The following is a 218,588-nucleotide window of genomic DNA, read 5'->3' on the forward strand; positions in this document are numbered from 1 at the left end:
TCGCGCAGGGCGTCAAGAATACTCATCCCAAAAGCTCCACTTCAGTACGGCTGCGCAAGGTTGGTGTCTTGTCGCAGATTTCGCTGTCAGCACCGTCGACGGTACAGCCGCTTAGCCCATTGATCAGAACCCGCCCAAGATTTTCACAGGCGATGTCGCGTACATCAAACTGACGCACGCGGGGGCGTTCCGCTGGCAGGTCCCGAAATCCAAAAAGGGTAAAGCGTTCGAACACACCAGCGGCATCGAAAATCACCACCTGATAATTGGCAGTGTCGATCGCCGATGCAGTTTCGTTTTCGACCAGAAAGGTCAAACGGCAGGCGCCTTCGACATCTTCAGTCGCGTTCAGCTCGACCACCAACCCCGGCGCATCCTTCGCCGTTTGGGCCTGAGCCGCAAAGGGCAGCGTGCTAACGATGGCAGCAAGGGCCAAAGGGCGAAACTTCATGAATACGCTCCCAATTGTTTCACGCAGGCAGAGGTTCTGACAGCGCTATGTCCGTCTTATCCAAGACCGCTGGGGCGCGAAAGGGTTGCGGACATCTTTGTGATAAAGTGCGATTTTCGACCCGTTCAACCCTATTGCTGGGTCAAGGGCAACAGCGTGCCGCTCTAGTTGATGTCACTGGGGCAGTTGCAGGCAGTCCTATTTGTCATCGCGCAGTCCACTCACTGGCACGAACAGACTTACATGTCGGACCTGCGCCCACTTCAGGTCTGATCGGCTTAAAATTCTCGTTCGCAAGCACACTCACACGTGAATAGCTATCGGGGAAGGAGTGCAAACAAACCTCGTGGTAACGTCAGCTTCTGCCCCACGACAAATCTTGCTTTTATTGAAAAAGTGGTGAGCCGTGCAGGATTCGAACCTGCGACCCACTGATTAAAAGTCAGTTGCTCTACCAACTGAGCTAACGGCCCACTCTTTTGTTGGATCTGTTCGATCCGTGGCGCTCTCTAAGGTATTTTCCCGACTGGGTTCAAGCCCTTATTTTGCACCTCGTTTCACCGTCACTTAACTTGTTTCCGGCGTCCCGATAGGCGGCCTAATTAGGGAGGTGACGCGGGGGGGTCAACCCCTTTTTTCAGGAATCTGCATCGCAGGGTGGATTCCTTTCAAACGCGTGGTTATATGCGCGCCATGCAACGAATGATGACCTCTGGTTTGCCCTTCATGAAGATGCACGGGCTTGGCAATGACTTTGTCATTGTAGATGCGCGCGCGCAAAGTGTTGAGATTTCGCCTGCGCTTGCTAGGGGAATCGGGCACCGACAGTTCGGCGTGGGTTTCGACCAGCTGGCCGTGATAGAAAACGGTAACGCAGATGCGCATCTGGTGTTTTATAACGCCGACGGGTCGACCTCAGCGGCGTGCGGGAACGCCACGCGCTGTATCGCCCGTTTCCTGATGGAAGAAAGCGGCAAATCGGAACTGACGCTGACCACCGAACGCGGCACGCTTTTTGCCTGCGATGCCGGGGACGGCATGACCTCGGTGAACATGGGGCAACCGCAGCTGGAATGGCACGAGATTCCGCTGGCTGAAGAAGTTGATACACTGGAATTGCCGATCGAGGGTACTCCGACCGCGACCGGTATGGGCAATCCCCATTGCACTTTCTTTGTCGAAAACGCCGAGGCGATTCCCCTGGGAGAATTTGGCGCGCGGTACGAATATCACCCGCTGTACCCTGAGCGCACCAATGTGCAGGTGGCGCAAGTCATCGGACCGGACCACATCCGCATGCGTGTTTGGGAGCGGGGCGTGGGAATCACGTTGGCTTCTGGCTCGTCCTCCTGCGCGACAGCTGTGGCTGCTGCTCGTCTTGGCCTGACTGGTCGCAAGGTGCAGATTGATCTGGACGGTGGCACCATTTGGGTCGACTGGCGCGAAGATGGCGTCTGGATGACCGGACCCACCTGCCATGTGCTCTCGGGCACTCTGACCCCGGAATTTCTGGGATCTCTGGAATGAGCGCTCCCAAATTCACCACGCTAGGCTGTCGCCTGAACGCCTATGAGACCGAGGCGATGAAAGAGCTGTCGCAGCAAGCCGGTCTGACCGACGCGGTGGTGGTGAATACCTGCGCTGTAACTGCCGAGGCCGTGCGCAAGGCCCGGCAAGAGATTCGCAAACTGCGGCGGGAGAACCCCGACGCACGGCTGATCGTGACTGGATGTGCTGCGCAAACCGAACCCGAGACCTTTTCCCGGATGGAGGAGGTCGATGCGGTAATTGGCAACACCGAAAAGATGCAGCCCGACACCTGGAAAGGCATGGCCGCGGATTTCATCGGTGAGACTGAGGCTGTGCAGGTCGATGACATCATGTCGGTGACTGAGACGGCGGGACATCTGATTGACGGATTCGGCACCCGCTCGCGCGCTTATGTGCAGGTCCAGAATGGCTGTGACCATCGCTGCACCTTCTGCATCATTCCTTATGGCCGCGGTAACTCACGCAGCGTCCCTGCGGGCGTGGTGGTGGATCAAATCAAGCGGCTGGTGGACCGGGGCTATAACGAGGTTGTACTGACCGGCGTTGACCTGACCTCTTGGGGCGCTGACCTGCCCGCAGAGCCCAAGCTGGGCGATTTGGTCATGCGCATCCTGAAACTGGTGCCAGATCTGCCGCGCCTACGGATCAGCTCGATTGATTCCATCGAGGTGGATGAGAATCTGATGCAGGCCATTGCGAACGAGCCGCGGCTGATGCCGCATCTGCACCTGTCGCTACAGCACGGGGATGACCTGATCCTGAAACGGATGAAGCGCCGCCATTTGCGTGACGATGCCATCCGCTTTACTGAAGAGGCCCGCAAGCTGCGGCCTGAGATGACCTTTGGTGCCGACATCATCGCTGGCTTCCCGACTGAGACCGAGGCGCATTTCGAGAATTCTCTGAAACTGGTCACTGACTGTGATCTGACTTGGCTGCACGTCTTTCCCTATTCCAAGCGCGACGGCACACCAGCGGCTCGGATACCGCAGCAGATCAACGGGAACATTATCAAGGACCGCGCCGCCCGTCTGCGTGCGGCGGGTGAGGCGCAGGTCGCAAAGCACCTGACCGCCCAGATCGGCAAAACCCATCACATCCTGATGGAAAACCCGCATATGGGCCGGACCGAGCAGTTCACCGAGGTCGCGTTCAAAACTCCGCATTCCGAAGGGCAGATCGTGACGGCTACAATTACTGGAGCTTCACACTCACAGCTCAATGCCTGAGGTTTAGGAAATTCCACTCATATTAATTCATTGGCCGAAATCACGGCGCGGCCCCCCAAAGGCACCTTGGATGCCATTTCCCAGCCGATATTCTGTCCTGGACCTTTAGGCGGTACGGATGCGGTCCCAGAATTGTCGCTGCTTTGTGACGCGTTCTGTTGCAGTGCAGACAGGCGGCAACAATGTTAGCGTCGGAGTCCAAACCACCGTCTGACCGTGCATTAAGATGCTCCGCGGTGCATTGAAGCCTGCTAACACAAGCGGTGCTTACCCCGAGAGTCTTCGCAAATAGAGATTGATTGCCAGACCACATCAAAAAGCCGCAATAGTAGCAGCGACCATTCTGAAGTTTCCATTTTTGGGAACGAATGCAGTTAAGTTTTTTTCTCATAGTTGACCCAGTTGCGTTTCTCTAAATGAGACGCGCAGCGGTCAATCTTGAATCCGCCCCGATACTTGGGAGTCATCTGCTAACACCAAACAGCACTAAATTAGTGCCGCGTCGTATTCTTTAATTCAAACAAAGATTTACCCCAATAGCAACGAAAAAGGCCCGGTGTTGAACACCGGGCCTCGTAACATTCTGGAGCAAGCTCCGATCAGACGGTCTTCTTGCCTTTCACACCTGCCCACAGACGCTTGTTGACCAGGTACAACAGCACCGACAACAGCGACAGGAAGATGACACCGACGAAGCCCGAGTATTTGCGCTCCATCATCTTCGGCTCGGCGGTCCACATCAGGAAGGCCGCGATGTCTTCGGACAACGCTTCGACCGTGGCCGGGTGACCATCGGCGAATTCCACCTGATCTTCGGCCAGGGGCGGTGCCATCGAAATCCAGCCGCCTGGGAAGGCGGTGTTTTCGTACAGGATCGTGCCGGCCTCTTCTTTTTCATGGCCGGTATAGCCATCCAGCAGCGAGGCGATGTATTCCGCGCCACCCATGCCTTTGAAGAACTGGTTGATGCCCAGACCGTAAGGACCGTGGAAGCCCGCACGGGCCTTGGCCATCAGGCTCAGGTCCGGTGCGCCAACACCGTCATTTGCCGGGAAGTGATCGGTCGGAATGGCCGGGCGGAAATCGTCCAGCTCGGGGTCGAACACTTCGAAGTTGCCCGCCGCATAGGCGATGACTTCTTCTTCCGAATAGCCCAGCGCTTCAAGGTCGCGCAGGGGCACGTATCTCAGGCCGTGGCAAGCCGCGCAAACCTCGGTATAGATCTGGAGACCGCGCTGCAGCTGGTTCTGATCCCAGGTGCCAAACGGCCCCTCGAACGAGAAGTGGAAGTCCTCGATATGCTGTTCGCCGCCGCCTGCCGCGTAAGACGCAGCAGGAGCAAGGGCGAGAGCAAACGCGGCACCGATTGCAAGTTTCTTGAACATGTTTCCGGTCCCTCTTCTTACTCGGCCGGCGTGGCGTCGGCGTCAGCCTTGCCATAATGCGCGTTGAAGTCTTCTTCGATGGTCTCGGGCTGGGCCAGAGGTTTCTCGATCACGCCAAGGATCGGCAGGATCACGAAGAAATAGGCGAACCAGTAGGCGGACGCGATCAGCGAGAAGGTCGCATAGGGCTCTTCCGCGGGCATCGCACCCAGCCACATCAGGGCAAAGAAATCGATGATCAGCAGGTAGAACCACCATTTGAACAGCGGGCGGTATTTGCCCGAACGCACAGTCGACGTGTCCAGCCACGGCGCCAGCGCCATGGCCAGGATCGCACCAAACATCGCGATCACACCAAAGAATTTGGCGTCGACGATGCCACCGGTGATGAAGCTGGCGAACTGCACAACCCAGACCTCACCAGTGAAGGCACGCAGAATCGCGTAGAACGGCAGGAAGTACCATTCGGGCACGATGTGCGCAGGCGTCACCAGCGGGTTGGCTTCGATATAGTTGTCCGGGTGGCCCAGATAGTTCGGCATGAAACCGACGACCGCCCAGAACACAACCAGGATCACAGCCAATGCGAACAGATCCTTGATCACGAAGTACGGCCAGAATGGCAGCGTGTCTTTCTCGGCTTCGGCTTTCGAACCGCGGCGCACTTCAACACCTGTTGGGTTGTTGTTGCCAGTGGTGTGGAAGGCCCAGATATGCACGATCACCAGCGCCGCAATGACAAACGGCAGCAGGTAGTGCAGCGAGAAGAAGCGGTTCAGCGTGGCGTTGTCCACCGCGGGTCCGCCCAGCAGCCAGGTCTGGATCGCGTCACCCACGAACGGGATCGCGCCAAACAGGCCGGTGATCACGGTCGCACCCCAGAAGGACATCTGACCCCAAGGCAGAACGTAGCCCATGAAGGCGGTGCCCATCATCATCAGGTAAATCAGCATCCCGATGATCCACGTGATCTCACGCGGGGCTTTGTACGAGCCGTAGAACAGGCCACGGAAGATGTGGATGTATACCGCAACAAAGAACAGCGATGCGCCATTCATGTGTAGGTAGCGCAGCATATAGCCGCCATTCACGTTGCGCATGATGTGTTCGATGCTGGCAAAGGCCAGATCGACATGCGGGGTGTAGTGCATCACCAGAACGATACCGGTGACAATTTGCAGCGCCAGGCAGAACGCCAGGACGATGCCCCAGATCCACCACCAGTTCAGGTTCTTAGGCGTTGGGATCATAAGGGTGTCATACAGCAGGCCGACGATCGGCAGACGGCTGTTCAGCCACTTCTCGCCATTTGTCTTCGGCTCGTAATGATCGTGGGGAATTCCGGACATCTGGGTCTCCCTTAGCCGAGCTTGATGGTTGTCGCATCCACCCATTCAACGGGCGGAACGGGCAGGTTTTCAGGCGCGGGGCCTTTGCGGATACGACCGGCAAGGTCATAGTGCGAACCGTGGCAGGGGCAGAACCAGCCACCAAAATCACCCGCATCGCCCAGTGGGACACAGCCCAGGTGGGTGCAAACGCCCATCTGAACAATCCATGCGCCGGGCGCTTCGCCTTCGGGCGACGGCATCACGCGGTTGGCGTCAGTCGCAGGCGCATCGGCGGGCAGGTTGAAGTTGCGCGCCAGCGGATCAGGCAGTGCATCTACGCCTTCGGCGTCCTGTTCCTGAGCCTCTTGGATCTCAGCACCGGTACGGTGACGGATAAATACAGGCTTGCCCAGCCATTTGACGGTCAGCTGCGTGCCCGGCTCGACACCGCTGACGTCCTGGCGAATCGAGGACAGCGCCTGAACGTCTGCCGATGGGTTCATTTGGTTGATCAGGGGCCATACGGCTGCACCCGTCGCAACGACACCTGCGCCGCCTGCGACGTAGTAGAGGAAATCTCTGCGGGTGCCTTCGTGGTCTTCTGCGTGGGACACGAGGTTTTCTCCGATTCCGGCGCCCGCGATTGCGGGCAAACATGCATCAGCACCGCATCAAAGCGGCGTCTCATCGCGGCTATCTAGCCGGGAGAAATCGGTTCGTCCAGCGGTCATAGGCGCGCAGGACGCCTCAACAGGGCATTCATGTCACAACGACGGGGTATTTTTTCAAGATGGGGGCGGATTTAAGCGGGGGAACCAGCCGCCTGTCTAAACCTGCTGCCCATGTGATTCGGATGAGGCATACTGAGGGCGAAACCGGCATGCAGAACTGGGTTTTGCCCCGCAAGAAAGCGGGCATCGGGCAAGATTCAGACCAGATTCTGCCACCCTATTTTCCACTTTTCTGGAATGTGTGACCAATTAAAAACTGAGTTAAAAATGTATATTTTATAACGGGTTATATACGTCTGAATTCGATTGCACTTTTAACGGGAATCCACGAAAGGCAAGGAAATTCCAACCTCTGCAGGACGTTTTCAATGTCAAACCCCGTGTCACAACTTTTTGCACCAACGCTGACCCTTTTTCTGGCCATCGCGTCTCAGGCCGTGGCCGTTGGCGATCCGGCTAAGGGTGAAAAACTATATAACCGCTGCTCTTCTTGCCACGCGATCATCAAAGATGGAGAAATTTTGGTCAAAGGCGGCATAACCGGGCCGAATCTGTATGGTGTGGTAGGTCGTGTTGCCGGATCCGAGACTGATTATCTTTACGGAAGCGAACGCCTGCCCATCGGAATGTTCACTGATGACATGATCCGTGCGGGCAACGAAGGGCTTGTGTGGACCGAGGAAAATATCATCGCTTACTCGCAAGACCCGATTGGGTTTATTCAGGATTACCTGAATGACGAAACCGCACGCCCGAACATGAGCGTGAAGCTGAAGAAAGGGGCCGAAGACATTGCTGCCTATCTGGCCACCTTCAGCAGCCAGTAATGCAAAAGGCTCCGCCCCATCCTCGGCGCGGGGCCTGTTTCCTAGGCTGGCGGGCGGGTGGCAACCATGCTTGGCCGTTCGCTGAAATCCGCGTACCACGCGGCCAACGCATCATTGCCCTTACGCCAGCCACGCGCATCATGCCGCATGTCCAGATACCCCAGTGCGCAGGCCACAGCGATCTGGCCCATATCCAGCGGGCCCGCCAAATGGGCCATCCACCGTTGGTTCAGCGCAGCGCAGGCGCGTTCGATCTTACCCCATTGCGCATCCTTCCAAAGGTCCCACTGCTTATCCTCGGGGCGGAAACGCTCTTCATAGGCGACCGCCAAAGCTGAATCCATAATACCGTCTGCCAGCGCTTCCAGTGTCAGCACGTCCCAGCGCCCGGAACCCTCGGGGTACATCCCGGCCTTGGCGCGTGCATCCAGAAAGGCGCAGATCACCCGACTGTCGAACAATGTCGGGCCATCGGACCGCTCCAACGCGGGGATTCTGGTCAACGGCACTTTGCCCAGCAGGGAATCGGAGGGATCCAACGGCGTATTGGCAATGGTCATCACCTCGACATCGTCAAGTTGGTTGGCTTCATGCAGCAAAACCATAACCTTACGCACATAGGGGGACATCGGGCTGTGATAGAGTTTCATTCACATTCTCCTTGGCTTCAGAAACCCTACAGCAGCTGGTTTGAAACAAAACCCATCAATTGCCAGCACCTTCACCCTTGCGGAACCGCGCGGGCCTTGGCAATGTCGATCCCGTTCTCAGGGCGGGGCGAAATTCCCCACCGGCGGTATGCGGGCCAAGACCCGTAAGCCCGCGAGCGGCCCCGTTGACCGGGGTGTCAGCAGATCTGGTGAGAGGCCAGAGCCGACGGTTACAGTCCGGATGAAAGAGAACGTGCAAGTAACGCCGGTGATACGGCGTATTTGCTCGTGATCGCCTTGGGTGACGTGTCTGTTACGAAAGGAGATCATGATGACACACACCCGCTATGCTTTTATCAAAGCCAACTGGCATTCCGATATCGTTGACCGCGCGCTGGATGGGTTTCTGGACCTCATTCCCGCCGAGCAGGTCGACGTTTATGACGTCCCCGGCGCGTTCGAGATGCCGCTGCTGGCCCGCGACCTGGCCCAAACCGGGCGTTATGCCGCGGTCGCCTGCGCCGCATTCGTCGTGGATGGCGGTATCTACCGGCACGATTTCGTTGCCCAAGCCGTGGTTGACGGGCTAATGCGCGCTGGGATGGACACAGGTATTCCGGTCCTATCGGTATCGCTGACCCCGCACCAGTATCAGGAAACCGACCACCACAATGCCATCTACCGCGACCACTTTGTGCAAAAGGGCCGCGAAGCCGCACAGGCGGCGCTGAAAATCACCCAGACCCGCGCCGGGTTGGCGGCAGCTGCGTGATGTGAACAAGGTTGGGGTCAAACGGCCCCAACCGCAAATCCGCTTGAGGCCGCGGGCCTTGCCCGCTAATCACGACGCGCAAAGGAGCATGCCCCATGTCGATGAACAGCTTTGGACACCTCTTCCGCGTCACCACTTGGGGCGAAAGCCACGGGCCCGCTTTGGGTGCCACCGTCGATGGCTGCCCGCCGGGCGTTGCGATTGACGAGGCGATGATTCAGCACTGGCTGGACAAGCGCAAACCAGGGCAGAACAAATTCACTACCCAGCGACGTGAGCCTGATCAGGTTAAAATCCTGTCCGGCGTGTTCGAAGGCCAGACCACCGGCACGCCCGTGCAACTGATGATCGAGAACACCGATCAACGCTCAAAAGACTACGGCGATATCATGGACAAGTTCCGGCCGGGTCACGCCGATATCACCTATTGGCAGAAATACGGTATCAGGGATTACCGCGGTGGCGGGCGCAGTTCGGCCCGGGAAACCGCATCGCGTGTGGCCGCCGGGGGGCTGGCGCGCGAAGCAATCAAACAGATCGCTCCCAATGTGCAGATCACTGGCTATATGGTGCAAATGGGGCCGCGCAAGATTGACCGCACCAATTTTGACTGGTCGCAAATAGAACAGAACCCGTTTTGGACACCTGACGCGGCAGCAGCCGTAGACTGGGCGACCTATCTGGATGATCTGCGCAAATCCGGCAATTCGGTCGGCGCAGTGGTTGAAGTGGTAGCCCGAGGCGTCCCTGCCGGCATCGGCGCCCCGGTATATGCCAAGTTAGACACTGATCTGGCTGCTGCGATGATGTCGATAAACGCCGTCAAAGGTGTTGAGATCGGTGAAGGTATGGCCGCTGCCGAACTGACCGGCGAAGCCAACGCAGACGAAATTTTCATGGGGCAGGACGGTCCGCAATACAGCTCCAACCATGCGGGCGGTATTCTGGGCGGTATCTCGACTGGGCAGGATCTTGTGGTGCGATTTGCGGTGAAGCCGACCTCGTCGATCCTGACCACCCGCAAAACCATCACTAAATCCGGTGAAGAAACCGAGATCATTACAAAAGGGCGCCACGATCCTTGCGTCGGCATCCGTGCTGTGCCCGTGGGCGAGGCAATGATGGCCTGCGTCATCCTCGACCACTTGCTGCTGCACCGTGGCCAGATCGGAGAGAACCGTGGACGGATCGGCTGATCTGCGCGCGCGCCTGCGCGCCGTCGTCGCGCAGCGGATGGAGACCGACCCGGCGCATGATCTGGCCCATCTGGACCGGGTTTGGGTGAACGCGCAGGCCATTGCGGACGATCAGACCGACATGCCCGTGTTGCTGGCCGCCAGCTATCTGCATGATCTGGTGAACCTGTCCAAAGACGACCCGGATCGCCATCTGGCATCCCGCCAGTCCGCGCAGGAATCAGAGCCTATACTGGGCAAACTTGGCTATAGCCCAGACCAAGTTCGCGCAATTCAGCATGCGATTGAGGCACACAGCTTCTCTGCCAATATCACGCCAGTCTCACCCGAGGCCTGCATCTTACGCGATGCGGATCGGCTGGACGCGCTGGGCGCGATTGGCATTGCGCGGAACTTTTCGGTTTCAGGCGCTTTGGGACGGGCGCTGTACGATCCGGCAGATCCGTTTGCCGCAAGTCGGTCCTTGGACGATCTGACTTATTCGCTGGATCACTGGAAGGTAAAGCTGCTGGGCCTGCCCAGTGACATGCTGACCGAGGGCGGAAAAACCCTTGCACGACAACGCATCGAGCTGATGATCCGCTTTCTGGAGGACTTCGCGGACGAGATCGGCCAGTCTCTGCCTGCGGACTGGACAAATTCCTGATTCCACGCGTTGATCTTTGTCGAACAAAGGCGCAGGTTCGCGCCGATGGCAAAACCGTTAACATCGCATCGACCGCTGCTGGCCGTCGCTCTGAAAACGAGCGCGGTGTTTTTGTTCACCGTGATGGCCGGGTTGATCAAGTCGCAGTCTGATCACTTTCCGCCGGGAGAGATGGTGTTTTTCCGATCACTGTTCGCCATTCCAGTGATCGTCATCTGGCTGATCTCACGCGGAGAATTGGCGCAAGGCTTTGTCGTGCGCAAACCCATGGGTCACTTCTGGCGCGGCGTACTGGGGACCACAGCGATGGGGCTGACCTTTACTGGCCTTGGCCTGATCCCCCTGCCCGAGGCCACGGCAATTGGTTACGCGACCCCGATTTTCACCCTGATTCTGGCCGCGATCATGTTGGGCGAGCGCATCCGCAAGATTCGGATTGCCGCCGTGGCCATTGGCCTCTTGGGTGTTCTGATCATGATCTGGCCCCGACTGGGCGGCAACAACATGGAGGCCGCCGCCACCATCGGCGCGCTGTGCATTCTAGGGGCGACCGTTGCACGCGCCTTTGTGCAGATTCACATCCGGCAGTTGGTGCAGGTCGACCACCCGGCGGCCATTGTGTTTTATTTCTCGATGACCGCGACCTTGCTGTCCGGTCTGACCGTTTTCTGGGGCTGGGTCCTGCCAACGTGGGAGCAAGCCGCCGTGTTGATTCTGGCTGGGTTGATCGGCGGTGTGGCACAGATTCTAGTGACCTCGTCCTATCGCTTTGGTCAGGCGTCGATGCTGGCGCCCTACGACTATACTTCGATGTTGTTTGCCATTGTCATCGGTTATGTCTGGTTCAGCGAACTGCCAACACTGGTGATGTTGATCGGTGCGGCGCTGGTGATCGCCGGCAATATCGTGGTGATCTGGCGCGAACATCAGCTGGGTCTGGAACGCGGACGCGCCCGCGCCGTCACAGACCCAAAAGCCTGACCTTTACCTTTGCCAAACTTCCCCTAGGGTGTGGCGCGACACAAAATGAGGGTTCCCCATGAGCGACGCGCAGGATCACAAGGAAAAGATGCAAAAGGTGCAGGCTCAGCACCGCAAGAAAGTCTCAGAGGCGGTCGATCCCGACCGTGGGCTGGTGCTGATCAACACCGGCAAAGGCAAGGGCAAATCCTCGGCTGCTTTTGGCGTGGTGATCCGCGCCCTGGGTTGGGGGCAGAAGGTCGCCGTGGTCCAGTTCATCAAGGGCAAGTGGAAAACCGGCGAGCGGCGTTTCTTTGAAGAACGTGATCTGGTCACCTGGCACACGATGGGCGAGGGCTTTACCTGGGACACCCAAGACCGCGAGCGTGACATCGCCGCCGCTAATGCCGCCTTTGACAAGGCCCGCGCGCTGATGGCCAGCGGGGATTATGATCTGGTGGTTCTGGATGAGATCAACATCGCCCTGCGCTATGAATACCTGTCGGTTGATCAGGTGATTGGCGGTCTGAACGAACGATCGGAAAAGACCAGCGTTTTCCTGACCGGGCGCGACGCCCCGCAAGCGCTGCGCGACTATGCCGATCTGGTTACCGAAATGACCGAAGAAAAGCACCCGTTCCAAGCCGGTATCAAAGCCCAGCGCGGCGTAGATTTCTGAAAACAAAGTCTAAACAGCCCCAATTCGGGGCTGTTACACCGCCTGATTTTCATTGAGAAAACGGACAGACCCGCGTTGGCTGGCGACGCTGTCAGGTAAACGGTCGGTTGACTTGGCATCTGTGGCAGGTTTTTTCTTGTCGACATAGGCGCAAAAATCGTCGTCACAACAGCAGCCACACGCGGTTGCGGCCTCGTACCGTGCCATGATTTCGTCCAGCGGATCGCCCATACCAAGCTCTTTCCATGCCAGTCTGTTTCGTTTCCGAGGCGGCGGCGGGCTCTCACCAAGTCATGCGCTAAGCCCGCAAACCGCCTCGAAATTCGGTGCCGGATAGTATCATACCCAGCGTTGCTTTTTATCTGATTATTTTAGTCGGGAATTGCAAGGGCAAAAGCGCCGTGTGATCAGGTGTGATGCGTTTGATGAGCGGATGAGCCGCCTGTTCTTAAAACAAGCGACTCACAGACATAAAAGTGGGCGTATTTCACACTCAGGCGGTTGCGCCCTGTTCCGACGCGCTAAGCGAGATCACAGCAACCACCGCCGCACCATTCAGCCAGTAGTAAATTGCGTCCAGCCCCGTAAAACCAAACAGGCTAGGCGCGGCCAGGAACGTGACGCCGACGAGCAAATCAACCGCCAGGTGGAATTTATAGGGCAGAACCCGCCAGACGCCGAGATGGTGGTCGGTCAGCACGGTCAGAACAAGCGCCGCGACACCGGTGACTACCGACAGCCACAACGCCATTGGGTTGGATTGCCCCAACCCTAAAACAAAAGGCAACACCATCAGCGCCAGAGCAACCGGATAATCAAGATAAGCATGCACAGTGCGGGTAACAAAACGGACAGACATTGTTTTTTCCTTTCCTAATTTGGCATGGCACCAAGTTAAGATTGGATAGTCGGACGTTTAATTCTGGATCGTTCGCGAAACATTGCAGATCGTTCGAAAATCCAGCGGATCAGTGCATGGACCGGTAAGCTGCCGGAGACAGGCCAATCTGTTTCTTGAACACGCGGGAAAAGGCCGCTTCTGACGCATAGCCAACCTCGGCCGCCGCATCCGCCACGTTCCAGCGATTCTCAGTCAGGCCGTGACAGGCGATCTGCATACGCCAATCCGTCAGATATTGCATGGGGGTCGCGTTCATCTTCTCGGCAAACAACTGCGCGAAGGCGGTACGTGACATCCCGGCCTCACGCGCCAGTGACTCGACACTCCATTCCTGTGCGGGGGCCTGATGAAAGGCGGTCAGCGCCCGCGAGATGCGCGGATCAGCGAACCCGGCCAAGGCGGTATCGCTGGGGCTTTGGTATTCCAGATGGGCGCGTATAGCTTGCGCAAATAGCACTTCGGACAGTTTCAGGGCGATCAGGTCGCCCCCGATACGGGCACCGTTGATCTCGGACCCGATCATGCGCAGGGTCGCTTCGATCCAGGCACCGGCCTCTTCGCCGTAGTTTTCGATCAGAATGTACGACGGCAAGCGGTCGATCAGCATATGACCTGCGCCCCTTCGTCCCGGCGGACCAGTGAATGAGAAATGGCCGCACACCAGCTGAGTATCGCGGCTTTTATCCTCGCCCCCGTAAATCAGGACGCCATCGCCCTGATAACCGGCCTCCTCCAGAACCTGCTCTAATGGCAACGCGTCCAGTGGCTTGATCTCATTGCACAGCAGCGCGTGCGCGGCCCCGTGCGGGATCAGGATCAAATCGCCTTGCTTGAGCCGCAGCGTTTCCCCTGTGTTAGAGACGTAAACCTTCAATTCGCCGCGCTGAACAAAGTGGAACCGGGCGACATTTTGATAGGCAGGGACCTGGATACCGAAAGGCGGCGTGAATGACGTGCGGAAGTAGAATGTCCCCCGCAAGGACAGGCGGGTGAGGATATCGCTGAGCAGGTCCAACATGGGCGTAACCTATCGCTGCCTGCGCTGCCGTCCAGCCCGTTGAACGATCTGCACAAGAACTTGAACGGCAGGCAAAGAAAAACCCCCACGAAACGCGGGGGTTCAAAACTGTGCGTTTCTGGTCAGATCAGGCGCGAACCAGCGCCTCATAATCTGCAGCGATCTCGCGGGTCAGATCTCCGACTTCGAAAGTGTAGTCGCCGATTTGCCCCACCGGAGTGACCTCGGCCGCTGTGCCGGTCAGCCAGCATTGCTCGAAATCAGCCATTTCTTCGGGCTTGATACGACGTTCAATCACGTTGATGCCCTTGTCTTTCAGCATCTGGATCACGGTCTGACGGGTGATGCCGTTCAGGAAGCAATCGGCCAACGGAGTATGTACCTCGCCATCCTTGACGAAGAACACGTTGGCACCGGTCGCCTCGGCCACATAGCCGTTGTAATCCATGAACAGCGCGTCCGAGCAGCCCTTGGCCTCGGCCTTGTGCTTGGAAATGGTGCAGATCATGTAGAGACCCGCCGCCTTAGCGTGAACCGGGATGGTTTCCGGACTTGGGCGTTTCCATTCGGCGATGTCCAGCTTGGCGCCTTGCATCTTAGCGTCGCCATAATAGGCGCCCCAAGGCCAAACCGCGACAGCCATACGTACCGGGTTTCGGGCCGAGGCCACGCCCATATCTTCGCCCGAACCGCGCCAGACCAGCACCCGCACATAGGCGTCCTGCAGACCGCTGGCTTTCAGGGTTTCTTCCTTGGCGGCTTCGATCTGATCGATCGTATAAGGCATCGGCATGTCCAGCGCGTCGGCAGATGCGATCAGACGCTCGGAATGCTCGCGGCTTTTGAAGATCTTGCCGTTATATGCGCGCTCACCTTCGAACACCGAGGACGCATAGTGCATCGCATGAGACAGGATGTGTACATTGGCATCGCGCCAAGGCACCAGTTCACCGTCTATCCAGATCACGCCGTCACGATCATCATACCCCGCCATGCGAAACCTCCTGAACTGGGTTGAATTTTTCGCTTGTTGCGCCATTTAAGTCCGATGCGGACATAAAGTTGCGCAGAAACTGCGGTTCGATACCTGTCCACTCTTGGAATGTCAATAACGCTGACATAAAGTCGGTCCTGAGTAACGAATGAGGCAAATGATGTCGGATACGCGCCCCGCCCAAGTGTTTGGCGGTGAAAGCCTTTTGTTTTTGACCGACGAACAGTTGCGACAAGGGATCGAAGCGATGTTTTTCGCTTACCGGGGCTTTACCGCCGATCCTGATCGCATTCTGGCGCAACTCGCCTATGGTCGAGCCCATCACCGCGCCGTTCATTTCATCAACCGTGCGCCAGGAACGACCGTGAACAACTTGCTGGCAATCCTTGGCGTGACGAAACAGTCGCTGAACCGGGTGCTGCGGACCTTGATCGATGACGGGCTGGTCGAAAGCCGCGTGGGCACAGTGGACAAGCGCGAACGCCATCTGTTTCTGACCGAAAAAGGCAAGGCGCTTGAGGCCAAACTCTCTGAGGCTCAGCGGGTGCGAATGCGCGCCGCCTACAAGGATGCGGGCCCAGAGGCAGTATCAGGATTTCGTAAAGTACTTGAAGCAATGATGGATGCTGATATGCGTCATGCTTACACGAAACTGCGGGATACGACCTCATGAGCGATTTGGATGCCCATCTGCTGATCGTCGACGACGATGAGCGTATTCGTGATCTGCTCAAGAAATTCCTGATGCGCAGCGGGTTTCTGGTGACCGCCGCCCGTGATGCCGCCCATGCGCGGCGGGTATTGTCGGGGCTGGACTTCGACATGATCGTTCTGGACGTGATGATGCCGGGCGAAGACGGCGTAAGCCTGACCAGAACGCTGCGCGAAACCCATTCAACCCCGATCCTGCTGTTGACCGCGCGTGGTGAGACCGAACACCGGATCGCGGGGCTTGAGGCCGGTGCGGACGATTACCTGGCCAAACCGTTTGAGCCGAAAGAGCTGTTGTTGCGGATCAACGCTATTCTGCGGCGGATGCCCGAAACGCCTGCCCAGGATACGGCGACCAAGATTCTGACCCTCGGCCCGATCCGCTATGACGTGGAACGTGGTGAGATGTGGCAGGGCGAAGAACCGGTGCGTCTGACTGCGACGGAAAGCCAGTTGATGAAGATCTTCTCGACCCAACCCGGTGAGCCTATCAGCCGCGCCAAGCTAGTCGAGGATCTGGGCCGCGACAAGGGACAGGCGCAGGAACGCGCGGTGGATGTGCAGATTACCCGGCTGCGGCGCAAGATCGAACAAGACCCAAAGCAGCCACGTTATCTGCAGACGGTCCGGGGCGCCGGGTATATGCTGGCGCCGGATTGATCAGGCCGCTGCGCGGCGATTATTGGCCTTCGGCGAAGGTATTTTTAGCCAGATAAACAGGGGATCGATATGAAAACCGCCCTTTTGACTCATGCGGATTGTCTGGAGCATGTCACTCCGGATGGGCACCCTGAGCGGGTGGCCCGGCTGGAGCATATCCTGCATGCTTTGGAGTCATTGGACCTGAACCGGGTGACAGCCCCGCTGGCGGCGGATGACGATCTGCTGCGCATACATCCGGAAAGCTACATCCGGGATGTGCGCAAAATGTGCCCCGCGGAGGGCTTTGCCCAGATCGACGGGGACACGTTCATGTCTCCGGGCTCGGTCGATGCGGCCTATCGCGCGGCGGGGGCTGTGGTACGGGCGGTGGATATGGTGCTGGGCGGTGAGGCGCAAAATGCGTTTTGTGCGATCCGGCCTCCGGGGCATCACGCCGAAACCGACACCGCCATGGGGTTTTGCCTGTTCGGCAATGCCGCGCTGGCGGCAAAACATGCGTTGGATCATCACGGGCTGAACCGCGTCGCAGTGGTTGATTTTGACGTGCATCACGGCAATGGCACGCAGGATTTGCTGTGGGATGAGAAACGCGCACTTGTGATCACCAGCCAGCAGATGCCGTTATGGCCCGGATCGGGGCGTCCGGATGAAACCGGCGCGTTTGAGACCATTCTCAACATCCCCCTGTCCCCCGGTTCCGGCGGGGCCGAGATGCGTGCGGCCTATGAAACACAGGCGTTCCCGCGCCTGCGCGCCTTCAAGCCGGACCTGATCATCATCTCGGCTGGATTTGACGCGCATCAGGACGATCCATTGGCCAATCTGAACTGGTCCACAGGTGACTTTGCCTGGGTCACCGCGGAGCTTTGCAAAATAGCCGATGAGCTTTGCGGGGGACGTATCGTCTCGACTCTGGAAGGCGGGTATGATCTGAACGCACTGGCCCAGGCCACACGCGCCCATGTGGAAGAATTGATGAAGGCAGCCCGATGACCGATACTCCAGTAGACCAGATGACATTCGAACAGGCGATGAAAGAGCTTGAGGCCGTTGTTGGCCAGCTCGAGCGCGGCGATGTGGCGCTGGACCAGTCCATCGCGTTGTATGAGCGCGGCGCGGCGTTGAAAAAGCGCTGCGAGGAGGAACTGAAGCGGGCCGAAGAAAAAGTGGCCGCTATTACTCTGGACGCCAACGGTCAGCCGACCGGGACGACGCCTGTCGAAGGTCAGTAAATGTTTCGTGAAAAACTAGCGCAGGATGCGGCGCGGATTCAGGATCAGTTCGATCTGGTTCTGGGCGCGCTGGACGATCTGAATGTGACCCGTGCGATGGCCTATGCCATCAAAGGTGGCAAACGGGTGCGTGGGTTTCTGGTGCTGGAAAGCGCGCGCCTGCACGGCGTGGATGCAAGTCGCGCCGTTTGGCCTGCCACCGGGATCGAAGCACTGCACGCGTACTCACTAGTCCATGACGATCTGCCCTGTATGGATGACGACGATCTGCGCCGTGGGCGACTCACGGTTCATGTGAAATGGGACGACGGCACCGCCGTTCTGGCCGGGGACGCGTTGCAGACGCTGGCCTTCGAACTCTGCACCCGTCCCGAGGTCGGCACGGCCGAGGTTCGGGCAGAATTGGCTCTGACCCTTGCCAAGGCCAGCGGAGCGCAAGGTATGGTGCTGGGTCAGGCGCTGGATATCGCGGCGGAAACGGCTGCAGCACCGCTGACCCTGGACGAAATCACGCGCCTTCAAGCGGGTAAGACCGGTGCCCTTATTGAATGGTCCGCATGTGCAGGCGCACGTTTGGCGCAGGCCGACCCCGGGCCGTTGCGCCAATATGCCCGGGCACTGGGGCTTGCTTTTCAGATCGCGGACGACATTCTGGATGTCGAGGGTGATGCCGAAAAGGCTGGAAAACGCCTGCAAAAGGATGCCCAGGCTGGCAAGGCCACATTTGTTTCACTGTTGGGTCTGGAAGCAGCCAAAGCCCGTGCGGCGGAACTGGTGGATCAAGGCTGCGCCGCACTGGACGGCTATGGCGCATCGGCAGAAACCTTGAAGGACGCCGCCCGCTTCGTTATTGCCCGGGACAGCTAAGCCAGGAACGCCAAATGTCTGACCGCCCGAAAACGCCTTTGCTGGACCTTGTGAACCGCCCTGCGGATCTCAAGCAGTTCTCGGACGTGCAGCTGCATCAGGTGGCACAGGAATTGCGAACCGAAACGATCTCGGCCGTATCCGTCACAGGTGGGCACTTGGGCGCGGGCCTAGGTGTAGTCGAGCTGACCACCGCGTTACATGCGGTGTTCGACACGCCCCGCGACAAGATCATTTGGGATGTGGGGCATCAGTGTTATCCGCATAAGATCTTGACCGAACGACGCGACCGTATCCGAACCCTGCGCATGAAGGACGGGCTGAGCGGGTTCACCAAGCGCAGCGAAAGCCCGTATGATCCGTTTGGGGCGGCGCATAGCTCAACCTCGATCAGCGCCGCACTTGGGTTTTCCGTGGCTCGCGATCTGGGAGGCGTCACGCCCGAAGGGCTGGGTGACGCAATTGCCGTGATCGGCGATGGGTCGATGTCGGCGGGTATGGCCTTTGAGGCGATGAACAACGCCGGTCATCTGGGTAAACGCTTGATCGTCATCCTTAATGACAATGAGATGAGCATCGCCCCACCCGTCGGTGCACTGTCCAGCTATCTGTCGCGAATTTATACCGAAGCCCCGTTCCACGAATTGAAAGCGGCTGCCAAGGGTGCGGTTTCGCTTCTGCCTGAACCGTTCCGAGAAGGTGCGAAACGGGCCAAGGAAATGCTGAAAGGCATGGCGGTGGGCGGCACGCTGTTCGAAGAGCTTGGCTTTTCCTATATCGGGCCTCTCGACGGTCACGACATGGATCAGTTGCTGCCGGTTTTGCGCACGGTCAAAGCACGGGCAACCGGTCCGATCCTGATCCATGTGCTGACAAAAAAGGGCAAAGGCTACGCGCCCGCCGAGCAGGCCCGCGACAAGGGCCACGCCACCGCGAAATTTGACGTGGTCACGGGCGAGCAGAAAAAGGCCCCGTCCAACGCGCCGTCATATACGTCGGTCTTTGGCAAAGCGCTGGTTGATGAGGCGGGGCGCGATGACAAGATCGTTGCGGTCACGGCCGCAATGCCGGATGGCACCGGGTTGAACCTGTTTGCCGAACGCTACCCGTCGCGCTGTTTCGACGTCGCAATTGCGGAACAGCACGGCGTGACCTTCGCGGCGGCGCTGGCGGCTGGCGGTATGAAACCGTTCTGCGCGATGTATTCGACCTTTTTGCAGCGCGGCTATGATCAGGTGGTGCATGACGTGGCCATTCAGCGCCTGCCGGTGCGTTTTGCCATCGACCGGGCAGGGCTGGTGGGTGCTGATGGCGCAACCCATGCGGGATCCTTCGATATTGCCTATCTTGCCAACCTGCCCGGCATGACCGTCATGGCCGCTGCGGATGAGGCCGAACTGATGCACATGGTGGCCACGGCGGCGGCCCATGATGACGGTCCCATTGCGTTCCGCTATCCGCGCGGCGAGGGTGTGGGCGTCGACCTGCCTGAACGAGGCGAGGTGCTTGAGATCGGCAAAGGCCGCATGATCCAAAAAGGTGCGCGCGTGGCGCTTTTGTCCTTTGGCACCCGCTTGGCCGAGGTGCAGAAGGCCGCCGAGGCCCTTTCAGCCCGCGGGATCACACCCACCATCGCCGACGCCCGTTTCGCCAAACCGCTGGACTGTGATCTGATCCTTGATCTGGCCGCTAACCACGAGGCTCTGATCACCATCGAAGAAGGTGCCGTTGGCGGATTTGGTAGCCACGTGGCACAGCTATTGGCGGATGCGGGTGTGTTCGATCACGGGCTGAAATACCGCTCGATGGTGCTGCCGGATATCTTCATCGATCAGGCCAGCCCAGCGGACATGTATGCCGTTGCGGGCATGAATGCCGAACAGATCGAAGCCAAGGTTCTGTCGGTTCTCGGCGTCACAACAATAGGCGAAAAACGCGCCTAAGCGGCTACCGGAACACGATTCGGGAATGCATGTGGTGCCTCAAGAGGGACTCGAACCCCCGACCTTGTCCTTACGAAGGACCTGCTCTACCAGCTGAGCTATTGAGGCAAGCGAGGGTTCGTTTAAACGGTCGGGGTGGTACGCGCAAGCCTACTTCTTTTTGGTTTCCTCGTGCTTTTTCCACGCGTTTGGGCAAGCTGCGCTGTTGGCCGCTCGACCCCAACGCGAACATTCAGTGACAACGAATGTGAATTTATTGTAACGGCGCGGGTTAGGGATTGTTGCTTGCGTATTATTTCGATATTTCATGAAATATGATAAATCGAATAACAAACCAACTCGCTGTCCTTGGCCACCCGCAACGTATTTCGGTGTTTCGTATTTTGATGCGACGCTTTCCTGACGCCGTTCCGGCGGGTGAATTGGCGACAGAGCTGAGTATCAAACCCAGCACTCTGTCGAACTATCTGAACGCATTGCAACGATCCGGGTTGGTGACGCAGAAACGGTCGGGGACTTCCCTGCTTTATTCGGTTGAAATGAAGAACGTGCAGAACATGCTGGGCTTCCTGCTGAACGATTGCTGCCGTGGCCGCCCTGATATCTGCATGCCATCCGAGCAAGGAAACGGCGCAATAACGGGCCGCAAATTCAACGTGTTGTTTATCTGCGTAGGCAACTCGGCACGTTCCATTTTTGCCGAGACCCTGCTGCGAGACATCGCCGGGAACCGGTTCAACGTCTACTCAGCTGGCACAAAATCGTTTTCCGAGCTGAATCCGATGGCCATGCAAGTGCTTGAGGACAAGGGTCATGACACCTCGGGTCTACGGTCCAAAAGCATATCTGAATTCTCGGGCCCCGACGCGCCCGAGTTGGATTTCGTTTTTACTGTCTGCAACAAGGCCGCAAACGAAGAATGCCCCGCCTGGGAAGGTCAGCCGATCAGCGGCCACTGGGGTATGATCGATCCGGTCCAGACCAAAGGCACAGACGCCGAAAAAAGCCTGGCCTTCCAGAACACTTATGGCGCGCTCAAGCGCCGGATCGAAGCCTTCACCTCTTTGCCGGTCGAAAGTCTTGACCGGATCGCATTGCAATCTGCTGTCGATGACATCGGCAGAACGCCTGTCGAGGAAAAACTATGACAACCTACGCACTGAACGGTTTGGGCCGGATGGGAAAGCTGGCCTTGAAACCATTGCTGGAAAAAGGCGCCAAGATCGCCTGGATCAATGATGCAGTGGGCGACCCCGAAATGCACGCGCATCTGCTGGAGTTTGACACCGTGCATGGCCGCTGGGATGCCAATTTCGAGCATGACGCAGAGAGTGTCACGATCAATGGCACCCGCCTGCCTTTTATTGGCACCAAGGACCTGAATGCCCTTCCACTGGACGGTGTCGATGTGGTTATCGATTGTACAGGCGTATTCAAGACTGAGGCCAAGTTGGCCCCTTATTTCGAGGCTGGCGTGAAAAAGGTTGTCGTCTCGGCCCCGGTCAAGGATGGGCCCACCGCAAACATCGTCGTGGGCGTCAACGATGCCACCTATGACCCGAACAAGCACCTAATCGTCACCGCTGCCTCATGCACCACCAACTGCCTGGCGCCGGTGGTCAAGGTGATCCATGATAACCTGGGCATTCGACACGGATCGATGACCACAATCCACGACGTGACCAACACGCAAACCATCGTGGATCGACCGGCCAAGGACCTACGCCGCGCACGCTCGGCGTTGAATTCTCTGATCCCGACCACCACAGGATCGGCCACCGCAATCACGCTGATCTACCCCGAACTCACGGGGCGGCTGAACGGCCATGCGGTGCGTGTGCCGTTGCTGAACGCCTCGCTGACCGATTGCGTGTTCGAAGTCGAGCGGGAAACAACTGCTGAAGAGGTCAACGCCCTGTTCAAAGCCGCTGCCGAAGGGGGCATGAAAGGTATTCTGGGTTATGAAACGCGGCCTTTGGTGTCGACCGACTACACCAATGATACACGCTCTTCGATCGTGGATGCGCCTTCGACCATGGTGGTGAACGGAACGCAGGTAAAGATCTATGCCTGGTACGACAATGAAATGGGTTATGCGCACCGCCTGGTGGACGTTGCCCTGATGGTTGGGTCGGGGCTGTGACACAACGGCCCGAGGGTCTGTCGGCCTATATCGCGGTCACAGCCGCCTATTGGGCGTTTATGCTGACCGACGGTGCGTTGCGCATGTTGGTGCTGTTGCATTTTCATTCGCTGGGTTTTTCCCCGGTGCAGCTGGCCTATCTGTTTGTTTTGTATGAGGTCGCAGGGATCGTAACCAATCTGACGGCGGGCTGGATTGCGGCACGCTTCGGGTTGACCTCGACGCTTTATGCCGGTCTGGGACTTCAGGTTCTGGCCTTACTGGCGATGACGCAACTGGACCCGAATTGGACCATCGCAGCATCGGTGACCTTTGTGATGATGGTGCAAGGGGCCAGCGGCGTGGCCAAGGACCTGGCCAAGATGTCCTCGAAATCTTCCGTGAAACTGCTGGCACCCACCGAGGGGGGCGGGCTGTTTCGTTGGGTGGCGGTGCTGACCGGATCCAAGAATGCGGTGAAAGGGCTGGGCTTTCTGCTGGGTGCGGTGATGTTGGCCACCTCGGGATTCATGATGGCGATCCTGATTATGGCCGCAGTTCTGGCGCTGATATTGATTGGAGTAATACTGTTCATGCCCGCAGGTCTGCCCATGGGCCGCAAGGGGGCAAAATTCTCCGAGGTGTTCTCGAAGTCCGCCAATGTGAACTGGCTTTCGGCGGCGCGTGTCTTTCTTTTTGGCGCCCGAGACGTGTGGTTCGTGGTCGGCATCCCGATCTATTTCTACGCCGTGCTGTCCGACGGCACCCAAGAAGGAAACCGCGCAGCCTTTTTCATGATCGGCTCTTTCATGGCGGTTTGGGTTATCCTCTACGGCGCTGTTCAAGCCAGCGCGCCCAAGATTCTGCGCGCCAGTGAACGCAGCGAAGCAGACCTGATCCGCTCCGCCCGCAGCTGGGCCGCAGCTTTGTTTTGCGTACCCGCCGCATTGACGATTGTGGTGCTGTTCTCTTCAGACCCCGAAACATGGTTAACCGTCACGCTGGTTCTGGGCCTGCTGCTGTTCGGCGCGGTGTTCGCAGTCAACTCATCGCTGCATTCCTACTTGATCCTGGCCTTCACAAAATCGGAACGGGTGACGATGGATGTCGGATTTTACTACATGGCCAACGCGACGGGCCGTCTTGTGGGCACCGTCCTGTCCGGGCTGACCTATCAAATCGGAGGTCTTTCCCTGGTCCTGGGCACCGCAGCCGCGATGGTTGCACTGGCAGCGCTGGCATCGGGCAAGCTGACCGATCAAACCGCTGACGCCTATTCTTGAATGTCGTCGTACACTACCTGACCGCCCGGCCGCCTATAGCTGTGTTTCAGCAAACTTGGCGACCCCGGCAGGATTCGAACCTGCAACCTGCCCCTTAGGAGGGGGCTGCTCTATCCAGTTGAGCCACGGGGCCGCGCAAGGCTCTCTGTAACCCGGTTTTTTCAGGTTGTCATGACCTTTGCACAACAGTTGTAAATCAAGTCCCGTTCACGCTACCATCGGGCAAAACAACAGTGCAGGTGCCCTCCGTGACCACAGAAACAAAACGTCCGCTTACCCTTCGTGATGTCTCGGAAGCGTCAGGAGTGTCCGAAATGACAGTCAGCCGCGTTCTGAGGAACCGAGGTGACGTGTCCGACGCCACCCGCACCCGCGTTTTGGCTGCCGCGAAAGAGTTGGGATACGTTCCTAACAAGATTGCAGGCGCGCTGGCTTCCAGCCGCGTAAATCTGGTTGCGGTGATTATCCCGTCGCTGTCCAATATGGTCTTTCCCGAGGTTCTGACCGGTATCAATCAGGTGTTGGAAGACACTGAATTGCAGCCCGTGGTCGGCGTCACCGATTACCTGCCCGAGAAAGAAGAAAAGGTCCTTTACGAGATGCTCTCGTGGCGGCCGTCGGGTGTGATCATCGCGGGACTGGAACATACCGAAGCCGCCCGCGCAATGTTGGATTCAGCCGGAATTCCGGTGGTCGAGATCATGGATACTGACGGCAAACCAGTGGACGCGATGGTCGGCATCTCACACCGCCGTGCCGGGCGTGAAATGGCTGCTGCGATCCTGAAAGCGGGTTATCAACATATCGGTTTCATGGGCACCAAGATGCCGTTGGACCACCGCGCGCGGAAACGCTTTGAAGGTTTTACCGAAGTGCTGGGCAAGAACGGGATCGAGATCGAAGATCGCGAGTTCTACTCCGGCGGCTCGGCCCTGGCCAAAGGGCGCGAGATGACGCAGACCATGCTGGATCGTTCGCCCGACCTAGATTTCCTGTATTATTCCAATGATATGATTGGTGCTGGTGGATTGCTGTACCTGCTGGAACAGGGCATCGACATACCGGGACAGATCGGTCTGGCCGGGTTCAACAATGTGGAACTGCTGCAGGGGTTACCACGCAAGCTTGCCACGATGGATGCCTGCCGTCTTGAGATCGGGCGCAAGGCGGCCGAGATTATCGCCACGCAATTGGCCGATCCGAATACCGAGGTCGACACGCGTCTGACACTGACCCCCAAGATCAGCTACGGCGACACCCTGAAGCGGCGCTAAACTCATGGCGCCGCGGCGGCTGGACAACAAAACGGCCCGCGCGTTGTTTATGGATCACCATGCGCTGGCCGAACCGCCTTCGGGCGGGGCCAAAGGTGCGGATTTATTGGATTTGATCCACCGACTGGGCTTTGTTCAGCTGGACAGTATCAATACCGTGGCGCGCGCCCATGACATGATCCTGTATTCGCGCAGGCCATCCTATCGCGCCAAAAACCTCAAACAGCTTTACGAACGTGACAAGGCGCTGTTTGAACACTGGACTCATGACGCTGCTGTCATCCCGATAGAGTTTTACCCCCATTGGCATCTGCGATTTCAACGTGATGAGGTATTGTTGAAATCCCGGTGGAAAAATTGGCGCCGGGATGGGTTTGAGCAGCAGTTTGCCTCTGTCCTGCAACATATCCGCGATCATGGCCCGGTCTCGTCCTCGGATGTGGGCAAGGACGAGAAAAAGGGCTCGGGCGGTTGGTGGGATTGGCACCCATCGAAAACGGCGCTTGAGTTCCTGTGGCGGTCGGGCGCGCTGACCGTGGTTGGCCGCAACGGATTTCAAAAGCAATACGATCTGACCGAACGGGTCATCGAGACGCATCTGTGTCCTGGCAACATGCCCTGCAACCCCGAGGAAACCATGGATTGGTTGTGCAAAGCAGCGTTGGACCGGCTGGGATTTGCAACACCCGGAGAGCTGGCGGCATTCTGGGATACGGTCAGTGTTAGCGAGGCCAAGAACTGGTGTAATAAGGGTCTAACACAGGGCATTCTGGAGGAGATTGAAGTCACCTGTGCCGATGGAAGAATCCGCAAACTGCTCGCGCGCCCGGATTTGGCCGAGAAAAACCCGCCTTCGCCGTCCAGCCGCATTCGCGTGCTTAGCCCCTTTGACCCGATGCTGCGCGACCGCAACCGCGCGGAACGTCTGTTCGGGTTCCATTATCGGATTGAGGTCTTCGTTCCCGCCGCCAAACGGACCTATGGCTATTACGTGTTTCCGCTGCTGGAAGGGGACCGATTGATTGGCCGGATCGATATGAAAGCCCAGCGCGACCGTGGCATTCTACAGATCAACGCGTTATGGCCAGAGCGATCCGTGCGCTGGTCCGACGCGCGGACACGCAGGCTGGAGGCCGAGATGGACCGCGTCCGCCGGTTTGCTGGATTGGACGGTATTGAATTCGCAACCGATTGGCTGAAAGACCCTAAATAGGGTCTATTCTGAATCCGTCAGCGTCAATTGGATCGGCTGCAACCCGTCAATCCCCCCTTCGATCACATCCCCAGCCTGCACTGGGCCAACACCGGCGGGTGTGCCCGTCAGGATCAGGTCACCTGGACGCAGATGGTAATATCCGGACAAATGGCTGATGATTTCGTCGATCTTCCAGATCAGTTCGCTCAGCGTGGCATCCTGACGAATGTCGCCGTTCACGCTTAGATGAATGCGTGTGTTGTCTTGCGGTGACCAGTCCGCAGCCGAGGTCAGGGGCGCAAACACTGCGCCGGCCTCAAGGTCCTTACCCAGATCCCAGGGTCGCTGTTTGTTGCGCTCTCGGATTTGCAGATCCCTACGGGTCATGTCCAGGGCACAGCCATAGGCATAGACGGCGTCCCAGGCCTGCGCACTGGTGGCGCGGAAAACGGGCTTGCCGATGGCTACAGCCAGCTCCATCTCGTAATGAAAATTCTCGGTCCCCGGCGGGTATGGCACAGACGCACCAGTCAGAACTGCGTTTGGCGCTGATTTGGTGAAATAAAAGGGGGCTTCGCGGTCGACCTCGTGCCCCATTTCGGCGGCATGAGCGGCATAGTTACGGCCCACACAGAAAATTCGCCCCACCGGATAAGACGCATCCTGCCCCTGCATCGGAATCACAACCGGATCGGGAAGAGAAAACAAATTGTCTGGCATGGCAGCCCCCTATTCTATCAGCCAGCGCGCATCTTAATGCGGTGAACCGCGGGAACAAGTCGCCGCTTCTCGCGACATCGGCTGAATTCACTGCAATTTTACCTGCCAATCGGCAAGCCCTGGCCGACAGCTGTTCACAATCTGATCGACGGGCTTGGAAAACGCTCAAACAGCTCTAAGTTGAAAGATGGCTGGGTGACGAGCGCTGGCAAATCGGGGTGCCGCGCGCTCTGACCGCCACTCACAGATATGGCGGGGACCCAAGCACCCGCCACGACGTCAAGACATCCCATAGGGTCCCGCATCACGCGGCATTATCGGGTGCGAATATTTCAGAGAACTATGGTCAAAGGCGTTACCCCCAATGTCTTTGGCGCAAAAAGCCGGTTACTTTTTTGATTGGCGCGTTCTCTGAATTGCGGGCCGGACCGTCGGGAACTATCCGGTGCAACCGGCCTCGGGCCAGGCATATAATCCAGTACACGTCTGGCCGCCCCGTCAGAGATAGCACCTGTCTCTGGCGGGGTTCGTATTTGGGGTGTCACGTTTCCAGTTCGCGCAATTCGTTCAGCAGGTCCAACAGGGCCTCATGCCGGTCGGGCCCAAGTTTGGTGCGCAGATCCTCGGCCAGATGGATGGTTATCTGAATATTGTCCTGGATAATCTGCTTTCCTTTGGCTGTGATGTCGACGATCTGGCGGCGCTTGTCACAAGGGTGCGCGCTCCGCAGGATCAGGCCTTTGACCTCAAGCTTTTGCAGAATGCGAGTTAGGCTGGGCAACAACAGGCAAGCACGGTCCGCAATATGAGTCGGCTCTTGCGGGCCTTCCTCGTTCAGGACACGCAACACGCGCCATTGCTGTTCGGTCACACCAACATCCACCAGCATCTTGCGAATGGGTCCCATGACCCGTTCCCGCGCCCGCAGCAACGCAATGGGCAATGAACGTGACGTCAATGGTACATCATTGGTCATACGAAATTCTTGCCGAATTCCGCCGACACTGCAACGGGACAAAGGGTTTTTTCGGCTGTTCTTACCTATTTGGCCATAAATAGACTCTATGCGATGGGATATTTTCACAGAGTTGTCATTTTGTGATGAAGTGAAGGATCGAAAGATCGTTGACCTTCTGCCCGCGTTGTCCATCACTATCAGCAAGACAAAACCAGCCTGGGGGTAACCCCCACCAAACAATGCTGAGGATAGCGATGAAATGGGATGAATTCTCAGACTGGGGCAAGAAAATATCCGAATGGGCACAGGATTATCACCTGACCGTGGGGGACAAACCGGTGCGCTCCCAGACCGAGCCCGGAGAAGTGTTCAACGCCCTGCCCGCCCATCCGCCGGAACAGGCGCAGGCGATCGAGGACATTTTCCGCGATTTCGAAGATATCGTGATGCCCGGCATTACCCATTGGCAGCACCCCCGGTTCTTTGCCTATTTCAACTCGAACGCCTCGGCCCCTTCGGTTCTGGCCGAGTTTCTGGCCAGCGCAATCGCGCCACAATGCATGCTGTGGCAGACCTCGCCCGCCGCAACCGAGATGGAAACGCGGATGATGGACTGGCTGCGACAGGCGCTGGACCTGCCCGAAGAGTTTGCTGGTGTCATCCAGGATTCTGCTTCGTCGGCAACGCTGGCCGCTGTGCTGACTATGCGGGAAAAAGTGTTGAACTGGCAGGGCAATCGTCAGGGGTTGTTCGGTCAGAAACCGCTTCGTGTCTATTGCTCGGCCGAGGTCCATACATCGGTGGACCGCGCCATCTGGGTTGCGGGGATTGGGCAGGATAATCTGGTACGTGTTCCGACTAAGGGAGATTGGCGCGGGATGGATCCTGCGGCACTAGATAGGGCAATTCAAGCCGATTTAGACTCTGGTTTTCAGCCCGCCGGTGTCATTATGTGTGTTGGTGGCACCGGAACTGGGGCCACCGATCCGATCGACGAATGCTTGAAGGTGGCGCAGAAATACGGGCTTTATACGCATGTGGATGCGGCCTGGGCCGGGTCGGCGATGATCTGCCCTGAATATCGCCATTATTGGCCCGGTGTGGATCAGGCCGATAGCATCGTCTTCAACCCGCATAAATGGCTTGGTGTGCAATTCGATTGCTGTGCGCATTTCCTGAAAAACCCGGATGACCTGGTGCAGACGTTGGCGATTAGCCCGGAATTCCTGAAGACACATGGTAAGGACGGGGTCATCAACTATTCGGAATGGTCGGTGCCTCTGGGCCGTCGGTTCCGTGCGCTGAAACTGTGGTTCGTTATACGCGCCTATGGGCTTGAGGGGTTGCGTGAGCGACTACGCAATCATGTGAACTGGTCCGTCGACCTGCATGACAAGTTGGCGGCCGAGCCGGATTTCCAGATCACCACGCAACCGATGTGGTCGTTGTGGACCTTCCGCTATGCGCCTGAAGGGCATCCCGATCTGGACGCGCTGAACCTGCGGCTGGTTAATGCCATCAACGATGATGGCCGCATTTACCTGACCCAAACCCGTGTTGACGGTGATATGACGATCCGTTTTCAGGCGGGTCAGTTCGAAACCACTGAAGATGACGTGCGAATGGCCTATGATGTCATCACCGAAATCGCACGCTCACTAACCTAAGGGTTCCACCATGTCTGCACCAAAAAATACTTTCAAACAGGCTCTGATCAACGGAGAACGCCAAATCGGTTGCTGGAGCAGTTTTGCCGAACCCATCGCAACCGAGATCATGGGCACCGCCGGATTCGACTGGCTGGTGATCGACGGTGAACATGCGCCGAATGACATCCGTTCGATACGCGATCAGCTTATGGCGCTGGCCGCCAGCCCCTCGCATCCGGTGGTACGCGTGCCCGTGGGGGAAACGGCGAAGATCAAGATGGTGCTGGATGTGGGGGCGCAAACCATTCTGGTACCGATTGTAGAAAGCGCCGAGCAAGCGCGGGAATTGGTTCGCGCCTGCCGTTATCCACCCGAAGGTGTACGCGGTGTCGGTGCAGGGGCCGCACGCGCGACTGGTTATGGGTCCGTCCCGGATTACATTCAAACGGCGGATGCGCAGATTTGTCTGCTGGTACAGGTGGAAAACCGCGCCGGGATGGCAGCGCTGGACGATATTCTGACGGTTGACGGTATTGATGGCGTGTTCATCGGTCCGGCGGACCTGTCCACCGACATGGGCTATCAAGGCAACAGCGCCGCGCCCGAGGTGCAGACCACCATCGCCGACGCCATCACCCGTATCAAAGCCGCCGGCAAGGCACCTGGCATTCTGGGCACCAATGATGAGGCAAGCCAGGCCTATATGGCCATGGGCGCGCAGTTTCTGGCAGTGGGAATCGACGTGATGCTATTGGCGCAGGCGGCGCGGGCCTTAGCAGCCAAGTGGAAAGCGAAGTGACGCCTTAGCCCTGCATCCCTGCCGCGGCCTGCGCGTAACCACCCGAAGCTCCATCGACGAAATGCACATGATCATCGCGCGTGGCCGAGGGCACAAAACAGGTCATCATCGCCTCATCCTGCGCGTGCAGACCATAGCGAACCTTGCCCTGTCCCCGCGCTTGTTCCAGCATCATGCGGATCTGCGATAAGGTGGCCGGATCGCAATCCAGCGTCATTTTCAACCCGTCATCGAATTTGCGGAAATCGGCATTGCGACTGACCATGTGTTTGTAATGCTCAGGGTCGAACTGACCCAATCGCTTGCCGGTCTTGAACAGCAGCGCAATCAGCAGGTTTTGCCCCAAAAGTTTGAGTTTCTGCGCAAACAAGTTGCGCCCGGCCCGTGACACACGCGCATCAAGCGCGACATCGGGGGGCGGCCAACTGATCGGTGGGCCGTTTTCTGGCACGGGGTGGCCTGCGCGCTCCAACCGATCGGCCGCTGATAGGACGGATTGAGACAGATCGGCAAAATCGCTTTCGGTGGCTTTGGAAGTCGGCTGCACCACGACCGAGACGATCATTCCATGCCGCGCCCTGCTATTGGACCAGCGACAGGACAGGCCGGTAAGGTCGGGCTGCGCGCCGGGGTCGGCGGGCGGCACTTCGAACTGGCCTTCTTTCATCTGCGCCTCAGCCCAGGCCAGCCCGCCCCCCGAGAACATGGCGTAATCCACCCCGTCTGACGGCGCATAGCGTGCCACACGCAGGTCTTTGCCCGCCATGCGGATTTCGGACACGGGGACCAAGGCCCCGCGCAGAGTAATCCCAAACTCCTCGCCCGCCCAGCGCCGAAGCTGGGCCAGGACCGTTCGGCCCGTGTCAACCGCGCTGGCGGGTATGGCAAACCCGGCCCCGTCGCCACCGAAGACATAGGGAAACTCCTGACCCTTCAACCCGTTGATCATGCCCGAGATCACAGCCGCGCCGACCATATTGACAGTTTTGTAGCGCCCGTTGGCAATCTCGCCAGTTGAATCAACGATGTCGGCCACGCCCAGCGCCCAATCATCCGGCACAGCCGTAAACCGCGCAGGCTGAGCCAGTCGAGTAAAGTCCCGCTGCAGGGGAAGGCTGTCATAAAAGGCGGCCTGGGCGTCTTTCATTTGCACCTCGGGGTGATGGGTAAATAGTTAGATAGACCGAATGTGAACGCTGTCCGGTGAAAACAGTATAGCACACGCGCTTGTGTGGCGCATCGTGACGTGCGAAGCATTTCCGCGCAGGCGGGGGTAGAAGGGACGAAAAATGAAGGCAGGTCTGGTGGTCTTGTGCCTGGGCTATGTGCTCAGCCAGTTCTTTCGCGCCTTTCTGGCGGTTCTCAGCGTTGATCTGGGCCGCGATATCGGCGCCACACCCGAGGATCTGGCCTTTGCCTCAGGTCTTTGGTTTCTGATCTTTGCCGCGATGCAATTGCCGGTAGGATGGGCGCTGGATCAAGTCGGGCCGCGCCTGACCTCGGCCGTTCTTTTGCTGGTCGGCGGCGCAGGTGGCGCAGCCCTGTTTGCCGTGGCCCACACGCCGTTTCACATCGCCATCGCCATGGGATTGATCGGGGTCGGATGCTCGCCTGTTTTGATGGCATCTTATTATATCTTCGCGCGGGAATACCCGCCCGCCCGCTTTGCGACATTGGCCGCCGTGATGTTGGGCGTTGGATCGGTCGGCAATCTGGTGGCCTCATACCCCACTGCGCTGGCGGTCGAACTGGTTGGATGGCGCGCAACGATGTGGGTGTTGGCGCTGTTTTCGGGGGCTATCGCACTGGGTATCTTGTTCACCGTGCATGACCCAAAACGGGTCGAGACCGAACACAGGGGGTCCGTGCTGGATTTGCTGAAGGAACCCGCGCTTTGGACGATCCTGCCTTTGATGCTGGTCGCCTATGCACCCTCGGGCGCCACACGAGGGCTGTGGGCCGGGCCGTACCTAAGCGATATATTCAACCTAAGCACCACTCAGATCGGGACGGCGACTCTGATCATGGGCGCGGCGATGATTGCAGGCACCTTTGCCTACGGGCCGCTTGACCGGATGCTAGGCACGCGGAAAAGGGTGATTTTCGGCGGCAATGCGTTGGGCACCGTGGCACTGGTGCTGTTGTGTCTGTGGATCGACAACGCAGTCTGGGTATCAGTGGTTCTGATGGCGGTGATTGGGTTCATGGGGGCCAGCTTTCCGGTGATCATGGCGCATGGCCGCGCATTCGTTGCACCGCATCTGGTTGGGCGCGGCATGACCTTGCTGAACCTGTTTGGCATCGGCGGTGTGGGGCTAGCGCAATTTATCACCGGACGCATTCACGCTGCCACGGTGGACATAAGCCCGACCGCACCCTACACAGCGATATTCGGCTTTTTCGCGGTCGCGCTTGCCATCGGGTGCGTGATTTATCTATTCAGCCGCGACAGCATAGACTGATCCCGCCTCGGATCATCGGGTATGGAGAGCTCAATGCAGGATATCGAAGTTCTGGCGCCGAACCTGAAACATAGTCTTTCGGGAGTGACCACAACTGTTATCCGGCTACTGCCCATCCAGGAAAAGATGATCAACATCCGCGCCACGGGCCCAGGGTTGCCAGATAATATTCCGCATATTCCCCTTTGGAAGACTCTGTTTTTGCCCAATCGTGCGCCCATCGTCTGGCATGCGCGTCGCAACACCGAAATGCTGATGGGGCTGTTCCTAAGGTCCGTATTCCGCCGCAACTATAAAATGCTGTTCACGTCGGCCGCACAGCGCGATCATTCGGGATTTACCAAAAAACTGATCTCGAAAATGGATGCGTTGATTGCCACCACACCACAGGCGGCCTCATTCCTGCAACACCCGTCGAAGGTGATCATGCATGGCGTTGATACGCAGATCTTCCACCCGGCCGAGGATAAGGAAGCACTGCGCGCCAAGCTTGGATTGCCAACCGGGACGTTGATCGGGTGTTTCGGGCGTATTCGACCCCAAAAAGGCGTCGATCTGTTGGTTGATGCGGCGATCAAGGTGCTGCCATCCTTTCCTGATGCCAAAATCGTCTTTACCGGCAATGCCACGAAAGAATTCGAAGCCTTCCAGCGTGAACAGGAAACCAAGCTGAAACAGGCCGGGCTGGCCGACCGTGTCCGGTTTCTGGGCGAACGCCCGTGGGAGGAAATCGTCGAAACCTACCGTGCGCTGGATTTGTTCGTCGCCCCTGCCCGCCATGAAGGGTTCGGCCTGACCCCGCTTGAAGCGATGGCATCAGGCGTTCCGGCCATCGCCTGCCATGGCGTTGGCGCCTTTAGTGCGCAGATTCAAGACGGTGTAACCGGTCGTTTGGTAAAAAAAGACAACGTTGATGCGCTGGCCGAGGCTTTGCAAGACATGCTGAGCGACCCGGACAAGATGGCCGCCGCCGGAACTGCTGCCCGCCAGCATATCGAACAGAATTTTCGAATCGAAGGCGAGGCAGAAGAGATCGTCAAGGTCTACCGATCCCTGTTAGCGCAAGACTGAGGCCGGAAACGCCTCAAATCGCCGTCATCCTCGGAATAATGGAGCGATTCCTCTTTTTTCTTTGCTGCAACGCGGCTATGAACGCGCGTCCTTAACTTTGGAGACATGAAATGGGCTATCGCGTCGTAGTCGTCGGCGCCACGGGTAACGTGGGCCGCGAAATGCTGAACATCCTGGCGGAACGCCAGTTCCCTGTCGATGAACTTGCTGCCCTGGCAAGCCGTCGTTCGCTGGGAACTGAGGTGACTTTTGGCGACAAGACCCTCACGACCAAAGACCTGGACACATTCGATTTCACCGGCTGGGACATGGCACTGTTTGCCGTGGGGTCCGAGGCCACCAAGGTTTACGCCCCCAAGGCGGCCGCGGCTGGCTGCGTGGTGATCGATAACTCGTCGCTCTATCGCTATGACCCGGAGATTCCGCTGATCGTGCCGGAATGTAACCCGCAGGCGATTCACGACTATAAGAACAAGAACATCATCGCCAACCCCAACTGCTCGACCGCGCAGATGGTTGTCGCGCTGAAGCCGCTGCATGACCGCGCCAAGATCAAGCGCGTTGTCGTGTCGACCTATCAGTCGGTTTCGGGTGCTGGCAAAGAAGGGATGGATGAGCTGTGGGATCAGACCAAAGCCATCTACAACCCCACCAGCGAGGTTGAACCGAAGAAGTTCCAGAAACAGATCGCCTTCAACGTCATTCCTCAGATCGACGTCTTCATGGAAGACGGCTCGACCAAGGAAGAGTGGAAGATGGTTGTCGAAACCAAAAAGATCGTCGATCCGTCGATCAAGGTCACGGCCACCTGCGTCCGCGTTCCCGTGTTCGTCGGCCATTCCGAGGCCGTGAACATCGAATTCGAAGAATTCCTGGACGAAGACGAAGCCCGCGACATCCTGCGCGAGGCACCGGGCATCATGGTGATCGACAAGCGCGAACCCGGCGGCTACGTCTCGCCGATCGAATGCGCGGGCGATTTTGCCACCTTCATCAGCCGCATCCGTCAGGATTCGACGATCGAAAACGGCCTGAACCTGTGGTGCGTGTCCGACAACCTGCGCAAGGGCGCGGCGCTCAACGCTGTGCAGATTGCCGAACTGCTGGGTCGCGAAGTCCTGAAAAAAGGCTGATAAACATATCGAATGTGCCATGTTGGATGACGTGGCACATTCCACCTCTGCCTGTTGACAAAGACAGGCTGGCTTGTCACCAAAATGACGCGCTTTGACAGCGGGACATGTGACACAGCAAACCACATGCATTGCCCCGCACAAAGCGGCAGAGGCAGAGCATGCGAGTTTTGACCAAGCACAGGATTGTACGAAACCTGATCATAGGCTGCGCAAGTATGCTGATGGGTCTGGTCATTATTGGCTTTACAGGCCCCGTCATTGCAGCTGGGGATTCGTTCGCCCTGCTTCGCCCGCTGGCCGGTATTCTGCTTTTACCATGCGCCGTGATTTTGCTGTGCATGCGCGCGCGCTACGTCGCTTTGAGCGCGATAGCCGTTGCCGTCCTCGCGATTGGGTCAATCGCAACCAGCTATGCAGCGCCCTCAGGTGATTGCAATGACGCTTGCCTGACGTTGTATCAAAAGAACCTCATGAGCCAGGCCTGGCCACGCTATCCCTTGGCCGATGACATAATAGAATCCAACGCCGAGATCGTGACCTTGCAGGAAGTGTCCAGTCACAATCGCAAGTTCATGAGAAACATGTTCGAACATTACCCGGCAAAATCGATCTGTGAATTTCGCCCCGAACAAAACGTCGCCATCCTGACCACATTGCCAATTGTCGAAGGTTCCGAGTTTTGCCTGGAAGGGTATGGGCTTGTCGGGGTGCAGGTTAAAACCCCCGGCGGCGGTCTGGTTTGGGTTGTATCCGTACACCTGAACTGGCCGTTTCCTTATGACCAATCCAAACAAAGCCAAGTGATTGCTGACCGCATTAAGGAACTCGACGGGCCGGTTCTGATTGCCGGAGATTTCAATATGGTGCCCTGGGGCCAAAGCGTTCAGCGGATCGCGGCGGCAGCAGACAATCAAAGCTTTGGAACTAACCTGAACACTCATAACCTTGGCAGCTGGCAGATACCCTTGCCAATCGACATCCTGTTGTTCCCGAAAGGAACAACGGGAACGGTTGAGCTGCGCCCCTTCATGGGCTCCGACCACCTTGGAAAGCTCGCCAGAATTCGATTTGAATAATCTGCCCGGCCGTTGCGCCGAGCTGCATAGATCAAAAACTGCGGCGCAAAACCTATCGGCTTAGGGTTGCCCTTCGACCAGCGCCTTTAGATTGCTCAGCCCCTGTTCGTAATCGCCGCCGACCCACTTATCCATCATCAAACCCATCCAGTGTGCCATCGGGTTCATCCCAAGATCGGACTCAAATCCCCAAGTTACCTGCGTCTGATCGCCTTCGGGCGCCAGCTCAAACGACGCCGATGCCGTGCCCATCGGACCAAAATCCAGCGCGGTTCTGACGGTCTGATCCGGAACACTTTCGATGATTTCCTGCGTGCCGCTGCCGACCTGTGGATCCTCGGAACTCCAGCTCAGGGTGTTGCCCACCCCAGCTTCGGGTCCGCTATAGGACAGTTGCGTTTCCGGGTCCCGCGCCAGCCAGGGAGACCATTTCTCGGTCTCTTGCATGGAATTCACATAAGGAAAGATGGCGCTGGCCGGGGCATCGATGGTGATGCTGCGCGACACGATCGCCTTGCCGGGCAGCAGGTATGAGACACCGATCAATAGCAAAACAAGACAGATTAGAAAAAGAACAATACGTTTGATGACTCGCATATCGCGCCTCTGACCCAAACTCGTATCAGGCCACTATACCAAAAAAGGGCGCAGAATCAGAGACCTGATCCCCCGCCCATTATTCGCGTGACGTTTCAGCGCCGCTTAGACCACGACGAATTTCTTTTCCTGCGGATCATAGCTTTGCAGCCCGCCTTCGCCGATATCGGTCCACAACCCATGCAGGCTGAGCGAACCATCCTGCACCGCAGAGGACACGAAGGGAAAGGTCATCAGATTCTCAAGCGAGGCCACAACCGCCTGCCGCTCAAACTGACGCGCCTGTTCAACGCTGTCCTCGACATCGGCGACCAAGTCGTATTTCGGTTTGAGGATATCCATCCAGCGGCCCACAAAGCTTTCTTTGGCTTCCAGTTGCGGGGCCTGCCCCTTGCACATGTCGATACAGCCCTGCACACCACCACATTGCGAATGGCCCAGCACGATCAGATGCGCCACTTTCAGGGCGGTGACCGCATATTCAATCGCCGCACTGGTGCCGTGATGATCACCATCCGGTGCATAGGGCGGCACTAGGTTGGCAATGTTGCGGTGAATAAAGAACTCACCCTGATCGGCCCCGAAGATCGAAGTGACATGGACGCGGCTGTCACAACATGAAATCACCATCGCCCGTGGACGTTGTCCTTCAGTGGCCAGACGGCGATACCAGACTTGATTTTCAGAATATGTGGTGGCTTTCCAGCCGTGATACCGCTTGACCAAATAGTTCGGCAAAGGTTTGGCGTGATCCATTTGAAAGTCCCTGATTTGTTCGCTGGGGGCTGCTCTACCCCGAATTCGAAGAAAATTCGAGCGATTATCCCCCGCGAATGCAAGGTTTTGCAAAGGAATTCGCGGTCAAAGTCGGTCCATGCCGTGGGGGCGCAAAATATTGGGGTGAATGTGGTGGATAAGATACTCACGCTTGAACACAAGGAAACCGTTCGTCTGGATCAGGACCGGTTGAATGGATTGTACCGGCAATTGGGCGACAAGAACGCACTGGACGTATTGTGCCGCACGGTCGAGGAACTGGCCGTGCGCCTGTCGAACTGCGAACGGTTCTGGCGGCAACGCGATTGGGCCGGGTTGCGCAAATGCGCGCGGTCGCTGGTGGCGATCGCCGAACAGATCGGCATGGTCGCACTGGCCCGCGTCGCCGGGGATGTGGCGCAGTCCGTGGATGCGGGGGATGCCGTTGCCACCGGCGCCACCCTGTCGCGGCTGATCCGGGTCGGTGAAAACTCGCTGACGGTGATCTGGGATCAGCAGGACCTTTCGGTCTGACGGGGCTTGCGGACGGGCCGTGGGCGGCTAGGCTGGGCGCAAATCGAACAAGCCGAGATTTCCATGACCCTGTCCTTCGCTTCCTCTTCTGATCCATCGCTTCCGCTGCATGTCATCGCACAACCCGATCTGGAAGGTTGGCTGAGCGATCAGCCAGACCATATTGCAAACTGGGTCAGGGCCAGCGGGTTCACCGGCGCGCTGGGTCAGGCATTGCTGATTCCCGGACCGGAAGGCAAACCCGAATTTGCGCTGGGGGGATATGGCAAAGCAACAGGCCGGGTGCGCAAGCGCTTTCCGCTGGCCGCCGTGGCCGAAACCCTGCCAGAAGGCACCTATCACATTGCTTCTGGCGTCCCATCCGAGGTGTTAGCGACCGAATGTCTGGGCTGGTTGCTGACCGGCTATGCGTTCAACCGCTATGCCAAGCAATCTCCGGCCAACGCCCGGCTGATCGCGCCCGAGGGCGTCGACGCCACGTTGATCGAAGTTTTGGCCCAAGCCGAGGCCCTGACCCGCGATTTGGTCAACACGCCCACCGCAGATATGGGTCCGGATCAATTACAAGCTGCGGCAGAGGCGCTGGCGCAGGAATTCGAGGCGTCGTGCGACGTGATCCGCGGCGCGGCGCTGTTGGATCAGAACTTTCCGATGATCCACGCCGTTGGCCGGGCATCCGCGCAGGACCCCCGGCTGATCGAGATAAACTGGGGCAGTGTCGGCCCCAAGCTGACATTGGTCGGCAAAGGTGTGTGTTTTGATACCGGTGGGTTGAACCTGAAACCCGGCAACTCGATGGGCTTGATGAAGAAGGACATGGGCGGATCGGCCAATGTGCTGGGCCTGGCCCGGATGATCATGGCGTTGAACCTTCCGCTGCAACTGCGGGTGTTGATCCCAGCGGTTGAGAATTCGGTGGCCGGAGACGCCTTTCGCCCCGGCGATATCCTGACCTCGCGCAAGGGCCTGACGGTTGAGATCAACAATACCGACGCCGAGGGGCGGCTGGTACTGGCCGATGCGCTGACGCTGGCAGATGAGGGGGAACCGGATCTGGTAATCTCGATGGCCACGCTGACGGGTGCCGCGCGGGTGGCCGTTGGCCCCGATCTTGCGCCGTTTTACACCGATGACGACAGTGCTGCCGATGCTTTGGCACAAGCAGGCAGGCAGGCCGCTGATCCGGTTTGGCGGATGCCGTTCCATGAACCCTATGAGGCAATGATCGAACCCGGCATCGCCGATCTGGACAATGCGCCTCCGGGTGGGTTTGCAGGCTCGATCACCGCCGCGCTGTTCCTGCGTCGGTTTGTGGGCAATAGTCGTTACATGCATTTCGACATCTACTCGTGGCAGCCCAGCAAGGTCCCGGGCCGCAGCAAAGGCGGCCTCGGTCAAGGCCCCCGCGCCATATTGACCGCCCTACCCGAGATTCTGGGCTTATGACCCAACAGCGCATCATAACCCCCGTCGCTGACCTGTTGCGCCGCCCGGATGGTCCGCGGGACCGGCAGCTTTTATTCGGTGACACCGTCACCGTCCTTGAAACGCAACAGGGTTGGGGCCGGATCACCGCCGACAAGGACGGTTACCCGGGCTGGGTAAACCTGGATCATTTGGGGGCACCGGTGCCCGATACGCATTGGGTCACGGCGCCTGCGACCCACGCCTATGCGCAGCCGGATATAAAAAGCCCCGACCGGATCTCGTTGAGTTTCGGCAGCAGGGTTCAGGTTCTTTCGGAAAATGGCCGGTTTCTGGAAACTGAGCTGGGATTCATCCCCGCCGTTCATGCCAAGCGCAACGCCATCCACCTGACCGATCCGGTTTCCGTGGCCGAACTGTTTCTGGGCACACCCTATCTTTGGGGCGGCAACAGTCGGTTCGGGCTGGATTGCTCGGGTCTGGTGCAGGCTGGGCTATTGGCCTGCGGCACGCCCTGCCCCGGCGATAGCAGCGATCAAGAGCGTGAATTGGGCGAGGCCCTGCCCGCTGGGACGGAACCGAAACGCGGCGATCTGCTGTTTTGGAAGGGTCACGTCGCCTGGGTCTATGGCGACAACATGCTGCTACATGCCAATGCGTATCACATGGATGTGACGTTCGAGCCGATGGATCAGGCTATCACGCGTATTCTGGAACAGGGTGATGGGCCAGTGACCGCCCACAAACGGCTCTAATCAAGGTCGACCGAGCGAATCAGCTTGCGTTCCAACACCCTTAGAACTGTGCGCAAATCCTGGCCGCGTTTCAGGATGCGGCCATCCATGCCAACAACCGAATACATCCCCTGCCTTTGCCGCAGACGTGGATGTTTCTCGACCCGGTAAATCGGATGTTCTGCCGTTCGCCGAAAGATGGAAAACACCGCCATGTCGCGCAGGTTGGAAATTCCGTAATCGCGCCATTCTCCGGCGGCGACCATCCTGCCATAGACGGATAGAATATGGGACATCTCGTGCCGGTTAAACGCGACGGGCATCTGGGCCGAGTTTGCAGAAAACCGGCTGGGAGGCTGCATGTTCATACCCCAAGCCTTGCCGGAAATTGCGTTTGAATCAAGCCCAAGCACAACAGGATGTGATTTTTTGGTTCGCCCTGTGCTAGCGCCGCCCGACCTGACGGCAGATCAGAATCACCGGCAACAGCCCCACCGCAAGGATCACCAGCGAGGGCACGGCGGCACCCTCCAACCGCTCATCCGAGGCCAGCCGATACGCCTGTACCGCCAGCGTATCAAAGTTGAAGGGCCGCATGATCAGGGTGGCGGGAAGCTCTTTCATCACGTCGACGAAGACGATCAGCAGCGCCGTCAGCAGCGAGGGCGTCAGGATCGGCAAATGCACCCGTCTCAGCGTTCCCAACGGGGTCTGGCCCAGCGACCGTGCAGCGGCGTCCATGTTGACATGCACCGTGCTTTGCCCACCCTCATAAGCGCTGAGCGCAGCGGCCAGGAAACGCACCATATAGGCCGCGATCAGCAACCAGATTGACCCGGTAACCAGCAGTCCGGTCGAGATATCGAAAGTTTCGCGCATCCAAGCATCCAATGCGTTGTCGAAACTGGCAAATGGCACCAAAAGGCCCACCGCGATTACACCGCCCGGCACTGCATAACCCAGCCGCGCGACATAACCCGTCGTGGCTGACCCTTTGCCCGGGCGCAACCGCTGATAGAACCCGATGCAAATCGCCGCAAAAACGGTGACGACGGCGGCCGTACCTGCCAGCGTCAACGAGTTCTGGATAAACCCGATATAGCGCCGCGACAGCAGGTTCTGTTCCGATTCAAGCCCCATCTGCACCAGAATGAACACCGGCAGCAAAAAACCCAATAGCACCGGAATGGCACACAGCGTGAACCCCGCAACTGCAAACCAACCTTTAATCTGCTGTGCTGGCAGTGGGGCGTGGCTTTTACCTGCCTGGTAATATTTTGCCTTGCCCCGCCGAGTGCGTTCGATCACTGCCAGTAGCAATGCGAAACCCAGCAGGCACATGGCCAGCTGCGCGGCGGCAGCGCGGTCTCCGATCGAAAACCAGCTGGTATAGATACCGGTGGCAAAGGTCTGAACGCCGAAATAAGCCACGGTGCCAAAATCGGCGATGGTCTCCATGATCGCCAGCAGGACCCCGCCGGCAATTGCCGGGCGCGCCATTGGCAAGGACACATGCCAGAACGCCAGCCAAGGGCTTTTTCCCAACGCCCGCGCGGCCAGAAAAGCGGTCGAGCTTTGCTGTAGAAAGGCGGCGCGGGCCAGCAAATAGACATAAGGATACAGAACCAGGATCAGCATCACCGCCGCGCCCCCGGTCGAGCGAATCTCGGGGAACCAATAGTCGCGCGGGCCCCAGCCGGTCACCTCGCGCAGGGTGGTTTGAACGATGCCGGGGTGATCCAGAATGAACGTATAGGCATAGGCCAGAACATAGGCCGGAAAGGCCAGTGGCAAGACCAGTGCGATCTCAAGAAAGCGGACGCCCGGAAAGCGGGTCATCGTCACCAACCAGGCCGCGCCCACACCGATGGACAAGGTGCCGATGGCGACCAGAACCACCAAAACTAACGTCGTCAGCGCATAGCCGGGCAGAACCGTATCCAGCAGGTGTGAGATCGTTTCCGTCCCACCCGTCACTGCCGCCAGAACAACCGCCATCATCGGCAGCAGGCAGGCCGCCGCCACCATATAGGACACCACGGCCACCAACCGGGTGCCAAACACGCCCCGATTGCGCGTTCCGTGTTCTGAGTATTCGATTTCGGCCATGTTTCCAGTGTTTCAGGCAAAGAGGCGCAGGTTTCGCCTTTAATCGACTAAAATGCTAAGAAACACCAGTAGGCAGAGGAACAATTCTGCGGCACAAACTGCCGCAGAACCCTTTGTTGGACTATTCGTAAACGCGCTGATCCTCGATCACCAACCCGTCCTTGGGCAGCGAACCAGGGGCCACAACCTCAATCGCGCCTTTCAGTTTCAGCACTTCAATTACGGATTTGGCATAGGTCACGTCATCGTCGCGTGGGCTTTCGATCTGAACGGTCATCGTGTCCATTTCCCCCTGTCGCGCGGCGATGACACGGGCTTTGACGATCTCTGCATGTTTGTCGACCAGCGCGGCCACCTGTTCAGGACGCACGAACATGCCTTTGATCTTGGTGGTCTGATCGGCCCGTCCCATCCAACCCTTGATACGCAGGTTGGTGCGGCCACAAGGCGATTGTCCGGGCATGATCGCGGACATATCACCGGTGGCAAACCGGATCAGCGGATAATCTGGGTTTAGCGAGGTCACCACGACCTCACCCACCTCACCCGTTGCAACCGGGGTGCCTGTGCCGGGCGTGACGATTTCGACAATCACATGCTCGTCGATGATCATTCCCTCCATCGCGTGGCTTTCATAGGCGATATTGCCCAGATCGGCGGTGGCATAACATTGCAGACAGGAAATACCCCGGTCGGCATAATCCTGACGCAGCGATGGGAACAGTGCGCCACCACCCACCACGGCAGAAGAAAAGTTCAGCTCCACACCCATCTCATCCGCTTTGTCCAGAATGACCTTCAGGTAATCCGGAGTACCAGCATAAGACGTACACCCCACATCCCGCGCCGCAGTGACCTGCAGCTCGGTCTGGCCGGTACCGGCGGGCAGCACAGCGGCCCCAACAGCCCGCGCACCACTTTCAAAAATCATCCCAGCCGGGGTCAGGTGATAGCCAAAACAGTTATGGACGATATCACCGGGTCCTACGCCTGCCGCATGCAGGAACCGGCCCATGCGCCACCAATCGGGATCAGTGCTGCCGGGCTCATAAATCGGACCCGGGGACTGGAAAACATGGTGAAAATGCCGCGCCGGTGTGACCGTGAACCCGCCAAACGGCGGCCGCGCCGCCTGTGCCTGCGCCAGTTCAGATTTGCGCAGCACCGGCAGTTTCACCAGATCCTCGGCCGAGGCAACAGCATTGCAATCAACCCCTGCCAGATGCGCCGCAAAACCGGGCGCGGACAACGCCCGCTGAATTTGAACACGCAGCGTCTGCGCCTGATCGGCAGCGCGCTCGTCGGCTGAACGGGTCTCTAGCGCGTCGTAGTAGTTCTTCATGACCAGATCCTCCATCCGCTTACAGCCACCTTTTGCGGCGGCGGTATGAGCGCACGTCACGGAAGCTTTTGCGCCCCTCGTCGGACATGCCCAGATAAAACTCTTTCACATCCGGGTTTTCGCGTAGATCGGCCGCCGGGCCGTCCATCACAACACGCCCCGATTCCAGAATGTATCCGTAATGTGCAAACCGCAGTGCCACATTGGTGTTCTGTTCGGCCAGCAGGAAGGACACGCCCTCTTTCTCGTTCAAATCCTTGACGATGCCGAAAATCTCTTCGACTAACTGCGGCGCAAGACCCATCGAGGGCTCATCCAGCAGGATCGTTTCTGGCCGCGACATTAAAGCCCGACCCATCGCCACCATCTGCTGTTCCCCGCCCGAGGTATAGCCCGCCTGCGAGCGACGCCGTTCGGCGAGGCGCGGGAAATAGGAATACACAAGTTCAAGATCCTGCTGGATCGCCGCGTTGCCATCCTTGCGAGTATAGGCCCCGGTCAGCAGATTTTCCTCGACCGTCAGGTGTTCAAAGCAATGGCGGCCTTCCATCACTTGAATGACGCCCTTTTCCACCAGATCGGCCGGATCGCTTTCATGCACGCTGGTGCCGCGATAGGTGATCGTACCCTTGGTGACCTCGCCCCGTTCGGACTGCAGCAGGTTCGACACCGCCTTGAGCGTCGTGGTCTTGCCCGCCCCGTTGCCGCCCAGCAAGGCGGTGATCCCACCCTTGGGCACGGTTAGGCTGACGCCCTTCAGCACAAGAATGACGTGGTTGTAGATCACCTCGATATTGTTGACCTCCAACAGGGTTTCGGCCTGTACATCGGTGGTTTGTGCCGCATCCAGCATCGTCAACTCCCGTAGATTTCGTTGATCTTGCGCTCCAACTCAGCCGCGGTCAGCCACGGGATGGGTTGAGAGCTTGTCATGTTCTTCCCCGCCTCGAACAAGGCCCCGGTGATACATTTGTCAAACAGGGGTTCGGGGTTCTTGCAATTGAGCGCGGTCAGTTCAGGCGCAACCAATGCCTTAAAGCTCCAAGAGGGGTTCTGTTTCACAACGCGAAAGGTTCGGTCGATCGACTCGCGAAATCCCTGATCGGTGACCAGTTGGAAATTCCGGCCTGACAACGCGAGGATACCGGGTCCCGGGTCCTTTTCTGCGACAACCAGATCGCCGTTCACCAGCAAAGTTACCCGAACGTCAAATTGTTGGCCTGTGCGCTGCGTAGCTGTTTGCTGACCCTGGGCCAGACCTTCCAGAAACACGTGCTGGCGCACACCTGCATCCGCATAAAGGTCCCCATTGATCTTGCGAGGCGGGAACAGAACCGGAATGGCCGAGCTGGCCAGAACCGCCTCGGACACGCAATCCTCTTTTGTCGCGAAATCATCTGGGGTGGTGGCCAGATACTGACCGATATCCATGATGTCGAACCGCCCGGTTTTCAGATTGACCGCGCCGACCACCACGCTGTTGACCTCTTGCCCGGATTGGCCCGGGTCGGCCCGCTTGGCGATACGATTCAGCAGAGGTTCGTCAATTTCACTTTCGACCAGCCGTTTCAGCTTTTTGGTGCTGAAGACAGAACTGGCCAAAGGAATCGGCGGCACGATTTGCAGCGACAGCACATCGTTCAAATTGATCCTGGTATTGGATTTCAGGCGCGCGTCAAACGCCGATCCCGCAAAGGCCAGAGGGGTAATCAAAGCCCCGGCGCTGGCCCCGGTCACGACGTTGAAGTCTGGCCTGCCGTTTTCTGTCCAGCCGGTCAGAACGCCTGATGAGAAGGCACCATATTGCCCACCGGTGGTCATAGCCAGAATTTCGACGGGAATGCCCCGCCCATCGCGGTCAAGGTTTGCACGTTGCGCGGCCTGACCTTCGAACACCCGGGAAAAGAGATCCGCAGTCGCATCCACATTCGGCGCTGAGCTGCGCCCGACAACGGATTTCGCCGGAACAATATCTCGGACAAGCCCGGTGCAGGTCGGCCCGTCGATCTCGGGCGCGCTGCACGCAGCAAGCCCAAGTACCGCACTCAGCACTATCCCTGTTCTTATCCGGAGAAACTCCAGCATCACCGCGTGTCCTTGTTTGGGGGTTGGGGCGGCAGATCACCGCCACCCCTTTTTTTGTTGCGCTTTAGTTGCAGCGCCCCTCGAGGTTGTTTTCCGATGCATAAGCTGCAGAATCCTCGTCGATGAGCGCACCGATTACCTCGGCATCCGTGGGTTTGAAGTCCGAAATGACATTCCACGTTTGCGCAGATGCATCCCATTGCGTGACACCAACCAGACCGGGGCCACCATGATTTTCACAGCTGACGTCGAATGTTGGGCCAAAGCCGCTCATTCCAAGCTCGGCCATTCTATCCTCGGTGATGCTGAGCGCTTCCATGCCGTCACGCATCATGACGGGCGTGATTTCCGCAACACCGTGAATTTCCTGCGCTGTACGGATAGCCTCGGATGCCAACATGGCCGCATAAACCGCACGGTTGTACTGAACGGTTCCGACCTTGTCACCTGCACCAGCCGCTTTGCCTGTTTCATGGACATATTTCTTGATGTCGTCGAAGACAGGAAAGTCATCGCCCGTTGCCGTAAAGGCCAGCGCCTTATAGCCGTTGGATGCCTCGCCCGAAGGGATAACATCCGGTTCGGCCCCGGACCACCAAATACCGATCATGTTCTCCATCGGAAAGCGGATGTTCGCAGCTTCCTGAATGGCGACCTGGTTCATAACGCCCCAGCCCCAGAGGATGACATAGTCAGGCCGATCTCGGCGAATTTGAAGCCACTGGGATTTTTGTTCCTGACCAGGGGAATCGACTGGCAGCAGGGCAAGCTCGTACCCATGCTTTTTTGACAGTTCTTCCAGCGTGCGGATCGGTTCCTTGCCATAGGCCGAATTATGATAGACCAGCGCGACTTTCTTGCCGCTCAGGTCACCACCGTTTTCCTCCAGCAGGTGATTGATCGCACCCGATGCGCCATTCCAATAGTTGGCGGGATAGTTGAACACCCATTCAAAAACTTTGCCGTTGGCCGCCGAAGTCCGACCATAACCCATCGTGTGCAGCGGAATGCCATCCGCAGAAACCTTTGGGATCAGCTGATAGGTGATTCCAGTCGACAACGGCTGATACACCAGAGAACCTTCGTTCTTTGTGGCCTCATAGCATTCGACGCCTTTTTCAGTCGTGTATCCGGTTTCGCATTCGACCATCCGGATCGGCACGCCGCCAATACCGCCGTCCCGTTCATTCAGCATTGTGAAATAATCGTTGTAGCCATCCGAGAACGGGATGCCGCCAGCGGCAAATGGGCCAGTGCGATAGCTCAGATCGGGGATCACAAGATCCGCCATAGCCGGAGCTGCAGCCATCAGGGCGCCAAGCGCCGCGGTTGCTAGTGTCAATTTCATCGGGTGTCTCCTCCCTTGGTTGGTCCGATGTTGGGGTCGGGCTTTGCACCCGTTATCTGATTGGGCCTGCCCCTTAGTGCGGGAACGGCCAGAGTCTGAGTTTCTCTTTCGCCACGCGCCAAAGCTGCGCCAGACCGTGTGGCTCAAGGATCAGGAACATGATGATCAGCGCGCCGACAATCACCAGCTGCAGATGCGCCACAATATCGGTGGGCCAGCCCAGCCAATCGGCGCCAACGACTTTCAGCACCACGGGCAGCAACACCAGAAATGCGGCGCCGGCGAATGAGCCAAAAATAGACCCTAACCCGCCGATAATGATCATGAACAGCACCAGGAATGATTTCTGAATGCCAAAGACCTCACCCACTTCGACCGCGCCCAGGTAGACCGCAAAGAACAGCGCCCCGGCGATGCCCACAAAGAACGAACTGATGGCAAAAGCGGTCAGTTTCGCCTTCAGCGGGTTCACCCCGATGATCTCGGCGGCGATATCCATGTCGCGGATCGCCATCCAGCTGCGCCCCGTGGTGCCACGCGTCAGGTTGCGCGCAATGACGGCGCTGACCGACAGGAAGATCAGGCAGAACAGATAGGTGGCCCAGGCCGGTGCGTTCGGGCCGGTGATGATGATGCCGAACACGTCACGCTCGGGCGCGTTGATTTGGCCCGAAGCGGAATAGTTGTAGAACCACGGTACACGGTTGAACAGCCAGACCAAAAAGAACTGCGCGGCCAGTGTTGCCACCGCCAGATAGAACCCCTTGATCCGCAGGCTTGGCAGGCCGAACAGCACGCCGACAATGGCGGTGATCCCGCCCGCCAGAATGACATGTATGAACATACTGACATCCGGGAACGCGGTCATCAGCTTGTAGCAGGCATAGGCCCCCACGGCCATGAACCCCCCGGTGCCCAAGCTGACCTGACCGCAATAGCCCACCAGAATGTTCAACCCGATCGCTGCAATCGCATAGATCAGAAACGGCAACAGCAACGCATTGGCCCAGTAATCATTGATGAGGAACGGAATTATTCCAAAGGCCACGGCGAGCACGACATAGTACCGATACCGGTCGAACTTGATCGGAAAGGTCTGGTTGTCATCGATGTAGGAGGTTTTGAAATCCCCGGCCTCACGGTAGAACATGACTTATTTCTCCCACTCTTCCTGCGCCCGGTTGCGGGCCTTGGCATCCAGTTGGTTCGATCCTTTGGCGTATCCGCTCGCCTCGGAACTGCGCACCAGTTTCATGTAGGCCAGAACGCCCGTGATTAGCCCGGCAAAGGCCAGAATCGCAGCGACCACCAACTGGCTTTCGGTCAGATCTTTCGAAGTGACGGCGATATAGCCAAAGGCCCAGAACCCGGCCCATGCGATGACGTTGATGATGGCGATCAGTTTGGTCATGCCCTACACCCTCTCGATGATTTTCTCACCGAAGAGACCTTGCGGTCGGAACACCAGGAAAATCAGCGCCAGAACATAGGCAAACCAGTTCTCGGTCGCACCGCCAACCAATGGGCCGATGGCGAACTCGAACAGTTTCTCACCCACACCGATGATCAGCCCACCGACAATGGCACCTGGGATCGAGGTAAACCCGCCCAGCATCAGCACCGGCAACGCCTTAAGCGCGATCAGCGACAGCGAGAACTGAACGCCCGACTTGGTGCCCCACATGATGCCCGCGACCAGCGCCACGAACCCGGCCACCGACCAGACCATGATCCAGATGAAGTTCAGCGAGATGCCAACCGACAGCGCCGCCTGATGGTCATCGGCCACAGCGCGCATGGCCCGGCCCTGTTTGGTATACTGGCTGAACGCCACCAGGGCCGCCACCAGCAGCGCCGCAATCACGGTCGCCACGATGTCCAGATTATCGAGGAAGAAGCCATACCCGAAGATGTTATAGGTGCTCTCATCAATCCACAGGTTGATGCCCTGCGGAAGGCCCACATCCAGCGTCTTGATCTCGGACCCCCACATCAGGTCGGCCACACCTTCAAGGAAATAGGCCAGCCCGATGGTGGCCATGAACAGGATGATCGGCTCTTGCCCTACCAGATGACGCATGACGAACCGCTGTACCGCCCAGGCCAGCAATACCATGACACCCATGGTCAAAAGGATCGCCACAAAAGCGGGCACATTCCACCCGAAAGTATGAACGTGCGTGCCAAAAGTCGCGTTGATCACATGCGCAAAGGGCACCTGCCCGTTCATGACCCCGACCAGCGTCATCGCCGCAAACAGCGCCATAACGCCTTGGGCATAATTGAAAATCCCCGAAGCTTTGTAGATCAGAACAAAGCCCAGCGCGACCAGCGCATAGAGCACCCCGGCCATCAGACCATTGAGGATGACCTCCATCGCGAATACGAGTTGTTCAGGCATCTGCGCCTCTCCCCATGTCTGTCCGATGCTCAGTCATGACTGACCCCCAGATAGGCGTCGATGACGTCCTGATTGCTGCGCACCTCATCCGGGGTGCCGTCGCCGATTTTTTTTCCGTAATCCATCACGACCACGCGGTCGCTCAGGTCCATCACCACGCCCATATCGTGTTCGATCAAGGCAATGGTGGTGCCGAATTCGTCATTCACGTCTAGGATAAAGCGGCTCATGTCCTCTTTTTCTTCGACATTCATGCCCGCCATCGGCTCATCCAGCAGCAGCAGCCTGGGTTCGGCCGCCAGCGCACGGGCCAGCTCGACCCGCTTTTTCAACCCGTAGGGCAGGCGCGACACCGGCGTTTTGCGAATGTGCTGGATTTCCAGAAAATCGATGATCTTCTCCACCGCCTCGCGGTTTTCCACCTCTTCCGCTTCTGCCTTGCCCTTCCACCAGGCCTGCTGAAAAATGTTGGTCTTCATAAAGTTCAGCCGTCCGGTCATAACGTTGTCCAAAACGCTCATACCTTCGAACAGAGCGATGTTCTGGAACGTCCGCGCAATGCCTTGCTGCGCGACCTCGAATGGCCGCATCGGTGGGCGCTTGGCCCCGTGAAACCAGACCTCACCCTCTTGCGGGACATAGAACCCGGAAATCACGTTCAACATCGAGGATTTACCTGCCCCGTTCGGGCCGATGATGGCGCGGATCTCACCCTCGCGAATATCAAACGAGATGTCCTTGATCGCCACCACACCGCCAAACCGCAAAGTGATGTTCTTCATCTCCATCACCACGCCGCCGATGTTGCGGCCGTCTTCGGTGACATATCCTTCGGAACTATCCAGCATCAGTCACTCCCTGACCTACGCAAAAACGGGATGGCGGGCGGGGCGATGACCGCAGGTCGAGCGGCGCTCGGCGACCCATCATTCCGCAGCCACTTTATGTTGAGCGACCGGTACAACCGGCGCATCTACGATCTCAAGCGTCGCGCTGATCGATCCCTTGCGGCCGTCCTCATAGGTCACTTCCGTTTTGGTCGAGACGGTCTCTGACCCGTCATACAGCGCTGCGATAATGTCGCTGAACTTGTCCTCGACAAACCCGCGCCGCACTTTCCGCGTGCGGGTCATCTCGCCGTCATCAGCATCCAGTTCCTTGTGTAGAACCACAAAGCGATGCACCTGACAGCCCGACAGCATCTCGTCGGCGGCAACAGATTTGTTCACCTCTTCCACATGCGTCTTGATGGTCTCTAACACCTGTGGATTCGCCGTCAGTTCTTGATAAGACCCGTAGGCCACGTTGTTACGTTCCGCCCAATTGCCCACTGCTGTCAGGTCGATATTGATAAAGGCCACGCAGCGATCCTTGCCGTTTCCGAACAAAACAACTTCAAGGATGTCAGGATAGAATTTCAGCTTGTTCTCGACGTATTTCGGCGCAAACATCGACCCGTCGGCCATCTTGCCCACATCCTTTGCGCGGTCAATTATCCGCAAATGTCCTGAGTTCTCTTCGATGAAACCGGCATCGCCAGTGGCAACCCATCCCTCGGCATCTTTGGTCGAGGCCGTGGAATCCGGGTTTTTGAAATACTCAACAAAAACACCGGGCGAGCGATAGTGAATTTCTCCCTTGTCATCGATCTTCAACTCGACATCCGGCGCAGGCACACCAACCGTATCCGCGCGTACTTCGCCGTCCGGTTGCACGGTGATGAACACGGTGGCCTCGGTCTGGCCGTAGAGCTGTTTCAGATTGATGCCAAGGGATCGGTAGAAATCGAAAATCTCGGGCCCGATGGCCTCACCCGCCGTATAGCCCACCCGGAACCGACCATAACCCAGCGTATCCTTCAGCGGGCCGTAGACCAGCAGATTGCCCAGCGCGTATTTCAACTTATCACCGAGGCCCACGGGTTTGCCATCCAGCAGCAAACCTCCGACCTTCTTGGCATGCGCCATGAAGTGATGGAACATGCGCTGCTTCAGCTTGCCCGCGTCCTCCATCCGGATCATCACGTTGGTCAGCTGTGTTTCGAACACGCGCGGCGGGGCGAAGAAATAGGTCGGTCCGATCTCGCGTAGATCGGTCATCATCGTATCGGCGCTTTCGGGGCAGTTCACGCAGAACCCGCACCAATAGGCCTGACCGATGGAAAAGATAAAATCGCCCACCCAGGCCATCGGCAGGTAGGACAGGATATCCTCGCTCTGGGTCAGATGATCGAACTCGGCTGAATTCTTGGCGCTTTCGATGACGTTGCGGTTCGACAGCACCACGCCCTTGGGCTTGCCGGTAGTGCCCGAGGTATAGAGCATCACGCAGGTATCGTCATAGGTGATCGCAGCGATGCGCTTGTCCAGTTCCGCATCGAACCGGGCGTGACCGGCACGGCCTTCGGCCATGATATCATCCAGCGCATTCATCTGGGAATGGTCGTATTTCCGCATCCCCCGCTTGTCGGTATATAGGATGTGTTTAACTTGATGCAGGTTTTCCTGAATCTCGATGACCTTATCGACCTGCTCTTGATCGCCGCAGACGACGTATTTCGCGCCGCAATGCTCCAGCACATAGGCCATCTCTTCGGCCACCGCGTCCTGATACAGCGGAACCGGAACCGCACCGACCATTTGCGCCGCGACCATCGACCAATAATGCGCCGGGCGATTGCGACCGATCACAGCAATATGGTCGCCTTTTTCAACACCCAACTCGAGAAACCCCAACGCGATGGCACGAATTTCCTTAGTCGTCTCAGCCCAAGTCCAGCATTGCCAGATGCCGAATTCTTTCTCTCGATAGGCCGGGGCGTCCCCGAACTGTGTCGCGTTTCGGTGTAGCAGCGCAGCAAGGGAGTGCATCCCCTCGGCGCCCGACTGCGTCTGAGCCAATCTTCCTCTCCTCCACATCCGGCCTCTCCCCGGGCCGGAAAAAGCGGACCCGAGGATCAACCCCGGACGCCAACGCCCGATTAAGGGACGCTTGCACGATCAGCGTCAACTTTTTCCTGATGTTTTCTCAATTCTTACGAATTGTAACAACCAAGACGTGGTAAAACCTGACCGATCTCGGGTGTGGAAATTGCAAACCTAAACCGAACGATCAGATAATCAGCCCTGACCTACTATCAAATGCTCTGATCGTAAGGAACGATTTGCCGCCGCAGACATCGGTCTTGCGGAGGTCTTCTAATGGCTAAATATTCTGGATTACCACATAAGACACGGCGCGTTGGGCGCTGGTAAAATTTCAGAAAATCGCGTGTTGATGAAGGCCGACAACAACAAAGGCCGACGCCGCAATAACCAATGCAGACGCGAAATACTTGAAACTTAGCTGTTTCTTTTCAGGCTTCATCGTCCATGTCGCCCATTTGTTTTGCAATTCATTGTTGGTGGAACTCGTATCGCTTTTCATAACATCACCAATCCGATCTGCGCCATTCAATCTGCGAAGCCGCCCCTGACCTTATCATTGAGTAATTCTGCAGACAGGCACCATTAGGTGTTTTCGACTCGCCGTAAGCTAACAGAGTTTGCATCAACAATATTAAATACAGAAGCAACGCTTTGTTCACATTGCATTCACATTCTCTTGGTTGAAAACGGAACTGATTTCGTTCCGACGTCCAATCTGACGGACTTACAGCCAGTCCCGCAAAATTGGGATCAGCGGCACATCCGCTGCAGGCATCGGGTAGTTTCGCAGCTCATTCGCGCGCACCCATTTCAGAGCCTGCCCTTCTTTAGACTGCGGGATCCCCTCCCACTTGCGGCAGGCAAACAAGGGCATCAACAGGTGAAAATCGTCATAGCTGTGACTGGCGAAGGTCAGCGGGGCAAGGCACGAGGCCCAGGTGTCGATGCCCAGCTCCTCATGCAATTCGCGGATCAAGGCGGCTTCGGGCGTTTCTCCGGCTTCGATCTTGCCGCCGGGGAACTCCCACAAGCCCGCCATGGATTTGCCTTCCGGGCGTTGCGCCAGCAACACCCGGCCCTCGATATCGATCAGGGCGACGGCAGACACTAATACGGTTTTCATGGTCGCAATCCCGGACGCAAAACCGGGCTCCACTTTTGCTGGAATTGCTCCGGTTTCACGAGCGATAATCCGCGTTGATCTCGATATACCCGTGGGTCAGATCGCAGGTCCAAACGGTGGACTTACCTTCGCCCAGCCCCAGGTCGACCGAGATCACCAGATCCTGACCTTTCATATAGGCGGCGGCGGCGTCTTCGCTGTAATCGGGGCTGACCCAGCCTTTCTCGGCCACCAGAATGTCACCGAAAGAAATGCTCAGCAGGTCCCGATCCGCCGCGGCACCCGATTTTCCGATGGCCATAACAACGCGGCCCCAGTTCGGGTCCTCGCCCGCAATTGCGGTTTTGACCAGAGGGGAATTGGCAATGGCCAGCCCATGCACCTTGGCATCTGCGTCCGAGGTGGCCCCAGTCACGCGGATTTCCACGAATTTCGTCGCACCTTCTCCGTCGCGCACTACCTGCTGCGCCAAATCCAGCATCACGCCTTCCAGTGCCTCAGCGAAGGCGGCATTGCCCGTCGCATCCACGCCTGACGCCCCGGTCGCGCACAGCAACAGGCTGTCCGAAGTTGAGGTATCGCTATCCACCGTGATGCAGTTGAATGTCCGGTCCGTCTGCGCGCCTAGCAGCGCCTGCAGCGCCGACTGTTCGACCTGCGCATCGGTGAAAATGTAAACCAGCATCGTCGCCATATCCGGGGCGATCATGCCTGATCCCTTTGCAATCCCCGCAATAGAGACTGTTTTTCCATCAATCTCGACCTGCGCGCAGGATCCTTTCGGGAACGTGTCTGTGGTCATGATCGCGCGCGCCGCATCCTCGACCGCGTGACGGCTGAGGCCCGCTTTCAGAGCCTCAAGCTGCGCCACGATACGCTCATGAGGCAACGGCTCACCAATTACGCCGGTGGACGAGGTAAAGACCCGTTCGACCGGAACACCGGTGGCCTTGGAAACTGCCTGCGTCACCTCGGCCACCGAGGTCTGACCATAATGACCGGTAAAGGCATTGGCATTGCCTGAATTCACCAGGATCGCAGCTGGTCCCTCGTTGGTTCCGCCGATCTTGTCCTGACAGTCTAGGACCGGGGCCGCGCGTGTGGCGGAGCGTGTGAACACCCCCGCCACCGAAGTGCCGGGATCCATCACCGCCAGCATAACATCAGTACGGCCCTGATAGCGCACACCGGCCTCGACCGTGGCGAACCGCACACCTTCAATCGCGGGCAAATCGGGAAAGGCCGCCGGGGCCAGCGGAGATACCTTTGTGATCGTGGCCACGGGGGTTACTCCTGAAGCAGTTCGATCTGACGCAGCGCCTCGGGGCCAGCACCCTCGGGGGCGGGACGATCGATGTCGGCCTCGCGGGTCAGCTCGTCGATCCGAGCCTGAATGACGCCCTGTTGCAGGGTTTGGGTCAACTCGGCGCGTACCTGTTCCAATTCAGGCGCTTCGGTTTTGCGCTTGTCGTTCAGGGTGACCAGATGCCAGCCGAACTGAGTTTTCACCGGCTCGGAAATCTGGCCTTTGTCCAGCGCGATCACGGCCGCCTCAAATTCCGGGACCATCTGACCGGGTCCGAACCAGCCCAGCTCACCCCCGTTCGGGCCCGACGGGCCGGTGGAGTGTTCTTTGGCCATCTCGGCAAAATCGGCGCCGTCATCCAGCTGTGCCTTGATTTCTTTGGCTTTGTCTTCCGTTTCCACCAGAATATGGCTGGCGTTAAACTCATCCGAACCTTCGAAATCTGCGTACTGGGCGTCATAGGCGTCTTGTATCACGTCGTCGGTCAGGTTTTCGTCGATCAACGCATCCACCGCCTGCACCGCCCGCATGGATCGCGTCTCGTTTTCCAAGGCCAGAGTGTTCAGTTTGCTCAAAGCGTCCTGCTGCTGGCTCAACAATTGTTGCTGGATCAGCTGATCCAGAATCAGATCATACAGAACATCATCTTCGATCTGCTGGTACTGCTCGGGCAGCGCGGCTGCGGTGGCGATGATGTGACCCAATGTGATTTCATCACCGTTCACACGAGCGACCACGGTGGCGGCATCAGGTTTGGTTTCGGCGGCCAATGGCAGGGCCATCACAGCAGCAAGCGCCAACGATGGCAGAAAAGTGAGGCCTTTGGGCATGGAATCATCCTATTTCTTTGCCGCGACAGGGCGCAGCGTTGACACTCTGGGACCTGCCGCTTACATCGCTTTGAAGCCTTGGACAGGGCCGCCTTTCACCCCCCGTATCTATGGGTTGCGCGCAAGGTGGGCAAGCCTGTCGCAACCACGATAAGAACAGATCCGCTGGAGTGAACATGCTGGGACTCGGAACGCTCGCCAAAAAGGTGTTCGGAACACCGAACGACCGCAAGATTAAGGCGACCCGCCCGTTGGTCGAGAAAATCAACGCGCTGGAGCCAGAGTTCGAGAAACTGTCCGATGACGGCCTGATCGAAAAAACCGCCGAGCTGCGCAAACGCGCGCTGGATGGTGAAAGCCTGGATGACCTGCTGCCTGAAGCCTTTGCCAACGTCCGCGAGGGCGCCAAACGCGCGCTGGGTCTGCGCGCCTTTGACGTGCAGCTGATGGGCGGCGCGTTCCTGCATCAAGGCAACATCTCGGAAATGAAGACCGGTGAGGGCAAGACGCTGGTCGCCACCTTCCCCGCCTATCTGAATGCGCTGACCGGCAAGGGCGTTCACGTGGTCACGGTTAACGAATATCTGGCCAAGCGCGACTCGGAATGGATGGGCAAGGTGTTTGCCTCCGTGGGCATGACCACCGGCGTGATCTGGTCGGGCCAACCCGACGCCGAAAAGAAAGCGGCCTATGCCTGTGACGTGACCTATGCCACCAATAATGAGCTGGGTTTCGACTATCTGCGCGACAATATGAAGGCCGAGCTGGACCAGATTTACCAGAAATACCACAATTTCGCGATTGTGGACGAGGTCGACTCGATCCTGATCGACGAGGCGCGAACACCGCTGATCATCTCGGGACCGTCGCAGGACCGTTCGGATCTGTATACCGCCATTGATGGATTGATCCCCTCGTTGCAGGACGATCACTATACGCTGGACGAAAAGTCCCGCAACGTGACCTTCACCGATGAGGGCAACGAGTTTCTGGAACAGCAGCTGATTGCTGCGGGGCTGATCCCCGAAGGGCATTCGCTGTATGATCCCGAAAGCACAACCGTGGTGCACCACGTCAACCAGGGTCTGCGCGCGCACAAGCTGTTCACGCGCGACAAGGACTATATCGTCCGTGACGGCGATGTCGTGCTGATCGACGAATTCACCGGCCGGATGATGCCGGGCCGCCGCCTGTCCGAAGGTCTGCATCAAGCCATCGAAGCCAAAGAAGGTGTGCAGATTCAGCCGGAAAACGTGACGCTGGCCAGTGTGACTTTCCAAAACTATTTCCGCCTGTACGACAAGCTGGGCGGCATGACTGGCACCGCACTGACCGAGGCCGAAGAATTCGCTGAAATCTACGGTTTGGGCGTAGTCGAGGTTCCGACCAACAAACCGATTGCCCGTTTGGACGAAGACGATCAGGTCTATCGCACCGCCGGTGAGAAATACGGCGCGATGATCGAACAGACCAAAGAGGCGCAGGAAAAGGGCCAGCCGGTCCTCCTGGGCACCACGTCGATCGAGAAATCCGAACTGCTCAGCCAGTTGCTGCAAAAGGAAGGCATTGCACACAATGTTCTGAACGCCCGCCAGCACGAGCAAGAGGCGCAGATCGTCGCCGATGCCGGCCGTCTGGGTGCGGTGACTATCGCCACCAACATGGCTGGCCGCGGCACCGATATTCAGCTGGGCGGCAATGTGGAAATGAAGGTTCTGCAGGCACTGGCCGAAAACCCCGAGGCCGACCCGGCCCAGCTGCGTGCCGCTGAAGAATCCCGCCATGCCGAGGAAAAGGAAAAGGTTCTGGCAGCCGGTGGTCTTTATGTGATGGCGTCCGAGCGTCACGAAAGCCGCCGCATCGACAACCAGCTTCGTGGCCGTTCAGGCCGTCAGGGCGATCCGGGCCGCACTGTGTTTTACCTGAGCCTTGAAGACGACCTGATGCGAATCTTTGGGTCAGAACGGCTCGATAAGGTGCTGACCACCCTGGGCATGAAAGAAGGCGAAGCCATCGTCCACCCCTGGGTGAACAAGTCGCTGGAGCGCGCGCAATCCAAGGTCGAAGGCCGCAACTTTGACATGCGCAAGAACGTTCTGAAATTTGACGACGTGATGAACGACCAGCGGAAGGTAGTGTTCAGCCAACGGCGTGAGATCATGTCTTCGGACGACCTGTCCGAAATCGTCTCGGATATGCGCGAACAGGTGATCGACGATCTGATCGACGAACACATGCCGCCAAAATCCTATGCCGATCAATGGGACACGGACGGTCTGCACGAGGCGGTCAAGGATAAGCTGACCATCGACGCCCCTGTACAGGACTGGGCCGCCGAAGAAGGCGTGGATGACGAGCAGGTACGCGAACGTCTGATCAACGCCGCAGACGAGATGATGGCGCAGAAAGCGGCGGCCTTTGGTCCCGAAAACATGCGCAACATCGAAAAACAGGTGCTGTTGAACACCATCGACGGTAAATGGCGCGAGCATCTGTTGACGCTGGAACATCTGCGCTCGGTCGTTGGGTTCCGCGGCTATGCCCAGCGCGATCCGCTGAACGAATACAAGAACGAAAGCTTCCAGCTGTTCGAGTCGATGCTCGATAGCCTGCGTGAGACCGTGACTCAGCAATTGTCACGCGTGCGCCCACTGTCTGAAGAAGAGCAGCGGGAAATGCTGGCGCAGATGCAAGCACAACAGGCTCAGGCGCAGCAGCAGGTCGAACAAGCGACCGAACGGGCCGAAGCGGTAGCCGAGGCCGAAGCCTCGGGCGATCCGCGTCCCGGCTTTGTCGAGGATGATCCAAGCACCTGGGGCAACCCGTCGCGCAATGACCGTTGCCCCTGTGGATCGGGCAAAAAATTTAAACACTGCCACGGGCGCCTGACCTAACGTCAGCGTAATTCAGACACATTGAGTCCTCCTCACGGCCACATATTGGCCGTGATTCAGAATCAATATGCGACTCGCTCCTTCAACTGGGGAGGGTGTCTTGTTTGTAATAAAGAACTACGTGACCACCGGCGGCACAGTCGTTTGCGCGCTGGCAATTGGTTACCTGATGCAAAATGGATTTCCTGCGTGGTCTGACGACGTGCAGGGCACTGAACTTGCGGCCGCTGATCAAGGTGCCGGTATTCCCGGGCTGGAGGACATCGTCTTGACCTCCTCGACCCCCGCCCAGGAAACGGTTCGCGCCATCCCTTCTGCACAACGAGTTGAGACTCCCAGCCGGTCAACCCCCTCTGATCACGCTGATTGTAGCCTTAGTGCCCGCGCACGCGCCGTGCCCGGTGCTGCCGCGCGCCTGATCATCAAGGCCCCCTGCCACGGTAATGAACGGATCGAGGTGCATCACAGTGGACTGACCGTAACCCAGCAGACAGACGCCAATGGCACGCTGGACCTGACCATACCGGCCTTGTCGGAATACGCGATCTTCCTGATCTCACTTGACGATCAGAAAGGGACCGTAGCCACCACTCACGTTCCCGACATCAGCCAGTATGCCCGCGTTGTATTACAATGGCAGGGCACGACCGAGCTGCAGATCCACGCGCTGGAATTTGGGGCCAGCTATGGGGATGCAGGTCATGTTTCGGCTCAGTCTGACTCGCAAGGCGCAGGCAGTGTCGTTCAGCTGACGCAACCGACCTTCAGCGATGCGCGCAACCTCGAGATCTATTCCTTTCCCGCCGCGCAATCGGATCAATCGGGCTCGATCGAATTGACGGTCGAGGCTGAGGTGACGTCAGAAAATTGCGGCACGGACCTGCACGTTCAGTCGCTGGAGTTGCGCGAAGACCGGAAACTGCGGCCGCGCGAATTAACGCTGAACTTTCCAGACTGCTCCAAAACAGGTGAGTTTCTGGTGTTGAATAATCTGTTCCAAAACCTGACAATCGCGGCAAACTAAAACCGCAGGCAGGCTCGAACTTCCTATGACATTTCTTCGTGTGGCGGCGGTCACACTGTTTTCGGCAACACTTTCCTCAGCCGTTCAGGCGCAGGATATCTCGCTCACCTCTCATGACGGCAAGGTCGAGGTGACAGGCACTCTGCTTGGCTTTGACGGAGAGTTCTACCGCGTCGACACCCAATTTGGTGAGCTGACGGTGGATGGCTCGGGCGTGACCTGCGATGGCCCTGCCTGCCCCAACCTGACCGATTTCGTGGGCGAACTGAGGTTTTCAGGTTCTTCCGTCATGGCCGAGAAGGTGTTGCCTGCCCTGTTGATGAGCTTTGCCGAACAGGAAGGGCTGTCAGTCACGTCCCGTCAGCCCGCTCCGGACAGTTTGATATACGAGCTTCATCAGGATGGGCGCGACGCGCCGCTGGGCCGATTCTATTTCGATATCGGCAATACCGGTCAGGGCTTTGCCGATCTGATCGCGGATCAGACCGACATTGTCATGGCTTTGCGCGAAATCCGCCCGTCAGAGCAAGAGGCTGCCGAGGCCGCTGGTTTGGGCGATTTGACCCACGCACGCCGGTCGCGGGTTATTGCGTTGGATGCGTTGGTGCCCATCGTGGCGCCGGACAATCCCGTGCCCCAAATCTCTCCGGCGGTTCTTGCCTTGGTGTTTTCTGGCGCGATTGACAATTGGTCCACCTTGGGTGGACCCGACGCACCAATTGCTCTGCACCTGCCCGACGTCGGATCAGGTCTGGCACAAGGGGTCGAGGATCAACTGCTTTCACCCGCCAGTATCGATCTGTCTGATGCCGTTATCCGGCATAAGCGCAGCAGCGATCTGGTTCAAAAGGTCATCAAGGACCCTTTTGCCATCGGCATCGCTAGCCAGGCCGAGGCTGACGCGGCCCGCGCACTGCCCCTGACCGGTGGATGTGGTCACGTGTTGATGGCCACCCGGCAGACGATCAAGACCGAGGACTACCCGCTGACCTCACCCATGTTCCTGTACCTCCCCAAGCGCCGCCTGCCCCGTATTGCCCGGCAGTTTCTGGCCTATACCCAAGGCGACGCAGCCCAAAAGGCGATCCGCAATGCGGGTTTTGTCGATCAGGAACCCGAGATGATGCGGATCGGACTGCAGGGCGATCGTCTGGCCAATGCGGTGGCCTCGGGTGGCCCCGAGGTTGGGTTGGAGGAATTGCAGCGCATGGTCGATACCCTCAGACCCATGTCCCGGCTGTCGCTATCGGTCAGGTTCGAGGCAGGCTCGTCCCGCCCCGACGCACAATCACGGTCGAACATCCAGCATTTGGCCCAACAGCTTGAGGCCGGGACGCTGAATGCGCGTAAGCTGGTGTTCGTTGGTTTCAGCGACGGCGACGGAGCCGCGACTGCAAATAAGCGGATCGCCTTGCTGCGCGCCAAAACCGTGCGCAATGCGGTGTTGGCGGCGGTGGAAACTGCCATTCCCGATAGTGTTGAATTGCAAGTCGATGCGTTTGGTGAGGCGATGCCGATGGCTTGCGACGACACCGAATGGGGCCGAAAGATCAACCGCCGGGTCGAGATCTGGGTTCAGTAACTCGCTACAGGTATCCCTGCGACCGAAAGCTCAGCTCATTCGATTTGCCGATGATCAGATGATCATGCAGCGTCAGCCCCAGGGCCAGACATGCGTCCTGTATCCGGTTGGTCATGTCGATATCTGATTGCGACGGGGTCGGATCGCCCGAAGGGTGATTGTGTACCAGGATCAAGGCTGACGCATTCAATTCCAACGCCCTTTTCGCAACTTCGCGCGGATAGACCGGTACGTGATCGACGGTGCCCTTGGCCTGTTCCTCATCCGCGATTAGCACGTTCTTGCGATCCAGATAGAACACCCGGAACTGCTCCGTCTCGCGATGGGCCATCGTGGTGTGACAATAGTCAAGCAGTGCATCCCAACCTGAAATCACGTGCCGCTGCATCACCCGCGCCCGGGCCATGCGATGGGCGCAAGCCTCAAGTATCTTCAAATCGGTGATCACCGTGTCACCAACGCCCTTGATCTGACGCAGCCGTTCCTCGGGCGCGGTCAGAACCCGGTTGAAATCCCCAAACGTGTCCATCAGCGCCCGTGCCAGCGGCTTTACATCCTGCCGCGGGATTGAACGGAACAGCACCAGTTCCAACAGTTCATAATCCGGGATCGCCGCTGATCCACCTGACATGAACCGTTCCCGCAGGCGTTTCCGGTGGTCTTTGATATAGGACGGCAATCGCCCCGAGGGCAGGGGCGCCACCGGGGCTTCGTCACTTTCAAACAGCATCGGGGCTTCGGCAAAGGCGTCCTGAGTCATGCGCTCAGATTTGCGCAGAATCGGTTTCCGAAAGGTTAACGCGCCCAAACAACCTTAGACCCCTTTGGTCGATAGTCACCGGTTTCCACCTACCTCGTGTATCAATTCACTCATGTAGTTGAGGCTGCAACCAGGACAATCTCACCGGACCAATCCGATTGAATTTGCTCAGCCGCCCGCCATGCGCGCAATCCGCTAGAGCAACAAAGCGCAAGTCTTTTTCCTTTGTTAGGCTCTGTTTTCAGGGATTCAACAATGTCCCGACGTGCTCTGCTGTGAAGAGGCTCGGGGGCCTCGTCCCGGGTGCGCAGTTCAATGATCACATCATCTTCGGTCAATTGGCTGGCGGAAAGAAATCGAAAGTGGTGCGCCGGTTCCGGTGCGCCGTCAAATCGGAATGTGGTGCTGCGCAGCGTGCGGGCGTCAAACTGTACCAACTGTCCCAAAGGCGAGGGGTCCAGGCCAAGGATCACGCCCAGCGCCATTTGCGCCTGCAAGGCACCTATTACCCCAACGACAGGGCCCAGCACGCCGGCCGTTGCACAGCTCGCGCCGCTATCCGGTGCATCCGGGAACACCGCACGCAAGGACGGCGCGCCAGCACAGAACCCACCGACATAGCCGGTCAGCCCCAATACGGATGCGCTGATCAGCGGCTTGCCCTGCAACAAACAGGTATCCGACAGGATATAGCTGGCCGCATAACTGTCCGCGCAGTCCAGAACAATGTCAGAGCTGCGGACAAAATTTAACACATTCTGATTTGTTAGAGCCTGATTCTCGGCCATTACGGTGATGTCACCATTCAGCGCCCGGCAGCGTTCTGCGGCGACTTTGGCCTTGGAGCGCCCACAGTCGGATTCAGCGAACAATGTCTGCCGATGCAGGTTCGATAGCGCGATTTCATCTCTGTCCAGGATGGTCAATTGCCCTACCCCGGCCCCGGCCAACAAGGGTAAGACCGGGGCGGCTAACCCGCCTGCGCCCACCACCAGAACCCGCGCTGCTGACAGGCGGGTCTGGCCTGCCGGTCCAACCTCGGGCAGGATCATCTGGCGGGCATAGCGGCTCATCTCGTGACCTCGATCCATTCGCGAACGCGGGTTTCTGGATCGGAATTCAGCGTGATGTCCGTGACGACCGAGACGATGTCGGCCCCCGCCTGCAAGACGCCCGGCGCCCGCTCAACGCTCATGCCGCCAATCGCGACCAGAGGGATATCCCCCACCCGCGTCTTCCATTCGGTGACGCGTGGCAGGCCCTGCTGTTCCCATTTCATTTTTTTCAGGATCGTCGGATAGACTGGGCCCAAAGCCACATAATCCGGGTCCATGGTCAGGACTCGCTCTAATTCATCATCATCGTGGGTGGAGACACCCAGTTTCAGCCCCGCCTTGCGGATGGCTTTCAGATCGGCCTCGTCCAGATCCTCTTGCCCGAGATGAATCCACTCGCAACCAGCGTCGATAGCCGCCTGCCAATGGTCGTTGACCACCAGCACGGTGTCGTGGGCACGACACAAGTCCCGTGATTGGGCGATCTGTTCCCGTATGACCACATCAAGCTGATCCTTAATCCGCAGTTGCACCAGCTTCACACCCAGGGGCAGCATCCGGCGCAACCAATCAGAGTGGTCGAAGATCGGATAAAATCGGCCTAACATCATGATAAGAAGGCCTTTCCGATTACCGGAGTTGACGGTTCGGCCATATCGCGCGCCTCGATCGGGTCGGCTTGATGCGCCAGTTGCCCGGCCTCAATCGCCAGTATCATCGCGCGGGCCATGGCCACAGGGTTTCCAGCACGAGCGACAGCGGTATTCAGCAGAACGGCGTCATAACCCAACTCCATCGCCTGCGAAGCGTGACTGGGCAGGCCGATCCCGGCATCCACAACCAATGGAACATTGGGGAACTCGGCCCGCATCGCGCGTAGAGCATATTCATTGTTCAGCCCGCGCCCCGACCCGATGGGTGCACCCCAAGGCATCAGCACCTCGCACCCGGCGGCCAGCAGACGCTCGCCCACGATCAGGTCGTCGGTGGTGTAGGGGAAAACCTGAAACCCGTCCTCGGTCAGTATGCGCGCGGCCTCGACCAGTTGAAACACATCTGGCTGCAAACTGTCAGTGTGGCCGATCAATTCCAGCTTGATCCAATTAGTGTCAAACACCTCACGCGCCATATGGGCGGTGGTTACGGCTTCTTTGACCGTGTGGCAACCAGCGGTGTTTGGCAGGATCAGCACGCCCAGCTCGCGGATCATCTGCCAGAAGGTCTGCCCAGCCCCGGATTCACGGCGCAAGGAAACTGTGGCAACACCCGCGCCGCTCTCGCGAAACGCCTGTTCCAGAATGGCGGGGCTGGGGTACTGCGCCGTGCCCAGCATCAATGAGTTGGGAAGTTGGGTCCCATAAAAGCTTTTCATCCTCAGCCTCCCTGCATCGGCGCGACGACTTCAACCCGGTCGCCATCGGTCAACTTTTGAGCAATGCGCAGACCCGAGGGCACAAAGTCTTCGTTTACAGCTGTCGCTACCCGTCCAGAGAACCCGCATTCGACCAACAGATCCGAGAGGATTTCGGAGCGCACCTCGCGCGATTCACCATTAAGCACGATCTTCATCAACCATCTCCGAATGTTTGTTGTCCAACGCCAGATCGGCCACTCCCTGCGCCAGCGCTGGGGCCAGCAGATAGCCATGGCGGTACAGTCCGTTGGCATAAATCGTATGCCCCAGCCGCCGGATGCGGGGCAGGTTGTCGGGAAAAGCCGGGCGCAGATCGACACCGATCTCAAGCACCTCGGCCTCGCCAAAGGCGGGGTTCAGCGCATAGGCGGCGCTGAGCAGTTCCAGCATAGATCGGGCCGTGATACGGCTGCTGTCTTCGCTTTCGATCATCGTTGCGCCCAGCATGTAGAAACCATCCCCACGCGGCACGATGTACAGCGGTATCCTGGGGTGCAGTAGACGTACAGGTCGCGTCAGGTTCACGTCCGGGCAGCGGATCACCAACATCTCTCCCTTGACGCCGCGCAGGTCGTGCAATACCTCACGCGCGTGCAGACCGCGGCAATCGATTGCATTCTCCAGCTGGGTCGGGACCAGTTTCCGGCGGAAAACCACCCCTTGGTCCTGCAATTGGCGGTGCAGATCCCGCAGCGCCTGTCGCGGGTTCAGATGAGCCTCATCCGTGAAATGCAGACCTTTGGTGAAACGGGTTAAATCAGGCTCTAAATTGGCAATTTCAGCCTGACTAATCTCGGTATACCCCCCGGTCCGACGGGCGAACCGACGCAGATCCGGCAGATCACGCGGGTTGGCAACAACCAGCGTGCCACGTTGTTCCACCCGAGTACGCGTAGTCCACCACTCGAACGCAGCCTTGCCCAGCCGCAACACCGGTTCTTCGGCGTTTTCAAACTCGCACCACGGGGCCAGCATACCCCCAGCCCACCAAGAACACCCATGCGGGCCCGGAGGGCCGCCGGGATCGAACACCTGAACCTGCGCCCCGCGCGACACTAGCTCGCTGGCTACGGCGAGCCCGGCCACACCGGCCCCTATGACCGACCAGACCGTCACGCGGGCCAGACCCGATGGAAATGATGAACCGGGCCATGCCCCTGTCCGACCATCAGACTGTCAGCTTTAGCAATGGCCCCTTGCAGATACTCATGCGCCTGCGCGACCGCGTCGGTCAGGCCCAGCCCTCGCGCCAGCCCGGCTGCTATCGAAGACGACAGGGTGCAACCGGTGCCATGCGTATTGCGCGTATTGCGCCGAGTGGCGGTGAATTCTGCCACAACTCCCGAAGGATCAAGCAAGACGTCGTGGCAAACGTCGCCGCGCCCATGTCCGCCTTTCATCAATACCGACCGCGCCCCCAGCCCGCACAGCGCCGTCCCCTGCGCGATCATCTGATCGGGGGATTCGGCATCCGTGGTGCCCAACAAACACGCGGCCTCGGGCAGGTTCGGGGTCAGCATGGTCGCTTGGGGCACAAGAACATTACGCAGGGTCTGAACCGCATCCTGTGCCAGCAAGGCATCGCCAGATTTGGAGATCATCACCGGGTCCAGAACGACGGGGCCATCATACCCAGCGATAGTCTCGGCAACGGTTTGAATAATTTCAGGGGTCGCAAGCATGCCGATCTTGATCGCGCTCACATCCAGGTCGGTCAGCACCGCCTCGATCTGAGCGGCCACTACGTTGAGCGGTATGCCATGCACTGCGGTCACAGCCCGCGTGTTCTGCGCCGTGACCGCCGTGATCACGCTGGCCCCATACACGCCCAACGCAGACATCGCCTTAAGATCCGCCTGAATCCCGGCACCACCGCCACTGTCCGAGCCCGCAATTGTCAGGGCAATATGCGCCATATCGTTGCTCCATCATCAGGGGGCAACGCAGCATGGAAAACGTCTGTTTGTGTAGACCGTTCCCTACGCCGGTATTGCCCGGATCAGGTTCGATGGGTTAGCGCATTCACGCCTCTCAGCCCCTTGATCAGGGCACCCCAACGGTTGGCGCGACAATCTCAGGGGATGCGAAGGGATTCAAGGGCCAATTTTCGCGAAGTTCATGGACAAACTGGACCTATAAAACGAAAAAAGCCGACCCAAGGGGATCGGCCTTTTGGCAACTTGGTGGAGTGATCTTAGCCCTTCATCCCATCCCAAAAGGATTTGACGGATGAGAAAAAGCTTTTTGATTCCGGGTGGTTATCCTCACCCAAATCGTCGAACTCTTTCAGCAGTTCTTTTTGGCGACTGGTCAGGTTGACCGGCGTTTCCACCGCCAGTTCGATGAACATGTCACCCACACCGCCGCCACGCAGGGCGGGCATGCCTTTGCCGCGCAGGCGCATCTGACGGCCCGATTGGCTGCCTGCCGGTATTTGCACGCGGCCGCGGCCACCATCGATGGTTGGCACTTCGATCGAACCGCCCAGCGCGGCCTTGGCCATGCTGACCGGAACGCGGCAATAGAGGTTCACACTGTCACGTTCGAACAGCTTATGATCCGACACTTCGACAAAGATATACAGATCACCCGGAGGACCACCACGCATCCCAGCTTCACCCTCACCTGCCAGGCGGATGCGGGTTCCGGTCTCGACACCGGCGGGGATGTTGACGGACAGCGCACGCTCTTTTTCCACGCGGCCTGCACCGCCACAGGCTTTACAGGGGTTCTTGATGATCTGACCCAGACCCGAACAGGTCGGGCAGGATCGTTCGACGGTAAAGAAACCCTGCTGTGCACGCACCTTGCCCATGCCCGAACAGGTTGGACAGGTGGTCGGCTCCACTCCGCCTTCTGCACCCGATCCGTCACAGGCCGAACAGGCCACGGCAGCAGGAACACTGATGGTTTTCTGCAGGCCCGCGAACGCCTCTTCCAGCGTCACGCGCAGGTTATAGCGCAGGTCCGATCCGCGCGCCGCACGGCGCCCGCCACCGGGGCCGCCACGCTGACCGCCCATGAAATCGCCGAACAGATCGTCGAACACGTCTGAGAATGCGCTGGAGAAATCACCCTGTCCAAAGCCGCCGCCCGGACGACCACCTCCGCCGCCCATACCGTTTTCAAAGGCGGCATGGCCGAAACGGTCATATGCGGCCTTTTTGTCGGCGTCGCGCAGAACATCATAAGCCTCGTTGGCTTCTTTGAACTGCGACTCGGCATCCGGGTTGTCTTTGTTGCGATCGGGATGCAACTCTTTGGCTTTCTTGCGAAAACCCTTTTTGATTTCATCCGCTGATGCGCCCTTTGATACGCCGAGCACATCGTAGTAGTCGCGTTTTGACATCAGTATTTCCTTCAGCCTCAACGTATTTGGGCCGGCCCGGCAACCGGACCGGCCCACATTGGCCCGGTTACCCGTTAGTTACGCTTGTCGTCGTCCAGATCTTCGAACTCGGCGTCAACAATGTCGTCCTCACCCGGCGCAGCATCTGCCGCCGCAGGCTCATCCTCACCTTCTTCGGCTTGTGCCTTGTAGATGGCTTCGCCCAGCTTCATGGCCGCTTCGGTGACGTTCTGGATGCCCGACTTGATCTTGTCGGCATTCTCGGTCTCCAGCTCGTCCTTCAGCGCGGCAATTGCCAGCTCGATGGCTTCGATGGTGGTCGGGTCGACCTTGTCGGCATGCTCTTCCATCGACTTTTCGGTCGAGTGGATGAGGCTTTCCGCTTGGTTCTTGGCGTCGACCAGCTCGCGGCGTTCCTTGTCGGCTTCCGCGTTCTCTTCGGCGTCCTTGACCATCTTGTCGATGTCTTCATCCGACAGACCGCCCGAGGCCTGGATGGTGATCTTCTGCTCTTTGCCGGTGCCTTTGTCCTTGGCCGAAACCGAGACAATGCCGTTGGCGTCGATATCAAAAGTCACCTCGATCTGAGGCATGCCGCGTGGTGCAGGCGGGATATCTTCGAGGTTGAACTGACCCAGGATCTTGTTGTCCGCAGCCATTTCACGCTCACCCTGGAACACGCGGATGGTTACGGCGTTCTGGTTGTCCTCGGCGGTCGAGAAGACCTGAGACTTTTTGGTCGGGATCGTGGTGTTGCGATCGATCAGGCGGGTGAACACGCCACCCAGCGTTTCGATACCCAGCGACAGCGGGGTCACGTCCAGCAGAACTACGTCTTTGACGTCGCCCTGCAGAACACCGGCCTGGATGGCGGCGCCCATGGCAACCACTTCGTCCGGGTTCACACCCTTGTGCGGCTCTTTCCCGAAAAACTTGGTGACCTCTTCGATCACTTTCGGCATCCGGGTCATACCACCGACCAGAACAACTTCGTCAATGTCGCCAGCCGACAGACCAGCGTCTTTTAGAGCGGCCTGGCAGGGCTTCATCGACTTCTTGATCAGGTCCGAAACCAGCGATTCCAGCTTGGCACGGGTCAGTTTCATGACCATGTGCAGCGGCTGACCGTTCGAACCCATCGAGATGAACGGCTGGTTGATTTCGGTTTGCGAAGTCGAAGACAGCTCAATCTTGGCTTTCTCAGCAGCTTCTTTCAGACGCTGCAGCGCCATCTTGTCTTGCGACAGGTCGACACCGTGTTCCTTTTTGAACTCATCCGCCAGGTAGTTGACAATGCGCATGTCAAAGTCTTCACCACCCAGGAAGGTGTCACCGTTGGTCGATTTGACCTCGAACAGGCCGTCGTCGATTTCCAGAATGGTCACGTCGAAAGTACCGCCACCAAGGTCATAGACCGCGATGGTTTGAGTTTCTTCCTTGTCCAGACCATAGGCCAGCGCAGCCGCTGTCGGTTCGTTGATGATCCGCAGCACTTCCAGACCGGCGATTTTACCGGCGTCTTTGGTGGCCTGACGCTGTGCGTCGTTGAAATATGCAGGAACGGTGATCACGGCTTGCGTGACTTCCTCACCCAGATAGCTCTCGGCGGTTTCTTTCATCTTGCCCAGAGTGAAGGCCGAGATCTGGCTTGGGGAGTACTTTTCACCGCGGGCTTCAACCCACGCGTCGCCATTGCCGCCATCGACGATGGCGTACGGCACCATTTTCTTGTCTTTTTCGACTTCTGCATCATCCACACGACGACCGATCAGACGCTTAACACCAAAGATCGTGTTGTCGGGGTTGGTGACCGCCTGGCGTTTTGCAGGCTGACCGACCAGTCGCTCATCTTCGGTGAAGGCGACGATCGAGGGCGTGGTCCGCGCCCCTTCGGCGTTTTCGATGACCTTCGGCTGCGAGCCGTCCATGATGGCCACGCACGAGTTGGTGGTTCCGAGGTCAATCCCGATTACTTTTCCCATATGTTCAATCCCTTTCTCTTCAAGGCGATGTCCCGAGGTCCGAACCCGTTATGGCACCCGGCCCCGATCTGATGTGCGCAACAGCCCTACACCATCGCGCGTCCCGGCGTATATAAGGGCGGGATCAGAGGCCTGCAAGCGTTGTAAAACGCAGGTTTTCGGGAATCTGTGGCCTTTTTGGCAAGGTTTTGGCAAGGATCGGGGATTCTCGGATGGCGCGGCTGCTTTTACGCGGTTTTGATATCAGGAAAGCCTGGCTGGACGGGCCCGCGCAGGAGCGGCTGATCGACAGCCTGCGGCCGATTCTGAAATCGGCCCCTTTGTTCCGGCCAGTCACGCCATCGGGTAAGGAAATGTCCGTGCGTATGACGTCGGCCGGGTCACTGGGCTGGGTCACCGACAAGACGGGGTACCGATATCAGACGCAACACCCCAAAGGCGCGGTATGGCCCGCGATCCCGGAGCAGATTCTTGGTATCTGGCGCGACCTTGCCAGCGCGGACCGTGATCCTGATTGCTGTTTGATCAACTACTACGGCGAAGGGGCTCGGATGGGGTTGCATCAGGACAAGGACGAGGCCGATTTTTCCTGGCCGGTCCTGTCGATCTCACTGGGGGATGATGCCCTGTTCCGCATCGGCAACCAGACACGGGGCGGCAAGACCGAATCCATCTGGTTGAACTCGGGTGATGTGGTGATCATGGGCGGGCCCGCCCGGCTGACCTATCACGGCGTCGACCGCATCCGGTTCGGATCATCAAAACTGTTGCCCAAGGGTGGTCGGATCAACCTGACGCTGCGTGTGGCCGGTTAGCGGCGCGCCTCCCAGCTTTGGGACACGTGCTGACGAGAGAAGAAAATTCCCAACAAGCCGATCAGCAGCAGGATCAGCCCCACCCAAAGCGCGTATTCCCAGCTGGTATTGCGAGGAAAATAATTGCGGAAAAGAAAACCGCGGCACTGATCGATGAGGTGAAACAGGGGGTTCCAGGTGAACATGGCCAACGTGGCACCGCCCAGCGCATTCGCCACGAACATTTTACCCGAAAAGATCATGTTCAAGCGCCGGTAGATATTGGTCAGGACTGTCACAAAAGTGGGAAACCACGGTCGCAGAGCCATGAAGACGACGCCAATTGCGCAGCCAACAAACCAGCTCAGGATCAACATGCCAAAAGCGCCGCCCGGTTCCTGAATTTCAATTGGCGCGACTGCTACACTATAAATAAAGAGGATCACGATGATTGTCACAATCTGCGTGTAAAGCGCCCCAAAAGCGGTGGCCAACAGGACGACAACCATGTTCATCGGCGAATGCAGCATCATCGGGTTGTTGCCGGTCCCGACCCCAGCTACCGCGCTGACGGATTTGATATGGGTGATGAACAGAAACACGCCCGACAGCAGAAACAGGACAAATTCGCCCCGGATTCTTGCAATACGTGGTCCCAGGAAAGACAGGATCGTATATAACACTAAAACCAGGGCGAGAACCTGCAAGATGTTGATGATTATGGCCACGACCGCGTTGTGATGCTGGGACCGTATGCTGCGAACAACGGCGTGGAAAATCAGCTCGGCCGTTGTGAACGCGCCGCCCAGTAAGGACTGGTTTCGCTTGAAATAATACACCCGAAGCGTCTTTCCCGTTTTTTCGCCTGCAATCTGTCACGAAATTCTTGCCGTTCCGTAACCGGCACATCATAAGGCCGTCAGGCTATTCGATCAACAAATCACAGGAACGGAGCTTTTTTGTGACCTACGACGCCCTCATTCCCGTCATTCGACGGCTGGCCCTGGAAGCCGGTGACAAGATCATGAAGATCTACAATTCGGATGATTTCGACGTAAAGGTCAAATCCGATTCCAGCCCGGTGACCGAAGCAGACGAAGCTGCCGATGCCTTGATTTCGGCCGGTCTGCGCGATGCCTTCCCGGATATTCTACTGGTGACCGAGGAACAGTCCGCCTCGCATTCAGAAAAGGGTGACAGATTCCTGATTGTTGATCCTTTGGACGGCACCAAGGAATTCATCAACCGGCGCGGCGATTTCACGGTGAATATTGCGTTGGTCGAAAACGGCGTTCCAACGCGTGGCGTGGTTTATGCGCCTGCAAAGGGCCGCATGTTTTATACACAAGCCGATGGTCAGTCGGTTGAAGAGACCGGAGCATTGGACAAAGCCCAGGCTGGGGAGGTGACTTCCATTTCAGTGTCTAATCCGGACAATTCAGCGCTTCTGATCGTGGCGTCGAAATCGCACCGCGATCAGGCCACCGAGGATTACATCAACAAATATCAGGTGAAGGACAGCAAGAGCGCGGGCTCATCCCTGAAATTCTGTCTGGTGGCCACGGGCGAGGCAGATCTTTACCCCCGCGTTGGCCGCACGATGGAATGGGACACAGCTGCGGGCCATGCCGTGCTGGCCGGTGCGGGCGGCAACGTGGTGCGCTTTGATGATCATTCACCGCTGACCTATGGCAAGGACGGCTATGCAAACCCGTTCTTTATCGCCTACGCTCCGGGTGTTGACCTGAAGGAGGCCTGATGTCCGTTCTGATCGCCATTCCCGCCCGCTATGCCTCGACCCGCTATCCGGGCAAACCGCTGGTTCCGCTGACCGGCGCCAATGGCACCGCGATGACGTTGATCGAGCGGTCCTGGCGCGCTGCCTGTTCGGTGTCGGGCGTCGACAAGGTGGTCGTTGCCACCGATGACGACCGCATCCGCGAAGTGGCCGAAGGGTTCGGGGCCGAGGTGGTGATGACCTCGGAAAGCTGTGGCAATGGCACCGAACGCTGCGCTGAGACCCATGCCAACCTTGGCGCTGGCTATGACATCGTGGTGAACCTGCAAGGCGACGCGCCGCTGACACCGCATTGGTTTGTCGAAGACCTAGTCGCTGGCCTGCGCGCCGCGCCCGGGGCGGGCGTGGCCACACCCGTGCTGCGCTGCGATGGTGACGCGCTGAACAGCCTGCTGAACGACCGCAAGCACGGGCGCGTTGGCGGCACCACCGCCGTCTTCGCCGCGGATCACAGCGCCATGTATTTCTCAAAAGAAGTCGTCCCGTTCACCGCCGAGACCTACGCAGGCGAAGAAGAGACCCCGGTTTTCCACCATGTCGGCGTCTACGCCTATCGCCCCGATGCTTTGACCGCCTATTCCACCTGGCCGGTGGGCCCGCTGGAACAGCTGGAAGGGCTTGAACAGCTGCGATTTATGGAAAATGGCCGCAAAGTTCTGTGCGTTGAGGTTGAGGCCAAAGGCCGCCAGTTCTGGGAACTGAACAACCCGCAGGACGTTCCCAAGCTTGAGGAAATGATGGCCGCGATGGGGTTGGATTGAGCCATTTTCCCCCTGACCTGGACACACCCGTTGGCATAGCAGGGCGCAAACTTCTTTGTCTGGAAGACAGATGACCAATATTCTTGTAACCGGCGGAGCTGGATATATCGGATCGCATGCCTGCAAGGCGCTGGCGCAGGCGGGCTATACACCCGTGACTTATGACAACCTGATCACCGGCTGGCAGGACGCGGTGAAATTCGGACCGTTCGAACAGGGCGATCTGCTGGATCGCGCTCGGTTGGATGAGGTCTTCGCCAAATACCAGCCCGCCGCCGTAATGCACTTCGCCGCCCTCAGTCAGGTGGGCGAGGCGATGTCCCAGCCCGGCAGATATTGGACCAACAATGTCACCGGATCACTGAACCTGATCGAGGCAGCCGTGGCAGCCGGTTGCCTGAACTTTGTGTTCTCATCGACCTGCGCCACCTATGGTGAGCATGACAATGTGGTGCTGGATGAAGACACACCGCAACTGCCGCTGAACGCTTATGGTGCCTCAAAGCGGGCCATCGAAGATATCCTGCATGATTTCGAGGCCGCATATGGCCTGAACCACGTGATCTTCCGCTATTTCAACGTGGCCGGTGCCGACCCCGAGGGCGAAGTGGGTGAATTCCACCGTCCCGAAACTCATCTGGTGCCGCTGATGCTGGACGCCATTGACGGCAAGCGCGACGGGCTGACCGTATTCGGCACCGATTACGACACGCCCGACGGTACCTGCATCCGCGACTATGTGCATGTCTGTGATCTGGTCGATGCTCATGTTTTGGGGTTGAACTGGCTGGAACAGGGCAAGGGTAGTCGGGTTTTCAACCTTGGCACCGGATCGGGCTTTTCGGTGATGGAGGTGATCGGCCATTCCAAAGCCGTCACCAACCGCGAGGTGCCCTATTCCATCGGCCCCCGCCGCGCTGGCGATTGCACCAAGCTTGTTTCAGGCTCGGTCCGCGCGGGGCAAGAGCTTGGTTGGACCCCAAAAAGATCAACGTTAGAGACGATGATCAGTGATGCCTGGCGCTGGCATCAGAACGGCAATTACGAAAAGTGAGCCATAGGTGACAGATCATGCAGCCGATAATCTTCCACCCATTGGATGGGTGCAGAAGTACCGGTTGCGTCTGAAACGACGGCGGTTGCTTTGGCGATCCTTTCGCAGCCGCCATCAGCTAGCCAGCCTCAAGGATCAGACCGCGCAAATCAGACCAGGCGCGGTACTGGCCTTCACCACGCTGCGCAATGAAGTCAATCGCCTTCCGTGGTTCTTCCGCCACTATCGCGGGCTTGGGGTGGATCACTTTCTGGTCGTGGATAACGGCAGCGATGACGGCTCGGTCGAATTTCTGCGCGATCAGCCCGATGTGTCGCTGTGGCAGACCCTTAACAGCTATCGCGACGCGCGATACGGTTTGGATTGGCTGACATGGCTGCAAATGCGCTATGGCCACGGACACTGGACCTTGATGGTGGACGCGGATGAGCTGCTGATCTACCCCAACCACGACAGCAAATCCCTGCATGACCTAACAGGCACCTTGGACCAACAAGGCCACATCGCCTTTGGCGCGCTGCTGCTGGATCTCTACCCCAAGGGGCCACTGGGCGCGCAGCCCTATGACCCCGAAATGGACCCGACCAAAACCCTTAGCTGGTTCGATCCCGGCCCCTACCGGGCGCAGCGCCAAAGCCCATTGGGCAACCTGTGGGTGCAGGGTGGCGCGCGAGAACGGATGTTTTTTGCTGACAGGCCGCGGCATTCGCCCACGTTGAACAAAATACCGCTGGTGCGCTGGTCACGGCGCCATGCCTATGTGAACTCGTGCCACTCGGCCCTGCCCCGACACCTGAACACGGTCTATGACGGCCCCGGCGGCAAGACGCCTTCGGGCGTGTTGCTGCACACCAAATTTCTTCCCGAGGTGGTGGACAAGTCATCGACCGAAAAAACCCGACGGCAGCATTTTCATGATCCCGACCTATTTGGGTCATATTATGATGCAATTGGAAACCGCCCCGACATGTGGACGCCTCAGTCCGTGCGTCTTGAGGGCTGGGCCCAGTTACAACAATTGGGTCTGATGGGGAAAGTTTGCTGAAAAGCAGCATATGTGACTAACGGTTTTTAAATTCGTTGCCTTGAAAGATACATCAATGGCATAAAACGGCACTTGCCCGGCACCACTCTGGATCGTCCAGCCCTGGGCATGCTCGCGTAACGAAAAAGGCAGTGCAAACGCGTGAGCCTGTTGGATTCATACCGAATGAGATTGCGGCGCAAGCGTCGTCTGGTGCGCTGCCTGCGCAAACGCCAGCAATTAAATCCAATATCCGACAAGACCAACGATATCCGACGCGAAGATATCTTGTTGATGAGCGTTCTGCGGAACGAGAAAATCCGCCTGCCTTACTTTCTGGAATACTACCGCAGGTTGGGCGTCGATCATTTTCTGTTTGTCGACAACGACAGCGATGATGGCTCGGGCGAATACCTGGCAAGCCAACCCGACGTTTCGGTCTGGCGGGCAAATGCCAGCTATAAACAGGCTTCGTTTGGATTGGATTGGTCAAACTATCTGTTGCGGAAATACGCGCATGGACACTGGGTTCTGACAGTCGACCCGGATGAGTTCTTTATCTATCCGTTCTGCGACACCCGTCCGATCCGCGCCCTGACCGACTGGCTGGATGGCTGCGCGGTACGCAGTTTCGGCACCATGCTGATCGACATGTATCCGCAAGGACCAGTGGATGCTCAGCCGTATCACGAAGGGCAGGACCCGTTTGAGATCGCCCGCTGGTTTGATGCTGGCAACTATATGATCACAAAGAACCCTGAGTATAAGAACCTGTGGATTCAGGGGGGACCTCGTGCGCGCGTGTTCTTTCGCGACACCCCCTTGCAAGCGCCTGCGCTGAACAAGATCCCCTTGGTCAAATGGGACCGTCGCTATGTCTATGTCAGCTCGACCCATTCACTGCTGCCGCGTGGATTGAACCAGGTTTATGACGATTGGGGCGGTGAAAAGACCAGCGGCGCGTTGCTGCACGCCAAGCTGATCAGCACGCTGGGCGACAAAGCCCGCGAAGAGATGCAGCGCGGCCAGCATTACCGCCACTCTGGCGAATATCGCGCATATGCCCAGGGACTGGACGAGCAGCCGGTATTCTGGTGCGACCGGTCCGAGAAATACATCAACTGGCGTCAGTTAGAGATTCTTGGCCTCATGTCGAAAGGAAACTGGGCATGAGCCGTCTGGGCGTTGTCATGCTGGTACATACAGCATTGCATCGGGCCGAGCAGGTAGCGCGGCACTGGACGGCATCAGGCTGTCCGGTAGTGATCCATGTGGACCGGAAAGTGCCGGATCAAGCTTATTCCGATTTCGTTGCCGCGTTCGCGGATGAAGCGTTGATCCGGTTCTCGGAACGCCATACCTGCGAATGGGGTAGTTGGGGAATTGTCGCGGCCTCACAATCCGCGGCCGAACTGATGCTTGAGGCTTTTCCGGATGTACATCACGTCTACCTGTCTTCGGGGGCCTGCCTGCCACTGCGGCCCGTGGATGAGCTGATCGACTATCTTTCTGACCGGCCTCGGGTCGATTTCATCGAAAGCGCCACGACCGCCGATGTCAGCTGGACGATCGGTGGGCTGGATCAGGAACGTTTTACACTGCGCTTTCCGTTTTCCTGGCGCCGGAACCGCAAACTGTTCGACGCTTATGTAAAACTGCAACGCGCCCTCGGGATGCGCCGCAAAATCCCCGAAGGGCTGATGCCGCATATGGGCAGCCAATGGTGGTGCCTGACCCGACAGACCCTGTCGGCCATTCTGCAGGACCCCAAGCGGCAGACCTATGACCGCTATTTCCGCCGCGTCTGGATTCCGGATGAAAGCTATTTCCAGACGCTGGCCCGACTGTATTCCACCCACATCGAAAGCCGGTCGCTGACCTTGTCGAAATTCGACTATCAGGGGCGACCACATATCTTTTATGATGATCATCTGCAGTTGCTGCGCCGCTCGGACTGTTTTGTGGCCCGAAAGATCTGGCCGCGTGCTGATCGGCTGTATCAGGCCTTTCTGACCGATCAGAGCAGCGCCATGCGACCAGCCGAACCCAACCCGGGCAAGATCGACCGGGTATTTTCCAAAGCGGTCGAGCGTCGAACCCGTGGGCGCGACGGGCTGTACATGCAAAGCCGCTTTCCCCGCCACGGCAGTGAGAACGGCCTGACCTCATTCCCTTATTCGGTTTTTCAGGGCTTTGCCGAGCTGTTCGAGGATTTTGAACCCTGGCTGAACGAGACCACAGGTGCGCGGGTGCATGGGCACCTGTTTGGCCCCGCGCGGGCCGAGTTCGCCAACGGAGACACGATCACCAACGGCGCGCTCAGCGATTGTGCGGTTCTGCGTGACTATAACCCGACGGCCTTTGTCTCGAACCTGATCTGGAACACACGAGGTGAGCGGCAGTGCTTTCAATTCGGCCCCGGGGATACGCAAAAGATCAACTGGTTTCTTGCGCGGGATAAGAACGCGCAAATCTCGGTCATAACCGGGGCCTGGGCGATCCCGCTATTCCGATCGAACTTGAACTTCTCCGACATCCGCTGTGAAGCGGCACGCCTTCAACAGATTGAAACCAAACAGCTTGAGGTTCTGGGCTCGGTCTGGACCAAGGCGCAGGTGCGGACCTGGTCCTTGGCCGAATTTGTGGAATCTCCGATGGAGCCCATGCAGACCGTGATCGAGGAAATCGGCACCCATCGCGCGAACTATTTGACCGAGGCGCCAAAAATGGTGGATTTGACTGGCTTTGGACAATTCCTCCAGAACCTCAAAAATCAGGGAATGCACCCTTATATGGTGGGGGATTTTCCGGCGGATGATATTTTCGGCGCGCGGGTTCGACCATTCAAGAAACCCTATCTGGTGCAATAGCCTGTCATGACATCCAAGTTCGACTATTTCGTCATCCTCGCCGCGATGCGCACCGGGTCCAACCTGCTTGAGTTCAACCTCAACGCGCTTGAAGGCGTCACCAGCTTTGGTGAGGCATTCAACCCACATTTCATTGGTCGGCTGAAATCTGAAAGTCTGTTGGATGTAACTTTGGAAGATCGTGACGGCGATCCGATGAAACTGGTACAGGCAATCAAAGATGCACCCGGCGAGTTAAATGGGTTCCGCTTCTTTCAGGGGCACGATGCCCGCGTGTTAGAGCCTGTTTTGGCTGACCCACGCTGCGCCAAGATCATTTTGACGCGCAATCCTCTGGACAGTTACGTTTCGTTGAAAATTGCGCGGGAAACCAAGCAATGGCAACTGAAGAACATCAAACGCCGCCGCGAAGCACAGGTAGAGTTTAATGCGGAAGAGTTTGAATCCTATCTGGATAGACAGCAGGATTTTCAGCTCTTGTTGCTCAATACCCTTCAGCGAACGGGTCAAACCGGGTTTTACATTTCCTATGACGACCTGACCAATCTGGAGGTGCTGAACGGGCTGGCCGCGTGGTTGGGTATATCGGCGCGGTCGGCTTCGATTGACGATACGATCAAGCCGCAAAACCCAGGCCCGACCCTGTCCAAAGTGACAAACCCGGAAGAGACCGAGCATGCCTTGGCCCGGATCGACAGTTTCAACCTGCATCGCACCCCGAATTTCGAGCCCCGGCGCGGATCGACCGTCGGCAATTATGTTGCCGCGCCGCATACGCCGCTGATGTTTATGCCGATACGCGGCGGGCTTGAGGCACCTGTGACCCAATGGATGGCCGATCTTGACTTGGTCAGCACCGACAAGCTGGTCACCAATCTGAACCGCAAACAGATGCGGCGATGGCTGCACGCTCATCCCGGACACCGAAAATTCGCGGTACTACAGCACCCTCTGGCACGGGCGCATTCGGCCTTTTGCTCCAACATCCTCAGCACCGGGCCCGGCGCTTACCTGAAAATCCGAAATATGCTGCGCAACCGGTTCAAAATTCCGATCCCGGGTCAGCTGCGTGACGGCAATTACCCGGTTGATCAGCATTATGAGGCGTTTTCGGCTTTCCTAATCTTCCTACGCCAAAATCTGGCTGGACAGACGCCCGTTCGTGTGGATGGAACGTGGTGCAGCCAGTCTCAGGTATTAGACGGGATGGCATCCTTTGCTCTACCTGACCTCATCCTGCGCGAGGATGAGATCGCAACAACCCTGCCCGATCTAGCCAGACGGATGGGGCATGACAGCCCACCGACACCCGGGTTTTGCGCGCCGGAAATCCCGTTCACGTTGGCCGAAATTTATGACGACAGATTAGAAACGCTGGCGGTTGAGGCCTACCAGCGCGACTATGTGCAATTCGGGTTCGGGGATTGGGAACCAGTTACGGGCGCAGCGTGATCAGTGTGCCCTTGTTGACCATCGCATAGATCTCTTCGATCTCTTCATTCTTGACGGCGATACAACCGGCGGTCCAATCCGCTGTCTTCTTGGCGCGTTTCAGTTCCGACCGCTTTTTCGGCTGACCGTGAATGAAAATATCACCACCCGGATCAACACCGGCCGCCTTGGCCTGCGCGATATCATTGGAATTCGGATAGGAAATCCCCAGCGACAGGTGATAGCGACTGTTGGGGTTGCGACGGTCGATCAGATAACTGCCTTCGGGGGTGCGGCCATCACCGCGCTTGGTCTTTGTGCCATTCGGCGCAAAGCCCAGATCCACCTTATATTCCTTGAGAATGGTTTCGTTGTGCAGAAGATACATCTTCCGCGAACCCTTGTTGATGACCAATGAGGTCACCTCGGGGCCATCGTATGTCAGAAATCGTGGGCTAGCTGTGGCACAGGCCGAAAGGCCCAGCGTTGCCATAGCGCCCAATCCAAATACTCGACGATCCATGTTTCACTGCCTGCTCTTTTTTTCAGCATTATGCCAGATTTCCGAAAAACTGAAATCACTTTTTGATGTGCTGCTGTTCGGTCAGGCGGCGCTCGATGCTTTCCAGCCGTTCCAATACTTCGTCGCGATAGGCGTCAGTTCGCACCTCATCCTCGGCATGATGCGCATCCTGCATCGAGTTCACAATCAGACCGACCAGCAAGTTCACCACCGCAAAGGTGGTGACCATGATGAACGGAACAAAGAACAGCCAAGCATAGGGATAGACCTCCATCACCGGACGGACAATGCCCATGGACCAGCTTTCCAGCGTCATGATCTGGAACAGCGTATAGGCCGACAGACCTAGGTCGCCGAACCAGTCCGGGAAAGTGGCCGAGAACAGCTTGGTCGAGATCACGGCACCGATGTAGAACAGGATCGCCATCAACAGGAATACGCTGGCCATGCCCGGCAGGGCCGAAATAAAACCCTCGACCACCCGCCGCAGGCGCGGCGCGACCGAGATAACCCGCAGTACCCGCAGGATTCGCAACGCCCGCAACACCGACAGCCCCCCGGCGCTGGGGATCAGGGCGATGCCGACAACGATAAAGTCAAAAACGTTCCAGCCGCTGAGAAAGAACCGTCGCCCGGTCGCCAACAGCTTCATGGCGATCTCGGCCACGAAAATGGCCAGACAGATTGTGTCCAGCGTCACGATCAGGGGTCCCGCGGCCTCCATCAGGGTTGGCGATGTCTCCATCCCCAACAACACAGCATTAAAGATGATGACCGCAGTGATGAACCGGCCAAAAGTGGGATGTTCGATGATGGTCAGCAGACGCTGATTGAAGCCCATATTGACACTCTCCTGTCTGCTCATGATGCGGGGCCCCATACAAACCGCGCGGCAAGTTCCGTGTGTGACGACCATCGAAATTGGTCCACCACCTGTACCCATTCAAGAGTGTAGCCCGCATTAACCAGCGTTTTTGCGTCCCGCGCGAAGGTCACCGGGTTGCACGAGACATATGCAATCACCGGGCGCTGCGCCTGTGCCAGTTCGACAACTTGCGCCTCGGCCCCGGCGCGGGGCGGGTCCAGCACAACAGCGTCAAAGGATTTCAGCTCATCGGGCATCAGCGGGCGGCGGAACAGGTCGCGGGACTCGGTCGTGACCCGTTTCAACCCTTGCGCGCGGCGCCAGCCCTGATCCAGCGCATCCGTCATCGCGGCTTCACCTTCGACCGCGTGTACCTCGGCATTTTCGGCAAGTGGTAGTGAGAAAGTCCCACTGCCTGCAAACAGGTCGGCAATACGCTTCGCACCCTGTATTGCCTGCAAAACGGCCTGTAACAGAGCCTGTTCTCCATCTCTTGTCGCCTGCAGGAATGCTCCGGGCGGTGGCACAACCCCGGCACCCCCAAAGCGTTGCATCGGAGGTTGGCGCATTGCGATCACTTCACCATCCCAGCTAAGCCGCGCCAAGCCGTGCTTCTCGGTTGCCTGCGCCAATGCCAGTTCCAACGGCCCATCCAGCGGTTTGCCACCCTTGACGGCCACATCCAGCCCGCCTTCGGACAAGGTCAGTGTCACGGCCAGCACGCCCTTGCGACTTCCGCCCAGAATAGCCAGCGCCTCGGCCACCGGTATGGCAGCAATCAGGGCCGGGTCCAGCAGATGACAATCGGGGATTTCGGTGATCGTGTCGGACGCTCGGCCATGGAATCCAGCCAGCGTGCCCTTTTTGGTTCGACGCACGGCGATCGTGGCACGGCGGCGCGACCGCTCGGGCGAAGTATGGATCGGGCGCATCTGCGCCTCTAGCCCCTGCGCCGCCAGTGCGGTGCGAACCACTTCGACCTTCCAGTCGGCCACAAAATCATCTGCTGCGTGCTGCAATTGGCATCCACCACAGGCCTTGTAGTGACGGCAAGGAGGTTTCACCCGTTGGTCCGAGGGTGTTTCAACCCGTAGGTCAGTCAGCAGCTGCCCTATTAATGTACCACTTACCACCTCACCTGGCAGGGTACGCGGCGCGTAAACCGGGCCGTCAGCAATGCCGTCTCCCTGATGACCCAGGCGATTTATGGTGAAGTATTGCGTCATAAGGGGCCTGATACCGGGGCTTTGCGCGCAACAAAACCCCCTAGCACGCTTTGTGCGTTATTCGGCGGCTTCGGCCTGAATGAACCCGCCCGATTGGCGATGCCAGAACCGCGCGTACAGCCCGCCCTGCTCCAACAACGCATCATGGGTGCCGGATTCGACGATCTGCCCCTGATCCAGGACGATAATCCGGTCCATCTCGCTGAGCGTGGACAGGCGGTGTGCAATCGCCAGGACCGTCTTGCCCTGCATCACCCGGTGCAGGGCGGTTTGAATCGACGCCTCAACTTCGGAATCCAGCGCCGAGGTCGCCTCATCCAATACAAGTATCGGCGCGTCCTTGAGGATAGCGCGCGCCAAAGCGATCCGTTGCCGCTGCCCACCGCTGAGCTTCACACCGCGTTCGCCCAGATGCGCGTCATAGCCGCTGCGGCCATGGGCATCTTGTAGGCTAAGAATAAACTCATGCGCTTCGGCTTTCTTTGCCGCTTCAATCATGTCGCCTTCTGACGCGTTTGGGCGGCCATACAGGATATTCTCACGCGCCGAGCGGTTGAACATCGCAGTTTCCTGCGTGACCATGCCGATCTGACTACGCAAACTGTCCTGCGTTACCTGGCTGACATCTTGCCCATCAATGCGAATAATGCCTTTTTCCCCGTCATAGAGCCTGAGCAACAACGAGACCAAAGTGGATTTCCCAGCACCCGAGGCCCCAACAATTCCCAGCTTTTCACCCGGATGCACGGTCATGCTCACACCGGACACACCGCCCACATCGCGACCATAGGCAAAGCTGACATGGTCGAAATCTATCCGCCCCTCGGTCACTGTCAGGTCAGTGGCTTGCGCGGCGTCCTCGACCCGGTCGCGTTTGGCAAGCGTCTTCATACCGTTCTCGACCTCACCCACATTCGCGTATAGCCCCATCAGTGTGAAACTGACCCAGCCGGTCATCTGCGCAATTCTGATCGAAACCGCGCCAGCCGCCACGATATCACCCGCCGTCGCAATCCCGTTTCTCCACAAAAGCAGCGTCGCGCCCAGCAAGAGAACCGGAAGAACCCCGGCCAGCACCATCAGGATAAATCGGAAGCTGGCAGACAATGCCCCGAAGGCCAACATCTTTTCGCGTAGATCAACCATCGAGTTTCGCGCGGCCTGATCCTCATACGCAGAATGGGCGAACAGCTTTACGGTCTTGATATTGGTGATGGTATCAACCACTTGCCCGGACACCATGGCGCGCGCGCCAGCCCGCGCAGCAGACCGGGCGCGAATGCGTGGCAGATACCAGCGGATCAGCAGAAAATACACCACTAGCCACCCGGCGAAAGGTAACATCACCAGTGGATGAATAGACCCTAACAAGAGCAAAGAGCCGGCAAGTGAGGCCAAGGCAAACACAATTGCACTGATTGTCTCGGACACGACCGAGGCCAGCGCATTCGATGTCTGCATCTGTTTCTGCGCGATCCGGCCCGCGAAATCATCGTCGAAATAAGTGACCGATTGGCCAAGGGTCCAGCGGTTCAGCTTGGCCAGCACCAGCGGCGGCACATTGGGCATGACGATATAGTTGTTCGTCACCGAAGACAGCCCAAACAGCGCCGGGCGCACCAACATGAAAAATGCCACCACGCCCAGAATCATCCACAGATTATCTGCGTTGAAAAAACCCTGAGGTCCATCTTCCGAGGCAAGATCGATCACCAGACCCAACATCCAGGCCGTTCCTGCCTCCATCGCGCCAGCCATGGCCGAAAAACTGGCCGCGACAAAAATCATCGGCCACGCGCCGGACAGGCACCAACGGATGAACGCCCCCAGCGTTTGCGGCGGGGGCGTCTCAGAGTTTTTGAACGGATCTATAAGATCGGCAGCCTTCATTCCGCAGCCTCCGGGTTCAGGAAGCCCCCAGATTGCCGCGCCCAGAACTGGGCGTAAAGCCCCCCATGCGCCAACAATTCGGAATGGCCGCCCTGCTCTACAATCCGACCTCCATCCATAACCAGAATACGATCCATCTGCGCAATGGTGCTCAGCCGGTGGGCAATGGCGATCACGGTTTTACCTTGCATCATGCCGTAGAGGGTCTCCTGAATCGACGCTTCGACCTCGGAATCCAGGGCGGATGTCGCCTCGTCCAACAACAGGATCGGTGCGTCCTTCAGGATCACCCGCGCCAGAGTCACCCGCTGCCTCTGTCCACCGCTCAGCTTCACGCCCCGTTCCCCCACATGCGCGTCATAGCCGGTGCGCCCTTGTGGGTCTTGCAGGTCGAGGATGAATTCATGCGCCTCAGCCTGTTTGGCGGCAGCAATCATCCGTTCCTCGGATGCCTCGGGACGACCATACAGGATATTGTCGCGCACTGACCGGTGCAGCAGCGCACTGTCCTGCTGAACCATGCCGATATGGCTGCGCAGACTGTCCTGCGTGACGCTTGCGATGTTTTGGTCGTCAATCAGGATCGCACCCTGTTCCACGTCGTAAAACCGCAAAAGCAGCTTAACTAGGGTCGATTTTCCGGCACCGGACCGCCCGATCAGACCAATCTTTTCACCCGGTTGAATGGTTAGGTTGATATGATCCAGCCCACCGGTTTTGCGGCCATAGTGATGCGACAGGTCGCGGATTTCGATCTGACCTGTGGTCAGTTGCAAAGGTTTCGCATCCCGCGCATCCAGCAGGTCGATAGGCTGGGCAATCGTCTCCATCCCTTCAGCCACTACACCAAGCTGGCGGAAGAAACTGGTCAACGCCCACATGATCCAACCGGTCATCGCATTCAGTCGCAAGGTCAGCGCGGTCGCCGCTGCCACCACACCGACCGTAGCACTGCCCTGCATCCACAAGGCAATGGCCCAACCGACAACACCAACGATCAGCAGGCCGTTCAACGTCACCAGAACCACATCCATAATGGTGAAGATCCGCATCTCAACCTGGAAGGTGCGACGGGTTTCAGCGATGGCTTCGCGGGCATAGTCCAACTCTTGATCATCATGCGCGAACATCTTGACCGAATGGATGTTGGTGTAACTGTCCACCACCCGACCCGTCACCGCCGAGCGCGCATCCGACGCCGCCTTGGACGCCGGTCCGACCCGAGCGACCGTCCAGCGCACCAACAATGCATATAGTGCAAACCAGATCAGCAGCGGCAACAACAGGCGCGGATCGGCCGCCATCAATAGGATCGCCGCCCCGATCAGATAAGCCAGCGAGAAGGAAATCGCATCGAAAACCTGAAACACCGCTTCGCCCGCAGCTGGGGGCGTCTGCATGATCCGGTTTGCGATACGGCCCGCGAAGTCATTCTCGAACCACCCCACGGACTGACGCAGCACGTGCTTATGCGCCCGCCAACGTATGATGGTGCCAAAGTTCGGCAGGATCGTGTTGTTCAGCAGCAGGACATCAACCACATGCAGCATCGGCCGTAACAGCAGCACAAACACAGCCATCAGAATCAATTCAGTCCCGTGGGCCTGCCAGACCTCAGCCGGAGGGCCAGACAACAGGTCAACCACGCGGCCCATGTAATAAATCAGCCCGACCTCAACCGCGGCGACGATGACTGAAATCAGCGCGGTCCAGAAAAACACCCGCATGAAAGGTCGGGAATAATCCAGCATAAACGGCCACAGCCGCGTGGGCGGTGTGTCGGTCTCGGTATAGTCGGCAAAAGGGTCAACAAGGTTTTCGAAATAGCGAAACATGGAGAGTGCTCCGATTGAGCAGTAAATAGGTCATGCGAAGAAAGATGGCGCCAGAACACCACCCCTACGGGTCAAAGTGTTCCGGCTTTAGCCGAACCAGATCCCGTAATACATTCGCATCCCTCCATTCATGTGACAGGCGCACGAAACCACAAAGAAGTTGATTTGTCATCCCCTTTTGAGACTTCGTGTCAGATGCTCAGCAATTCCTCGCGGGTCAGCGCAAAGCCTGATGCAATCCAGCGCGCCTCAAGCTCGGCCAGTTTTTTGCCCAGCGCGGGACCGGTGAAATCGGGAATCAGGTCGGTGGCCTTGATCGGGAAATCAGCTTCAGCCCCTTTGTGCAGATCGGTGCGCAAGGTTTCGCTCCACGGCTGTTCAAGGAAGGCGCAGCGCAGCAGGGTTTCGTGCAAGCCGCCCTCTTCGCCATAGCGAAACCCCAGTTCGGCAACGCTGGCGGTACCGGATGCCTCATCCCGCATGCGGGTCAGACGTTGTAATTGCGCCTTGCTCAGGCGCAGGGTCTTGGCGATATCCGGTGTTGCGATTGCGGCCAGACGCCGAATTGACTCAGGGGCGGCCCCGGCCTGTTCCTCTAAGGCTATCAACGGTGCCAACGCACGGTCCTCGGCCCCTGGCAACAGCCGGGCCAGAACTCCCGATTGACGCATCGCGGCAATCGAGGGTGCCGGATCGGGTGCGCCCATAAGTTTCAGAAGTTCGGCCCCGACCCGTTCACGAGACAGGCCCTCTAGCCCGTCCAGATTAGACGCAATCGCCGCCAGAGCGTCCGGATCAAACCCAGCCTCGGCATCGCCATACCAGGCGTGAAACCGGAAATACCGCAGGGATCGCAGGTAATCCTCTCGAATGCGGTTCTCGGCGTTGCCGATAAAGCGCACGCGGCGGGATTGCAGGTCGGGCAGCCCGTTCAACGGGTCGAGAATACTGCCATCGGGCTGCGCATAGATCGCATTCATGGTGAAATCGCGGCGCGCGGCGTCCTCTTCCACCTTGTCGGAAAAAGCCACCACCGCCCGGCGGCCATCGGTTTCCACGTCGCGGCGAAAGGTGGTGATCTCATGCGGGGCACCGCCACTGACCACAGTGATCGTGCCGTGGTCGATTCCGGTGGGGATGGCCTTGAGGCCCGTTGCCTGCGCCAGCTCCATCACCCGTTCGGGGCGCGCATCGGTGGCAATATCGATATCCGAGACCGGCGCGCCCAGCAGCGCGTTGCGCACGCAACCCCCGACGAACAACGCCTGCGCACCAGCGCCCGTCAACGCCGCACAGACCTTTTGCGTTGCCGGATCAGTAACCCAGGCCTCAGAAATTCGCGTCATTCATTCACCCGTGCGGCCAATCCCCGCAACATTCGGGCCGTCGCGCCCCAGATGTAGTAGGGGCCGAACGGCACCGTGAAATAATACCGTTTGTGACCACGCCAGCGGCGCGATTCAACGATATAATTCGCGGGGTTGAGGACATGTGCAAGCGGAACCGAAAACACCTCGTCCACTTCGCCCGGTTCGGGGGTCAGTTGAAACGGTTCGCGCAGGATCGCGACAACCGGTGTAACGGTAAAGGACGTGACGGTTTCATGAGACGATAGGTGGCCCAGAATCTCGGGCAAGTCGGGCGGCAGACCGATCTCCTCCTGCGCCTCACGCAGTGCAGTGGCGGTGACATCTACGTCGCCTTGATCCTGCTTACCGCCGGGAAAGGCGATCTGGCCGGGGTGGTGTTTCAGAGCCGAGGATCGTTTCGTCAGAATCAGCCGCGGCGTGTCGTCAATCACCGTAATCGGAACCAGCACCCCCGCCGGGCGCAATTTGCGCCCTTCAGGCAGGATGGTTTCGGGGTTCAGGTCGAAATCGCTTGAACCATGGCCGGGGCGGCGCAGGGCCGCCCGCAGCTGGTCCGTAGGATCAGGCGTCGTCCGCATCAAAGCCGACCGAACCCGGTTCCAGTATGTAATGTGCGCCACAGAACTGACAATCGGCGGTTACCTTGCCTTCGGGCGTGGTCATCTTTTCGATGTCCTTGGCCGAATAGATCGACAGGCTTTGCCGCACACGATCTTCCGAACAGGTGCAGCCGAATTGCACGGACTGAGCGTCATAGACCCGCGGCTGTTCCTCGTGAAACAGCCGGATCAACAGGTCGGTCGGCGCCACCGAAGGCCCGATCAATTCGAGATCCTCGACCGTATCCAACAGGATGTTGACGCGGCCCCAGTTTTCACTCTCTTCCCCGTCGACCAGATCTTCGGCGGTCAGGATCTGCCCTCCACCTTGTCCGTCCGCCACAAAGGGCGAGGCCTTGGGCATGTGCTGCAGCATCACTCCGCCCGCGCGCCAATGTTCACCGACGCCCGGCTCGGTCGATTTGCCAAAGCTGAGCGAGAACCGCGTCGGCAGCTGCTCGGATTGTGCGAAATACGCCTCGGCACAGGCAGAGATCGAGCCCCCCGCCAGCGGAGTGATCCCCTGATACGGCTGCGTGCCTTCACCCTGGTCGATCATGATGGCGAAATATCCCTCGCCCACCTGATCAAACGGCCCGCCATCGGTCAGGCGGTCGCGATCATAGCTGGCATAGGCGCGGATGCGGGCCGGCTCACCCTCGACCTTGGGTGCAAAGTAATCGGTCGCGATCATGCGCACCGGGCCCTTGGACTGCACCTGCAAAGACAGTTTCCAACGCAGCGAAACGGTCTGGCCGATCAACGCGGTCAGCAGGGCCATCTCGGCCACTAACGCCTCGACCTTTTCGGGATAGTCATGCTGCTTCAGGATGCCGTCCAGCACGCCATCCAGACGGGCTACACGGCCGCGCATATCCGATACATCAAGTTGAAAGGGCAGGACAGTATCGTCCCACGCGATTTTCGTTCCAAGAGACATGGGGTTTCCTTACACGCCACGGGTTGGCATACCGGCACCATATAGGTTGAACAGATTGGGTTTGAAGGGGCCATACATGATCAGACGGTTCGGTGAAACCCCGGAAAAAGGACGTACATATACACGCAGACCGGGTGTCTATGCGTTGCTGCCGCAAGGAAAAGACCTGCTGGTCACGTGGTATGACGATGGGCTGAACCCCGAATTGCAGCTGCCGGGCGGTGGCATTGATCCGGGCGAATCCCCGATTACCGCGCTGCATCGCGAAGTGTTCGAAGAAACCGGCTGGCTGATCGCCGCCCCGCGGCGGATCGGTGCGTTTCGCCGGTTCACCTTTATGCCTGAATATGACCTTTGGGCCGAGAAAATCTGCATGATCTACAGCGCCCGTCCGGTGCGCCGGATGGGACCGCCTCGCGAAGAGTTTCACGAAGCACTTTGGATGGAAACTGCCGTTGCGGTGCAGATGCTTGGCAACGAGGGGGACCGTCACTTTGCCACCCGACATCTGAACAGTTTCTAAGCCCCGTTATATTCAAAGAACACGGCGGACACGTCATCATCCATGCCGCTACCCGGTGCCATGGCCTGCGTCATGCGCCAGAACATATCGTCCAGAAACTCAGTACCGCAGCGGTCGGGCGCACAATCGCGGGCCATCTGCTGCAGGCCTTCTTCCTCAAGCAAACCGCCATCGGCCAGACGACACTCGGTAAAGCCATCAGAATACAGCATCAGTTTATCGCCAGGTTGCAGGTAAGTTTCGATCCGCTGAAAGGACACATCGGGCAGCAAACCGATGGGCAGGCCACCCTCGCCCAGAAATTCGGCACTGCCGTCTTGGCGCAAAACAAGTGGATGCGGGTGCCCGGCCTGCACCATCTTAAGATGCCCGTTGCGCAGATCGACAATAGCATAAACCATGGTGAAGTATTCTTCGACGCCGGCATCGGCCATCAGGCGGCAATTGAGCATCTCGGCCACCTGTTCGGGTGGCAGCAGAGCATAGAACTTGTCAAAGCGTTTTTCCATCGCCACGTTCTGATCGAAATGATTGCTGGACAGATAGCCGCCCAATCGCGCTGTCATCATCGCCGAGGTGATACCGTGGCCCGACACGTCAATGCTGTAAAACCCCAGCCGATTGACCCCGGGCGAGAACATCCCCACCAGATCACCGCCAATATGCCCACAGGGTTTCAGCAGCATGCTGACCCGCGATTTCCCGAAATCCCGCGTCAGTTCGGGGACAAGGGATTCCTGAATTTTCCGGGCCTGAATCAGGTCTTTGTCGATGGCATCATGCGCCACGCGCAGGTCTTCTAACGCGGATTCGATCATCCGGTTCTTCTCGGACAGTTCGCGCTGCATATCCAGAATCCGCGCCCCGGCCGAGATCCGCGCGCGCAGCTCATCCGCCTCAAGCGGTTTGATCAGGAAATCGTCCGCACCAGCGTCCAGCCCGCGCGCCACCTCTTGCTTTTCACTTTTTGAGGTCAACAGGATGAAGTAACTGTATTGATCACTTTCCAGCGCCCGGAAGGCACGGCAGAATTCCAGCCCGCTCATCCCCGGCATCACCCAATCGCTGAGAACCAGATCCGGCGGGTCGGTGGCGCACATCTCGATCGCGGCGTCGCCGTTATCGGCCTCTAGCACCTCAAAGCCCCACTTTTTCAGCGAGGCCACCAGAATACGACGTTGCAGCCGGCTGTCATCGACGACCAGCACCTTTTGGATCGCACCAAAATCCTGATCGGACCTGGCCTCTGCCTGACTGCCCTCTGCCACCTGAACCCTCTGTACTGTGACCTTTACGGAACGCAGCGACCCTAGCGCAGGGCGGTTTAACATCCGGTGAAGGCGTCTTTGGCTTATTGCTTAACCCGCTCTTTACTTGCCGTGGGCTATCCAAGTCAGGTCGCGATATGTGTGGAGAGGCCGAACATGATCGACTGGTCCAGGGTCAGACAGCTGCGGGATGAGGTGGGTGCCAGCGAATTCGAAGAGGTGGTGCAGATCTTTCTGGACGAGGTTCAGGAAACCATCGACCGGCTGTATCAGGACACCGACCGGGCTGAATTCGAACAGAACATGCATTTCCTCAAGGGCAGCGCGCTGAGTCTGGGGTTCGACCGGTTTTTCAAGCTGTGTCAGGACGCAGAGCGCAACGCCGCCGCTGGCAAGGCTAGTGACGTCGATCTGCCTGCCATCCTGACAGTCTATGACGACTCAAAAACTGTGTTCTTTGCCGAGAAAGCCGCGAACCTGTCCTAGATCACGAACTGGGCCAGCGTCTCGTCTTCGGTGATGTCGGTATAGGTAAAGCCAGCCTCGTCCAGATGCGCGAACAGGCGTGCGAAATTCTCGGGCTTACGGGTTTCGATGCCGATCAGGACCGAACCGAAATTGCGCGCCGACTTCTTCATGTATTCGAACCGGGCGATATCGTCTTCCGGCCCTAATATGCCCAGAAACTCTTTCAACGCGCCGGGGCGCTGCGGCAGGCGCAGGATAAAGTACTTTTTGACGCCGGAATAACGCTGCGCCCGTTCCTTGACCTCGGGTAGACGTTCGAAATCGAAATTGCCGCCCGAGGTGACGCAGACAACGGTTTTGCCGCGGATAAAGCTTTGCACATCGGTCACTGCCTCGATCGCCAGGGCGCCTGCGGGCTCAAGCACGATGCCTTCGACATTCAGCATTTCGATCATGGTGGTGCAGATACGGTCTTCGGACAGGACCAGCACGTCGGACAGGTGGCGATCCTTGAGCAGTTCAAACGGTTTCGCCCCGATCTTCCCGACCGCTGCCCCATCGACAAAATTGTCGATCTGATCGAGCGCCACCGGATGCCCCGCCGCCATGGCCGCATGCAAACAGGCCCCGCCTTTGGGCTCGACAAACAGGCAATGGGTCCGATCCCCGAACCATGTCGCCACGCCCGAGGACATGCCGCCCCCGCCAACCGGCAGGATCACGTGATCAGGGACGCTACCCAGCTGCGCCTCAACCTCGACAGCCAGTGACGCCTGCCCTTCGATCACATCCTCATCATCAAAGGGCGACAGAAAATGCCCGCCCTGCTGCGCACACCACGCCTGCGCAGCGGCCAGCGTGTCGTCGAAATAGTCTCCGGTCAGGTGAATTTCGATGTTTTCGCCGCCAAAAATGCGGGTTTTCTGAATTTTCTGCTGCGGCGTCGTCACCGGCATGAAGATCACACCACGCACGTTCAGGTGCTTGCACATATACGCCACGCCCTGCGCATGATTGCCCGCGCTGGCACAGACGAAAAGCTCTTGCCTCTGCTGCTTGCGCATCGCGTTGAACGCACCACGGATTTTATACGACCGCACCGGGCTGAGGTCTTCGCGCTTGAGCCAGATGTCAGCACCAAATCGGTCAGACAGATGGGCATTCCGCTGCAACGGCGTCGCGGGAAAGACAGTACGCATCGCCTGTTCGGCAGCGCGGGCGCGGGTCATGAAATCAGTCATGACCGTTTCAGTGCCGCATCACCGCCGAAAGGGCAAGGAATACATATGTGTACGTGGGTCAGGTGAGTGCGCGTTTTTCGATGAAGACACCGTACATTGTTGTAAAAATGCTAACATTGATCATCGGCAGAACAAGCACACCAAAGAACAGTGTTAGCAAAACTCCCAAGACTGGAATGATCGCCAACACAGTGAAAACAAGCTGAACGAGTAGCTGGAACAGAAACGCCACGATGAGCATGACTAGAAGCGCGCTCGCCGCCCCGGACGTGCTATTCCAGGCTTCAAGAGGCGTAACCGGATGACCAATCGCCGCCGCAGGCAAAATAATGGAAAACCGGTACAAACAAACCATCAGAAAGACCATGTAGGCAAAGACCAGAATAATCGCCAAAACAGGTGAACTTTGCACCACAGCGGTAAGAAGCATCCATCCTGGGAGCGAAGCGATTGCCATGATTAAGCCAAGAAGAAATGCCCGCCCAAGGTAGGCGAGGATTCGATCAAATCGGAATGTTGGAAAAATACCTTTAGGATATTCTTCCAGCAGAATGAAACGATGCCATGAAACGGCAATCCAGAAAGTCGTGATTGCAAGGACCATTGCTAGCCCAAAAACCAAAAGTAGAACAGAGCCCGGCGACGTGCCCGGAGGTAATTCGCCTGTTTCCGCCTCAAAAGCTTCTAACGGAACGCCAGACACCACGAACAACACGACAATCAATGCCGTGGCAATCAAAGCGGGACCAAAGGTGATTTGTACAACCTGCTTAAGATTGCCGAAAACCATCCGCACCGAATGCACAAAAATCTGCCAACCCAACATCCTGAAACTGCCCTCTCAACCAATCCTTGTTCTTGTTCCATCCGTTTCACCCTAATTCCCGCCCTGCGTCAACGCAGATAACTTGCCCCCACGTTCAAAACCCGTTAGGGGCCAAGCGTCTTACGCATAAGGGGAAGTCAGATGTCCGCGCCCAAGAAAGTTGTTCTGGCCTATTCCGGTGGCCTTGATACCTCGATCATCCTGAAATGGTTGCAGACCGAGTATGGCTGTGAGGTCGTGACCTTCACCGCCGATCTGGGTCAGGGTGAAGAGCTGGAGCCCGCCCGCCAAAAGGCCGAGCTGCTGGGGATCAAGCCCGAAAACATCTATATCGAGGACATCCGCGAAGAGTTTGTTCGCGACTTCGTCTTCCCGATGTTCCGCGCCAATGCGCAATACGAAGGCCTGTATCTGCTGGGCACTTCCATCGCGCGTCCGCTGATCTCGAAGCGTCTGGTCGAGATTGCCGAGGCCACCGGTGCCGACGCCGTTGCACATGGCGCGACCGGCAAAGGCAACGATCAGGTGCGGTTCGAACTGGCCGCCTATGCCCTGAACCCCGACATCAAGGTCATTGCACCCTGGCGTGAATGGGACCTGACCAGCCGCACCAAGCTGTTGGAATTTGCCGAAGCGAACCAAATCCCAATTGCCAAGGACAAACGCGGTGAGGCGCCGTTCTCGGTCGATGCCAACCTGCTGCACACCTCGTCCGAAGGTAAGGTTCTGGAAGATCCGGCGGATCAGGCGCCAGACTATGTCTATCAGCGTACCGTCCACCCCGAGGACGCACCGAACGAGCCCGAGTTCATTGAGATCGGCTTTGAAAAAGGCGACGCGGTCAGCATCAATGGCGAGGCGATGAGCCCGGCCACGATCCTGACCAAACTGAACGAATATGGCGGCAAGCACGGCATTGGCCGCCTGGATCTGGTCGAAGGCCGGTTCGTGGGCATGAAATCGCGCGGCATCTACGAAACGCCCGGCGGCACCATCCTGCTGGAAGCGCACCGTGGTATCGAGTCCATCACCATGGACCGCGGCGCGATGCACCTGAAAGACCAGCTGATGCCGCAATATGCCGAGCTGATCTATAACGGCTTCTGGTACAGCCCCGAGCGGGAAATGCTGCAAGCCGCCATCGACAAGTCTCAGGAACATGTCACCGGCACCGTCCGCGTGAAACTGTACAAAGGCTTGGCCTCAACCGTGGGTCGCTGGTCGGATCATTCGCTGTATTCTGAAGAGCATGTGACGTTCGAAGATGACGCCGGCGCCTATGACCAAAAAGACGCGGCCGGATTTATCCAGTTGAACGCGCTGCGCCTGAAATTGCTGGCGGCGCGGGATAAGCGCCTGTCCAAGTGATCGACGACGACGACATCAACGACGAACTCGATCTGTTCATCGAAGCGCAGGACGCGGTCTGGTCCGACGTCCTGCGCGAATTGGAACAAGGACAGAAAACCAGCCACTGGATGTGGTTTGTATTTCCGCAATTGGCCGAACTTGGCCGGTCTCACATGGCGCAGCTGTACGGGATCGAGGATTTGGATGAGGCCACAGCTTATCTGGATCATCCAGACCTCCGCCAGCGCCTGACCAAGGTTGCTGGGTTGATGTTACAGCACAAAGGGCGCGATGCCAGTGACATTCTGGGTGGGATTGACGCAAAGAAACTGCGGTCCTCGATGACGTTGTTTGCATCCGTGCCCGGAGCTCCGTCAGAGTTCGAGACTGTTCTTGATGCCTTTTATGATGGGCAACCCTGTGAGCGGACCCGGCAAATCCTGCAAATGTCGTGACTGCAGGGTCCAGTCGGGTCACCCTTGCACAAGAACGCCCATTCTCTTTACGCATAGGCAAATTGTGAAGGGGACAAAGATGCTGCAGGACATCGCCAACGGCATTCAGCAAGGCTTGGATGGCAAAAGCTTTGAGGGCTCGCTGAAATTCGATTGCGGCGAGGATGGTGTCATCGTTCTGGCCGATAATCGGGCCAGCACACAGGATCGCGACACCGATTGCACCATCCGCATTTCGCAGGACAACCTGACCAAATTACTGACGGGCAAGCTGAACCCGATGACCGGCGTAGCATTGGGCAAGCTCAAGATTTCGGGCAATATGGGTGTGGCGATGAAGTTGGGACAGCTGCTAGGTTAAGACGATAAACTCGTCTCACCACCCCGTGACAAACCATGTCAGCGGATTGCGCCAACGCATAAGTCAGGGCAGCCTTATCCCGAAAAGGAGACCTGCCATGACCCGCACCGCCTATCTCGATTTTTTCAAACCTACGCTTCAGTTCACGCTGATCGCTCTTGTCGCCCTGCTGCGTGCCGCCCCGGCACCCGCCGCCGGGTCCGAAACCCTGACGGTTGCAGGGGGCTGTTTCTGGTGCGTCGAATCCGATTTCGAATCCGTTCCGGGCGTGACTGGCGCCGTGTCGGGTTTCACCGGTGGCAGTACCGCCAATCCAACCTATGATCAGGTCACCAAAGGCGGAACCGGCCATTACGAGGCGGTTCAGATCACCTTTGACCCGGCCCGCGTTTCCCGTGAAACCCTGCTAAGTATGTTCTTCCGTTCGGTCGACCCAACGGATGCGGGCGGTCAGTTCTGTGACCGGGGTGACAGCTACCGTACGGCAATTTTCGTCTCTAACGCTTGGGAAAAAGCCCTGGCTCAGCAAGCCAAGACAAGTGCCCAGGACGCGCTGGGGCAACAGATCGTGACGCCAATCCTGCAGCAGGGGGCATTCTACCCGGCTGAGGCGTATCACCAGGATTACTATAAAGGGAACAAGCTGGTCCTGACCCGCTTTGGCCCCAAACGCCAGCACAGCGCGTACAAAGCCTATCGCAAAGCCTGCGGCCGTGATGACCGGGTCAAGCAGCTTTGGGGCAGTGACGCACCGTTCGCGGGGTCTTAATCGAGCCGCGCTTCGCGCACCTCTTTGAGATCGGGAATAACATCAGCTGTGCCGTGCCGCGTGACCATCAAGGCCGCGGCACGGTTTGCTTGTGAAATCACCTGTGCCATTGGCATCCCGCGATCCATTCCTGCCAGAACATAGCCGGTGAAAGTATCCCCTGCGCCAGTGGTATCCACGGCCTTTACCTTGTGCGCCGGAAAATCCGTAGCGGCGCCACGATGGTAATACCGCGCTCCTTTTGACCCCAAAGTGACGATTACATGCTCGACCTCAAGGTCGGTAACGGATTGCCCGGTTGCCTGCCGCAGTTGTTCAGCCTCGATCTCATTCAGGATCAGAAAATCCAGATACGGCAACACGGCCTGAACCGCGTCAGCCTGGAACGGTGCGGCGGCATAGCAGACAGTCAGCCCCAGATCGCGCCCCATCTTTGCAGATTCAACCTGTAAGTTGGTTTCGTTCTGCATCACCAGCACATCACCTTCCAGGGCCGAGGACAGCGCTTGCCCCAACTGAACCTGAGTGATCGCGTGGTTTGAACCGGGGAACAGAATGATGTTGTTCTCACCCTGTGCGTCCACCGCAATGATGGCATGACCGGTCGGAACCTCGACTCCAGTGATATGGCGCGTGTCCACGCCATATTCGGTCATACGATCCAGCGCCCAGCGCCCATCCGGCCCCACGGCCCCGATATGCGCCACTTGCGCCCCGGCCCGAGCGGCGGCCACAGACATATTTGCCCCTTTGCCACCCAGATACCGATCCAGCCGATTGGCCGAAAGCGTCTCTCCCGGTCCGGGCAGGTGCGGCACGTCATAAATCATGTCCGCGTTGATCGAGCCGAGGTTCCAGATCGTCATGGCTTAAGCGATATCGCACGAGGCCAGGATGGCCATGTTCAAGATATCATTCGCCGTTGACCCGGTCGAACAGATCTGAATCGGCTTGTCGACACCAGACAGGATCGGGCCAATCACCGTGGACCCGCCCATTTCCTGCATCAGCTTGGTCGAGATCGACGCCGAATGTCGAGCGGGAACGATCAGGATATTCGCCGGGCCGGTCAGGCGCTGGAACGGATAGCCTGCCTGCTGATCCTCGTTCAGGGCAACGTCCACGGTCATCTCGCCCTCGTATTCGAAATCCACTTTGCGCTTATCCAGCACAACAGGCGCGCGGTGCATCTTTTCGGCCCGTTCCGACACCGGATACCCAAAGGTCGAGAAACTGACGAAGGCCACGCGCGGCTCAAGCCCCATATGACGTGCCACTGCGGCTGAGCGTTCGGCGATATTGGCCAGGTCATTCTCGTCCGGCCATTCATGCACCAGCGTATCACCGATCAGCACGATCCGCCCCTTGTGCAGCAGCGCGGTCACACCTACCGCACCATGCGCTTTGTCCGCGTCGAACACGTGATTGATCCGGTCCAGCACATGCGCCGATTTGCGCGTGGCCCCGGTTACCAAGCCATCACCGTGCCCATGCGCCAGCATCAGGGATGAGAACACATGCCGGTCACGTGCCGCTAGGCGGTAAATATCCTTGCTATCAAAACCTTTGCGCTGCAGGCGCTTGTACAGGAAATCGGTATAGGTCTCGAGATGCGTGGTGTTGGCGGCATTCACCACCTCCAACTCGCGCACGGCATCGCCCAGCCCGGCCTCTTCCAGCTTTTGTTTTACGTCATCGGGGCGACCGACAACCAGGGCCTTGCCGAATCCAGACCGCTGATAGGTCACAGCAGCGCGCAGTACACGTGGATCGTCACCTTCGGCGAAGATCATGCGGCTTTGCGCTTGGCGCGCACGGGCGTTCAGCCCGCGCAGGATGCTGGCAGTCGGGTCCATGCGGGATTTGAGGCTCAGCTCATAGGCGTCCATGTCGATGATCGGACGCCGCGCTGCGCCGGTATCCATGCCCGCCTTGGCCACGGCAGGTGGGATACGATGGATCAGTCGGGGATCAAACGGTGTCGGGATGATATAATCGCGACCGAAGGTCAGCGATTTGCCATAAGCCATCGCAACCTCATCCGGCACATCCTCGCGCGCCAGACGGGCCAGCGCATGGGCACAGGCAATTTTCATCTCGTCATTGATGGCACGGGCATGAATGTCCAGCGCACCCCGGAACAGATAGGGGAAGCCCAGCACGTTGTTGACCTGGTTCGGATAATCACTGCGTCCGGTGGCGACGATGGCATCCACACGCACCTCATGCGCCTCTTCTGGCGTGATTTCAGGATCTGGATTGGCCATGGCGAAAATCACCGGGTTGTCTGCCATGCTGGCGACCATGTCCTGCGTGACCGCGCCTTTGACTGAAACGCCCAGGAACACATCCGCGCCGTTCATGGCGTCTTCCAGCGAGCGCAGTTCAGTGGTGACCGCATGGGCCGATTTCCACTGGTTCATACCCTCGGTCCGGCCTTGGTAGATCACGCCTTTGGTGTCGCAGACGATGCAGTTTTCATGCCGCGCACCCATCGCCTTGAGCAGTTCTATACAGGCGATACCCGCCGCACCCGCACCGTTCAGAACAATCCTCACATCCTCGATCTTTTTGCCCGAGATATGCAGCGCGTTCAGCAGACCTGCCGCGCAGATCACCGCCGTGCCGTGTTGATCATCGTGAAAGACGGGAATGTCCATCTCTTCCTTCAGGCGCTGTTCGATGATGAAACACTCGGGCGCCTTGATGTCTTCCAGATTGATGCCGCCAAAGGTCGGCCCCATCAGCTTCACCGCGCGGCAGAATTCATCTGGGTCTTCAGTGTCCAACTCGATATCGATCGAGTTCACATCGGCAAACCGTTTGAACAGGACCGATTTCCCCTCCATCACCGGTTTTGAGCCCAACGCGCCCAGATTTCCAAGACCCAGAACCGCCGTGCCGTTCGAGATTACCGCGACCAGATTGCCCTTGTTGGTATAGTCATAGGCCGTTTCGGGGTTTTCCGCGATTGCTTCACATGGAACAGCGACACCGGGACTATAGGCCAGCGACAGATCACGCTGGGTTGTCATTGGAACCGTGGCCTGCACCTCCCACTTGCCGGGAGTGGGGTCCAGGTGAAAGGCCAGGGCTTCTTCGTCGGTAATTTTCGCTTTGGGCATCTGATATGTCGTTTCTTTACATCTGTTGGGCTGTCGCCTCATAGCGCAGGAAAACGCGCGCCTCAACGAGAATGAGTTTTCGGCTTTTACAGAAGATGCGGGATTTGTAAGGTCGCGCCCGGAACACGCCAAAAGGGGTCAGCCTTGTCCACAGTCACGCCGATGATGGCGCAATATCTCGAAATCAAAGAGGCCCACGCCGATGCCCTGCTGTTCTACCGTATGGGCGATTTCTACGAGATGTTCTTCGAGGATGCCATCAACGCAGCCGAGGCGTTGGATATCGTCCTGACCAAACGCGGCAAGCATAACGGCACCGACATCCCGATGTGCGGTGTGCCTGTTCATTCCGCCGAAGGTTATTTGCTGACCCTGATCCGCAAAGGCTTTCGCGTGGCCGTCTGCGAGCAGATGGAAAGCCCGGCCGAGGCGAAGAAAAGAGGCTCTAAGTCGGTGGTAAAGCGCGATGTCGTGCGTTTGGTGACACCCGGCACATTGACCGAAGATGCCCTTTTGGAAGCCCGCCGCCACAACTTTCTGGCCGCCTATGCCGAAGTGCGGGATGAGGCCGCCTTGGCCTGGGCTGATATCTCTACCGGGGCGTTTCACGTAATGCCTTTGACAACCGTGCGGCTGAGCCCCGAACTGGCACGGCTTGCCCCGTCCGAGCTGATCGTTGCCGACGGATCGGAACAGGCTTTGCAGGAACCAGTCCGTGATTTGGGAATTTCGCTAACCCCCATCGGCCGCGCCAGTTTTGACAGCACGGCCGCCGAAAAACGTATTTGCGGATTGTTCCACGTGGGCGCTTTGGATGCGTTTGGAAATTTCGGTCGGGCCGAGGTTTCGGCAATGGGTGCCTTGATCGACTATCTTGAGATCACGCAAAAGGGCAAACTGCCCCTGCTGCAGACCCCCTTGAAGGAATCAGAGGATCGCGTTGTCCAGATCGACGCCGCCACACGCCGCAATCTTGAACTGACCCGGTCCTTGTCGGGTGGTCGCGCCGGATCCCTATTGTCGGTGGTCGATCGCACCGTCACTCCGGGCGGGGCAAGGTTGCTGGAACAGCGCCTGTCCAGCCCCTCGCGCAATCTGGACGTGATCCATGCCCGGCTGGATGCTGTGAGTTTTGCAGCTGAGGACAGCTTGACCGCCTCAGACCTGCGCGATGCCCTGCGCAAAACCCCCGATCTGGACCGCGCCCTGTCGCGCCTGTCGCTGGAACGGGGTGGCCCGCGTGATCTGGCCGCCATCCGCAACGGAATGACGCAGGCAGCTGCTATTGCAGGTATCTGTGACACACAGGATTTGCCGGTTCTGCTGGCCACCGCAGTGCAGAACTTGATCGGGTTTGACGATCTTTTGACCTTGCTGGACGCAGCCCTTGTGGCAGAACCGCCCCTGCTGGCCCGTGACGGCGGTTTCATCGCTCCGGGCTTTGACACTGAACTGGATGAGGCCCGTACGCTGCGCGACGAAGGCCGATCCGTCATTGCGGGATTTCAACAGAAATACGCAGAACACACCGGCATTGCTTCGCTGAAGATCAAGCATAACAACGTGCTGGGTTATTTCATCGAAACCACGGCCACCCATGCCGAGAAGATGCTGAACCCGCCATTTTCTGAGACCTATATCCACCGCCAGACCACTGCCAATCAGGTGCGCTTTACGACCGTCGAACTGTCCGAGATCGAAACCCGCATCCTGAACGCCGGTAATTTGGCATTGGAAATAGAAAAGAGGCTCTATCAAAGGCTTTCTGACGAGATTCTGGCCCTCGCTGCTCGTCTCAATCAAGCCGCCCGAGGGCTCGCCGAGCTGGATTTGACCACCGCATTGGCCGATCTGGCGCGCGGAGAAAATTGGTGCCGTCCCCAGGTCGACACATCGCGCGCCTTCCACGTGCAGGGTGGACGTCATCCGGTTGTGGAACACGCGCTGCGCCAACAAAGCGGCGATGCCTTCATTGCCAATGATTGCGATCTCAGCGCGGATCAGGGCGCGGCGATCTGGCTGCTGACCGGTCCCAACATGGCGGGTAAATCGACTTTCCTGCGTCAGAACGCCTTGATTGCCCTGCTGGCCCAGATGGGCAGTTATGTTCCCGCTGAACAGGCGCATATCGGTGTGGTCAGCCAATTGTTCAGCCGCGTCGGCGCATCCGACGATCTGGCCCGAGGCCGTTCAACCTTTATGGTGGAAATGGTCGAGACTGCCGCCATCCTGAATCTGGCCGACGACCGCGCGCTGGTGATTCTCGATGAAATTGGCCGTGGCACGGCCACCTATGACGGCCTGTCCATCGCCTGGGCCACGCTGGAACATCTGCACGCCGCCAACCAATGCCGCGCGCTGTTCGCCACCCACTACCACGAACTCACCGCCCTGGCCGGCAAGTTGGAGGGTGTCGACAACGCCACCGTGGCAGTCAAAGAATGGGAAGGTGAGGTTATTTTCCTGCACGAAGTCCACAAGGGGGCCGCCGACCGCTCCTATGGGGTGCAAGTCGCGCAGCTTGCCGGTCTGCCCGCATCGGTGGTGGATCGAGCCCGCGTCGTACTGGACCAGTTGGAAAAAACCGAACGCGAAGGCGGCAAACAAAAGGCGCTGATCGACGATCTGCCGCTGTTTTCCGCCGCTCCGCCGCCCCCGCCACCTGCACCCAAGGCATCGCCGGTCACGGATATGCTGGACGACGTGCTGCCTGATGAGCTGACCCCGCGCGAGGCGCTGGACCTGATTTATAAACTGAAAGAGGCGGCCAGATCCTGACCGCCTCAATAAATTTGGTTTTAAAGCCGCTTAGCTTGCAGGTGTCGACGACACACCCACTTGCGCCGGTCGCAGTAGACGATCATGCAGCATGAAGCCTTCGGCCGATACCTGAATGATGTCACCGGCGCGGGTTCCAGGAACCGGCGCTTCGAACATCGCCTCATGCACGTTTGGATCAAATCGATCACCAACCTCGGGCGTAATCACTTCGATACCGTGCTTTTGGAACACATCCTTCAGCGCCCGCATAGTCAGCTCGATCCCTTCCAGCAGACCAGCGGCCACTTCTTTTTGCTCATCGGTCGCAGCTTCGAGTGCGCGCTTCATGTTGTCGTAGACCGGCAGCATATCACGCGCCAGTTTCGAGCCACCGTATTGTTCGGCATCGCGCCGCGCTTTGTCGCCACGCTTACGGGCGTTTTCCGCGTCCGCCAGCGCACGCATGAATTTGTCCTTGTAGTCGTCGCGCTCCGCGCGCAACTCATCCAGCTCTAGCGCTTCATCGCTGAACTCAGCGATTTCTTCAGCCAGCTCTTCAGCTTCAGCCATTGCGATATTGTCCAGAAAATCTTCGTCCTTGGGCTCTGCCATCTCTTACCCTCTAGCTCCGGTCGGATATCAGCTTGCCGACCAGTTGCGCCGTATAATCCACGATCGGTACGATCCGTCCATAATTCAGACGCGTGGGCCCGATGACCCCGACCGCACCAATTATCTTTCGATCAGCGTTCATATATGGAGACACCACCAAAGAGGAACCCGAAAGTGAGAAAAGTTTGTTCTCAGAGCCGATAAAAATGCGCACACCCTCGCCTTCTTCGGTCAATTCAAGGAATTCCGCGATGTCTCGTTTGCGTTCCAGATCATCAAACAGAGAGCGGATTCGGTCCAGCTCCTCAACTTCACCCGGTTCACCCAGCAGATTCGCCCGCCCGCGCACAATCAGACGAGCCGAGTCGCCCCCATCCCCGTCCCAAGCCGCCATGCCGCTTTCGACCATTTCCCGTGCCAGCACGTCGATCTCTTGTTTACGCGCGTCAATCTGCGCCTGCATCTGACGGCGCACTTCGCCAAGCGTGCGGCCTTCGATCAACGCGTTCAGGAAATTCGCCGCTTCACGCATCGAACTGGGTGTCTGCCCCGGTGGCGGTGTAAACAGGCGGTTTTCAACGTGCCCGTCAGCAAAAACCAGCACCACCAATGCACGGTCATGAGCTAACGAAACAAATTCGATATGCTTGATCTCGGATTCTTGCTTGGGCGTCAGAACTAGAGACGCACCATGTGTCACGTGTGACAAAGCTGAACCCACACGGTCCAACATCCCGCCTACATCGCCCGCGTTAGAGCCTAATGTTTCATCCAGTTTCTGTCGGTCAGCGGCACCCAGATCACCGACCTCAAGTAACCCATCAACGAACATCCGTAACCCTTGTTGCGTGGGAATCCGACCGGCACTGACATGCGGGCTGTCGAGCAAGCCCAGAAACTCCAGATCCTGCATCACGTTGCGCACGGTGGCAGCGCTGACTTTTTCCGACAACGTGCGGGTCAGGGTGCGGCTGCCAACGGGCTCACCGCTGTCCAAATAGCTTTCGACGATCAGCCGGAACACCTCACGTGACCGGTCGTTCATCTCGTTCAGAATTTTGCTCGCTTCGCTCATCAGCGGTCCCCTGCTGGGCCGTCATTAAATCGCAGGCATATGAAAGGTCAATCGGGGTTGCATCGTAAGCCATGAGGGCGTTATCCCCAACCCAGCAAACAAAGGATTTTCCATGCGACCCTCAGGACGAGATTTAAGCGAAATGCGCACCGTTTCAATCGAAACGGAGTTCACCAAACATGCCGAAGGTTCCTGCCTGATCAAAATGGGTGACACCCATGTACTGTGCACCGCCACGATCGAGGATCGCGTACCCCCCTTCATCAAAGGCTCGGGTCTGGGTTGGGTCACGGCTGAATATGGCATGCTGCCCCGCGCAACCAACACCCGGATGCGGCGCGAGGCGGCGTCGGGCAAGCAAGGTGGTCGCACCGTGGAAATCCAGCGCTTGATTGGCCGTGCCCTGCGGGCTGGCGTTGACCGGGTTGCCCTGGGCGAACGCCAGATCACTGTGGACTGTGATGTGATCCAAGCCGATGGGGGCACTCGTTGTGCTTCGATCACTGGTGGTTGGGTTGCACTGCGGCTGGCGGTGAACAAACTGATGAAGGCCGGGGACGTAATCTCGGATCCGTTGATAGACCCTGTTGCAGCGGTTTCTTGCGGTATTTATGCCGGCCAGCCCGTACTGGATCTGGACTACCCAGAGGACAGCGAAGCAGGCGTAGACGGCAATTTCATCATGACCGGCTCGGGCAAACTGATCGAAGTGCAGATGAGCGCGGAAGGGTCCGTGTTTAGCCGCGCGCAGATGGATCAGCTAATGGATCTGGCCGAAAAAGGCGTGGCCGAGCTGGCCGCAGCCCAGAAAGCCGCAACCGCATGACCCGCAAGTTCGACGGCGACAGGCTGCTGGTGGCCACGCATAACAAGGGCAAGCTTGAGGAGATGAAACATCTCCTTGAACCCTTCGGCGTGACCATTGTTGGCGCGGCTGACATGGACCTGCCCGAACCGGAAGAAACTGAGGACACGTTCGTCGGCAATGCCCGGATCAAGGCCCATGCTGCCGCCCAGACCACTGGCCTGCCTGCCCTGTCGGACGATTCCGGGATTTCCATTGATGCGCTGGATGGCGCTCCGGGTGTTTACACCGCCGATTGGGCCGAAACCGGTGACGGTCGCGATTTCTTGATGGCCATGACCCGCGCCCATGATGAGCTAGAGGCGAAAGGCGCCGCCCATCCACGCACGGCGCAGTTCCGATGCACTCTGGTACTGGCCTGGCCCGATGGGCATGACGAGGTATTCGAAGGCATCGCCCCCGGTCACTTGGTCTGGCCCATCCGCGGCAAGGACGGGTTCGGCTATGATCCAATGTTTGTCCCGGACGGGTACGACATTACCTTTGCCGAGATGGATCGCTGGGAAAAGAACAAGATCAGCCATCGCGGCCGCGCTGTGGAAATGTTCGTGAAGGGCTGCTTTGGCGGATGATTGGCGCAACGGGGGCTTCGGCCTGTACGTGCATTGGCCTTTTTGCGAGGCCAAGTGCCCCTATTGCGACTTCAATAGCCATGTTTCACGTAATATCGATCAAAAACAATGGCTTAATGCATATTTGGATGAGCTGCGCCGCACGGCTGCCGAAACACCAGGCCGGGTTTTAAACACGATCTTTTTCGGCGGCGGCACGCCGTCGTTAATGGACCCAGACACTGTCGCCGCTGTGATCGATCAGGCCCGCGCCCTCTGGCATCCGGCCAATGACATGGAAATCACGCTTGAGGCCAATCCGGGCTCGGTCGAGGCTGGCCGTTTTGCCGCATATCGGGACGCCGGGGTGAACCGCATCTCGATGGGGATTCAGGCGCTTAATGACGAAGATTTGCGTCGATTGGGTCGCATTCACACTGTGGCTGAGGCACGTTCTGCCTTTGATATTGCCAGAAATTGCTTTGATAGGGTCAGTTTTGACCTGATCTACGCCCGCCAACACCAAACCCCCGAAGACTGGCGAGCCGAACTGACCGAAGCCCTTTCGATGGCTGTCGACCACCTGTCGCTGTACCAACTGACCATCGAGAACGGAACCGCCTTTGGGGATCGCTATGCCGTTGGTAAACTGCGTGGCCTACCCGAAGATGACAGCGCTGCCGACATGTATTTGGAAACACAGGACATCTGCGAGGCACATGGCCTGCTGACCTACGAGATTTCCAACCACGCACGCCCCAGCGCTGAATCACAGCACAACCTGATCTATTGGCGCTATGGCGACTATGTCGGCATCGGGCCTGGTGCCCATGGGCGCGTCACCTTGAATGGTCAAAAACTGGCTACAGAAACCTACCTGTCCCCAAACGCTTGGTTAACTGCCGTCGAAAAAGGCAGCGGAGAAAAAGAACGCTCTCCCCTAACAGCGCAAGAGCAGGCCAAAGAATACCTTATGATGGGGTTAAGAGTTGTAGAGGGTCTAGATATTGATAGGTATAATGCCCTGGCAGATCACCCGTTGCCGCAGGACAAATTGGCCGATCTAACAGAATTTGGAATGATCAAACAGACAAATGGCCGATTGATTGCCACCAAAGATGGGCGCGCCGTTTTGAATGCGGTGATCCGGGAACTTTTGGGATAGATGATGCAATATGTTTGGGCCACCCTGGGTTTGATTTGCGTTGGCTTCGCGGTGGTCGGCATCGTTCTGCCCTTATTACCTACTGTTCCCTTTTTGCTGCTGGCCGCGTTTTTCTTTGCACGGTCGTCTTCTCGCCTGCACAACTGGCTGATTACACATCGCACTTTCGGCCCGTTGATTGTTGACTGGCAAACGTCCGGCGCTATCCGACCTGGGGCAAAAAAGGCGGCCACCATTTCGGTTGCCGCCGTGTTCGGGCTATCGGTTCTGTTGTCCCTGCCGTCTCATGTCCTGATCATTCAGGCCGTGGTTTTGGGCGCGGTGATGCTGTTTATCTGGACCCGGCCTAACGGCTAAGCTTGGCGCACAGATCGTCCAACTGATCCAGGTTTTCATAGGTCAGCACCACTTGCCCGGTTTCTGTTCCAGCCTTGTGATTGATCGCAACTTTCATCGCCAGAATTGCCGACAGGTCTTTTTCCAAGGCTCGAGTATCAGCGTCTTTACCCGCATCCAGATTCCGGGAACGCGGGGCAGCTTTCGCCGGATCTGCCTGTTGTTTTTTCACCAGCGCTTCGGTTGCGCGAACCGAAAGCCCATCCCGTACTACGATTTTCGCCAGTTCTGATGGGTTTTCGGCCGTTATCAACGCTCGTGCGTGCCCAGCAGACAGCTTACCTTCGATGACCAGCGTCTGAACGTCCAAGGGCAACGACAGCAAGCGCAATAGGTTCGCAATATGACTGCGGCTTTTCCCCAAGGCTTCGGCCAACTTCTCTTGAGTATGCCCGAAACGGTCCATCAACTGCTTATAGCCAGCAGCTTCTTCGACCGCATTCAGGTCAGCCCGCTGTATGTTTTCGATAATGGCGACTTCCAACACCTCTGTGTCGTCAAACTCACGCACAATAACCGGAATATCATGCAACTGCGCCATCTGAGCAGCGCGCCAACGCCGTTCCCCGGCTACGATTTCATATCCACCATTGCTGATTTCCCTCACAATCAGCGGTTGAATAATGCCCTTTTCTTTGACCGAGGCTGCCAGTTCATCCAATTGATCCGCTGAGAATGTACGGCGCGGCTGGTTTGGGTTGGCCTGCAGCTTTTCAATCGGAACTTTCATGTCCGGACGACGCGGTTCTGTAGTCACCAGACCTTCGGCTTCCTGCGTTACATCTGCCATCAGGGCAGATAGTCCCCGGCCCAAACCTCTGGGTTTTGATTTTTTGACGGCCACTGCGCCCTCCTCACTGCCGCTCAGGCAGCGGCATTTTTGTTCTTGTGAATGACTTCACGCGCCAAATGTCGATATGCCATCGCACCCAACGATCCCGAGTCATACTGCAAGACCGGCAAGGCGTATGACGGCGCCTCACTGACCCGCACATTTCTGGGTATCTTGGTTTTAAATACCATCTCACCCAGATTGTCACGTGCATCCTTTTCAACCTGGCGAGACAAGTTGTTGCGGTTGTCATACATGGTCAACACAACACCTTCGATTCTCAGGTCCGGATTCGCAGTTTGCCGGACCTCTCGGATCGTCAACATCAACTGCGAAAGCCCCTCCAGTGCAAAGAATTCACTTTGCAGGGGAACCAGAACGGAATGGGCCGCTACCATCGCATTCACAGTCAGCAAGTTCAGAGATGGCGGGCAGTCAATCAGCACAAAATCAAGCTCAAACTGGTCGATCGAGGTCTGGCGCAAGGCGTCATGCAACAAATAGCTGCGTTTTTCATTGGAAATCAGTTCGATATCCGCCGAGCTTAGATCAACGGTTGCCGGTATTACCAGCAACCCGCCAATTTCTGTCTCTTGTACCACAGCTTCAAGCGGTGCATCGTCCAGGATCAAATCGTATGTGGTCCAATCCCTGTCCTCAACACCCAAACCGGTTGACGCGTTCCCCTGCGGATCCAGATCCACCACAAGAACCCTGCTTCCTGCTTCTGCCAAACCGGCCGCAAGGTTGATCGCAGTTGTTGTTTTTCCCACCCCACCCTTTTGATTGGCGACCGCAATTATCCGGGGCCCTGAGGGACGAGACAGATCAACCACGCGATACTCCTTTGATCCTTAGAATAACAGCTTGGGGCTCAGTTAAACTTGTAATCGGCTCGCAGTCGAAATTCCATTCCTTGCGCGCGTCATTCAGCTCTTTTTTCCAGCTTGCGCCTTTCGGCAACAGCGCCGTACCGGACTCTTTTAAATGCCTGTCACAAAAGGACAATAACGTGGGCAGATCCGCAAGGGCACGGGCAGACAAAATATCCGCATTTAGAAAGTCTACGGATTCGATCCTTTTTGAAACAATAGAACAGTTTGCCCCGCATTCCCGTGCAACGCTACGCAGAAAGGCAGATTTACGCTGATCGCTTTCTACAAATGTAAATCGCGCCTCTGGCGCTTCCTCTATAGCCATGATCGCGCAAACCATGCCAGGGAAACCACCGCCGCTGCCCAAATCTACCCAATTATGGAACACATCCGAACACCGGTATACCTGCACTGAATCCAGAATATGCCGTGACCAGATGTCAATCAGGCTGTTGCGCGACACCAGATTTATCTTAGGATTCCAGCGCCGAACCAGCTCTACATAGGTTTCAAGACGGCTAAATGTTTCACGTGAAACATCTAAACCTTTAAATACCTCATAGCTCATGCCTTTCGGACCTTTTGCTCTCGCCTCAACTTGGCCAGCAGTAAGGTCAAAGCGGCGGGCGTCACGCCCTCTACCCGCCCGGCCTGAGCAATATTGATCGGCTTTGCCTCAGACAGTTTTTGTTTCATCTCAGAGGATAGGCCTTCCAACGCCGAATAATCGAAATCGCGTGGTATTTCATAGGATTCATCGCGTTTCATGGCTTCAACGTCTTTTTTCTGTCGCTCAATATAGTTCGCATAAAGCGCATCCCGTTCGACCTGGCTTCGGATATCTTCCTCAATATCTTGCAAACCCGCCTCAAGCGGAATCAGATCATTGAACGTAACATCAGGAAAAGCCAGCAAAGCCATGCCATCTCGGCGATTTCCGTCCTGATTGACTTTGATTCCAACTGCACGGACCTCCTTTGGTGTATAAGTCCGGTCTGTCAGTATTGACTTGGCAGCTGTAAGTTTCTCTATCTTTTCATGAAATCTTTCAGCCCGCGTATCACCAACACATCCAAGGTCAATTCCAAGAGGTGTTAATCGCTGATCAGCGTTATCAGCCCGAAGAGACAACCTGAACTCTGCCCGAGAGGTGAACATCCGATAAGGTTCTGCAACCCCTCGCGTAGTCAAGTCATCGATCATAACGCCTATATAGCTGTCAGCACGCGTGAAATGAACGGGTTCCCGATCCAGGACAGCGAGTGCTGCATTCAAACCAGCGACAAGCCCTTGTGCGGCTGCTTCTTCATATCCTGTAGTCCCGTTAATTTGTCCGGCAAGATATAGCCCCGGGGCATCAGGCAAGGAAAAGGACGACGTCAGAACACGGGGATCAATATAGTCATATTCAATTGCATAGCCCGGTTGCAGGATCTCCGCCTTTTCCAGACCTTTGATCGACCGCACATAATCATGCTGGACGTCCTGCGGAAGCGAAGTTGAGATCCCGTTTGGATAGATCGTGTGATCATGGATCCCTTCAGGCTCAAGGAAAACCTGATGGGATTCTTTCTCGGCAAACCGAACAATCTTATCCTCAATCGAAGGGCAATATCTGGGCCCGACCCCATCAATATGACCGCCATACATTGCCGACCGTGACAGATTTTTTTCAATTATCTCATGTGTACGCGCATTCGTATGCGTAATTCCGCACGAGATTTGGGGTGCGACAGTTGACTCAGACAAAAACGAGAATAGCGTCGGATCTTCGTCTCCATCCTGCTGCTCTAGATCTGACCAATCAATGGTTCGACCGTCCAACCGGGGTGGTGTACCTGTTTTCAATCGCCCCATTGGAAGGTTTAAGCTGTCCAATCGCTCTGCCAGTTTGACAGAAGGTCGGTCCCCCATTCGCCCGCCGGGTCGGGAAACGTCTCCGATATGAATCACACCGCGCAGAAAGGTCCCGGATGTAAGTATCACGGCCGAGGCATGAATCTCGGACCCATCTGCCAATTGTATTCCGACGATACGAGGTCCATCTGTCAGAAAATCTGTGACCTCCCCGACCACCACGGATAAATGCTCTTGCGCCTGTGTCACTTTCTGCATGGCATCACGATACAGTGACCGGTCTGCCTGAGTTCTTGGGCCCTGCACAGCAGGCCCTTTGCGGCGATTCAGCAATCTAAATTGAATACCGGCCTGGTCCGCAACGCGGCCCATGACACCATCCATCGCGTCGATTTCGCGAACCAGGTGGCCTTTCCCCAAACCCCCAATGGCAGGATTGCAGGACATCACTCCAATATCGGACGCAGACAGCGTCACCAATGCCGTCTCAACCCCCATGCGTGCAGCGGCATGGGCGGCCTCGGTTCCGGCATGTCCGGCGCCAATCACAACAACATCGAACTTTGAATGTTTCACGTGAAACACTCCTTACTTACCCAGGCAGAAACTGGAGAATATTTCATCCAAAAGGTCTTCGACCCCTATTCTGCCGACCAATGTTTCAAGGGCGCGGATAGCCGTCCGCAACTCTTCTGCCGCGATATCATACAGGTCCGGGCCTGATTCCAGAACTGTCATCGCCGCGACCAAAGCTGCCTTGGATTCATTCAGTGCGACTCGGTGGCGTTCACGGGTTGCAATACCATGGCTTGTGGATCTCTCACCCAATACACACGATATATGGGAAATTAGCTGATCAATTCCATGACCGGTTTTCCCGGAAATCCCGCCCTTATCGTCCCCGCGCAGGTCAGATTTCGGAAAAAGCTGAATGTCACCTTCGACCATGGGAACACCAAGGTCTGACGGGTCTTCGGTCAGAAATACCCGCAAATCAGCCGCGTCCGCACGTTTACGGGCCAGCTTAATCCCAAGGTTTTCAACGTGATCTTCGGTTTCGCGCAACCCTGCGGTGTCCAGCAAAGTCACAGGCAAACCACCGAGATCCATGCGAACTTCAATAACATCACGAGTTGTGCCGGCATATTCCGACGTGATCGCGGCCTCTCGACCCGCCAACGCATTCAGCAAGGTCGACTTGCCTGCATTTGGAAGGCCAACAATGGCAACTTCGAACCCGGTCCGGATACGTTCGGCAATTTTTACACCGTCCGCTTCGCGTTGCAGGTCTTGCATGACTCCGGTCACCAATGTGCAGACCTCAGGTGTCACGTCGGTTGGAACCTCTTCATCGGCGAAATCTATCACGGCTTCCAGCAGAGACGCCGCCCGGATCAGGTCACGGCGCCAGCGTTCGGCCAAGCCACCCAGCTCTCCGGCCAAAATGGTCTGGGCCTGTTTACGCTGCGCCTCGGTTTCGGCATCGATCAGATCGGCCAGACCTTCGACCTGCGTCAGGTCCATCTTGCCGTTTTCCAATGCACGGCGCGTGAATTCCCCGGGTTCCGCAAGCCGCAACCCAACCGTATCGGACAAATTGCGCATTAGCGCATTAACCGAAGCCGTGCTGCCGTGTATCTGCAACTCTGCGACGTCTTCACCGGTAAAGCTCGCCGGGGCCTGGAAGGTCAGAACTAACCCATCATCCAAGCGCGACCCATCAGCTGCACACAAAGACCGAAGCCGCATACCGCGGGGCGGTAGCGGGCTGCCGGTCAGGTCGGCTGCGGCTGAATGCGCCAAAGGACCCGAGAGGCGGATGACCGCCACCCCTGCTTTACCCTGGGCGCTGGCCAAGGCGAATATCGTATCCATTCGAAGGCCTCGCGTCGGTTAAGACCTGTATCAGGTATTCATCGAGTCGAAGAACTCACCGTTAGTTTTGGTCTGCTTCAACTTAGACAGCAGGAACTCGATCGCATCAGTGGTGCCCATCGGGTTCAAGATACGGCGCAGAACAAAGGTCTTGGCCAGATCACCTTTGTCGACCAGCAGGTCCTCTTTCCGGGTGCCGGATTTAAGGATGTCGATCGCCGGGAACACGCGCTTGTCTGCGATCTTACGATCCAGAACGATTTCCGAGTTACCCGTGCCTTTGAATTCTTCAAAGATCACTTCATCCATCCGGCTACCGGTATCGATCAGCGCGGTTGCGATGATCGTCAGCGATCCACCCTCTTCGATATTCCGCGCAGCACCAAAGAAGCGCTTGGGCCGTTGCAGAGCGTTTGCATCCACACCACCGGTCAGAACTTTACCGGATGATGGGACCACAGTGTTAAACGCTCTACCAAGTCTTGTGATCGAATCGAGAAGAATAACAACATCTCGTTTATGCTCGACCAAACGTTTGGCTTTTTCGATCACCATCTCCGATACGGCGACGTGACGCGTTGCCGGCTCGTCGAAGGTCGAGGACACAACCTCACCCTTTACCGAGCGCTGCATGTCAGTCACCTCTTCGGGGCGTTCATCGATCAGCAGAACGATCAAATAGCACTCCGGGTGGTTCTGTTCGATAGAATGCGCGATGTTTTGCAAGATCACCGTCTTACCAGTCCGCGGCGGCGCCACGATCAAAGACCGCTGTCCTTTACCGATAGGTGAGACCAGATCAATCACCCGGGCCGACTTATCTTTGATGGTGGGATCTTCGATCTCCATCTTCAGACGTTCATCGGGATACAAAGGCGTCAAGTTGTCAAACAGGATCTTGTGTTTGGCTTTTTCAGGCTCTTCAAAGTTGATCTTGGTGACTTTGATCAGCGCGAAGTACCGCTCGTTCTCATCCGGTGCCTTGATATCACCTTCGACCGTATCCCCGGTGCGCAGCGAATGCTGACGGATCATATCCGGTGAAACATAGATGTCATCTGGGCCCGGCAGATAGTTCGCTTCGGGTGAACGTAGAAAACCAAAGCCGTCCTGCAGCACTTCAAGCACGCCATCACCGCCAACGGTCCAGCCGTCATCGGCGCGTTCACGCAGAATCTGGAACATCATCTCGCCCTTGCGCATGGTCGAGGCGTTTTCGATTTCCAGCTCTTCGGCCATCGCCAGAAGGTCTTTGGGGCTTTTGGCCTTAAGGTCAGCCAGATTCAGGGTGTCAGTTGTCATGATATATACCTTCGCCGCAGGCATCGCGGCACGAAGTGGAATTTCAGTACGGAAGATACGCCGCCCGGACGGGCGTGTTGATCTCTACATAAGCGCGGCTGACTGCGGAGTCAAACAGGCCCTCAGAATTTCAAAATGACCGCCAGAACGATGGCAACCATTAAAATGGTGGGAACCTCATTCATCATGCGGTACTGGCGCCCAGTGAGCGTATTTAGGCCCTCTAAGAAGTCTTTGCGCCGCGCCATCAGCCAGTGATGGAACCAGGTCATGCCGATCACGGCAGCACCTTTAATCCAGGGCCATGCAAAATCCCAACCGACAATGCCTGGTGTGAACACCATGATCAGGCCACACACCCACGCCACGATCATTGCCGGGCGCATAATCACGCGCAGCAGCTTTTCTTCCATTTCAAAGAAAATGGTTTCAGCACCATCGACGGCTTGCGCCTTTTCTACGTGATAGACGAACAGTCTGGGCAAATAGAACAAACCGGCCATCCATGAGATCACGGCCATGATATGTAAAGACTTCACCCACGGGTAAATCGTGAAAAGAAGATCGGTCATCCTGGCTCCGGGCGTTGCTCGGAACTCTCCCTAATAAAAAAATAAGAAAAGAAAAAGGAAGATGGTTTTGTAGGGTGAACAAAATTCGTGGATTACTTTTTTACACATGTGTTTTCCCCAGGTGGACATTTTTACGCGTCAAAGCGATGATTCTGTTAATAGTGAAAATAAAATAATTAAATCAGCGTGTTAAGGTATGTCTGCAAAAGATGCTCTGGGGATAAGTTTCTGAGTATATGTGGAGTTCCCGCTTATCCCGTCATTCCGACTTATCCTTGTCCCGGATGGACAGCGTTCGAGCGACTCAGGGAAGATCTGCGCGAATATCCCGGGGTTGCGTGTCAATCGGAAAACCATACAAACCATTCAAGAACGCTCAACGATTTGCACACGGGGTTGTCCACATGTCTGTCCCCATCATCCTGGCCTCAGGCTCATCCATACGTGCGCAGCTGCTGGAAAACGCAGGCGTGCCGTTTTCCGTTCATGTCGCGCGCGTGGACGAGGATACCATTAAAGGCGCGTTGCTGGCTGAAGAAGCATCCCCTCGGGACATCGCCGATGCACTGGCTGAGATGAAGGCGCGCAAGGTCAGCGACAAAAAAACAGGTGCGATGGTTCTGGGGTGCGATCAGGTGTTGGATTTCGACGGGAAGCTGTTGTCGAAAGCGGAAACGCCCCAGGAGGCGCTGGCGCAGCTCAAGGCGATGCGGGGCAAGCGGCACATGCTGTTGTCGGCGGCGGTGATCTATCAGGATGGCGAGCCGATCTGGCGCCATGTCGGGCAGGTGCGTTTGCGCATGCGGATGAGTTCGGACGCGTACCTGCGCGACTATATCGACCGCAATTGGGACAGTATCCGGCACGCGGTGGGGGCTTATAAGCTGGAAGAAGAAGGCGTGCGCCTGTTCGCCACCATTGACGGCGACTATTTTAATGTCTTGGGTATGCCCCTGTTGGAACTGCTCAATTTTCTGGCCGTCAAAGGGGTGATCGACCAATGACACATAACCGAATTCCGCTGGCCGGAGTAATCGGACACCCGATTGCGCATTCCAAGTCGCCCCAACTGCATGGCCATTGGTTAAAGAAATATGGGCTGGCCGGGCATTACATTCCCGTGGACGTGGCGCCCGAGGATCTTGAGACGGTTTTGCGCACCCTGCCAAAGGCGGGGTTTGTCGGGGCGAATGTGACCGTGCCCCACAAAGAAGCGGCGTTGCGTATCGCCGATCACGTATCGGAACGCGCATCGGTCATCGGGGCGGCAAATACCTTGGTGTTTCAAGATGATGGCACAATCCACGCGGACAACACCGATGGCTATGGGTTTATGCAGAACCTGCGCAGCGGCGCGCCGGATTGGGTTCCGTCGGATGGCCCGGCGGTGGTGTTTGGTGCGGGTGGCGCAGCACGGGCGGTGTTGCAGGGTTTGTTGGACGCGGGCGTGCCCCAGATCATGCTGACCAACCGCACGCGCGCCCGGGCGGATCAGTTGAAAGATGAATTTGGCGACCGCATCACCGTTGTGGATTGGTTACAGGCCGGCAATGTCATTGAAGAAGCTGAACTGGTGGTCAATACGACCTCATTGGGCATGCAGGGACAACCGGAACTGCGGGTGCCCTTGGATGGGTTGCAAGCGGGTGCGGTTGTGACTGATTTGGTCTACGCACCTTTGCAAACGCATCTTTTGAAATCGGCTGAGGAAGCAGGCTGTACCACGGTCGATGGTCTGGGCATGTTGCTGCATCAGGCAGTGCCCGGTTTTGAACGCTGGTTCGGCACCCGCCCTGAGGTGACCGATGACCTGCGCGCGGCGGTTTTGGGATGAGTTTCGCGCTTGGTTTAACCGGTTCGATCGGGATGGGCAAAAGCACCACGGCGCAGATGTTCGTCGAAGAAGGCTGTGCGCTGTGGGATGCGGATGCAGCCGTACATAGACTCTATTCAAGGGAAGGAGCGGCCGTCGGGCCGATGCGCGCTGCTTTTCCAGATGCCATCATCGATGGGTCTGTCAATCGTGACGCCCTGAAACAAGTCATCGCGCAGCACCCAGCCGCGCTGAAACAGATTGAGGCCATCGTACATCCGCTTGTTGCCGCAGATCGCGCTACTTTTCGGGAATACGCGACCGCGGATATTCTGGTGTTCGACATCCCCCTGTTGTTTGAAACCGGTGGTGATGCGGTGATGGATGCGGTGGCCTGTGTCTCGATCCCGGCGGACGAACAAAAGCGTCGCGTGATGGCGCGCGGTACGATGACTGATGCACAGTTTGAACAGATCCGCGCCAAGCAAATGCCGAATGACGAAAAATGCGCGCGGTCAGATTATGTGATCGTGACTGATACTCTGGACCATGCCCGCGCGCAGGTGCAGGATGTGGTCAGGCAAATACGGGCGGGGATAGCAGATGCGTGAGATTGTACTCGATACCGAAACCACGGGGTTTGATCCCGAAAGCGGCGACCGGATTGTTGAGATCGGCGCGGTCGAGCTATGGAACCACGTGGCCACGGGCGAGACCTATCACGTCTATATCAACCCTAAGCGCTCGATGCCCGAAGAGGCGTTTGGCGTGCATGGGATCGGCCCCGACCTGCTGGAAAACCCGCGCCCGCCGGAAAAGGGTGAGGTCACGCTGAAGGACAAGCCGGACTTTGCCGAGGTGGGTCAGGGCTTTCTCAATTTCATCCAGGATTCGAAGCTGGTGATCCACAACGCATCCTTCGATATGAAATTCCTGAACGCGGAGCTCAAATGGATGGGATTGCCGCAGATTCCGATGGATCAGGCGCTAGATACGCTGGCGATTGCGCGAAAACGGTTTCCGGGCTCACCTGCGTCACTGGATGCGCTGTGCCGTCGGTTCAATATCGACAACACGAACCGGGTACTGCACGGGGCGTTGCTCGACTCGGAAATTCTGGCCGAGGTCTATCTGGAACTGATCGGGGGGCGGCAGCCGGACTTCGGCTTGTCCGCGACTGCTTCCTCGGCCGCGGGCGGTCAGGACGATTGGCGCCCAGCGGCGCGTCCGACACCATTGGCGTCAAAGATCACCGACGAAGAACGCGCGGCGCATAAAGCATTTGTAGAGAAATTGGGCGAAAACGCCTTGTGGACCCGCGCCTGAGGTGAAACCCGGCGCGGGTCAAATCGATTAGGCGTTCGCCTTCTGCGCTTCGGCTTGACGACGCAATAGTTCGTTGCGGTACAGCGCGACAAAGTCGATATTGTCCAGATTGACCGGCGGATAGCCACCGTCACGGGTGACATCGCTGACGATGCGGCGCAGGAACGGGAACAACATGCGCGGGCATTCGATCATCAGGAACGGATGCAACTGGTCCTCGGCCACGCCTTCAATGTGGAACAGGCCGCAATAGTCGATTTCGCACAGGAACAGAACGTCTTCCAGTCCTTTTGCTTTCGACTTGAGGTTCAGTTTGACTGCAACTTCATACTGATGCTCCGTCGCGCGCTTTTTTGCATCCAGATTCACCTGAACGGCAATTTCGGGCTGAACGTCACCGGACACACCTTTTTGTGCCATCACGTTTTCAAAGGACAAATCGCGGATGAATTGCCCCAGCACTCGCATTTGTACCTGGGGGGCGGCTTGGGCTGCCGTGTTTTCTGCAGCGTTTTCTTCGGCCATGGATCTACTCCAAAAATGAAATTCGACACTGCTTAGCAAGTTGGGCGCGGCACCTCAATGCAGGTCACGGTCCTTCAACCCATTTCGATGGTTTCGAAGGGTCCTGACGGGGCCGAACTTCGGTGAATTCGCCGTCAATCACGTCATCTTGCTCGAATGGTTCAGGACCAGACCGGAACTGTGCCCCATTGCCCATCTGGAACTGGGTGATCGTCACCTTCGATTTCAGGTATCGGAACACGGCCACGCGAATGCCCGGAACAAGCAGGGCAAAACCGACCGCATCGGTGAAAAACCCAGGCGTCAGCAACAGAACGCCGGACAACAGGATCATCGCCCCATGGGCCAGGGGTTCTGTCGGATCGTCCAACTCGGCAAAGGATCGCTGCAGGTTCGCCAGCGCCATGCGACCTTGTGTCCTGACCAACGCAGTGCCCAGAACAGCGGTCAGCACCACTATTGCAAGGGTTGGCCACAGGCCGATCAGACCACCCACCTGAATGAACAGGGCAATCTCGATGATCGGAACCAATAAAAATGCCAAGAACAGGTACATATGCGTTATCCTTTACCAGTGGTCGGGCAGTGGACTTGCCACGAACTGTCACCTACATAGTGGCATGAGGCCGCGTATACAAAGTCGCGGTCTGAAAAGAGGATGAAATGAACGAACCGATGATCCAGTTGCTGGTCCTGGCCGGAATAGCCGTTTTCCTGATCCTGCGCCTGAAAAGCGTGCTGGGTACGCGTGAAGGTTTTGAGAAACCTCCTGTTCAGGAACAACCCGACGGGCACAGTGCCCGCCGCGGGTTTGAGGTGATTGAAGGTGGTCCTGATTACGACATCACAGACCATGTTGCCGAAGACAGCGAACAGGCACAAACGCTTGCTGCGATGAAGCGGATCGAGCCCAGCTTTTCCGTCACCGAATTCGTGCAGGGCGCGCGCGGTGCCTATGAGATGATCGTCATGGGTTTCGAAAAGGGTAATCTGGACGAAATCCAACCCTTCCTGTCCGAAGAGGTGTTCGACACGTTCGTGTCCGTCGTGGCCGCCCGTGAAGATCAGGGCCTGACCATCGAGGCCGAGTTTATCGGCGTGCGTGAAACCACATTGGCCGACGTTAAATTCGACAAAGATACCAATCAGGCCGAGATCACCATGAAATTCGTGGGTGAGCTGACCTCGGTTGTGCGTGATCGCGGCGGAGATATCATCGAAGGTAACCCGAACACCGTCAAACGCCAAAAGGACAGCTGGACCTTTGCCCGTGTCATGGGCGCGGACGATCCGAACTGGCTGCTTGTCGCCACGGACGCATGATTGCCGCACTCCGGTCGCTTTTTCTGGTGGGTGCGATGACCACCGCTAGCGCCGCCGGAGCTGAGGCGACGCGCTCGATCCTGTCGTTTGATGACCTTGAGGGCTGGGCCGCTGACGATCACGGGGCGGCCCTTTCGGTTTTTCTGAATACGTGCGGCGATCTGAATGATCCGGATTGGCGTGCCCTTTGCGCTGTGGCCCGAACCTATGAAGGGGATGCAGCGCAGGCGTTTTTCGAGCTGTTCTTCCGTCCGGTTTTGGTTGAAGACGGTAAAGATGCGCTGTTCACCGGCTATTTTGAGCCCGAACTGGATGGATCGCGCAGCCGGACCGACCGGTTCAAATACCCAATCTACAAAATGCCACCCGAAGCACGCGCCGAAGGGCCTTGGCTGAGCCGCCGGGACATCCTTACCGGGGATGCTATGACTGGCCGGGGGCTTGAGATCGCCTGGGTTGATGACCCGGTCGAGCTGTTTTTTTTGCAGATCCAAGGCTCGGGCCGTATTCGTCTGCCCGATGGTGGTGGCTTACGCGTGGGCTATGGCGGCGCGAACGGGCATCCGTATCGGTCGATCGGGGCCGAATTGATCCGCCGCGGTGCGTTAGGCGCGCATGAGGTGAGTGCGCAGATGATCCGCGCCTGGGTGCGCAAAAACCCCGAGGCCGGGTCTGAACTGTTACTTCACAACCCTTCTTACGTTTTCTTTCGTGAAGTCACCCGCGTTGCGCCCGAACTTGGCCCGCTGGGAGCGATGAACCGATCTGTCACCACTATGCGCAGCATTGCCGCGGATCCTGAATATACGCCGCTGGGGTCTCCGGTCTGGGTGGAAAAAGACGGCAAGGACCCGATGCGCCGATTGATGATCGCGCAGGATACGGGTGCTGCCATCAAGGGTGCTCAGCGGGCGGATATCTTCTTTGGCACCGGTGATGCCGCTGGACAGGCAGCCGGGCGTCTGAAAGATCCGGGCCGCATGGTGATTCTGTTGCCGATCCAACGCGCCTATGCCCTGATCCCGGATGAGTTCTGATGACCCGGCGCAAACTGACCGAAGAAGAGATCGAGCTGTGGCGCAAGGTCACCAAACAGGCTGAACGTCTGCATCCTGAGCTGCCGCAATCGGTTCATCCCACTACCCTGCCTAAACCGAAACCAACCAAAACACCAAAGATGCGGCTGGACGGGTTCGAGATCGGCCAGACCGCGCCCGCCAAAGCGACGCGTCATGCATTGAAGCCCTCGGTCACTGACAGCCTGCGCGCCAGCCCGGTGCAGATGGACACCAAGGCTTTTGGACGGATGAAGCGCGGCAAGCTGAAACCCGAAGGTCGGATTGATCTGCACGGTATGCGGATCGACACGGCGCATCCGGCGCTAGTGCGGTTTGTGTTGACGGCGCAGGCACAGGGCAAGCGGCTGGTGCTGGTGATCACGGGCAAGGGTAAGGACCGTGACGAACCCGGCCCCATCCCGACCCCACGCGGCGTACTGCGTAATCAGGTGCCACACTGGCTGTCCATCCCACCGCTGGCGCAGGCTGTGTTACAGGTAACACCCGCCCATATCAGCCACGGCGGCGACGGGGCCTATTACGTGTATCTGCGCCGGGGTCGTTAAAACACGGTTTTCGCGCGGTGAATGCCGGTCCAGACCAAACCGCTGACTACAACAAAGAACGCAGCGATCCACATAAATTGAGTACCAAGCGTGACGTTGTAGTCGATCAGCACCCCAGTTAGAGCTGGACCAATGGCCGAACCCAGCACCATGACCGCGGTCGCCAGTGCCTTGATCGCGCCAATATGGCGAGTGCCGTAAAACTCCGCCCAAAAGGCGCTAGGCAATGTGTTGTTCGCACCGACCGTCAGAGCCAGAAAGATCAGGCCGATCAGGGCGCCGGTTATGGTGTTGGTGAACGAGAGAATAGCAAAGCCCACACCGATCGGCAGTTGATAATACGGCATGATCCGCGCGGTGCCCCATTTATCCAGCGCCCAACCAGCGGCAAACATCGACAGGATCGAAACGCCGGTGAATACAGGGAACAGCGCCACCAGTTGAATATGCGGCCAGTCCCTGACCTGCGCCAGATGGACCTGATGAAAGAAAAACGCGGTGATGAAGGCAGATGGTGCAAGGATCGCGGGAACCATGAACCAAAACAGCGAATTGCGCAGCGCCTCGCTCCGGGTCCAGTGATGATCCTGCATGCCAGTGGCAATGTGATCCCCTGACAGGCTTTGCGGCGTGCGCTCCAGACGCAGCAGACGCATCAGAACCGGGATACCCAATACCGTCACACCTGCGGCCACCACCCACAACAATCGCCAGTCGAGAAACACCATCGCGGCGACAAAAATCACCGGCAACAGCGCCTCTCCGACCGCGTATCCCAGCGAGGCGATCGACAGCGCCTTGCCACGTGTCGCGGTGAACCAGCGCGCCATGGCCACTTGCGCCAGGTGGGTACTCATCCCCTGCCCGAAAAGGCGCAACAGAAAGATCACGATAGGCAGAAGGAACAGTCTATTGTTCAACGCCATCGACAGCGCTGCAAGCGTCAAACCAGCCAGCACCACCGGCCCCAGAACCCGAACACGAAGGATATCGGTCAACCCGCCGGCCCAGATCATCACCACAGCCGCAACGGTGGTACCTAGGGAATAAAGCCCTCCCCAGGCCCCGTGACTCAGCCCATAAGCTGCACGGATTTCACCGGCAAAGACCGAGATGAAAAAGGTCTGCCCAAAGCTGGACAAAAACGTCAGCAGTACCCCGGCGCCCAGCCAAGTGGCGTTTGAAACAAGAAAGCTACGCAGTCGCAACCGCGTCACGGGGTCGAGACCTGAGCCTGTCCCGTTTCCGTCAACACGATCCCGGTCGCGCCTGTGGGGTTGCGTTCGCTGGGGGGGACCAGAATGTCGATAGCCGGACGCTCGTCAGGGCCAAATGTATTGTTGACCCGCCGGATCGAGTTGAGGATCGCCAGCAAAGCCGGAGATGTAGCAGCAACGAAATGCGAAGATTCGGCATCGCTGTTGAATGCGGTCGTGTCGATCACGTTGATAGGAAAGTCCTCAAGCGTTTTGATCGAACTGATATTGCCCAGCCGTTCGCCCTCGTCCGTGCCTCGCAGACGGGCTGAAATGTTCAGGATTTTGTCCTTTTGCGAGACCATGACAATGAACGGGTCGGGTGGATTGTCGATCCTGTCCATCTGCGAACGGAACAAATCCACATCCAGATCAGGAGAGATCAGAACCACACCCTCGATATTTCTTTTGGCCCAACCCGGTTCCTGCAATTCGGTTTGCCGCATCATCTCCATTGTCAGGGCGCTGCCCATGGAATGCGCCACAAGCAAAACCCGGTTTACGCCCATCGATTTCAATTCGCGAATGGTCTGTTCCAAACCGTCGCGGGCAAAAAGCATGCTGTCCAGATCGTAAGCGTACCCATATCCCGTCGCACGGCTGGGCCAGGAATACACCAGGATCGATCCGGGTAGACCAATGTCATGCGACAGCTGCGCCGCGCGAAAGATGGTTTCGGTTTGGGTCGAGTTATAGCCATGCACAAAGATCGTCACTTCGTCCTGCCCACGTAGATGTTGCCGCAGCCCCTGAGGCCCGTTCAATTCGGTCACATCAGCCAGAACGAACTCTTTTTGCGGGTTGGGATTTGCATAAGAGAACTTCAGGGTTCCCGGCGTGTGTGTTGGCGGTATGGACACGGTGGTTTCCAGAAACTGCAGCTTTTCACTGCGCCTGAAACCAAATGATCCGTCTGCTTCGCGGGCCCTGGTCGTGCTGGCAAATACGGTTTTCGTCGTTCCTATGGACGCAGCCGACGGCACAATTTCAGAGACCGTCCTGTCAACACAGGCGCTCAGAGACAAAGAAATAATTAGAATAATCAGGTAGCGCATCAAACAGGGTCCTAATGGCCTTTTGCGCTAAGCTATCGAATTCTTGCCCCACGTCCAGCGACATGGGGCAGGATCAGCGGCAATTTCCGGCTGAAGACGTTACAGAACGTAACGGCTCAGATCCGTCGACTTGGTCAATTCGCCCAAGTTTTCGCTGACAAAATCGGCGTTGACGGTGATCTCAGCCCCGGCCTTGTCAGGTGCGGTGAACGAAAGCTCCTCGAACACCCGCTCCATCACTGTGTACAGCCGCCGCGCGCCGATATTTTCGACGCTTTGGTTCACATCCGCTGCGATCTTGGCCAGGGCGGCGATGCCGTCCTGGGTAAAGCTGACAGTGACCTCTTCAGTGCCCATCAATGCGGTGTATTGGCGGGTCAGGGCGTTGTCGGTTTCGGTCAGAATGCGGACGAAATCCTCTTCCGTCAGGGCGCGCAATTCTACGCGGATCGGCAGTCGGCCCTGAAGTTCGGGCAGCAAGTCTGACGGTTTGGCGATGTGGAACGCACCCGAAGCGATGAACAGGATATGGTCGGTTTTCACTGCGCCATATTTGGTCGAAACGGTTGTACCCTCGATCAAAGGCAGCAGGTCGCGCTGCACCCCTTCGCGGCTGACGTCGCCACCGCGGGCGTCGGAACGGGCGCAGACCTTGTCGATCTCATCCAGGAATACGATGCCGTTCTGTTCCACCGATTCCAGCGCCACCCGGTTGACGGTTTCATCATCCAGCAGCTTGTCGGCCTCTTCCCCGATCAGCGCATCATAGCTTTCGGCGACGGTCAGGCGTTTCTTGACGGTCCGCCCGCCAAACGCTTTGCCGAAGATATCACCCAGATTCATCATCCCCATCTGGCCGCCAGGCTGACCGGGAATGTCGAACATCGGCATCGGATTCGACGTGTCGGACAGCTCCAGCTCGATCACCGTATCGTCCAGTTCCCCGGCTTTAAGTTTCTTGCGGAACATCTCACGCGTGCCTTCGCGGGCATCGGTGCCGGCGATGGCTTCGATGACGCGGTCTTCGGCGGCCTGATGAGCCTTGGCTTTGACGTCTTCGCGCATGTATTCGCGGGTCTGGATGATGGCAGCATCCGCCAGATCGCGCACGATCTGTTCGACGTCGCGCCCGACATAGCCAACCTCGGTAAACTTGGTGGCCTCGACCTTGATAAAGGGCGCGCGGGCCAGTTTTGCCAGACGGCGGCTGATCTCGGTTTTGCCGACACCGGTGGGGCCGATCATCAGGATGTTCTTGGGATAGACCTCGTCCCGGATGTCATCGGTCAGTTGCTTGCGCCGCCAGCGGTTGCGCAGCGCCACGGCCACGGCGCGCTTGGCGTCTTTCTGCCCGATGATAAAGCGGTCCAGTTCCGAGACGATCTCGCGCGGGGTCAGGTCGGTCACAGGGGCAGTCCTTTCGGTCGGCATGGCTAAACTTGGGCTTAGGTAATCACCGCAATCGCGAAAACAACCAAGCCCTTTTCATTGGCAGCGTTGGTTAGCAATGGCCCATCCGGTTTGCAAACGCTTTCCATAGGTGAAACGCGCGCCCTCTGTTACAGTGATTTCAAGGTGTTGAGGGTCAGGAGTGCAAAAGTGACGAAAATTGCCAAGATCACCTTGCTGTTCGTGGTGTTTGTGGACCTGATCGGGCAAGGGCTGGTGTTTCCCATCATCAACTCGCTGATCATGGAGACGAAATCGGGGTTCCTGCCCGAGAGTACGCCCGATGGTCGCCGCCATCTGTATTACGGGCTGGTGATTGGTTGTTTCTTTTTGTCGTGGTTTCTGGGTGTGGTCTATGTGTCCAAGGTCTCGGATTCCATCGGGCGTAAGAATGCGCTGCTGGTCTGTCTGAGCGGGGCACTGGTAGGGTACGCGTTGACCATTGCGGCGCTGTATATGAACAGCTTGCTGTTGCTGATCATAGGCCGTTCAATCACCGGGTTCACCGCAGGGAACCAGCCCATCGCGCAGGCGGCGATGATTGACGGCAGTACCGACGCGGCGGATCGCGACCGCAACATGGGTTACATCATAACCGGTGTCAGCTTTGGCCTTGTCGGCGGTCCAATCATTGGCGCGGTTCTGTCCGATGCCAACCTGTTGGGCAGCTTTGCCACGCTGAAAACCCCGTTCTATGGCGCATTTATTCTGGTGTTGATCGCCATCTTCCTTGTGCTGACCTTTTTCAAGGACACCCGGACCGAGCGTACGGCTTTTGTGTTCCGCCCGCGGGACGTGACCGACAGCCTGATTGCTGTGCGAGAACACCCGATGGTTCTGAAAATCCTGCCGGTCTATGCGCTGTTCATGATCGCCAACGTCACATTCTATGTCTTCGTAGACAATTTCCTGACCAGCGCCTGGGGATATGGCGTCATTGGTGGCAGCATGGCGATGGTGGTGATTGGCTTTGCACTGGCGTTCTCAAGCACCTTCCTTGTGAAGCCCGCACAAGAGAGATTCAGCAAGCACCAGATCATCTACACCACGCTGGTGGTGATGGTGATCTGCGGGTTCGGCTTTGCCTTCAGCCCCAGCGGCGTGCTGAGTTACGTGCCGGTCTTCTTCTTCTATTTCTTTTTCGGCGTCTCATACCCAACCCTGTTGGGGCTGTTTTCTTCGGCCGTTGCCGAGACCGATCAGGGTTGGGTCATGGGTGTGACCACCGCTGTCTTCTGTCTGGCGGGCGGGGTCATGTCTCTGATCGGCGGCGGATTGATGAGCTTTGATATCCGCCTGCCGTATTACATCGTCATCGCGACGGCCCTGATGGGGCTGGTCGGCATGCACCTTCGCTGGAAAGGAAAAGAGATCAAGGCGCTGTTAGCCTGAGATCGTCTCGACCGTCAGGTTGCCGTTGGTATAGACGCAGATATCGGCGGCAATCGTCATTGCCTCGCGCGCCACGTCCTCGGCGGGTTTGTCGCTGTCCATCATGGCGCGGGCTGCGGCGAGGGCAAAGTTCCCACCCGAGCCGATGGCGGCCACGTTGTGTTCGGGCTCCAGCACATCCCCTGCCCCGGTGATCACCAGCAGGTCCTTGCCGTCGGTGACGATCAGCATCGCCTCAAGCTTTTGCAGATACTTGTCTGTGCGCCAATCCTTGGCCAGTTCGACCGAGGCGCGCGCCAGCTGGCCGGGCGTGGCCTCAAGCTTGGCTTCCAGACGCTCCAGCAGGGTGAAGGCATCGGCGGTTGACCCAGCGAAACCGGCAACAACCTCGAACCCGCCGGGCGACAGGCGGCGCACCTTGCGTGCTGTTCCCTTGATCACGGTTTGGCCCAGGCTGACCTGTCCGTCACCGGCAATCACCACCTGACCGCCCTTTTTGACGCCAATGATGGTTGTGCCGTGCCATCCGGGAAAATCGCTATCCGCCATAAAAGCCTCCGTTTTCAACTGCCGTCCTATATGGGCCGGACCTGTCCGCAGCGCAACAGGTCACGAACTGCCTAAAAGATATGCAGGAATCGCAATGCGGGGTTACCGGACTAGCAATTGTGAGTCTCAGCCTGACGTCCTACATGAGCCTCACAACCGACAACGGGTCGGCTGTTTCACATATAAGGACTGCGCAAATGGCAACCATCGCTAAAACCCATGCGCCGCTCGGAGCAGCTACCATTCTGCACGTAGTGGACGCGTTCTACGGAACCTATGACAAAGCAATCGCGTGGAATGAATCCCGCAAGACACGCAAGGCCCTGTCGGAGCTGAGCGACGCACAGCTGGAAGATATCGGCCTGTGCCGCGCGGACATCAGAAACGTCTGATCCGCGCCCAGTGCAAAAAGAATGCAAGCCGCTCGTCCGAGCGGCTTTTTCTTTGTCAGGACAGTTTGTATTGGCCGGATGGGTCGGGCAGGAAAGCCTCGATCGCGGCGGTTGCCACCACATGTCTCGTGCCGGTCTCAATATCTTTGATATCCAACCCACCTTTGACAGCACGCACCTCGGCCCGTCCGCGGGGAAGATCGGCGGCAACAAGATCGCAATTCACCTGGTCAGGGTCCTGTACCCCAATCGTGACGCAAACGCGCATGTCAGTATGATCCACACCCAGCTTTGAGAACAGCGTGATCGACGAATGATGCAGTGCATCCTGCACCGCCCGGCGTGCCGCCTTGGTGTAATCCTGCCCATACAGGTCGTTGCCGGTACCCATTTCCAGAATGATACGTTTTTCGGTCATGTCACGGGCTCCATATCGAAAGAAACGATGATGGCCGCATTGGCAATGACTGTCCGACCTTCGGTATGCGGCTTTTCAATATCCAACCCACCTTGAGTGATGGTGATATTGGGCTGTCCATAAGGGAAAATGGCAGTCAATGCGTCTCGATCCACCTTTTCGGGCTGCTGAACCCCAATTTCGGCGTCGATGATCATCGCCTCTTTTGGAAAATCGAACAGCTCGGCCATGTTGACCGAATTGTGCCATAGTGCATCTTTGATCGCCCGCAGCGCGGCCTCGGTATAATCCTCGCGGCGCAAAGACGTCCCCATGCCGAACTCCACAAGTACCCGTGTTTTTGCCATCTGATCCTCCCGGCAATAAAAAAGGCGCCCGGTTCAAGGCGCCTTTGATGACTTGCTGATCACGTTGGATCAGATGGATTCGTCGATCCAGCTTTGCAGTGCCGCCTTCGGCGCCGCGCCTGCGCGGTTCGAGACGACCTGACCGTCCTTGAAGATGAACAGCGCCGGAATACCGCGAACGCCCATGGCGGCGGCGGCGTTCGGGTTGCTGTCTACGTCAACCTTGGCGATTTTCACCTTGTCGCCGTATTCAGCGGCCAGCTCTTCCAGGGCGGGGCCGATCTGCTTACAGGGGCCACACCATTCGGCCCAGAAATCGACAACAACGGGGATGTCGGAATTCTTAACCTCGGCGTCAAAGGTATCGTCGGTCACGGCTACGGTCGACATATTCTGTCTCCTGAATGGGGTAAACTCGGGAACAGAACGTAGGGTCGGCACCGCCCAAGGTCAAGATATCTGGGTGCGGGTCAATGCATCCGTCACAAGATCGTGTGGCAACCACATCAGATCGGCTGTACGCGTCCACAGGATTGCCGTGCGAACTTGTCGACCCGGATAGATCTGCGCCAACGCTTGGGCATAGGCCCCCATCTGTCGCAACAGACCTTCGGGGCAGGCTGATGCGCTGTCAGGAACCGTGGTATTTGATTTGAAATCAATCACCTGCACATCCGCCTCGGTCACGATCAGACGGTCGATCACTCCATGCATGCGCCGCCCGTTCAGATCGGCGGTCACCGGGACCTCGGCCAGTGTGTTTTTGGCGAACACGAATTTCAGATGGTCAGCCGCCAGAACGGCCTGCGCCTCATCCAACAGTTCTTGCCGGTCAGGTTGTTGCATATCAGGTAGAACCCGGGCGCAAAGCTGCGGCCAATTCTCTGGCGCAACGGATGGTAAGTTTTCCAACAACAAGTGCAGGCGCGTGCCACGCAGTTTGGCGGCCTCTTCATCCTGGCCGGTATCTCCGGGCAACGCTTTGGCCCCACCTAAATCAGACGGGCTGAGCGTCTCGGGCGCCTGTTCTGGCACGGACGCTGGGGAAAGGAACTGGTTGGGCAGCGGGGTCGCGGCAATCTCAGGCTCCACATGTTCGACAAGAGGTAACGCGTCCCAATCTGCATGTGACAGACGCAGGGTTTCCGAGCCAGGGACCTGTGCGGCCCCTGCCCGTGCCATCGCAGCCTCGACCAACTGGTACCAACTGGTTCCGTCTTTGCCGACATCCCCGGCGGCGCCGACGATTAGCCACTTTTCGGCCCGCGTTAGAGCCACATATAGCAGTCGAAGCCGTTCATTTTCTTCCCGCGCCCGTGCCTCGGCCCGTGCCTGGGTGATCAAGGCTGGCGAGGCATCCGCGGGTACTTTCCACAGCGGTGTGCCCTCACCCACCATGATCTCGGCATCACGCGGGGCTTGTCGCTTGCCGGTATCCGGCAGGATCACGATCGGGGCCTCAAGCCCTTTGGAGCCATGCACCGTCATCACGCGGATCATGTTGCCGACACCGCTCATCTGCCGCTTGATTTCCAGATCGTCGGTCTGCATCCAGACCAGAAACCCGGTCAAACTGGGAATATCGGTGCGCTCATAAGCCAGTGCCTGTGACAGCAATGCGTTGATACCATCCTCGGCCTCGGCCCCCAGTCGGCCCAATAGTTTCCGCCGCCCGTCATGCCGGGTCAGAATGCGTTCGATCAGGTCATAAGGGCGCAGAAAGTCGATCTGGCCGCGCAGATCGTTGAGGATGCCTAGCGTTTCGGGAAACTCCTCTGCCCGTTGTCGTAAAGCGGCCCACAGAAACTGCTCCTGCCGCCGATGCGCCAGGTCGAACAATTGTTGTTCACCCCACCCGAACAAAGGCGATTTCAACACTGTGGCCAGTGACAGGCTGTCCTCGGGCGTGGCCAGAAAGCTCAACAGCGCCGCCAGATCCTTGACCGCTAGTTCCGCGCCCACTTTCAAGCGGTCGGCCCCGGCAATGGGTAGGCCTTCGGCCTTGCAGGCGCGGATGATCTCGGCAAACAGGTCTGAACGGCGTTGGACGAGGATCAGAAAATCCCCCGGTTGCACCTTGCGCCGAACGAAAGTGCCGGGCCGGTCACCATCCTCGGGGATCGTCTCGCCGGTGTCGATCATGGTCTTGATCGAGCGGGCTACCTGTTCGGCCAGAATGACGGTGTGGTGCCGCGCGCCGGGTCGATCCACCGGATCGGTCCAGTCGCCATCATCATCGTCGTCGACCTTTTCAACCACCGGCCACAAATCAACGCGGCCCGGCAAATCGGCCTTAAATGCGCGGTGCAGGCTATCCTTGTGAAACCCAGCCTCGGCACGGTTTTCGAACAGGATATCGACCAGAGACAGGATCGCACTAGAGGATCGGAATGAGTATTCTAGTGTCGAATCCCACAATTTAGAGCCTGATTCTTCCAATCTGCGCCCAAATTCCTGTTGCATCCGGTCAAAGGCCTGCGGGTCGGCGCCCTGAAAGGAATAGATCGACTGTTTCTTGTCGCCGACCACGAAAATAGTCCGCTCGACCCCGGATCGGGCCCCTTCCCCGCTGGTGAATTCCTGAGCCAGCTTTTCAACAACATCCCATTGATCTGGGCTGGTATCCTGCGCCTCATCCACCAGAATGTGGTCGATACCGCCATCAAGGCGGTACAGCACCCATTCCGCCACGGCCGGATCGTTAAGCACCTGCCGTGCGCGCAGGATTAGGTCGTCGAAATCCAGCCAGCCGCGCAACAGCTTGCGGCGTTCGTATTCTGGCAAAAAGGCAGCAGCAAAACGGTGCAGAACATGTGTTTTGCGTGCCGCGACCAGCGCCAGCCGGTGTTCGCGTGCGGCCTCGATCCGAAGCATGAGGGCTTCCAGCTGAGGCATATGACCAGCCAACACGCCTTCCCGCAGGGCTTTGGTGGGGAAACTGTTGATCTTGGCGGTAAAAGGTTCTTTGGCCGATTTGCCCGTCAGAAACACGCCCTCCAACAGCGGCAAGCTGTTGATGCGCGCCTCGGTAAACGCCGCCAGTTTGGCCGCAGCCTTGGCATTGTTGCCGCCACTTTCGGTCAGTGCAGGCAGGATCGCGCGGATCAAGTCGACCTCACCACCCAGAAACACGCGGGCCAGCAGGGCGTTTTCGTCGAACCCGTCGGGCAGATCGAAACGTTGCAGCAGATCAGGCCACTCTATTGGCTGAGAGAAGAGGTTGCGTTTATGCGTGACGGCGGCGGTTAGATTGTCAAAGCCGGTATCTGTGACGAAACGGGCGACGTCCTCAATCAGTGCGGCCTGCGGACCATCGGCAAAATCTTCGACGATCTCTTCGCGCAATAGCGCTGCGGCCCGGTCCTCCATCTCGGAAAACTGAGGACTAACCCCGGCCTCCAAAGGAAATCGCCGCAATAGCGAAGCGCAGAATGAGTGGATCGTTTGGATTTTTAGTCCACCCGGCGTTTCGATGGCGCGGGCAAACAGGGTGCGGGCCTGCGCCAGCCTGTCAGGGTCGATCACGCCCGGCACGCCTAGATCGGTCAGCTGCGCCAGCAAGCTGTCATCCTCCAGCATCGCCCATTCACCCAACCGTTTGAACAACCGGTTCTGCATCTCGCTGGCGGCGGCTTTGGTGTATGTCAGGCAGAGGATATGTTGCGGCTGCACGCCACCCAGCAGCAACCGTGCCACCCGGTCGGTCAGAACCCGCGTCTTGCCCGACCCCGCATTGGCCGCCAACCAGGTCGAGGCATCTGGGCGCGCCGCCTGCACCTGCCGCTCGGTTGCATCATTGCGGGCGTTCATTTCAGCACCTCGGGTGTGGTTTTGTCAGTGCGGTCCCATTCGCCGAACCGGGCGAGGTGGTCATAGTCGCCAACATCCGTGTCCTTGTGCAGCATCCGGCGCGCGGTGAAGCCTTGATCAGGCTCTAAATAGGCAGATACCAGCTCTTTCAGCTCGGTCAGAACCTTGTCAGGCGGCTCCTTGGCCAATGGGGCCGCGACCTCTTTGTAAGTACCGCCCATGCCGATGAATACAGCCTCGGCAACCGGTAACGGATCGATGCCTTCGATGGCGCCTTGCTCGGCCATGGCGGCCTCGATCAGCAATTGTTTGTCGAACTTGGCTTGCTGGCTTTCGGTCGGAGGCGTGCCGGTCTTGTAATCCACGATCCGCAGCGCGCCACGTCTGTTGTGATCGATTCGGTCGGCTCGTCCTGCGATGGTGAAATCCAGTGGCGATAGCACCAGCTTCATCGCGGCCTCAAACGCCACTGGCCCGCCATCGCCACGTCGGGCGGTTTCAGCGGTAAGGAAGTCATCGGCAATCCGCTCAAGCCGTGCCAGCCACAGTTTGCGGGCGGTCGGCCACGCGACATGCTGGTCCAACAGCGTCTCAGCGCGTTTCAGGAAATTCTCGCGTGTCAGCAAAGCGCTGTCCAAAACACTGTCCTTGACGAAATGTTCAAGGATTTCGTGGATGACGATCCCGCGCAGCAAAGCGTCTGGTGCCTGGACCATGGGGTCCAGTGGCCGCAAGCGCAGCACATGTTTGGCGTAGATCGCATAGGGATCGCGGATCAGGCGTTTGATTTCGGTCACGCTCAGACGGCGTGGGCGTGCGGCGACCGGCGGGCGCGGCGATGGACGCGCGGCCGGTTCGATCTTCGGCGCGACCTCAAGCTGTTCCGACCAACGCAGCCATTGCTTGCCACGAGCGCGCATTGAAGCCAGCGCTTCGGGACCACCCTGCCCCGGCAAGCCCTGCAGCAGGTTCGTCATCCGGTTCAGCCAGCGCGATGGCACGGTTTCGGCGTCATCGGATCGGGTTGCGCGGGTCAACCAGACCTCGGGCGCTCCGACGGCTTGTTGGAAATCATGTGCTGACAGGCCAATGCGGCGTTCGGGCAGCAACAGCCCCGCCTTGTCGCGCATCTGTCGGTTCAGCCAAGGGTCAGGTGCTGCGGCCTCGGGCCAGCTGCCTTCATTCAGGCCGCCCAGAATCAACAGATCAGCGCCCTGAACCCGGGCCTCAAGCGTTCCCCAGATCATGATATGCGGATGTGGCGCGTCCCGGTCGCGAACCTCTTCCCCCGCCAGCAGCGCGCCCAGCAGATCGGCGAAATCATGGGCCGTGATCGGGCCGCCATGTTCGGCCTCGTTCTCAAGCGCGGTCAGAACCGACAACGTCTTTTGGCCCGCATTCTTGTCCCACAGCGTTCCGGCGTCGCCTTCACTGCCAGTCGATATCGCCTCGGCCAGATTGCGCAGGCGGGTCACCCATTCGGATAGAGGTAATTCACCCGTCACGTGCTGGTCGCAGAATTGCGCCACCAGCCATTGCATCCACTGCTCTGGCACCTCTTTGCGGATGGCAAAAGCGGCCAGGCTGGCGCTTTCGGGGAACGGAGGGCCGTGTCGCCGCAAATCCAGTTCCAGATCACGGGTATGCAGCAGATGCGCACCGCGATCGCCGCCATCGTGGCAAAGCGGATGTTTCAGCAGGGTCAGCAGCGCCTCGCCCTCGAGCCTCCGGGCGAACAGCCCAGTCACATGGCGCAGAAACCGGCCCGGAGGCGATAGCTGCAAAGGCAGACCCGCACTGTCATCCGGCAGAATGTTCCACCGATCCAATGCGGCGCTGACCTGACGAGTCAGCATCCGATCAGGCGTGATCAACGCGGCGGTCTGGCCGGATTCCGCCGCTTCTCGCAGACGCAGGGCAATGGCCAATGCCTCAGCGCGGGGGGATTGCGCCTCAACCAGGGTGAGGTCCTTGGTGGCGCCATCCAGATCGGTTAGCTGGGGACCTTCGGACATCCAGGCATCAGTGATCGGCGCTGGGCGTAACGCCAGTGAAATCAGCCGATTACGGGCAGGGGACGGGGCAGGGTTGTTCGTCCAACGTTCGATCTGCCTCGGCTGTATCTCAAGCCGGGTCATCAGTTTTCGGAACCGGTATTGCGGGTGATCTTCTGAGGCTAACGCTTCGTCCAATCCCTGCCAGACATGGTCAGGCTGATCGAAATCGTAACCAGGCAGGATCAGCGCCCCTTGCGGCAGGCGAGCGACGGCCTCCATCAGCATCAATGTGGTGCCACGCGAGCCGGTAGAGCCCGCAAGGATTACCGGATGCTGCGGGGGCGAAACCTGCCAGCGATCAATCAGGTTTTCCACCACACGCCGTTGCCGCGCCTGCGCGTCCAGCGCATCAGGGCCAGAGTCAATGAAATGGTCGGCAATCCCGATAAAAGCCTGGGCCCGTGCCCAGTGACCAGACATGTCGCTGACATCCAGCTGCCGGATCGCGTCTGGCGAAACACCTTCGCCCTGCATTTCGTCAATCAGCGCCGCCAGACTGTCGGACAGATCGAACAATGAGGATCGCGCAGCGAGATCAGGCTGTTGTTCCAAGAGCTTGGCAATCAGCTGCGTCAGCTCCAGCCTGCGTCGCAATGCGGGGATGGCGGGCGGGATTTGCGCCAGATCGACGCTTTCGCCCAGATCGGTCACCAGCGACAGGCGCGGCAGCAGGCAGGCCGGGCCCTGATCGAACAGATCGCGTACGCGCCGGGCCATACGGCGCGTGTTGACCACCAATTGGACCCGGGCCAGCGCCTCGGGCGGTTGGTCACTGGCGCGTTGACGCAGGCCATCCACCAGAGCCTTTGGAAAATCTGCGCCCGGAGGCACGGCAAAGACGCGGGGCGCGGCGCTGGGTTCAAACATCGGCAATTAGCCCCTCGGCCAGGGCGATCCCCTCGGGGCGGCCCACGTCGCACCAGCGACTAGGGTAGGTGGCCGCGAACAGACGGCCCTGTTTGTGCATCTGATCCCACAGCAAGTTCAGCGAAAATGCCTGTTCCGATATGGCTGCCAGCCCTTCGGTCTTAATGATCTGCGCCCCGCCATAGACCAATCCGGGGCCACGGGTGATCCGGCCCTCGGCATCTGCCGTGAAATCGCCCGGTCCGGCATGCCCGATGGTCTGGGCGATGGGAACACACATAAGCAGCGCATCCATTCGGTTGGGGTCCCACGCTTTGCGCAAAAGGGTCAGAGGGTTCGGCCCGGACCAGATTGCATCCGTATTCAAGGTAAATACCGGATTCTGCCCCAGTAGGGGCAGAGCAGCACGAAGCCCACCGCCTGTTTCCAGAATTTCCGGCTCTTCCAAAGAGGTCAGCACGCCCTTGGGGGCCAGATGCGCTGCAAGCTGGTCGGGCAGATAATGCAGGTTAGCAACCACTCGATCAGCGGGCAGATCGTCCGTCAGATCCAGCGCGTGATCGATCAGCGGGCGGCCTGCGACCTCGATCAGGGGTTTGGGCCGGTCTTTGGTCAAAGCGCCCATACGGGTGCCAAACCCGGCGGCAAACAACATCACGGCGTCGGGGTGTCGGGTCATGTCTGTCTGAGCCTGTCCAGGTTTTCCGGGGTTGGGGCAGGCAGGGCGCCGCGCAGAAGATCAGCAACAGAGACCAGCGCAGGATGGTCCAGATCGCGCATCAGATGCGCCCACGTGGCCGGGATCAGATCGATGTATTGCGGTTTTCCATAGTCCACCGCCAATCGGGCGAACACGCCCAGAATGCGCAGGTTTCGCTGCGCGCCCAACACGGCGTAGGCAGTGCGAAAGTCATGATCCTTTTCGCCGGTTGCATCGATGTAGCGGTTTACCATCCGCATCTCGGTTCCCGGTGCCACATCACGGCGCACATCTTGCAACATCGACACGAGGTCATAGGCCGGGTGGCCCAGCATCGCGGTCTGGAAATCCAGCAATCCCACCCGCTTGACCCCGTCACGGTCCGGCAACCAGATCATATTTTCCGCGTGATAGTCACGTTGGATCACCACTTTGCGGCCCGAGGTTTCTTGGTGCAAAATATCCGCAAAGCGGTTTTCAAACCGTATCCGAGCGTCTGCATCATGTTCCCCCAATACCGCTTGGGCGTATTTGGTGAAGGACAACGCAGCCAATTCGGTCATCATCGTCGGATCATAAGACGGCAGTGACAGGGTAGGTGCCTTGTGCAGCTCGATCAGAACGTCGGTTGCAGCCTCATACAGCTCGCGCTCCATCTGAGGGTTTTGCCTGAGGACGCGGGCGAACAGATCATCGCCCAGATCCTCCAGCAACAGAAAGCCGAATTCTGTGTCCTCGGCATAGATTTCGGGTGCGCTAAGCCCGACTTCCCGCAGATAGTTGGCCATGCGGACAAAAGCCTCAACCGGTTCGGCCTTGCCCGGAGGTGAGTCCATGAAAACCGCCGTGCGGCCAGTATCGGGATCGGTCAAACGTTCGTACCGGCGGTTCGAGGCATCCCCGGCCAGCGGTGCGCGCGTGGCGTTGGACCATGGTGTTTGTGCAATCAGCGCCTCGGCCAGCACAGCCCGGTTCGTCATGCGGCACTCTCCAGTATTTGGGGCCATTTCGGATCGGACCACGAAAGGGTCAGATATCGCAAACCCGTCGTGTTAGGGTCTGTTTTCAAATGCAAGGTCAGGGCGGTGGCAGGGGTCAGCGGACCCAGCTTGTCCGGCCATTCAATCAGGCAAATGGCAGTTTCAAAAGCGTCGGACAGCCCCAGTTCTTCGATCTCTACCAAGGCGCTTAGCCGGTACAGATCGCAGTGCCAGATCTCGCCAGGTAGGGTGTCATAGGCTTGTACCAGCGTGAAGGTGGGCGAAGGCACGTCCTCGGGCACAGACATCAGTGATTGGATCAGGCTGCGCGCAAAATGGGTCTTACCGCTGCCGATCTCACCCTCAAGCAACAAGATGTCGCCAGGGCGCAATTTTGCACCCAGCCGTGCGGCCAGATCGGCGGTTTCTTCGGGCGAATTCAGGGTGATCGAACGGGCGTGCAACGTCATGGCGCCACAATGACCTTACGCCCGGGCGGCTGCAACCCGGTTCAGGCGCTGATTTGACGGATCGGCAGGGTTGACGGCGCATCCTCGACCGAGAACCGCACAATCGTTGCGCCGTTCTGCATGGGACTGACCGTACAGGACAGTTGGGTGCCGTTCCGCAGCTTTAGGTCGTTGGACCATTCAGCACGGTTGTCGCGCATTTCCACAAAATCGCGAATCTCGCCGAGGATCGGTGAGGCAACGCATTGTTCTTGCCAGCCACGCGTCACATCCAGCACGGAATCCGGTTCGAACCCGGCCTCACCAGAATCCCCCCACAATTGTTGATAGGCGCGGTTGGTAAAAGCCAGTGTTCCGTCATCACCAAACACCGCGATGGCATCGGCCAACTTATCCAGAACCGATTGCATCAGATCCATTTCCGAGCGGAAGCGCCGGGTCAGGGTAATCTCGGCCGTGATATCTTCGAACAGAAAAGCCACGGCGCCGTCGGGATGGGGCCGCCCGCTGACCGAATATACTGACCCCGAGGGCAGCGACCAGGTTTCCTGGTAATTCCCGTCCTCGGCCGCTTCGAGCAGGTCGTTCATCTGGTTGCGCCACCCGCGATAATTCTTGGGTTCCGGCATCATGTGTTGATCCCGCAGTCGGTCAAAAAAGCTGGACAGACTGGGGCGGCAACTGAGGAAATCCGGGGGCAGGGTGGTCAAATCGATCAGCGCCGGGTTGAACAAGGCCAGTTGTCGGTTGCGGTCAAATATGGCCAGCCCGATAGACAATTGAGCAAAGGTTTTCGTCATGGTCTGGACGAACTTGCGCTGAGCGGTCTCTGCGGCGACGATGGCATTGATATCGACGGCATAGCACAGGTGCCCCTCGGGGTGATCCACCAGAGTGAGATCGAACCACAGCTTGTTGCCGCTGCCTTCAGACGAAATTGAGATGCGGCTTTTTGCCCCCAACCGTGCGTCTTCATCAGTGCCGGGGAACATCGGTGCGGTCAAATCAGTATCCTGACCGCGGACCTTGCGCACAAGTGAGACATAGGCGGCATTGCACCAGCGCACGTTACCTTGATGATCCAGCAGCCAAACCGGATAGGGGGCCTGTTCCATCGCCAGCCGGATCGGGTCTTGGGGGTCGCGCTGCACCGGGTCGGGGCGGTCGGTACTGTCGCGCAGTTGCACCCGCACGATCCCGTCGATCCATTCACACAGGACATCGCGTTCGATGGTGCAGTCGATGGCAGGAATGACCAGGGTACCTTCGCGTCGAATACGGTCTGGTGTTTCCGGAAAGGTCGGAAAGTCCCGTTGCAGCAGGCGGCGCAGATCAGGCCAGTCGCGGACTGCCTGAAACCCTTCCAGAGCAATATCGGAATGGCTGATAAGGCGGTCCCCATCGAACAGAAACACCGCATCGAACAGCGACGCGGGTGAGGACAGACCGAAACTATCGCCCCGCTGCCGACGACGGGGCAAAAGCCATTGCACCGCCAGGCTGGCGGATACCAGGCTGATAGCGGCCAGAATGATCCAGTCGACCATGCTCTCCTCGGTACTGACGTCACGAGAAGGAACTATGCGCGTTAATGGTTAACGGGGTCTTAACTTATACCTGGATACGCTGGTTCGCACCCGACGGGACAGGCGTGTCGCCGGTTTGCGCGTCGATCAGATTTCGCGGCCAGGAAACCTGTACGATTGCGCCCCGCCGGTCTTTTTTGTCGCTCAGGTTCTGATAGGGATCTGACCCGTTGGCGAATTGAAGCTCTGCCCCGCTGCGTTCCAGCAGGGTTTTGGCAATGAACAGCCCCAGCCCCATGCCTTCATACCCCGGGCGGGTCCGCTGATCGGATTCGGCTCGGCGGCGGCGCATGAAGGGATCACCGATACGGCCAATCATCTGCGAAGGGTACCCGCGCCCGTCATCCATGATGTTGATGGTGATCTGATCGGTGGTCCATTCGGCCTCGACCCAGACATTGGCGCGGGCGAAATCCACCGCATTCTGGATCAGGTTGCGCAATCCGTGAATGATCTCGGGCTTGCGCAGGATCGAGGGTTGCTGCACATCACCGTCCCCGGCAGGCCCTTCGTCAAAATGCACCGTCTTGCCGCGATGAATATGCGGTTCGGCGGCTTCATGCACCACGGTGGACAGAGGAGCCTGCCGCAGATGCAGATCATCTTTGCCGGCGCGGCCCATATCGCGCAGGATATCGCGGCAGCGATTGGCCTGTTCGCGGATCAGTGCGGCATCGTCTTTCAGGTCGGGGCGGTCATCCAGCTCTTCGATCAGCTCGGAACTGGTCAGCTTGATCGTGGCCAATGGCGTTCCCAGCTCATGCGCGGCGGCGGCGACCACACCGCCCAGATCGGTCAGCTTCTGTTCGCGGGCCAGGGCCATGTGGGTGGCTGCAAGCGCTTCGGACATGGATCGGACCTCGGAACTGACGCGGTGCGAATAGGCACCGATGAACACAATTGCGATAACGATCGCGGCCCAGTTTCCGAACAATAACATGTCGGGGATTAGCAAAGCCTCGCCCTGATCCGTGCGCAGCGGCAGATGAAACTCAGCCAGCAAGGATGCCACAACAATCGCAACACCCCCCACGATCAGGGTTGAACGCGTACTCATCACGTTGGCCGAAATGGTCACCGGCCCCAGCAGAAGCAACGCAAACGGGTTGTTCAGACCACCGGTCAGATACAGCAGAATGGCCAGTTGCAGCAGATCGAACAGAACCATCAAGAAGTTCTCGAACTCGGTCAGGCGCTTGTTTTGCGGGAACAGAAGAATGGCCGTCATGTTGCCCATGACCGAAACACCAATGGCCAGATAACACAGGGCCAGTTCCAGCTGCACGTGATAATATCGCTGTGCCACGGTGATGGCCGTGAACTGGCCAATGATGGCCACCCAGCGCAATAGGATCAGCGTGCGCAGCCGAATCCAACTGCTGCTTTCCTGACCGCGCCACAATGTGATGTTGGAATTTGCCATCGGTCTATTATGTCCTGTTGCATCGGCTGTTCATCTTGATAGGTGTCCCGGCGAAAACGATCAACAACCCCTCTCATTTCAGGATTGATGTCATGACCCGCCTTTATGCCATCCTCGCAACCGTTGTTCTGGCCGTTGGCCTGGGCGCCATGTGGCTGCTGACGCTGGGGGGCCGGTCGGACGATCAGTTCGCGCAATGCCGTTCTGGCCAGATCGCCGGTGGCTCAGCCGCGATTGGCGGCCCGTTCGAGCTGATCAACGGCAAGGGTGAGACCGTTACCGACAAAGATGTGATCACCGAGCCGACACTGGTTTATTTCGGCTATACCTTCTGCCCCGATGTCTGCCCTTTCGATATGTCGCGCAATGCCGAGGCCGTGGATATTCTGGCCGAGCGTGGCCAGTCTGTGACGCCGCTGTTCATCTCGATCGACCCGGATCGCGACACACCCGAGGTGATGGCTGATTATGCGTTCAATCTGGGCGGCAAAACCATCGCTCTGACCGGCACGCCCGAGCAGGTCAAGGCTGCCAGCCAAACCTACAAGACCTATTACAAGGCTCATGACAAAAGCGACGAATTCTATCTGGTCGACCATTCCACCTTTACTTACCTGATGACGCCCGAGCATGGATTCCTGGAATTCTTCAACCGCGACGACACGGCGGAGCAGATGGCCGACAAGGTCGGGTGCTTCCTGGATCAGATGTAGGGCGCACAGTCGATTTGACCTTTGAAATGGCGCTGCTATTACTCATGTTTAAGCCAAAGACGTAAAATTACGGAAAGAACAGAATATGGCGGACAGCTCTGACCTGGATATCGGCCCCGATAAATCCCTGCTTTTGGTGGATGATGATGAGCCGTTTCTGAGACGTCTGGCCAAAGCCATGGAGAAGCGCGGGTTCGAAGTTGAGACCGCAGGTTCCGTCGCCGCAGGCCGCGCCATTTCTACAGCCCGCCCCCCTGCATATGCCGTTGTCGACCTGCGGCTTGAGGATGGCAACGGTCTGGATGTGGTCGAAGTTTTGCGCGAAAAACGCCCCGACAGCCGGGTTGTGGTTCTGACCGGATATGGCGCGATTGCCACCGCCGTGGCCGCCGTCAAGATCGGCGCGACCGACTACCTGTCAAAACCCGCCGATGCCACCGACATCACCAATGCGCTGCTGGCCAAAGGTGACGAACTGCCGCCACCGCCGGAAAACCCCATGAGCGCGGACCGCGTGCGCTGGGAGCATATCCAGCGGGTTTATGAGCTGTGTGACCGAAACGTCTCCGAGACCGCCCGACGGCTAAACATGCACCGCCGGACATTGCAGCGGATTTTGGCGAAACGCAGTCCGCGGTGATGGGCTGCGAATTGGGATCAATCTGAATCAGGATTCTGTATCAGACGATACTCAATAAGTCTGTAATGCGGGACGGAGCTGCCGTTGGTTATATGGATTACTCGGCGATCATAAAAAATTTGTGCAACGTATCCGTGATCTCCCAGATACATTTTGTTCCCTTGGAGATAAAAAATGTATCCCCACCAGAAAATGTTTGCGGTGTACCTTCATCATCGGTGATCGTTACAGAACCAGAAATAACCGTCATCATCTCGTTCACCGGATAGGCATCAATTTCTTTCCGGCACGGGGCGCATTTCCAAACCCCTGACGAAATTCCCGAGTTTTCATCAAGATGGGCGTAGTGGATAAGTTCCGTCGCGTCGCTTGTTGTAAACGCCTCTGTCGGAACAAGATCAGAAGGTTCAAGCTGATCTCCCGCAGGATTTAATCTGTGAATACCCATGGAACTTATCCCCCGCATTTCTTCTGATGTTGAATCCAATAAATCGCCAGTAGTGTAACCGCCGCGTAAATTCGGTCAATTCGAGCGCTGCACCTAGCCAAAAACAGTGTCCACTACGGGCTCAGAGCCGCCATTGGATGAAATTGGTAATTTAGAGAGAATTTATCAGCACGTTATGTCGCGCCATATACGCTCGCCTTACCTCAACCGGCGGTCGCAAAGTAATCTCTAACCCTTCCATCACCGCCTTGTCGGGACGGCCAAAGAACTTTGTCGCCTCGGCCTCGGAAAACCCCGCAATCTGGGTGGCCTCCATCCAGGCGCTGATCTTGTCGGCTTTTTTGATTTGCCGTTTCACCGTTTTCGGCACTGCAGCAGGCAGGCCAAAGCGGATGTGGATCGCGGCCGCCAGACGGTCATCCAATGCGCCGTAATCGGGACCAACCGCGGATTTGACCGGCGAAATCATATCTCCGATCACATATTCCGGCGCATCATGTAACAAAGCCGCGAGGCGCCATTTCACCGGTGCTTTGGGCGCAACCCGGCCAAAAAGCTCTTCGACCAGCAGGGAATGTTCGGCCACGGAATAGGCGAAATCACCCGCCGTTTGGCCGTTCCAACGGGCCACAAAGGCCAGTCCGTGGGCGATATCTTCGATTTCGATGTCTACGGGGGTCGGATCCAGCAGATCCAGTCTGCGCCCCGACAGCATTCTTTGCCATGCTCGTGCTTGTGTTGCCATTATGCCATGCCCTGTGAAGTCGCCCACGTAAGTTTTGGGTTTTTGTGTTATGATGTACCTGTCGAGATCACCAGCTGCCAACTTTTTCTTGACCAGACGTGCTTTGAATTGGCGCGTGGTGATACCGACATCTGTGCTGAGGGGGGTGCATGCTCCTCCTGGTGTGCCCCTCTCGGAACGTAACTCGTATCGAAGGGAGCTACTATGTTTAAGCGACTGTTTGGAATTACCCTGGCCTTTGGAATGGCCGCCACTGCCCCCCCTGCATTTGCCCAAGGTTGTGCGCAACGCGAGCATGTGATCGCCAAGCTGCAAGACAGCTATTCAGAAGAGCTGGTCTTTGGTGGATTGCAGAAAACGCGTGGTGCGCAGGCGGTTATGGAGGTTTGGACCTCGAAGGAAACCGGAAGCTACACGGTTCTGGTGACCCAAGCGAACGGCATTAGTTGTATTGTCGCCGTTGGCACCGATTTTTTTGAAGCGATCCCGAAGATTACACTAAAGGGTGAGCCCAGCTGATTTTTGCTGCCAAATAATCTGTTTTCGGCCATCTTCGTTGCTACCTGCCCCAAGGGATGCTAGGGGGCAGCCCGGACCTGCTTACCGGAATGGAGTATATGATGGCCGGGGACTATATCGTCAAAGACATTGCGCTGGCCGGGTTTGGCCGCAAAGAGCTGGACATCGCCGAAACCGAGATGCCGGGCCTGATGGCCCTGCGCGCGGAATACGGTGACGCAAAGCCCCTTAAAGGTGCGCGGATCGTCGGTTCGCTGCACATGACCATCCAGACGGCTGTTCTGATCGAAACATTGGTGGCGTTGGGCGCGGATGTGCGCTGGGCGTCGTGCAACATCTTCTCAACCCAGGATCACGCGGCGGCGGCCATTGCCGAGGCTGGTATTCCGGTCTTTGCGATCAAAGGCCAGACGTTGGAAGAGCATTGGGATTATCTGGACAAATCTTTCCTGTTCGAAGACGGCCCGAACATGATCTTGGATGATGGCGGCGACGCAACGCTGTATATCCTGCTGGGCGCACGTGCCGAAGCCGGCGAAGACATCATCCCCGTTCCGGGCTCGGAAGAGGAAGAAGTCATTAAGGCCCAGATCGCCAAGCGAATGGCGGCAAGCCCTGGTTGGTTCACCAAGATGCGTGATCAGATCCAGGGCGTGTCCGAGGAAACCACCACCGGTGTGAACCGCCTGTATCAGCTGGTGAAGGACGGCCACCTGCCGTTCCCGGCGATCAACGTGAACGACAGCGTAACCAAGTCGAAGTTCGACAACAAATACGGTTGTAAGGAATCGCTGGTCGACGGCATCCGCCGTGCCACCGACACCATGATGGCCGGTAAAGTTGCTGTCGTTTGTGGATATGGTGACGTGGGCAAAGGCTCGGCCGCGTCGTTGCGCGGTGCGGGTGCCCGTGTAAAAGTGACCGAGGTTGACCCGATCTGCGCCCTGCAGGCCGCAATGGACGGGTTCGAGGTCACCCTGCTGGAAGACGAAGTCGCCAGCGCTGATATCTTCATCACCACCACCGGCAACAAGGACGTGATCCGCATCGAGCATATGCGCGAGATGAAGGACATGGCTATCGTCGGCAACATCGGTCACTTCGACAATGAGATTCAGGTGGCCAGCCTGAAGAACCACAAATGGACCAACATCAAGGAACAGGTGGATATGATCGAGCTGCCCTCGGGCAACCGCATCATTCTGCTGTCCGAAGGTCGTCTGCTGAACCTCGGCAACGCCACCGGGCATCCTTCATTCGTGATGTCGGCCTCGTTCACCAATCAGGTTCTGGCGCAGATCGAGCTGTTCACCAAGGGTGATCAGTATGAAAACGACGTCTACATCCTGCCCAAACATCTGGATGAGAAAGTCGCCCGTCTGCATCTGGACCGTATCGGTGTGAAACTGACCAAGATGGACAACGAACAGGCGGCCTATATCGGCGTGAAACCCGAAGGCCCCTATAAGCCCGAGCATTACCGCTATTGATTGCGGAACGGGTATGACCAAACGCACAGGACGCCGCCGGATTTTGTATCTGGCGGCGTCTTTGTTTTTTACACTCGTTGCCTTGCTGATCGTCGCGGGCGGCGGCGGGTGGTGGGTGTTATCGCATCCGCAAACTCCGGTGCCGCCACATTGGAACCCGCTGCGGGACTTGACCGTGACAGCACCGGTTACGCCGGTCACCGCGTATCAGCTGCGCCGCGCCTTGGGGGACGAGGCACAGTGCCGGGCCGCCCTGTCCGCAGCCGAAGTGGTTTTTGAGCCGATGGACGAGCTGGTGGTGGATCGGAACTGTGGCATTGCCGGTCGGGGTCTGCTTTCTGGTTTGACCACCGCACGGATCGAGGCGGTCGAAACCAGCTGCACCACAACATTGCGGCTGGCCTTATGGGAACATCACGTGGTGCAGCCCGCCGCGCGCGAGATCCTGGGCACCGACGTGCGCGCCTTACGCCACGTGGGCAGCTACAATTGCCGCCGGATGCGCACTGCGCAGGGGCAGGACAGCGGCTGGAGCAGCCACGCCACCGCGGACGCGATTGATATAATCGGCCTGCAACTGGGGGATGGCCGATCCCTGACCCTGCTGACAGATTGGGACACGCCCGGACCCGAGGCCGCGTTTTTGCATCGGATTGGACGTGGTGCTTGTGACTGGTTCCGGGTTGTTTTGGGGCCAGATTACAATCGCTTGCACGCCGACCATTTCCACCTGCAGGGTCCGGGTTGGGGCTTTTGCCGCTAGGCCAGCCGGGCCGCTTTGCGCCCTTATCGGCATTAGGGGGAGAAATCCCTTAATTTTTTCCTTTCGGAAAAATATCTGTCGCGGCTAACCTTAATGAAGACGGTAAGGGTGCCGTTTCATTGTAACTTAGGGAGATTGGGACATGGGAAAACGCGACGAGCTGATCGCAAAATACGCAGATGATCTGAAAAACAAATGCGGAATGGACCCTGATATGGACCTGCTGACCAAGGTCACAATCGGATGTGGTCCGGCGATCTATGACGCCGACGCGTCGACCGTGGCTGCCACGCAGGAAGGTGAGATCGAGACGGTCAAGAACAACTTTCTGATCAAGAAGCTGGGCCTGTCAGACGGGCCAGAGTTGACGGGCGCAATCAACACTGCGCTTGAAACCTATGGCATGTCTGAGCGTAACAAATACCGCGCCGTTGTCTATTACATGCTGACCAAGCATTTCGGCAAAGAGTCGGTCTACGGCTGATCCCTTGATGCCCGTCAGGCCACTGGCGGGCGTTTTCAATTTTAAGCACTTGGTGTTTGTGCTGACCACCAGAACTCGACTAATATCTAAGAGAGACCAGTACGGTCAGAGCCAAAGATTTCCAGACGCGTGTGGTGAGTAGGGAGCACGCGGGGGTAGGGAGGGTTCTGCATCGTCGGAACCTTCCCGCATTTTTATTGGAACTCTTCAATAATTCGGGCAACAAACCGTTCCACTGAATCTGGCCCTCGATTTGGTTGGCGTTTTCTTCCACCCCCCTTACCGGCCAAATAAACCTCAATATGACCCGGTCGCGTTTTTGGACCGGACTTCGTAAAGTCCCGAGAGATACCGCCAAGCAAACTTGCTGTCAGTTCCGCAATTTGCGCGTCCTTGGGGTGATAGAATCGGACCTGAGTCGCCTTCACGGCATAATTTACCCGCGCCGTTGCAATCACGTCAGTCTGGTCCGAGGTCAAAACCTCAAGCACGGCGATGCTGGTTTCGTTCGACACGCCAACGGGTACAAAAAGAGATACCCCTGTTTCAGCCGGCTGGTCATGATTAGGCAGGCTGTCATGTTTTTCGGGAATCACGAGAACCGATCTCGGTGCGGTGGCTCGGGCGATCACGACGTCAGGTACGGTTGTTAGCGGCGCCCCCGGTTCGTAAGAGCCTTGTTTCACCGGTGGCAATAGCGTCTCACCCCAGGCTGGCTCATAGTTCATTGGAACAACTGAACTGCTCTTTTCTGACCCTGGCCCCGTATTTGCAGTGGACGTCTTGTGCGTCACTTTGGCAAACCGCGAAATCGGTTGTGCCGCGTCCGATTCCAAGCTGGACAGGGTCGTATCACCGTCATTTGGATCACCCGCCACCGGATTTGCGTCTGCGTCGATTTCTGCTGTTGTATCAATAGATAGGCTGGTTTGAACCACCGCGTCGGGGTTTCGCCATCCTGCCAAAACACTTGTTGCGGCCCAATGCAGGGCAGCGCCACAGAACATTGCACCAAAAACGATCGGATACATGCGATTGACGCGCTGTTTTCGGGGCGGTTGTATTGGGTGTTTCGACTGAGAACTTTTGAACACAACCTGCTCAAGTTTGAATTCACCGAGGTCCGCGGGGCTGTCTTCCTGCGGCGTTTCAATCTCGATTTCCAGTGACGTTTCCGGGTGACCTGATTGCTGCGCATCGGCCAGCGCAGCGGCGCGCTGTTTTCGCGCAATCTCAAGGCGCGCTTCCCAGCATTTTGAACTCAGCTCAGCAGCAATGTCTTCGTTCTTCCCACCGCTGCCTTCAACGTCAGACATGGGTTCTTGCTTTCGAATTGATCAACCAAAGATCGAGCAACACCAAAAGACAGACGACCACTGAAACTGCGGCCGCCATTGCCCCCACATGGTGCAGCCCTAAAAATATACCATTTTATTGGTGGTTTGAGAAGGTTTGCACCCTTAGACGTTGATTCCGTCAATCCGGTTGGGTGGCCCCCAGCGTACAGATGGCTGCCCATTCCTCATCAGTCACAGGTTGAACGGACAGGCGCGAGTTTTTCACCAGCACCATCTCGTCCAGACGTTCATCTGCCTTGATCTGCTCTAAAGTGACAGCTGTAGTGAACGGGCGTACAGCCTTGATATCCACACATTCCCAGCGTTCATCATCTGTGGTGCTGTCGGGGTGGGCCTCGGCGCAGACCTCGACAATGCCGACAATCGCCTTGTCCTTTTGCGAGTGGTAGAAAAACCCGCGGTCACCGATTGCCATCTGACGCATGAAATTGCGCGCCTGATAATTGCGCACGCCGTCCCACTCTTCGCCCGCATCCCCTTTGGCAACCTGCTGGTCCCAGCTCCAGGTTGAGGGTTCGGATTTGAACAGCCAATATGCCATCAGCCGACGACCTTCTTCCATACGATCAGATCAACGGATTGAAACAGCCCTGCTTTGGCATAGGGATCGTTGTCTGCCCATGTTTGCGCAGCAGCCATGTCTTCGACCTCAAGAATGATCAACGAGCCGATCATCGCGTCGCCGTCCAGCAGGGGGCCTGCCTGTGCAACAACGCCAGTTTCCTCGATATAGGCCAGGTGGTTGGCGCGATTGTCCAGCCGGGTTTGCAGGGCGCCGTCCTTGTCCTTGGCGATCAGGGCAATGAGCATATTATTCCTCCTTGAGGGGTCGGTTAAGCAGGGTTTGAATGGCTTGGGGCACACTATAGGTGCCGTGGCTCAGGTCGGCCACCGTGGCGCTGATGGGCATGTCCAGCCCCTCAGCCGTGGCAATGTCCGCCATGGCGCGCGCGGTTGCGACGCCTTCGACCGTTGTTTGGCTGTCGAAAGGGCGATTTTGACCCAAACACAGGCCAAAACGATAATTTCGGGACAATTCGGATGAGCAGGTCAGCACCAGATCGCCCAATCCAGACAGGCCCATCAAGGTATCGGGACGCGCGCCGCGCATCAAAGCGAACCGCTGCATCTCGGCAAAGCCACGGGTCATCAGGGCAGCGCGGGCACTGTCGCCAAGCCCGGCCCCAATGGCAGCGCCGCAGCCGATGGCCATGACGTTTTTCAAGGCTCCGCCCAGTTCCGCGCCGATCACGTCGGTGGTGCGATAAAGGCGCAGGTTCGCAGTGGTCAGTTCGGTCTGCAGCGTTTCGCTCAGATCACCATCCGCGCAGGCCAGCGTCAGCGCCGTGGGCAGCCCGCGCGCGATGTCATCGGCAAAGCTGGGCCCGGTCAGCAGAGCCGGGCGCGCATCCGGGATGGTCTGGCGGATCACCGAGATTGGACCAAGGCCTGAGGACAGTTCGATCCCCTTGCAGCAGGCAACCAGTGTCTTTCCGGCCAGAACCGGGGCATGTTCCGTCAGAGCCGCGCGCAGTTTCTGCATGGGAACCGCCAGCAGCAAGACATCAGAGGTCACGGCGTCCTGTATATCGGCTGTCACCAATACTTCGTCTGGCAGGGCGACGTTTGGTAGGCGCGCAGCGTTTTCGCGGCTGTATTGCATTTGGTTGGCTTGCTCGGTGTTGCGCGACCACAGCGTCACCGGCCCATTCCCGGCCAGCGAAATCGCCAAAGCGGTGCCAAATGCCCCAGATCCAAGGACAGCGACGCTCATGCCTTGGCTCCTTTCTTGCCGCTGCCCAGCATGGCGGGACTGGTCTGGTCCAACGGCCAGCGGGGCCGGGCGGTCAGGTCCAATCCATCCCGGGCACCGGTACGAAACCGCTCCATCCCTGCATAGGCAATCATGGCGGCGTTATCGGTGCAAAGGTTCAGCGGCGGGGCCGTGAATCGCGCACCTTTTTCTATGCAAACAGTCTCTAATGCTGCACGAATGGCCGAATTTGCTGCTACGCCACCTGCAACCGCGATCACCGGCTCTGCAGGGTTTTCCTCCAAATACAGATCCATCGCCCGGCGAGTTTTTTCGGCCAATGTGTCGACAATGGCCTGCTGAAACCCAGCGCACAGATCTGCGCGGTCCTGTCGGGTCAACCCACCCTTTTCGGCAACGATCTGGTCTCGCATCCGCATCAGCGCGGTCTTGAGCCCCGAGAACGACAGATCACATCCTGGCCGGTCCAGCAGTGGGCGCGGAAAGCGGAATCGCTTGGGATCGCCCGACCGGGCTTCGACCTCGACCGAGGGGCCGCCGGGTTGCGGCAAGCCCAGCAGGCGGGCGGTTTTGTCGAACGCTTCGCCGGGGGCATCGTCGATGGTGCCGCCCAGACGGGTGAATTTTTCCGGTCCGTGGGCAATCAGGTACTGACAATGCCCCCCCGAGACCAGCAGCATCAGATAAGGAAAAGCGATCCCATCCGTCAGACGAGGTGTCAGGGCATGCCCGGCCAGATGGTTCACCCCGACCAAAGGCAGGCCAGATGCTGCACTCAGCCCCTTGGCACACATGACACCCGACATGACGCCGCCGATCAGACCCGGCCCGGCGGTGACCGCAATGGCGTCCATATCGGCCAGGGTCAGCCCTGCGGACTGTAACGCCTGCACCACGCAGACATCCAGTTTTTCGGCATGCGCGCGGGCGGCAATTTCGGGCACTACGCCGCCAAAAGCGCTGTGCAATTCGGTCTGGCCATGCACGATAGAAGACAGAACCTCGGCCTCTGCACCATCGGTTTGGCGCACGACGGCGGCGGCCGTGTCATCACAGCTGCTTTCCAACCCGAGGATGGTAAGTGTTTGCACCATTGGCCTGATCCGTTACACCATGACTGCCAAGCGGGGTATCACCCTGCGCGGATGCAAACAATCCCAAGGCGGAAGGCGCCGACCGTTGTATTTGTTGATGACCCGCCCGCGCGCCGCCTCAGAACGGTTTGTCGCGCAGCTGCCGGCCCGCACCAGATCCCGGGTCAAGGTCATCTATTCCCCGCTACTCGAAATCAACCCCTTGCCGATCAATGTCGACACCAGTGGTGTGCGGGGACTGATTTTCACCTCGGCCAATGGGGTGAATGCTGCCGTATCCTTGGGCTTGTCTCGGAACATGCCCGCCTTTTGCGTCGGCCCTGCCACCACCAGCACGGCCCAAAGTGCTGGTTGGAACGCGCAGATGGTTGGCGCAGCGGCCGAAGAACTGGTGGCCTATCTGCTGAAACATCGGCCCGACAGCCCGCTTTTGCATTTGCGTGGAGAACACAGCCGGGGCAATGTCGCCACCCGCCTGACCGAGTCGGGACTGACCGTGCGCGAACAGGCCGTCTATCAGCAGCGCCTGTTACCGCTGACACCCGAGGCCGCAGCCGCCACCGATGGCAAAGAGTCGGTCATCGCACCGTTATTTTCGCCCCGGACGGCGCGACAATTTGCCGATATCTGGGCTGGTTCAGCGCCCCTGTGGCTGGCCGCAATCAGCGAAGCGACTGCGGAACCCCTTTATTTTTTGGACTATGCGCATCTAAGGGTCGCCAAAGCGCCAACCCCCAAGAAAATGCGAAAAGCGGTTAAAAAACTTGTGAAACATGCGATGCGGGTTGAGGGTAGCGATACCACCGATTAACTTAGAGTGGCCTGTTATTCATATGATTTTGGATTCGATAAGGGGAATGTTGCGGTGGCTCGTAAGAAGAAAACCGATCAAAAGCCAGTGGAAGACCCCAAGTCGGACGAAGCGGTCGAATCCACAATTGCTGAGGAACAAGCTACTGTTGACGCGGCCGAGCCGGTAGAAGAGGGCTTTTCCGAAGCCGAAGCCGAAGCCGAAGCCGAAGCCGAAGCCGAAGCCGAAGCCGAAGCCGAAGCCGAAGCCGAAGCCGAAGCCGAAGCCGAAGCCGAAGCCGAAGCCGAAATGGCCGTGGAACCGACCCACGCTGAGCCTGCAGCGCACAAAGAAGAAAAGCGAGGCGGCTTTGTCCCGGCCCTGATCGGTGGTGCAATCGCCGCGGCGATTGGCTTTGCCGCTGGCAGCGCGGGCATGTTCAATTCGGGCCAGTCTGACGCGCTGACAGCCCTTGAATCGAAGTTGAGCGACCAGGCCAGCCAGATTGAAGCGCTGACGAAATCCCTATCCGAATCCCAGTCCGGCAGTTCGGACGTAGACAGCAAGATCGCGGCCCTGACTGATCAGGTCACGCCGCTCAGTTCGGATCTGGCGGCGTTGAAAACCAGCCTGGATGGGCTGGCTGGCAAGGTTGACCCCTTGGCCGGCCGTCTGAACGATCTGGAAAGCGGCGCCCTGACGCAAGGCGCCTCGCCCGAGGTCTCGGCCGCCTTTGAGGCCGAACTGAAGAAACTGCAGGACTCGTTGACCGCGCAGCGGGCTGAGGTCGAGAAAATGGTCTCGGATGCACAAGCGCTTGAAGCTCAGGCTGCGGTTAAGGCGCAGGCTGCGACCAATGCTGCGGTTCTGTCTCAGGTGCATGGGCAGTTGGAGGCGGGCCAGCCTTATAACGACCTGGTAGACCAATTGAAGGCAGGGGGCGTGAGCGTACCTGATGCCCTGTCAGCACCGTCCACGGAAGGCGTTGCAACTCTTGCTGCCTTGCGCGAGTCCTTTGTGCCCGCAGCCCGTACTGCGCTGGCCGATGCACGTGATGCCGACAAGACAACCGGGCTGGTCGCCTTTCTGCAACGGCAGACCGGCGCGCGATCGGTGACGCCGCAAGAGGGTGACGGCCCGGACGCAGTCCTGTCACGGGCACAGGCAGCCCTGTCCGAAGGGGATATTGCCACCGCGCTGAGCGAGCTTAAATCTCTGCCCGACACGGCACAGGCCGCATTGGCCGATTGGGAACAGGCGGCCCAGACACGTGTGGCTGCCGTGGACGCCGCAAATGCGCTGCAATCCAGCGTAAACTCGAACTGAAGGACCTGCCATGCTGTGGTCATTGTTAAAGATCCTTGTTTTTGTAGCGATTATCGGCCTGCTGGCCATGGGCGCCATGTTCCTGATGGAAACCAGTGGTGGCGTGCAGATCACCGTTGCGGGCACCGAATTCACGTTGGGGCCGCTGCAATCGGTGATCGCGCTGGGCGTGCTTGTGGTGGCCATCTGGGTGATCTTCAAGCTGCTGACCCTGCTGATCGCGACACTGCATTTCCTCAATGGCGACGAAACTGCCCTGTCGCGCTATTTTGACCGCAGCCGTGAAAAGCGCGGTTACCAGGCGCTGGCCGATGGGTTGATGGCACTTGCTTCGGGTGAGGGGCGCGTGGCGATGAACAAGGCCGCCAAGGCCGAGAAACTGCTGAACAAGCCGGAACTGACCAATCTACTGGTGGCACAGGCTGCCGAGATGAATGGCGATACGAAAAAGGCGTCAGAGACCTACAAGAAACTAGTCACCAATAACGCCACCCGCTTTGTCGGTGTGCGCGGCATCATGAAGCAGAAACTGGCCGAGGGTGATGATGACACAGCCCGAAAGCTTGCTGAAAAGGCGTTGGCGATCAAACCGCGCCATGCCGAGACGCAAGACATTCTGTTGGGTCTGCAGACCAAATCGCAGGACTGGGCTGGTGCTCGATCAACTCTGACGGCCAAGTTGAAGGCGGGCCAACTACCGCGCGACGTGTTCAAGCGCCGTGACGCGGTTCTGGCCCTGTCCGAAGCCAAGGACATTCTGGATGACAGCGCCACGGTCGAACAACAGGAACACGCGATCGAGGCCAACCGCCTGTCGCCCGATCTGGTGCCTGCCGCCGCGATGGCCGCGCGTGCCTATATTGAAAAAGGCAAGCCGCGTGCTGCGACCAAGATCCTGAAAAAGGCTTGGGAGGTGCAGCCGCATCCTGATCTGGCCCATGCTTTTGCCGAGATTGCACCGGATGAAACCCCTGCGGCGCGGATTACCCGCTTTGTCGCCCTGACCCGTATCCACCCCGAGGATCTGGAGACCCGCCTGATCCTGGCTGAGTTGAACATCGTCGCCGAGGACTTCCCTGAAGCCCGCCGCGCGCTGGGCGATGTGGTGGAAAAACAGGCCGATGCGCGGGCCTATACCCTGATGGCCGCGATAGAACGGGGCGAAGGGTCCTCGGACGCTGTTGTGCAAGGCTGGCTGGCCAAGGCGCTGAACGCGCCGCGCGGGCCGCAATGGGTCTGCGACAATTGCCACGACATCCAGCCCGAATGGGGACCGGTGTGCCAGAACTGCGGCAGCTTTGACACCCTCAGCTGGCAGACCCCGCAAACGCCCGAGATCGCCACGGCCACTGGTGTGCATATGCTGCCGCTGATCGTCGGCGCGCTGGAGGACAAAGTCGAGCCGGAACCCGAGCCCGAAGCCGAGCCGGAAGAGGACGTGGTCGAAGAGGCCGAGGCCCCCGAGATCATCGAGATGGAGGCCGAACCAGTCCGTCCTGACGTTGAACCGGTGCGGCCCGATGTCGAACCCGTGGTGGAAAAACAAGTGTGACCATCGGGTTCTGCAAGTCGGTGTACTAGTCAACTCCGCCGGAAATGTTTACTGGTCAACGCTGCCTAGCGTTTCGGCGTTCAAGTACGTCCAACGGTACTTAGGAGGCGTTGGGCCCTTGTTTCGCCCACCCTGCTGTGTTTGCTCCCACGCGTGCGCAAGAATGCCAACTGAACGGGACAGACAGAACAGGCCCCGAGCAAGAGGCGCAGCGAAGCCAAGCTCTGCATAAATCACTGCGGTGGCGCCGTCGATGTTCATGGGGACCGGTTTGCCTTTGCGGCGGGCCAGTTCTGACTCAATTTCTCGCGCGACGGCCTTGAAGCGCCCATCACAAGCCTCATTAGCAATTGCCTCGTCAACCAATGCCATCAGACGAGGCGCACGTGGATCCGTTGGAGTGTGAAACCGATGGCCAAACCCAGGCAGAATTTTCCCGTTCAAAGCGATCCATTCGTCCATCGCAACCTCGAGATTGGAACTGTGCGAGGCAGCGAAATGGTAGAGATTTACGGCCTGCTCTCCTGCACCGCCATGGATGTCACCCAGCATATTCACCGCACTGGCCATGGCGTTGTTCAAAGGCAAACCGCAGGTCACTGCCATTCGTGCTGTGGCAATAGACGGGGCCTGCGGTCCGTGATCCACAGCGGCGACCAATGCAGCTTCGAACAACTTCAGCTGTGCTGGTGACGGCTTGTCGCCACGCACCATGAACCAGATCATTTCGGCGAAGCTGAGATTGCCAATGAGGTCCTGAATAGGCTCTCCCCGCAGGTCAATGCGCCCCGGTTCCATGTCGATGATGGCGGTGCTCCACCAGTCCGCCACATCACTCATATGACACCCTCTTTCATCAACGTATCGATTTCGGTGGTGGACAGGCCAAGTTCTGACCAAACTAGAGAATTGTCCGCACCAAGTTCTGGCGGAGAGGCTTGAGGCATCTTGCGCTGACCATCCATCACGACGGGGCTGCCAGTCAGTTTCAATTCCTCGCCCTGGACGGATAGAGATCCAATCAATCCTCGTCCTGCAAGTTGGTCATCGCACAGGGCCTGTGGCACCGTCAGTACTTGCCCAGTCGGAACGCCCAATGCGTTCAACTCGTCAACCCATTCATTGGCTGACCGTTTGCGCAGCGTTGTTTCCAGCTCAATCCGAAGGGCATGGCGGTTTCGCTTGCGGTCTTCGCGGGATGTATAGTCGGAGCTTTCCAGCAAATCCTCTCGTCCGAGGTGTCGGGCAAGGGCCTGCCATTGTTCATCCCTGTTCGCGGCGATATTAATCGGGTTGTCTGCGGTGGCAAACGTACCAGATGGCGCGGACGTGGTGTTTTCATTGCCGTGCGCGCTGGGGGTGACGCCGCCGACCAGGAAATTCGACACCACCCAACCCATGGTTGATATGACTGCCTCGGACATGGCGACATCCAGAAACGCACCGCGAGGGTTCGCGTTCAATGCCCCGCTAACTGCGAATGCAGCTGTCAGACCTCCGACGGTATCGGCAAGCGGGTATCCTACACGGTACGGTGCCGTATCGGCGGCACCCGTTATTGACATCACACCGCTGATGCCCTGAACGATCTGATCATAGGCCGGGTCTTTTCGGCGGGGACCGTCCTGACCAAACCCGCTGATCGCGCAGTAGATCAGGTTTGTGTTCTCGGCGCGCAGAACCTCATAACCCAGCCCCAGTCGATCCATGACCCCAGGCCGGAAATTTTCAACCAGAACATCCGCTGTACGAACCAAGCGTTTCAGCAGCGCTTTGCCCTTCGTGGATTTCATGTCCAAGGTGACGGATTTTTTGTCGGCGTTTTGGGCAAGAAAGCTGATGCCCATGCCTGCCTTGTTCCTGTCGGGGTCAGCACCCAGCACGCGGGCCAGATCACCACCGTTGGGGCGTTCAACCTTGATCACATCGGCCCCCATCAGCGCAAGCTGATAGCAGCAATACGGGCCTGCCAGAACATTTGTCAGGTCAAGAACCCGAATACCTGAAAGGGGCTCAGTCGCCATCAGCGACCCCGGCTGCCCGCGCCCGCGAACGACGCGCACGATAGCTAGGGAGCAGCACCAGCAATGCCGCGATAACGAGCAAGCCCAGCGTCATGGGACGTTCCCAGATGAAAGCGATCCCGTCATAAAGCTGCATCGATCGGGCAAAGTTGTCTTCCATCATGCCGCCAAGGATGAACCCGATCAGCAACGGTGCCAGTGGATAGTCGGCAAATTTCAGTGCTGTGGCACAGATTCCAAACCCGACCAATATCAGCAATTCGGTGGCGTTGTTCTGCCCGATATAGGCCCCCATCAGCGTGAAAAACAAAATGAACGGGATCAGATAGTTGCGCGGTACAGACAGCACCTTGGCGATATATGGGATCAGCGGCAGGTTCAGGATCAGTAGTACCAGGTTGCCAATGAACATCGACATGATGACCGCCCAAAAGATCTGCGGCTCATCGATCATAAGGCGCGGGCCGGGTGTCACGTTCAGGGCTATCAAAGCGCCCAGCAGGATCGCCGTGGTGCCCGATCCCGGAATACCCAATGTCAGCAATGGAACAAAAGATCCGGTACAGGCCGCGTTGTTTGCCGTTTCGGGCGCAGCCAAACCCTTGATTGAGCCTTTTCCAAATTCTTCTTGCTCTTCTTTCGGCGCGATGTTGCGCTCGACCGCGTAGCCAAGGAAGCTGGCGATTGTCGCTCCTGCGCCGGGTAGGACACCGATAAAGAATCCTTGTACCGATTGCCGTCCGACCACAGGTGCGATGGCCTTAGCTTCGTCCTTGGTGATGCGCAGATCCTTGATTTCACCGTCATCACCCTTCAGGTCTTTTGGCTTGAGGACCAGAAACAGGGCTTCGGGCAAGGCAAACATCGCCATGGCAAGGGTGATGAAGCCGAAGCCGGATTGCAGATCCATAATCCCCATGGTGAAGCGCGGCAGATTGAACAGCGCGCCTTCGCCTACTGTCGCCATGATAAGCCCAAGCACCGTCATGATGACCGCCTTGGCAACTTGGCCACTGCCCGCAAACGCCGCAATGGCTGAAAGGCCCACGACCATCAGCGCGAAATACTCGGCCGAATGGAATAACAGCGCGACCGAGGACAGCGCAGGGGCAAATACCATCAGAAGGATAGCGCCCATCGTGCCGCCTGCGAAACTGGCGATCGCGGCGACTGTCAGGGCTTTTCCGGCCTTGCCCTGGCGCGCCATGGGATAGCCATCAAAGCTGGAGGCAACCGTACCGGCGACCCCCGGCGCATTCAGCAGGATGGATGAGGTCGAGCCGCCAAAGATCGCGCCGTAATATACCCCGGCCAGCAGGATCAAAGCAGCCGAAGGATCCCCCATCGAGATGGCGACCGGGATCATGATGGCAATGATCGACATCGGTCCGAGGCCGGGCAGCATTCCGATGAACGTGCCGATCAGACAGCCCGCGACGACCATCAGAAGGTTTTGGATAGAGAATGCCGTTTGCAGGCCGATCAGAAGTCCTTCAAGCATGTCAGCCTCCGAAAATGCCCGGCAGGGGGCGCATGTAGATGCCAAGGACTTCCTGAACCAAATACCAGACGGAACCCGTGGCAATGAACGCGACGGGCAACATGATGTGCCACTTGCGCTCACCCAGAATAATGGACCCGAGGATCAGGAAAGCCGAGGTTGAAATCAGAAAGCCCACAGGACGCAGGCACAGGGCGTAGATGACCATCAAGGCCAGAAGCATTAGCGCCTGATCCAGGTGGTACTCACCCAGCCGCCGGTAATCGATATCTGCCTCTTTCGGCTCAGATTTTTCAAATCCCAGCAAAATGATCGTCGTTGTTACAATACCCAGAATGGACAGCACTTTTGGGAAGGTGCTTGGCCAGATAGGGTTACGTTGCATAAAAGGGGGAAGGCTACCGTCCATCGTGAACCAGGCGGCGTAGCCATACGTTAAACATACACCCAGAAGAACGAGCGCGATCCAGCGATCCAGCGCCATGATACCCCCTCCTTTTTTGTTGTGGTTGGGGATGTCAGGGCGGCGAACCGCCCTGACATATCTACTATTAGAGGAAGCCCAGCTTTTTCATCAGATCGCCGATCTGCTGTTCCTGCTGTTCCAGGAATGACTGGAAGTCATCGCCCGAGTTGTGGATGTTCACCCAACCGTTGCGGGCACGAACTTCTTCCCATTCCGGTGTGTCGTACATCTTGGCGATGGCGTCCTGATAGACGGCCAGCTTGTCTTCGGGCAGGCCGGGAGCCGCAAAGAAACCACGCCAGTTCACAAAGGTTGTGTCGATGCCCTGTTCCTTCATGGTCATGGCATCAGGTGCGGCGTCCACGCGTTCTTCCGCCGTTACGCCGATGATCTTAACCTCGCCCGCATTTGCTAGGTCTACGGCTTCCGAGAAGCCCGTCGACAGCGCGGCGATTTCACCCGACAGCAGGGCCGCCATGGCTTTACCACCCGCATCATAGGGGATGTATTTTACGGCCAATGCGTCTTTGCCGGCCGCTTCCATCACCATGGCCGCAACCAGATGGTCCATACCGCCTGGCACCGATCCACCACCAATCGCCGTTCCCGCAGGATCGGCGTCAAATGCAGCCAGCAGGTCTTCCATCGAGTTGATGGGGCTGTCCTTGCCCACGACGATCGCGGCATAATCACCGATCGTACCCGAAACCAGCGTCAGGTCGCGGAAGTTATGCGGAAACACGCCGGTCAGCGAGCGGATCACGATAGGGGTAGAGTTAACCATCAGCGTGCCGTGGTTGCTGTCGGCGTTTTCGATCAGATAGCCAATGGCTTTGCCGCCGCCACCGCCAGACATGTTCTCGTAGGACGCAGTCCCGACAAGACCTGCATTTGTCAGTGCCTCGCCTGTGCCACGAGCGGTTCCGTCCCAGCCACCGCCGGCACCACCGGGGATCAGAAAGTGAATGCTGTCCACCACTTGGTCTTCAGCCAAAGCTGGTCCCGTCAGACCAATTGCAGCCACGGCTGCGATCAGGGCGCGTCGGCCCAGTTTCAATGTCGTCATGTTTTCCTCCCGTTTGACAACCGGCCGCATGGCGGCTCAGATTGTAGGAAACAAAAACACATCAACCTGACATCAACCTGTCACGCGCCAAAATACTGTTCGAGCCTGATGAAATTTCTGCTTGTGGAAGACAATCTAGACCTCGCGAATGCGATCAGCTCTCGTATGCGACTGGATGGTCATGTTATTGATCACGCAGCGAATTTAGAGGATGCAACCGCCTTTGTCGAAACCGACGAGTATGATCTGATACTATTGGACATCATGCTGCCGGACGGGGATGGTCGTGACTTTTTGAAACGGCATCGGGCAGGTCGTTTGGACACACCCGTGATTGTCTTGACTGCGCGAAGCCAGGTGTCTGATCGAATCGGGTCGCTTGATCTTGGCGCCGACGATTACGTGACCAAGCCCTTCGACCATGCCGAGCTTGAGGCCCGCTGCCGCGCGGTACTGCGCCGAAAATCAGGGAGTGCGAAATCGACAATCGAGATCGGTGGTGTGGTGTTTGATCCGGTGGCCGGTCATTTGACTGTTGGAGGAGAGGCCGTGTCATTGCGGAACCGGGAATTGCGCATGATGGAGCTGTTCATAAACGCGCCGGGTCATGTGTTTTCAAAACAGAAGCTGGCGGACCGTTTGTTTTCCTACGACGACAACGTGTCTGACAACGCGATCGAGGTTTATGTTGGCCGTTTGCGCAGGCATCTGGAAAAGTCTGACCTGAAAATTACAACACTGCGCGGGTTGGGATACAGGTTGGATCATGACGCCTAATCCGACCGTTTCCGGGTCTTTAAGAAATCGGCTTATGCTGACGCTGATCGGTGGTGCGGCGATCCTTGCAATCCTGTTGTTTTTTGCGGTCCGTAGCTATGCTGCAAAAGTGGCCCAGCAAGGTCAGGACAATTTGCTTGAGGCCTCGGTCACATCCATCCTTGATGCAGCGGCTCTTCGTGACGGGGTGCTGGAAGTCGACATTCCATATGCTGCGTTCTCGATGCTCAGCACGCCGTCCGATGATCGGGTGTTCTATGCCATTTATCAGGATGGAGAATTCCTGTCCGGTTATGAAGATCTGCACCTGACGGGCGGCCCGGCCCAGAATAACTGGGTGTTCAGATCCGGAGAGGTGCGTGGTGAGCGTGTTCGTCAGGTCAGCGCCAGCCGAACGCTGGTCGGGTTAGGACGGCAGACCAAGATTGAGGTTGCACTTGGCCAAACCCAGGACGCACTTGCGGAAACTTTGGAGCAGATTTCGCGCAATGCCGCCTATTTGGGTCTGGGTTTCTTTCTGCTGACAACGGCGCTGTCGTTCTGGGTAACCTCAACGACAATCGGACAACTTAACAGACTTACAACCTCGGTCACTCGCCGGGGCCCGCAGGATCTCAGCCCCTTCAAAAAGCCCGTACCACGGGAAATGGCGCCCTTAGTGTCGTCGCTTAATTCACTGATGGGCCGTTTGGATCAGTCGCTTAGCCAATCCGAAGATTTCATCGCCGAAGCTGCGCACCGAGTGCGCACACCGTTGGCGACGGTCAGATCCTATGCCGAGGCGACGCTGCACCGGGTTGAACGCAAAGATAACCGCGAAGCTTTGCGAGCGATGGTGCGTGCGATTGACGAAAGCTCGCGCGCGGCCGGTCAGTTGCTGGATCACGCTATGATCACGTTTCGCGCGGATCATCTGGAACGCGAGGATATCGATCTAGTTGGTTTGGTCCGAGAGCTGGTGCAGCGGCTTACCCCGATAGCCGAAATGAAAGAACTTTCGCTGTCATTGAGCGGTGATCCCTCAGTTCCCTATTCCGGCGATCCCATTCTACTTCAGAATGCAGTGCGTAACTTGGTCGACAATGCGCTGAAATATGCGCCCTCAGACAGCACGGTCCAGATCGAAGTCACAGCGGTGCCGAACGCCCGGATCACGGTCAGGGACTCAGGGCCCGGTTTTCCGCCAGACGAGATCGATATGCTGACTCGCCGATTTGAACGTGGTCAGAATGCGACCGGGACGATTGGGTCCGGTCTGGGGTTAACCATCGCTCAGGACGTGGCGACCGCACATGGCGGTACGCTTGTTCTGAAAAACCAAACAGAGGGCGGCGCATGCGTGACCTTATCTTTGTAACCCTGTTTCTTTTTCCCAGCCTAGGGTCGGCAGAGGATTGGGAAGATCGCCTGGTTTTCAACGATGGCGCGCAGGGCGCACATCTACGCGTTATCTCAAGCACGGACACGGTTTTGTTTGCACCGCTGATCGAAGACTTCGTTGCCCAAAACCCATCAATAAGTATCGAGTACCTAGTGTCCGGCACAGCTGATATCGACAAGCGCGTGCGTGCCACACCTGACGCTTTTGATGTCATAGTTTCCAGCGCAATGGACTTGCAGCTAAAGCTTGCAAATGACGGGTTTGCGTTGCCATTGGACGATATGCAGGTGCCGCCTTGGGCCCAGTGGCATCACAGCCTTTTTGCTTTCACGTCCGAGCCTGCGACCATCGTCATCAACCGCACCGCATTTGAAGGGCAGCCTATCCCGCAAACACGCCAAGGTCTGATCGAAGCGCTGCGCGAACGGCCCGAGGTGTTTCGCGGAAAGATCGGAACCTATGATGTCCGCCAGTCCGGTCTGGGCTACCTGTTTGCGACACAGGATGCACGCGCCTCGGAAACCTACTGGCGTCTGATGGAAGTTATGGGTGGGTTGGATGTCAGGCTTTACTGCTGTTCCGGTGAGATGATCACGGATCTCGCTGATGGAACAATTTTGGTCGCCTATAATGTGTTGGGCAGCTACGCAGCCGTCCGAACCGAGGGAAAAGACGCTTTGGAAGTTATTCTTCCCTCTGATTTTCAGACAACAATGATGCGCACTGTCATGGTTTCGGAAGCAACCCGAAAAGCCGAGGCAGCAGAACGATTTGTCCGCTATTTGATCACCGAAGAACCTGCGTCGCCGGACAGCAAGCCGTTTCTTCCATTGCTGACTTCAGGCAATGCTTCAAATGAACAAGAAACCATTGGGTTAAACCCGGCCTTGCTTACGTTTTTGGACGTTCTGAAAAGGAAAAAGTTTATTTCTGCCTGGGAAAACGCCGTCATTCAGTGATCTGAACCGCGCAGGTTACTTGTGAAACCGCGGACGATATCGGAAAACGCGGAGCTAAAAAATATCATCCCGGTCCGTAATTGTCCCAATCAAATCCGTTTGCTAACGTCATCCTCGCGTCGGGGAGGGCGTGCAAACCCAAATGCTGGACTATTCGCATAACGCCTGGCTTGTGGCAGCCTCGTTGGCCGTTGCGCTGATGGCTGGCTTCACCGGCCTTTATCTGACGCATGGCGCGTCCAAACTGAATCCGCAGCGTCGCAAGTTTATTGTTGTGCTGGCGGCGATCACATTGGGCGGCGGCATATGGTCGATGCATTTCGTCGCCATGCTGGGCCTGCAATTGCCGATCCTGTTCTACTATGACGCGCTGATCACCTTGATGTCTGCGCTGGTGGCAATTCTTATGGTCGGGCTGGCGCTGCTGCTGTTGCATTTCCGCCCGCGGACGATGCAGACCGTTATTGGTGCGGGCATCATTGTCGGCCTTGGAATTGTTGTAATGCATTATGTCGGTATGGCCGGTATGGAGCTTTGCCGCCCTGTTTACAACGCACTGGACGTGGCAATTGCAACGCTGGCCTCGGTAATCCTGTCGGTTCTGGCGATTTGGGTGGCCTATGACAACCGAACCCAACGCAACATCCTGCTGGGAACTGTGTGCTTTGGTATGGCAGTGTTCACCATGCATTTTGTCGCCACTGGCTTGACCGATTTCGTCGCCAGCGAAAACGCGGGCGGGGCAGGGCCGGTGCTGAACAATCAGGTCCTGGCCATGGGGGTCACGGTTGCCGTTTTCCTGATCTGCGGTGCGTTTCTTCTGACTGGGATCACCTTTATCGAGCCAGAGCCCGCCGTCATGGCGCCCGAACCCTCCGTCACCGAAACCACTGCGCTGCGGGCTGGTGTTCCGTTTGAGCGTGAAGGTCAGACATTTTTCGCAGAACCTGCCCGGATAGCAGCCATCCGGGCTGAAGGGCACTATACCGTTCTTTACATGGGATCAGAGAAACTCTTTTGCCCCTGGTCGATTACCCAAGCCGAAACGCGCCTGAAACCGGATGGTTTCTTGCGCGCACATCGAAGTTACCTGGTGAACCCAAAGCACGTTTCGAGCTTTGAACGGCACAAGGATAATGGCACCTGCTATTTTGAAGGCGTCGATGCGCTTAGTAAGATTCCAGTCAGCCGATCCCGTCTGAACGACGTCCGTAATGCGCTGGGCCTTTGATCGCAGTTCATGAAGCCTATTCGCAACTCGTGAAACAAGCTGCGCGCCCCGTTTCCGCTGACTGGCACGGCTGATTCAACCGTTCTTTCTTTACCGCAGGTCCCCCAAGGCAAATCGCTCGGACCCAGGGAGGAAAAAAATGATACCAGCCGGTTTTGAGTATCACCGGCCAGGCGATATCGCCTCGGCCATCGGCATTTTGCAAGAATATGGAGACGAAGCGCGAGTGCTTGCGGGCGGGCACAGTCTGATTCCGATGATGAAGCTTCGCATGGCCGAGATGGGCCATCTTGTCGATCTTCAGGCCATTGACGAGTTGAAAGGCATCGAGATCGGTGCCGAAACAGTTTCGCTAGGTGCCATGGTCACGCAGCACGAATTGATTACACATGACGGGCTAGCCTCGGCTATTCCTTTAATCCGCGAAGCGGCGTTGCAGATCGCGGACCCTCAGGTGCGCTATGTCGGTACTGTTGGTGGCAACGTGGCCAACGGCGATCCGGGCAATGACATGCCGGGGCTGATGCAGTGTTTAAACGCAACATTCGATTTGTCCGGCCCGGACGGCAAACGCAGCGTCGCCGCGCGCGACTTTTACGAAGCTGCCTATTTCACCGCCCGTGACGACGAGGAAATTCTGACGCGGATTTCGATCCCGGTGCCGGGAACGGGTGTCGGCCAGGCTTATGAAAAGCAAAAGCGTAAAATCGGTGACTATGCCACGGCGGCGGCGGCAGTGATAGTCGGAAACGGTCAAGCCTCGGTGGCGATGACCAATCTGGCTGACACACCAATTTGGTCCGAAGCCGCCAGTAACGCACTCGCTGTGGGCGATATCGAGGGTTGCGTGACAGCGATGCTCGACGCGATCGATCCAGTGGCCGACAACCGCGGTCCCGTCGAATTCAAGAAACACGTGGCCGCCGTGATGCTGCGCCGTGCCATCGACCGCGCGCAAAGCCGCGCAGGTTGAGGGGAGGAAAAACAATGTCAAAGATGCATGTCAAACTCACCGTGAACGGCAAACAGGTCGAAGGTCTGGCAGAGCCGCGCACGTTACTCATCCACTTCCTACGGGAAGATCTGAAAATTACCGGTCCCCATATCGGTTGCGAAACCAGTCATTGTGGCGCATGTACCGTGGATATTGACGGTAAATCCGTCAAATCCTGCACAACATTCGTGGCGCAGGTGAACGGTGCCGATATCACTACCGTCGAAGGGCTGACCAATGACGATGGCAGCCTTGGTGTGCTGCAGGAGATGTTCCGCGAACATCACGGGCTTCAATGCGGCTTTTGCACGCCGGGCATGATCACACGTGCACACCGCTTGTTGCAGGAGAACCCAAACCCAAGCGAGGAAGAAATCCGTTTCGGTATGGCGGGGAACCTTTGCCGTTGCACCGGGTATCAAAACATCGTCAAGGCCATCTCGGCATCCGCCGACATGCTGAACGCTCAGAAGGAGGCTGCGGAATGAACGACCAGACTCTGACCCCCGAAGAACGCGCCGCCAACCTCAAAGGGATGGGCTGTGCCCGCAAACGTGTCGAAGACGTGCGCTTTACCCAAGGCAAGGGCAATTATGTCGATGACATCAAGCTGGACGGGATGCTGTTCGGTGCTTTTGTCCGTTCGCCTTATGCCCATGCGCGTGTCGTCAGTGTGAACAAAGAAGCAGCACTTGCAATCCCCGGTGTAGTCGCTGTGTTGACCGCCGAAGACCTCGCCCCTCTGGGATTGCACTGGATGCCAACACTGGCTGGCGACAAACAGATGGTACTGGCCGATGGCAAGGTCTTGTTCCAGGGACAAGAGGTCGCCTATGTCGTCGCGGAAGATCGCTACATTGCAGCAGATGCGGCGGAATTGGTGGAAGTTGATTATGAAGAACTGCCAGTTCTGACTGATCCCTTTGAGGCTTTGAAATCTGACGTTGTTCTGCGCGAAGATCTTGAAGGTCAGACCGAAGGCGCGCACGGTCCGCGCAAACATCACAATCATATCTTCACTTGGGAACAGGGCGATAAGGATGCGACCGAGGCGGTTCTAGGTGAAGCCGATGTCGTGGCCGAAGAGATGGTTTATTATCATCGCACCCATCCCTGCCCGTTAGAGACATGCGGCTGTGTGGCCAGCATGGACAAGGTGACGGGTAAGCTGACGCTATATGGGACCTTTCAGGCCCCTCACGCAATCCGTACCGTTGTGTCGCTGATCTCAGGTCTGGCTGAGCATAACATCCGAGTCATCAGCCCCGATATTGGTGGCGGCTTTGGCAATAAGGTTGGGGCTTATGCAGGCTATGTCTGTTCGGTCGTGGCGTCCATTGTCACCGGCAAACCGGTGAAATGGGTCGAAAACCGGATGGAAAACCTGATGTCTACAGCCTTTGCCCGCGACTACTGGATGCAAGGCAAGATCGCTGCGACCAAGGACGGCAAGATCACTGGTCTGTGGTGTCACACAACAGCGGATCACGGTGGGTTCGATGCCTGCGCCGATCCGACGAAGTTCCCGGCCGGGTTCATGAACATCTGCACCGGGTCTTACGACATACCGACCGCCTATCTGGCTGTCGACGGCGTTTATACCAACAAGGCACCGGGCGGCGTGGCCTATCGCTGCTCGTTCAGAGTGACAGAAGCGGCATACTTCATCGAGAGAATGATCGAGGTTCTGGCGATTAAGCTGAACATGGACGCGGCCGAGTTGCGCCGGATTAACTTCATTAAGGCGGATCAATTCCCGTACCAGTCTGCGCTGGGCTGGGAATACGACTCGGGCGATTATCACACCGCCTGGGACAAAGCATTGAAGGCCGTCGACTATGAGGGTTTGCGCGCCGAACAGGCCCAAAGGATCGAGGATTTCAAGGCTGGAAAGACCCGCAAGCTACTGGGGATCGGCCTGACGCATTTTACCGAAATCGTCGGCGCAGGACCTGTAAAGAACTGCGACATTCTCGGATTGGGCATGTTCGACAGCTGCGAGATACGCATCCACCCGACCGGTTCTGCCATCGCGCGGCTGGGAACGATCAGTCAGGGTCAGGGCCACGCAACGACCTTTGCCCAGATCATCGCCAGCGAAATCGGCCTGCCTGCTGATGACATCACTTTGGAGGAAGGCGACACCGACACAGCGCCATACGGACTTGGCACGTATGGATCTCGGTCAACACCTGTGGCCGGTGCCGCCACGGCAATGGCGGCCCGAAAAATCCGCGCCAAAGCACAGATGATTGCGGCCTATCTCCTCGAGGTCCACGACAACGATGTCGAATGGGATGTGGATCGTTTTGCGGTCAAGGGCGCGCCGGAGCGGTTCAAGACGATGAAGGAAATCGCCTTTGCTGCATATAACCAAGCGATTCCGGGATTAGAGCCGGGTCTTGAGGCAGTCAGTTACTATGATCCGCCGAATATGACTTATCCGTTTGGGGCCTATATCTGTGTCATGGAGATTGATGTGGATACTGGTGAATGGGAAGTTCGACAGTTCTATGCGCTGGATGATTGCGGCACGCGGATCAACCCGATGATTATCGAGGGGCAAGTCCACGGTGGCGTGACCGAGGCACTGGCCATCGCGATGGGCCAGGAAATTGCTTATGATGAGATGGGCAACGTGAAAACTGGCACTCTGATGGACTTCTTCTTGCCGACCGCATGGGAGACGCCCAACTACACTACGGATCACACAGTCACCCCGTCACCGCACCACCCGATTGGCGCCAAGGGTGTAGGTGAAAGCCCGAATGTAGGCGGCGTGCCTGCGTTTTCGAACGCCGTGCATGACGCTTTCCGCCCATTTGGCCTTGTTCAGAGCCACATGCCGCATGATCACTGGCGGATCTGGAAGATCGCAAATGGGCTGGGGATGCACGGGTAAACGGTTTCGAACCGGCTTTGCCGGCCCGAACGAACGGAGGGGGGCAGCCCCCTCCGAACCTCCCCCGAGGTTTACCTGCCAGATGAAGATTGGATACCGGCTTTGTCTTTAAGTGAAGTGCAGTCAGGGTTAGCCGCGCAAGGCTATGTTGCCGATGATAGATTGGCGATGGCACTGCATCTGGCGCAGCAATTGGGTCGGCCATTGCTGCTGGAAGGGCCTGCGGGTGTCGGCAAGACCGAAGTGGCTAAGGCGATGGCGGCGTGGCGTGATACACGGCTGATCCGACTGCAATGCTATGAGGGGCTAGATGCAAGTCACGCTATCTACGAATGGAACTATCAGCGTCAGTTGCTGGCTATTCGTGCCAGCGAATCGCAAGGCGGCACCAGTGAATCGCAACTTTTCACGGATGACTATTTACTGAAACGGCCTTTGTTAGAGGCTATTTCAGAAGAAATCCCCCCGGTTTTGCTAATTGACGAGATTGATCGGGCGGATGAGGAATTTGAGGCGTATCTGCTGGAAATCCTCTCAGACTTTCAGATCACCATACCCGAACTCGGTACTATCGAGGCGCGGGTTAGACCTATCGTAATCCTGACCGCCAACGGGACGCGGGACTTATCAGATGCGTTGCGCCGGAGGTGTCTGTACAGTTTTCTCGACTACCCGTCGCAAGAAACGGAAATGGCGATCTTGCGGGCACGGATGCCCGAGGTCGAAGCGTCTCTGGCCCGACAGATCATCGGCGTCGTGCAGGCATTGCGGAGGGAAGACCTGGAAAAAACGCCGGGCATTGCCGAGATGTTGGATTGGGCGGCCGCCTTGTCCGGGCTGGGCGTCAATGATCTGTCGAAATCACGTGAGGAAGTGCAGGCAACACTGGTATGCCTGCTCAAAACAGCAGCAGACTACGACGCCGCTCCACCCGAGGTGATGGATCGTTTGATCGGAAAGGTGGCGTGATGGCGGTAACGCGTTTTCCCACTCGCGCCGCAGGCGTTGCAGATCGCATGTCGGGCTTTATTGCGCATCTTCGGATGAACGGCCTGCAGGTTGGGCCTTCGGAAACTGCAGATGCTCTGGCAGCTCTGACGGCAGTTGAGGCAACGGACAGCGTGCAAGTTCGGCAGGCGCTCTGTGTCTTACTGGCAGGCGACGCTGACCAATGGCGGCGGTTTGATGAATTGTTCGACGCCTTTTGGTTCAACGCGGGTAAACAGAGGTCGGGCACGGCGCATATTGCACATGTCCGGGTGCAAACCGCGAAACCGATGATTTGGCAGGGTGAACAGCAAGAGGCGCAAGACTCAGATACTGGTAAGGATCAGGCAACCGTGCCTGATCCGGGCGACGGGGAGGCCGTGGGGAGAGACGGGAAGCTGATTGCGACCCGTACGGCCAACCTGTCGCGCCGTGATTTGCGCGAGGTTATGGACGATGAGACTCTAAAACAGGCGGAAAAGGCTGCAAAAACCCTTGCAAACGCCATTCGTGACCGCCGTTCGCGCCGCCGTAAACAAGCCTTACGAGGCCCGGCGCTGGACATGCGGCGAACGCAACGCGCCAGTCTTGCGCGCGGGGGTGAGCCGATAGACCTTTACCGTCGCACTCGTCCACCGCGCCCAATGCGGATCGTGGCCCTGTGCGATGTGAGTGGCTCGATGACCATATATTCTCGTGTTTTTCTTTCGTTTCTCAAAGGCTTGATTGGTGGCGATGCACAAGCGGATGCCTATCTTTTCCACACCCGTCTGATGCGGGTTACGGATGCGTTGCGTGATCACGACACGTTGCGTGCAGCGGGGCGACTGTCGCTGATGGCAGAGGGGTTCGGTGGCGGCACCGATATCTCGGGCAGTCTGGAGCGGTTTCTGACTGGATATGGCGGGCGTGCGCTGAATGGTAGAACAATTGTGCTGATCCTGTCAGATGGCTATTGCAGTTCCGACCCGCAGGCGCTGAGCGATGTACTGGCGCGTATCCGGCGCAAAGCACGGCGGATCGTCTGGTTGAACCCTCTGAAAGGCTGGCGTGACTATCAGCCTATTGCCGCCGCTATGCAGGCAGCCACACCCTATCTGGATGCCCACTTGCCTGCCAATACACTCGACGCATTGGCTGCGTTGGAGCCGCAGTTTCGTAAGTTATGAATGGAGTCTAAGTTGGCTAATTTCGACATATTCGACACCATTGAGCAGCTACGCCAGACCGGTGACGCGTTTTGTGTGGCAACAGTTCTACGCACGGCGGACGCTACTTCGGCCAAGGCTGGGGGAAAGGCAGCGATCACCAAGGACGGGCGCATCTTGGGGCATCTCGGCGGGGCCTGCGTGCAGCGCGCTGTGCGGGCTTCGGCGCAACAGGCGTTGGCCAACGGGTCACCGCAGATGATTCGTGTCAAACCCTCGGACAAGGTAGTGAACATGGTCGATCCTGACGGTATGCAGACATACACGAGCGGTTGCCCATCGGGTGGCACGGTCGATCTTTTGGTTGAGCCGTATAAGCACGCCCCGCGGCTGGTGATTTTTGGCGAGTCGCTGATTGCAACGGCCCTGGCCGCCCATGGTGCATTGTCCGGGTTCCGTGTTTGCATAAGTGAAAGCGCTGAGATCGATGGTGAGTTTCAGCGATTCACAGCAGATACAATTGAGCAATTGGGGATAGAGGTGCAGGATTTTGTAGTCGTCGCCTCTCAGGGTCGCGGCGATGCCGATGCGCTCAAGGCTGCGTTGCAGACCGATGCAGCCCGAGTTTCCATGGTGGCCAGCCGCCGAAAGGCCGAAACGCTGACGGCGAAACTCGTTTCTCAGGGAGTGGACCCGGCCCGCGCCGCGCGGCTCAAATCTCCAGCGGGGTTGGATATTCACGCGATCGACCCGCACGAGATTGCCGTGTCGATCCTGGCTGAGATCGTGTTGTGGCGAAACACCAATAAAACAAGGGATACGTCTGATGATGAAAAACGTGCTTAACTGGCTGCGGGCCTTGTGGCCTGCGCGTCCCAAACAAACCTCGAAAGAGGCGACAGAGACCGCGCTTTTGGTATTTCCAAGATGCTGTTGAACAAAGGAAACATGAATGGAACTTAGTGATGAAATCCGTATCACGGCGCCACGCGATGTTGTGCATCGGGCTTTGAACAACCCTGAAATCCTGCGCGAATGTATTCCGGGTTGCGAAGAACTGACCCAGACATCACCCGACGAACTTGAGGCGAAAGTGGTCCTGAAGATTGGCCCGGTAAAGGCGAAGTTCGCAGGCGAAGTTACATTGGACAATTCCAACGCGCCAGGTGGGTTTTCCCTAACCGGCGAAGGCAAGGGCGGGGCGGCGGGATTCGCCAAAGGCGGGGCTGAGGTAACTCTAACCGAGGATGGGGATGAAACCGTGTTGGCCTATACAGCCAAGGTCGATATTGGCGGCAAGATCGCTCAGCTTGGTAGCCGCCTGATTGCGGGCACGGCCAAAAAGCTGTCGGGTAAGTTCTTCACCCGCTTTGGTGAGATCGTGTCGGAACAGTCGGTATCCTGAGCAGAGGCACCGCGTGGATCATATGCGATAGAACTGGCGCGCGCTGTCTCCGAAGACAAGATCGTGGTCTTGTTCGGGAACCAGCGCGCCGTGCCTTTCAACCAAAAGCGCGTAGGTAGAGGACAGGCTGTCGACCGGGAAATTCGACCCGAACATGCACCGATCGGGCCCGAATTGGGTCAGGCATGTGTCCACGATGGGTCGCACGCTGTCGGCGCTCCATTTGTGATCGAACATGCCAAGACCGGACAGTTTGCATGTCACCTGCGGCAGCGCCGAGAGGTGATGCAGCGCTTGCGCCCACCGTTGCAACCCTTGTTCCGACCGGTCATGGGGTGACCCTGCATGGCACAGCGCCACCCGCGTCGCAGGGGCCTGCGCCAGAACGGCGGCGGTCTGCTCCATCAATTCTGGCAGCAATTGCAGGTCAAATGACAGTCCGCGGTCGCCCAGTTGTTTCAACCCGTCCAGAAACCTTGGATTGTCCAGCAGGTCGTTTGTGCCGGACAGTTGATCCTCGCCCGGGGCGCGGCCGATGATCTGACGCACCCCACGCACAGAGGGCAGGGATTGCAAACGATCCAGTTGCGCGGTTACGTCCTGTGCAGTCAGATCACAAAAGGCAACTTGGACCAGTGGCCAATCGGGATTTTGATCGGCAACAGACTGGACCCATTGCGCCTCGGCCCAGGGATCGGCCGCACCTACCTGGATATGGACCGAGGCGGAAAATCCTTGAGCGTCAGCTCGGAACTCGGGCAGCAGATAGTTCCGCTGAATGGGGCTGGGGTCACCGAAGAATCGCACCGCGCCCTTTTCCATCAACCACGGATAATGCACCGCGGTCAGGTCCCACAGATGGTGATGCGCATCAATCCTCATGGTGTTTCAATCCCGGTTGTGCGGGCCAATATATCGACGCCTTGTTGTTTCCAGAAATGCAATAGATCGATGAAGATCCAGTTCTCGGCCAGCTTGTCACCCGCACGGCGATAGATGTCGATCACCCGAAACTCAGCCGCCTTTCCAGTGGCGGGCATCCCCATGAAACCGCCCGTGGGCACGGCGGTGAAATTGGGCCAGCCGAAAAAGCCGCCATAGTGCCCCTCGGCCATGCGGCAGATATGTTGGGTCTTTGAGCGTTCGGTGAAGGCCGCGCGAAACGGGCCGGAATGCTGTTGCGCGTAACGCGCGATTGTGTAGGTGGCACCGATCCCTTCGGGCCCCCACCAGATCATGTCCTCGTGCCAGGTTTGCGCCAGCTCATCCGTCAGGGACAAGCCGCTGTCCCACTGCCCAAGGTCCGCGATCATGGCGTTGATGACCTCCAGCGTCTTGTGACCTTCGTCGGCGGGCTGATCTTCGGTCAGAATGCCGTCATGTGTCATAGGTCCGGGCTGCACCAGATGCGCTGCGGTCTGTGGCGGAAAGGGGTTCTGACCGGCCTGAACCATCAGGTGCGGAATGTCGAAATACATTGCCGTTTCGGAAATCTTGCCATCTGCAACATTGTGAAATTCGCAATACCGCAAAAGGGCCATCTTGCCAGTGGGGCGGATGCCCAGCCATGGCGCGTCGAACAGACCCATGAGGTGCCCCATCGACACCACCCAGACGCCCCCTTCGGTCAAAGAATTTCGGCCCGCGAAAAAGATATCCTGTCGGCGTTGTAGATGGGTCAGACTGTGTTTCAGCGGCTGCCAGATCCTGCGCGCCACCGCGTCAGGGCCTGCGATTTCGTCGAACGGGTGAAATCCGCGCCACACCAGATTCGGTGCGCAATATTGCTTTGTGACGGTGGCCAACTCATCCCCATAAGCGCGGCTAAGCGCGTCATGGAAGGACAGGATCAGCTTTTTTTCAGTTTGAAAACTCACGGTGCTTTCCGTTCTTTATCAGTGTTTTGCGGGGTCTATTCCGCGAATTCGACTCGGTGGTTTCGCGTATTTTTGCATACGTATGCAAAAAAGTCTTGCCTGATTTGATATATGCGAATTACTGTTTTGCAAACGTATGCAAACGAATCCTTTCAGGGGGCACCATGGCGGAAATTCAATTGCGCAACGTCGGCAAGCGCTGGGGGTCATTCATTGGGGTCCACAATTTCGACCTGACCATCGCGGATCGCGAATTTCTGGTTCTGCTGGGCCCCTCGGGCTGTGGCAAGACCACCACGATGCGCATGATCGCCGGTCTTGAGGACGTCACCGAGGGCGAAATTCTGGTCGATGGCAAGGTGGTCAACGATCTGGAGCCCAAGGACCGCGATGTGGCGATGGTGTTCCAGAGCTACGCGCTCTACCCCAACATGAACGTCTACGAAAACATCCGCTTTCCTTTAAAAGTGCGCGGCATCGACCCGTCGACCCATGACGACAAGGTGCGTCGGGCCAGCGCGATGGTGGAACTGGACGATTTCTTGCACCGCAAACCCGCCGAATTGTCAGGTGGTCAGCGGCAACGTGTGGCGCTGGCCCGCGCCATCGTACGGGAACCGAACGTGTTCCTGATGGACGAGCCGTTGTCGAACCTGGATGCCAAGCTGCGTGTTTCGACCCGAGCTCAGATTAAGAACCTCAGCCACGAACTGGCGGTGACAACCATCTACGTGACCCACGACCAGATCGAGGCGATGACGTTGGCCGACCGAGTTGTTGTGATGAAACAAGGCGTGGTGCAGCAGGTCGGCAGCCCGACCGATATTTACGACCGGCCCGCCAATACTTTTGTGGCCAGCTTTATCGGCTCACCGGCGATGAACCTGATGGATGGCGAGGCTTCGGGCGGTGTGTTCCGCGCCGAACATGTAGCCATTCCGGTCGACGCACCGGACGGTCCGATGACATTGGGCTTCCGCGCTGAAGATGCTGGCCTTGCCGAAGGGCAGGGCGAAATCACCGCACCGATCTACACGCTGGAACTGCTGGGAGATGCGACCATGATCTCGGTCCGGGTCGGCGGTGCGCTGGTATCGGTCAAAGCCGACAAAGCCTTCCGCGCCGAGATTGGAGATCCCGTCTCGTTCTCGGTGCCCAAAGAAATCTGTCACCTCTTCGAAGCTGGAAGCGGTGCGCGGATCGGGGAACAACCCCACGAACAGCCCATACGGGCTTAACACCGGTCCGGACGTCGACGACGGACCGATCCTGACAGGGAGAAACGCATGAAACTCAAGACGATCCTCATGGCAGGTGCCATGTCCATCGCGGCAAGTGGCACATGGGCTGCCTGTTCGTTTGAAAATGACGTACCGCTCAAATCGCTCTCGGCTGGTTTCGAGGCCTGGAAAGCCGTCACCGATGCGATGGCCGAATGCGGCAATTTCAATGCCTCGCTGGACCAGGAATTCCGCGAGAAACAGCCCGAGGCTTTTGCAGCCAGCCCGTCGCTCTATCAGATCGGTGGGGTGTCGAACACGACTCTGATCCCGTTGCTGAATGCAGGTACGATCCGGCCGCTGGACGATCTGGTCGAGAAATACGGACAGAACCTGCTGCCAAACCAGCTGATCAAGGTGGATGGCAAGACCATGGCAATTGCCATGATGGTGAACGCGCAGCACATGATGTACCGCAACGACGTTCTGGCCGACCTGGGTATTGCCGAGCCCGCAACCTATGATGACGTTCTGGCCGCCGCCGCCAAGATCAAAGATGCGGGTGTTATGGAATACCCGATCGGCGGCACCTTCAAGACCGGTTGGAACCTCGGTCAGGAATTCATCAACATGTATATGGGTGAAGGCGGATCTTTCTTTGGCGACGGCAACATGCCTGCGATCAATAACGAGCAGGGCGTTAAGGCGTTGGAAACCCTGAAGGCCATGACCGATTATATGGATCCGGAATATCTGGTCTCGGATTCAACTTACGTTCAGCAGCAGTTCCAGCAGGGCAAGATTGCCATGGCAAACCTGTGGGCCAGCCGCGCCGCTGCAATGAACGACGAAGCCGAAAGCCAGGTGGTGGGCAAGGTTACTATGTCGGCGGCTCCGATGGGCTCGGCTGCACCGGCCACTACGATCTGGTGGGACGGTTTCGTTCTGGCCTCGAACATGAGCGACGAGGAGGCCGACGCCGCCTTCCGTGTCATGCTTGAAGGCATGGATGAGGAAATGGTCAGTGCCAACAATGACGCTGCCGTCTGGCTGAACCCGGCCTACAAAGCAGGTGAACTGGCCGCCGGTGCGGCTGCATCCGCCCAAGCCGGGGCCAAGGCATACCCGGCTTCGGGCCCGATGGGCATCATGCACACCGCCTTGGGCAACGGTCTGGCTGATTTCATGACCGGCGCCAAGGACGCGCAAACCACACTGGCTGATATCGAGGCGGATTACATCACCGCCGCCAAAGAAGCCGGTTTGATCAACAACTGATCCTCCCGCGGGAGGGCCTCGGTCCTCCTGCACCCTTCCCATTGAGAACCATGAGAAAGGCAGAGCCATGAATTTCCGGACATTTGCCGCCTTTGTTGGCCCCTCTGTCTTTATGATGCTTCTCTTTATCGCGTTCCCGCTGATCAGCGTGTTCAAGCAGAGTTTCTATGTCACCCAACCGATCTATGAGACGGTTGAAGTTGAAACCTGCACCCCCGGCTTTCTGACCCAGACCTGTGTGACCGAGACGGTTTCGCAGCCCCAACTCGACGAAGAGGGCAAGGTCATCATGCAGACCCAGTATGTCGGGCTGGAAAGCTATCGCAACGTGCTGGAGCCTGAACGTGCATGGCGCGCGATCAGCGAGGGCAGCTGGAATGTGTTGTCCACGATCAACTTCTGGAAAGCGCTGCGGTTCACGCTGACTTTCACGCTGATCACCCTGCCGCTGGTCATTGTCTGCGGGCTGGGGATCGCCGTTTTGATCAACAATGCCGCGCAGGCGATAAAAGGGCCTGTTATCTTTATTTCGCTGTTGCCCTTCATCATTACCCCGGTGATCGGGGTGCTGTCGGTCAACTGGCTGTTTCGCGGCGACGGTATCCTGACGGCGCTGCTGGAGTGGTGGTTGAACCGCGATATCGCGCTGTTTGCGCAGGCCTGGACAATTGAGGTGCTGATGATGCTGTACCGCGTCTGGCACGTCGCCCCCTTTGCCGCCATCGTGTTTTATGCCGGTTTGCAAACGGTCAATCAGGACAGCCTGGAAAGTGCTGTGATTGACGGCGCAACCCGGTGGCAGCGGATGAAATACATCGTCATCCCGCATCTGATGCCGCTGATCATCTTTGTGTCGATGATCCACTTGATGGACAGCTATCGGGTGTTCGAAGAGATCGTCGGTTTCGCCAGCCAAGGCTATGTCATCTCGTTGCAGTGGTTGACCTATGACTTCCTGGTGCCTGATCAGGCGGGCAACCGTTCGATCAGCCGGGCTTCGGCCAGCGCCATGCTCACCATGATCGGTATTGCCATCCTGCTTATCTTCCCGCTGCGCCGGACATGGCGCGATCACAAAGGAGGTCACTGACATGTCCTCGCGCGCGCTTCGCCAACCGCTCAGCCTGCGGCTGACTTCAAACATCTTCCTGGCCTTCTGGTGCATTGTCGCCATCTTTCCGATCTTCTGGATCACGGTGATGAGCTTCAAATCCCCGGTCGATGCCTTTGACGGCAACGCGTTGAACGTGATCTTCGGACCGGCGACGCTGGCCAATGGCAAGGGGATTTCGCTGCTGGATATCATTCTGGGGATCGGGGTGATCTGGGGCACGATTGCTCTGGTGACCAAAAAGATGCCTGGGATGATCAAAGCCTATTCCAAAGAAGGTCAGGAGTGGTTTGGCTGGGTGATTGGCATTCTGGCCGCCGTGGTGGCCTTTCTGATCGTATTCTTCGTGATCCTGCCTGCCATTCTGAGCATACTGAACCCGCTCTTTGGCCCTCTGGGGCGGGACATATTGGGGCTGACGACCGAACACTATAAAACCGTTTGGATCGACCGGGGGTTTTCGAACAACTTCAAGAACTCGCTGATCGTAACCACGGGGGTTGTTGTTCTGTCGCTGTCGGTCGGGACACTGGCGGGTTACGGGCTGGCACGGTCGGGTTCGACTCTGGCGTTCTGGCTGCTGATCGTCGCGCTGATCTTCCGCGCGCTGCCGCCCTCGGCGCTGGTGGCCAGCTATCTGCCGGTCTTCATCAGCTCATCCGAATGGTTGGCGCCGATCCTGGGGGAAAACGCACCGACGCTGTACGGCAAGCCTTTCGCGGTGATTGCGGTGCTGGTGGCGATCAACCAGCCTTTTACGATCTGGATGCTGCGGTCATTCTTCCAGAATATCCCAGCCGAACTGGATGAGGCCGCGCGCGTTGATGGCTGCAATCACTTCCAGGCGTTCCGACGCGTGATTATGCCGGTGATGTGGCCGGGCGTGATCACCACCGGGCTGTTCAGCTTTCTGCTGGCGTATAACGACATCCTCGTCACGTCGCTGCTGCTGGATGCGCAGAACCAGACCATGGTTCCCGCCATTGTCGGCATGTTCAACCGCGAGACCACGACAACCGATCAGGTGGTCGCTGTGGCAGCCGCCGTATCGATCACCGCGCCGCTGATCTTTCTTGTTCTGATCTTCCAGCGCCAGATCGTCAGCGGTCTGACCGCCGGAGCGGTGAAAGGGTAATGAGCAAGAACGCACGCCATAACGCCCTGTCGCGCCACCCGGCGCTGAACAGGATGCCCAGGGATTTTCTAAGCATTGGGGTTTCTTGACCCAATCCCTCCCTCGGCAACCTGAAAGGATAGAAAGATGAAAGGTTCCCGCCCCGAACAAGCGGTTCTAACCCGCGACACGGACCTGGACAAAACCGAAGACACGCGCCGCGTGATCGAAACCATGGTCGATGGCCTGAATGACCACCGCATTGATGACATTGGCGAGTTCTTTGCTCAGGGCTTTCGCTGGATGGGCAATCAGGGTTGTGGCACCAAGACTGGTCTGCAAGAGTTTCAGGACAACTGGCAGCGCCCGTTTCAGGCCGCGTTCTCGGACAAGACCTGCATTGATGAGGCCCGCCTGTATATGGGCGAATGGGCCGCAGCGTTTGGCCGCCAAGAGGCGACCCATTCCGGTGAGTTTCTGGGCATCGCCCCCACCGGCAAACGGGTCGAGATCCGGTACATGGATTTCTGGAAAGTGGTCGATGGCAAGATCGTCGACAACTGGGTGAACGTCGATTTCGCACATGTCGCGGCGCAGCTGGGTGTCGATCTGTTCAACGGGGAAGGCTGGGAAGCTTTTGACCGGGGTGAAAAAGTAGCGCCCCGGCCGGAAAACTGAGGATTGGAAACATGACAATCGAGTATCTCAAACGCGGTAAATCTGATGCTGACCGGGCCGAAGATGACGCCAAAACCCGCGCTGTGGTCGAAGCGACCCTGAAAGACATCGAAACCCGTGGCGATGTGGCCGTGCGCGAGCTGAGCGAAAAGTTCGACAACTATTCGCCCCCGTCGTTTCGCCTGTCTCAGCAGGACATTGACGACCTCATTGGGCAACTGACCGACCGTGAACTGGCCGATATCAAATTCGCGCAGGAACAGGTGCGCAACTTTGCTCAAGCGCAGCGCGATTCCATGGTGGATATCGAGGTCGAAACCCTGCCCGGCGTCATTCTGGGCCACAAGAACATCCCCGTGCAGTCGGTGGGATGCTATGTGCCCGGTGGCAAATTCCCGATGGTCGCCTCGGCGCATATGTCGGTGGCGACGGCTTCGGTGGCGGGCGTGCCGCGCATCATCGCCTGTACACCTCCGTTCAATGGCAAGCCGAACGCAGCGGTGATTGCCGCGATGCATCTGGGCGGCGCCCATGAGATCTATGTCATGGGCGGCATTCAGGCCATCGGTGCGATGGCGCTGGGCACCGAAACGATTGACCCCGTGCATATGCTGGTCGGTCCGGGCAACGCCTTTGTGGCCGAAGCCAAGCGGCAACTGTTCGGCCGTGTCGGCATTGACCTGTTCGCTGGCCCGACCGAGACCATGGTCATCGCCGACGAGACTGCCGCCGATGCGGAACTCTGCGCGACCGACCTGCTGGGTCAGGCGGAACACGGCTATAACAGTCCTTGCGTGCTGTTGACCAACTCGCGCAAACTGGCCGAGGATACGATGGCCGAGGTCGACCGTCTGCTGGGAATCCTACCCACGGCAGGCACCGCGAAAGTATCGTGGGACGAATATGGCGAAGTGATCGTTTGCGACACATATGATGAGATGCTGCAGGTCGCCGATGATATCGCATCCGAGCATGTGCAGGTGATGACAGATAGGGATGATTGGTTCCTTGAGAACATGACCTGCTATGGCGCGTTGTTTCTTGGTCCGCGCACCAATGTCTCGAACGGAGATAAGGTGATCGGCACGAACCATACTTTGCCGACGAAGAAAGCCGGGCGCTATACCGGTGGTCTTTGGGTGGGTAAGTATTTGAAAACGCATAGCTATCAAAAGGTTCTGACCGACGAGGCGGCGACGTTGATTGGCGAATATGGGTCGCGCCTGTGCATGCTGGAGGGGTTTGTGGGCCATGCTGAACAGTGCAACGTGCGGGTGCGCCGCTATGGCGGTATCAACGTGCCTTACGGCAAGCCCGCACCGTATCGGGATGCCGCTGAATGAGCGACAAGCACACACAGCATAAGGCCCTGATCGCTTTGCTCAGGGCCGCGATGTATGACTTTTCCGAAGCCGGCGTCCGCAAGGCGCTGGCTGAGGTCACGACATCGGATGCAGTGTTCCACCTATGCCATCCCTTTGGTGACAGTATTGGCAGCGATGCATATTACGACTGCGCCTATAAGGACCTGCTGCACGCATGGCCCGATCTGGAGCGTCGCGACTATATCGTCATGGCCGGGCCGGACGAAAACGGCGCGGATTGGGTCGGGTGCGGGGGGTATTACACCGGTACCTTCACCGGGCCTTGGCTGGATATCCCGCCGACGGGCCATCAGGTCACCATGCGGTTCCACGAATTCTATCGTTTCGTGGACGGACAGGTCGTCGAGGTTCAGGCGCTCTGGGACATCCCTGAGGTGATGATGCAGGCCAACGCCTGGCCGATGGCCCCCAGCCTTGGCCGAGAATGGCATGTGCCCGGACCAGCCACTCAGGACGGGTTCGTGCCCGGACCTTACGATGCGGCCAAGGGCAAGGCGACGTGCCAACACATTATCGACATGCTGGAACACTTGAAAAAACACCCGTCACAAGGTGGCCCCGAAGTGATGGAGATGGAGCGGTTCTGGCATCCACGCATGAACTGGTACGGGCCTTCGGGCATCGGCACCGGGCGCGGTTACGCAGGGTTTCGCAACTGGCATCAGATTCCGTTCCTGAACGGCATGCCGGATCGCGGGCAGTATGTGGACGACATCACCTATCATTTCTTTGGTGATGGCGAGTATGCGGCTGTGACCGGCTGGCCGAACATGATCCAGACGGTTACCCATGACGGATGGATGGGGATTGCGCCCTCGGGCAAGAAAATCGCCATGTGCAGTCTGGATTTCTGGCGATTGGAAAACGGGCGCATACGCGAAAACTGGGTGCTGGTCGATCTTCTGGATGCCTACCGCCAGCTTGGCGTTGACGTTTTCGCCCGCCTGCGTGAATTCAACAAGGCCCGGAATCTGGGCCGCATTGAAACGCCTGATGGAATGAGCTGATGACTGACCTGCCCCGCACCCCTTCGTTTTCGCTGAACGGCAAAACCGCCCTTGTGACCGGCGCGTCCTCGGGGATTGGACAGGGCTGTGCGGTGGCCTTGGCCGAGGCCGGGGCGCATGTGGTCTGCGCCGCGCGTGGGGCAGACCGGCTGGCTGAAACCGTCGCGGCGTTGCAGGCGCAGGGCTGGTCGGCCGAAGCTGCGGTTGTGGATCAGGGCGATTTGAATGCCCTGCAACAGCTGTTTGATGGGCGCGTCTTTGACGTCGTGGTGAATTCCGCCGGAACCGCGCGCCACAGCGCGGCGATCGACACCACGCCCGAGGATTTCGATGCGGTCACGGATGTAAATCTGCGGTCGGCTTATTTCCTGTCGGCCTATGCGGCCAAGGCATTGATGGCGACGGGCAGGCCGGGCTCGATCATCCATATCTCAAGCCAGATGGGCCACGTCGGCGGGGTTGATCGGGCGCTGTATTGTGCCACCAAGCACGGGCTTGAGGGTATGGTCAAAGCCATGGCAATCGAATGGGGAAAGCAGCGCATCCGCATCAACACAGTCTGCCCGACCTTCATTCGCACACCCTTGACGCAAGCCACCTTCGATGACCCCGAGCGCGCCGCCTGGATCATGGAGAAGATCAAGCTGGACCGTGTCGGTGAGGTCGAAGACATCATGGGCGCGGTGACCTATCTGGCCTCGGACGCCTCGGCTTTGGTGACCGGAACTTCGATGTTGATTGACGGGGGGTGGACAGCGGATTGATGGCAGAAAAAGTCACATCCCTTCAGGTTGCGCAACTGGCAGGCGTCAGTCAGTCGGCGGTTAGCCGGGTGTTCACGCCGGGTGCCTCGGTCAGCAAAAAGACTGAAGAAAAGGTGCGCAAGGCGGCGGCAGAGCTGGGGTATCGACCCAATGTTCTGGCCCGGGCGATGGTATCCGGCAAAAGCCGTATCATCGGTTTGGTGGTCGCCTATCTGGACAACTACTTCTATCCCGAAGCGCTTGAGAAACTGTCCAACGCCCTGCAAGAACAGGGGTATCATGTGCTGATCTTCATGGCTTCGCGCACGGCGGGTAACATTGATGACGTGATGGAGGAAATCCTCGACTATCAGGTGGATGGCGTTGTTTTGGCCTCGGTTGCGATGTCGTCAGATATTGCAACGCGCTGTCAGCAGGCGGGTGTACCCGTGGTGCTGTTCAACCGAAGTCAGGACCTAGACGGGATCACGTCGGTCACGTCTGACAATTATGCCGGTGGCCGCAAGGTGGCCGAGTTCCTGGTTGCCGCTGGCCACAGTCGCATTGCTTACATCGCGGGTTGGCAGGGTGCCTCGACCCAGCGTGACCGCGAGGCCGGGTTCCGGGCGGCATTGGCTGAGGCCGGTCAGGCCGTGTTTGCCCATGGTGTGGGCGAGTTTCACACGGAAAATGCCCGAACGGCTGCACGTCGCATGTTTGATGTTGCACCGGATGACAGGCCGGATGCCGTGTTCGTGGCCAATGACCATATGGCGCTGGCCGTCATGGATGTCATCCGCTTTGAGCTTGGCCTGCGTGTTCCCGAAGATGTCTCGGTGATCGGGTACGATGATGTCCCGCAGGCGGGGTGGCTTGCCTATAACCTCACGACGATCCGACAGCGGGCCAATCTGATGGTTTCTGAAACTGTGGACGCGCTTTTGGATCATATCGAAAACCCGGCAGCCGCCGCGGCGCGCAAGGTGGCCATAGACGGGCCGCTGATTGTACGTACCTCGGCCCGGTTGCCAAAAGGGTGGACCCCACAAAGGACAGACATATGAAAGGCTTCGATCCGAAGTTCCGGGATTTTCCCGACTATATCATCGGTATCACCAAGGAAATTTGGGAAGACCGGGGCATCGCCACGCTGCATGACTATTACAGCAAGGATATCGTCGTGCGCTCGCCCGGGTCCGTTGTTCTGGGTAATCAGAACGTCATCGGCGCCACCATGGCAACACTGGCTGAGTTTCCGGATCGGCAGCTGTTGGGCGAAGATGTGATCTGGTCCGGCACGCCGGAAGAGGGGATGTTAAGCTCGCACCGGATCATCTCGACCGCGACGCATTTGGCCGAAGGGGTGTATGGCAAGCCGACCGGCACAAAGCTGCGCTATCGGATTCTGGCCGACTGTCACGCCAAAGATAATCAGATCGACGATGAATGGTTGATCCGCGATCAGGGTGCCATCGTCCGGCAGATGGGCTGGGACCCCAAGGAATACGCTGCCGACCTGATCGCGCGCGAGGGTGGGCCAGAGAACTGCGTCAAACCGCTGACGCCAGAAACCGACCAGCCCGGCCCTTATAAAGGCAAGGGCAATGACAATGAATGGGGTCAGCGCTATGCCTATATCCTGACCAAGATCATGAATGCCGATATGGGCGTGATCGAGGCCGAGTATGACCGCGCCGTGCAATCGGAATATGTCGGCGGTGTCACTGGCCATGGCTGGGATGCGGTGGATCGGTTCTGGATGGGTCTGCGGGCCAGCTTCCCCAATGCGGAATTCAAGGTTGAACACCAGATTGGTCGCGATGATCCGAACATGCCGCCCCGTGCTGCCGTGCGCTGGAGCCTGTGGGGTAAACATGATGGCTGGGGTGCATTTGGCGCCCCAACCGGCGCGCAGGTCTATGTTCTGGGCATCAGCCATGCTGAGTTTGGTGCGCTGATCGGCGGTCAGCCACAGTTGCGGCGCGAGTACACGCTGTTCGACGAAACTTCGGTCTGGAAACAGATCCTGCTGCAGGGTGGAGAGGGTTAGGTGACCGCGATGGTCTCATCCCTGAACGCCAGCCAGACTGCACGGCGCTATCATACCCATCGTGCGTCGCTGCGCGCACGGCGTCTGAACAATCGGCCTCCGGGGGGCGGGAATTGATCCCATCTTTCCCCCCAAATCCAAGGAGACACCGTCATGAGTACTTTTCAACAACGCATCGTCCGTTATGGCGAGCTGCAACCCTGTAAAACCGCCTTTATCGACGCTCACACTCCGGGCAGCGATCAGAAAGAGAACTTTACCATCATCGGTGGCGGCGTGTCGGAATCGCCCGATCAGCACGTCCACATCGCCGACAAGATCGGCTTTAACATCGGCGCGGCGGGTCAGCCGCCGAAATGCCGAAACTCCCTGCACAGCCACACCACGGCCGAGGTGTTCTTTGTCGCGAAAGGCCGCTGGCGGTTCTTTTGGGGACGCTATGGCACAGCCGGAGAATTCATTGCCGAAGAGGGGGATATCTTTAACATCCCCACAGGTATCTTCCGCGGGTTCGAGAATGTCGGACAGGACTACGGCATGATCATGTCGATCCTGGGGGGTGATGATGCCGGTGGCGGTGTCACGTGGGCGCCGCAGGTGATCGAGGACGCACAGGCGCATGGTCTGATGCTGGGCGACAACGGTGTGCTTTACGACAGCAAAAAGGGTCAGGAACTGCCCCACAATGTCCGGCCGATGCCCTTGTTGAACGAAGCAGAGTTGCAAGCCTATCCCGAGGTGCCGGTCGACGCGGTGATCGGCAAATACGTCGCCCGCTATTGGGACCTGATGGCGCTGGGCGCTGAAAAACCTGCGCTGGTGATTGGTGAGACCGGTCTTATCAAGGACAAGCCGGGGTTCGAGGTTGATTTCCTGACCCGTGGTTCGGCTGTGAATGATCCGGTCAAAGCTGAGAAGCCTGTGGTTCTGATGCCGGCCAGCGGCCATTGGCGTATCACCGTAGACGGATATGAGGTCACATTGTCAAACGGCGATACCGCGCTGGTTATGCCGGGTGAGGCTTACACCGTCGCGCCGTCCATGACCGGGCAGGCAGGCCTGTACCGCATTACGGCGACCGATGACCCCGCCGGAGCCACATGGGTCGGATGACCGTCGACCCGAACGATACCCACGCCGTTTATGAACGGCAGGCCAAAGCCTATGACGAGCAACGCTCGCGGGCTTTGTTCGAAGCGCGCTGGCTGGCGCGCTTCACCGCCAGCCTGAAGCCCGGCGATCACGTCCTTGATCTGGGCTGCGGCACTGGTGAGCCCATTGCCCGATGGTTCAAGGCTGAAGGTTTCACCGTCACAGGTGTCGATTTTTCCGAGGCTATGCTTGAGATCGCCCATAGCCGTTGGCCTGATGGAGACTGGCGGCAAGCTGACATGCGTAATTTCGAGCTGGACCAGAGCTTTGATGGTATTGTCGCCTGGAACAGCTTTTTCCACCTGACTGCTGACGAGCAGAAGAGCTGTATCGCCCGAATGGCCCGCCATCTGCGCAAGGGCGGAATGTTGATGCTGACCGTTGGCCCCAGCGCAGGTGAGGAACAGGGAACTGTTGGCGGCGAACCCGTGTATCACGCCTCTCTCTCACCCGCCGGTTACGCCACCTGCCTCGAAGAAAACGGGATGATCATGACAGGGTTTTTGGCCAAGGACCCGGAAACCCAAAGCCATACTGTGCTGATGGCACGCAAGAATTAACGGAGGTTCCATGACCGTAAAGACAACACATGTCGGATCCTTGCCACGAACTCAGGATGTGGTGGATTTCATTTTTGCGCGCGAGCGGGAGGAACCCTTTGAACCCGCTGCCTTTGACGCCTGCATGACCAAGGCCGTGTCCGAGACCGTGCGCAAACAGGTCGAAGCCGGTGTGCAGATCGTCAGTGACGGCGAAACCTCGAAGATCTCTTATGCCACCTATGTCAAAGACCGTTACACCGGGTTTTCGGGCGATAGCCCGCGCAATGCGCCCGCCGATCTGAAGATGTTCCCCGGTTTTCTGCAACGGCTGGCTGATGATGGCGGTACGCCCCAATACGCGCGGCCTCAATGTACCGGCGAGGTGCGGTCGAAAGGGCAGGGTGAGCTTGAGAAGGACATCGCCAACCTCAAGGCTGCGATGGCGCAGCACGGGGCCGAGCGGGGCTTTATGAATGCCGCCTCACCAGGGGTCATCTCGCTGTTTCTGCAGAACGATTTCTACCCCACGCGTGAGGCTTATCTGGCCGCGCTGGCCGATGCGATGAAGGAGGAATACGAAACCATCGTGGCCGCCGGGTTGGATTTGCAGCTGGATTGCCCTGATCTGGCCCTGTCGCGGCACATGCTGTTCACCGACCTGACCGATGAAGAGTTCGTCAAGATCGCCGACATGCATGTCGAGGCCCTGAACCACGCGCTGCAGAATGTTCCGCAGGACCGGGTGCGGGTGCATATCTGCTGGGGCAATTACGAAGGGCCACATTGTTGTGACATCGCCATGGATAAGGTGTTCAGCACTCTGATGGCGACCAAATCCCGCTATGTGCTGTTTGAAACCTCGAACCCGCGCCACGCCCATGAATGGACCGTGTTCCGCGACCGTAGTTCCGAGATTCCTGACGACAAGGTTCTGGTTCCCGGTGTGGTCGACACCACCACCAATTTTGTCGAACACCCCGAACTGGTGGCGCAGCGGATCACGCGGTTTACCGATATCGTCGGCGCCAATCGGGTGATCGCGGGCAGCGATTGTGGGTTTGGCACCTTCGCAGGTTTTGGAGCCGTTGATCCCGATATTGCCTATGCCAAGCTGACGGCTTTGTCCGAGGGTGCAAAACTGGCCTCGGCATGACACCGCTGGTTCTTTTGCCGGGTATGATGTGTGACGCGCGGTTGTTTCAGCCGCAGATCGCTGCGTTGTCCGGTTCACGGCCGCTGATGACCTTCCCGCTGGTGACGCAGGACAGTGTTCAGGAGATGGCAGCCGAAATCTTGTCAAACGCACCGTCGGTCTTTGCGCTGGCCGGCCTGTCGATGGGCGGCATCGTTGCGATGGAGGTGGTGCGGGAAGCCCCGGATCGCGTTGAACGGTTGGCGTTGATGGACACCAATCCGCTGGCCGAAATGCCCGAGGTCAAAGCCCGGCGTGGCCCGCAGATGAAGGCCGTTCAGGCGGGTCAGCTGCGGCAGGTGATGCGCGACGAGATGAAGCCCAATTATCTGGCTGACGGCCCGCATCAGGGGGCTATTCTGGACCTGTGCATGGCGATGGCCGTTGATCTGGGATCGGATGTATTCCTGCGCCAATCCCGCGCTTTGATGGATCGCCCGGACCAGACCGAAACACTGGCCGTCTACATGGGTCCCTCACTGGTGATGTGCGGGCGCGAGGATGGCCTGTGCCCGGTCGAGCGACACCAGTTGATGCACGACCTTCTGCCCAACAGCACGTTACAAATCATCGAAGAGGCCGGGCACCTGCCCACTCTGGAACAACCCAATGACACAACAGCGGCCCTGATCCGCTGGCTGGAGGCCCCATGACACCTTCCCTTCTGACCCTGTTGCGCAAGGTTGACACCCCCACCGTCTGCAACGCCATCGAGGTGGCGCAGGGCAAGCGCGGATTTGACGGCTTCTCGCGCGGCACCATGCTGTGTTCGGCCCCGTCGGAACCTGCGATCGTGGGCTATGCCCGTACGGCAAAGATCGCCGCTGTGCAGCCTCCGTCCGAGGCGCTTGAGGTCATCAGGGAACGCCGGATGGCCTATTACAAATACATGGCCGAAGGTCCCGCACCCTCGGTTGCGGTGATCGAGGATGTCGATTTCCCCAACTGTATCGGTGCCTATTGGGGTGAGATCAACACCACCGTACACAAGGGGTTCGGCATGTCCGGCGCGCTGACCAACGGTGTCATGCGCGACCTTGGCGATCTGCCCCAGGGGTTCCCGGTGGTTGCCGGATCGGTCGGGCCAAGCCATGGTTTTGTCCACGTGCGCGCGGTCGATACGCCGGTCTCGATCTTTGGTCTTTCGGTCAATCCCGGTGATCTGATCCATGCCGATCAGCACGGAGCGCTGGTGATACCAGAGGATGTTGTCGACCAGCTAGAGGACGCAATTCAGAAATTACTGTCCACCGAGCGCATCGTCCTCGACGCTGCCACACAGCCGGGGTTTGATTTCAATGCGTTTCAATCCGCTTGGGAAAAGTTCGAAAAATCCCGGGTCTGACAGGGTAAGACTGACCGGTTCAAACGGACGGGTCTGAACCATCCGGGGTGGTACGCCATCACCGGCGTCGCGATGGCAGGTCAGCCCGCTTTTCTTCCAGAACGGTTCGAAAAAGTACCTTGAGTTCAGATTTCTTCACCAGGGGCAGCCTGCGCCGATAATCCGAAGACAGGTCATCTACTGACACGTCCATCCGGTGCGCTTTCACTAACTTGAAGCGACTGAGAAACGAATTTTTCTTCATTGTTGCGGTCCTTCAAATTCAAAGCCTAAAAATTTGCCGCTGCGGACCCGACCCGAACCCTATGGTCTAGAGCTCGAGGATCATTAATCCGTGAGTGATGATCCGCAGCGACAGGGCGCATTTAGGCAAGTCGTTTGCCACCGTAAGGGGGAAGAATCCGGGTTTTTGCGTCATTTATTAACCGACCAGTCAAAAAATGATTTGAAAGCTTACCTTTACGTAAAGATGCTCACTCACCCGGCCAGTTTTCGTGACGTAGCGTCACGAAAGATGCGGGTCTCGCTAAGGCCTGAACGGGACCATTTAGCCAGTCTGTCTCCGCAGGAATCTGGCATAGCATAGCCCTAAGGGAGAGGTGTCCAATAGATAGAAATTGGGGGAATACGTCACCCGAACACGTATTTGATACGATCAGAGACAAGCCAAAAAACTGTCGGGGATATGGTGCCCAGGAGAGGACTCGAACCTCCACGTCCATACGGACACTAGCACCTGAAGCTAGCGCGTCTACCAATTCCGCCACCTGGGCAGGTGTCGTGGAGCGGCGTTTAAGCCTACTGACGGGGGGCGTCAACCAGATTCGGATAGTTTTTCACAAGTTTTTTGACCCACCTCCGAAACGCTTGGGAAATTGTCGGGGTTTTCGCGGACGCGCGGCGTTATTGCGCCTTGTTTGCCGGGGCTTTGGGCGGTAGATCGGATCAAGACCAATCAGCAGGAGCCCTCGCATGTCCAAACTGGTCACGATTTATGGCGGATCGGGATTTGTCGGTCGGTATATCGCCCGGCGTATGGCAAATGAAGGATGGCGTGTGCGGGTCGCAGTGCGGCGCCCGAATGAGGCGATGTTCGTCAAACCTTATGGCGTGGTTGGTCAGGTTGAACCCATTTTGTGCAACATCCGCGATGATGCGTCGGTTGCTGCCGTGATGCATGGGGCCGATGCGGTGGTGAACTGCGTGGGTGTGCTGAACGAGCTGGGTAAGAACGAATTTGACGCGGTACAGGCCGAAGGGGCTGAGCGGATCGCGCGCATCGCTGCCGAACAGGGTGTTGCGCGGATGGTGCATATCTCGGCCATCGGAGCGGACGCCACGTCCAAAAGCGAGTATTCCCGCACCAAAGCACAGGGCGAGGCCGGTGTGCTGGCGCATATGCCGAACGCTGTGATCCTGCGCCCGTCGGTTATTTTCGGAACCGAGGATCAGTTCTTTAACCGCTTTGCCGGTATGACCCGGATGGGGCCGTTCCTTCCCTTGGTCGGCGCAGAGACCAAGTTCCAGCCGGTTTATGTGGATGATGTTGCCAAGGCCGCCGTGCAGGGCGTTCTGGGGCAGACCGAGGGTGGCACTTATGAGCTGGGCGGCCCAGAGGTGAAATCCTTCCGCGCGCTGATGCAGCAGATGCTGGGGGTGATTCACCGCCGCCGGGTGATTTTTGGTGTGCCGTTCTGGGCCGCCCGGATCATGGCGGGTGTGCTGGATATAGCCAAATTTGTCAGTTTTCAGCTGTTTCCCAACCACATTCTGACGCGCGATCAGCTGACGAATCTGCGCCGGGACAATGTGGTGTCGGGCGATGCCAAAGGCTTTGGCGATTTGGGGATCGAACCGGCTACTTTGGAATCCATCTTGCCGGACTACCTGTGGAAGTTCCGTCCCTCGGGCCAGTATGATGAGATCCAGAAATCGGCAGACAACCTGCGTACCTGATCAGCTATAGGCAATCACCAGCAGGATTGCCCCAAGAATCACGCGATATATTACATAAGGCGTAAAGCTGACGCTGCGCAGCAGGCGCATCATCAGGGACAGCGCCAATAAGGCCGAGATAAAGGCAAAAAAAGCGGCTATGGCACCGTCCTTAGCCAGTTGGGCATCAGCCTCGCGGATCACCTGTGTCGACAGTAATACGCCCGAGGCCAGAATCGTCGGGATCGACATCAGCATCGCGATCCGCGCGCCGTCTTCGCGGCTATAGCCCAGCTGCCGCGCGCCGGTGATGGTGATGCCTGACCGCGAGGTGCCGGGGATCAACGCAAGAACCTGCCACAATCCCATGATGATCGCATCGCGCGGGCCCCAATCGTTGGTTTTCTTGGTTTGGGGGCCCTTTTGGTCCATCCAATACAGCAACAATCCGAAGCCCAGCATGGTCCAGCCAATCACCGTCATCGAGCGGAGGGACTGGCTGAGCCCGGTTGTGAACAAAATGGCACCGACAATGACCGTGGGAATCGTTGCGATGATCAGGCTCATCGCCAGCCGTGCTTGCGGGGTGTCGATCTGCCCGGTCAGGGCGCGTGGCAGGCCGGCAGCGGCCTGTTTCACATCGGACCAGAAATACAGGATAACCGCGCCCAACGTGCCGACATGCACGGCGACGTCGATGGCCAGCCCCTGATCTTCCATTTCGGTCAAGCTGGGCAGCAGGATCAGGTGACCCGAGGAAGAGATCGGCAAGAACTCGGTTATTCCCTGAATAATCGCCGCGAGAATCAACTGAAATAGACTCATTTAACCTGCCGTGCTGTCGCCGCGTATTGTTAGGGGAAATGGGTATAAGTGCGGTGCCGAAAAGGAAAGCATGTAAAAAGGTCCGAAACGGAACTAAAAATGAGAACATTTTCCAATTACTTTTCCTGACGTCGTGTATTTTTTTAATTTAGGTCAGTATAATTGACTTTTAATCCGGTAAGGTATCTCTTAAACAGGCGCGACCAAGCCAATTCATGGAGTCTGACCCGTGGCCAAGCAACCGATGCTGAAATTTGTGCAGATCGACCGCGTCATGCCTGAAAAGCGTGCCGCCGATGACCGCAAAGAAGACTTTGACGAAATCTATGCTGAATACGCGGCAGCCAAGGCGGAAGAACAGGCTAGTCGCTGCAGCCAATGCGGAGTGCCGTATTGCCAGTCGCATTGCCCGCTGCACAACAACATCCCCGATTGGCTGCGCCTGACCGCCACGGGCCGTCTGGAAGAGGCGTATCAGACCAGCCAGGCCACCAATACCTTCCCGGAAATCTGCGGCCGCATTTGCCCTCAGGATCGTCTTTGCGAAGGCAATTGTGTGATCGAACAATCAGGCCACGGCACGGTTACCATCGGCACGATTGAGAAGTACATCACGGACACCGCCTGGGACAAAGGTTGGGTGACCCCCGTGGCACCTGGTGCCGAGCGCAGCGAAAGCGTCGGTATCATAGGCGGCGGACCCGGTGGATTGGCAGCTGCGGACATGCTGCGCCGGGCTGGCATTCAGGTCACTGTGTATGATCGTCACGACCGTGCCGGTGGCCTGTTGATGTACGGTATTCCAGGCTTCAAGCTGGAAAAGGACATTGTTCAGCGTCGCAACGAATTGCTGGCTGATGGCGGGGTCAATTTCGAGCTGAACTGCGACGTGGACGCCGCCAAATTCGACGACATTCGCGCCAAGCATGACGCAGTGATCATCGCAACCGGGGTCTATAAATCCCGTGATCTGTCCATGCCAGGCAGTGGCCTGAATGGTATCGAAATTGCCATTGATTTCCTGACCGCTTCGAATCGCAAAAGCTTTGGTGACGCGGTCGAGGATTTCGACAATGGCCGGCTGAATGCCAACGGTAAAAAAGTTGTTGTGATTGGTGGCGGCGATACTGCGATGGACTGCGTACGCACCTCGGTCCGTCAAGGGGCGACCTCGGTCAAATGCCTGTACCGCCGTGACCGGGCAAACATGCCGGGATCGCAGCGTGAAACGCAGAATGCCGAGGAAGAAGGCGTGATCTTTGAATGGCTGAGCGCCCCCAAAGGGTTCACCGGCGATGACAAGGTTTCCGGCGTGATGGTGCAAAAGATGCGTCTGGGTCAGCCAGATGCCACTGGCCGCCAAGCCCCCGAGGTCATCGAAGGCGCGGACTATGTCGAAGAGGCCGATCTGGTCATCAAGGCGCTGGGCTTTGAGCCCGAAGACCTGCCTACGCTGTTTGGTCAGCCCGACTTGCCCGTGACCCGTTGGGGCACCGTTAAGGCCGCGTTCCAAACCGGCGAAACCGAGATGGACGGTGTATATGCCATTGGTGACATCGTGCGTGGCGCCTCGCTGGTGGTCTGGGCGATCCGTGACGGCCGCGACTGTGCCGATGCGATCATCGACAGGTTTAACAGCAAGGCTGCCGTCGCAGCCGAGTAACACCCAGCCCAGCGACAGGAGGGTCAGGAATGCCTGAACTGCAAGGCCAATGCATGTGCGGTGCGGTCACCGTCACCGCTACCCCAGCGAAGGATGCGCTGGGTGCCTGTCATTGCGACCAGTGCCGCCGGTGGACCAGTTCAATGCTGGTGAGTTTTCAAGCTGAAGAAGGGTATGCCGCCTTGGGACCGGTTAAGACCTTCGCCTCGTCCGATTGGGCCGAACGCGCCTTTTGCGCCGAATGCGGCTCGGCCTTGTGGTACCGGGTCACCGCGCCCGGCGACATGCACGGACACACAGAAATAGCAGCGGGCCTGTTCGAAGACACGGGCCACGGACTGCAACTGGAACTTTTTATCGACAAAAAGCCCAAAGGGTATGCGTTCGCAGGTGAGCGCAAGCAAATGACCAAAGCCGAGGTCGAGGCGATGTTTGCCCCCTCGGAAGAAGGAGACAGCCAATGACCAAATATGATGCCGATTGGGTACGGGCCGAAGAAGCCAAACGTGAATGGATGGCAAAAAACGGTCTCTATTCCGAGGAAGAAGAGCATTCTTCCTGTGGCGTGGGTCTTGTTGTATCCGTTGACGGCAAAGCATCACGCAAGGTTGTCGACGCCGGTATTGATGCGCTGAAAGCGATCTGGCACCGCGGCGCCGTGGATGCTGATGGCAAGACCGGCGATGGTGCGGGCATCCACGTGCAGATCCCGGTTCGTTTTTTCTATGACCAGATCCGCCGCACAGGTCATGAGCCCAATCTGGACCAGTTGATCGCTGTCGGTCAGGTGTTTCTGCCTCGTACCGATTTCGGCGCGCAGGAACAGTGCCGGACCATCGTAGAAACCGAAGTTCTGCGCATGGGATATTACATCTACGGCTGGCGTCACGTGCCGGTCGATGTGACTTGCTTGGGTGAAAAGGCCAACGCGACCAGACCCGAGATCGAACAGATCCTGATCTCCAACTCGAAAGGTGTAGATGAAGAGACGTTCGAGCGTGAGCTGTACGTCATCCGTCGCCGTATTGAAAAAGCTGCCGCCGCTTCCGGGATTTCGGACCTGTATCTGGCGTCGCTGAGCTGCCGCTCGATCATCTATAAAGGCATGATGCTGGCTGAGCAGGTCGCGGTTTTCTACCCCGACCTGATGGATGAGCGGTTCGAATCCGCCTTTGCGATCTATCACCAGCGCTATTCGACCAACACCTTCCCGCAATGGTGGTTGGCGCAACCGTTCCGGATGCTGGCCCATAATGGTGAAATCAACACCCTGAAGGGCAACGTCAACTGGATGAAAAGTCATGAGATCCGCATGGCCAGTGGCACCTTTGGCGACTATGCCGAAGACATCAAGCCGATCATCGCGGGTGGATCGTCGGATTCGGCCGCATTAGACTCGGTTTTCGAGGTTCTTGTGCGCGCGGGCCGCTCGGCCCCGATGGCGAAAACCATGCTGGTGCCGGAAAGTTGGTCCAAGCAGGCGGTGGAACTGCCGCAGGCCTGGCGTGACATGTATTCCTACTGCAACTCGGTGATGGAGCCGTGGGACGGTCCCGCCGCGCTGGCGATGACAGATGGCCGCTGGGTCTGTGCCGGTCTGGACCGGAACGGGTTGCGCCCGATGCGCTATGTGGTGACGGGCGATGGTCTGGTGATTGCGGGCTCTGAGGCTGGTATGGTGCCGATTGATGAGGCCACTGTGACCGAAAAAGGCGCGCTGGGTCCGGGGCAGATGCTGGCCGTGGATATGAAGAAGGGCAAGCTGTTCCGTGACAAGCAAATCAAGGACAAGCTGGCGCGCGCCCTGCCGTTCGGCGACTGGGTCGGCAAAATCAACGATCTGGACACTACGCTGGGCAGTGTAACCGAACAGCCCTTGTTTAGGGGTGAGGAACTGCGCAAGCGTCAGATCGCGGCTGGATATTCGGTCGAAGAACTTGAGCAGATCCTTGCACCCATGGCCGAGGACGGCAAAGAGGCTTTGGCCTCGATGGGGGATGACACGCCTTCGGCTGTGCTGTCAAAGCAGTACCGTCCGCTGAGCCATTTCTTCCGGCAGAATTTCAGCCAGGTGACCAACCCGCCCATCGACAGCTTGCGCGAATACCGCGTGATGTCGTTGAAGACGCGGTTCGGGAACCTCAAGAACGTGCTGGACGAGGACAGTAGCCAGACCGAGATCATCGTTCTGGAAAGCCCTTTTGTCGGCAACGCTCAGTGGGAAATTCTGGCCGAAAACTTCAACGCGCCGCTGGCTGAGATCGATTGCAGCTTTGAACCCGGTGAGGGCGCGCTGGACCGCGCTTTGATCCGTATCAGAGCCGAAGCGGAAGAGGCCGTGCGTTCTGGTGCAGGGCATCTGGTGCTGACCGATCAGTATTCCGGGCCGGACAAAGTGGCGATGCCGATGATCCTGGCCACAAGCGCGGTACACAGCCATCTGACTCGTCAGGGTCTGCGGACCTTCAGCTCGCTCAACGTGCGGTCGGCGGAATGTATCGACCCGCACTATTTTGCCGTGTTGATTGGCTGTGGCGCGACAGTTGTGAACGCCTACCTGGCCGAGGATTCGCTGGCCGACCGCATTGAACGTGGCCTGTTGGATGGCACGCTGACCGAAAATGTGGCCCGCTATCGCGAGGCAATTGATCAGGGTCTTCTCAAGATCATGGCCAAGATGGGTATCTCGGTTGTCTCCTCTTACCGAGGCGGACTGAATTTCGAAGCCGTGGGTCTGAGCCGTGCTATGGTGGCCGAGTATTTCCCAGGCATGATCAGCCGTATTTCGGGCATCGGGATTCACGGCATCCGCGTCAAAGCCGAAGAAATTCACGCCAAGGGTTGGGACAGCGGTCTGGATGTGCTGCCCATCGGCGGTTTCTACAAAGCACGCAAGTCGGGTGAGACTCACGCGTGGGAAGCAACCTCGATGCATATGATGCAGATGGCCTGTAATAGGGCCTCATATGAATTGTGGAAGCAATATTCGACCAAGATGCAGTCGAACCCGCCGATCCATCTGCGCGACCTGATGGATTTCAAACCCATGGGCAAACCGGTGCCGATCGAAGAGGTGGAATCGATCACCTCGATCCGCAAACGCTTTGTCACGCCGGGCATGTCGCTGGGTGCACTCAGCCCCGAGGCGCACAAGACGCTGAACGTGGCGATGAACCGGATCGGTGCGAAATCCGACTCGGGCGAGGGTGGTGAAGATCCGGCCCATTTCGTACCGGAACCCAATGGCGACAATCCGTCAGCCAAGATCAAACAGGTGGCGTCGGGCCGGTTCGGTGTAACCGCCGAGTACCTGAATCAATGTGAAGAGCTGGAGATCAAGGTCGCCCAAGGTGCGAAACCGGGTGAGGGTGGTCAGCTGCCGGGCATGAAGGTCACCGACCTGATCGCGCGTCTGCGCCATTCGACCAAGGGCGTGACGCTGATCTCGCCGCCGCCGCACCACGATATCTACTCGATCGAGGATCTGGCGCAGCTGATCTATGATCTGAAACAGATCAACCCGCGCTGCAAGGTGACGGTGAAACTAGTGGCGTCTTCGGGCGTTGGCACGATTGCCGCCGGTGTGGCCAAGGCCAAGGCGGATGTGATCCTGATCTCGGGCCACAACGGTGGTACAGGTGCGTCGCCCGCGACGTCGATCAAATATGCCGGTTTGCCGTGGGAGATGGGCCTGACCGAGGCGCATCAAGTTCTGGCAATGAATAACCTGCGTGATCGCGTCACCCTGCGGACCGATGGTGGTCTGCGGACTGGTCGCGATATCGTCATGGCCGCGATGATGGGGGCCGAGGAATACGGAATCGGCACTGCCGCCCTAATCGCGATGGGCTGTATCATGGTGCGTCAGTGCCAGTCGAACACCTGCCCCGTCGGTGTCTGTACGCAGGACGAGGACCTGCGCGCCAAATTCACAGGCAACGCAGACAAGGTGGTGAACCTGATCACCTTCTATGCGCAGGAAGTACGCGAGCTGCTGGCCAGCCTCGGCGCGCGCTCGATTGATGAGATCATCGGCCGGGCCGACCTGTTGGCGCAGGTCAGCCGTGGATCGGCGCATCTGGACGATCTGGACCTCAACCCGCTGCTGATCACCGTCGATGGCGCGCATGATATCGTCTACAACCGCGACAAGGACCGTAACGCGGTGCCGGATACGCTGGACGCTGAAATCGTGCGGGATGCCGCGCGGTTCCTGAAAGACGGCGAGAAAATGCAGCTGTCCTATGCGGTGCAGAACACGCACCGAACTGTGGGCACCCGCGTCTCAAGCCATATCGTGCAGAACTTTGGCATGCGGAACACGTTCCAGTCCGATCACCTACACGTCAAACTGCAAGGCTCGGCCGGTCAGTCGCTGGGGGCGTTTGCAGCACCGGGGTTGAAGCTGGAAGTGTCGGGTGACGCCAATGACTATGTCGGCAAGGGTTTGTCGGGCGGCACCATCGTCGTGCGCCCACCACAGGTCAGCCCGCTGAAGGCGGATGACAACACCATCATCGGCAACACCGTCCTGTACGGCGCCACCGATGGCCACCTGTTTGCCGCAGGTCGCGCGGGCGAGCGATTCGCGGTGCGCAACTCGGGCGCGAAGGTTGTGATCGAGGGCTGCGGTTCGAACGGGTGTGAATACATGACCGGCGGAATCGCGGTGATCCTGGGTGATATTGGTGCCAACTTTGGCGCGGGTATGACCGGTGGCATGGCTTATCTGTACGACCCAGAAGGCAAGGCGCAGGCGCTGATGAATATGGAAACGCTGGTGACCTGTCCGGTGACCGTCGACCATTGGGAAGATCAGCTGAAATCGCTGATCGAAACCCATCAGGCCGAAACCTTCAGCCGTAAGGCCGCCGACATTCTGCAGCATTGGGATGTTGAAAAGGCCAACTTCTTGCAGGTTTGCCCAAAAGAGATGCTGAACAAGCTCAGCCACCCTCTGACCACCGAAGCAACGGCTGTTCCGGCTGAATAACGGGTTGCAACAGACCAGTCTCAAACCCGCGCGCCAATTGGCTGCGCGGGTTTTCTTAAATCCTTATACCGACAACACCCGTTTCAAACGCGCGCCCAACGTCGTATAGCTGTGACATGGCAAAAGCAGCAGTCCGCAAAAAAAGCGGTAAGAAAAAAAAGGCATCCAAAGCCAAAACCCCACTGATGCAACGGCTTCGCCGATGGGTCAGTCGTGGCTTGTTGGCGGCCGTTGTGTTCGTCGTTGCATTGGTCGCTTTGTATTCGGTGGTGAACCCGCCCGTGACCCACACGATCTGGTCGGAATGGCGTAGGCTGGGCAAGGTCGAGCGTGATTGGGTCCCGATCGAGGAAATCTCACCCGTCATGGCGCGTGCAGTTGTTGCGGCTGAGGACGCGAATTTCTGTCAGCATTGGGGCTTTGACGTCGAGGCCATTCGCGATGCGCTTGAAGATGGCGGATCACGTGGGGCGTCGACAATTACCCAGCAGGTGGTGAAGAACGTGTTCTTGTGGCAGGGCCGCAGCTGGGTACGCAAAGCGCTGGAAACTTCGATCACGCCGGTTGTCGAGATCTTCTGGAGCAAACAGCGTATTCTCGAGGTCTATCTGAACGTCGCTGAAACCGGACAGGGCGTATTTGGCGTCGAGGCGGCGGCTCAAAGCAATTTCAACGTATCCGCTGCCCGGCTGAGTCCGGTTCAGGCGGCCCGGATCGCGGCGATTTTGCCCTCACCCCGCAATCGCTCAGTCACTGATCCGTCAGTGCGGACGCGCAGACGGGCCGCGTCGATCCTGGATGGAGCGGCCACCATCCGCGCAGATGGTCGCGCGGATTGTTTCGAGGATTGAAACTCAACACCCCTCAAGGCTAAAGCTGGGGGGTATACACTGGTTCGATTGGAAGCTCATGGCGCGTTTGTTTCACGTTCCCCTGTCCCCTTATTGCCGCAAGGTTCGTCTGTCTTTGGCGGAAAAGAAGATCGAGGTTGAGCTGGTCGAAGAGAAATACTGGGAGAAAGACCCGGATTTCCTGCGCCGCAACCCTGCTGGAAAGGTGCCGGTGTTGCGACTGGACGGGCAGGTGATGTCGGAAAGCGCGGCGATTTGTGAATATATCGAGGAAACGCGTCCAGAGCCTGCGTTGATGCCGAAAACACCCGAAAGCCGGTACGAAGTGCGGCGTCTGGTGGGGTGGTTCGATGATAAGTTCCACCACGAGGTGACCTCGAAACTGCTGTATGAACGTGTGAACAAGAAAGTCACCGGTGAGGGCTATCCGGACAGCAAGAACGTCAAGGAAGGCGCGCGGGCAATCAAATATCATCTGGACTACATGGCCTGGCTTTTGGATCACCGCCGTTGGCTGGCGGGGGATCAGATGACATTGGCCGATTTTGCCGCTGCTGCGCATTTGTCAGCGCTGGATTATATCTCGGACGTGGACTGGAATAGATCGCAAGCGGTGAAAGACTGGTATGCCAAGATCAAGTCGCGCCCCGCGTTTCGGTCGATTCTTGCGGATCAGGTGCCTGGATTCCGACCCCCTGCACATTACGCCGATCTGGATTTCTGATAGGGTGGAACAAGGGCTGTCTGCCCCTTTTTGGCCCTATAGGCCAATTCACCCCCGAGGATATTTTTAGCCAGATGAAGAGCGGATCGGATCTAAAGGAAAAGTTGGTGGCGCAGGCACTGAGCGAGGGTTTTGTGTCTTGCCGAATCTGTCGACCCTGGGATGTACCGCAGGTGCCGTCACGGCTGGAGGCATTTCTTCAGGCTGAGTATCATGGGCAGATGGGATGGATGGCTGAGCGTACCCATTGGCGGGGTGATCCGGCGGCCCTGTGGCCCGAGGCGCGGTCGGTGATCATGCTGGCCGAAAGCTATGCGCCCGAGCATGATCCAACGGACGTATTCGATTACCCGGACAGGGCAGCGATTTCCGTTTATGCGCAGAACAAGGATTATCATGATCTGGTCAAGAAACGGCTGAAGCGACTGGCGCGCTGGCTGATTGCCGAAAGCGGCGGAGAAGTTAAGGTTTTTGTTGATACCGCGCCTGTTCCAGAGAAGGCGTTAGGCCATGCCGCAGGGCTGGGTTGGCAGGGGAAACATACCAACCTTGTCAGCCGAGATTGGGGAAATTGGGCCTTTATAGGCTCTGTTTTCACGACATTAAACTTGCCGGTCGACGTGGCCGAAACCGATCATTGTGGAAAATGCCGGGCTTGTTTGGATTCATGTCCAACGGATGCGTTTCCAGCCCCGTATCAGTTGGATGCGCGGCGCTGCATTTCATATCTGACAATCGAACATAAAGGTCCGATTGAGGAAGACCTGCGTGGCAAGCTGGGCAATCGGATTTACGGGTGCGACGATTGTTTGGCGGCCTGTCCGTGGAACAAATTCGCCGTTGCGGCCAGCGATGTCCGGTACGCCGCACGGGATGATCTGAAAGCGCCACCCCTGGCTGAGCTGGCGGTATTGGACGATGCCGCGTTTCGGGCGAAGTTTTCCGGGTCGCCCATCAAACGGATCGGGCGCGATCGGTTTGTGCGTAATGTTCTGTATGCCATCGGCAATTCGGGAATGGCTTCGTTGCGACCGGTGGCGCAAGGATTGGTGGAAGACTCAGACCCAACGGTGGCGGATGCCGCGCGCTGGGCGGTCGAACAACTGGCGTAAGTGCCGCAAACAGGCTGGACGTGTCGGTCCAAACCGCTACACCCATCAGCAGCGAACAGGAAGGAGAACCCGATGGCGCTGGCTTTGGGGGTGGATACGGGTGGAACTTACACCGACGCGGTGCTGATCCGGGATGAGCGAGAGGTGATCGCCTCGGCCAAGTCCCTGACCACGCGAGCTGATCTGGCGATCGGTGTGGGTAAGGCTATTCAGGCAGTTCTGGATGCGGCGCAGGTGGCACCGGGGCAGATTTCCATGGCGTCCTTGTCGACCACACTGGCCACGAATGCGCTGGTTGAAGGGCAGGGTGGACGGGTTGCGTTAATCTATATCGGTTTCAAGGATGGCGATCTGGATAAGCACGGATTGCGGGATGCGCTGAAGGGCGATCCGGCGCTGGTAATTTCCGGGGGTCATACCCATGCCGGGGGAGAGACCACGCCGTTGGATGTGACCGCGTTGGACGCATTTTTAGACTCTCATAAAGGCATATCTGGCTTTGCGGTGGCCTCGCAATTCGCCACCCGCAACCCCGCACATGAGCTGGAGGCCGCACGGATCATCACCGACAGGACCGGCGCACCGGTGACATGCTCACATCATCTGTCAGCCAAATTGAACGGCCCGAAACGGGCGGTGACGGCGGTATTGAACGCCCGTTTGATCGGGATGATCGACCGGTTGATCGGGCGCGCACAGGATCGGTTGCTGGAATTGGGCATCACCGCGCCGATGATGGTTGTGCGTGGAGATGGTGCGTTGATGAGTGCCGAACAGGCAAGGGAACGCCCGATTGAGACCATCCTCAGCGGACCTGCTGCGTCTATCGTCGGAGCCAGTTGGCTGACCGGGGCAGAGAATGCGCTGGTGTCGGATATCGGTGGAACGACCACGGATGTGGCCCTGATCCGCGATGGCAAACCTGCAATTGACCCAGCGGGCGCGCAGGTCGGCGGTTTCCGCACCATGGTTGAAGCCGTGGCGATGCGTACCCATGGTCTGGGTGGTGACAGTCAGATGCATGTGGTGACCGAAGGTTTGGGTGGCGGTGTGTTTTTGGGGCCGCGACGGGTTTTGCCGGTTTCCCTGATTGCATCTGAGGCACCAGATGTTGTCCACGCGGTTTTGGATATGCAATTGCGGTCCACAACGGTGGGCGAACATGATACCCGGTTTGCCCGCCAGGTCCCAGGCATCCACGCCGAAGGCCTGGGCGCGCGGGAAGAGGCGTTGATGGAGCGGTTGGGCAATAATGTCATGCCGCTGAGTGACCTGTTGCGCACCCGGATGGAAAACGGTGCCCTGATGCGCCTGGTGGATCGCGGGATCGTTCAGGTCTCTGGCGTGACGCCTTCGGATGCCAGCCATATGTTGGGCCGGCTGGATGCGTGGGATGCGGATGCGGCGCGTAAAGCGTTGGAGATTGTCGCGCGCAAGCGTGTGGGAACCGGCGACATGTTGGCCGCATCACCGGAAAAGCTGGCGCAGATGATCGTGGACCAGTTGACCGAACAAACCGCATTGACCTTGTTAGAGAGTGCTTTTGCTGAAGAGGCCGATGACTTTGGCGTGCCCTCTGCCGATCTTGCCCGTCACGTTCTGACGCAAAAAGGGCTGGCGCGCCATCGTGGACTTTTGGCGCTGGATACAGCGTTGAATGTGGGTGTGGTGGGTCTTGGAGCCTCGGCCCCCAGCTATTACCCAGCGGTTGGGGAACGACTGCACGCCCGCATGATCCTGCCTGAACACGCGGGCGTGGCCAACGCCATCGGTGCTGTGGTCGGACGGCTGACCCTGCGCCGGTCCGGCACGGTGACATCCCCGTCCGAGGGGCGGTTCAGGGTACATCTTGAGGACGGTCCACAGGATTTCACCGAATCTGACAAAGCATTGGACTTGCTTGAGTCGGTGTTACGGGATGAGGCAGAAGGTGCCGTGCGCCAAGCCGGGGCTGCGGATATACGGGTCGTGGTTGACCGGGACATCCGCACTGCCCGTATCGAAGCGCAGGAGGTATTCGTCGAGGCTATGGTCACCGTTGAGGCCAGTGGCAGGCCCCGCGTTGCGTCGGAATAGCCCCGCAGGGGGCTACCCGTATTATTCGGCCGCGTCGCGTTTGGGCAGAACCCACCCCGCGCGCGGGAAGTGGCAAGTGTAACCGTTTGGGATACGTTCCAGGTAATCCTGATGTTCGGGCTCGGCGTCCCAGAAATCACTGTCGGGCTCGACCTCGGTCACCACTTTGCCGGGCCACAGACCGCTGGCATTCACATCGGCGATCGTATCCAGCGCCACTTGTTTTTGCTCGTCATCGACAAAATAGATGGCCGAGCGATAGCTCATCCCGCGATCATTGCCCTGACGGTTCGGCGTGGTCGGGTCGTGAATCTGAAAGAAAAACTCCAGCAATTCGCGATAGGTTATCTTGGCTGGATCGAAAAAGATCTCAATCCCTTCGGCATGGGTGCCGTGATTGCGATAGGTGGCATTGGGCACGTCACCGCCAGTATAGCCAACGCGCGTACGCGACACGCCCGGCAATTTGCGGATCAGGTCTTGCATGCCCCAGAAACAGCCCCCGGCAAGAACGGCGCGTTGTTCGGTCATTTGATGTCCTCCACATGGATCAGGTACTCGCCATAACCTTCGGCCTCCATCTCATCGCGATGAATGAATCGCAAGGCGGCAGAGTTGATACAGTAGCGCAGCCCGCCATGTTCACGCGGACCGTCCGGGAACACATGCCCCAGATGGCTGTCGCCGTGTTTCGAGCGGACCTCGGTACGGATCATACCATGGGTGGCGTCGTGAAACTCCTCCACATGCTCATGGATGATGGGTTTTGTAAAACTGGGCCATCCGCAACCGGATTCGTATTTGTGGGTCGAGGCGAACAGCGGCTCGCCCGAGACGATGTCCACGTAAATACCCGGTTCCTTGTTGTTCAGGTATTTGCCGGTTCCCGGGCGCTCAGTTCCGCTGCGCTGTGTGACGTGAAACTCTTCGGGCGACAATGCCGCGATGGCCTCGGGGGATTTAGTGAATTGGGTCATGGGTCCTCCGGTCATTAAACTTGTGGCATAATCTGGGGGCAGGGGTGCAGAATTCAAAGCCCTATTTCAGTGTCCTCGCGCAGTCGTGCAGGTGATCTGCAATCGGTTTCCGTACGTAATGAGAGCAAAGGGAGGCCATGTAATGATCAGAATGCTTCTACTAACGGCTTTGATAATGCTTGGTCGCGCCGTTCAGGCCGCGCCGCTGGGCGGAGAATTCGCGTCAATCGATGGTGGCACCATTTCGATTGCAGATTGGAGGGGACAACCGGTTCTTGTCGTCAACACTGCGTCACACTGCGGATTTACCGGACAATATGAAGCTCTGCAAAAGGTGCATGAGGTTTATTCTAACCGCGGACTTGTGGTTTTGGCCGTGCCGTCAGACTCGTTCAATCAGGAGTTAGGGTCTGCTGAAGAAGTCCGGCAGTTCTGCGAGTTGAATTATGGACTAACATTGCCAATGACGGATATTACGCCGGTCAGGGGTGCCGATGCCCATCCATTTTACAAGGAGGTAAAGGCGCAAACCGGATTTGAGCCTGGTTGGAATTTTAACAAAATATTGCTCGATCCCAACGGGGAAGTCGTCGTTACATATGGTGCAAGTGTGAAACCGGACTCACCCAAGCTGCTGCGTCAGGTCGAGGCTTTTTTGCCCTGAGCAGGTTGGCGGGAAAGCTGCACCGCTAAAATGCCCAGTGTCGTGATCCCAACCCCGACAGCATCCAGCGGGCCTAGCTTTTCACCCAATAGAATAGCGGCGATGGCAACGCCGAAGACCGGGTTGAGGAAATGGAAGGTCGCCGCGCGGGTGGCTCCGATCCGGTCCAGCAGCAGAACCCAGATTAGCGTGGCCAACAGGCCCGGGAACAAAGTGGTATAGGTGAAGGCCATCGCCAGGGGTACGGTTGGGTGGATAAAGATCGTCTCGAATATGGGGGCGGTAACAAACAGAACGGCTGAGCCCACAAGCATCTGCAATCCGACTACCATCATGAAATTGCCGCCCGATGTGGCGCCGCGGATGGTCAGTGTGGCAAAGGTCAGCGCCAGCGCCCCGATACAACACAAAGCCACACCAAACAGGTCGAGGCCACCGCCGATGCGGGTGCTCATGATCAGGGCGACGCCAGCAAATCCGGCGATCAGACCCAGCACCGCAACCGGGCGCAGCTTTTCACCCAAAAACAACCATCCGGCCAAAGCGACCAGTAACGGCATGGTGGACGCGATTATAGCCGCCACCGAGGCTTCGACTGTTTGCATCGCATAGAAATTCAGACCCAAATAAAGGGCATTCTGGCAAATTCCGAACAGAATTGTAGCGCGCCACTGGGATCGGGTCAGGTGCCAGCTTTGCCCCATGGCCCGTGCGATAGCCACGCCTATCAATCCCGATATCAAGAACCGCAGTGCCAGCGAGAACAGAGGCGACGCATCGGCAACGATGATCCGGGCTGAGGTGAAAGCCGAGGACCAGATAAAAGCAAAAACCAGCCCCATGGCGATGGCGCGCAGATCCATTGAGCATCCCCCAGTCAGAACGCGGCGACTGTTTCCGAATTTCCATCAGGCCGCAACCGCCCCTTGCCAAAAAACCACACCTTTGGGGCAAGCGTGAAAACTGCGACGTTTTTATTGATTGACCGGCCAATTAAAGATAGATGCGAAAAATCTGGCTGATTATGGGAGGTTTGTCAGTGCTTCTGGAATACATTCTGTCTTTTGGCGTCCTATTGGCTTTGGGCCTGGTCGCTTTCTTCGTAGTGAAATGGTGGAATCTGCGCTGCGTCGGCGTGACGCCTGTCCATCTGTTCACCTTCATCGCGATCTTGTTCACATCCGGTCTGGATGTCGGCCTGATCATGTTCCCGCTGACCGAGTTCGGCGGCTATGCCGAAGATCCAGCCTATGCCTTTGCTAATCCGCTGGCGATCGAGTTCGGGTTCTGGGGCTTTCTGATCTGGGCCTTCTATTTCCTGACCGCGTTCTACTTCTGCGTGATCGAACCGCGGGTCAAGTTCTTTGAGATCCCGCTGGTCAAGCTGATCAACAACGTGGTCATCATCGGCACCTGCGCCTTTACCGCCAGCCTGTTCCTGATCTACCTGCCCGGCTACCTGCCCGAGGTCGGAGACGGTGAATCCGTGGTCACCACCTTCTATGTCATCGTATTTGTGGTCATTCTGGCGGCGGCCTATTCGTCGACCGACCTGAAATACGTGCGTATCCTTTCGGTGGGCTCGACCTTTCTGTTTCTGGCGCTGATCCTTGGCATGTGGGTTGCAGCTGGCATGGGCTTTACCGGTTTTGCGGAAACCAGCAGCAATATCGGGGCCTATTTCGCCAACCTGCACAAATTCGTCCTGCCGCTGACAGACTATCACGCCTTCTACCTGTTCTGGTGGTTTGCGTGGTCGATCATGATTGGCCAGTTCACCTCGCGCTTTGTGGGTGGGTTGAAGACTTGGCAATTGCTGGCGGCACTGCTGATCTTCCCGTCGATCCCGTTGGCGATCTGGTTTACCGTTCTCTACTACTACCACCTGAACGGCATCAGCACCGCAGGCATCACCAACATCGCGATGGTGATTGTGGGCGTGACCTTCGTGATCAACTCGCTGGACTCGCTTATTAGGCTCTATACCGACAACCTGAACATGACGGTCGAGCGGTTTGGCAAGGCGATTTATGTCGCAGGCAACGTCGTGCTGCTGTTCGTGCTGACCCTGTTGTTCCAGAGCCAGTGGTTGCAGATCCAGTGGATCGGAGCGGTGGTCGTCGGCCTGTATCTGGCCTGCGTGGTCTATATCCTGATCGCTAAGCGCAAAGAGGTACTGAGCATCGACTCGATGCCCGAAGACCGCGATCTGGACTTCCACAAGGTTGAGACGGTTCACTAACTTTCGTAGTAAGCAAATTTGAAACAGGCTCTGCATTAAGAGCCTGTTTTTTGTGGCCGTTCGACTGGGCTTCTTGTTCGGCACGGCAATTTCACGGGGCAGTCAATCTAACCGCCTATTCAAGTCCAATCTGACGAAACTTAGTTCGGATTAGGGTTTGGGGTCGGGGGCGCTGTGTCTAGAAGGCATTCGTCGTAGCCTGACACGTTACAATGCAAGCAACTTCTTGAAGGAATAAAGTCGCAGCAGCTTGTCAGTCCGCACGGGCCTCCTTCTGAGCAACACAATACCGGATCTGGACGCGTATCCAGCACCAGTGAGTCAAAAATGACCACTGCGCGAGGAGACACAGCAACAACTTCGATCCCATCGAAGAAATCGTTGGGAATCGCTGAATAGCTGCCAGATTTCGGCTTGATCGGAAGGATGCGAATTCCTAATCCGTCTCTGCCAGGAGTTCCTTTTGGCTCTTTGGGATGTGTTTGAAGCGAAATAGAAATTCGTGCAGACGTATCTCCGGAGGCCCCGATCAATTCTACGGTAAATTCCGACGTGGTCTCTTCGGGTATTCTCCATTCAACCAATCCGTCCAGAACCGGATGCGTCACTTCTTCGACCCGCAGTGTGAAACCTTCAAAGACCTTCTGATCTTTGGCGGCAACGCGAATACGGCTTGTCACAGTATCGCCCGGCACGATTTCAGCGGGCAAGAAGATACTGACTGTTCCTTGATCCTCAACGCTGTAGTTCAAACGGGTCAAAGAGTTCGAAGTTATGATTTCGGTATTGATCCCCTGCGCGAGGATAGGCGCTGTGTGTCCGAAAAACGCTAGAAAAAAGAGCAATGAAATAAATTTATTCATTGGAAGACCTCCAATTTGTCGTTGGAAATGCGTCCTCAGAATAATCTACATTCAATGCGCTGTCCGTGAAGCGCCTCACTCAGTTAGTCTGCTGCTTCCGGAATGGTTCTTGCTTTGCCAAAGAAAAAGGGCCCCCAACCGGCGGCCCTCAATCGCTTGTCCGTAAAGGCTGAGATCAGCCGTTCACGCTGTCCTTCAGCGCCTTCGCGATGGTCATCTTGACCACCTTGTCGGCTTCTTTCTTGAACTGCTCGCCGGTGGCGGGGTTGCGCACCATGCGCTCGGGGCGCTCGCGGCAGTAGATTTTGCCAACACCGGGCAGGGTTACCGCACCACCAGCCGACACTTCGCGGGTGATCAGGCCGGTCACGGCCTCAAGCGCAGCGTTTGCAGCTTTCTTGTCGGTTCCCATTTCCTCAGCGAGAGCAGCAACCAGCTGAGTCTTTGTCATAGGCTTTGCCATTTCTTGGTCTCCTTAACGTGCCCGATAAATAGGGCCTCACCGCGTAACTGTAACGGGATATTGTGGGCGAACACAACGAATAGTAGCGTCGAAAACCCTAAAAATAGGGGGATTTCGTTGCTTTTTTGCTTCAGAGAAAGGCCGTTTCGTCAAATGAACGCAATTTCCGGCTGTGCAGACGCTCTAACGGCATGCCGCGCAGGTGTTCCATCGCACGGATTCCGATCGCCAGATGGCGGCTGACCTGAGTGGTATAGAACGCCGACGCCATCCCGGGAAGCTTTAATTCACCATGCAGCGGTTTGTCGGACACACACAGCAATGTGCCGTATGGAACCCGGAACCGATAGCCATTGGCGGCGATGGTGGCGCTTTCCATATCCAGCGCAATCGCGCGGGATTGGCTGAGGCGTTGGACTGGGCCGGATTGGTCACGCAGTTCCCAGTTGCGGTTGTCGACCGAGGCGACGGTACCTGTCCGCATGATCCGCTTGAGTTCATAGCCTTCCAGTTCGGTGACTTCGGCCACGGCGCGTTCCAACGCGACCTGAACCTCGGCCAGGGGCGGGATCGGCACCCAGACGGGCAGGTCGTCGTCCAGTACCTTGTCTTCGCGTAGATAGGCATGGGCCAGCACGAAATCCCCCAATGCCTGCGTGTTCCGTAACCCGGCGCAATGGCCCACCATCAACCAGGCATGCGGGCGCAGGACGGCAATATGGTCGGTGGCTGTTTTGGCGTTCGACGGCCCCACCCCGATATTGACCAGAGTAATCCCGGACCCATCCTCGCGTTTGAGGTGATAGGTCGGCATTTGCGGCAGTTTCAGGGGTTGGTCCAATGTGCCATCTGGCGAGGTGATCTCTACATTTCCGGTTGAAACAAAGCTTGTATAGCCGCTTTTCGGATCGGCCAGCTGTGATCGGGCATAGTTTTCGAATTCGGACACATAGAACTGGTAGTTGGTGAACAACACGTGGTTCTGGAAATGGCTGGGATCGGTCGCCGTATAATGCGCCAGCCGTGCCAGCGAATAATCCACCCGTTGCGCGGTGAACAAGGCCAGCGGGCCGTGATCCCCTTCGTGATCATGAACCCCGTTAACGATGTCATCATTGGTTGTTGTCAGATCCGGCACGTCGAACACATCGCGCAGCGTAAACCCGGCTGCTCCCTGATGCGGAACCACCAGGTCGGGATTGTTGGCAACAGCGAAATGCACCGGGATCGGCGTGTCTGAGGCACCGATGGACACAGGTTGGCCGTGGTTGCGGATCAAAAGTGCGATCTGCTGCGTCAGGTAGGACCGGAACAAATCAGGCCGTGTCACCGTGGTTGCATGGGTGCCGGGTTCAGAGACATGACCAAAACTAAGCCGACTGTCGACCTGAGCATAGGTCGCCGTTTTGATGCGAATTTCCGGGTAATAGGCTCTGAATCGTTCGGGCGGTGCCTCCCCTTCTATTGCCTTTGCAAAGCTGTCGCAGAGGAACTGGGTCGCCTGATCGTAAATCTGTTCCAGACGAGCCACCGCCGCCGCGGGGTCGGTGAACTTCTCGGGTGTAGGAACGTCGGGTGTTCTGATTATTGTCATGCAAGGGGTTCCAAAAGGTCGATCTTTTCAAAGGTCCGCACATCCACCAGCCCAAGGTCTGAAATCCTCAATTCGGGAATCACGACTAGGGCCAGCAGCGAGTGCTGCATATACGCGTTGTTCAACTGGCAGCCGCAGGCCTGCATCGCCGCGACCATCTGTTCTGCTTTCGCCGCCACTTCAGTCGCTGGGCTATCCGACATCAGGCCTGCAATGGGCAGTTCCACCAGTGCCAGTTCCGCGCCATCGCGGAATATAGTGATGCCGCCCCCCACCTCGGCCAAACGGTTTGCTGCCAGCGCCATCTGGTCTCGGTCGGTGCCGACAACGATCATGTGGTGACTGTCATGCGCCACAGTCGAAGCCATCGCCATTTTGCCTTGATATCCAAAGCCCGAGACAAAGGCGTTTGTCACCCCCCCGGTGGCGCGGTGGCGCTCGACCAGCGCGATCTGGCAGACCTCGCCTTCGCCTTCGACTAACCCGCCGATGATTGGCAGCTCGCATTTCAGCGCCTTTGTGGGGGCCTGATTTTCCACAACGCCAATCACATTGGCCTGCACACGATTGGCACCTGCTGGGGCATTGATTTCGAAATCGGCACCGGTCAGTGCGTGCCCCAAATGTACGGTGTCGCGCGCAGTACTCGGCCAGTTCAGGTGCGGGCAATCCACTGAAATTGCGCCCTTTTCGGCGGCAATCTGACCGCGGGCAATGACCATCTCGATGGGCAGCTCCGTCAGGTCCGAGCTGAGAATAATATCCGCTCGCCGTCCCGGAGTGATCGAACCGATCTCACGCTCCAACCCGAAATGGGTGGCCGTGTTGATCGTTGCCATCTGCAAGGCCACCAGCGGATCGCAACCACAAGCAATTGCATGGCGCACAACCCGATTCATGTGTCCGTCATTGACCAGGGTGCCGGAATGACAATCATCGGTACAGAGGATGAAATTGCGCGGGTCCAATCCTTTATCGGTGACCGCTGTGATCTGGCTTTCCACATCAAACCAAGCCGAGCCCAGCCGCATCATCGACCGCATGCCCTGCCGCACGCGGGCAATGGCATCGGCCTCGCAGGTGCCTTCGTGATCATCCGCTGGTCCGCCGGCCACATATGCTGCAAAATCATGCCCTAAATCAGGCGAAGCGTAATGCCCACCGACTGTTTTCCCGGCTCGCTGAGTCGCCGCGATTTCAGCCAGCATCTTTGGATCACCGTGAATAACACCGGGGAAATTCATCATCTCGCCCAGCCCGATGATGCCCGGCCAGTTCATGGCCTCTGCCACATCCTCAGCAGTAATTTCATAACCTGTGGTCTCAAGCCCCGGTGCCGACGGCGCACATGACGGCATCTGCGTGAAGATGTTCACCGGCTGCATCAGCGCCTCATCATGCATCATGCGCACGCCGTCTAGCCCCAGCACATTCGCAATCTCATGCGGGTCGGTGAACATCGAGGTGGTGCCATGCAGAATCACCGCGCGGGCAAACTCAGCCGGGGTCAACATCCCCGATTCGATATGCATATGGGCGTCGCACAGTCCCGGCAGCATATAGCGACCATGTGCTTCGATGATTTGCGTGTCGGGGCCAATGCAATGGGACGCGTCGAGCCCAACATATGCGATGCGCCCGGCGGCAATGGCAATGTCGTGATCGGGTAGGGTTTCGCGGCTATGTACATTCACCCAAGTGCCGCCGCGAATGACCATATCCGCGGCCTCCCGTCCCGCGGCAACGGAAATCAATTTAGGGGCGACATCGGGCCAGCTTGGGAAAGGTGTGTATTCCATGGCTCAACTTTCCTGAATGCAGAGAAAGGTTCAACCCCCACCGTACAGCTGTCATGAAACCGTCACGCAGCGCGTCAGCGCTGCCGGGCCCTACCAGAGGAAGTGCCGCACAGCGGCAGTGACGATGGGCGGGAGTACCCCTTATCAAGGCTGCGCGTCTGCCTCCATCTCGCGGCGCAACCAATCTGCAAAGGCCAGCGCCCCCGGGGTTTCTTCGGCTTGGGGTGACAATAACAGGTAATAGGCTTCGGGCATTGGAGCGCGATGGGCAAAGGGGGCCACAAGCCGCCCCTGTTCGATCAAGCCGCGTGCAATAGTGTCGTGGGTCAGGCATAGCCCCCCGCCTGCCATCGCGACGGACAGGCTGACCAAATAGGTTGTCGAGTAAGTGATGGGCGGATTTCCCCAAATTAGAGCCTGTTCTTCGGCCCAATTTGCCCAGTTTGACAGCAGATTCGAACAATCGAACAACGGCTGTAGTTGCAGCGTGTCCAGCGTCACTTCATAGCCCGGCGCACAGACTGGGTAATAATGATCGGTCCGCAGCAATTCCGTTCGTACCGTATCGGATGGGCGCAGAGAAAATCGGATTTCCACGGCGGCCCCTTCGGCCATCTCCTGCGGCTCCCATAATTCGGTAAAAATGTTCAGTTGGACTTCTGGGTGTGCCTCGCGGAATTGCGGCAGGCGCGGGGCCAGCCAATTGACGGCAAATGTGATGTTGCTTTGCACCTGAACGGCGTTTTGCTGCGCGCCTGTGACGGCTTGCGTGCCGCGGACCAGCGTTCGAAACGCCTCGCGCACCACCGGCAGATAGGTGATGCCGGCCTCGGTCAGTTCCAGCGCGCGCGGGCGGCGCAGGAACAGGGGCTGGCCCAGATATCCCTCCAACGATTTGATCTGCTGGCTGACCGCGCTTTGGGTCATGTTCAGGTCGCGGGCAGCGCCGGTGAAGGATAAGTGGCGCGCAGCGGCTTCAAATGTGCGTAACCACCCCAGCGGAGGAAGCTGTTTCTGCATTCGCATAATCCTGCCATTAGCTCAACTTATGAATTAGGTCTGTTTTTTTCGTTGGTCAATTTTTTAAAGCGCAGGCAGGCTTTTCAGCAGCCCCAACCACCCTATCGGAGCCCGCAATGACCGTCACAAACCTGCGCCCCAATATCGACCACTGGGAGGACCGTGTAGATCTTGCCGCCACCTTTCGTTGGACAGAACGTCTGAACATGCATGAAGGCGTCGCCAATCATTTCAGTCTGGCAGTGAATGAAGATGGCACGCAGTTTCTGATGAATGCCAATCAGATGCATTTTGCCCGTATCAAGGCCTCGAATCTGTTGCTGCTGGATGCCAATGACCCGGACGTCATGTCTCAGCCCGGTGCGCCTGACCCAACCGCGTGGGGATTGCATGGCTCGATCCACCGCCATTGCCCGCATGCGCGCTGTGTGATGCATGTGCATTCGATCTTTGCCACCGTTCTGGCCTCGTTGGCCGACAGTCGCCTGCCGCCGATCGATCAGAATACGGCCACCTTCTACAATCGCTATGTGGTGGATAACGAATTTGGTGGTCTGGCCTTTGAAAGTGAAGGTGAGCGCTGCGCGTCAATGCTGTCGGATCCGCAGAAGAAGGTCATGATCATGGGCAACCATGGCGTGTTGGTGATCGGAAGCGATCCCGCGGATGCGTTCAACCGGTTGTACTATTTCGAACGCGCGGCCGAAACGTATATCCGTGCGCTGCAAACCGGCCAACCGTTGCGCGTGTTGTCAGATGAGATTGCCGAAAAGACGGCACAGGAACTGGACGAGTATCCCGATCAAGCCGATGCGCATCTGTGCGAAATCAAGGCTCTGCTGGATGCCGATGGCTCAGACTACGCCACATAAAGGGTAATGCTATGACTGATTCCACTCAGGACCCAGAAGCCGCCCGTTGGAATTACCACCCCGAGGGGCCAGTGGGATTGAACCCGTTGTTCAACTGGCCCCCGCGCCCCGCTGCCGTGCTGAAATGGTACAGCGGTGCCTGGTTGCAGATCACGTCGCTGACGCTGTGCTTGGTGCTGGCGGTGACAGCCTATGCGCTCTTTTTCCCAGGGTTAGAGACGATGAAAACCTTTGCACCCGGCTGGATGTTCCGCATTTGGCTGCTGAACATGGTGCCTCAGATTCTAATCGCGGGTGGTCTGCACTGGTGGCTGTACATGCGCAAAGGGCAGGGCATGTACAAAAAGTTCGACCGCCGCGACCTGACCCGCAGCAACGGCACGTTCACCTTTCGCAATCAGGTTTGGGACAATATCTGGTGGACGCTGGGCAGCGCGATGACAGTCGCGACAGTGTATCAGTGGATCATCTACTGGGCGATGGCGAACGGCTATGTGCCCACCGTAACTTGGGCCAGCGCGCCGGTCTGGTGCTTGGTTTGGCTGGCATTCATCCCGATGTGGTCGGGATTGCATTTTTACTGGGTGCATCGGCTGGAACATCACCCCAAGCTGTATAAACACGTGCATGCCGTGCATCACCGCAACGTAAATACGGGGCCGTGGTCAGGCATTTCAAACCATTGGTTCGAAAACATCCTGTACTTCACCACCTACTTCATCCACTTGATCGTGCCCTCGCATCCGCTGCACCTGCTGTTCCATGCCTATTTCCAACAGGTCAGCCCTGTCCTGTCGCATTCCGGGTTTGAAAAGCTGCGTGCCCGAGAAACCGATGCCGCCCGCGCCGGAGACTTCTTCCACCAGCTGCATCACCGGTATTTCGAATGCAACTACGGCACCTCCGAGATCCCGTTCGACAAGTGGTTTGGCACCTATCACGACGGCTCGGCCGAGGCGACGACGCGGACGCGCGCTTTCAAAAAGCAGATGTATACCTGAAAGGTCAGCTCCGCTCGAACAAGGCGATCAGTGCGGTGTCATCCTTGTTGGGGCCTGCGGCGAGGTCCCCATAGATGCGCACCTCGGGCAGGGTCAGGTTTCGAATCTGGCCCTGCGCCAGTTTGTGCAAGGTTTCGGCAAAGCCCATTTTCTCATAGTGCTTTGCGTTGATCGACAGGGCGAACTGTGCGCCGGGGCGGGCAATGCGCAACAGGGCGAGCAGGGCCTCGGGGCCCAGATGGCCATGGGTGAAAGTGCCCGAGGATACGATGCCCGCATAGCTGTCGCGCGGGACCGGGATACCCTGGTTCAGATCGGCCTCAATCGCGTCGCGGTAGATATCCTTGCGCATGGCCTGATCCAGCATCTCGGCGCTGATATCCGTGGCATCAATTGGCCCGACGCCCAGACCGGCCAGAACCGCACCGCACAATCCTGTGCCTGCGCCCACATCCAGAACCGGGCCTTGCCCACCCGCGCTCACAAAGGCACGGGCCGTGTGGATGTGCAGTTGATAGTCTTCCAGCGCGGCAAAGGAATCGTCATAGTCCCCGGCCCACTCGGCATAGAGCCGTTTGTGTTCTTCCGGTGAGTCCAGGGCATAGGCAGCGTGCAGATTGGGCGTTTTGTCACTCATACCCAAAAGAAAGGCGCATTGAGGGATTCGAATCAAGTATTCCGGCGCAATTGCTTGCATCCGCCGGGATTGCGGATCATCTAAGGCGCCATGACAGGAACTCTTTTTTCGTTCGGCCACGGATATTCGGCGCAAGCCTTGTCCCAGCTACTGAATCCACAAGGTTGGCGTATCTGCGGCACCACACGCGACCCGGCCCAATCCCCCGCTATTCGCGCATCCGGAGCAGACCCGCTGGTCTGGCCAGGGCAGGTGCCGAATCTGGATGGGGTGACGCATTTGCTGATTTCGACGGCGCCAAAGGCGAATGGCGATCCGGTGCTGGCTGCCCTGCAGGATGAGATTGCCGCGCGGGCTGCACAGTTTGAATGGGTGGGATACCTGTCGACGACCGCAGTCTATGGCGATCATCAGGGTGCATGGGTGGATGAAACTACCCCGCCTGCGCCCACGGCTGAGCGTGGCAGATGGCGGGTGAAGGCTGAACGGCAGTGGATGAGCATCCCTGAGCTGCCCACACATATTTTCCGGCTGGCGGGCATCTATGGTCCCGGTCGCGGTCCGTTTTCCAAGCTCAAACGCGCGGGGATGCGGCGTATTATCAAGCCCGGTCAGGTGTTTTCGCGCATTCACGTCGCGGATATCGCACAGGTTCTGGCCGCCTCGATGGCCGCGCCCAACCCTGGTGCCATATATAACATCTGCGATGATGAGCCGGTGCCACCGCAGGACGTTATCGCCTATGCCGCTGAGCTGCAGGGCCTGCCCTTACCGCCAGAGGTGCCGTTCGACGAGGCTGATCTGACCCCCATGGCCCGCAGTTTCTATAACGAGAATAAGCGGGTCAGGAATGATCGGATCAAGGACGAACTGGGTGTACGTCTGCTTTATCCTGATTACCGCACGGGACTTGAGGCCCTGATGAAAGACGCCTGACGCTCAGCCATCGGCCTTGATCAGATCGGCGGCCTTTTCGGCAATCATGATAGTGGGCGCATTGGTGTTACCGGACACCAGCGTCGGCATAACCGAAGCGTCGATCACGCGCAGCGCATCGATACCGCGTACGCGCAATTCCGGGTCGACCACGGCCATGTCATCCAAACCCATTTTGCAGGTCCCGACCGGGTGATAGATCGTGTCGGCGCGATCGCGGATGTGGTTTTCCCAATCGGCATCGGTTTGCGCGGTTTCGGTTCCGAACATTTCCTTGTGCCGATACTTCTCCAGCGCCGGGGCCTGAATGATGTCACGCGTCATCCGCGCGCCCTTGATCAGTGTTTCCAGATCACGGTCGTCAGACAGAAACGCTGGATCAATGGCAGGGGCGGCGAATGGGTCGGCGCTGTGCAGCCCCACCGTGCCCCGGCTTTCGGGACGCAATTTGCAGACGTGACAAGTAAAGCCGTGACCGTAATGCAATTTGCGGGCATGGTCATCAACCAACGCAATGGTGAAATGCAGCTGAATATCAGGCCGATCCAGATCAGGCGATGTTTTCAGAAAAGCCGCCCCTTCGGCAAACGGCGTGGCCGCCATTGAAACGCCGGTCTTGCGCCAACGAAGCAGGTGCCGCAGCAGGTTCAATGATGCGGCCGCCCCGATCCCGAAACTGTCAGTGTCTTTGGTTTTGTAGGACAGAATAAAATCTAGGTGATCCTGCAGGTTCTGGCCAACGCCGGGCAGGTTATGGCGCACCGTGATGCCGTGTCGGGCAAGGTCCGCGCCATCCCCAATTCCTGACAGTTGCAGCAATTGCGGAGATTTGAGTGCACCGGCACAAATCAGCACTTCTCGTCTGGCCGTAACCACGACGTCGGGCCCTTTGCCTTTATTCTTGAAGATCACGCCGCTCGCGCGCTTGTCGTCGAATGTCAGCTCTTTTGCCACTGCATGAGTGATGACTTTCAGGTTCGGGCGGTCCATCACCGGAAAGACATAGGCCGCAGCTGCTGAACAACGCTCTCCATTTCGGGCCGGGTCGTGAAATTGGGTCACTTGGTACAGGCCGACCCCCTCATTGTCGCCACGGTTAAAGTCATGCGTGCGGCGGTGCTGCAATTGTTCGGCTGCGCGGATGAAATCATGAGTGATCGGGCGCGGCTCTTTTTGGTGTGAAACCTGAACCGGACCGCTGTCACCATGCAGATCATCGGCTCCGTCCTCATTATTCTCGGACCGTTTGAAATAGGGTAGAACGCTCTCCCAATCCCAGCCGGTGCAGCCCAGATCGGACCAGCCGTCATAGTCCTGACGCTGTCCCCGTATGTAAAGCATCGCATTGATGGCACTGGACCCACCCAGTGCCTTGCCGCGCGGCTGATATCCCCGGCGTCCGTTCAGGCCCGGCTGCGGCACGGTCTCGAACGCCCAGTTGTTGATCTTTGGCCGCCCGGGCAGGGCAGCGACCACGGCCGAGGGCATACGGACCAGAATACTGTCGCCACGACCGCCAGCCTCAAGCAGGCAAACGCGGGTGTTTGGGTCGGCGCTGAGGCGATTGGCCAGTACCGAACCCGCGGACCCGCCGCCAACGATGACGTAGTCGAATTCCATCCTGACTCCCTCAGTGCCGGATCGGGCATGGCTATGCCTGTAACCTTCCGTGGGTCTGACTGTGGCGCAGCGATCGAAAAAAACAATTGGCGCTATTGGGATGTGACCCAAGGTTATTTTGTGGTGCTGCCGGTGAATGGGTCGGAACGCGGTGGAATATGAAAAAACCATAATCGTTTCCTATTGCATTCATCATTAAACAAAACTTTTATGCATGATTTTGATTTGCTACTTCTGGTGGTGACAAGACCAAAGAGTCGCCGATCCCCCCCGAGCGAAAAACGCGTGCCCCTGGGCGCGCGTTAAGGGCGGGTAAAGGTGTCATCTGCATGAGTTCTTGATCGACCAAGTTTGAACCGTGCGAACCTGCCGGAAATTAGCCAGGAATGGAGATCGATATGGATGGAAGTGATAACCCCAAAACGGGCGGATGCCCGGTAATGCATGGCGCCGGAACCCGGTCAAACCGGGATTGGTGGCCCAACCAACTGAACTTGTCGATCCTACACCAGCATGCGCCCGCGTCGAACCCGCTTGGGGGCGATTTTAATTACGCGGAAGAGTTCAAGAAGCTGGACATGAAAGCGCTGAAGGAAGACCTGTACGCGCTGATGACGGATTCTCAGGATTGGTGGCCGGCGGATTACGGTCATTACGGTGGACTGTTCATCCGGATGGCTTGGCACAGCGCTGGGACCTACCGGACCGCAGATGGCCGTGGTGGCGCGTCGACCGGCAACCAACGCTTTGCGCCGCTGAACAGCTGGCCGGACAACGGCAACCTGGATAAGGCGCGCCGTCTGTTGTGGCCAATCAAACAGAAATACGGCAATCAGATTTCCTGGGCAGATCTGATTATTTTGGCCGGTAACTGCGCCATCGAATCCATGGGTGGCAAGACCTTTGGCTTTGCCGGTGGCCGCGAAGACATCTGGGCACCCGAAGAAGACATCTATTGGGGTACGGAAACGGAATGGCTCGCTCCGACAGACAACCCTCACAGCCGCTATTCAGGCGAGCGTGATCTGGAAAACCCGCTGGCCGCCGTGCAGATGGGCCTGATCTATGTGAACCCCGAGGGCCCCGACGGGCAGCCTGATGCGTTGGCCTCTGGTCGTGACATCCGCGACACGTTTGGTCGGATGGCAATGAATGACGAAGAGACAGTCGCATTGGTCGCGGGTGGTCACACTTTTGGCAAGGCACACGGCGCAGGTGATCCCGATCTGGTTGGTCCGGAACCCGAGGCTGCGCCGATCGAGGAAATGGGCCTTGGCTGGATAAACAAGTTCGGTTCGGGCAAGGGTGACGACACCACCACCAGCGGGATCGAAGGGGCGTGGACCGCGAACCCGATCCAATGGGACAATGGCTATTTCGACCTGCTGTTCGGCTATGACTGGAACCTGACCAAAAGCCCCTCGGGCGCCTGGATCTGGGAACCGGTCGGCGTGAAAGAAGAAGATATGGCCCCTGCGGCGCATGATCCGTCGAAAAAGGTCAAGACAATGATGACCACGGCGGACATGGCGATGCGAATGGACCCGATCTATGGCCCGATCTCAAAGCGGTTCCACGAGAACCCGGAAGAGTTCGCGGACGCCTTTGCCCGTGCCTGGTTCAAGCTGACCCACCGCGATATGGGCCCGCGCTCGAACTATGTCGGTAATGAGGCCCCGACCGAAGAGTTGTTGTGGCAGGACAATGTACCGGCCGTGGATCACGACCTGATCGACGACATGGATGCGGCTGACCTGAAGAGCAAGATTCTGGCAACCGGCCTGTCTGTCTCTGAACTGGTGTCGACTGCCTGGGCTTCGGCCTCGACATTCCGCGGGTCGGACAAGCGCGGCGGAGCCAATGGCGCCCGCATCCGTCTTGCGCCGCAGAAAGACTGGGACGTGAACGAACCAATGAAGCTGTCCAAGGCGCTGGATGCGTTGGAAGGCGTTCAGCAAGCGTTTAACGATGCGCAGTCGGGCAACAAACGGGTCTCATTGGCCGATGTGATCGTTCTGGGCGGCGCAGCCGGTATTGAACAGGCCGCCAAAGCGGCGGGTCATGAGGTTCAGGTACCGTTCGCCCCGGGCCGCACCGATGCGACGCAGGATCAGACAGATATCGAGTCGTTCTCGGTGATGGAGCCAATTGCAGACGGCTTCCGGAACTATCAAAAGTCCGACTACAGCGTATCGCCCGAAGAGCTGTTGATCGACCGGGCGCAGCTACTGGCTCTGTCAGCCCCGGAAATGACGGCGCTGGTTGGCGGGCTTCGGGTAATGGGCGCAACGTTCGGCGACACAACACATGGTGTGTTCACTGACAACGTCGGCACGCTCAGCACCGATTTCTTTACCAACCTGCTGGACATGGGTACCGAGTGGAAGCCAGCGGGCAACGGCGTCTATGAAGGCCGCGACCGCGCCAGCGGGGCGGTCAAGTGGACCGGTACGCGTGTTGATCTGGTCTTTGGGTCGAACTCGCAACTGCGGGCGCTGGCCGAGGTCTACGGTCAGGCTGATGCCGGGGGCAAATTCGTCTGTGACTTTGTTTCGGCCTGGAACAAGGTGATGAACGCGGATCGCTTCGATCTGTCGTAAACACGCGACTAACGCAATGATTGCGCCGTCCGAAGAGACTCGGGCGGCGTTTTCTTCGGCCCAACCCCAGGCGCATACCAAGCATTGGGTACGATTCCGCCCATAGACCAACCCTTCCCCCAATTTCAGTGGCCTGTAAGCGGGTTTTTTCCACGAATTGTTAAGGTAACTTATTGATTTCATTAAGGTGGGTAAGTTTCTGCGGGGAAAAGCGAAGTTTTTTCAAAATGGGGGTTGCAGGTCCCAGACCTAATCCGTAAATACCCCTTCACCGGCGCTGCTGAGGCGGTGTTGGGACGCTGGAGACGGCGGAGACGCTCAGGAGAGACTGGGGGCATCTTGAGGGATTTGTTAGGCGGGCGCGCT

At 57.9% G+C, this 218,588-nt stretch carries 213 protein-coding genes, 4 tRNA genes and 2 riboswitches (1 of these 219 only partly in view); of the genes, 109 read left to right on the forward strand and 108 right to left on the reverse strand.

What is annotated here, in order from left to right; genetic code table 11:
* The 3 genes from ACR0JB_RS10285 to ACR0JB_RS10295 all read right to left on the reverse strand — a co-directional run.
* Positions 1–26, reverse strand: partial view of a MotA/TolQ/ExbB proton channel family protein gene (locus ACR0JB_RS10285; protein WP_170349679.1) — the beginning only. 640 nt of this gene lie to the left of the window's left edge; only the first 26 of its 666 coding nucleotides appear in the window; its start codon is at positions 24–26; its stop codon lies off the left edge, out of view.
* Entirely contained in the window at positions 23–451 is a 429-nt protein-coding gene (locus tag ACR0JB_RS10290; RefSeq protein WP_170396712.1) for a hypothetical protein, read from the reverse strand. Before ACR0JB_RS10290 ends, ACR0JB_RS10285 begins: the two co-directional genes overlap by 4 nt.
* A 397-nt stretch (positions 452–848) precedes the next feature.
* Positions 849–924: transfer RNA gene (locus tag ACR0JB_RS10295), tRNA-Lys, on the reverse strand.
* Between the two features lie 220 nt (positions 925–1,144).
* On the opposite strand from ACR0JB_RS10295, the gene dapF reads away from it, so the two are divergent.
* Both dapF and mtaB read left to right on the forward strand, forming a co-directional pair.
* Complete coding sequence (gene dapF, locus ACR0JB_RS10300) at positions 1,145–1,978, forward strand: diaminopimelate epimerase (protein WP_437436466.1); 834 nt, start codon at positions 1,145–1,147, stop codon at positions 1,976–1,978.
* The gene (mtaB, locus tag ACR0JB_RS10305; RefSeq protein WP_170506278.1) at positions 1,975–3,231 is read left to right on the forward strand and encodes a tRNA (N(6)-L-threonylcarbamoyladenosine(37)-C(2))-methylthiotransferase MtaB; all 1,257 of its coding nucleotides are present in this window, start codon (positions 1,975–1,977) and stop codon (positions 3,229–3,231) included. The genes dapF and mtaB overlap by 4 nt, the downstream gene beginning before the upstream one ends.
* Before the next feature lie 40 nt (positions 3,232–3,271).
* Here the strand turns inward: mtaB and ACR0JB_RS10310 are convergent, their stop codons facing one another.
* From ACR0JB_RS10310 to petA, 4 genes are all read right to left on the reverse strand, one after another.
* A complete protein-coding gene (locus ACR0JB_RS10310) occupies positions 3,272–3,622 on the reverse strand; it encodes an HNH endonuclease (RefSeq protein ID WP_170396718.1) in 351 nt (116 codons plus the stop codon).
* A gap of 208 nt (positions 3,623–3,830) precedes the next feature.
* Positions 3,831–4,616, reverse strand: coding sequence for a cytochrome c1 (locus tag ACR0JB_RS10315; RefSeq protein WP_170396720.1), 786 nt, complete (start codon positions 4,614–4,616; stop codon positions 3,831–3,833).
* Positions 4,617–4,633: 17 nt separating this feature from the next.
* Complete coding sequence (petB, locus tag ACR0JB_RS10320) at positions 4,634–5,965, reverse strand: cytochrome b (protein ID WP_170349661.1); 1,332 nt, start codon at positions 5,963–5,965, stop codon at positions 4,634–4,636.
* Between the two features lie 11 nt (positions 5,966–5,976).
* A complete protein-coding gene (gene petA / locus ACR0JB_RS10325; protein ID WP_170349660.1) occupies positions 5,977–6,561 on the reverse strand; it encodes a ubiquinol-cytochrome c reductase iron-sulfur subunit in 585 nt (194 codons plus the stop codon).
* 485 nt (positions 6,562–7,046) lie between these two features.
* Between petA and ACR0JB_RS10330 the strand changes: the two genes are divergently transcribed.
* Positions 7,047–7,505: a c-type cytochrome gene (locus tag ACR0JB_RS10330; RefSeq protein WP_170349659.1), complete on the forward strand. Its 459-nt coding sequence runs from the start codon at positions 7,047–7,049 to the stop codon at positions 7,503–7,505.
* 41 nt (positions 7,506–7,546) lie between these two features.
* Here the strand turns inward: ACR0JB_RS10330 and ACR0JB_RS10335 are convergent, their stop codons facing one another.
* Entirely contained in the window at positions 7,547–8,155 is a 609-nt protein-coding gene (locus ACR0JB_RS10335; protein WP_170396722.1) for a glutathione S-transferase, read from the reverse strand.
* A 109-nt stretch (positions 8,156–8,264) separates the two neighbouring features.
* A riboswitch (FMN riboswitch) is annotated at positions 8,265–8,412 on the forward strand.
* Between the two features lie 74 nt (positions 8,413–8,486).
* Between ACR0JB_RS10335 and ACR0JB_RS10340 the strand changes: the two genes are divergently transcribed.
* The 5 genes from ACR0JB_RS10340 (at position 8,487) to cobO (ending at position 12,408) form a co-directional block, all read left to right on the forward strand.
* The gene (locus ACR0JB_RS10340; protein ID WP_170376366.1) at positions 8,487–8,927 is read left to right on the forward strand and encodes a 6,7-dimethyl-8-ribityllumazine synthase; all 441 of its coding nucleotides are present in this window, start codon (positions 8,487–8,489) and stop codon (positions 8,925–8,927) included.
* Positions 8,928–9,022: 95 nt separating this feature from the next.
* Complete coding sequence (aroC, locus tag ACR0JB_RS10345; protein WP_170396724.1) at positions 9,023–10,123, forward strand: chorismate synthase; 1,101 nt, start codon at positions 9,023–9,025, stop codon at positions 10,121–10,123.
* Entirely contained in the window at positions 10,107–10,769 is a 663-nt protein-coding gene (locus ACR0JB_RS10350; RefSeq protein WP_170396726.1) for an HD domain-containing protein, read from the forward strand. The genes aroC and ACR0JB_RS10350 overlap by 17 nt, the downstream gene beginning before the upstream one ends.
* A gap of 45 nt (positions 10,770–10,814) precedes the next feature.
* Positions 10,815–11,750, forward strand: a complete 936-nt coding sequence (locus ACR0JB_RS10355) for a DMT family transporter (RefSeq protein ID WP_170506281.1) — start codon at positions 10,815–10,817, stop codon at positions 11,748–11,750.
* Between the two features lie 58 nt (positions 11,751–11,808).
* A complete protein-coding gene (cobO, locus tag ACR0JB_RS10360) occupies positions 11,809–12,408 on the forward strand; it encodes a cob(I)yrinic acid a,c-diamide adenosyltransferase (protein ID WP_170396728.1) in 600 nt (199 codons plus the stop codon).
* 33 nt (positions 12,409–12,441) lie between these two features.
* Here cobO and ACR0JB_RS10365 read toward each other — a convergent pair whose 3' ends face one another.
* The 4 genes from ACR0JB_RS10365 to ACR0JB_RS10380 all read right to left on the reverse strand — a co-directional run bounded on the left by ACR0JB_RS10365 (position 12,442) and on the right by ACR0JB_RS10380 (position 15,321).
* Positions 12,442–12,639 (reverse strand): hypothetical protein, encoded by a 198-nt coding sequence (locus tag ACR0JB_RS10365; RefSeq protein WP_170506287.1) that lies wholly within the window; start codon positions 12,637–12,639, stop codon positions 12,442–12,444.
* Positions 12,640–12,901: 262 nt separating this feature from the next.
* Positions 12,902–13,267, reverse strand: a complete 366-nt coding sequence (locus tag ACR0JB_RS10370; protein WP_170349651.1) for an SPW repeat domain-containing protein — start codon at positions 13,265–13,267, stop codon at positions 12,902–12,904.
* 109 nt (positions 13,268–13,376) lie between these two features.
* Positions 13,377–14,327 (reverse strand): AraC family transcriptional regulator, encoded by a 951-nt coding sequence (locus ACR0JB_RS10375; RefSeq protein ID WP_170349650.1) that lies wholly within the window; start codon positions 14,325–14,327, stop codon positions 13,377–13,379.
* A gap of 127 nt (positions 14,328–14,454) precedes the next feature.
* The gene (locus ACR0JB_RS10380; protein ID WP_170349649.1) at positions 14,455–15,321 is read right to left on the reverse strand and encodes a branched-chain amino acid aminotransferase; all 867 of its coding nucleotides are present in this window, start codon (positions 15,319–15,321) and stop codon (positions 14,455–14,457) included.
* 160 nt (positions 15,322–15,481) lie between these two features.
* Here ACR0JB_RS10380 and ACR0JB_RS10385 point away from each other — a divergent pair, with 160 nt between their 5' ends.
* The 6 genes from ACR0JB_RS10385 (at position 15,482) to dxs (ending at position 20,737) form a co-directional block, all read left to right on the forward strand.
* Positions 15,482–15,994 (forward strand): MarR family winged helix-turn-helix transcriptional regulator, encoded by a 513-nt coding sequence (locus ACR0JB_RS10385; RefSeq protein WP_170349648.1) that lies wholly within the window; start codon positions 15,482–15,484, stop codon positions 15,992–15,994.
* On the forward strand, positions 15,991–16,692 hold the full coding sequence (locus ACR0JB_RS10390) for a response regulator (RefSeq protein WP_170349647.1): 702 nt from the start codon (positions 15,991–15,993) through the stop codon (positions 16,690–16,692). Before ACR0JB_RS10385 ends, ACR0JB_RS10390 begins: the two co-directional genes overlap by 4 nt.
* A 69-nt stretch (positions 16,693–16,761) precedes the next feature.
* Positions 16,762–17,688: a histone deacetylase family protein gene (locus ACR0JB_RS10395; RefSeq protein ID WP_170396735.1), complete on the forward strand. Its 927-nt coding sequence runs from the start codon at positions 16,762–16,764 to the stop codon at positions 17,686–17,688.
* A complete protein-coding gene (locus ACR0JB_RS10400; RefSeq protein ID WP_058282745.1) occupies positions 17,685–17,927 on the forward strand; it encodes an exodeoxyribonuclease VII small subunit in 243 nt (80 codons plus the stop codon). The genes ACR0JB_RS10395 and ACR0JB_RS10400 overlap by 4 nt, the downstream gene beginning before the upstream one ends.
* The gene (locus ACR0JB_RS10405) at positions 17,928–18,794 is read left to right on the forward strand and encodes a polyprenyl synthetase family protein (RefSeq protein WP_170506290.1); all 867 of its coding nucleotides are present in this window, start codon (positions 17,928–17,930) and stop codon (positions 18,792–18,794) included.
* A gap of 14 nt (positions 18,795–18,808) precedes the next feature.
* Positions 18,809–20,737, forward strand: coding sequence for a 1-deoxy-D-xylulose-5-phosphate synthase (gene dxs, locus ACR0JB_RS10410; RefSeq protein WP_170506293.1), 1,929 nt, complete (start codon positions 18,809–18,811; stop codon positions 20,735–20,737).
* Positions 20,738–20,769: 32 nt separating this feature from the next.
* On the opposite strand, the gene ACR0JB_RS10415 is transcribed toward dxs, so the two are convergent.
* Positions 20,770–20,845, reverse strand: a tRNA-Thr gene (locus tag ACR0JB_RS10415).
* A 206-nt stretch (positions 20,846–21,051) separates the two neighbouring features.
* Here ACR0JB_RS10415 and ACR0JB_RS10420 point away from each other — a divergent pair.
* From ACR0JB_RS10420 to arsJ, 3 genes are read left to right on the forward strand one after another with little or no spacing between them, the layout of a single operon-like run.
* Positions 21,052–21,885 (forward strand): arsenate reductase/protein-tyrosine-phosphatase family protein, encoded by an 834-nt coding sequence (locus ACR0JB_RS10420; protein ID WP_170396744.1) that lies wholly within the window; start codon positions 21,052–21,054, stop codon positions 21,883–21,885.
* Entirely contained in the window at positions 21,882–22,880 is a 999-nt protein-coding gene (locus ACR0JB_RS10425; protein WP_170396746.1) for an ArsJ-associated glyceraldehyde-3-phosphate dehydrogenase, read from the forward strand. Before ACR0JB_RS10420 ends, ACR0JB_RS10425 begins: the two co-directional genes overlap by 4 nt.
* Complete coding sequence (arsJ, locus tag ACR0JB_RS10430; RefSeq protein ID WP_480789898.1) at positions 22,877–24,142, forward strand: organoarsenical effux MFS transporter ArsJ; 1,266 nt, start codon at positions 22,877–22,879, stop codon at positions 24,140–24,142. The genes ACR0JB_RS10425 and arsJ overlap by 4 nt, the downstream gene beginning before the upstream one ends.
* Positions 24,143–24,198: 56 nt before the next feature.
* On the opposite strand, the gene ACR0JB_RS10435 is transcribed toward arsJ, so the two are convergent.
* A tRNA-Arg gene (locus ACR0JB_RS10435) sits at positions 24,199–24,275 on the reverse strand.
* A 115-nt stretch (positions 24,276–24,390) separates the two neighbouring features.
* Here ACR0JB_RS10435 and ACR0JB_RS10440 point away from each other — a divergent pair.
* On the forward strand, positions 24,391–25,416 hold the full coding sequence (locus ACR0JB_RS10440) for a LacI family DNA-binding transcriptional regulator (RefSeq protein ID WP_170349630.1): 1,026 nt from the start codon (positions 24,391–24,393) through the stop codon (positions 25,414–25,416).
* Positions 25,417–25,420: 4 nt separating this feature from the next.
* A complete protein-coding gene (locus ACR0JB_RS10445) occupies positions 25,421–26,629 on the forward strand; it encodes a winged helix-turn-helix domain-containing protein (RefSeq protein ID WP_170396750.1) in 1,209 nt (402 codons plus the stop codon).
* 3 nt (positions 26,630–26,632) lie between these two features.
* Here the strand turns inward: ACR0JB_RS10445 and ACR0JB_RS10450 are convergent, their stop codons facing one another.
* Together ACR0JB_RS10450 and hpaR are read right to left on the reverse strand one after the other, a co-directional pair.
* The gene (locus tag ACR0JB_RS10450) at positions 26,633–27,331 is read right to left on the reverse strand and encodes a fumarylacetoacetate hydrolase family protein (RefSeq protein ID WP_170396752.1); all 699 of its coding nucleotides are present in this window, start codon (positions 27,329–27,331) and stop codon (positions 26,633–26,635) included.
* A gap of 541 nt (positions 27,332–27,872) precedes the next feature.
* The gene (hpaR, locus tag ACR0JB_RS10455; RefSeq protein ID WP_170349627.1) at positions 27,873–28,307 is read right to left on the reverse strand and encodes a homoprotocatechuate degradation operon regulator HpaR; all 435 of its coding nucleotides are present in this window, start codon (positions 28,305–28,307) and stop codon (positions 27,873–27,875) included.
* 236 nt (positions 28,308–28,543) lie between these two features.
* Here hpaR and ACR0JB_RS10460 point away from each other — a divergent pair, with 236 nt between their 5' ends.
* Together ACR0JB_RS10460 and ACR0JB_RS10465 are read left to right on the forward strand one after the other, a co-directional pair.
* Entirely contained in the window at positions 28,544–29,956 is a 1,413-nt protein-coding gene (locus ACR0JB_RS10460; RefSeq protein WP_170506312.1) for a pyridoxal phosphate-dependent decarboxylase family protein, read from the forward strand.
* Positions 29,957–29,966: 10 nt separating this feature from the next.
* Positions 29,967–30,737, forward strand: a complete 771-nt coding sequence (locus tag ACR0JB_RS10465; RefSeq protein ID WP_480789899.1) for an HpcH/HpaI aldolase family protein — start codon at positions 29,967–29,969, stop codon at positions 30,735–30,737.
* 4 nt (positions 30,738–30,741) lie between these two features.
* Here ACR0JB_RS10465 and ACR0JB_RS10470 read toward each other — a convergent pair whose 3' ends face one another.
* Positions 30,742–31,884: a DUF3095 domain-containing protein gene (locus ACR0JB_RS10470; protein ID WP_480789900.1), complete on the reverse strand. Its 1,143-nt coding sequence runs from the start codon at positions 31,882–31,884 to the stop codon at positions 30,742–30,744.
* Between the two features lie 142 nt (positions 31,885–32,026).
* Between ACR0JB_RS10470 and ACR0JB_RS10475 the strand changes: the two genes are divergently transcribed.
* The 4 genes from ACR0JB_RS10475 (at position 32,027) to ACR0JB_RS10490 (ending at position 36,482) form a co-directional block, all read left to right on the forward strand.
* Positions 32,027–33,199 carry an MFS transporter gene (locus ACR0JB_RS10475; protein WP_480789901.1) on the forward strand — a complete coding sequence of 391 codons (1,173 nt, stop codon included), beginning with the start codon at positions 32,027–32,029 and terminating at the stop codon, positions 33,197–33,199.
* Positions 33,200–33,232: 33 nt separating this feature from the next.
* The gene (locus tag ACR0JB_RS10480; RefSeq protein WP_480789902.1) at positions 33,233–34,270 is read left to right on the forward strand and encodes a glycosyltransferase family 4 protein; all 1,038 of its coding nucleotides are present in this window, start codon (positions 33,233–33,235) and stop codon (positions 34,268–34,270) included.
* A 110-nt stretch (positions 34,271–34,380) separates the two neighbouring features.
* Positions 34,381–35,403 carry an aspartate-semialdehyde dehydrogenase gene (locus ACR0JB_RS10485; RefSeq protein ID WP_170396764.1) on the forward strand — a complete coding sequence of 341 codons (1,023 nt, stop codon included), beginning with the start codon at positions 34,381–34,383 and terminating at the stop codon, positions 35,401–35,403.
* A 161-nt stretch (positions 35,404–35,564) separates the two neighbouring features.
* Positions 35,565–36,482, forward strand: a complete 918-nt coding sequence (locus tag ACR0JB_RS10490; RefSeq protein WP_170396766.1) for an endonuclease/exonuclease/phosphatase family protein — start codon at positions 35,565–35,567, stop codon at positions 36,480–36,482.
* 60 nt (positions 36,483–36,542) lie between these two features.
* On the opposite strand, the gene ACR0JB_RS10495 is transcribed toward ACR0JB_RS10490, so the two are convergent.
* Both ACR0JB_RS10495 and ACR0JB_RS10500 read right to left on the reverse strand, forming a co-directional pair.
* Positions 36,543–37,079, reverse strand: coding sequence for an SRPBCC family protein (locus ACR0JB_RS10495; RefSeq protein WP_170396768.1), 537 nt, complete (start codon positions 37,077–37,079; stop codon positions 36,543–36,545).
* A gap of 105 nt (positions 37,080–37,184) precedes the next feature.
* Entirely contained in the window at positions 37,185–37,835 is a 651-nt protein-coding gene (locus ACR0JB_RS10500) for a carbonic anhydrase (protein ID WP_170349618.1), read from the reverse strand.
* Between the two features lie 144 nt (positions 37,836–37,979).
* On the opposite strand from ACR0JB_RS10500, the gene ACR0JB_RS10505 reads away from it, so the two are divergent.
* The 3 genes from ACR0JB_RS10505 to ACR0JB_RS10515 all read left to right on the forward strand — a co-directional run bounded on the left by ACR0JB_RS10505 (position 37,980) and on the right by ACR0JB_RS10515 (position 40,549).
* Positions 37,980–38,369 carry a hypothetical protein gene (locus tag ACR0JB_RS10505; RefSeq protein ID WP_170349845.1) on the forward strand — a complete coding sequence of 130 codons (390 nt, stop codon included), beginning with the start codon at positions 37,980–37,982 and terminating at the stop codon, positions 38,367–38,369.
* Between the two features lie 63 nt (positions 38,370–38,432).
* The gene (locus tag ACR0JB_RS10510) at positions 38,433–39,815 is read left to right on the forward strand and encodes a leucyl aminopeptidase family protein (RefSeq protein ID WP_170396770.1); all 1,383 of its coding nucleotides are present in this window, start codon (positions 38,433–38,435) and stop codon (positions 39,813–39,815) included.
* Entirely contained in the window at positions 39,812–40,549 is a 738-nt protein-coding gene (locus ACR0JB_RS10515) for a C40 family peptidase (protein WP_170396772.1), read from the forward strand. The genes ACR0JB_RS10510 and ACR0JB_RS10515 overlap by 4 nt, the downstream gene beginning before the upstream one ends.
* On the opposite strand, the gene ACR0JB_RS10520 is transcribed toward ACR0JB_RS10515, so the two are convergent.
* The 15 genes from ACR0JB_RS10520 to ACR0JB_RS10590 form a co-directional block, all read right to left on the reverse strand.
* Entirely contained in the window at positions 40,546–40,896 is a 351-nt protein-coding gene (locus tag ACR0JB_RS10520; protein ID WP_170349615.1) for a DUF2794 domain-containing protein, read from the reverse strand. The two genes, ACR0JB_RS10515 and ACR0JB_RS10520, sit on opposite strands and share 4 nt — an antisense overlap.
* Before the next feature lie 76 nt (positions 40,897–40,972).
* On the reverse strand, positions 40,973–42,637 hold the full coding sequence (locus ACR0JB_RS10525) for an ABC transporter permease (RefSeq protein ID WP_170577937.1): 1,665 nt from the start codon (positions 42,635–42,637) through the stop codon (positions 40,973–40,975).
* Positions 42,638–42,758: 121 nt separating this feature from the next.
* Entirely contained in the window at positions 42,759–43,979 is a 1,221-nt protein-coding gene (locus ACR0JB_RS10530; protein ID WP_170396776.1) for a phenylacetate--CoA ligase family protein, read from the reverse strand.
* 19 nt (positions 43,980–43,998) lie between these two features.
* Positions 43,999–44,832 (reverse strand): ABC transporter ATP-binding protein, encoded by an 834-nt coding sequence (locus ACR0JB_RS10535; protein ID WP_170349612.1) that lies wholly within the window; start codon positions 44,830–44,832, stop codon positions 43,999–44,001.
* A 2-nt stretch (positions 44,833–44,834) separates the two neighbouring features.
* The gene (locus ACR0JB_RS10540; RefSeq protein ID WP_480789903.1) at positions 44,835–46,064 is read right to left on the reverse strand and encodes a patatin-like phospholipase family protein; all 1,230 of its coding nucleotides are present in this window, start codon (positions 46,062–46,064) and stop codon (positions 44,835–44,837) included.
* A gap of 64 nt (positions 46,065–46,128) precedes the next feature.
* Positions 46,129–47,412: an ABC transporter substrate-binding protein gene (locus ACR0JB_RS10545; RefSeq protein WP_170396779.1), complete on the reverse strand. Its 1,284-nt coding sequence runs from the start codon at positions 47,410–47,412 to the stop codon at positions 46,129–46,131.
* Between the two features lie 73 nt (positions 47,413–47,485).
* Positions 47,486–48,562, reverse strand: coding sequence for a branched-chain amino acid ABC transporter permease (locus ACR0JB_RS10550; protein ID WP_170396781.1), 1,077 nt, complete (start codon positions 48,560–48,562; stop codon positions 47,486–47,488).
* Positions 48,563–48,565: 3 nt separating this feature from the next.
* Complete coding sequence (locus tag ACR0JB_RS10555; RefSeq protein ID WP_170396783.1) at positions 48,566–48,823, reverse strand: hypothetical protein; 258 nt, start codon at positions 48,821–48,823, stop codon at positions 48,566–48,568.
* A 3-nt stretch (positions 48,824–48,826) separates the two neighbouring features.
* Entirely contained in the window at positions 48,827–49,813 is a 987-nt protein-coding gene (locus tag ACR0JB_RS10560; RefSeq protein ID WP_170396786.1) for a branched-chain amino acid ABC transporter permease, read from the reverse strand.
* 29 nt (positions 49,814–49,842) lie between these two features.
* Positions 49,843–50,661, reverse strand: coding sequence for an ABC transporter ATP-binding protein (locus ACR0JB_RS10565; RefSeq protein WP_480789904.1), 819 nt, complete (start codon positions 50,659–50,661; stop codon positions 49,843–49,845).
* A 78-nt stretch (positions 50,662–50,739) separates the two neighbouring features.
* Positions 50,740–52,683, reverse strand: a complete 1,944-nt coding sequence (locus tag ACR0JB_RS10570) for an AMP-binding protein (protein ID WP_170397004.1) — start codon at positions 52,681–52,683, stop codon at positions 50,740–50,742.
* A 388-nt stretch (positions 52,684–53,071) separates the two neighbouring features.
* Positions 53,072–53,269, reverse strand: coding sequence for a hypothetical protein (locus tag ACR0JB_RS10575; protein ID WP_170360986.1), 198 nt, complete (start codon positions 53,267–53,269; stop codon positions 53,072–53,074).
* A gap of 195 nt (positions 53,270–53,464) precedes the next feature.
* A complete protein-coding gene (mutT, locus tag ACR0JB_RS10580) occupies positions 53,465–53,863 on the reverse strand; it encodes an 8-oxo-dGTP diphosphatase MutT (protein ID WP_170349603.1) in 399 nt (132 codons plus the stop codon).
* A gap of 55 nt (positions 53,864–53,918) precedes the next feature.
* Positions 53,919–55,145 (reverse strand): bifunctional glutamate N-acetyltransferase/amino-acid acetyltransferase ArgJ, encoded by a 1,227-nt coding sequence (gene argJ, locus ACR0JB_RS10585; protein ID WP_170506343.1) that lies wholly within the window; start codon positions 55,143–55,145, stop codon positions 53,919–53,921.
* Positions 55,146–55,150: 5 nt separating this feature from the next.
* A complete protein-coding gene (locus ACR0JB_RS10590) occupies positions 55,151–55,999 on the reverse strand; it encodes a peptidylprolyl isomerase (protein WP_170349601.1) in 849 nt (282 codons plus the stop codon).
* A gap of 176 nt (positions 56,000–56,175) precedes the next feature.
* Here ACR0JB_RS10590 and secA point away from each other — a divergent pair, with 176 nt between their 5' ends.
* From secA to ACR0JB_RS10605, 3 genes are all read left to right on the forward strand, one after another.
* Positions 56,176–58,893 (forward strand): preprotein translocase subunit SecA, encoded by a 2,718-nt coding sequence (gene secA, locus ACR0JB_RS10595; RefSeq protein ID WP_170396790.1) that lies wholly within the window; start codon positions 56,176–56,178, stop codon positions 58,891–58,893.
* 100 nt (positions 58,894–58,993) lie between these two features.
* The gene (locus ACR0JB_RS10600; protein ID WP_170396792.1) at positions 58,994–59,917 is read left to right on the forward strand and encodes a hypothetical protein; all 924 of its coding nucleotides are present in this window, start codon (positions 58,994–58,996) and stop codon (positions 59,915–59,917) included.
* Between the two features lie 25 nt (positions 59,918–59,942).
* Complete coding sequence (locus ACR0JB_RS10605) at positions 59,943–61,499, forward strand: phosphate ABC transporter substrate-binding/OmpA family protein (RefSeq protein ID WP_480789905.1); 1,557 nt, start codon at positions 59,943–59,945, stop codon at positions 61,497–61,499.
* A gap of 4 nt (positions 61,500–61,503) precedes the next feature.
* Here ACR0JB_RS10605 and radC read toward each other — a convergent pair whose 3' ends face one another.
* From radC to dnaK, 9 genes are all read right to left on the reverse strand, one after another.
* Positions 61,504–62,259: a RadC family protein gene (gene radC, locus ACR0JB_RS10610; RefSeq protein WP_170550235.1), complete on the reverse strand. Its 756-nt coding sequence runs from the start codon at positions 62,257–62,259 to the stop codon at positions 61,504–61,506.
* Between the two features lie 110 nt (positions 62,260–62,369).
* Positions 62,370–63,332 (reverse strand): HesA/MoeB/ThiF family protein, encoded by a 963-nt coding sequence (locus tag ACR0JB_RS10615; RefSeq protein ID WP_170506355.1) that lies wholly within the window; start codon positions 63,330–63,332, stop codon positions 62,370–62,372.
* Positions 63,329–63,925 carry a thiamine phosphate synthase gene (locus tag ACR0JB_RS10620; protein WP_480789906.1) on the reverse strand — a complete coding sequence of 199 codons (597 nt, stop codon included), beginning with the start codon at positions 63,923–63,925 and terminating at the stop codon, positions 63,329–63,331. Before ACR0JB_RS10620 ends, ACR0JB_RS10615 begins: the two co-directional genes overlap by 4 nt.
* The gene (locus tag ACR0JB_RS10625; RefSeq protein WP_170349594.1) at positions 63,922–64,686 is read right to left on the reverse strand and encodes a thiazole synthase; all 765 of its coding nucleotides are present in this window, start codon (positions 64,684–64,686) and stop codon (positions 63,922–63,924) included. Before ACR0JB_RS10625 ends, ACR0JB_RS10620 begins: the two co-directional genes overlap by 4 nt.
* A 2-nt stretch (positions 64,687–64,688) precedes the next feature.
* Entirely contained in the window at positions 64,689–64,883 is a 195-nt protein-coding gene (gene thiS, locus ACR0JB_RS10630; RefSeq protein ID WP_480789907.1) for a sulfur carrier protein ThiS, read from the reverse strand.
* Positions 64,867–65,844 (reverse strand): FAD-dependent oxidoreductase, encoded by a 978-nt coding sequence (locus tag ACR0JB_RS10635; RefSeq protein WP_480789908.1) that lies wholly within the window; start codon positions 65,842–65,844, stop codon positions 64,867–64,869. The genes thiS and ACR0JB_RS10635 overlap by 17 nt, the downstream gene beginning before the upstream one ends.
* A complete protein-coding gene (gene thiD / locus ACR0JB_RS10640; RefSeq protein WP_480789909.1) occupies positions 65,841–66,644 on the reverse strand; it encodes a bifunctional hydroxymethylpyrimidine kinase/phosphomethylpyrimidine kinase in 804 nt (267 codons plus the stop codon). Before thiD ends, ACR0JB_RS10635 begins: the two co-directional genes overlap by 4 nt.
* Before the next feature lie 43 nt (positions 66,645–66,687).
* Positions 66,688–66,794, reverse strand: a riboswitch (TPP riboswitch).
* Positions 66,795–66,922: 128 nt separating this feature from the next.
* Positions 66,923–68,077, reverse strand: coding sequence for a molecular chaperone DnaJ (gene dnaJ / locus ACR0JB_RS10645; RefSeq protein ID WP_170349590.1), 1,155 nt, complete (start codon positions 68,075–68,077; stop codon positions 66,923–66,925).
* 74 nt (positions 68,078–68,151) lie between these two features.
* Positions 68,152–70,059, reverse strand: coding sequence for a molecular chaperone DnaK (gene dnaK, locus ACR0JB_RS10650; RefSeq protein WP_170349589.1), 1,908 nt, complete (start codon positions 70,057–70,059; stop codon positions 68,152–68,154).
* Positions 70,060–70,271: 212 nt separating this feature from the next.
* Between dnaK and ACR0JB_RS10655 the strand changes: the two genes are divergently transcribed.
* The gene (locus ACR0JB_RS10655) at positions 70,272–70,874 is read left to right on the forward strand and encodes an alpha-ketoglutarate-dependent dioxygenase AlkB family protein (protein ID WP_170506361.1); all 603 of its coding nucleotides are present in this window, start codon (positions 70,272–70,274) and stop codon (positions 70,872–70,874) included.
* Here ACR0JB_RS10655 and ACR0JB_RS10660 read toward each other — a convergent pair.
* The gene (locus ACR0JB_RS10660; protein WP_170396808.1) at positions 70,871–71,692 is read right to left on the reverse strand and encodes an ABC transporter permease; all 822 of its coding nucleotides are present in this window, start codon (positions 71,690–71,692) and stop codon (positions 70,871–70,873) included. The two genes, ACR0JB_RS10655 and ACR0JB_RS10660, sit on opposite strands and share 4 nt — an antisense overlap.
* A 122-nt stretch (positions 71,693–71,814) precedes the next feature.
* Between ACR0JB_RS10660 and cysQ the strand changes: the two genes are divergently transcribed.
* The 7 genes from cysQ to ACR0JB_RS10695 all read left to right on the forward strand — a co-directional run bounded on the left by cysQ (position 71,815) and on the right by ACR0JB_RS10695 (position 79,812).
* The gene (gene cysQ / locus ACR0JB_RS10665) at positions 71,815–72,612 is read left to right on the forward strand and encodes a 3'(2'),5'-bisphosphate nucleotidase CysQ (RefSeq protein ID WP_170506364.1); all 798 of its coding nucleotides are present in this window, start codon (positions 71,815–71,817) and stop codon (positions 72,610–72,612) included.
* On the forward strand, positions 72,612–73,412 hold the full coding sequence (locus ACR0JB_RS10670; protein ID WP_170506367.1) for a 3-deoxy-manno-octulosonate cytidylyltransferase: 801 nt from the start codon (positions 72,612–72,614) through the stop codon (positions 73,410–73,412). Before cysQ ends, ACR0JB_RS10670 begins: the two co-directional genes overlap by 1 nt.
* Positions 73,413–73,482: 70 nt before the next feature.
* Positions 73,483–74,466, forward strand: a complete 984-nt coding sequence (gene galE, locus ACR0JB_RS10675; protein ID WP_170361011.1) for a UDP-glucose 4-epimerase GalE — start codon at positions 73,483–73,485, stop codon at positions 74,464–74,466.
* Positions 74,467–74,473: 7 nt separating this feature from the next.
* Positions 74,474–75,511 (forward strand): glycosyltransferase family 2 protein, encoded by a 1,038-nt coding sequence (locus ACR0JB_RS10680; RefSeq protein ID WP_170396814.1) that lies wholly within the window; start codon positions 74,474–74,476, stop codon positions 75,509–75,511.
* 165 nt (positions 75,512–75,676) lie between these two features.
* Positions 75,677–76,663: a glycosyltransferase family 2 protein gene (locus tag ACR0JB_RS10685; RefSeq protein ID WP_170396816.1), complete on the forward strand. Its 987-nt coding sequence runs from the start codon at positions 75,677–75,679 to the stop codon at positions 76,661–76,663.
* Positions 76,660–78,360, forward strand: coding sequence for a DUF5927 domain-containing protein (locus ACR0JB_RS10690; protein ID WP_170396818.1), 1,701 nt, complete (start codon positions 76,660–76,662; stop codon positions 78,358–78,360). Before ACR0JB_RS10685 ends, ACR0JB_RS10690 begins: the two co-directional genes overlap by 4 nt.
* Before the next feature lie 6 nt (positions 78,361–78,366).
* Positions 78,367–79,812 carry a nodulation protein NodH gene (locus tag ACR0JB_RS10695; protein ID WP_170396820.1) on the forward strand — a complete coding sequence of 482 codons (1,446 nt, stop codon included), beginning with the start codon at positions 78,367–78,369 and terminating at the stop codon, positions 79,810–79,812.
* Here ACR0JB_RS10695 and ACR0JB_RS10700 read toward each other — a convergent pair.
* The 8 genes from ACR0JB_RS10700 to hslO form a co-directional block, all read right to left on the reverse strand.
* Positions 79,796–80,314, reverse strand: a complete 519-nt coding sequence (locus ACR0JB_RS10700; RefSeq protein ID WP_170396822.1) for a L,D-transpeptidase family protein — start codon at positions 80,312–80,314, stop codon at positions 79,796–79,798. The genes ACR0JB_RS10695 and ACR0JB_RS10700 overlap by 17 nt on opposite strands.
* A 55-nt stretch (positions 80,315–80,369) precedes the next feature.
* Positions 80,370–81,155 carry an ion transporter gene (locus ACR0JB_RS10705; protein ID WP_170349843.1) on the reverse strand — a complete coding sequence of 262 codons (786 nt, stop codon included), beginning with the start codon at positions 81,153–81,155 and terminating at the stop codon, positions 80,370–80,372.
* A 20-nt stretch (positions 81,156–81,175) separates the two neighbouring features.
* Positions 81,176–82,405, reverse strand: a complete 1,230-nt coding sequence (locus ACR0JB_RS10710; protein WP_170396824.1) for a class I SAM-dependent RNA methyltransferase — start codon at positions 82,403–82,405, stop codon at positions 81,176–81,178.
* 57 nt (positions 82,406–82,462) lie between these two features.
* The gene (locus ACR0JB_RS10715) at positions 82,463–84,295 is read right to left on the reverse strand and encodes an ABC transporter ATP-binding protein (protein WP_480789910.1); all 1,833 of its coding nucleotides are present in this window, start codon (positions 84,293–84,295) and stop codon (positions 82,463–82,465) included.
* Positions 84,292–86,130 carry an ABC transporter ATP-binding protein gene (locus ACR0JB_RS10720; RefSeq protein ID WP_170396828.1) on the reverse strand — a complete coding sequence of 613 codons (1,839 nt, stop codon included), beginning with the start codon at positions 86,128–86,130 and terminating at the stop codon, positions 84,292–84,294. Before ACR0JB_RS10720 ends, ACR0JB_RS10715 begins: the two co-directional genes overlap by 4 nt.
* Before the next feature lie 191 nt (positions 86,131–86,321).
* Positions 86,322–87,476 carry a CCA tRNA nucleotidyltransferase gene (locus ACR0JB_RS10725; RefSeq protein WP_170396830.1) on the reverse strand — a complete coding sequence of 385 codons (1,155 nt, stop codon included), beginning with the start codon at positions 87,474–87,476 and terminating at the stop codon, positions 86,322–86,324.
* Positions 87,473–88,078, reverse strand: a complete 606-nt coding sequence (locus tag ACR0JB_RS10730) for a CoA pyrophosphatase (protein ID WP_170396832.1) — start codon at positions 88,076–88,078, stop codon at positions 87,473–87,475. The genes ACR0JB_RS10725 and ACR0JB_RS10730 overlap by 4 nt, the downstream gene beginning before the upstream one ends.
* Entirely contained in the window at positions 88,062–89,039 is a 978-nt protein-coding gene (gene hslO / locus ACR0JB_RS10735; RefSeq protein WP_170349573.1) for an Hsp33 family molecular chaperone HslO, read from the reverse strand. Before hslO ends, ACR0JB_RS10730 begins: the two co-directional genes overlap by 17 nt.
* Positions 89,040–89,115: 76 nt before the next feature.
* On the opposite strand from hslO, the gene ACR0JB_RS10740 reads away from it, so the two are divergent.
* Positions 89,116–89,562: an NUDIX hydrolase gene (locus tag ACR0JB_RS10740; protein ID WP_170349572.1), complete on the forward strand. Its 447-nt coding sequence runs from the start codon at positions 89,116–89,118 to the stop codon at positions 89,560–89,562.
* On the opposite strand, the gene ACR0JB_RS10745 is transcribed toward ACR0JB_RS10740, so the two are convergent.
* Positions 89,559–90,830 carry a PP2C family protein-serine/threonine phosphatase gene (locus tag ACR0JB_RS10745; RefSeq protein ID WP_367648257.1) on the reverse strand — a complete coding sequence of 424 codons (1,272 nt, stop codon included), beginning with the start codon at positions 90,828–90,830 and terminating at the stop codon, positions 89,559–89,561. The genes ACR0JB_RS10740 and ACR0JB_RS10745 overlap by 4 nt on opposite strands.
* Before the next feature lie 156 nt (positions 90,831–90,986).
* Here ACR0JB_RS10745 and ACR0JB_RS10750 point away from each other — a divergent pair, with 156 nt between their 5' ends.
* On the forward strand, positions 90,987–91,316 hold the full coding sequence (locus tag ACR0JB_RS10750; RefSeq protein ID WP_170396836.1) for an Hpt domain-containing protein: 330 nt from the start codon (positions 90,987–90,989) through the stop codon (positions 91,314–91,316).
* Here ACR0JB_RS10750 and ilvA read toward each other — a convergent pair.
* Both ilvA and ACR0JB_RS10760 read right to left on the reverse strand, forming a co-directional pair.
* A complete protein-coding gene (gene ilvA / locus ACR0JB_RS10755; RefSeq protein ID WP_170396838.1) occupies positions 91,313–92,539 on the reverse strand; it encodes a threonine ammonia-lyase IlvA in 1,227 nt (408 codons plus the stop codon). The two genes, ACR0JB_RS10750 and ilvA, sit on opposite strands and share 4 nt — an antisense overlap.
* 58 nt (positions 92,540–92,597) lie before the next feature.
* On the reverse strand, positions 92,598–93,365 hold the full coding sequence (locus ACR0JB_RS10760) for a hypothetical protein (RefSeq protein WP_170396840.1): 768 nt from the start codon (positions 93,363–93,365) through the stop codon (positions 92,598–92,600).
* Positions 93,366–93,506: 141 nt separating this feature from the next.
* Between ACR0JB_RS10760 and ACR0JB_RS10765 the strand changes: the two genes are divergently transcribed.
* The 4 genes from ACR0JB_RS10765 (at position 93,507) to msrA (ACR0JB_RS10780) (ending at position 96,300) form a co-directional block, all read left to right on the forward strand.
* The gene (locus tag ACR0JB_RS10765; RefSeq protein ID WP_170349568.1) at positions 93,507–94,733 is read left to right on the forward strand and encodes an argininosuccinate synthase; all 1,227 of its coding nucleotides are present in this window, start codon (positions 93,507–93,509) and stop codon (positions 94,731–94,733) included.
* Positions 94,730–95,170, forward strand: coding sequence for a DUF1810 domain-containing protein (locus tag ACR0JB_RS10770; RefSeq protein ID WP_480789911.1), 441 nt, complete (start codon positions 94,730–94,732; stop codon positions 95,168–95,170). Before ACR0JB_RS10765 ends, ACR0JB_RS10770 begins: the two co-directional genes overlap by 4 nt.
* A gap of 79 nt (positions 95,171–95,249) precedes the next feature.
* Positions 95,250–95,531 (forward strand): SCP2 sterol-binding domain-containing protein, encoded by a 282-nt coding sequence (locus ACR0JB_RS10775; protein WP_170349566.1) that lies wholly within the window; start codon positions 95,250–95,252, stop codon positions 95,529–95,531.
* A 97-nt stretch (positions 95,532–95,628) separates the two neighbouring features.
* Positions 95,629–96,300, forward strand: a complete 672-nt coding sequence (gene msrA / locus ACR0JB_RS10780; RefSeq protein ID WP_480789912.1) for a peptide-methionine (S)-S-oxide reductase MsrA — start codon at positions 95,629–95,631, stop codon at positions 96,298–96,300.
* On the opposite strand, the gene ACR0JB_RS10785 is transcribed toward msrA (ACR0JB_RS10780), so the two are convergent.
* Together ACR0JB_RS10785 and ACR0JB_RS10790 are read right to left on the reverse strand one after the other, a co-directional pair.
* The gene (locus ACR0JB_RS10785; protein WP_170396844.1) at positions 96,297–97,166 is read right to left on the reverse strand and encodes a ribokinase; all 870 of its coding nucleotides are present in this window, start codon (positions 97,164–97,166) and stop codon (positions 96,297–96,299) included. The two genes, msrA (ACR0JB_RS10780) and ACR0JB_RS10785, sit on opposite strands and share 4 nt — an antisense overlap.
* Before the next feature lie 3 nt (positions 97,167–97,169).
* Positions 97,170–99,425 carry an NADP-dependent malic enzyme gene (locus tag ACR0JB_RS10790; protein ID WP_170349563.1) on the reverse strand — a complete coding sequence of 752 codons (2,256 nt, stop codon included), beginning with the start codon at positions 99,423–99,425 and terminating at the stop codon, positions 97,170–97,172.
* A 162-nt stretch (positions 99,426–99,587) separates the two neighbouring features.
* On the opposite strand from ACR0JB_RS10790, the gene mutS reads away from it, so the two are divergent.
* A complete protein-coding gene (gene mutS / locus ACR0JB_RS10795; protein ID WP_170397006.1) occupies positions 99,588–102,203 on the forward strand; it encodes a DNA mismatch repair protein MutS in 2,616 nt (871 codons plus the stop codon).
* 30 nt (positions 102,204–102,233) lie between these two features.
* On the opposite strand, the gene ACR0JB_RS10800 is transcribed toward mutS, so the two are convergent.
* Both ACR0JB_RS10800 and hrcA read right to left on the reverse strand, forming a co-directional pair.
* Positions 102,234–102,797 carry a nucleotide exchange factor GrpE gene (locus tag ACR0JB_RS10800; RefSeq protein ID WP_170349562.1) on the reverse strand — a complete coding sequence of 188 codons (564 nt, stop codon included), beginning with the start codon at positions 102,795–102,797 and terminating at the stop codon, positions 102,234–102,236.
* A 10-nt stretch (positions 102,798–102,807) separates the two neighbouring features.
* Positions 102,808–103,872: a heat-inducible transcriptional repressor HrcA gene (gene hrcA / locus ACR0JB_RS10805; RefSeq protein WP_170361045.1), complete on the reverse strand. Its 1,065-nt coding sequence runs from the start codon at positions 103,870–103,872 to the stop codon at positions 102,808–102,810.
* Between the two features lie 112 nt (positions 103,873–103,984).
* Between hrcA and rph the strand changes: the two genes are divergently transcribed.
* The 4 genes from rph to ACR0JB_RS10825 are packed head-to-tail and all read left to right on the forward strand — an operon-like array spanning position 103,985 to position 106,810.
* A complete protein-coding gene (gene rph / locus ACR0JB_RS10810; RefSeq protein ID WP_170396846.1) occupies positions 103,985–104,698 on the forward strand; it encodes a ribonuclease PH in 714 nt (237 codons plus the stop codon).
* Positions 104,695–105,309: an RdgB/HAM1 family non-canonical purine NTP pyrophosphatase gene (rdgB, locus tag ACR0JB_RS10815; protein ID WP_170396848.1), complete on the forward strand. Its 615-nt coding sequence runs from the start codon at positions 104,695–104,697 to the stop codon at positions 105,307–105,309. Before rph ends, rdgB begins: the two co-directional genes overlap by 4 nt.
* Positions 105,299–106,453: a radical SAM family heme chaperone HemW gene (hemW, locus tag ACR0JB_RS10820; protein WP_170361049.1), complete on the forward strand. Its 1,155-nt coding sequence runs from the start codon at positions 105,299–105,301 to the stop codon at positions 106,451–106,453. Before rdgB ends, hemW begins: the two co-directional genes overlap by 11 nt.
* A gap of 3 nt (positions 106,454–106,456) precedes the next feature.
* A complete protein-coding gene (locus tag ACR0JB_RS10825; RefSeq protein WP_170349840.1) occupies positions 106,457–106,810 on the forward strand; it encodes a YbaN family protein in 354 nt (117 codons plus the stop codon).
* Here ACR0JB_RS10825 and ACR0JB_RS10830 read toward each other — a convergent pair.
* The 7 genes from ACR0JB_RS10830 to ACR0JB_RS10860 all read right to left on the reverse strand — a co-directional run bounded on the left by ACR0JB_RS10830 (position 106,800) and on the right by ACR0JB_RS10860 (position 114,162).
* Positions 106,800–107,693, reverse strand: a complete 894-nt coding sequence (locus ACR0JB_RS10830; RefSeq protein ID WP_170361051.1) for a ParB/RepB/Spo0J family partition protein — start codon at positions 107,691–107,693, stop codon at positions 106,800–106,802. The genes ACR0JB_RS10825 and ACR0JB_RS10830 overlap by 11 nt on opposite strands.
* A gap of 20 nt (positions 107,694–107,713) precedes the next feature.
* Positions 107,714–108,517 (reverse strand): ParA family protein, encoded by an 804-nt coding sequence (locus tag ACR0JB_RS10835; protein ID WP_170349556.1) that lies wholly within the window; start codon positions 108,515–108,517, stop codon positions 107,714–107,716.
* Entirely contained in the window at positions 108,510–109,124 is a 615-nt protein-coding gene (gene rsmG, locus ACR0JB_RS10840; RefSeq protein WP_480789913.1) for a 16S rRNA (guanine(527)-N(7))-methyltransferase RsmG, read from the reverse strand. Before rsmG ends, ACR0JB_RS10835 begins: the two co-directional genes overlap by 8 nt.
* Entirely contained in the window at positions 109,121–110,989 is a 1,869-nt protein-coding gene (gene mnmG, locus ACR0JB_RS10845; protein WP_480789914.1) for a tRNA uridine-5-carboxymethylaminomethyl(34) synthesis enzyme MnmG, read from the reverse strand. The genes rsmG and mnmG overlap by 4 nt, the downstream gene beginning before the upstream one ends.
* Before the next feature lie 12 nt (positions 110,990–111,001).
* Positions 111,002–112,288: a tRNA uridine-5-carboxymethylaminomethyl(34) synthesis GTPase MnmE gene (gene mnmE, locus ACR0JB_RS10850; protein ID WP_170396853.1), complete on the reverse strand. Its 1,287-nt coding sequence runs from the start codon at positions 112,286–112,288 to the stop codon at positions 111,002–111,004.
* 30 nt (positions 112,289–112,318) lie between these two features.
* Positions 112,319–113,590, reverse strand: a complete 1,272-nt coding sequence (gene rho, locus ACR0JB_RS10855; RefSeq protein ID WP_170396855.1) for a transcription termination factor Rho — start codon at positions 113,588–113,590, stop codon at positions 112,319–112,321.
* Positions 113,591–113,712: 122 nt separating this feature from the next.
* Complete coding sequence (locus ACR0JB_RS10860) at positions 113,713–114,162, reverse strand: CopD family protein (protein ID WP_170396857.1); 450 nt, start codon at positions 114,160–114,162, stop codon at positions 113,713–113,715.
* A gap of 404 nt (positions 114,163–114,566) precedes the next feature.
* Here ACR0JB_RS10860 and ACR0JB_RS10865 point away from each other — a divergent pair, with 404 nt between their 5' ends.
* The 4 genes from ACR0JB_RS10865 to dnaQ are packed head-to-tail and all read left to right on the forward strand — an operon-like array spanning position 114,567 to position 117,301.
* Positions 114,567–115,166 (forward strand): Maf family protein, encoded by a 600-nt coding sequence (locus ACR0JB_RS10865; RefSeq protein ID WP_480789915.1) that lies wholly within the window; start codon positions 114,567–114,569, stop codon positions 115,164–115,166.
* Entirely contained in the window at positions 115,163–115,996 is an 834-nt protein-coding gene (locus ACR0JB_RS10870) for a shikimate dehydrogenase (RefSeq protein ID WP_170550323.1), read from the forward strand. Before ACR0JB_RS10865 ends, ACR0JB_RS10870 begins: the two co-directional genes overlap by 4 nt.
* Positions 115,993–116,586, forward strand: a complete 594-nt coding sequence (gene coaE / locus ACR0JB_RS10875; RefSeq protein ID WP_170411137.1) for a dephospho-CoA kinase — start codon at positions 115,993–115,995, stop codon at positions 116,584–116,586. The genes ACR0JB_RS10870 and coaE overlap by 4 nt, the downstream gene beginning before the upstream one ends.
* The gene (gene dnaQ / locus ACR0JB_RS10880; RefSeq protein ID WP_480789916.1) at positions 116,579–117,301 is read left to right on the forward strand and encodes a DNA polymerase III subunit epsilon; all 723 of its coding nucleotides are present in this window, start codon (positions 116,579–116,581) and stop codon (positions 117,299–117,301) included. Before coaE ends, dnaQ begins: the two co-directional genes overlap by 8 nt.
* 27 nt (positions 117,302–117,328) lie before the next feature.
* Here dnaQ and secB read toward each other — a convergent pair whose 3' ends face one another.
* Positions 117,329–117,826 (reverse strand): protein-export chaperone SecB, encoded by a 498-nt coding sequence (gene secB / locus ACR0JB_RS10885; protein ID WP_480789917.1) that lies wholly within the window; start codon positions 117,824–117,826, stop codon positions 117,329–117,331.
* A gap of 64 nt (positions 117,827–117,890) precedes the next feature.
* Positions 117,891–118,382, reverse strand: a complete 492-nt coding sequence (locus tag ACR0JB_RS10890; protein ID WP_480644447.1) for an FxsA family protein — start codon at positions 118,380–118,382, stop codon at positions 117,891–117,893.
* Positions 118,383–118,489: 107 nt separating this feature from the next.
* On the opposite strand from ACR0JB_RS10890, the gene ACR0JB_RS10895 reads away from it, so the two are divergent.
* Genes ACR0JB_RS10895 through ACR0JB_RS10905 form a run of 3 tightly spaced genes read left to right on the forward strand, consistent with a single transcriptional unit; the run spans position 118,490 to position 120,773 of the window.
* Positions 118,490–119,149 carry a Tim44/TimA family putative adaptor protein gene (locus tag ACR0JB_RS10895; RefSeq protein ID WP_170349544.1) on the forward strand — a complete coding sequence of 220 codons (660 nt, stop codon included), beginning with the start codon at positions 118,490–118,492 and terminating at the stop codon, positions 119,147–119,149.
* Entirely contained in the window at positions 119,146–120,186 is a 1,041-nt protein-coding gene (gene mltA, locus ACR0JB_RS10900) for a murein transglycosylase A (protein WP_170349543.1), read from the forward strand. The genes ACR0JB_RS10895 and mltA overlap by 4 nt, the downstream gene beginning before the upstream one ends.
* Positions 120,186–120,773: a Smr/MutS family protein gene (locus ACR0JB_RS10905; protein ID WP_170396868.1), complete on the forward strand. Its 588-nt coding sequence runs from the start codon at positions 120,186–120,188 to the stop codon at positions 120,771–120,773. The genes mltA and ACR0JB_RS10905 overlap by 1 nt, the downstream gene beginning before the upstream one ends.
* Here ACR0JB_RS10905 and ACR0JB_RS10910 read toward each other — a convergent pair.
* The 3 genes from ACR0JB_RS10910 to hslU all read right to left on the reverse strand — a co-directional run bounded on the left by ACR0JB_RS10910 (position 120,770) and on the right by hslU (position 124,491).
* Positions 120,770–121,981: an MFS transporter gene (locus tag ACR0JB_RS10910; RefSeq protein WP_174821719.1), complete on the reverse strand. Its 1,212-nt coding sequence runs from the start codon at positions 121,979–121,981 to the stop codon at positions 120,770–120,772. The genes ACR0JB_RS10905 and ACR0JB_RS10910 overlap by 4 nt on opposite strands.
* A 5-nt stretch (positions 121,982–121,986) precedes the next feature.
* The gene (locus tag ACR0JB_RS10915; protein WP_367648183.1) at positions 121,987–122,889 is read right to left on the reverse strand and encodes an alpha/beta hydrolase; all 903 of its coding nucleotides are present in this window, start codon (positions 122,887–122,889) and stop codon (positions 121,987–121,989) included.
* 294 nt (positions 122,890–123,183) lie between these two features.
* Positions 123,184–124,491, reverse strand: a complete 1,308-nt coding sequence (hslU, locus tag ACR0JB_RS10920; RefSeq protein WP_170396875.1) for an ATP-dependent protease ATPase subunit HslU — start codon at positions 124,489–124,491, stop codon at positions 123,184–123,186.
* 192 nt (positions 124,492–124,683) lie between these two features.
* Here hslU and ACR0JB_RS10925 point away from each other — a divergent pair, with 192 nt between their 5' ends.
* On the forward strand, positions 124,684–125,925 hold the full coding sequence (locus ACR0JB_RS10925; RefSeq protein ID WP_170396877.1) for an MFS transporter: 1,242 nt from the start codon (positions 124,684–124,686) through the stop codon (positions 125,923–125,925).
* On the opposite strand, the gene hslV is transcribed toward ACR0JB_RS10925, so the two are convergent.
* A complete protein-coding gene (hslV, locus tag ACR0JB_RS10930) occupies positions 125,917–126,474 on the reverse strand; it encodes an ATP-dependent protease subunit HslV (protein WP_170396879.1) in 558 nt (185 codons plus the stop codon). The genes ACR0JB_RS10925 and hslV overlap by 9 nt on opposite strands.
* Positions 126,475–126,671: 197 nt before the next feature.
* Between hslV and ACR0JB_RS10935 the strand changes: the two genes are divergently transcribed.
* Positions 126,672–126,866 carry a DUF1127 domain-containing protein gene (locus ACR0JB_RS10935; RefSeq protein ID WP_170349537.1) on the forward strand — a complete coding sequence of 65 codons (195 nt, stop codon included), beginning with the start codon at positions 126,672–126,674 and terminating at the stop codon, positions 126,864–126,866.
* 55 nt (positions 126,867–126,921) lie between these two features.
* Here the strand turns inward: ACR0JB_RS10935 and ACR0JB_RS10940 are convergent, their stop codons facing one another.
* From ACR0JB_RS10940 to regB, 10 genes are all read right to left on the reverse strand, one after another.
* A complete protein-coding gene (locus tag ACR0JB_RS10940; RefSeq protein WP_170396882.1) occupies positions 126,922–127,284 on the reverse strand; it encodes a Lin0512 family protein in 363 nt (120 codons plus the stop codon).
* Positions 127,281–127,631, reverse strand: coding sequence for a Lin0512 family protein (locus ACR0JB_RS10945; protein ID WP_170376567.1), 351 nt, complete (start codon positions 127,629–127,631; stop codon positions 127,281–127,283). Before ACR0JB_RS10945 ends, ACR0JB_RS10940 begins: the two co-directional genes overlap by 4 nt.
* Before the next feature lie 69 nt (positions 127,632–127,700).
* Entirely contained in the window at positions 127,701–128,072 is a 372-nt protein-coding gene (gene trxA / locus ACR0JB_RS10950; protein WP_226689009.1) for a thioredoxin, read from the reverse strand.
* Positions 128,073–128,081: 9 nt separating this feature from the next.
* Positions 128,082–131,441, reverse strand: a complete 3,360-nt coding sequence (gene addA / locus ACR0JB_RS10955) for a double-strand break repair helicase AddA (protein ID WP_480789918.1) — start codon at positions 131,439–131,441, stop codon at positions 128,082–128,084.
* A complete protein-coding gene (gene addB / locus ACR0JB_RS10960; RefSeq protein WP_480789919.1) occupies positions 131,438–134,365 on the reverse strand; it encodes a double-strand break repair protein AddB in 2,928 nt (975 codons plus the stop codon). The genes addA and addB overlap by 4 nt, the downstream gene beginning before the upstream one ends.
* Positions 134,358–135,044: a nucleotidyltransferase family protein gene (locus ACR0JB_RS10965; RefSeq protein WP_170396888.1), complete on the reverse strand. Its 687-nt coding sequence runs from the start codon at positions 135,042–135,044 to the stop codon at positions 134,358–134,360. The genes addB and ACR0JB_RS10965 overlap by 8 nt, the downstream gene beginning before the upstream one ends.
* Positions 135,041–136,045 (reverse strand): aminoglycoside phosphotransferase family protein, encoded by a 1,005-nt coding sequence (locus ACR0JB_RS10970; RefSeq protein ID WP_170396890.1) that lies wholly within the window; start codon positions 136,043–136,045, stop codon positions 135,041–135,043. Before ACR0JB_RS10970 ends, ACR0JB_RS10965 begins: the two co-directional genes overlap by 4 nt.
* Positions 136,042–136,515, reverse strand: a complete 474-nt coding sequence (gene tsaE, locus ACR0JB_RS10975; protein WP_170396892.1) for a tRNA (adenosine(37)-N6)-threonylcarbamoyltransferase complex ATPase subunit type 1 TsaE — start codon at positions 136,513–136,515, stop codon at positions 136,042–136,044. The genes ACR0JB_RS10970 and tsaE overlap by 4 nt, the downstream gene beginning before the upstream one ends.
* 41 nt (positions 136,516–136,556) lie before the next feature.
* The gene (locus ACR0JB_RS10980; protein WP_170396894.1) at positions 136,557–138,062 is read right to left on the reverse strand and encodes a PAS-domain containing protein; all 1,506 of its coding nucleotides are present in this window, start codon (positions 138,060–138,062) and stop codon (positions 136,557–136,559) included.
* A gap of 64 nt (positions 138,063–138,126) precedes the next feature.
* Complete coding sequence (gene regB / locus ACR0JB_RS10985) at positions 138,127–139,524, reverse strand: sensor histidine kinase RegB (RefSeq protein WP_170396895.1); 1,398 nt, start codon at positions 139,522–139,524, stop codon at positions 138,127–138,129.
* Between the two features lie 92 nt (positions 139,525–139,616).
* Between regB and ACR0JB_RS10990 the strand changes: the two genes are divergently transcribed.
* Complete coding sequence (locus ACR0JB_RS10990) at positions 139,617–140,237, forward strand: SCO family protein (protein WP_170376586.1); 621 nt, start codon at positions 139,617–139,619, stop codon at positions 140,235–140,237.
* Positions 140,238–140,322: 85 nt separating this feature from the next.
* Complete coding sequence (locus ACR0JB_RS10995) at positions 140,323–140,877, forward strand: ActR/PrrA/RegA family redox response regulator transcription factor (protein ID WP_142637470.1); 555 nt, start codon at positions 140,323–140,325, stop codon at positions 140,875–140,877.
* 97 nt (positions 140,878–140,974) lie between these two features.
* On the opposite strand, the gene ACR0JB_RS11000 is transcribed toward ACR0JB_RS10995, so the two are convergent.
* Entirely contained in the window at positions 140,975–141,325 is a 351-nt protein-coding gene (locus tag ACR0JB_RS11000; protein ID WP_480789920.1) for a cupin domain-containing protein, read from the reverse strand.
* 151 nt (positions 141,326–141,476) lie between these two features.
* On the reverse strand, positions 141,477–142,070 hold the full coding sequence (locus tag ACR0JB_RS11005; RefSeq protein WP_170506435.1) for an HD domain-containing protein: 594 nt from the start codon (positions 142,068–142,070) through the stop codon (positions 141,477–141,479).
* Between the two features lie 204 nt (positions 142,071–142,274).
* Between ACR0JB_RS11005 and ACR0JB_RS11010 the strand changes: the two genes are divergently transcribed.
* The 4 genes from ACR0JB_RS11010 to ACR0JB_RS11025 all read left to right on the forward strand — a co-directional run bounded on the left by ACR0JB_RS11010 (position 142,275) and on the right by ACR0JB_RS11025 (position 145,326).
* Positions 142,275–142,589 (forward strand): hypothetical protein, encoded by a 315-nt coding sequence (locus tag ACR0JB_RS11010; protein WP_170349524.1) that lies wholly within the window; start codon positions 142,275–142,277, stop codon positions 142,587–142,589.
* Between the two features lie 101 nt (positions 142,590–142,690).
* Positions 142,691–144,079, forward strand: a complete 1,389-nt coding sequence (gene ahcY, locus ACR0JB_RS11015) for an adenosylhomocysteinase (protein ID WP_170396897.1) — start codon at positions 142,691–142,693, stop codon at positions 144,077–144,079.
* 13 nt (positions 144,080–144,092) lie between these two features.
* Positions 144,093–144,842: an extensin-like domain-containing protein gene (locus tag ACR0JB_RS11020; protein WP_170506438.1), complete on the forward strand. Its 750-nt coding sequence runs from the start codon at positions 144,093–144,095 to the stop codon at positions 144,840–144,842.
* Between the two features lie 142 nt (positions 144,843–144,984).
* Positions 144,985–145,326 carry a DUF2853 family protein gene (locus ACR0JB_RS11025; RefSeq protein WP_170349521.1) on the forward strand — a complete coding sequence of 114 codons (342 nt, stop codon included), beginning with the start codon at positions 144,985–144,987 and terminating at the stop codon, positions 145,324–145,326.
* Positions 145,327–145,520: 194 nt separating this feature from the next.
* Here ACR0JB_RS11025 and ACR0JB_RS11030 read toward each other — a convergent pair whose 3' ends face one another.
* From ACR0JB_RS11030 to tsaD, 5 genes are all read right to left on the reverse strand, one after another.
* Entirely contained in the window at positions 145,521–146,642 is a 1,122-nt protein-coding gene (locus ACR0JB_RS11030; protein WP_170506440.1) for a hypothetical protein, read from the reverse strand.
* Positions 146,643–146,802: 160 nt separating this feature from the next.
* Entirely contained in the window at positions 146,803–147,225 is a 423-nt protein-coding gene (locus ACR0JB_RS11035) for an EVE domain-containing protein (protein ID WP_170396904.1), read from the reverse strand.
* A complete protein-coding gene (locus ACR0JB_RS11040) occupies positions 147,225–147,494 on the reverse strand; it encodes a YciI family protein (RefSeq protein ID WP_170349518.1) in 270 nt (89 codons plus the stop codon). Before ACR0JB_RS11040 ends, ACR0JB_RS11035 begins: the two co-directional genes overlap by 1 nt.
* Position 147,495: 1 nt before the next feature.
* Entirely contained in the window at positions 147,496–148,458 is a 963-nt protein-coding gene (locus ACR0JB_RS11045) for an NAD(P)H-dependent glycerol-3-phosphate dehydrogenase (RefSeq protein WP_170396906.1), read from the reverse strand.
* Positions 148,455–149,552, reverse strand: coding sequence for a tRNA (adenosine(37)-N6)-threonylcarbamoyltransferase complex transferase subunit TsaD (tsaD, locus tag ACR0JB_RS11050; RefSeq protein ID WP_170396908.1), 1,098 nt, complete (start codon positions 149,550–149,552; stop codon positions 148,455–148,457). The genes ACR0JB_RS11045 and tsaD overlap by 4 nt, the downstream gene beginning before the upstream one ends.
* Before the next feature lie 97 nt (positions 149,553–149,649).
* Between tsaD and ACR0JB_RS11055 the strand changes: the two genes are divergently transcribed.
* Genes ACR0JB_RS11055 through ACR0JB_RS11065 form a run of 3 tightly spaced genes read left to right on the forward strand, consistent with a single transcriptional unit; the run spans position 149,650 to position 153,220 of the window.
* Positions 149,650–150,363 carry a uroporphyrinogen-III synthase gene (locus tag ACR0JB_RS11055; protein ID WP_480789921.1) on the forward strand — a complete coding sequence of 238 codons (714 nt, stop codon included), beginning with the start codon at positions 149,650–149,652 and terminating at the stop codon, positions 150,361–150,363.
* 54 nt (positions 150,364–150,417) lie between these two features.
* Entirely contained in the window at positions 150,418–151,668 is a 1,251-nt protein-coding gene (locus ACR0JB_RS11060) for a COG4223 family protein (RefSeq protein ID WP_480789922.1), read from the forward strand.
* Positions 151,669–151,678: 10 nt separating this feature from the next.
* Entirely contained in the window at positions 151,679–153,220 is a 1,542-nt protein-coding gene (locus ACR0JB_RS11065; protein ID WP_480789923.1) for a heme biosynthesis HemY N-terminal domain-containing protein, read from the forward strand.
* A gap of 48 nt (positions 153,221–153,268) precedes the next feature.
* Here ACR0JB_RS11065 and ACR0JB_RS11070 read toward each other — a convergent pair whose 3' ends face one another.
* From ACR0JB_RS11070 to ACR0JB_RS11090, 5 genes are all read right to left on the reverse strand, one after another.
* The gene (locus ACR0JB_RS11070; RefSeq protein WP_170396916.1) at positions 153,269–154,060 is read right to left on the reverse strand and encodes a citryl-CoA lyase; all 792 of its coding nucleotides are present in this window, start codon (positions 154,058–154,060) and stop codon (positions 153,269–153,271) included.
* Positions 154,057–155,244 (reverse strand): CaiB/BaiF CoA transferase family protein, encoded by a 1,188-nt coding sequence (locus tag ACR0JB_RS11075; protein ID WP_170506449.1) that lies wholly within the window; start codon positions 155,242–155,244, stop codon positions 154,057–154,059. Before ACR0JB_RS11075 ends, ACR0JB_RS11070 begins: the two co-directional genes overlap by 4 nt.
* On the reverse strand, positions 155,234–156,745 hold the full coding sequence (locus ACR0JB_RS11080) for a tripartite tricarboxylate transporter permease (protein ID WP_170396920.1): 1,512 nt from the start codon (positions 156,743–156,745) through the stop codon (positions 155,234–155,236). Before ACR0JB_RS11080 ends, ACR0JB_RS11075 begins: the two co-directional genes overlap by 11 nt.
* A gap of 1 nt (position 156,746) precedes the next feature.
* Positions 156,747–157,229 carry a tripartite tricarboxylate transporter TctB family protein gene (locus ACR0JB_RS11085; RefSeq protein ID WP_170396922.1) on the reverse strand — a complete coding sequence of 161 codons (483 nt, stop codon included), beginning with the start codon at positions 157,227–157,229 and terminating at the stop codon, positions 156,747–156,749.
* A 67-nt stretch (positions 157,230–157,296) separates the two neighbouring features.
* Positions 157,297–158,277 carry a Bug family tripartite tricarboxylate transporter substrate binding protein gene (locus ACR0JB_RS11090; protein ID WP_170396923.1) on the reverse strand — a complete coding sequence of 327 codons (981 nt, stop codon included), beginning with the start codon at positions 158,275–158,277 and terminating at the stop codon, positions 157,297–157,299.
* 108 nt (positions 158,278–158,385) lie between these two features.
* Here ACR0JB_RS11090 and ACR0JB_RS11095 point away from each other — a divergent pair, with 108 nt between their 5' ends.
* The 11 genes from ACR0JB_RS11095 to ACR0JB_RS11145 all read left to right on the forward strand — a co-directional run bounded on the left by ACR0JB_RS11095 (position 158,386) and on the right by ACR0JB_RS11145 (position 170,061).
* Entirely contained in the window at positions 158,386–159,054 is a 669-nt protein-coding gene (locus ACR0JB_RS11095) for a response regulator transcription factor (protein WP_170396924.1), read from the forward strand.
* On the forward strand, positions 159,044–160,411 hold the full coding sequence (locus ACR0JB_RS11100; RefSeq protein WP_170396925.1) for a sensor histidine kinase: 1,368 nt from the start codon (positions 159,044–159,046) through the stop codon (positions 160,409–160,411). The genes ACR0JB_RS11095 and ACR0JB_RS11100 overlap by 11 nt, the downstream gene beginning before the upstream one ends.
* Positions 160,390–161,394 (forward strand): ABC transporter substrate-binding protein, encoded by a 1,005-nt coding sequence (locus tag ACR0JB_RS11105; RefSeq protein ID WP_170396926.1) that lies wholly within the window; start codon positions 160,390–160,392, stop codon positions 161,392–161,394. Before ACR0JB_RS11100 ends, ACR0JB_RS11105 begins: the two co-directional genes overlap by 22 nt.
* Positions 161,395–161,536: 142 nt before the next feature.
* The gene (locus ACR0JB_RS11110) at positions 161,537–162,625 is read left to right on the forward strand and encodes an MHYT domain-containing protein (protein ID WP_170396927.1); all 1,089 of its coding nucleotides are present in this window, start codon (positions 161,537–161,539) and stop codon (positions 162,623–162,625) included.
* 139 nt (positions 162,626–162,764) lie between these two features.
* Positions 162,765–163,598 carry an FAD binding domain-containing protein gene (locus tag ACR0JB_RS11115; protein WP_170396928.1) on the forward strand — a complete coding sequence of 278 codons (834 nt, stop codon included), beginning with the start codon at positions 162,765–162,767 and terminating at the stop codon, positions 163,596–163,598.
* Positions 163,599–163,612: 14 nt separating this feature from the next.
* Positions 163,613–164,107 (forward strand): (2Fe-2S)-binding protein, encoded by a 495-nt coding sequence (locus ACR0JB_RS11120; RefSeq protein ID WP_170342546.1) that lies wholly within the window; start codon positions 163,613–163,615, stop codon positions 164,105–164,107.
* Positions 164,104–166,521 (forward strand): aerobic carbon-monoxide dehydrogenase large subunit, encoded by a 2,418-nt coding sequence (locus ACR0JB_RS11125; RefSeq protein ID WP_170396929.1) that lies wholly within the window; start codon positions 164,104–164,106, stop codon positions 166,519–166,521. Before ACR0JB_RS11120 ends, ACR0JB_RS11125 begins: the two co-directional genes overlap by 4 nt.
* Positions 166,522–166,623: 102 nt before the next feature.
* Positions 166,624–167,490 (forward strand): AAA family ATPase, encoded by an 867-nt coding sequence (locus ACR0JB_RS11130; RefSeq protein ID WP_170396931.1) that lies wholly within the window; start codon positions 166,624–166,626, stop codon positions 167,488–167,490.
* Positions 167,490–168,677: a vWA domain-containing protein gene (locus ACR0JB_RS11135; protein ID WP_170396934.1), complete on the forward strand. Its 1,188-nt coding sequence runs from the start codon at positions 167,490–167,492 to the stop codon at positions 168,675–168,677. Before ACR0JB_RS11130 ends, ACR0JB_RS11135 begins: the two co-directional genes overlap by 1 nt.
* A 12-nt stretch (positions 168,678–168,689) precedes the next feature.
* A complete protein-coding gene (locus ACR0JB_RS11140; RefSeq protein ID WP_170396936.1) occupies positions 168,690–169,502 on the forward strand; it encodes an XdhC family protein in 813 nt (270 codons plus the stop codon).
* 106 nt (positions 169,503–169,608) lie between these two features.
* The gene (locus tag ACR0JB_RS11145; protein WP_170396939.1) at positions 169,609–170,061 is read left to right on the forward strand and encodes an SRPBCC family protein; all 453 of its coding nucleotides are present in this window, start codon (positions 169,609–169,611) and stop codon (positions 170,059–170,061) included.
* 18 nt (positions 170,062–170,079) lie between these two features.
* Here the strand turns inward: ACR0JB_RS11145 and ACR0JB_RS11150 are convergent, their stop codons facing one another.
* Together ACR0JB_RS11150 and ACR0JB_RS11155 are read right to left on the reverse strand one after the other, a co-directional pair.
* Positions 170,080–170,943, reverse strand: a complete 864-nt coding sequence (locus ACR0JB_RS11150) for an amidohydrolase family protein (RefSeq protein WP_170396941.1) — start codon at positions 170,941–170,943, stop codon at positions 170,080–170,082.
* Entirely contained in the window at positions 170,940–171,938 is a 999-nt protein-coding gene (locus tag ACR0JB_RS11155; protein WP_480789924.1) for a nuclear transport factor 2 family protein, read from the reverse strand. The genes ACR0JB_RS11150 and ACR0JB_RS11155 overlap by 4 nt, the downstream gene beginning before the upstream one ends.
* 164 nt (positions 171,939–172,102) lie before the next feature.
* Between ACR0JB_RS11155 and ACR0JB_RS11160 the strand changes: the two genes are divergently transcribed.
* The 15 genes from ACR0JB_RS11160 (at position 172,103) to ACR0JB_RS11230 (ending at position 186,755) form a co-directional block, all read left to right on the forward strand.
* Positions 172,103–173,176 carry an ABC transporter ATP-binding protein gene (locus tag ACR0JB_RS11160; protein WP_170361129.1) on the forward strand — a complete coding sequence of 358 codons (1,074 nt, stop codon included), beginning with the start codon at positions 172,103–172,105 and terminating at the stop codon, positions 173,174–173,176.
* A gap of 48 nt (positions 173,177–173,224) precedes the next feature.
* Positions 173,225–174,436: an ABC transporter substrate-binding protein gene (locus ACR0JB_RS11165; RefSeq protein WP_170349504.1), complete on the forward strand. Its 1,212-nt coding sequence runs from the start codon at positions 173,225–173,227 to the stop codon at positions 174,434–174,436.
* Between the two features lie 67 nt (positions 174,437–174,503).
* Entirely contained in the window at positions 174,504–175,526 is a 1,023-nt protein-coding gene (locus ACR0JB_RS11170) for a carbohydrate ABC transporter permease (RefSeq protein WP_170349503.1), read from the forward strand.
* A gap of 1 nt (position 175,527) precedes the next feature.
* Positions 175,528–176,682, forward strand: coding sequence for a carbohydrate ABC transporter permease (locus tag ACR0JB_RS11175; protein WP_170376624.1), 1,155 nt, complete (start codon positions 175,528–175,530; stop codon positions 176,680–176,682).
* A gap of 126 nt (positions 176,683–176,808) precedes the next feature.
* Positions 176,809–177,339, forward strand: coding sequence for an ester cyclase (locus ACR0JB_RS11180; protein ID WP_170361133.1), 531 nt, complete (start codon positions 176,809–176,811; stop codon positions 177,337–177,339).
* A gap of 11 nt (positions 177,340–177,350) precedes the next feature.
* Complete coding sequence (hisD, locus tag ACR0JB_RS11185; RefSeq protein WP_170349500.1) at positions 177,351–178,682, forward strand: histidinol dehydrogenase; 1,332 nt, start codon at positions 177,351–177,353, stop codon at positions 178,680–178,682.
* Positions 178,679–179,731, forward strand: coding sequence for an ester cyclase (locus ACR0JB_RS11190; RefSeq protein WP_170396947.1), 1,053 nt, complete (start codon positions 178,679–178,681; stop codon positions 179,729–179,731). Before hisD ends, ACR0JB_RS11190 begins: the two co-directional genes overlap by 4 nt.
* Positions 179,731–180,495: an SDR family NAD(P)-dependent oxidoreductase gene (locus tag ACR0JB_RS11195; RefSeq protein ID WP_170376626.1), complete on the forward strand. Its 765-nt coding sequence runs from the start codon at positions 179,731–179,733 to the stop codon at positions 180,493–180,495. The genes ACR0JB_RS11190 and ACR0JB_RS11195 overlap by 1 nt, the downstream gene beginning before the upstream one ends.
* The gene (locus ACR0JB_RS11200; protein ID WP_217354378.1) at positions 180,495–181,538 is read left to right on the forward strand and encodes a LacI family DNA-binding transcriptional regulator; all 1,044 of its coding nucleotides are present in this window, start codon (positions 180,495–180,497) and stop codon (positions 181,536–181,538) included. The genes ACR0JB_RS11195 and ACR0JB_RS11200 overlap by 1 nt, the downstream gene beginning before the upstream one ends.
* Positions 181,535–182,524, forward strand: coding sequence for a nuclear transport factor 2 family protein (locus ACR0JB_RS11205; RefSeq protein WP_170349496.1), 990 nt, complete (start codon positions 181,535–181,537; stop codon positions 182,522–182,524). The genes ACR0JB_RS11200 and ACR0JB_RS11205 overlap by 4 nt, the downstream gene beginning before the upstream one ends.
* Before the next feature lie 153 nt (positions 182,525–182,677).
* Positions 182,678–183,637: a cupin domain-containing protein gene (locus ACR0JB_RS11210; protein WP_480789925.1), complete on the forward strand. Its 960-nt coding sequence runs from the start codon at positions 182,678–182,680 to the stop codon at positions 183,635–183,637.
* The gene (locus ACR0JB_RS11215; RefSeq protein WP_170396951.1) at positions 183,625–184,236 is read left to right on the forward strand and encodes a class I SAM-dependent DNA methyltransferase; all 612 of its coding nucleotides are present in this window, start codon (positions 183,625–183,627) and stop codon (positions 184,234–184,236) included. The genes ACR0JB_RS11210 and ACR0JB_RS11215 overlap by 13 nt, the downstream gene beginning before the upstream one ends.
* Before the next feature lie 10 nt (positions 184,237–184,246).
* Positions 184,247–185,371, forward strand: a complete 1,125-nt coding sequence (locus ACR0JB_RS11220; protein ID WP_170396953.1) for a cobalamin-independent methionine synthase II family protein — start codon at positions 184,247–184,249, stop codon at positions 185,369–185,371.
* Positions 185,368–186,063 carry an alpha/beta fold hydrolase gene (locus ACR0JB_RS11225; protein ID WP_480789926.1) on the forward strand — a complete coding sequence of 232 codons (696 nt, stop codon included), beginning with the start codon at positions 185,368–185,370 and terminating at the stop codon, positions 186,061–186,063. Before ACR0JB_RS11220 ends, ACR0JB_RS11225 begins: the two co-directional genes overlap by 4 nt.
* A complete protein-coding gene (locus ACR0JB_RS11230; RefSeq protein ID WP_170506473.1) occupies positions 186,060–186,755 on the forward strand; it encodes an RraA family protein in 696 nt (231 codons plus the stop codon). The genes ACR0JB_RS11225 and ACR0JB_RS11230 overlap by 4 nt, the downstream gene beginning before the upstream one ends.
* A gap of 686 nt (positions 186,756–187,441) precedes the next feature.
* Here the strand turns inward: ACR0JB_RS11230 and ACR0JB_RS11235 are convergent.
* Positions 187,442–187,528, reverse strand: a tRNA-Leu gene (locus ACR0JB_RS11235).
* 199 nt (positions 187,529–187,727) lie between these two features.
* On the opposite strand from ACR0JB_RS11235, the gene ACR0JB_RS11240 reads away from it, so the two are divergent.
* On the forward strand, positions 187,728–188,711 hold the full coding sequence (locus ACR0JB_RS11240; protein WP_480789927.1) for a complex I NDUFA9 subunit family protein: 984 nt from the start codon (positions 187,728–187,730) through the stop codon (positions 188,709–188,711).
* On the opposite strand, the gene ACR0JB_RS11245 is transcribed toward ACR0JB_RS11240, so the two are convergent.
* Complete coding sequence (locus ACR0JB_RS11245; RefSeq protein ID WP_170396957.1) at positions 188,712–189,515, reverse strand: undecaprenyl-diphosphate phosphatase; 804 nt, start codon at positions 189,513–189,515, stop codon at positions 188,712–188,714.
* A 229-nt stretch (positions 189,516–189,744) separates the two neighbouring features.
* On the opposite strand from ACR0JB_RS11245, the gene ACR0JB_RS11250 reads away from it, so the two are divergent.
* From ACR0JB_RS11250 to ACR0JB_RS11280, 7 genes are all read left to right on the forward strand, one after another.
* Positions 189,745–191,178 (forward strand): NAD(P)-dependent oxidoreductase, encoded by a 1,434-nt coding sequence (locus ACR0JB_RS11250; protein WP_170349487.1) that lies wholly within the window; start codon positions 189,745–189,747, stop codon positions 191,176–191,178.
* A gap of 29 nt (positions 191,179–191,207) precedes the next feature.
* Positions 191,208–191,642: a GFA family protein gene (locus ACR0JB_RS11255; RefSeq protein WP_170376655.1), complete on the forward strand. Its 435-nt coding sequence runs from the start codon at positions 191,208–191,210 to the stop codon at positions 191,640–191,642.
* Positions 191,639–196,171 (forward strand): glutamate synthase large subunit, encoded by a 4,533-nt coding sequence (gltB, locus tag ACR0JB_RS11260; RefSeq protein ID WP_170506479.1) that lies wholly within the window; start codon positions 191,639–191,641, stop codon positions 196,169–196,171. The genes ACR0JB_RS11255 and gltB overlap by 4 nt, the downstream gene beginning before the upstream one ends.
* Positions 196,172–196,287: 116 nt before the next feature.
* Positions 196,288–197,022: a monofunctional biosynthetic peptidoglycan transglycosylase gene (gene mtgA, locus ACR0JB_RS11265; RefSeq protein ID WP_170396961.1), complete on the forward strand. Its 735-nt coding sequence runs from the start codon at positions 196,288–196,290 to the stop codon at positions 197,020–197,022.
* Positions 197,023–197,080: 58 nt separating this feature from the next.
* Positions 197,081–197,746 carry an FtsZ-binding protein FzlA gene (fzlA, locus tag ACR0JB_RS11270; RefSeq protein WP_170361168.1) on the forward strand — a complete coding sequence of 222 codons (666 nt, stop codon included), beginning with the start codon at positions 197,081–197,083 and terminating at the stop codon, positions 197,744–197,746.
* Positions 197,747–197,820: 74 nt separating this feature from the next.
* Positions 197,821–198,858 carry a tRNA epoxyqueuosine(34) reductase QueG gene (gene queG, locus ACR0JB_RS11275; RefSeq protein WP_170506482.1) on the forward strand — a complete coding sequence of 346 codons (1,038 nt, stop codon included), beginning with the start codon at positions 197,821–197,823 and terminating at the stop codon, positions 198,856–198,858.
* Positions 198,859–198,930: 72 nt separating this feature from the next.
* Entirely contained in the window at positions 198,931–200,934 is a 2,004-nt protein-coding gene (locus tag ACR0JB_RS11280) for a hydantoinase/oxoprolinase family protein (protein WP_480789928.1), read from the forward strand.
* Positions 200,935–200,955: 21 nt separating this feature from the next.
* Here ACR0JB_RS11280 and msrA (ACR0JB_RS11285) read toward each other — a convergent pair whose 3' ends face one another.
* Entirely contained in the window at positions 200,956–201,465 is a 510-nt protein-coding gene (msrA, locus tag ACR0JB_RS11285) for a peptide-methionine (S)-S-oxide reductase MsrA (RefSeq protein WP_170506491.1), read from the reverse strand.
* On the reverse strand, positions 201,462–201,911 hold the full coding sequence (msrB, locus tag ACR0JB_RS11290; RefSeq protein ID WP_480789929.1) for a peptide-methionine (R)-S-oxide reductase MsrB: 450 nt from the start codon (positions 201,909–201,911) through the stop codon (positions 201,462–201,464). Before msrB ends, msrA (ACR0JB_RS11285) begins: the two co-directional genes overlap by 4 nt.
* A gap of 142 nt (positions 201,912–202,053) precedes the next feature.
* Between msrB and ACR0JB_RS11295 the strand changes: the two genes are divergently transcribed.
* Positions 202,054–202,575: a glutathione peroxidase gene (locus ACR0JB_RS11295; protein WP_170550456.1), complete on the forward strand. Its 522-nt coding sequence runs from the start codon at positions 202,054–202,056 to the stop codon at positions 202,573–202,575.
* On the opposite strand, the gene ACR0JB_RS11300 is transcribed toward ACR0JB_RS11295, so the two are convergent.
* On the reverse strand, positions 202,551–203,438 hold the full coding sequence (locus ACR0JB_RS11300; RefSeq protein ID WP_480789930.1) for a DMT family transporter: 888 nt from the start codon (positions 203,436–203,438) through the stop codon (positions 202,551–202,553). The two genes, ACR0JB_RS11295 and ACR0JB_RS11300, sit on opposite strands and share 25 nt — an antisense overlap.
* Before the next feature lie 161 nt (positions 203,439–203,599).
* Between ACR0JB_RS11300 and ACR0JB_RS11305 the strand changes: the two genes are divergently transcribed.
* The gene (locus ACR0JB_RS11305; RefSeq protein WP_437436467.1) at positions 203,600–204,817 is read left to right on the forward strand and encodes a BCCT family transporter; all 1,218 of its coding nucleotides are present in this window, start codon (positions 203,600–203,602) and stop codon (positions 204,815–204,817) included.
* A 140-nt stretch (positions 204,818–204,957) separates the two neighbouring features.
* Here the strand turns inward: ACR0JB_RS11305 and ACR0JB_RS11310 are convergent, their stop codons facing one another.
* From ACR0JB_RS11310 to ACR0JB_RS11330, 5 genes are all read right to left on the reverse strand, one after another.
* Positions 204,958–205,680, reverse strand: coding sequence for a hypothetical protein (locus ACR0JB_RS11310; protein ID WP_170396974.1), 723 nt, complete (start codon positions 205,678–205,680; stop codon positions 204,958–204,960).
* Between the two features lie 175 nt (positions 205,681–205,855).
* Entirely contained in the window at positions 205,856–206,143 is a 288-nt protein-coding gene (locus tag ACR0JB_RS11315) for an HU family DNA-binding protein (protein ID WP_170349467.1), read from the reverse strand.
* Between the two features lie 130 nt (positions 206,144–206,273).
* Positions 206,274–207,737 (reverse strand): AMP nucleosidase, encoded by a 1,464-nt coding sequence (locus ACR0JB_RS11320; RefSeq protein WP_170396976.1) that lies wholly within the window; start codon positions 207,735–207,737, stop codon positions 206,274–206,276.
* Complete coding sequence (ade, locus tag ACR0JB_RS11325) at positions 207,734–209,536, reverse strand: adenine deaminase (protein WP_480789931.1); 1,803 nt, start codon at positions 209,534–209,536, stop codon at positions 207,734–207,736. Before ade ends, ACR0JB_RS11320 begins: the two co-directional genes overlap by 4 nt.
* Positions 209,537–209,680: 144 nt before the next feature.
* Positions 209,681–210,556: a LysR family transcriptional regulator gene (locus ACR0JB_RS11330; protein ID WP_170396980.1), complete on the reverse strand. Its 876-nt coding sequence runs from the start codon at positions 210,554–210,556 to the stop codon at positions 209,681–209,683.
* A gap of 116 nt (positions 210,557–210,672) precedes the next feature.
* Here ACR0JB_RS11330 and ACR0JB_RS11335 point away from each other — a divergent pair, with 116 nt between their 5' ends.
* Both ACR0JB_RS11335 and ACR0JB_RS11340 read left to right on the forward strand, forming a co-directional pair.
* Positions 210,673–211,428, forward strand: a complete 756-nt coding sequence (locus ACR0JB_RS11335) for a class II aldolase and adducin N-terminal domain-containing protein (protein ID WP_170396982.1) — start codon at positions 210,673–210,675, stop codon at positions 211,426–211,428.
* Between the two features lie 11 nt (positions 211,429–211,439).
* Positions 211,440–212,429: a sterol desaturase family protein gene (locus ACR0JB_RS11340; RefSeq protein ID WP_170396984.1), complete on the forward strand. Its 990-nt coding sequence runs from the start codon at positions 211,440–211,442 to the stop codon at positions 212,427–212,429.
* Positions 212,430–212,433: 4 nt separating this feature from the next.
* Here the strand turns inward: ACR0JB_RS11340 and ACR0JB_RS11345 are convergent, their stop codons facing one another.
* Positions 212,434–213,066 carry a class I SAM-dependent DNA methyltransferase gene (locus tag ACR0JB_RS11345; protein WP_170376693.1) on the reverse strand — a complete coding sequence of 211 codons (633 nt, stop codon included), beginning with the start codon at positions 213,064–213,066 and terminating at the stop codon, positions 212,434–212,436.
* Positions 213,067–213,156: 90 nt separating this feature from the next.
* Here ACR0JB_RS11345 and ACR0JB_RS11350 point away from each other — a divergent pair, with 90 nt between their 5' ends.
* Positions 213,157–214,002, forward strand: coding sequence for an SDR family oxidoreductase (locus tag ACR0JB_RS11350; RefSeq protein WP_170396988.1), 846 nt, complete (start codon positions 213,157–213,159; stop codon positions 214,000–214,002).
* Positions 214,003–214,005: 3 nt separating this feature from the next.
* Here ACR0JB_RS11350 and ACR0JB_RS11355 read toward each other — a convergent pair whose 3' ends face one another.
* Positions 214,006–215,622, reverse strand: a complete 1,617-nt coding sequence (locus tag ACR0JB_RS11355) for a GMC family oxidoreductase (protein WP_170396989.1) — start codon at positions 215,620–215,622, stop codon at positions 214,006–214,008.
* A 27-nt stretch (positions 215,623–215,649) separates the two neighbouring features.
* On the opposite strand from ACR0JB_RS11355, the gene ACR0JB_RS11360 reads away from it, so the two are divergent.
* Together ACR0JB_RS11360 and katG are read left to right on the forward strand one after the other, a co-directional pair.
* Positions 215,650–215,784, forward strand: a complete 135-nt coding sequence (locus ACR0JB_RS11360; protein WP_480659384.1) for a hypothetical protein — start codon at positions 215,650–215,652, stop codon at positions 215,782–215,784.
* A 236-nt stretch (positions 215,785–216,020) separates the two neighbouring features.
* Entirely contained in the window at positions 216,021–218,222 is a 2,202-nt protein-coding gene (katG, locus tag ACR0JB_RS11365; RefSeq protein WP_480789932.1) for a catalase/peroxidase HPI, read from the forward strand.
* The last annotated feature ends 366 nt before the right edge of the window (positions 218,223–218,588 follow it).

It is taken from the genome of Ruegeria sp. BI7 (assembly GCF_056537925.1).

Coding starts and splice junctions, on each gene's coding strand:
- ACR0JB_RS11225 (WP_480789926.1), top strand. CDS start 185,368: ATGACACCGCTGGTTCTTTTGCCGGGTATGATGTGTGACGCGCGGTTG.
- ACR0JB_RS10420 (WP_170396744.1), top strand. CDS start 21,052: ATGATAAATCGAATAACAAACCAACTCGCTGTCCTTGGCCACCCGCAA.
- hrcA (WP_170361045.1), bottom strand. CDS start 103,872: ATGAGCGAAGCGAGCAAAATTCTGAACGAGATGAACGACCGGTCACGT.
- ACR0JB_RS10510 (WP_170396770.1), top strand. CDS start 38,433: ATGACCCTGTCCTTCGCTTCCTCTTCTGATCCATCGCTTCCGCTGCAT.
- rph (WP_170396846.1), top strand. CDS start 103,985: ATGCGACCCTCAGGACGAGATTTAAGCGAAATGCGCACCGTTTCAATC.
- ACR0JB_RS10890 (WP_480644447.1), bottom strand. CDS start 118,382: ATGTACCTGTTCTTGGCATTTTTATTGGTTCCGATCATCGAGATTGCC.
- ACR0JB_RS10390 (WP_170349647.1), top strand. CDS start 15,991: ATGAGCGATTTGGATGCCCATCTGCTGATCGTCGACGACGATGAGCGT.
- ACR0JB_RS10700 (WP_170396822.1), bottom strand. CDS start 80,314: ATGGATCGTCGAGTATTTGGATTGGGCGCTATGGCAACGCTGGGCCTT.
- coaE (WP_170411137.1), top strand. CDS start 115,993: ATGAGTTTCGCGCTTGGTTTAACCGGTTCGATCGGGATGGGCAAAAGC.
- ACR0JB_RS10560 (WP_170396786.1), bottom strand. CDS start 49,813: ATGCCTGAACAACTCGTATTCGCGATGGAGGTCATCCTCAATGGTCTG.
- ACR0JB_RS10965 (WP_170396888.1), bottom strand. CDS start 135,044: ATGACCCGACACCCCGACGCCGTGATGTTGTTTGCCGCCGGGTTTGGC.
- ACR0JB_RS10980 (WP_170396894.1), bottom strand. CDS start 138,062: ATGGTCGACTGGATCATTCTGGCCGCTATCAGCCTGGTATCCGCCAGC.
- ACR0JB_RS10400 (WP_058282745.1), top strand. CDS start 17,685: ATGACCGATACTCCAGTAGACCAGATGACATTCGAACAGGCGATGAAA.
- aroC (WP_170396724.1), top strand. CDS start 9,023: ATGTCGATGAACAGCTTTGGACACCTCTTCCGCGTCACCACTTGGGGC.
- rsmG (WP_480789913.1), bottom strand. CDS start 109,124: ATGAGCTATGAGGTATTTAAAGGTTTAGATGTTTCACGTGAAACATTT.
- ACR0JB_RS10545 (WP_170396779.1), bottom strand. CDS start 47,412: ATGAAATTGACACTAGCAACCGCGGCGCTTGGCGCCCTGATGGCTGCA.
- ACR0JB_RS11105 (WP_170396926.1), top strand. CDS start 160,390: ATGCGTGACCTTATCTTTGTAACCCTGTTTCTTTTTCCCAGCCTAGGG.
- ACR0JB_RS10750 (WP_170396836.1), top strand. CDS start 90,987: ATGATCGACTGGTCCAGGGTCAGACAGCTGCGGGATGAGGTGGGTGCC.
- ACR0JB_RS11070 (WP_170396916.1), bottom strand. CDS start 154,060: ATGAGTGATGTGGCGGACTGGTGGAGCACCGCCATCATCGACATGGAA.
- ACR0JB_RS10740 (WP_170349572.1), top strand. CDS start 89,116: ATGATCAGACGGTTCGGTGAAACCCCGGAAAAAGGACGTACATATACA.
- ACR0JB_RS11240 (WP_480789927.1), top strand. CDS start 187,728: ATGTCCAAACTGGTCACGATTTATGGCGGATCGGGATTTGTCGGTCGG.
- petB (WP_170349661.1), bottom strand. CDS start 5,965: ATGTCCGGAATTCCCCACGATCATTACGAGCCGAAGACAAATGGCGAG.
- ACR0JB_RS11115 (WP_170396928.1), top strand. CDS start 162,765: ATGATACCAGCCGGTTTTGAGTATCACCGGCCAGGCGATATCGCCTCG.
- ACR0JB_RS10405 (WP_170506290.1), top strand. CDS start 17,928: ATGTTTCGTGAAAAACTAGCGCAGGATGCGGCGCGGATTCAGGATCAG.
- ACR0JB_RS10365 (WP_170506287.1), bottom strand. CDS start 12,639: ATGGGCGATCCGCTGGACGAAATCATGGCACGGTACGAGGCCGCAACC.
- rdgB (WP_170396848.1), top strand. CDS start 104,695: ATGACCCGCAAGTTCGACGGCGACAGGCTGCTGGTGGCCACGCATAAC.
- dnaK (WP_170349589.1), bottom strand. CDS start 70,059: ATGGGAAAAGTAATCGGGATTGACCTCGGAACCACCAACTCGTGCGTG.
- ACR0JB_RS11330 (WP_170396980.1), bottom strand. CDS start 210,556: ATGCAGAAACAGCTTCCTCCGCTGGGGTGGTTACGCACATTTGAAGCC.
- thiS (WP_480789907.1), bottom strand. CDS start 64,883: ATGAAGATCGTGCTTAATGGTGAATCGCGCGAGGTGCGCTCCGAAATC.
- dapF (WP_437436466.1), top strand. CDS start 1,145: ATGCAACGAATGATGACCTCTGGTTTGCCCTTCATGAAGATGCACGGG.
- ACR0JB_RS11175 (WP_170376624.1), top strand. CDS start 175,528: ATGTCCTCGCGCGCGCTTCGCCAACCGCTCAGCCTGCGGCTGACTTCA.
- ACR0JB_RS10895 (WP_170349544.1), top strand. CDS start 118,490: ATGAACGAACCGATGATCCAGTTGCTGGTCCTGGCCGGAATAGCCGTT.
- ACR0JB_RS10790 (WP_170349563.1), bottom strand. CDS start 99,425: ATGCCCAAAGCGAAAATTACCGACGAAGAAGCCCTGGCCTTTCACCTG.
- ACR0JB_RS11220 (WP_170396953.1), top strand. CDS start 184,247: ATGACCGTAAAGACAACACATGTCGGATCCTTGCCACGAACTCAGGAT.
- ACR0JB_RS10730 (WP_170396832.1), bottom strand. CDS start 88,078: ATGCGGACGACGCCTGATCCTACGGACCAGCTGCGGGCGGCCCTGCGC.
- ACR0JB_RS10460 (WP_170506312.1), top strand. CDS start 28,544: ATGAAATGGGATGAATTCTCAGACTGGGGCAAGAAAATATCCGAATGG.
- gltB (WP_170506479.1), top strand. CDS start 191,639: ATGACCAAATATGATGCCGATTGGGTACGGGCCGAAGAAGCCAAACGT.
- ACR0JB_RS10995 (WP_142637470.1), top strand. CDS start 140,323: ATGGCGGACAGCTCTGACCTGGATATCGGCCCCGATAAATCCCTGCTT.
- ACR0JB_RS11150 (WP_170396941.1), bottom strand. CDS start 170,943: ATGAGGATTGATGCGCATCACCATCTGTGGGACCTGACCGCGGTGCAT.
- ACR0JB_RS10515 (WP_170396772.1), top strand. CDS start 39,812: ATGACCCAACAGCGCATCATAACCCCCGTCGCTGACCTGTTGCGCCGC.
- ACR0JB_RS11075 (WP_170506449.1), bottom strand. CDS start 155,244: ATGGCGACTGAGCCCCTTTCAGGTATTCGGGTTCTTGACCTGACAAAT.
- ACR0JB_RS10725 (WP_170396830.1), bottom strand. CDS start 87,476: ATGACGCGAATTTCTGAGGCCTGGGTTACTGATCCGGCAACGCAAAAG.
- ACR0JB_RS10290 (WP_170396712.1), bottom strand. CDS start 451: ATGAAGTTTCGCCCTTTGGCCCTTGCTGCCATCGTTAGCACGCTGCCC.
- ACR0JB_RS10720 (WP_170396828.1), bottom strand. CDS start 86,130: ATGTTTCGCTATTTCGAAAACCTTGTTGACCCTTTTGCCGACTATACC.
- ACR0JB_RS10535 (WP_170349612.1), bottom strand. CDS start 44,832: ATGCTGGATGCGGCACAAACCACCGATGTACAGGCCGAAACCCTGTTG.
- ACR0JB_RS11055 (WP_480789921.1), top strand. CDS start 149,650: ATGACCCGCCCGCGCGCCGCCTCAGAACGGTTTGTCGCGCAGCTGCCG.
- mutS (WP_170397006.1), top strand. CDS start 99,588: ATGATGGCGCAATATCTCGAAATCAAAGAGGCCCACGCCGATGCCCTG.
- ACR0JB_RS11160 (WP_170361129.1), top strand. CDS start 172,103: ATGGCGGAAATTCAATTGCGCAACGTCGGCAAGCGCTGGGGGTCATTC.
- dxs (WP_170506293.1), top strand. CDS start 18,809: ATGTCTGACCGCCCGAAAACGCCTTTGCTGGACCTTGTGAACCGCCCT.
- ACR0JB_RS10620 (WP_480789906.1), bottom strand. CDS start 63,925: ATGATGTTAGGCCGATTTTATCCGATCTTCGACCACTCTGATTGGTTG.
- ACR0JB_RS10370 (WP_170349651.1), bottom strand. CDS start 13,267: ATGTCTGTCCGTTTTGTTACCCGCACTGTGCATGCTTATCTTGATTAT.
- ACR0JB_RS11320 (WP_170396976.1), bottom strand. CDS start 207,737: ATGACAATAATCAGAACACCCGACGTTCCTACACCCGAGAAGTTCACC.
- ACR0JB_RS11360 (WP_480659384.1), top strand. CDS start 215,650: ATGGCTATGCCTGTAACCTTCCGTGGGTCTGACTGTGGCGCAGCGATC.
- ade (WP_480789931.1), bottom strand. CDS start 209,536: ATGGAATACACACCTTTCCCAAGCTGGCCCGATGTCGCCCCTAAATTG.
- ACR0JB_RS10565 (WP_480789904.1), bottom strand. CDS start 50,661: ATGCTGGATAGTTCCGAAGGATATGTCACCGAAGACGGCCGCAACATC.
- ACR0JB_RS11045 (WP_170396906.1), bottom strand. CDS start 148,458: ATGAGCGTCGCTGTCCTTGGATCTGGGGCATTTGGCACCGCTTTGGCG.
- msrA (WP_170506491.1), bottom strand. CDS start 201,465: ATGACCGAACAACGCGCCGTTCTTGCCGGGGGCTGTTTCTGGGGCATG.
- ACR0JB_RS11030 (WP_170506440.1), bottom strand. CDS start 146,642: ATGTCTGACGTTGAAGGCAGCGGTGGGAAGAACGAAGACATTGCTGCT.
- ACR0JB_RS10550 (WP_170396781.1), bottom strand. CDS start 48,562: ATGTTCTACCGTGAGGCCGGGGATTTCAAAACCTCCTACATCGATGAC.
- ACR0JB_RS10940 (WP_170396882.1), bottom strand. CDS start 127,284: ATGACCGAAAAACGTATCATTCTGGAAATGGGTACCGGCAACGACCTG.
- ACR0JB_RS11245 (WP_170396957.1), bottom strand. CDS start 189,515: ATGAGTCTATTTCAGTTGATTCTCGCGGCGATTATTCAGGGAATAACC.
- ACR0JB_RS10800 (WP_170349562.1), bottom strand. CDS start 102,797: ATGGCAGAGCCCAAGGACGAAGATTTTCTGGACAATATCGCAATGGCT.
- ACR0JB_RS11135 (WP_170396934.1), top strand. CDS start 167,490: ATGGCGGTAACGCGTTTTCCCACTCGCGCCGCAGGCGTTGCAGATCGC.
- ACR0JB_RS10765 (WP_170349568.1), top strand. CDS start 93,507: ATGTCCGCGCCCAAGAAAGTTGTTCTGGCCTATTCCGGTGGCCTTGAT.
- hslV (WP_170396879.1), bottom strand. CDS start 126,474: ATGGCGGATAGCGATTTTCCCGGATGGCACGGCACAACCATCATTGGC.
- ACR0JB_RS10785 (WP_170396844.1), bottom strand. CDS start 97,166: ATGACGATCTGGAACCTCGGCTCGATCAACGCGGACATGATTTATGAC.
- ACR0JB_RS10450 (WP_170396752.1), bottom strand. CDS start 27,331: ATGCCAGACAATTTGTTTTCTCTTCCCGATCCGGTTGTGATTCCGATG.
- ACR0JB_RS11280 (WP_480789928.1), top strand. CDS start 198,931: ATGGCGCTGGCTTTGGGGGTGGATACGGGTGGAACTTACACCGACGCG.
- ACR0JB_RS11090 (WP_170396923.1), bottom strand. CDS start 158,277: ATGACGACATTGAAACTGGGCCGACGCGCCCTGATCGCAGCCGTGGCT.
- ACR0JB_RS11315 (WP_170349467.1), bottom strand. CDS start 206,143: ATGGCAAAGCCTATGACAAAGACTCAGCTGGTTGCTGCTCTCGCTGAG.
- ACR0JB_RS11010 (WP_170349524.1), top strand. CDS start 142,275: ATGTTTAAGCGACTGTTTGGAATTACCCTGGCCTTTGGAATGGCCGCC.
- ACR0JB_RS11000 (WP_480789920.1), bottom strand. CDS start 141,325: ATGGGTATTCACAGATTAAATCCTGCGGGAGATCAGCTTGAACCTTCT.
- secB (WP_480789917.1), bottom strand. CDS start 117,826: ATGGCCGAAGAAAACGCTGCAGAAAACACGGCAGCCCAAGCCGCCCCC.
- dnaQ (WP_480789916.1), top strand. CDS start 116,579: ATGCGTGAGATTGTACTCGATACCGAAACCACGGGGTTTGATCCCGAA.
- ACR0JB_RS11095 (WP_170396924.1), top strand. CDS start 158,386: ATGAAATTTCTGCTTGTGGAAGACAATCTAGACCTCGCGAATGCGATC.
- ACR0JB_RS10695 (WP_170396820.1), top strand. CDS start 78,367: ATGACATCCAAGTTCGACTATTTCGTCATCCTCGCCGCGATGCGCACC.
- ACR0JB_RS10475 (WP_480789901.1), top strand. CDS start 32,027: ATGAAGGCAGGTCTGGTGGTCTTGTGCCTGGGCTATGTGCTCAGCCAG.
- ACR0JB_RS10990 (WP_170376586.1), top strand. CDS start 139,617: ATGACCCGCCTTTATGCCATCCTCGCAACCGTTGTTCTGGCCGTTGGC.
- msrA (WP_480789912.1), top strand. CDS start 95,629: ATGACCCGCACCGCCTATCTCGATTTTTTCAAACCTACGCTTCAGTTC.
- ACR0JB_RS10315 (WP_170396720.1), bottom strand. CDS start 4,616: ATGTTCAAGAAACTTGCAATCGGTGCCGCGTTTGCTCTCGCCCTTGCT.
- katG (WP_480789932.1), top strand. CDS start 216,021: ATGGATGGAAGTGATAACCCCAAAACGGGCGGATGCCCGGTAATGCAT.
- cobO (WP_170396728.1), top strand. CDS start 11,809: ATGAGCGACGCGCAGGATCACAAGGAAAAGATGCAAAAGGTGCAGGCT.
- ACR0JB_RS11305 (WP_437436467.1), top strand. CDS start 203,600: ATGGGAGGTTTGTCAGTGCTTCTGGAATACATTCTGTCTTTTGGCGTC.
- queG (WP_170506482.1), top strand. CDS start 197,821: ATGAAGAGCGGATCGGATCTAAAGGAAAAGTTGGTGGCGCAGGCACTG.
- ACR0JB_RS10385 (WP_170349648.1), top strand. CDS start 15,482: ATGTCGGATACGCGCCCCGCCCAAGTGTTTGGCGGTGAAAGCCTTTTG.
- ACR0JB_RS11170 (WP_170349503.1), top strand. CDS start 174,504: ATGAATTTCCGGACATTTGCCGCCTTTGTTGGCCCCTCTGTCTTTATG.
- ACR0JB_RS11295 (WP_170550456.1), top strand. CDS start 202,054: ATGATCAGAATGCTTCTACTAACGGCTTTGATAATGCTTGGTCGCGCC.
- rho (WP_170396855.1), bottom strand. CDS start 113,590: ATGACAACTGACACCCTGAATCTGGCTGACCTTAAGGCCAAAAGCCCC.
- ACR0JB_RS11125 (WP_170396929.1), top strand. CDS start 164,104: ATGAACGACCAGACTCTGACCCCCGAAGAACGCGCCGCCAACCTCAAA.
- ACR0JB_RS11355 (WP_170396989.1), bottom strand. CDS start 215,622: ATGGAATTCGACTACGTCATCGTTGGCGGCGGGTCCGCGGGTTCGGTA.
- ACR0JB_RS10865 (WP_480789915.1), top strand. CDS start 114,567: ATGTCTGTCCCCATCATCCTGGCCTCAGGCTCATCCATACGTGCGCAG.
- ACR0JB_RS11025 (WP_170349521.1), top strand. CDS start 144,985: ATGGGAAAACGCGACGAGCTGATCGCAAAATACGCAGATGATCTGAAA.
- ACR0JB_RS10485 (WP_170396764.1), top strand. CDS start 34,381: ATGGGCTATCGCGTCGTAGTCGTCGGCGCCACGGGTAACGTGGGCCGC.
- ACR0JB_RS11300 (WP_480789930.1), bottom strand. CDS start 203,438: ATGGATCTGCGCGCCATCGCCATGGGGCTGGTTTTTGCTTTTATCTGG.
- mltA (WP_170349543.1), top strand. CDS start 119,146: ATGATTGCCGCACTCCGGTCGCTTTTTCTGGTGGGTGCGATGACCACC.
- ACR0JB_RS11210 (WP_480789925.1), top strand. CDS start 182,678: ATGAGTACTTTTCAACAACGCATCGTCCGTTATGGCGAGCTGCAACCC.
- ACR0JB_RS10495 (WP_170396768.1), bottom strand. CDS start 37,079: ATGCGAGTCATCAAACGTATTGTTCTTTTTCTAATCTGTCTTGTTTTG.
- ACR0JB_RS10330 (WP_170349659.1), top strand. CDS start 7,047: ATGTCAAACCCCGTGTCACAACTTTTTGCACCAACGCTGACCCTTTTT.
- ACR0JB_RS10715 (WP_480789910.1), bottom strand. CDS start 84,295: ATGAAGGCTGCCGATCTTATAGATCCGTTCAAAAACTCTGAGACGCCC.
- ACR0JB_RS11120 (WP_170342546.1), top strand. CDS start 163,613: ATGTCAAAGATGCATGTCAAACTCACCGTGAACGGCAAACAGGTCGAA.
- ACR0JB_RS11065 (WP_480789923.1), top strand. CDS start 151,679: ATGCTGTGGTCATTGTTAAAGATCCTTGTTTTTGTAGCGATTATCGGC.
- addA (WP_480789918.1), bottom strand. CDS start 131,441: ATGAACGCCCGCAATGATGCAACCGAGCGGCAGGTGCAGGCGGCGCGC.
- ACR0JB_RS11080 (WP_170396920.1), bottom strand. CDS start 156,745: ATGCTTGAAGGACTTCTGATCGGCCTGCAAACGGCATTCTCTATCCAA.
- ACR0JB_RS11345 (WP_170376693.1), bottom strand. CDS start 213,066: ATGAGTGACAAAACGCCCAATCTGCACGCTGCCTATGCCCTGGACTCA.
- thiD (WP_480789909.1), bottom strand. CDS start 66,644: ATGGCGCATATTGCCCTGACAATTGCGGGCTCGGACAGTGGCGGTGGT.
- ACR0JB_RS11180 (WP_170361133.1), top strand. CDS start 176,809: ATGAAAGGTTCCCGCCCCGAACAAGCGGTTCTAACCCGCGACACGGAC.
- hslO (WP_170349573.1), bottom strand. CDS start 89,039: ATGTCTCTTGGAACGAAAATCGCGTGGGACGATACTGTCCTGCCCTTT.
- ACR0JB_RS11035 (WP_170396904.1), bottom strand. CDS start 147,225: ATGGCATATTGGCTGTTCAAATCCGAACCCTCAACCTGGAGCTGGGAC.
- dnaJ (WP_170349590.1), bottom strand. CDS start 68,077: ATGTCAAAACGCGACTACTACGATGTGCTCGGCGTATCAAAGGGCGCA.
- tsaE (WP_170396892.1), bottom strand. CDS start 136,515: ATGACGTTGCACGCCCGTTCGATCACCCTGAATTCGCCCGAAGAAACC.
- ACR0JB_RS11195 (WP_170376626.1), top strand. CDS start 179,731: ATGACTGACCTGCCCCGCACCCCTTCGTTTTCGCTGAACGGCAAAACC.
- ahcY (WP_170396897.1), top strand. CDS start 142,691: ATGGCCGGGGACTATATCGTCAAAGACATTGCGCTGGCCGGGTTTGGC.
- ACR0JB_RS10310 (WP_170396718.1), bottom strand. CDS start 3,622: ATGAGAAAAAAACTTAACTGCATTCGTTCCCAAAAATGGAAACTTCAG.
- ACR0JB_RS11145 (WP_170396939.1), top strand. CDS start 169,609: ATGGAACTTAGTGATGAAATCCGTATCACGGCGCCACGCGATGTTGTG.
- ACR0JB_RS11200 (WP_217354378.1), top strand. CDS start 180,495: ATGGCAGAAAAAGTCACATCCCTTCAGGTTGCGCAACTGGCAGGCGTC.
- ACR0JB_RS11335 (WP_170396982.1), top strand. CDS start 210,673: ATGACCGTCACAAACCTGCGCCCCAATATCGACCACTGGGAGGACCGT.
- secA (WP_170396790.1), top strand. CDS start 56,176: ATGCTGGGACTCGGAACGCTCGCCAAAAAGGTGTTCGGAACACCGAAC.
- regB (WP_170396895.1), bottom strand. CDS start 139,524: ATGGCAAATTCCAACATCACATTGTGGCGCGGTCAGGAAAGCAGCAGT.
- ACR0JB_RS10605 (WP_480789905.1), top strand. CDS start 59,943: ATGACATTTCTTCGTGTGGCGGCGGTCACACTGTTTTCGGCAACACTT.
- ACR0JB_RS11085 (WP_170396922.1), bottom strand. CDS start 157,229: ATGGCGCTGGATCGCTGGATCGCGCTCGTTCTTCTGGGTGTATGTTTA.
- hisD (WP_170349500.1), top strand. CDS start 177,351: ATGACAATCGAGTATCTCAAACGCGGTAAATCTGATGCTGACCGGGCC.
- ACR0JB_RS10590 (WP_170349601.1), bottom strand. CDS start 55,999: ATGCCCAAAGGCCTCACTTTTCTGCCATCGTTGGCGCTTGCTGCTGTG.
- ACR0JB_RS10905 (WP_170396868.1), top strand. CDS start 120,186: ATGACCCGGCGCAAACTGACCGAAGAAGAGATCGAGCTGTGGCGCAAG.
- ACR0JB_RS10970 (WP_170396890.1), bottom strand. CDS start 136,045: ATGACGAACCGGGCTGTGCTGGCCGAGGCGCTGATTGCACAAACACCA.
- ACR0JB_RS10945 (WP_170376567.1), bottom strand. CDS start 127,631: ATGGCAAAAACACGGGTACTTGTGGAGTTCGGCATGGGGACGTCTTTG.
- ACR0JB_RS11205 (WP_170349496.1), top strand. CDS start 181,535: ATGAAAGGCTTCGATCCGAAGTTCCGGGATTTTCCCGACTATATCATC.
- fzlA (WP_170361168.1), top strand. CDS start 197,081: ATGGCGCGTTTGTTTCACGTTCCCCTGTCCCCTTATTGCCGCAAGGTT.
- ACR0JB_RS10615 (WP_170506355.1), bottom strand. CDS start 63,332: ATGAGCCGCTATGCCCGCCAGATGATCCTGCCCGAGGTTGGACCGGCA.
- ACR0JB_RS10570 (WP_170397004.1), bottom strand. CDS start 52,683: ATGCACTCCCTTGCTGCGCTGCTACACCGAAACGCGACACAGTTCGGG.
- ACR0JB_RS10670 (WP_170506367.1), top strand. CDS start 72,612: ATGTCCGTTCTGATCGCCATTCCCGCCCGCTATGCCTCGACCCGCTAT.
- ACR0JB_RS10775 (WP_170349566.1), top strand. CDS start 95,250: ATGCTGCAGGACATCGCCAACGGCATTCAGCAAGGCTTGGATGGCAAA.
- ACR0JB_RS11020 (WP_170506438.1), top strand. CDS start 144,093: ATGACCAAACGCACAGGACGCCGCCGGATTTTGTATCTGGCGGCGTCT.
- ACR0JB_RS10395 (WP_170396735.1), top strand. CDS start 16,762: ATGAAAACCGCCCTTTTGACTCATGCGGATTGTCTGGAGCATGTCACT.
- ACR0JB_RS10465 (WP_480789899.1), top strand. CDS start 29,967: ATGTCTGCACCAAAAAATACTTTCAAACAGGCTCTGATCAACGGAGAA.
- ACR0JB_RS10935 (WP_170349537.1), top strand. CDS start 126,672: ATGGCAACCATCGCTAAAACCCATGCGCCGCTCGGAGCAGCTACCATT.
- ACR0JB_RS11040 (WP_170349518.1), bottom strand. CDS start 147,494: ATGCTCATTGCCCTGATCGCCAAGGACAAGGACGGCGCCCTGCAAACC.
- ACR0JB_RS10655 (WP_170506361.1), top strand. CDS start 70,272: ATGGCGCGGCTGCTTTTACGCGGTTTTGATATCAGGAAAGCCTGGCTG.
- mutT (WP_170349603.1), bottom strand. CDS start 53,863: ATGAAAACCGTATTAGTGTCTGCCGTCGCCCTGATCGATATCGAGGGC.
- ACR0JB_RS10425 (WP_170396746.1), top strand. CDS start 21,882: ATGACAACCTACGCACTGAACGGTTTGGGCCGGATGGGAAAGCTGGCC.
- ACR0JB_RS10525 (WP_170577937.1), bottom strand. CDS start 42,637: ATGGCCGAAATCGAATACTCAGAACACGGAACGCGCAATCGGGGCGTG.
- ACR0JB_RS10355 (WP_170506281.1), top strand. CDS start 10,815: ATGGCAAAACCGTTAACATCGCATCGACCGCTGCTGGCCGTCGCTCTG.
- ACR0JB_RS11230 (WP_170506473.1), top strand. CDS start 186,060: ATGACACCTTCCCTTCTGACCCTGTTGCGCAAGGTTGACACCCCCACC.
- ACR0JB_RS10760 (WP_170396840.1), bottom strand. CDS start 93,365: ATGTTGGGTTGGCAGATTTTTGTGCATTCGGTGCGGATGGTTTTCGGC.
- radC (WP_170550235.1), bottom strand. CDS start 62,259: ATGACTCAGGACGCCTTTGCCGAAGCCCCGATGCTGTTTGAAAGTGAC.
- msrB (WP_480789929.1), bottom strand. CDS start 201,911: ATGACCCAATTCACTAAATCCCCCGAGGCCATCGCGGCATTGTCGCCC.
- ACR0JB_RS10375 (WP_170349650.1), bottom strand. CDS start 14,327: ATGTTGGACCTGCTCAGCGATATCCTCACCCGCCTGTCCTTGCGGGGG.
- ACR0JB_RS10530 (WP_170396776.1), bottom strand. CDS start 43,979: ATGAAGAACTACTACGACGCGCTAGAGACCCGTTCAGCCGACGAGCGC.
- ACR0JB_RS10480 (WP_480789902.1), top strand. CDS start 33,233: ATGCAGGATATCGAAGTTCTGGCGCCGAACCTGAAACATAGTCTTTCG.
- ACR0JB_RS11110 (WP_170396927.1), top strand. CDS start 161,537: ATGCTGGACTATTCGCATAACGCCTGGCTTGTGGCAGCCTCGTTGGCC.
- ACR0JB_RS10380 (WP_170349649.1), bottom strand. CDS start 15,321: ATGGCGGGGTATGATGATCGTGACGGCGTGATCTGGATAGACGGTGAA.
- addB (WP_480789919.1), bottom strand. CDS start 134,365: ATGTTTGAACCCAGCGCCGCGCCCCGCGTCTTTGCCGTGCCTCCGGGC.
- ACR0JB_RS11310 (WP_170396974.1), bottom strand. CDS start 205,680: ATGAATAAATTTATTTCATTGCTCTTTTTTCTAGCGTTTTTCGGACAC.
- ACR0JB_RS10625 (WP_170349594.1), bottom strand. CDS start 64,686: ATGAAAAGCTTTTATGGGACCCAACTTCCCAACTCATTGATGCTGGGC.
- ACR0JB_RS10470 (WP_480789900.1), bottom strand. CDS start 31,884: ATGAAAGACGCCCAGGCCGCCTTTTATGACAGCCTTCCCCTGCAGCGG.
- ilvA (WP_170396838.1), bottom strand. CDS start 92,539: ATGACTGATTTCATGACCCGCGCCCGCGCTGCCGAACAGGCGATGCGT.
- ACR0JB_RS10860 (WP_170396857.1), bottom strand. CDS start 114,162: ATGACCGATCTTCTTTTCACGATTTACCCGTGGGTGAAGTCTTTACAT.
- mnmE (WP_170396853.1), bottom strand. CDS start 112,288: ATGGATACGATATTCGCCTTGGCCAGCGCCCAGGGTAAAGCAGGGGTG.
- ACR0JB_RS11005 (WP_170506435.1), bottom strand. CDS start 142,070: ATGGCAACACAAGCACGAGCATGGCAAAGAATGCTGTCGGGGCGCAGA.
- ACR0JB_RS10340 (WP_170376366.1), top strand. CDS start 8,487: ATGACACACACCCGCTATGCTTTTATCAAAGCCAACTGGCATTCCGAT.
- ACR0JB_RS10825 (WP_170349840.1), top strand. CDS start 106,457: ATGCAATATGTTTGGGCCACCCTGGGTTTGATTTGCGTTGGCTTCGCG.
- ACR0JB_RS11255 (WP_170376655.1), top strand. CDS start 191,208: ATGCCTGAACTGCAAGGCCAATGCATGTGCGGTGCGGTCACCGTCACC.
- ACR0JB_RS11340 (WP_170396984.1), top strand. CDS start 211,440: ATGACTGATTCCACTCAGGACCCAGAAGCCGCCCGTTGGAATTACCAC.
- ACR0JB_RS10540 (WP_480789903.1), bottom strand. CDS start 46,064: ATGCTGGAGTTTCTCCGGATAAGAACAGGGATAGTGCTGAGTGCGGTA.
- ACR0JB_RS11100 (WP_170396925.1), top strand. CDS start 159,044: ATGACGCCTAATCCGACCGTTTCCGGGTCTTTAAGAAATCGGCTTATG.
- ACR0JB_RS11350 (WP_170396988.1), top strand. CDS start 213,157: ATGACAGGAACTCTTTTTTCGTTCGGCCACGGATATTCGGCGCAAGCC.
- ACR0JB_RS10520 (WP_170349615.1), bottom strand. CDS start 40,896: ATGAACATGCAGCCTCCCAGCCGGTTTTCTGCAAACTCGGCCCAGATG.
- ACR0JB_RS10710 (WP_170396824.1), bottom strand. CDS start 82,405: ATGACGCAATACTTCACCATAAATCGCCTGGGTCATCAGGGAGACGGC.
- tsaD (WP_170396908.1), bottom strand. CDS start 149,552: ATGGTGCAAACACTTACCATCCTCGGGTTGGAAAGCAGCTGTGATGAC.
- ACR0JB_RS10500 (WP_170349618.1), bottom strand. CDS start 37,835: ATGGATCACGCCAAACCTTTGCCGAACTATTTGGTCAAGCGGTATCAC.
- mtgA (WP_170396961.1), top strand. CDS start 196,288: ATGGCAAAAGCAGCAGTCCGCAAAAAAAGCGGTAAGAAAAAAAAGGCA.
- ACR0JB_RS10490 (WP_170396766.1), top strand. CDS start 35,565: ATGCGAGTTTTGACCAAGCACAGGATTGTACGAAACCTGATCATAGGC.
- mtaB (WP_170506278.1), top strand. CDS start 1,975: ATGAGCGCTCCCAAATTCACCACGCTAGGCTGTCGCCTGAACGCCTAT.
- hpaR (WP_170349627.1), bottom strand. CDS start 28,307: ATGACCAATGATGTACCATTGACGTCACGTTCATTGCCCATTGCGTTG.
- ACR0JB_RS10685 (WP_170396816.1), top strand. CDS start 75,677: ATGAGATTGCGGCGCAAGCGTCGTCTGGTGCGCTGCCTGCGCAAACGC.
- ACR0JB_RS10870 (WP_170550323.1), top strand. CDS start 115,163: ATGACACATAACCGAATTCCGCTGGCCGGAGTAATCGGACACCCGATT.
- ACR0JB_RS10555 (WP_170396783.1), bottom strand. CDS start 48,823: ATGACCAAACTGATCGCCATCATCAACGTCATCGCATGGGCCGGGTTC.
- galE (WP_170361011.1), top strand. CDS start 73,483: ATGACCAATATTCTTGTAACCGGCGGAGCTGGATATATCGGATCGCAT.
- ACR0JB_RS10705 (WP_170349843.1), bottom strand. CDS start 81,155: ATGGGCTTCAATCAGCGTCTGCTGACCATCATCGAACATCCCACTTTT.
- ACR0JB_RS10335 (WP_170396722.1), bottom strand. CDS start 8,155: ATGAAACTCTATCACAGCCCGATGTCCCCCTATGTGCGTAAGGTTATG.
- ACR0JB_RS10445 (WP_170396750.1), top strand. CDS start 25,421: ATGGCGCCGCGGCGGCTGGACAACAAAACGGCCCGCGCGTTGTTTATG.
- ACR0JB_RS11165 (WP_170349504.1), top strand. CDS start 173,225: ATGAAACTCAAGACGATCCTCATGGCAGGTGCCATGTCCATCGCGGCA.
- ACR0JB_RS10690 (WP_170396818.1), top strand. CDS start 76,660: ATGAGCCGTCTGGGCGTTGTCATGCTGGTACATACAGCATTGCATCGG.
- ACR0JB_RS11190 (WP_170396947.1), top strand. CDS start 178,679: ATGAGCGACAAGCACACACAGCATAAGGCCCTGATCGCTTTGCTCAGG.
- ACR0JB_RS11215 (WP_170396951.1), top strand. CDS start 183,625: ATGGGTCGGATGACCGTCGACCCGAACGATACCCACGCCGTTTATGAA.